The following is a 186,321-nucleotide window of genomic DNA, read 5'->3' on the forward strand; positions in this document are numbered from 1 at the left end:
CAGACGAACCAGAACTTTCACGCTTTTATTCGTTATACGGAGCGGACTGAGGGAATTATAAGGGCTGAGCTTGCGAAATATCCGAAGCTGCCGGCGAATATCCGATTCGTGGCAGACAAGAAATACGGCAAAAAGCTGCAAAGAACGGTCGGCTCAAGTTCTACTTTTTACCTTGTCCGCCTTGACTGCGATGATACGTATCACCGCACCATGATCGATCAGCTTCATAAATACAAGCCAAAGCAAGGTACGCGGGCATTGATTAATCAGGCCGGCTACATTTATGACAGCGTACGGCACCGGGTGGCAACGGTCAGCAAATCCTCCCCGCCCTTTTATACATGGATTTACAATTCCGAGCAATACTTTGGCGGCTATCGATATAAGACGGTAGATGGGCACAGTGGAGTCATTAAGCATAAACATGAGGTTCTGACCAAGTCAGGCAAACGCAACTACATGGTTGTCGTGCATAACAAAAACACGCTGAATCAGAGACTTTTAAACAGACATACCTTTATCTCCAATAAAGCCAAAGTGGATGCCATTCTAGGCAAGTTTATTTAATTCTTCTCCTTCATAAATGCCGGGGCGGCAGGGAAAAGTAATACCGTCAAATTACGATGAGGCGGTGCGGCAAAATGGCAAGACGAAGCAGAAGATTACTTGTTCCTGAAGCAGGGGCGGCCATGCAGAACCTAAAGGCAAACGTGATGCGCCAGGAAGGCTATGCGGTAGACGAGAACAGACCGGATGACGTGAAATACGAAGTAGCTAGCGAGATGGGAATCCGGATGAACCGCAATGGCGATAACGGGAATATGAAAACCGAGGATGCCGGCCATGTCGGCGGAAAAATCGGCGGTGCGATGATCCGTGAAATGATCAGGATGGCGCAGGAGAAATTAGCAAAGCGGCAGCCTTAAGCTGCCGCTTTATTTTTATTGCGTAGATAGAGGTTAAGGCAATACCCTTAGAGTTTTGGCCTGCCGGATATGGGCAACCCCTTCCTGGCACAACCCGTATGGCTCCCAAGGGCAGTCATAGCAGAGCCTGTGGATATCATCGGGTTGAATAGCGGCAGCAACGCGCCCGATTAGCTCCTCCCAGCTTAACCGGTTTCCGGCCTCTAGCCCTAACTCGCCTAATATTTCGCTGTCCTTCCGATACACGCTTGGATTGTGGCAGTGATTCGGCTGATCCGATGGAAAGGCCGCGCAGATCTTATCCGGACCTTCGATAATTTCAAGGATCGTCTTCGGGTCGTTCCGCAGCGTTTCATAAACGGCTGTCATGTTCGTGCAGAAGCTTTCCGAATATCCCTTGCCGCGGTATCCAAGCAAACAAAACAGATGATGCCCTCTTAACGCGATGCTTTGCATGGGAACTGCTCCTCTCCCTGTATGTTAACCCGATTTTAACACAAAGGTTAACATATAGGGAGCTTTATCTATTCGGCGGGATTTCCGGTTCATGCCTGTATTCCTCCAGGTCAATTATTCCGTTAATCCCTATGTACACGCCTTCGGCCTCCAGCATATGCCTTTGCAGCATCCGCGATTCGTCTTCCTGAATAGCGATTTCTCCTTTGGCGTTCACCACCCGATGCCAAGGCAGCTGATGGGCACTGCTCAAAGCGTGCAGGATTCGTACGACCTGTCTTGCCCCGCGGCTGCTGCCTGCCAACCCCGCGATTTGCCCGTAGGTCATTACCTTCCCTTCCGGGATCCGCTTAATAATATCGACTACTCTCTGCGTATAAGGCTGTAACATAAACGTTTGTCCTTTCCCCGTATACTCAAAAAGGATCAGTTCCACTAGCGTTGGCTAATGAAACTGACCCTATTCGCGGTTAATTGATTTCCATTATCCCATATGAAGCCCTTCGAGAGCCGCTTCCGGCTTTTCGGCCTGCGTGTTCTCTCCGGAATTTTTCTTGCCTCTACGAAGCAGAAGCCCTAACAGGGCACCGATTATAGCAACAAATACCATAATGCCAAAGGTATAGTCAAATGCATCAACAGCCAATGCCAGAAGCTGCTGCAGCTGCTCCGGACTTGCCTGCGCGGCACCGCTTCCCGCGGTTTGGTTCGCCAGCGCTTCGGGCGGAACGTTTGCTTCAGCCATCAGCTTCGCAATCCGCTTGGTCAGAACCGTTACGAGCAGCGCAACCGCCAGCGAGCTGATCACCTGCTGCATCGCGCTCGTAAGCGAAGTAACGCGGCTGACCAGCTCCCGCGGCGTCTTGTTGATCAGATGGGAATTAAGAGGCATCATCATAAGCCCCATTCCCGAGCCGGCCATAATAAGAGGCAGCAGCAAATCCTCTCTGCCTGTATGAATATCCAGATGCGAATACTGGAAGATCGCGCCAGATACAAGGCTAAGCCCGATCACAACCAGCCAGCGGACACCGATCCGGTCAAACAAATAGCCGCCGATCGGCATCATGCAAGCCGAAGCCAGCGCTTGCGGAAATAAGGTAAGTCCGGTGTCAAACGCACCGTAGCCGCGGCCTTGCTGAAGAAATTGCGGCAGCAGGAAAATCGCGCCAAACAGCGAGAACTGGACAATCCACTGCACCACAATGCCGAACGAGAAATCAATCGAGCGGAACACCCGAAGATCCAGCAGCGGATGCTTCGCGCGCAGCTCTACGATAATAAAAACGATCAGCGCTACGCCGCCAGCGATAAGGCCGGTGAGCGTTTTATCCGAAGTCCAGCTCTCCGCGCCCTGGTTAACGCCATAGGATAACGCGGCGAAAGCGAGCGGCCCCAGAATCATGCCCGGAATATCCAATCCGGCAAGCTTCTTGGTCGCCAGCTTCGGCAGACTCCATAACCCGAACAATACGCTGATAATACCTACCGGCAGATTGATCAGGAAGATCCAGCGCCAAGAATGGTATTCGACCAGCCAGCCGGAAAGAATGGGACCAATGGCCGGCGCCAGCAGAATCGGCACGCCCAGCATCCCCATGACCTGCCCTACTTTATTGGGCGGACTCAGCCGGTAAACATACGCCATCGCAACGGGCAGCACAAATCCGCCGCCAAGCCCTTGAATGACGCGGAACATAATCAGCGTCTGCGGGTCATTCGGCAGCGCGCATAGGAGTGAGCCAATCGTAAAGAGAATGACCGAGGTTAGAAAAACCGTCTTGGCGCCGAACCGGTCGGACAGCCAGCCCGCAAGCGGAATGACGGCGGCTTGTGCCAGCATATAGCCCGTTACGGTCCATTGCAGAGTGGGAAGCTGCGTATGGAAATCCTCTACGAGCTTCGATAAAGCGACGTTCATCGCTGTTGTATCGAGAATAACCATAAAACAGCCGAGAATAATCGCGACAAGCGGAAGCAGGATGCTTTTTATGCTGAATTCCTGCTCCTGGGGTTTATCCGTTAACCGTTGTTCCATCCGTATAACCTCCTACATGGAATACCCCATTACGCCAAGGATGAGAGGGACAACGGCAGTCAGTAATGGTAGTGTGCTACCCCATGTTACTGAGCAAATTGGGCGAAGTCAATCGATTTTTTGGTAAAAAATACATAAAACGTTTTCAGCTGCATCAGGCTATTTCATCAGCCTCCGAATGATCGAAAGACCACCCTTGGCAGACGGATAACGGAAGGCAAAATCGAACCTGGTCGTTTGCTTCAGCACGCTTTTCATATGGGAGAAGGTCTTGAAGCTGTACTCGCCATGGTAAGCTCCCAACCCGCTCTCCCCCACTCCGCCAAACGGCAAATACGGCGTCGCCAGATGCATGAGCGTATCGTTGATGCATCCGCCGCCAAACGGCACCGCCTCGGTCACCCGCTTCTGAATAGCCGCATTCTCGCTGAACAGATAGAGAGCAAGCGGCTTCGGACGCGCATTGATCTGATCGATCGCTTCCTGAAGCTCGTCATAGACCAATACCGGCAGAATCGGGCCAAAAATCTCCTCCTGCATGACCGGCATATTCCAGTCCACGTGGGTTAATACGGTAGGCTCGATCCGGAGCGCCATTTCGTCTGCCCCTCCGCCCATGACAGCCTCCCCTTCGCGAAGGAAGCCTGCAAGCCGCTGGAAATGCCGCTCCGATATGATTTTGCCGTAATCCTTATGCTCAAGCGGATTCTGTCCATAGAACTTCGTTACCGACTTGCGGAGCTGCTGAAGGAACTCCTCCAGAACGCTGTGATGCACGAGCACGTAATCCGGCGCGATGCAGGTCTGCCCGGCGTTAATGAATTTGCCGAAGGCAAGACGTCTTGCGGCCAGCTTGAGATTGGCGTCATGATGCACGATAGCCGGGCTTTTGCCCCCAAGCTCCAGCGTAACCGGCGTCAAATGCTTGGCAGCCGCCGCCATAACCTGCTTGCCGACGTTAACGCTGCCCGTGAAGAAAATCTTATCGAACGGCAGGTCCAGCAGCTCCTTGCTTACTTCAACTCCGCCTTCCATTACGGCTATGTAAGAAGGGTCGAACGTATCCTGAACAAGCGAGGACATGACCTCCGACACTGCCTGCGAAAGCTCCGACGGCTTCAGGATTGCGGTATTGCCCGCTGCTATAGCTCCGACAAGCGGCGCCATCGCAAGCTGGAACGGATAGTTCCACGGAGCGATAATAAGCGCGGTGCCAAGCGGCTCCGGCACGATGTAGCCTTTGCTGCCCATGTGGGTAAGCGCCGTTTTGACCTTGGCGGGCTTCATCCACCGCTTCAACCGCTTCTGCACAAAAGAGATTTCCTTCAGGACAAGTCCAATCTCAAGCATATAGGACTCCTGCTCGCTCCGGTTAAGGTCAAGCCGAAGCGCCTGCATAATCGCATCCTCGCGTTCCGTAATGGCTTGGCGCAGCTTGGCCAGCTGTGCCTGCCGGAATTCGAGACTCCGGGTTGCCCCCGTCCCGTAATAATGCCGCTGCTTCTCCAGCAATTGTTGAGCTGTCATATTCACGTTCATGCGATACCCCGCCTTTTCGATATTAATCCAGACTTTAAAAATGAAAATCTATGCTATAGTTAGGAAAAAAGGAGCGATGCCGATTGATCAAAATACTGCCTGCCCTTATTCTGCTCATGGGCTTGCTTTACATTTTTATCATTCCTGCTGAACCGCATGCCGTCAAGCTAATTTTCAAAGCGATCCCTATGCTGCTGATTATCGCTTATGCTTACTTGCAGTCCGCGCAAAACGGTAAGCGGTTTCAACGGATCCTGCTAACCGGTCTTGTCTTCAGCGTTGTTGGCGATGTCACCCTGGGTAACTTTGTCGTAGGGCTGTCCGCTTTTTTGATCGGCCATTTGTTTTATTTAAGCGGATTTTTCGGGCAGTGGAGGTTTTCCTTCTGGCGGCTCGTAACGATTATTCCAATCGGCGTGTATGCCGTATATATGGGCTACGAGCTGCTTGATGGGCTTACGAAATCGGGGGACGACGCTCTGAAAATCCCCGTTCTTGTCTATGTAACCGCCATTTCGCTGATGGGCTGGTCGGCCATGATGTCCGGCAACGCATGGGCGGTTGCGGGTGCCCTGCTCTTTATGGCTTCCGATTCCATTCTTGCCTGGAATAAGTTTATTTCGGATATTGCCGGGTCAGACGTGCTCATTATGGCCACTTATTATGCTGCTCAATTCTGCATCGCCGCCTGCATCGGATACCGGGGCCGCACAGCTCCCAAGCAAAAAGCCATGATCCTCTGATCATGGCTTTGATTATGCCTGGCCGGTTGTTATCCGGCTTTTTCCTTATTCATCTGCTTGCTGCGCAGCTGGCCGCAAGCCGCGTCGATGTCGGCGCCATGCTCGAGGCGGACGCTGACGCTGACGTCTTGTTTTTTCAGCGTATCGTAGAAGCTCTTAATGGAGTCGTTCTCGCTGCGCTGGTATTGGCTATGCTCGTCAACCGGATTATAAGGAATCAGGTTCACGTTCACGAGGGAGCGGCGGCGGTCGCCCACCAGCTCGGCAAGCTCAAGCGCATGCTCCGGCCGGTCGTTGACGTCCTTGAGCAGAATATACTCCAGCGTAATGCGGCGGTTCGTCCGCTCCAGATAATAATCGATCGCATCCATCAGCTTCTCGATCGGAATCGCTCGGTTGATCTTCATAATCCGCGTCCGCAGCTCATTATTAGGAGCATGCAGCGAGACCGCGAGGTTAACCCCTTGATCCTTGTCGGCAAACTCTCTGATTTTGTCCGCGAGGCCGCTTGTCGATACCGTAATATGGCGCGGACCGATAGCCAGACCTTTATGATCCTTCACCGTTGTAAGGAAGTCGTTCAGGTGAATAAAGTTATCGAACGGCTCGCCAATGCCCATAACAACGATATGGCTGACCTTCTCGCCTTGGCCGGATTCGTCGAGATGAAGCTGAATCTTCATAATCTGCTCGACAATCTCGCCGCTTGTCAGATCCCTGCTCTTCTTCAACAGGCCGCTCGCACAGAAGCTGCAGCCGATGTTGCAGCCAACCTGCGTGGTTACGCAGACCGACAAGCCGAACTTATGGCGCATCATCACCGTCTCGATCAGGTTGCCGTCATCCAGCTTGAGCAGCAGCTTGACCGTGCCGTCCTTCGACACCTGCTTCGTATGCTCGACCAGCGTCTGGATCGCAAAGTTCTCTTCCAGCAGCTTCACGAGGTCCGGATGAACATCCGTCATATCCGCAAAGCTCGTAACCCGCTTCCGGTACAAGTATTCCCACACCTGGGTCGCCCGGAACTTTTTATGCCCGCGCTCGCCCAGCCATGATGTTAATTGCTCTAATGTAAATCCATATATGGATGGTGTATTCATCGTTTTTCCTCTTTTCGTGAAACGCGGCCAAAGCCGCATACTGTTCCTATTGTCCCAAAATTAGCTGATGAAAACAAGGGGCCATTATAGTGCCGCTCAGCTCCTTACCGGCCCCTCCACCGCCGTAAAACGGTTTTTCCGTCTTATTCTGCTACTCCGGACAAACCGATTTGGGCTTGGGTTATACCTGCATTTCACAACGAATTACAGCATTCGAGAGATATAAGGTCCAAGAAGGAGCATGGTAGAGTTCCCTCCAAATGTAAACGCTCTAACCAAACTCCTTGTCAGAATTAGACAATATGCCGCCTCTACGGTTCATTTACAACTTCGGCCGTCAGGCGTAATATACGATTCAGCAAATGTAACAATCGCTGAGTTTCCGTTAAGGGAAACGGGGGAACCAATCGATAAGCGGCATGGCAACGGTGTGAGAGCCGGCGCGGCATGCTTATCCGGGGTGAATCCGGGAAAAGGCTGCGCGCGGCCGGACCCGGTAGGGCGACTCTCACCGTCCGAATCCGTCAGCTAACCTCGTAAGCGATGAAAATGCGACTGTCCAGTAGGCAGGGCATTTTCCAAGTAGAGAGGATGATGTGATCTTGTGACCTTCCAAGGCCGCGGGGATCTTTCCTCTGCGGCTTTTTCTCATGCCCATTTTTAATCAACTGTCTTTATCGCTTAATCCCCTTCACGGGGGGAACGGGGGAACCAATCGGGCAGCCGGCTGTTCCATACAGCCAGCATTGTCCACGGGGTGAATCGCCGAAGCAGCTCCATCTGAGCTCATCGGCGTAGGGCGACTCTTACGCCCGAATCCGTCAGCTAACTTCGTCAGCGTACCAAGAGAGGCAACGATGATCGTGAATATAGGCGCGGTTTATTTCCTGCTGCGCTTATAAGCCGCGTGAAGAGTCCCTCTTCCGCGGCTTTTTTGTTTGTCGTTGATTCCTCTAACCAAAAGAGGAGCGTAAACCATGGACGATTATATACTTGTCTCCGCACCCAATGTGCAGGGCGAGGATTTTATTAAACAGCTGCTGCACCGGCATATCCCGTTTGCCGCCATCGTGAACAATAAGACCGAATACGGGCGGATGCTGGAGCTTGGCGTGTCAACGATTATCGTCATCAATACAACTGACGAGGCTACATGGCGTGTCCCGGAGCTGCCGGTCGGACGAATCTTTTTATTCGAAAGGAGCCTGAATCTGTGCTGCCGCTATATCCAGATCTGCCGCAGCTGGACATCCAAATCGATCTGCGTCGTTACGGACAGCGCAAATCCCCGTCTGATCTATAAAGGGATGGGTGCTAATTATGTCATTCATTCCAATCATGCGGATACATCCTTTTTAATCATAAACGACCTCATGGCAAGCCAAGATAATCGGTAAGACCGAAAGTTATTCGCCATTCTTTTAGGAGGAATCCGCTATGCAGGATATCTATATGGTGCTGCTTCTGGCAGCGATATTCATACTCTTCGCCGGCTTTATGCATTGGTGCGACCGGGCCATTCAAGAGGAGGATCAGCGATGATTGTCACGTTAGTGCTTGCCCTGTTTCTCTTTCTTTACTTGATATACGCCTTGATTAATCCGGAGAAATTCTAAACCCTTATCAAATGCTGGGAGGCCGCAATGGCAATGGATATTTTACAGCTCCTTATCGTGGTTGGCGTGCTTGTACTGCTCGTCAAACCGCTCGGAACCTATGTGTACCACGTATACTCGGATCAACCGAACCGGACCGACCGCCTATTCGGCGGAACCGAACGGTTCATTTATAAATTAATCGGGCTGAAATCGCGTGAAGGCATGACCTGGAAAAAGTACGCGTTAAGCTTCCTTTTCACGAATATCGTGCTGGTCGCGATCAGTTATTTGATTCTGCGCCTGCAGGGCAGCCTTCCTGGCAACCCCAACGGCATTGGCGCCATGGAAGAAACGCTGTCGTTCAATACCGTTATCAGCTTTATTACGAATACGAACCTGCAGCATTACAGCGGCGAGACCGGGCTGTCCTATTTCTCGCAGATGGCCGTCATTATGATGATGATGTTCACCTCGGCGGCTACCGGCTTCTCGGTTGCAATTGCTTTTATCCGCGGCTTGACGAGCAGGGGCAGCACCATCGGCAACTTCTTTACCGACTTCGTGAAATCCCACACGCGGATTTTCCTGCCGCTCGCAACGCTCATTACGCTGGTTCTTGTGGCACTTCACGTGCCGCAGACCCTGCAGCCTAACGTAACGGCAACAACGCTGGAAGGGGCAACGCAAAGCATCGCAATCGGTCCGGTTGCTTCTCTGGAATCGATTAAGCACTTGGGTACAAACGGCGGCGGTTTCTTTGGCGTCAACTCGGCGCATCCTTTCGAGAATCCGAGCCCGCTTACGAACGTCATCGAGATTCTGTCCATGTGGGCGCTGCCTGCTTGCCTGCCTTATGTATACGGTCGTTTCGCGGGTAACCGCAAGCAAGGCTGGGTTGTATTTGGCGCCATGATGTCGCTGTTCCTGGTATTCCTTGCAACGGTCTACACGGCTGAGCTGCATGGCAATCCGGTTATGAACAATCTTGGCGCAGACGCCTCGCAAGGCAGCATGGAGGGCAAGGAAGTCAGGTTTGGCATTGCCCAATCCTCCCTCTTTACGGCGGTGACGACGGCGGCCACTACCGGTTCGGTCAATAACATGCATGATACGCTGACCCCGATCGGCGGTCTTGTCCCGCTGGCGGAGATGATGCTGAACGTTGTGTTTGGAGGTAAAGGCGTTGGCCTCGTCAATATGCTGATGTATGCGATTCTTGCGGTCTTTATCGCGGGACTAATGGTCGGTCGGACACCTGAGTTTCTCGGGCGGAAAATCGAACCAAAGGAAATGAAGCTGATCGCGATCGCGATTCTCGTTCATCCGTTTATTATTTTGGCGCCAACCGCCATTGCTTTCCTGACGGATCTTGGCCAGGGTGCCATCACGAACCCAGGCTTTCACGGCATCTCGCAGGTGCTCTATGAATACACCTCGTCAGCGGCGAATAACGGCTCCGGCTTTGAAGGTCTTGCCGACAATACGCCGTTCTGGAACATGACGACCGGCCTCGTCATGCTGCTTGGACGGTATGTTTCGATGATTGCCATGCTGGCTGTAGCCGGATCCTTGGTCCGCAAAAAGCCCGTACCGGAAACGATCGGAACATTCCGGACGGACAACGTGCTGTTTGGCGGGATTCTAGTAGGAACCGTCGTTATTGTCGGCGCGCTGACGTTCCTGCCTGCCGTTGTACTTGGACCTATTGCAGAGCATTTAACGATTCGCTAACGGATAAGGATGAGGTGAATAACCGTGACCACACAACGTAAATCCATGCTGACCTCGGCGATTATAAGTCGCGCGGCGAAGGACAGCTTTCTGAAATTAAATCCGCTGACCATGATGAGAAATCCCGTCATGTTTGTCGTAGAGGTCGGCACGCTTGTCGTCCTGCTGATGACGATTTTCCCCGGCTACTTCGGAACGGAGGGACGAATAGGATTCAATCTGACGGTCTTTCTGATCCTGCTGTTCACCGTCCTGTTCGCTAATTTCGCGGAAGCGCTGGCCGAAGGACGGGGCAAAGCCCAGGCGGACTCGCTCAAGAAGAGCAAAAAGGACATTACGGCAAACAAAGTTACGGGCCAGACCATAAAACAGGTATCGTCAACCGAGCTCCGCAAAGGCGATATCGTCGTTGTCTCCGAAGGAGAGATGATTCCGGGTGACGGCGAAATTATCGAAGGCCTTGCCTCTGTCGACGAGTCGGCAATCACCGGCGAATCTGCACCGGTGATCAAGGAAGCCGGCGGCGACTTCAGCTCGGTAACGGGCGGCACCCGCGTTGTCAGCGACCGGATCAAGGTCCGGATTATGAGCGATCCCGGCGAATCGTTTATCGACCGCATGATCTCTCTGGTTGAAGGCGCCAAACGCCAAAAGACGCCTAACGAGCTGGCGCTGAACACGCTGCTCACCAGCCTGACGCTGATCTTCCTGATCGTTGTGGTTACCCTTGCGCCAATCGCCAAATATGTTGGCGTAGAACTTGACATACCGGTGCTTATCGCCCTGCTGGTCTGTCTCATCCCGACTACCATCGGCGGTCTGCTCTCAGCAATCGGGATCGCCGGCATGGACCGGGTGACGCAGTTTAACGTGCTGGCCATGTCCGGCAAAGCGGTAGAAGCAGCCGGCGACATTAATACGATGATTCTGGATAAGACCGGTACCATCACGTACGGCAACCGGATGGCAAGCGACTTCCTGCCCGTCAAAGGCGTAACCGTTCAGGAGCTTGGCGAGTGGGCGGCGGTCAGCTCGGCCAAGGACGAAACGCCGGAGGGCCGTTCCGTCCTGGAGCTGATGAAGAGCAAACAGCTGAGCTATCAGGCCCAACTTGCCGAGAATGCGCAGGTCATTGCGTTTACGGCCGAGACCCGGATGAGCGGTCTGGATCTTCCGGACGGTCGGAAAGTCCGCAAGGGCGCCGTCGATGCCGTGAAGAAATGGGTAGCTTCCCAAGGCGGCACCGTCCCGTCCGATCTCGACGCTACCGGCGAAGGAGTTGCCGTGCTTGGCGGTACGCCGCTCGCCGTTGCGGTTGATAACCGCATCTACGGGATTATTTATTTGAAGGATACCGTGAAGCCGGGCATGCAGGAGAGATTCGAGCAGCTACGCCGCATGGGGATCAAGACGATTATGTGTACCGGCGACAACCCGCTGACAGCCGCAACGATTGCCCGCGAAGCCGGGGTTGACGATTTTGTGGCGGAGAGTAGGCCCGAGGATAAAATCGCGCTGATCCGCCGCGAGCAGGCGGCAGGCAGCCTGGTTGCGATGACGGGCGACGGGACGAACGACGCTCCGGCGCTTGCCCAGGCTGACGTTGGCCTTGCCATGAACAGCGGTACCGTTGCCGCGAAGGAAGCGGCCAATATGATCGACCTGGATTCCGACCCGTCCAAAATTATCGAGGTCGTTGCGATCGGCAAGCAGCTCCTGATGACGCGCGGCGCGCTGACGACTTTTAGTATCGCGAACGATATCGCCAAATATTTTGCCATTATTCCGGCCATGTTTATGATCGCGATCCCTCAGATGGACGCCCTGAACATTATGAAGCTTGGCTCGCCGTCTTCGGCCATTCTGTCCGCGCTTATCTTTAACGCGATCATCATTCCGCTGCTCATTCCGCTGGCTATGCGGGGGGTGCAGTATAAACCGATGAGCGCGTCGAGGCTGCTAAGCAAAAACCTGCTGATCTACGGACTTGGCGGCGTCCTTGCCCCGTTCGTCGGCATTAAGCTGATCGACCTGCTTGTTCATGTATGGATCTAGACCGATCTGAAAGGAAGAGATAATCATGACGAACTCCACATCTTCATCGGGATCTAACGGCTCTCTCTTTATGATTGCCTTAAGAGCCAGTATCGCGTTTATTCTGCTATGCGGCATTATTTACCCGTTAGTGTCAACGGGCCTTGCGCAGTTGCTCTTCCCTCATCAGGCGAACGGCAGCATGATCAAGGATTCGAACGGCCGGATTATCGGTTCCTCCTTGATCGGGCAAAGCTTCACCGACCCTGCTTATTTCCAAGGACGGGTATCCAGCATCGACTATAAAGCGGAAGCATCCGGATCCAACAACTACGCGCCTTCGAATCCCGACATGCTGCAGCGGACCAAAGATTCGATTGCCGCCTGGCAGGCTGCCAATCCCGACGTTCCGGTCAGCCAGCTTCCGCTTGCGCTGATTACCAACTCCGGCTCGGGTCTTGACCCGCATATTACGCCGGCATCCGCCGACGTTCAAATCCCCCGCATCAGCAAGCTGACCGGTCTATCGCCGGATACGCTGAAGGAGCTGGTTAAAAAGCATACCGACGGACGGGATCTTGGCGTCTTTGGCGACCCCCGCGTGAATGTGCTGGAGCTGAACATCGAATTAAGCCAGCTCCGCAAATGAGGTTAAGCCCCGCCTGCCCGCAAGTGGCGCAGACTGGGCTTTCCCGAGGTTTACGGAGAGGAGGAATGACAGGACATGAACGACAGCTATCGCCGCAAAACACCCGAAGAGCTTCTGAAAGCCATAACGAAGCTGCATCACGGACGGCTTAAAATCTATATCGGGGCTGTCAGCGGGGCCGGCAAAACGTATCATATGCTGCGCGAAGGCCAGCAGCTGCGGAAGCAGGGAATCGATGTGGTCACCTGCGCCGTCTCCACCAGACAAAGACCGGAGACGATGGAGCAGCTTGCGGAGCTGGAACGCATTCCGAGCATTCATTGGCAAAAAGACGGGATCGAGCGAAAGGATCTTGATCTGGCGGCTATTAAAGGGCGCAATCCCGAGGTTGTGCTGGTGGACGGACTTGCTCACCGAAACCGGCCGGACAGTCCTCTCCCCACCCGCCTGGACGATATTCGTCACTTGCTGGAATGCGGCATCAGCGTGATTGCAACGCTTAACGTGTATGAGCTGAACGGCGTATCGGACCTGGCCTTTCAGCTCACCGGCATTGAAGCCGAGCATACCGTTCCCGACGAGATTCTGGAGCTGGCCGATGAGGTCCGATTAATCGACGTATCGCCGGAAACGATACTGACCCGTTTAAATGAAGGGCATTTGCGCAACGCAAGCTCCCCCCATTTGCTGCTTAGGGGCAATCTTGGCAAGCTGCGAGAGCTTGCGCTGCGTCTGATGGCAGAGGACGTGAACGACTCGCTTGAGGATCACCGGAGACAGCAGGGCTTAGTAGGTCCGTCCGGCGCTGCCGAGCGGATACTGGTTGCGGCCCAATATCACTGGAACGGCTCGATCCATATCCGGCGGGGCCAGCAGGTCGCCAGAAGGCTGAACGGAGAGCTGCTTGTTGTCTCCTTCGTCAAGGCGGACAAAGCAATGACGAAGGAATCGACTGCGTTCAAACGGTCCATTATCAAGCTTACCCAGAAGATTGGCGCAGGCTTTGAAGAGCTTGCCGTTCCTCATCTGCACCGGCGACATCTGTCGGAACAGATGGCCAGATACGCGATGGATCACGGCGTGACCCGCATCGTGCTTGGCCACTCGAAGCATACGCCGCTGCAGGAGCTGCTTCACGGCTCGGTTGTTAACGGCATTTTGCGCTATGCTCGCCACATCGACGTCTTTTTTGTAGCGGACCGTACCGAGGTAGAAGGCGAGCGTATCCTGCCTGCCAAGCATCGGACTACTCCGGAGCCCGTTTATAAAAGACTCAGCCCCGCCGAACAACAGCAAACCACGGAACGGCTTAAGCGGGGTACCTTCAAGGTCTACATCGGGGCTGCGCCCGGCGTCGGCAAAACCTATACGATGCTGAGGGAAGGAAATGTCCTTCTCCGCAAAGGCATCGATGTTGTCATCGGGCTCCTCGAGACGCATGGCCGCAAGGAAACCTTGGAGCAGATCGGCGATCTGGAGTTGATCCCTAAAGCCACTATCCCTTACAAAGGGACGCAGCTTGCGGAAATGGATGTTCCCACAATTCTAGAACGGTTCCCGGAGGTTGTGCTGATTGACGAGCTGGCCCACACGAATGTGCCGGGAAGCCATTACAAAAAGCGGTATGAGGATGTCCTTGCCATTCTGGATGCCGGCATCTCGGTTATTTCGACCGTGAATGTCCAGCATCTCGAGAGTTTAAACGATGCGGTTGAGCAAATTACCGGCGTAAGGGTCAGAGAGACCATTCCGGACCGGATGCTTCGCCTGGCGGATGAAGTTGAGCTGATTGACGTATCGCCCAAGGCCCTGCAGGAGCGAATGAGGCAGGGTAAAATCTATCCGATGAACAAGGTTGAGGAGTCGCTTGGAGCGTTTTTTCAGCTGGGCAATCTGATTGCCCTCCGGGAGCTGGCCTTGCGGGAAATTGCCGATGACGTGGATGAACGGCTGGAATCATGGGAGCGAACAGGCGCTTTACGCGGTCCGTGGCGGAGGCAGGAGGTTATATTCGTAGCCATTACCGATCTTGCGCAGGGAGAGCGGCTGATCCGCAGAGGCTTCCGTATCGCTTACCGGCTGAAGGCGGAGTGGCATGTCATGGCCGTGCATAACGGCAAAACGGATCAAGCGGCGGTAGAACGCCGCTTGAAGGAGCTTCAGCAATTAACGGAGCAGCTCGGAGGAATGTTTGTCCGGAAAGAAATGAAGCAGACGCGTGATATTCCGGCTTTTCTGCTTACCCACGCCAACGCGCGAAAAAGCACGCAGCTGATCGTTGCCCAAGAAAAAGGCAGCTGGCTTACCCGGCTGTTCCGGCCATCCATCATGAAGAAGCTGCTGCAGGGCGGCCGGAACATGGATGTTATGGTCGTCAGCTGCCTTCCTTCGCAAGAGCAATAATATCTTTCGGATCGAGAATATGACGGTCGTAATCGGTATACGACGTCTGAATCATGGCGAGGCCCACCTGACGCAGCGTAATGAGATGGTTCGGGAAGAGCGGCCTTAGGATCGGATACAGCCAGGTTAACGCTTTGGCCCATTTCGGAACTCTCACCTGTCCTTTGCTCGGGTGCATGTAGCCCGGACGGAACATAAAGGCCCGTCGGAACGGCAGCTGCAGCAGGTGATTCTCGGTTCTTCCCTTCACTCTCGCCCACATGCTTTTGCCCTGCTCCGTGCTGTCTGTCCCACCGCCCGTTACATAACAGAACACCATATCCGGGTTCAGGCTGGAGAGCAGACGGGCAACATGCATCGTAAGATCGTAAGTGACACGGGTATAGTCGCCCTCCGACATGCCGATGGAGGATACGCCAAGACAGAAATAGCAGGCGTTGTAGCCTTCTAGCTCATTCTGGATAGAGGTCAGATCATGAAAATCCTTATGTATGATTTCCTTCAGCTTCTGGTGCGCAACGCCGCTAGGCCTTCGAGTAATGACAAGCACCATCTCAACATCGGGATGGTTCAAGCATTCCATCAGGACGCCTTCTCCTACCATGCCCGTCGCTCCGGTCACAATCGCTTTAATTTTCTGTTTCGCCGGCTTCTCTTCCATCCCTCGCATCTCTCCCTTATTTGCAGGTCCTACAGCCATTATGGCACAGGCGATAAATCTCTCTCAACTGGACACGGATAGGCACAAAAAAGGACGGGGCAGTTATCGGTCTGCTCCGTCCTTGCTCTATATTAAACCATCAGCTGCTTCACAAGCTCGCGGTTCCGTTCTTTGAATAATTCGTTATGGGATGAGACCATTCCGTATTTATTAGCTTCCGGTTGAATGAAGGATTTCGCTCTGTTCACCGCATTAGCCGCATCCTGGAAGCAGCCTGCGATAAGATGCAGCTTGCCGTCATGCATCAGGATATCCCCTGCGGCAAACATGCCCGGTACGGAGGTTTCGCCGCTTGGATTGCCTTTCACGTACCAATTGTCGACCATCTCGATATTCAGCTTGCTGTTCTCGAGCAGCGAGGAGTCCCGGTCGTAACCGTGATTAATGACCACCTCGTCAATCGACAGATGGGATACTTCGCCGGACTTGCTGTTCGTAAGCTCGACGTGTTCAACAAGCTCATCGCCGGAGTTCGCCAGCAGCTTCGTAATTTCGGTGTGGAACAAGCATTCGACTATTGGGCTGTTCAGCAATGTCGTTACATTCGCTTCATGCCCGGACAAGGCTTCTTTGCGATATGTAATATAGATCTTCTTCGCGAATGGCAGAAGCTCCATCGCCCAATCCACGGCCGAATTGCCGCCGCCGGAGATCACGACGTTCTTGTCTTTAAATCTCTTCAACGATTTAACGGTATAGTGAAGGTTGGTTACCTCAAACTTCTCCGCGCCTTCAATCGCAAGCTTGGTCGGATTCAGAATGCCGCCGCCAACCGCAACGATTACGGTCTTCGAATAATGGATGCGTCCCGACGAGCCATGCAGCTCGAAGACATTGTCTTCGTTCTTAGTAATGGATTCGACCTTTTCGTTCAGGACAACCTCCGGGCTGAAGGTCAGACCCTGCTTCACCAGCTGCTCGATCAGCTGCGCGCCTGGCGTTGGCGTTAAACCTCCAATGTCCCAGACCATTTTCTCCGGATACACATGAACCTTGCCGCCCAGGAACGGCTGAAATTCGATCAGCTTTGTCTTCAATTCTCTAAGTCCGCTATAAAAAGTCGAGTAAAGCCCCGCAGGACCGCCCCCGATTACCGTTACGTCATACAACTCTTCTTGCGTCATGTACGTTCCTCCTCGGAAAAGCACCGTCGTTATTGATTATCATTATCAATAATATAAGGCCTTTGAGAATATTTTTCAATAAGCGGTTGACAAGTGGACCGAATCCCTATAATTTAGTAAATGGCACTAATAGTGATAATCATTATCATTAAATGAGTGTTAAATTTAGTATATAGCCTTCGTTGTTTATGTATTCCATTCTAATATAAGGAGTTTACACACCCATGAAAAAAGCAATTATCTCTCTCATGATGCTCTTCGTGATTATTCTGAGCGCATGCGGCAACAACAACTCTGGCAATAATGCCGGATCGGAGAACACTGCAGCAACAAACAACGCCGGGGCGGCAAACGCATCTCCGTCGGCGGACACGGCAACTGAAGCAAACGGCACGATTACGTTCCAATCGGAGAGCGGCCCTATCGAAGTGCCCGCTAACCCGCAGCGCGTCGTTGTTCTATCCTCTTTCGTAGGGGATGTCCTGCAGCTTGGCGTTCCCCTAGTCGGCGTTGACTCTTGGTCGATGGATAACCCGAATTTCGCAGACAAGCTGAAAGGCGTTGCGGTTGTATCCGAAGAGGATCCGGAGAAAATTCTCGAGCTTGATCCGGATCTGATTATCGGCCTCGACACGACAAAAAACGTGGATAAACTGAAGCAAATCGCTCCAACGGTTATCTTTACTTACAATAAAGTTGACTATCTGACGCAGTTCATTGAAGTTGGCAAGGCGCTCAATAAAGAGAAAGAAGCAACGGCTTGGGTGGTTGACTTTAAAGCCCGCGCAGCTCAGATCGGCAGCGAGATTAAAGCGAAGATTGGCGAGGACGCTACCGTTACGGTCATCGAGAACTTCGATAAGGATCTGTACGTATTCGGCGATGCTTGGGGCCGCGGCACCGAAATTCTCTACCAGGCGATGGGCCTGAAGATGCAGGAGAAAGTAAAGGAAATGGCCATGAAAGACGGCTGGTATTCGCTCTCCCTCGAGGTTCTTCCTGAATACGTCGGCGACTATCTGATCTTCAGCCAAACGAAAGACACGGCAAGCTCGTTCACGGAAACGGAAACCTACAAAAACATCCCGGCTGTCAAGAACGGCCATGTCTATACGGCTGATGCCAAAGGCTTCTACTTCAACGATGCGCTTACCCTTGACTATCAACTGAACTTCTTCAAAGAGCAGTTCTTGGGTAAATAAGCCGATGACACAGGAAACGAGACGAAGAGTTCCATTTGTATATAAACTGTTTGCAGGGATCGTTTTCTTTGTCGCAATCTTCTTCTTGGCCATGGTGTTCGGCGCTGCCGACACCACGGTCCAAGATACATGGCTCGCGCTGACGTCACCTCACGATACTAGTGAAAAGGTGACGCTTTTGCGCGAAATCAGACTGCCTCGCGAAATTGCGGCAATCTTTGTTGGTGCGGCTTTGGCCGTATCCGGCGCCATTATGCAAGGCGTGACCCGGAATGCTTTAGCCGATCCGGGGCTTCTCGGCTTATCGGCCGGAGCGAATGCCGCCCTTGCCGCAACGGTTGCGCTGTTCCCTCATATCAATTATTTCGGCATTATGATTGCCTGCTTTATCGGCGCTGCCCTTGGCTCCATCCTTGTTATCGGAATCGGCGCTGCAAAACGAGGCGGCTTCTCCCCTATTCGGATCGTGCTCGCGGGAGCGGCTGTTTCTACGTTTCTGTACGCCGTTGCCGAAGGCATCGGCCTCACCTTCAAAGTATCCAAGGACGTCAACATGTGGACCGCCGGCGGTCTGATCGGGACGTCCTGGGGACAGCTTCAGACGATTGTTCCGGTAATCGTAGCCGGCATTATTATTGCCATTATCATGTCGAAGCAGCTCACCATCCTTAGTCTTAGCGAAGACGTGGCGACCAGTCTCGGGCAAAAGACGGGCCTGATCAAAGTCATCCTGTTTACGGTTACGATTCTGCTCGCGGGCGCTTCCGTAGCGCTTGTCGGCAACCTGGCTTTCCTCGGCCTGATGATACCGCATATCGTGCGGGCGATTGTCGGTCAGGATTACCGGTATTCCATTCCGATGTCCGTTATTGCGGGTGCTTCCTTTATGCTCCTCGCGGATTTGATCGGCCGGACCATCAACGCGCCGTACGAAACTCCGGTGGCGGCCGTTATTGCGGTTGTGGGTCTGCCCTTCTTCCTCATCATCGTTAGAAGAGGAGGCAAAGCGCTGAAATGATTTTATCGCATATGGTTCGAAAACAACGCATTATTCTCGGGATCCTGCTTCTGCTTATTGTGGTGACTATCATTGTAAGTCTTAGTCTTGGATACTCCACCTTAACCTTTAAAAGGCTGATACCGGTACTCTTTGGAGATGGCACGAAAAAAGAGAACTTTATTCTGTTCGACATACGGATGCCGCGCGTCATCATTACTTTGCTCGCCGGCATGGCGCTTGCTTTGTCCGGTTCCATTCTGCAAGGGGTATCCCGCAATGACCTGGCCGATCCCGGCATTGTTGGCATCAACTCGGGGGCTGGCGTTGCCATCACGGTCTTCTTCCTGTTCTTCCCGACGGAAGCCGGTCCCTTCGTCTATGCCCTGCCGGTTGTTGCCTTTATCGGCGGTCTGGCAACCGCGGTCCTTATTGCTCTTTTCTCTTGGAAAAAGCATGTCGGCATCCAGCCGGTCAGCATGGTGCTGACGGGCATTGGCTTCCAAATGGCGCTTAGCGGCGTCATGATCGTGCTGATGTCCTCGGCTGACCGCCAGAAGGTGGATTTTATCGCCAAGTGGATCGCCGGCGGCATTTGGGGAACGGATTGGGTATTTATTAATGCCATGTGGCCATGGCTCGCCGTCTTTATTCCGTTTACGCTCTACAAGGCTAACCGCCTTAACATTCTAGCGTTAAACGAACCCGTCGCGGTTGGGGTTGGCATCTCGTTGACCAGAGAGCGCCTGGTGCTGCTCTTCTCCGCGGTTGCGCTTGCGGCATCCGCCGTATCCGTCACGGGCGGGATTGCCTTCATCGGTCTGCTTGCTCCGCATATTGCTAAGGCTCTTGTAGGTCCTCGAAATCAATTGTTTATTCCGATTTCCATTTTGTTTGGCGGTTGGCTGCTGGTTCTGGCCGATACGATTGGCCGTCAAATCGACATCGCGGGCGGATTGCCGGCCGGTATCGTTGTATCGCTGATCGGTGCGCCGTATTTCCTGTTCCTGCTGCTCAAGAAATGATTAAACCTAACAAAAGGCTGCCCCTATGCCAATGGCTTATGGGCAGCCTTTTTTCATGATTCAACTTTAGTCCGCTTCCCCTGCAATGGCGCGGCCGGCGGTCCGGCACCTTCTTGCTTCTTAAGCATCGGCCTTTGTCCTCGCCTCGTAACGAGTCACCCACTCTTTCCAAAAAGCCTGCAGATCAAAGCTCTCGGGCCGCTCGAACCTCTCTCCAGTAGCCCTCAGATCCTGTATGCGGAATAACCGGTAAGCTTGCACTCCCTGATTGCCTTCCCCAACCAGAAACCAAATACCGGCTTTGGCTACAAGACCGTAAGGCTTAACGGTTAAGCTTTTTTCCGCACCGTCACGGCTCCGGTAGCTGATCTCGACCGCGTAATGCTGCATGATTGACTCTTGAACTGCGGCAAAATGCGGCAAGGCCTTCTCTTCCTGCTGCCAGGAATCCGGGTCGATATGAATTCGCTGCCGGATCCAGGCGGCATCCTCGCGGCTTTGCTCCGGCAGCGCCTGCATCAGCTTGAGCAGCGCGGAACGAAGGGCGGAGCCAATTCCGAGCTGATCCAACGATCCCTCCGCCGCATACAAGAACAAGGCCTGAATTTCGGGCGTCGTTAAACCGTCAATCGGGCTTTTGTAATTAGGCGGGAGCGAGAATCCGCCACCGGCGCCGGGATCCGCGTAGACCGGAACTCCCGACAAGCTGAGCGCATCCATGTCGCGGTAAATCGTACGTTCCGATACCTCAAGGCGCTCTGCCAGCTCCGCGGCCGTCTTCTTCCCCTCCAGCTGAAGCAGCATCAATATGGATATGAGCCGGTCAGCCCTCATGTCCAGCTCTCCTTCCGACAGTTAATCTTGCTCTTATTATTAATCACTGACAATAGATGTCAAGGTTGATGTTGTACACTAGCAGCATCACTTTATCATAGAACGGAGTTTCTGAGTCAAACATGATACCGGCACTTATACGAGTAAGGATGCGGAAGTGGAATAACTGGCTTGGCCATCACCCCACATTAAGAAGATTGCAGCTGATTGCCCTGCTCCGGAGTACAGGACAAGGCTTTGCGGCAGTAGAAACAAGCTTATATTTAAGGGAGCTCGGCTGGAGCGGAGCCGCTATTGGAGGATTGTTCGCTGCGGCAGGTTTATTCCGCACCCTGATCACAACCTTTACCGCGGAGCTAAACGCCCTTCTAGGTCCAAAAAAATATTTGCTGCTCTATGAAGTCCTAACGGCGGCGGCTGCCTTGCTTGTCATCGTATCAAGCGGTACGGTTTCACTATGCCTGGCCGTTATCATTGCCGGCTTTGGCATGGGTCACAGCGGATCCGGTGGTCCGGCAGCCCCTATAGAAAGGCGATGGCTGGGCGCCTTCTCCCGCAAGTTGACCATTCTTTTTGGCAAGCATGCGCTGCTTGGTTACGCGGGGATGGGATTTGGAGCGCTTATCGCCTGCCTTACTCCTCTGCTGCAGGCCTGGCTGCCGGATCGGGAAGCCTACCGGCTGTTATTTATCCTTCCCGCCGTATGTGCCGCAGCCGGGGCTGCGCTATTGCTCTCCATTCATGGCGGGGCAAGGCGCCGTGCGGCCACGGCTGAGGAAGCGAACCTTGCAACTTTGCCCTCCTCCGCTTCGTCTCCTTCGGTCAAACCGGCCATAAGCAGACGTATGTCACTGCTGCTGGCAGGCGGAATTATTTTGCTGGGCCTCCTCATTTTCTTTGTCAGAGGCTACGCCGAATCTCCGATTCTCTCCGCGTTTATGCCTGTACTGCTCTTCCTGCTGCTCATTGCCCTAACAATGATCCGTGTAGCCGGCGGCTCGCCGGAGGATATGAACGGAGTGATGAACATGGTGCAGACGGTCGCCGTTACGCTGACCAGCACCATGAGCGCTTATTGGTTTTCCGAACGGTTTCAGGTGTCCGCCAGCGAAGTGGGACTGGTCATTGCCTTGTCTTATCTTCTAGCCGGCTTCTTGGCCTATGTCCTGATGCATGCGTCAGAACGATTTGGTCCCATCAAGCCGGTAGTCAACCTGCAGCTGGCTGGCGCAGTATGCGTGCTTTTACTGCCATTAGCGAATTCTTTCGTTCCCGCCGCCATCCTCTATGTCTTATGCAGTATGTTCAACCTTGGCACGCGAGGCACACGGTATGCCGTAATGAACGCCCAGCCTGCCAGGAAGCAGCGCTCCTGGTCCTCGCGGCTTGCGTCCTTCCTTATCCGGTTAGGCGCCATTCTATGGCCCGGTGCCTTTGGCCGCATGATCGATGAGGGCGAGCATATGCTTCCTTTCTTCTTCGCGGCCGCCATTCAGCTGTTTTCAACTTGGCGTTACAGCAAAAAAAAACAAACAAAGGCCCCCTTATCCTAAGGGGACCTTTGCCTTTCGCGTTAAAGCCTATTTATGAGGAAGCTGCTGTACGTAGCTGTCGGACAAATGCAGAAGCTCAAGTGCTCTATTGTACTCGTCCTCAGTTACGCCGCCTTCCTTCGTTTCAGTTCCGTCGGACACTTTATGGTTCGTACCATCTTTATACTCAATCCCCGGCACAAACAAGTTCTCGTTGTCGATAACCGATCCGCTAGGCAGGAAGTGACGCATAGGAATCAGCTCGGAGCTTTGGTTCAGAAGATCTTCGCCAAAGTGAATCTGGTTCGACAGCGATGCGCCTACCAGGTTCGCAACGGTTGGCAGAATATCAATCTGACCCCCGACTTTGTCGACCACGGACGGTTGAGTTACGCCCGGAACGTGCATAATAAGAGGGATGTTGAACATCTCGGTATGACCGTAATCCGTACCGAGCATTTCTTTCATTAACGCTTTTTCAGAATCATCCAGCGAGTACAAAGGCAGACCTTGGTGGTCACCGTACATGATAACGATGCTGTCATCCCACAGACCGCTTGATTTCAGACCGTCGATAAATTGGCCAAGCGCATAGTCCGCGTAGTTTTGGGCTTTCAGATAACGGGTCACAAGGCTGTCATCCTTGAACTCCGCAGGAAGCTCGATACGGTATTTCGAAGTCGGTATATTGTATGGGTGATGCGCGCTCATCGAAATAACCATTGAATAAAACGGCTTATCCGCTTGATCCATCTTCACCAGTTCGGGAAGAGTTTTCTTGTACAGCACTTCGTCCGAAGCGCCAAAGGCTACATGATCTTCATCGCCGTAGAAGGCTTGATCATAGAATTTATCCCAGCCAATAGCCGAATACAGCTCTCTGCGGTTCCAGAAATCAACCGCGTTCGTATGGAACGTTGCCGTTGCATAACCGTTCTCTTTCATCAGTTTAGGCAAGCTTGGCAATGCCTTGTCGACGTTTACGTCAGTCGCTGCTTTGTGCTTAGGCACGTACAGCGATGTATTTACCACGTATTCAGCGTCGGAAGTTGTCCCTTGGCCGACCATTGTGTAGAAGTTTTTGTAGTGGGTCGTTTCTTGCACGAGCTTATTCATGTTAGGCGTAATTTCCACGCCGCCTACTTTCAGGCCGATCAGGAAATCCTGATATGATTCCATTTGAAGAATAATGACGTTCTTGCCTTTAGCAGCGCCAAAATAATTCGGCGTTGCCGGCTCTGTAATGCCTTTAAGCTCATCGATTCTGGCTTGCGTGATTTCTTTCATCGGGGTGATGCCTTCACTTTCCATCATTTTGTCCACGATGTTGTAGACCTCGTAATCAAGCAAGCCCATTTCTTCAGCCTGCTTATTTTCGTTCATGCTTGCGCGGTTTGGCCAGACGTTAACGAGACACACCGTGACCGATAACGCAAAAGCGGCCATCCAAAGCTTGCTTCTTTTCGGGCGCATATCAACGGATTGGCGGGCCTTCTTGAATTTCGGAAGCAAAAGTACAACCGCAATAACGATAATATCCAGGAAAATAAGCATATAGTATGGGTCCATCAGCGAATAGGTACTTTCGCCAACCGCTCCCATCTTCTTGGCTTGAGTCAAAGCATCCGTCGTTACTATAATGCCGTAATACTTGTAATACATCAGAATGGCAAAATAAAGGGCAGTAAACAGAATATTGACAATTAGGTAATAAAGCATTTTTCGCTTGCTTGCAAAGAATTCAATTAAACAGAACACGGCTATAAAGAACGGAATCTCCGTAAGAATCGTTCTCCAGGATAGACCGTTGTTGAACACGACATCTCGAGCGACAACGCTTTTGATTAACAGGAGAATAAGGAAATAGTAGAATCTTCTATTTAAAAATCTAGTTATTAAAGACACCCTAGTCATCACCTTTCATTGTATTTCATTGTGAATCGCACAAAAGAACCTTCGGCTTTTTCTCTGTAGCGGAAGGAGCTCTCCATAGATCTATTGTAAAATCCACATTCTCTTCCATGTGTTTATAAACATCCGGTTCGTTCAGGAGCTGTATTCCAACCGATTTGCTCATAATCGCATGCAAGGTTGTAGACAAGAATTGTCTCGACGCTATCCGGAAATCGAGCGCGCGAATCTCGCCTTTCTCGTGCCGGTCTCTTAGAAAATTTTCAAAAATGGCGCACTGCTCTCGGATCAGCGCCGTTAATTGCTCGGCTTCCTCGAAGCCCAGCAGGTCATTCTCCCGGAACAAAATCCGGGTTAAATCCATATCCTCCGTAAACAGTTCGTACAAACGGCGCTTAATGGTGATCATCGCGTCCCGCAGGTCGAGATCCTCGATAACCCGTTGAATCTGCTTTATTCCTTCTCTGCGGTGCTCGAAGCTCTCACGTAGCAACACCGCCATAATCTCCCGCTTGCCGCCCGGAAAATAATGATAAAGGATACCGTCTCCCATCCCGATCTTCCTCGTAATTTCTCGTACCGGGGTGCCATGGTATCCTTTTTCCGCAAATAATGATTTTGCTGCTTCCAATATTTTTTCTCGTGTTTCAGCGGCCTGCTCTTTTCGGATGTTGCGAGTCATCGTCGCCACCTCCTTACTTCGTAAGCATAAATTTCACTGAACGATCGCACAGCGAAATTTTAGCGCAAGGCCGAGGCGATGTCAATCGGTCTGCCAAAACATCACAAAATCGCCTAAACTTTTCGGTTATCTCTTACGACGGCGTCTTTTCTTTTCTCGAAATGCTCCTTGAATTCGACAAGTCCAATCTCGCAGCCGGGTCCGATCACAACTTGGTTCCCTCTTACTATATCAGCAATCGTATTTTCCAAATAGATATGATCTCCTTCCATAACTGAGACCGTTAACCTAGCGCTGGAAGAAGGTTTAAAAAAGAAGCTGAGCGGATGCAGCCACTTGGCTTTGCGAACTATTATATGACCGCCGCCTATTTCATGTGCCTTGCAGTCCCGGTACAGATGGATTTGGAGCTTGCCTGCATTCAGCAAACCGCCGATTTCAAAGATGCCCCTCGCCGTAAATTGCTCGGCCTCGCAATCGCCCAAGGTGTGCAGCATGCCCTTCAGCTTGATCTGCTCGCTATAGACATGATTCTTCGATTCTATCGTGCCCGCTATATTCAGCTCCCGAAGCTGAGTAGTCCCGCCGACGCTGACCGTACCTGAGGTCTTGAGCTCTCCTCCCCGAAGTCCGCCCGTCACCTCGCAAGTACCCACAATGTTCATTTTGTCGGCCGTTACCGTGCCGTCCACCTCCAGCGTGCCGACGCAGCTGAGCTTGGCACAGCTCGTATCTCCTTCAATAGAGCCTTCTCCGACAATCTTAACGCTATTATAGGTACCGCCCATGACGCTGGAGCTGCCGGTGATACTTAAGTTTCTGATCGCATCCCCGGCTACATGCTGATTCATAAAATCTCCTCCTTTTCTATTATCTTTGGACATGTTTGATGATTTTGGAACTGCTATGCACGTCAAGGCTTTGTATATACTCCACAGTGCCAATGGTACAGCCCGGTCCAATTCGGACAATCCCCCCGCGTACGATATCTGCCGTCGTGTACTCCAGATAGATGTTGTCGCCTTCAATGACTTCAGCGCTCAGCTTGTTGGCGAATGGCCCCGGAACGGACTGCAGCCATTTGGCGAACCCTTTGCCGGGCTGCTGGCCGACATGAATGCTCTCGCCGCCAATCTCGTTGATATGACTGCTGCCCTGAAGCGTCAGCTTAATTTGACTCGCATTTAACGTCTCGATGTCCATCCGTCCGTTTGCTTCGAAGGTTTCCGTCTCGCAGCTGCCTTTCACCGTCACCATTCCGTTCATGCGCATCTGTTCGCCCGTGAGGGGCCCGCCAAAGCTTACTTTGCCTTCAATGTTAAGCTTGTCGGCATGCAGTCCTCCCCGGATAGAAGACATGCCGTTAATGGAAGCCGTGACGGCCCTCACATGCCCCTGTACGTCGCCCTTGCCGTTAATCGATAACTCATAGCACCGGACATCCCCTTCAATCTTGCCGACTCCCTCTATCTTCGCCAGATGAACATCTCCGCCGCCGGATCTGCCGATCCCGGTAATGAGTATTTTTCGTTGTTTTTCTCCCATTGTACGTTCTACACCTCCGTTATATCGCCATTAGTTTCAATTTTAATTGCTCGATCATAGCCGGCACATCCACTCGGAGGATGATCTTTACTCCGCTCTCGAAATGAATTTCGCCGCCGGATGGAACAAGAAGAAAGACGGAAACGCCCATTTTGCGAAGTAAAATCAGATCGCATTGCTGTTCCTTGAACTTCTTGTAGTGCTCGAGGAAGGTTGGCAGCATCGTTCTGCCCTCTTCTAGGCTGATCTCCCCCGTCTGCAGGCAGTAGTCCAAAATATAGACGCATAAGGTCTGCTCAAACGTGTACATTTCCGATTGTCCGATATAGGTTTCGGCTGCTTTTGCGGCACTTAATGAAACAATGTTTCGTTCTATTAATTCCTTCATCGAAATCGAGATGGCCTTTGAGGCCGGCGAGAACATATCCGCCAGCTCATCCAAGGAAAGATCGTCCTTCATGTTAACGATTTTATCGATTCGGTCCAGGATCTTCTGCTTTGGAAAAAAGGTCTCTTGCCCCGTAAAGGCCGACTTGCGGATAAACCATTCCTCCGGCAGCAGGTTCTTCCGCTTCCAGCGGTACAGCTGTCCGTAAGAAATACCCGTAAGCTCTAATAAATCTTTTTTGGATATTAGTTCTTCCTCCATCATTCCGCCTCCTTTGCTTTCAATATAACATAACATTGTTACGTTGTTAAGTCAAAAAGGAAGCCGCCTACAGAATTAGGCTTCTGCAAGCGGCTTATTTTTACTCTCCCCTCTGTTCCCGGGGCTCATACAGACAGCTTTTAAAATCCTTATTCACCGGGGGGATCCCTCTGAGGCGCCAATCGCAAAAGTCGAGCAGATGGTCGATATCCTCCTGCGTCCGGTTGTGGCCGCCTTGCCGGTAGGCAATCCCGATCTGATCCTCGGCATCTAGGAAGCGGTACACCTTCGCGGCTTCCGCATAAGAGACATACATCCCTTCGGGATTGATCCAATCATCGGAATAACCGCAGGTCAGAAGCAGTGCCCTTGGAGCAATCAGTGCGGCAAGCTCATGCTGGTCAAACGGCAGCGCCGCAGGATCGCTGAACTGGCGGAAGACCGAATTGAACCAATGCGCCTCGCCTTCGCTTTGCAGCGCTTCAAGCGGCTCGCTTCGTCCGGCTACGCCCCAGGGATAAGCTTTTCCTTCAAAGGAATACCGGAAGGAGGCCATGCCTCCAGCACCTGAAGCATGCGGGTTAACTAGGGCAAACCGCTTGTCCGTCATCCCGACGACAAGACTTGCTTTGCCCCATCTCGAGAATCCGGTCACAACGGCGCGGGCAGCATCGATCTCGGAATAAAGCTGCTGATCAAAGGCATCCAGCACTTTGCCTGCTGCCCAGCCGAGCGCAATAAATATACCCGCATCATTCTTATCCGGTGCCGGTGAATAAGGATATAGCGTGAAAAAGGCGCCCGTACGCTCGGCATTATCCGATGCAATCTCCTGCGGGAGCAGCGTCACAACGGCATAGCCCCGCTTATTCGCCTGCTCCACGTGATTGGTCGCGTCCTGTCCGTCCTGCTGCCAGCCCTCCAACGATCCAATCGTAAAGATGACCGGATAAGGTCCCGTTATAGCGCAATCTACCGGCGGAAAGCTGATGCGGGCCGCAAAAGAACCCTGAACCTCGCCACGCGTAACATGAACCCGGAGTCCCAGCTCCGTCTTCTCATAAGTTACCTGCTCTCCGGACGTATCCGGCATGTAACCGTACATATAATAATGAAAAAGATCCTGCAATTCCCGTGAACGTTCCTCCCAGTCCGCTAGCGTCTGCACGCGACGGCCGTCCTCAAAGACAAAAGGATTCGGCAGTTCCTTCACGAGCGGCAGATCAGTTGGACTAGGGTAATGCGATTTTCGATAAAACAAGACAAGCACTTCCTTCCCGGGGATAAATAGAAGTCTTGAGCATCCTGATACATCTATTTGCCGGGAACGGGTGAAAACCCTTCCTTGCTTTAATGAAAGAAAAGAGCTATCCCGCCGGATTCGTAATCCGCGAAGGATAGCTCTTCTATAGAAAGGGATGGATTAATGGCCGCCTGCATGATCGACATGCTTGACATGCTTATGGTTAGCCAGGATGAACAGAACCGATAGGATAACAAAACCTGCTCCCACATAGAAAGGAATATGCGGGTTAAACCATTCCGCCAGCTTGCCGGCGAAATAAGGAGCAATCGCGCCGCCGATGAACCGCAGGAAGCTGTAGGCCGCCGACGCCGTCGAACGCTCGACCGGAGCGGCATTCATTACGCCCGTTGTAATAAGGGTATTGTTGTTGCCCAGCAAAGCCCCCGCGAAGATAACGCTCGCGATAATCACCCATTGGGTATTCGTCCAGATGGCCATCGCAAGCAAGGTAAGACCAAACAGCGTCAGCATAACCGCCATTGATTTGACCGTACCGAATTTGCGCTGCAGCCATGGTGCCATAAAGACGGAAGTAACGGCCAGCAGAATGCCCCAGCCGAGGAACACGTAACCGAGCTGATGAATGCCAAGCCCCATCACGAACGGCGCATAAGCCATCAGCGTGAAGAAGCCGAAGTTATAGAAACAAGCCGTCAGGCCAAATACGACAAGCGGACGATGCCGCAAAGCCCGGAACGGATCAAGCAAGGAAGTTTTCTTCGCCGGTGCGGACGATACGTTGGGAGCTCCGGCTGCTTTTGGCATCATAAAGATAATCGCCAGGAAGGCAATGACCATAAGACCGGCAACGCCGATAAACGGTCCTCTCCATGAGATGGAGCCCAGCTCGCCGCCAAGCAGCGGACCTACCGAAATGCCGATGCCAATCGCGGCTTCATAAAGAATAATGGCTTTGGTCACGCCGCTTTTGGACAAGGATACGATTGCGGTTAACGCCGTCGCTACGAAAAACGCATTGCCAAGACCCCAGCCGGCCCGATAGCCGACAAGCGCCCAAATATCGTTCGACAGCCCGCCGAGAAGCGAGAATACCGCAATAATGACGACGCCAAGAAGAAGCGTCCATTTGATGCCAATTCTTGAGGTCACAACGCCGGTGATCAGCATCGCAACCGCCATAACGGCGTTGTAGCTGGTGAACAGCAAGCTTACTTCACTGGCCGATGCATGCATTTCTTCCGCAATAGCCTTCAGGATCGGATCGACAAGACCAATCCCCATAAAAGCGATAATGCCTGCGAAAAAGACGGCCCAGACCGCACGGGGCTGATTAAAGAAACCGCCTTTTTCTACGGATAAAGGTTTATTGGCAGCCGAGGCTGCCGGTTGAGATGAATTTGCCACGCTCATTCTCACTCCTGTTTATATTTCTTTTTGGCTTCGTTGATTCTGTCTTTAAGCTGGTAAATCTCCGACCGCATGTTCTTCATCTTCTCCAGCTTCTGGTCAAGCAGCTCCAGTTGCTTATCTACCGTCTGCTCCAGCTCGTCAATCTTCTGAAGACGCAGCCGGGTGTCCTCCGTCTGCCGGATTTCATCGCGCTGATTAATAAATTCCTCGCTCATCGCCACGTATTGCTGCAACTCCTGCAAGGAGAAGCCCAGCACATCGCGCGCGTTAATCAGCTTCTTCAGCCGCTCGACATGAAAGTCGGTATACAAGCGGAAGCCGCCTTCGCTGCGCTCCGGCGGAGTTAGCAAGCCAAGCTCCTCGTAATAACGAAGCGTGCGTTTCGTTAAACCAACCATCTTCGCAACATCCTCGATTTTGTAAAAGATCGTCATCGCCTCTTTCCTTTACTCTCTCTATAAAATACTCTACACCTAAGTTAATGTTAACGTCAACGTTAACTTTTGAAAAATGACAAAGCTGGTGCCATCTTCCTCTTTGAACAGGATTAAGATGCCCTTCGCTCCATAAACCCATTCCGCAAACCTAACAAAAAACCGGGTATGCCTCTAATGATTGGCGTCCCCGGCTTAGCCGATTGATTATGGAGGTTATGTAACGAAAATAATCTTGCCCGTGCTTTGACGGCTTTCGAGCAGCCGATGGGCGTCCGCGCCTTCCGCAAGCGGAAAAGCTTTGGGCGTCTCGAGCTTCAGGCTTCCGTCCCGAAGCCAGCCGAACAATTCGTCCGCCCGGCGGATGCGGTCTTCCCGGGACGTGACATGATTCCACAGATCACCGCCCGTTAACGTCTTCGACGTATCCATAAGCATCCGTGGATCTACGAAGGCCGGATCGCCTCCCGCCATGCCGAAGAAAACAACCGTCCCTTTTGTCCTCACGGCCGCAAAGCTGTCCATTAACGTAGAGCCAACGGAATCATACGCAACCGATACACCCTCGCCTCCGGTTGACCAGCTCTTCGCCGCCTCCACCCAATTACTGCCGTAGAGCAGTGCTTCGTCGGCACCTGCTGCTAGCGCTGCTTCCCTTTTTGCCCCGGAAGAGACAAGTCCCAGCACGCGTGCGCCCTGCCGCTTCGCAAGCTGCACGAGCAGTTGTCCGACGCCTCCAGCCGCGGCATGGACAAGCACTTCGTCACCCGCCTGCACGCGGTAGCTGTCCCGCGTCAAATAATGCGCGGTCATGCCCTGGAGAAGTACCGCCGCCGCAGTCTCGAAGCTGATATCGTCCGGAAGCGGTATCGCCTTCTCCGCCGGTACCAGCACAAGCTCCGCATTGGCATGCGGAACATCGCAGAAAGCGATCCGGTCGCCCGGCGCTAAGCCCGCCGCATCGGCTGCGGCTTCCTCCACGATGCCCGCTCCTTCGTAACCCAATATATAAGGCGGATTCCCCGCCAGATGATAATTGCCCCGCCTGCGGTAAATGTCGGCGTAGTTCAGACCGGCGGCCCTCAGCCGCACCAATACGGTTCCCGGTTTAACCTCCGGCGCGGGAATCTCCTTGTACTCGAGCACCTCCGGCCCGCCAAACGTTTCAAACACCAATGCCTTCATACTGTTCATCCTGCTGCCTCCGCTTACGTTCTTCATGTCACTCTTATCTTCCCCGGTTGAAGGTTAAATCTTCATCAAATTTAATTCAATCATCCGCTTCTTGCCCTGAATCAGCATCTGGTACGCTGCATGAAATCCAACGTAGCTCTACTTTTTAAGCATCGTAATGCTCCCGAAATCGGTTGGATCATCAGAGGTTTTGCTGGCCACAGCATTCCCCTCGCTATTGAGAGCTTCTAACTTGTACGGTTTACCCGCTGCAGCCGGAAGGATGACATACCAGATTTTCTGCTGTACGCCTTCGCTAATAATCTTGGCATTATACTCTCCTGCCTTATCACCGCCTACGGTAACTTTGACACCAACTACAGCGCTATTCGCAAGCTGTCCGAATATAATCGGGAACGGGCCATCTATCCCTTTATACTTCGGTATACTCATGAAGTTTAACGCTTCATTCTGATCAGCAGCAGCGGAATAACTATAGTTTCCTCCATAGACCCATTTCCAACCCAGCAAGGTTTTCCGAACAAATTCAATCCCCAGGTTGTTTCCTTCTTTCTGTTCATTCAGCTTATTAAACAGCAGGGTACCTCCGGCAACAGGCTCCCGATAAATGATATGCGTCCTTGCTTCGTTCCTGAATTTTCGAACGGCTTCCTCCGGGGTATCTCCCAGCGGGATTTTTATTGTTCCTGATATACCCGACGCGCGCGAATATCTCCAATCCGCGATACCGCCAGGCCGGTCATAGGCATACACAAATCCAATAAATAAAACAAAACATACCGCTATAGCAATTGCCGATCTCATGAACCATATTTGTCTGCCCGTTCGTACTTTCGGATACATGATTGCCTCCTTGCTTTATGCTTGCGGAGCATGCTGAACCAATCCCGCCGAGCGGAATTCCTCCAGGAAGTCATTCAACCAGTCCTCGCCGTAATCAAGCGCGCCGGACTGGGTCGGGACGAAAAGGACATCAAGACTCATAATCCAAAAACGCCGGACAAGCACAAACAGCTCCACCGCCTGCTCATCCTTTTCGGAAAAGGATCTTACGCTGCGGTATCCGGCCAGTAATGCCTGCCATAGCTGATCCTTGCTCTCGGCGGATTGCCGCTTTCTATTCCGGACTTGGGCAAGATCGTACGCCCGCCAGCAGGGTGCCGACCACTCAAAGTCAAAATGGGTGTAGCGCCCGTCCGTCTCAACGGCATTATTGTTGCCATGCATATCGCCGTGGCAGATGCCCCAATCGAGCCCCTCCGCGGCGGCGGAAGCAACTCTGTCCTTCAAAGCATTGGCATACTCGCGTAGAAATACCGCCGCCGGATGCTCCTTGCCAATATGGCGAATAATGCGCTGCAAGGATTCCTCCACCAAAAACTCCGTATTCAGCTCCCGGCGAGGAAGCTCGAGCTGGACCTGATCCATCGCCAGATGAAGCTGTGCCGCCGACTGCCCAAACGCGTAACAGCTCTCTTCATCCTGCAGCCGGTTCTCAATGCCCTCCGCATATTCGACAAGAACGGCGATCCGCTCCCCTTCCGGCGCCGCAATAACGGAATAGCAGGTGCCATCCACCTTCCTAACCGGGGGTGCTATCGAAGCTTCCGTTCCCGCCAGCAGCTCTTCCAATTGACCAAGAAGCGCCATCTCATACGCGGCTTCTCTCTCCCCAATCTCCTGCCGGTAGACTCTTACTATATAGGTTCCTTTTTCGGTTTGCACGCGGTAAGTATCGTTTAAGCCGCGAAGCCAATACACGCAATGAGTCCATGGGCCAAGCTCATATTGCCCGCTAAGGCAGCTCATCAAATAATCAGGCGCCAGCACCGAGCTGACAGCCATCGGTTGATTGGTCATTTCAATCGGTCCCCTTCTCTTTTTCGGTATCTCTATCATAAACGAGCATAACTTCCACATAAAGGAATTTATTTGTTTTATCCGTTTCTATCATGTCCGCCATCCGTTAAGATAGAAAGAGTAGACCCTACAAGGAGGGAATAAGATGATCCCTGACCGCAAACACCTTCGCGGGGATTGCGAAAATTGCTTTGGATTATGCTGCGTCGCGCTCCCTTTTGCCGCTTCGGCGGACTTTGCCATAGATAAACTAAGCGGACAACCGTGCCGTAACTTGCAGGAAGATTACCGCTGCGGCATTCATACCAAGCTTCGGCAGCAAGGCTTCCGGGGCTGTACGGTGTACGACTGCTTTGGCGCCGGACAAAAGCTGTCGCAGCATACCTTTGGCGGGCGCAGCTGGCGGCAAGAGCCCCAAGCAGCAAAGCTTATGTTTGAGGTCTTTCCCGTGATGTGGCATTTGCAGGAGCTGCTCTGGTATTTAGCCGAAGCGCTTGAGAATTCAGCTGCCATGCCGCTCCGATCGGAACTGCATGCCGCATGGGAAGAGACGGAACGCCTTACCGGCTTGGATGCGGAAGCCTTGCTCAAGCTGGACTTTGCCGCTCATCGGGCCGAAGTGAATACCCTGCTGCTAAAGACAAGCGAGCTCGTAAGGGCTAAAGCGACTAAGGCCAAGACCGATGCCCGAAGAAAAAAAACGATTGGACGCGGCGCCGACCTTATGGGCGCCAAGCTGCGGAACGCCGATCTTAGCGGCGCTAATTTACGCGGATCCTACCTCATCGCGGCCGATCTTCGCGGTGCAGACCTTCGACATGCCGATCTGATTGGCGCCGATATGCGGGATACAGACGTGAGTGGGGCAGACTTAAGCGAAAGCCTGTTCCTCACCCAAGTCCAGCTCCAAGCGGCAAAGGGCAATGCGGACACCAAGCTTCCGCCCGCACTTAGCCGCCCCGAGCATTGGAGCAGCAAAAAGCCGGCCACGTCCTAAGACGCGACCGGCCTTCTCACCCTACACCCGTATTATTGATACTGCGCTGCAAGCCGGGCAATCGCAAGCTCTAACGATTACTTCCTTCTAGCTAACGAACCTGTATATTCTTATTGGCTCCAATTCTTAACAATACGACGTTTCGTTAGAACGCCGCGAGACAAGAAAGGCGAAAAAAGGCTGTTCCCCTAAACCGTTGGCAGGAGTAAAGCCTTTTAATCTTCCTTACGTTCCGTAAGCGGTCTGAAGGCGCGCAGCCATTTTTTCTTTCTCCCGAACCAGGTCCTCTACGAAGGTATTGCCGTTTCGGCGGTTAAACGCCTGCGCAAGACGCTCGATCTCCTCATCCAGCCAGGCCAAAGTAACGGTATCCGATTCGGTAAGCTTTTTCCTCCGTTTGCCCTTGCTCCATTCCTTCAGGAAAATACGGACGGACAGCATATATTGCAGCCGATCCCATCCAACCTTGCTGCCTAAACCTAACCGGATCGTCTGCTCATACAGCTTGACGGCCTTTGGCATATCCGTTACGGTGAAGAACTGCAGGAAGGTGCCGTATTCCTCGAGATAAGACGGCCCTTTAAGGGCACGGAAGGCTTTTTTCGCGGTCTCCAATGCCCGGTCGTATTCCCCAAGCCTAAGCAGCGGCATCATTATTTCGCTGTACGTGCTCTCCGGGATCGAACGGCAGGACATTTTACCCTCTAGGATAGGCTTCAGCGATTGGAGCCCTTTTTTGTGATGATTAATCGCAAAATGATAGCTGCCGAACAGGTTCTGCTCGCAGGCGCTGCAGTCCGACAACGAATCCCGCTTCGCGGCTCTCCAGCTCTTGTAGCATTCTGCCGCTTCGGCCAGCTTCCCCTGCCATAGCATGAGGCTAACCCTTTTCTGATAGTAAACCCGCAGGCTATAGCCGTAAGCGATGCATTTCTCCTTAAAATCCTCGTAAATCCGCTCAATCTGTTCCAAGCTTAATTCCGGCATCCGCCACACGTACCCGAGCACCCATTTATAATGCCACATGATATAAAAGTTCGAATACTCGCCCGGATTGTTCTCGAATTTCGACAAGCACCAGGAGAAGGAGACCAGCATCCGCTCCGGACAACCGCATTCCGGTGCCGCATTGGAGTAGTCCATTCTCGCGTGATAAGCTTCCTCCTCCGTCATATACCGGTCGGCGACGCGGATCATCTCCTCCAGAACGGCCAGCTTTTGCTTGCCGTCGGGCATGGACCATGTCGAGCGCCTCAGCTCCTGAAAACGGTTCTTCATCGGCCAACCTCGGCGTTCCGGTCAAGGCCCATATTCATGAATTGGAGCAGCGACTCGTTCATCAGCCTCAGCTCCTCGCTGCTCAGCGGGTGGTTCCCCATAAGAAGCGCCTGCGTGTATAACAGCTCGATACTGTTCTGCTGGAGCTTAAGATCACCGGATGCGATCGCCTTGCGGACAATCGGATTATTGTAGTTGAAGCACAGCCTTGCGTAAGGCTTCTCGTACAACTCGTCCTTGATCACGTGAATAACCTCGGCAAACAACGTGTTCGCCTGCTCCTCGCTTTCCTCCATCATCTTGAAGAAGTTGACCTCCTGATTAATGTTGAAGAGAACGGGAATGTCCGCAGGCTCGAACCATTTGATGAGCGAGCGGCATTGATACGGCGCAAGCAGACGGTCCGCCAGGTCCAGGAAAGGCTGAACTTCATCCCGCTCGCTTCGGCCGAGCGATTCGAAGCGGCTGGAGAAGCTGAGAATATCGAGCACGCTGACCTGCACCTGCTCGTCAATGGAAGGAAGCTTCCGGACCAGCTCCAGATCATGGACGTAACCGCCGTTAATGACCATCATGTTCTGGGCTTTCGCCACGCGGGCTACCTGCCTGAACTCGTCAAAGCTGGAAGTGACCATAACGGTACGGTGATTACGCAATATATCGGCCATTTTCAGATCGCCAAATGACGTTTCGAAGCTCAAATGCAGGATAAACAGCTCGTACAGCTCCTCGTCCTCGGCAGCCATCGTTTTGAGCGAAGCATAATGAATGAGGACAATCCGCGCGAACAACTCCGGATCTTTGTCGACGAGCTCTAGCAGATAACGCTTGATACAGACTCCAAGCTCATCCCGTACCGCACAGAAAAGGTCGTTTTCCTGGAAGGACTCCCTCGACGCGGTAGGCCGCAGGCTGTTTGTGTTAATGATGCCATTAACGAAAAAGGCCCAGGACGGCAGCATGTTATTCATTTTTTCCGACAGCAGGACGCGCTTCAGATACACCTTGTGGCGTTTCTCATCCTGCAGGCTGACGGAATAAGGCAATATATAAGCAATCCCTTCCGTGTCTCCGATCAGAGACTTCAAAGGAATAATATCCATCGGTTTCTCGTACTCGCTGTCCTCGATATATGAGATCGCTTCTGCTTTGCCCATGCGCCAAGGAGGAGTCGTATCGTTGATTTGCCGGCTGTCCTTGTCCTCCATCAGCACGATTGGCGTCTCCAAATATTTGCCGAACCGCTCGAGCTGCTGATACATCTTGTACCACTCGGCGTATTCCTCGTATTCCGGCTTCAGCTTCAGATACACCGTGGTTCCGATCGGAACCGTTCTCTTCAGCTTATTCGTAACATAGGTGCCATCCGGCTTGCCTCGCCATTCCAGCGAATCTCCCTCGAGGGCAGACCGGGTAATGAGCACAATCTCGTCGCTGATGACGAAGCAGGACAGAAGACCAACGCCGAACTGGCCGATATAATCGTCCGCCGAATCCTGATCCGCCTTCTTTGCAGTGCTTCCGATCCGCGCCAGAAACTGTTCGATTTCCGATGCCGTAAGACCAATGCCGTTATCCATAAAAGAGATCGTATGCGAGGACGGGAATAGCTCTACCGCTACCTTCCCCTCCGCTATATGTCCAAGTCTCTTCCTCGCCGTCACCGCATCCACCGCATTCTGAAGCAGCTCGCGGACGAATACGCCCGGATCGGAATACAAATGATTGGATAAGAGATCAATAATGCCCTGCAGATTCACTTGAAAATTCATATTGCCCAAACTCTCACCCCACGGTTCATTTCTAGTTTTTCCCTGCTATAAGCCAACAGTACAGTATGAATATCGTCAGGAACAAGGGCACTTATAAGTATAAAAAAAGTAGCGCGCCAAAGCGCAACTGTAAATACGGTTTTTCCCGTTCTACAGTTGCGCCATAGGCGCGCTTTACAATAACTTTATCTAGGCGTACATCGTTACGATTACGCCGTCGTAATTGTTGCCGGATACCTCGTACGGCTTGCCCTTCTGCACTTGAATGGTTGCGCCGTTTCCGACCATCGGGTAGTAGGCGACGGTATATTTTTGACCGCCTGCCGTGATTGACATAGCCTTCGTTTGCTTCAGCTTGTCCAGATACTGCTCCAGCGTCAGATCCTGCTTGTACATGATGGCGCTATGCGCTTTCCCGACATAACGGAAATGCCAAGGCTCATATTGAATGCCCGTGATATCTTCTTTCCCTTTCGGATACCGCAAAATAAACCCGTATTCCCAAGCGTGCTTCTTCAGCCATTTGCCTTCCTCGGCTTCGTCCATCTTTGCAGTGGTTGAACCGATATCCAGCGATAAGCCGAGATTATGCTCGCTGTGGTAAGCAGGAAGCGCATAGTCATGCCCCATATCGCGGTACAGCTGGTCTTGCTTCTCCGCGTCGCGGTAGCCGCTGCTGATGAGAAAATGCTCCACACCGTCTTTTTTCGCTCCTTCCACCATCTCGCCAAAGTCCTTTGCCACCGACTCGGACAGCTGAATCGACGGATCTAGCAGGCCGTAGCCTTGCACCAGATCCTGACGATCCGATAGCGAGACGATATCCGAACGTATTCCTTCCGGATGCAAAGCATAGTCGTTATTCACAAGGAGCAGATCCCCCTTATACGTCTGCTCCTTGCTTACGGTTATCATCTTGCTGTCTTGCTGCGGCAGCGACCCGTTTTCTATATCAACCTTGTCTTCCCCGGCGCTTTTTACATTAAGCTGCGAGATCCCGTAACTTAACAGGATGACAAGGATAAACGCAAAAACCCACTTCCTCATGGCCCCATTCCCCTTTGCTTTGTTCATGCAACTAAGGATATAGGACACAATTTAAAAAGAAGTGGGGTAAAAGTTAAAGTTTTTCTTAAATCGGCAGCTTAACCGTAAATACCGTCCGGATCGTGCTGCTCTCCGCCGTTATGGTGCCTTGATGCTGCTCGACGATATTTTTGACGATAAACAGCCCTAGCCCCGTGCTTCCTTCGGGAGAACGGGCGCGGTCGCCGGTGTAAAACATGTCGAACAGATGCGGCAGATCCTCCGGCTTGATCGAGTCGCCGTAATTAATAACCTCCAGAATGGCATGACCGTTCTCGGTTCTTCCCTTGATGTCGACATATTCGCCATCCTGTCCGTAACGGGCGGCATTCGTCAGTAAATTCTCGAATACCCGGGCCAGCAGCTCGCCGTCCGCCTCCATCAAGAGATGGGGAGGAAGGTCAAGCCTTGCCGTCAGGCGGCTCTTCACAAACACCGGGTACAGTTCTTCGCTTAGCTGCATCAGAAGCTCGGATAAATCAATCTGCTTCTTGTCCAGCGTGAGCATGCCGTAGTTCATCCGGGTAACCTCGAATAGCTCGTCCACCAGCCGCTCCAGTCGCTGCGATTTGTTAAACGCGATAGCGGCAAAATGCCTGACCTGCTCTAGGGACAACTGCTCATCGCGCAAAATAAAATCCAGATAGCCAAGCACGGAGGTCAGCGGCGTCCTCAGATCATGCGCGAGATTAAGCACGAGCTGATCCTTGCTGCTCTCGGCGAAATCTCCCCGCTCCACCGCCTTCTGCAGCATCTCGCCTGCCAAGTTAAGGTCCCACGCAATAACGCCAAACTCGTCATCGGAGGGAACCATGACCCGCCCGGTGAAATCCCCGTTGGCGAGCCGGTGAATGCCGGTCGAGATTTCCTTGAAGTAAGAGACGTAAGGCTTGGTGAACAAATAAAAGAAAAAGAACGATAACGGCAGGAAAAAAATCAGGAAGAAATTCAGATCGCCAATATCGTTAAGCCAGCTGCGGGCTTGCACGATCGGATCGTCAGCGTAACGGACTCGCTGATTATAGTAAGACTTCAGCAGCCTGTAGATCAGGTAAGTCACCGCTCCCGAGATGAGCAGGCTCATGACGAACAGCTCGATCATTCGGGTACGGAAGCTGCGTAATTTTTTACCCTTGGAAGGCATAGCCTACCCCCCAGACCGTCTTGATCCATTGCTGATGCTGCTTGTCCTCGCCAAGCTTCTTGCGCAATGTCCGGATATGAACCATTACCGTGTTGCCGCCGCTCTCGTAATAAGCCTCGCCCCATACCTGCTGGAAAATATGCTCCGCGCTGAATACCTTCTTCGGATGGCTGGCCAGCAGGTGAAGAATATCGAACTCCTTCGGCGTGAGATCGATCCGGTCATTGTACAGGGTAACGGTGCGCTGCTCCTGGTCAATCGTGAGACCTCCCGCCACAATCGCGGAAGACGCATGACTTGGTGCGGCAACCGGCTGATTCAACTGCCTGAAGCGTCGCAGCTGGGCATTGACTCTTGCGAGCAGCTCCATCGGATTAAACGGCTTGGTCATATAATCGTCGGCGCCCATAACGAGGCCGGATATTTTATCGAAATCGGACGTCTTGGCGCTCAAGAAAATAATCGGCATCCTGTACTGCTGCTCCCGAATAACGCGAACGACTTCGTAGCCGTCCATATGCGGCATCATAATGTCGAGAATAACCAGATCGATTGTATTCGTCTGAACGAGACGGACGGCTTCTCTCCCGTCAGCGGCCTTAAGCAGCTGGTAGCCCTCCTTGCCCAGATGGAGCGCAATCAGCTCCGCAATATCCGGGTCATCCTCCGCAATCAAGATCGTTGTGCGCTGCATCCCCATTGCAAATCATTCCTTATCCGGTTTCTTGTTTATTCCAACTCTTATTGTAACCTCTTGGACGAGCCATTACACGAAGTAGTTGCAGCTTGCCCGGCAGACGGATAAAAAAGCCGTCCCCAAATGGGACGACTTTTCACTTTCCATTATACAGAAGCTGCGGTTTGCGTTGATGCCGCTTTTCCTTTTTTCACGCCTGCGGCAAGCAGCAGAACCAGGCATCCGCCCGCAATGCTCCACAAGACAGCCGCATTCGAGCTGACGGCTTCCATACCGCCGAAGTACATGATTTCCCGCAATCCGCCCGCTACAAACCGAAGCGGTGTCCACGAGTACAGCAGGTTTTGCGTTGTATCCGACAGGAATTCGACCGGCATGTTCAGGATGGGCATCGAGAAGAACATGAGCAGGACGAGAATCGCCATTGCCGGGAAGCCAATCCAGTTGAGCAGCATCGATTGCAGCAGGTAGAACGCAGAACCGCTAAGCCATAAGAACAGCCATGTATCCGTGGCATGCGACAGCTCCATGCCGTACCAGGCGTTAGCCATCCATACGATCAGGCCGGAAGCGGCACCGATCAGCACCAAGCCAATGACTGGCTGCATCAGATGGGCCGACCATTTGCGGCCAGCCGCTTTTTTCGCATTATTGCTGGCAAGGAACAACATCATCGCCGTCACTAGGCTGCCAATCCACATAATTTGCGTAAGCAGCCCCGGCGCGTTGCCGCTTGCGTTATTAGCGCCAACCGGATGAACGGTTTCTTCCTTCACTTGTACCGGCGTCAGCAATGCCGATGCCGCAGCAGCCGGAATCTGCTCGGAGCGCTGGGACAGCTGCTCAAGCGCCGATTTCGACAACTCGAGGGATACCATCTTCATCACTTGGCCAAGCCCTTGCTTCACAACCGTTGCCGCCTGCGCGTTCATGCCTTCATTGCTGATGATTTGCACGGTTGCGGGGGCAGGCGCCGGCCCCATCATGGAGGCTACTCCGGCACTCAAATCTTTCGGCAGCACAAGCGCGCCGTAATAATCGCGCGAGTCCAGCCCTTTGCGCGCTTCTTCTTCCGAACCAACAATCTTCCAGCTGATTGGCAGCTGTGTATTAGAGGTTAGCTGCTGCTTGATCATATCGCCAACCGCCAGCTTATCTCCGGTCGGAAGATCCACAGGCTCATCCTGCACGACCAAAGCCACCGGTACGTCATGCGGTTTGGATCCAATCACGGACCCCATCATTGCAAGACCAAACACCGTAAGAACAAGCGTAATGACCAGCACGCCAAGCCATAGTATTTTTTGCTTGAAAATTGCCATTTCCCTCTCATCCCCTATCTCTATAAATGAACATCGTGTTGATTAGTGATCACGTTGTTAATTATAATGAGAGACATGGGAAATACAATAATCATTCCTTACCGTACTGTTTATTACTCACCACTTCGGCTGGGCAGTGTTCATTATCGCCGAAAAACCGTAGAGGAGAGGCTGTTTATGTCCGAGAAAATCGACCGGAGAAAAGCAAAAACGAAGCAGCAGATCCATGATTCGCTGATGGCTCTTATCGCCGAGAAAGGCGTGGAGCATGTAACGGTTACCGATATTACAAGCCATGCCAACCTGAACCGCGGAACGTTCTATTTGCATTACCGGGATGTTCCTGATGTATTGCAGCAGCTCAAAGATCATGTGTTCAAGAGCATTGAGCAATACGTGGTGAAAATCAACTTCCGTGCGGCAATGGAATATGCCGACCGACAGGTGCCTTACCCGCTAGGGGTGCGGATCTTTCAGGAGTTTGCTAAGCATGCCGATTTCTTGAAGGTCATGTTTGGTGCTAAAGGGGATCTTTCCTACGCCATTCAATTCCGCAAGCTAATGGCCCAGCATATTTATCAGAAGATCGATATTCCCGAAGCCGCTAATCTCAACATCCGACGGGACTACGTTGTGGCTTACATGACCTCCGCTCATTTCGGCATGCTTATGCATTGGATAGAATGCGACCTGGATCAAACGCCGGAGCAGATGGCATTCATTATGATGAACATCGTCAACTTTGGCCCGTTAGTATCGTTTGGATTAAAAGAAATGCCTCCCGCAAAGTCGTAAAAAAAAGAAGAAGAGCCTCACTCCCCGTGAAGGCCCTTCTTCTTTACCGTTTATATTCGGAATACCATTTCGGCACCAAGCGCTCAAAGCCGTCATGATCCTCCCATACTTTGTTTACCCGGGTCAGCATATCGTCGAGTTCCTCCGGGCGTACGCGAAGGATCCAGACGATCGATGACAGAATCGTCAGCGCAATATAAAGCGAATATAAGGCCCAGAAGGAATCCTCAAGCTCCCCTTCCCCGTAATAGCCGTCGATCTGACCAACCGCAAACGGAATACTGGCCTCCACGCTGAAAAAGCCCGCCTTCAGAAACTCATGCACGGGATCTCCCCAGTCAAACCGGTTCACATCAATGACGCCGGACAGCCGTCCGTCCTTCACGATGAGGTTGCCGGTATGGAAATCGTCATGCTGCAGCCTGTTCGGGCGCCCCTTCAATAACCCGAGATTGGCTTCAATAAAGGCAAAAAGCTTTTCCTCGAAAGAAACCGTAACGCCGCTTTGCTCATAGCCCTCCCGGTACCGTCTGTATTTCGCAAGTACGCGGTTCTCCCAAGGCTCGATAGGAGCCGGCGCCTCAATCCGATTGATTTTGCGCAGCTCGGCTCCTGCCTGAACACCGATTTCATACTGCCGGCTTTCGCTTAAGGCCGGAAGCTCGTCTATCGCATCGCCGCCTTCAATGTAAGACAACAGCATGTAGCCCAGACCCAGCGCCTCCAGCTTCCCCATCGCAATCGGCAGCGAGCACATGACCTCCTGCTCCCGCAGCTGCTCAAGCACCCGGAATTCCTGCTGTTTTCTGGCTTCCTCTTGGAGCGCATAGGTTCGGAGCACATACACCGCCTGACCGTGACGGTCGTAAACGGTATACTTGCTGTCACCGGAGTACCCTTTCTGAATAAGCTCCAGTTTCATGCCGTCTTGCAGCTCGGGTATGCTTAATAGCAATTCATTCATGATTGCCCCTCCTTCCGGTAAAAAGCTTATAAAATCATCCGCATGAGCGCGGATATATTGCGCAAGCCTGCGAAGACTGTCCGGCACCCCCGCCTGAAACCGTCTGTAGCAATCTTCAACATTCAGGCGCAGCTTATTATCCAGCTCGAGATCTTTGAAAGTTACTTCGCTTAAGGCACGGCCTTGCTGCACCGTATGCAAATCAAGCAACGAACGAAGCTCTTCCAGAATGCCGTTCATCGTCTCTGCTCCGAAAAAACGCAGCGCCTTCCAAACGCCATCGGCGTATCCGGGCTGACTAAGTACATGGGCTGTCCAGCAGTACAGCTCCATCGGCGAATGCTTCGCATGATCGTACCAGGCACTGTACATAAACAAAGCTTTTTGCGGACGGTTAAGGCTGGCAAGCGCTTCGGACTTTACCGCCATGCTTTTGCCTCGGATTTGATCAGCCACCGGCCTTATGCAAGCCCGCCTTAACTCGTCGTCCCCAAGCTCATTGAACTGCTCCCTGCTCATCGTAACCAACAAAGAAACACCCCTTTTCCACACAAAAGATACGCAAGCAAATGGAAAATGTTGCATTGTAAATTTCGCGGCTTTCCGCTTGTCCGCAACATGGTTCGGACGAACTTAGCAAACAATACAGAATACCTGTTTTTGTGCCGTTCTTCCCGGTTCCTTAATCTTTTTCGAGAAACTTGCTTACTATAATTGAGAAACTGTTAAAAAATTAGTACACTAGAAGAAATAAAGGAGGCGGACTTATATGACCGAATCGGCAAACCATTTTGAACTTGGCATTAGTACCTTTCTGGAAGCAAAACCACATCCGGGCATGGGCGGGGCTTACAGCCACGCGGAACGGATCCGCAATAGCGTGGAGGAAATGATTCTGGCCGACCAGGTTGGCCTTGATGTATACGGGATTGGGGAGCATCATCGGCAGGATTACGCGGCAAGCGCGCCTCATGTCATTCTTGCGGCAGCGGCCGCGCAGACAAAGCATCTTCGGCTGACCAGCGCCGTTACCGTATTGTCTTCGGACGATCCGGTGCGCGTGTACCAAGGCTTCTCCACCGTTGACGCAATCTCGAACGGCCGTGCCGAGATTATGGCGGGCAGAGGCTCGTTTATCGAGTCGTTCCCGCTGTTTGGCTACAGCCTCGAGGATTATGACGAGCTGTTCGACGAGAAGCTGGAGCTGCTGCTCCAAATTACGAAGGAAGAGAAAGTTACCTGGCAGGGCAACCACCGCGCCGCGATCGATAATCTGGCGGTCTACCCCCGTGCGGTACAAGACCCGCTTCCGGTCTGGATCGCAACCGGCGGCAACCCGGAGTCGGCAATCCGTGCGGGCGTTCTTGGCCTTCCTGTCTGCTTTGCGATCATTGGCGGTATGCCTGAGCGGTTCGCTCCGCTTGTTGAGCTTTACAAGGAAGCTTACACCCGTGCCGGCCATGATCCGAAGAAGATGCAAATCGGCACGCACTCGCATGGCTTTATTAGCGACACGGATACAAGGGCAACCGAGCTCTTCTACCCTGCACAGCAGGCGATGATGAACGTCATTGGCCGCGAACGCGGATGGCCGCCATACACCTTCGAAGCTTACGATGCGGCACGCAGCATGCGCGGTGCGCTTTATGTCGGCGAGGCGGAATATGTAGCGGAGAAAATTATTTTGCTGCATAAAAACCTGGGCTTAACCCGCTTCTTCCTGCATCTCGACACAAGCTCCATTCCGCATAAGGATATGATGCGCGCCATTGAGCTTCTCGGCACCAAAGTCGCGCCGATTGTCCGCAAGGAAATCGCTGCTTCAGCAAAATAAAGATAAAAAAAGTGCGGGCCTGCCGAAGGCTCGCACTTTTTCTATGGAAACAGCGGATCAATCGCCGCCCGCATTTCTTCCTCTGTCATATGGCCAACCTTTCTGTAAACCACGTTGCCCGATTCGTTCACGAGGATAGAGACGGGGATCGATTTGATGCCATAGGCATACGTGACGCTTTTATCCGAATCCAGCACCACCGGAAAATGATATTGCTTCTCCGCGATATATTTCGCCACTTCCCCATGTTCCTCCCCGACGTCAACGGATAGGACAACAAGTCCTTTATCCTTATAATCCTCATACACCTTCTCCAGCGCCGGCATCTCCTTGTCGCACCATTTGCACCAGGTCGCCCAAAAGTTGATGTAGACGGGCTTCCCCTTTAGTCCGGACAGCGTTACCTCCTTGCCGTCCAGATCCTTCAAGGTAAAATCAATCGCCGGTTCTTTGGCTGCCTCTGTCTTCGTTTCCGCTGCCGAAGCGGCGGCATCCGTCTTGATACTGTAGTTTTGGGTGACGTAAAACGAGAGCAGCACGAACGCAACAACGGCTCCGATCAGAATCCAGGTTGATTTTCTCACGGTTAACCTGCCTCTCTATAGTTGAATAAGTCCGGCATACTTGCTGAATACCTCCAGCTGATTCATAAACACCAGAACGCCCATCAGCATCATAACGACTCCGCTAACAACCGAGATTTTCGGGAGATGCTTCGTCACTTTCCGGAGATACGCGGATAAATTATCGATCAGCACGGCAGAGAGCAGAAACGGAACGGCAAGTCCCAACGCGTACATTGAGAGCAGGAGTACTCCCTTCCCAAGGGTCGCCATGCTTCCGGCGTAGATTAGAATGGAGGATAGAATCGGCCCGATGCATGGCGTCCAGCCGACGGCAAATGCCATGCCCAATACGAGTGCTCCCGCTTTTTTCCCCGGTGATCCGCTTGGCAGAAACCGCTTCTCGGAATAGAGAAGCTTGATTGGCAGCAGCCCCGTCATATGCAGGCCAAAAACAACAATCAGCACTCCGCCGATCTGCTGCACAAGCTTCATATGCTCGGATAGCAGCCGGCTAACGGAGCTGACGGATATCCCGAGCAGGACAAACAGAATGGAGAAGCCGAGAATAAACAGCACCGTCTGAGAGATAACCGTAAGCTTATTGGGGCTGTTCTTCAGATCGGTGGCCGAGGTGCCCGCGATATAGCTGAGATAGACCGGAATAAGAGGGAGAACGCAAGGCGACAAGAAGGACAGCAGTCCCGCTGAAAAAGCTAATAAAATATCCAATACCTTTCACCGCCGTATTGAAAAAAGGGGCGGCCAGTCGGCCGCCCACCTCTTCTTCGAGTTTCTATTACTTGGACAACAGGTTATACAGCACTTGCGCCGCTTCCGCTCTTGTCGATACGCCTTCCGGATTCAGCTTATTGCCGCTTCCTTTAATAACGCCAGTCTCAACAAGCGTAGTAAAGGCCGTTTGCGCATAACCGGCAATATCGGCAGCATCCGCATAGGAGGATACGGTTGCGCCTGTTTTGGCCGTTGGCAGCTCGCCTAATTGCTCAAGCGAACGGTACAGCAGCGTGAACAGCTCTTGACGCGTAATTTTATTATTTGGATTAAATTTGTTATCGCCCGTGCCTGTTGCGATGCCAAGACGTTTCGCGGCAGCCAGGTAATTCGTGTAGTACGTCTTGCCTGCGTCGGCAAAGTTCGCCGCGCCAGCTGCTTCCGGCTCAATTCCGTATGCCTTCAACAGGAAGACGATGAATTGGCCTCTTGTCAGCTCCGCATTTGGACTGAAGTGGTCGGCATCGGTACCGCCGGTAATCTCACGGGCAGCCAGGAAGCTGACCGCATGATGGAACCAAGCTGTCGCCGGTACGTCCGCAAAGCCTACTTTATTGAAGCCGATAATGTATTGCGAGAAATGAGTGGTTGTGAAATCCACGGTTCCCGTTGCTGCATTGTAATGACCGCGAATCGTTTGCAGCTCGCCGGAATCCGCAAGGTAGTACACCACGATAGATTCGGCATTCTCACCGGCCTTCAGCGTGTACGGAAGGCTTACCTGCACCTTGCCGCCGCCAAAGCTCGAGATTTGCTTATCGCCTGCAAAGAGGGACAGATCGTACACCGGACGGTCGCCCAATACGGCCTTGCCTTCTTCCGTCAGCTCGAATTGAGACACAATAACGCTGATATCGCCCGACAATGCGTTAGCGCTGATGCTTTTTACCGCTTTCGAATCAAACGTTACGCTGCCAATCGACAGATCCGCCTGCACCGCTGCTTTGGTGCTTGATGCAATCGAATTGAAGGAGTCTCTTGGAATCGTTAGCTGCGTGGAAGTTGTATCCGCGGTTCCAGCCACCTGGAAGCCGATAACCGCCTCCTTGCCCGCAGCTTCCGCTTTGGACGCTTTCGTAATCAGGCTTGCTACATCGCTTGCCGACACTGCCGCTACCGTCTCGCCTGTTGCCGGATCAGTAGTACCCGTAACCTTAACCGTGTTCACTGCATCGACAGGCACTGGCGTTGGTGTTGGCACCGGTGTTGATGGTGCCGATGGTGTTGGCGTTGGTGTTGGCGTTGGCGTTGGTGTTGGCGTTGGATCAGTGCCAACATAAGCCGGAACAACGACATCTACCGCCTGACCAGCTGCGTAAGGAACTGCCGTTGGTCCCGTCTGAGCGTTTGTTGGGCCGTTATAGCCGTTTTTCGCCGCATATCTAACCGAGTACGTACCAGCCGCAAGACCTGTGATGGCATTGCCGGATACGGCTGTATACGCCGAGTCTGCCGCGCTTTTCAGCTTGTATTCCAGTGCTTTGTTCGTTGTGCCCGTAATTTGGCCGTTGTTGTTCGAACCCGACGTTGGCGCTACGCCAGTCAAGCCGGTTGGCGTTGCTTCCAGACGCGTAAGCAATTTATTCAGCGCGTTTGTGTAGTTCGTATGATTGCGGATCGTGCCGTCAGCTACGGCGTAATCCGGCTGGATGTTTTTCCAGGTGTACATCAGCTCAACGTGACCAAGGATTGGCGCTTTGCTGCCGTCGGCGTTCACATTGTCCTTGTTGTAGGCAAACAGGTAAGGAACCTGCAGCTTGTTGGCAACAACGTTATTGCCGTTTTCCGTGTAGTTGACGTTATTGGATGCGGGCAGGTATTGCGTTTTAATGTTAGTCAGGTACTTGTTCGTCAGATCCACATACAGCTTCGCCAGCGGATGGTTCGTATCGCGCACCTGCAGGAAAGTGCTGTTATGCGGATCCGCGCTTGGATCAAGCACCGAGATGCCCGCATCCAGCTTCGTATCCCAGAAGTAAACTTTATCGACGTTGTACTTCTTCGCGTACTCGTTAATGAAGCGGATTGCCGCCTGCGTATTCGGGCACCACGAGCCGCCGAACAGAATCACATAGTTGCCTTTGCTTTCCAGCAAATGAGTCAACTCATTGTAAGTGACATGCTCGTAGACAAGCTCGCCGTCGTCTCCAACGACTTGGCCGTTCTCCTCATGAGTTGGGAAAATGTCGCGGCCGACCGTTTGATCCTCATGCTTGTTAAACGCCGGAGCGATAAAGTCCCAATTGGTAAGGCTGTCGTAATCGGCAGCAGGCACTTTATTAAATACAGTCAACACCTGTTCCTTATAGCTGTCGACCTTCGCCGTATCCAGCGCATTGCCGTCGTTAGGATCGGCCGTCAGGAAATCGTTCCAGCTGTAATCCGCGGAAGAACCGTGCTTCTCGAGCGAAGCGATGATTGGCGCGGCGTTGCCTTCGCCGTCCTTGTGATCCTTGTCATAGATGAAAAGGAAAGGAGACTCGATTTTTTTCGCCTCGCCGCTCGCAATGACCGTAGAAGGCGTCGTTACCGTACCGCCGCTTTCCTTCTCCGGCGACTTCTTGCTGTAAGTGATCGTAGCATCGGTATTGGCGCTGAGGTTCGTCAAATACTTGTCTACCAGCTCCACATACAGTTCGTTGAAATCATAGAAGTTGGTGGTGTTTGTCGTTACGCCTTGCGAAGTGGAAGTTACCACTTTGGTATAAGGGTTAGCCTGCTGCTCGGCAATATCAACCGATTCGCCGTCCAGCTTCGTATCGAAGTTGTAAATGGTGTCTACGCCATACTGCTTCGCAACCTGGTTGATGAAGCCGATATCCGCCTGCGTCTCGTCGCTCCAGGCTCCTCCGAACAAGACGGCATATGTACCTTTGCTATCGAGCAGCGTAACCAAATCCTCGTAAGTAACCGTCTTGAGAATATGGTTCGCGTCGTTCAAATGCGGGTAAACATCACTGAAATAATCATAATGGCTGACTGCGCTATTAAAGCTGCTTACTTCCGCGGCGCGTGCCGTGCCGGCCTGGAAGACCGGCAGCACTAACGCGGAGGCGAGTAGAACGGATAGTGTACGATTAAAAGTTTTCATGTGTATATACTCCTCTCCCTATTTGACCCATTTGTCTTATAAAAGCCGATTAGCAGCTTTCTTCACCGTCTACCGCGCAATCCTCATCCGAAGACGAAGGAGCCGGAGAAGGGGACGTGGAGGATCCGCCAGAGGAGCTTGTCGAGCCGGAAGAGGACGAGCTGCTTGCCGGAGCTTTTACGGCAGGCGTCTTAGGCTGCGACTCTTCTTGCTTGACAAACGTTACTTTTTTGCCCGAGTCATCCGATTGGCTTGCGGCAGGCGCCGAAGCTTCCGGTTTGCTTGCAGCCTGCGTGGATTGGGCCGGTTTCGCGGCTGGAGCCGGCGTTGCTGCGGGAGCAGCTGAAGTGGTGGACGGCTTAGTGGATGCCGCTGGCTCGGAAGCTTTAGCTGCGGCTGGCTTCGAAGCTGCGGGCGCAGATGTCGGAGCCGGAGTGGAAGCGTTTTGAACGGCTTCCGTGGAGCTTGCTTTGGCTGTTTTCGCTTCTGCTGTCGTCTCTTCCGCAGGTGCAGCAGCCGTCTGTGCCGATTGAACCTCGGCAGCTTGAACGGCCGGCTCTTGAGATTGCGTCTCGGCAGCTGCGGTCGTTGCTTCTGCTGTCGCCTGTGGTTCAGCTGCTACGGCCGTATTCGCAGCGGCTGCTTGCGACTGCTGCGCAATAGCCGGTGCAGCAGGCTCTTGAGCCTCGGCTGCAGCCGGCTCCGTGCCGGATGTGTCCTTGTTCGCGTAAACGGCAGCATATGTCAGCGATGAGAAGACTACGGCTGCGGCTACGAAAGTAACTGTTACTTTGGAGCTAAACCATTTTTTCATGATGAAACTCATCCTTTCCCCTTTGGTTTTAGACGGCTCATTCAGTAATCAGGCATAAAAAAAGATCCAATGCCCGCATCTAGTGATGCTTGAACATTGAATCTCTGGAGGTCCAGTCGACTAATTTCTTATCCGAATTACGTTATGATGTTCCGATTTCTAACCCTATCTTAGGATGTCAGAGATTGGATGTCAATCATTTTATAATAATTTCCCATAGAAATAGTAGGATTTAAATTCTTCCAATAAAACAATTGACAATTGCTTCAGACGTTTGTAAATTATTGAATTGTAATTCCTATCAAACAACTTGGATTAGGGGGTAATAGTAAGATGGATAAAATAGATAACAACCTGTTGCTGGCTATCGAGACGAACTGGTACAGCTTTGTTACCGCAATCTTCGTCTTCGCTTTTCTGTATTTCTTGGCACGCAAACGTGTCGGCTTCGGCACGCGGGTGCTTGTTGGATTAGGGCTGGGACTGGTCGTCGGGATCCTGTTCCAGAGCCTTGATTCCCTGGAGATCAAAGGGATCACCACCTTCGGCAGCATTTATATCAGCTTGATCCGCATGCTTGTTATTCCGCTTGTTTTCGTTCTTGTATTAAATAGTATCGCTTCGCTCACAAGCCTGGACTACCTGCGCAAAATCGGCTTCAAGACCTTCGCGTGGTTCCTTGGCACAACCGGTATCGCATCCGTTATCGGCTTACTGACCGCTCTGGTATTCAACCCGGGCAAAGGCATCCAGCAGCCTGCCGCAAGCGATGCGGCAACGCGCGAGATTCCTACGTTCTCCGATGTTATTCTTAGCCTTGTCCCTTCCAACCCGGTTAGCGAAGCGGCGGACGGCAAGGTTGTTCCGATCCTGATCTTCGCGATTTTCCTGGCTGTAGCCATCATTAAGGTTGGTTCGAAAAACGAAGAGGCCGTCAAGCCTGTTCGCGATCTTATCAAATCGGCTACCCAAATACTGCATCAGGTCGTTAAATTCGTTATCCGCCTTACGCCTTACGGCGTATTCGCCCTGATTGCCGGCGTTGCGGCCAAATACGGCTGGGATACCCTGCAGGAGCTGGGCAGCGTTATCGTAACCTCGTATGTCGCCCTTATTATTCATTTCGTGCTTGTGTTTGGCGGTCTGGTGCTGTTCGTAGCGAAGGTTAACCCGCTCAAGTTCTTCAAAAAGGTTTACCCGACGGTTGCCGTTGCCTTCACGACCCGAAGCAGCTATGCTACGCTGCCCATTAACCTGGAGGTCATTACGAAGCGTCTCCATGTCTCGCCGAAAATCGCGAGCTTTGTTGCACCGCTTGGCGCATCCGTTAACTTCAACGGCTGCGGCGGCGTATGGCCGGCGATTGTTGTCGTCTTTACCTCGCAGGCGTTCGGCATTGAGCTTGGCCTGACCGATTACGTCGTGCTTGTATTCGTAAGCATCATCTCTTCCATTGGCGTTGCTGGTGTTCCCGGACCGGCCGTTATTTCGACAACGGTTGTTCTTACCGCGCTTGGTCTTCCGCTTGAGGCGCTTGCGATTGTTGCCGGCGTTGAAGCCTTGATCGATATGGCCCGTACGGCTGTTAACGCAACCGGCACATCGGTTACCGCCCTGCTCGTAGCCAATTCCGAAGGCGAATTCGACCGCGACGCATTCAATAATGACGACGATGAAGAAATCGCGTTAAACGCTGTGTAATTTGAAACTAGAAGCGAAAAGCCGCCTTTCCCGATAACACGGGAAAGGCGGCTTTTTTCATTGGCTGGCTTCCAGCTGACGGTCAATATAGGCCAGCAGCCATTCCCGCTCGCCGGGAATTTGCTCGCGCAGTCTTGCTGCAGCGACCGGTAGACGCCAGCGGTCAATTGCGGCTCTATCCGCTCCCGTCAGCCTGCAATATACGGACAAATACGCCTCATTCAGCCGCTGCCCGGTATCCGGAGGGATAGACAGCGGAGGCATGGAAACAAACGGTGACAGGAACATCATGGAGGTTCTTGCCACGTCGCATAACGGGTCTCCCGAATTGGCATCGATCCAGTCGATTACCGTCAATCGATCTCCCGCCTGAAGCACGTTATCCGGATGAAAGTCGCCGTGACAGACCGATTCGCCTTCCGGCAGACGCTCCAGCGCTTCCAATACCGCCTCTACCCGATCTCCCAGAAAAGAAGCGGACTGTCTCACAAACATAGCCATCCGATCCTTCTGCCTGGGCAGCCGGGATGCCCTGCCGCGATGAATATCGGCATGCAGTTGGGCCAGAAGGGTACTGTAATGTTCCGCCTTATCCATATCGCGCAGCATCATGGCCAAGAGGGATGGTCCAGCGATCTTCTCGTAGACCAGCCCGCTTCTTCCCTCCACCTCTGCCTGTCCAAAAACCTCAGGCGCAGGAACGCCTGCCTGATGAACGGCCGTACCAATCTCCGCCTCGTAATGAAGCCAATCCTTTGGAATGTTCCCGTAATATAGCTTCACGACCTGTCCCTCGCCCCATTCATAGACCTCGGCCGTCATGCCCTTTCCGATTAATTGTCCTACAGTCATCCTTGTCCTCCTTCTTGCGGTCAGGACGATATCGTCCGGCCGCGATTTTCCAGGTTTTTGGCGGTAGCGCTTGTTGGTACGTCCTTTTCCTCTTTCAACGTTCCGAAGATCGCGTCCACTAGCGGCGTCGATACGCCGTACCAATAATTCTCGTTCTTGAAGTGATGGAGCAGATGCATCCGCTTATTCCATTTCCAGAATCTCGTCTTGGGCTGAATCGGCCGGTGCGCGACATAATGCTTCCATTCATAGACGAGCAGCATCGCGACAAGCCCCGCCGCGAAGGCAAGAGTGAATGAAAGCGAGCCCGAGATCCAATAGAAGAGGAGAGCAAATACCCCGAGATTGGGCAGGCTGTACCAGACCGGAAGGAACAGCAGCTTTAAATCATGCGGATCCGTGTGATGGTCATAATGCAGACGCTTCAAGAATTTGAGGAACAACGGGTTTTGGGGGGCCTTCAGATGAAAGAAGAACCGGTGGGTCAAATATTCGCTGAACATAAATCCGATAAGGCCGGCCACGAAGAATACCAGACTGTACCAGGTCGGGTCCGCAAGCGCGGCCCACGCCGCCAGACCGATCAGCACCGCTGTCATCATCATAATATCCGCATGCAAAAAATAGTCGCGGTAAAGCCCTTTTTTGCCCACTTTTAACCCCATCCTCTGCCCGAATATGATGTAAGCCCTTACTTCTTATCTTACCAGTAATTTTACAAAAAATGTTCTTGCTTATAGGCCGGCGAAGCGAAATAATAGGGTTTATTATTCAACAAGATAAATGCGCATCAGAAAGGTTGGCTTTACCCTATGGAAGTCTCACAGCAATTAAATAGCAAGCAAGTCCTGAAAGGGCACGCCGGGAAGGAGCCGTTCCCGATCTCTGTCCTGTCCCTGACCGTTGGCGCTTTTGCCATTGGCATGACGGAGTTTGTCATTATGGGCATTCTGCCGAATGTCGCAAGCGACCTGAACGTCAGCATTTCGGCCGCCGGCCAGCTGATTACGATGTATGCCTTAGGCGTAGCCGTCGGCGCTCCGATTATGACGATTCTGACGAGCCGGATTCCGCAGAAAAAGCTGCTCTGCATTCTAATGCTGCTCTTTATTCTCGGCAACGGCTTATCGGTTATAGCACCCAATTACGCGGTTCTCATGATTGCCCGGATGATTACGGCCTTAACCCACGGCACCTTCTTTGGCGTTGGCGCGGTGATTGCCTCCAAGCTCGTAAGAGCGGATAAGCAGGCGGGAGCCGTCTCGATTATGATGGCCGGCCTCACGATCGCCAACATTATCGGCGTCCCGATCGGGACGTATATCGGCCAGAACTGGGGCTGGCGCGCTTCCTTTGGCGCTATTGCCGTCATGGGCGTCCTCGCTCTTATCGGCATTATTATCTTCATTCCGAAGCTTAAGCTAAGCAAGCAGGTCAGCGTCCTGAAGCAGCTATCGGCAATTGCCAGACCCAAGCTGCTTGTCTATCTGCTGATCGCGGCACTCGGCAACGCCGGACTGTTTGCGGTATTTACGTATATTACACCGCTCCTCACGGACATTACCGGATTTGCGGAGCATAACGTGACCTGGATTCTGATTCTGTTCGGAATCGGCGTAACGGTCGGCAATATTGTGGGCGGCAAGCTGGCCGACTGGAAGCTGATGCCTTCCATTCTTGGCCTCTATCTGACCATAGCGGTTGTGCTTGCGATCTTCACCTTTACCGTTCATAACGAGATCGCCGCCGTCATTACGATTTTCCTGTGGGGGGCGGCATCCTTTGCCGTATTCCCGGGGCTTCAGGTACGGATTATGAGTCTGGCGCAGTCCGCGCCGGCACTGGCTTCCACGTCCAGCCATTCGGCCGGCAACCTCGGCAATGCCTCCGGCGCCTTTATCGGCGGCTGGGTCATTACCCATCTTTCCTTAGGCGCGCTGCCATGGGTAGGCGCCATCCTGGTTGGTCTTGCTTTGGTGCTTGGTCTAATCAGCTACCGCACGGACTCCAAGAATCCGTAACATATTCAGCTTACATTCAGGCTGTGTTCATCCTCCGTTCATGTTCAGAACCGATAACCTTCATGTAGACGAAGATTTCACGGAAGGGGTGAGCGCAGATGAATATTTCATCATTATCAGTCTCGCAATCAAGCGCATCTTATACGTCCCAGAGCAGCGCCTCGGACACCAGCTCGCTGGAGAAACAGCTGGAAAGACTCGAGAAGCAGCTAAAGGAAGTTGCGCAGAGCAAGGATGACGAGAAAACGAAGCAAACAAAGACCCAGCAGCTTCAGCAGCAGATTCAGCAGCTTCAGCAGCAAATCGCACAGAAGAAATCGCAGGCGGATAATCAAGCTTCCGGCCAACAGCAAAACGCGAACCAACAGGCGGCTGCCAGCAGCCAGCTTGGCGTTAACGCCAGCCGGAACAACCCGGTGCTTAACGGTACGATCGGCAATAACCTCGATATCCGGATTTAAGCAAGAACAACAACCCCTGGACTGCTGCAGTCCAGGGGTTGTTTCCGTTTAAGCTAAGCCGGCAGCCTGATGGTAGCCGTCGTTCCGATATTCGGCTCGCTCGTAAACGATAGAGTGCCGCCATGGGATTGAATGATTTTGAAGCATACGGTAAGTCCAAGTCCGGTTCCCGTATCCTTGGTTGTATAGAACGGCTCGCCCAGCCGGTCAATGACATGCTGGGGAATGCCAACTCCCTGGTCGATAATATCAATAACCATATAGCCTTTATGGTCCTTCTTCATATGCACATGAAGCTCGCCTCCGCTAGGCATGGCTTCAATCGCGTTTTTCATCAGATTAACGAGCACCTGCTTGATCTGGTTGGCATCGCATTGGACAATGGGCAGATCCGGACTTTTTTCCGCGAATATGCTGACATTCGTAATGATCGCTTGCGACTGCATAATGGGAATGATATCGTCCAGCAGAGAGCCCATGTCGCAGCTCTTCATCTGCTGCCACTGATGCGGCTTGGACAGGAGCATAAACTCCCCTACGATATAGTTAATACGTTCCAGCTCGGTCAGCATCATATCGAAATAATGGCGGTTTTGGTCCGTCGTTCTCCGGTGAAGCAGCTGGGTGAACCCTTTCAATGCGGTCAACGGATTACGGATCTCATGAGCAACCCCTGCCGCCAGCTGGCCGATAACGGACAGCTTCTCCGACCGGATCAAATGCTGCTCCGACAGCTTGCTCTCCGTTACATCCAACAGCAGTCCGGATATGGCCGGCTTTCCTTTGAAGAAGGCGGGAGCCGCCTGCATCTCGAGGAACAGTTCCGTTTGATTGGATTTTCGCGCGGCAAGAGCAAGCCGTGAGGATTGATTCAACCGGCAGATCATGCTAAATTCCTGCTTCAACCGGTCGCTGTCCGCCTCCAGCAGGAAGCTTGCCAGCGGCTGGCCAAGCATCTGCCCCGGCTCGCAGCCGAACATGCTCTCCCCTTGCGGATTCATATAGACCAATCGGCCATTTTGCTCAATAAATACGCCAAGCAGCGAGCTTTCCACGAAATTATCGTAATTGACCCGCGACTGCATTAGAGCGGCCCCTGCCGATTCCAGCTCGTAAATGCCCACCGACAGCCGGATGGCAAGCAGCACAACCGCTACAATCGCGCCTACGCTAATTATCGAAAAGTCGCCAAGCCGGCAGATGACGGCGATAAGCGCAGCGCAGACAAAGATAATAAGCGCGTAACGTCTCATAAAGGTCTGCCTGGACTCGTTGCCCGGCCGGAGGGAAGCACCGAGCGGATCCTTGTCGGGCAGAGCGGCAAAGCCGATAAACATCATGCCGATAAACCAGCAGAAGTCGGCAATCCAGGACCATTGCTCGCCTGCGGCAGCGTAGGATAATAAATAGACAAATGCCGTGTTGCCTATTAGTTTGATCAAAAAGCCGCTCAACAGAAAACTATTGGCCCTGCTGGAAATAATCTTTTTGCCGTACCAGCTGAAGAACAGCAGAAGAAATACAATGACCGCATTAAAGGATGAGTTAAACATGTGGTATCCCACGACATCCCGGTTAACATGTTGATGGGACAGAATCGGTTCAATCAGAAGGTTCCAATAAAGCGTGGAAGCCATCGTGCCGTACAATAAAATATCGAGTATGAATCGAAGCGCAAGATTGGAGCGGCGCTGCTGGTACTGCATATAGAGGGCAATAAGAAAGAATAAATATTGAAGTCTCCATAACAGCTCCGGAATGCCCAGGTAATCCGGCTCGGCGCCCCTAATAAGCGTCACAATAGACCAGATGAGCTGGGCAACAAAATAAACCAGCAGACCCAAGCCGTAAAATAACCAGTACTTCTTCTCTTTGCTGGAAGCCCTAAGCAGGAGGACAGCCGCGTAAAGAGCAGCTAACGTTTGAAGAATATGGCTAACGGCCGCTCCGGCAAAGGAATCTCGCCGCAGAAATAGAAGCCAGCCGGCGCATAACAGCAATAGAATCATTCCGAGGTAAACCGCAAAGCTCCTGCCGCGAAACAATCATGGACCTCCCTTCGTACACTTACAACATTTACTAGTTTCTTTATTTCCTATAATACGATTCGTACTACCAAAATCCTCCTTTATTCTCCATTTCAAACAAAAATTCTATTATATACGCGTATATACGCGGCTTTTCGACACCAACTGTCGCAAAGTGAACCAGCATCGCCGTCCTAAAAAAAGCACCTCTCCGTTAGCGGAGAAGCGCTTCTTTGCCAGGCTCTATATGGGCTAAACGGACCGTATTCCGCCCGCTGTTTTTGGCTTCGTACAAGGCATTGTCCGCCGCCTTCAGCAGCTGATTAATGCCTCCCCCCGCTTCCTTGCAGCCTGCTCCCGCCATCGCAACGCCAAAGCTGGCCGTCACGGACAACGGAGGCTCGGAAGCAGCGGCGGTCATCGTATGCGAGGCAATCTCGCCGCGGATCCGCTGTGCGGCGGCCTCCGCTTCTTCAAGGGACAAACCTGGCATTGCAACCACAAATTCCTCCCCGCCATACCGGCCGAATACATCCTCCGGTCGAAGAAGCTGCCGGCAGATGTCGACGACGTGCAGTAAAGCGCGGTCTCCGACATCGTGGCCGTAAGCATCGTTAATCTGCTTGAAATGATCGATATCGAACAGCAGCAGGGCAAGAGGCTCGTCCCGCTCAACCGATTGATGCAGAAGCTCTTCGCTTGCCTGAATGAGGTGACGACGGTTAAAGATCCCCGTCAGTCCGTCATGATAAGCGAGTACACGAAGCTGCTCCTGAAGCCGCACCCTCTCCGTTACGTCAATCATAACGATCAGCTTGCTCGTCTCCGGACCTCTTCTCTTCCGGATAAAGGAAGAACGGATCTGATAATAATAGGACTCTATGCCGACGGTCCACTTGACCTCATCGTAGATACGGGGAAGATCTTCGCCCGCTTCCGTGTCCAGATCGAGCATCGACAGATCCGTATGCAAGGCAAGCAGCGGCTCAATCGCCTGCCCAAGCGCGGAGGTTGTTAGCTCCGGGAGAATAGCTGCCGCGGCCGGGTTAAAATCGACCAGCCGGTTATTCCGGTCCAGCACCAGTACCGCGTCGTTCATGCTCTCAAACAACGTATCCCTGGCGACCGGCGCAACGTTCAGCATTCCCTTCGATACAAGCCCCCACATATACAAAGCCGCAGTAATAGCCATGATGACGGGTATTGGATCAATGCCGTCCGGCGTCAGGTTGCCCAAGTAGAGGAAATCGCCGGCAATCGGCAGGAGAAGCCCCACCATCATCGTAATATGCTGAAGACGGTACGAGGAGCGCATCCGGTTCCAATAGATCAGAAGCAGGGCCACGCCGCCAATCATGCAGCCAAACGTATAGCCGCCCTGGATGATATACCAAGGCCCCGCGTTTAATTCGACTTTATGGATACCCTCGCCTATTTGCAATTCAACGGAACGGTAGTAGAAATGATGCAGATCGTTTGTCATAACAAGCACCAGCGTAATAAACGGCATCAGGTACATCAAATACCGCATCTGCCATTTCAATAACCTTTCCATTCCAAGGAAATACATGATCAGCATCAGACTAACCGGCGGAATAAACGGCATCCCGAAGTATTCTACCGTAATCCAGAACTTCACTTCCTTAAGCGTACCGGCAGACAGCTCTAAAGCGGAACCGAATATATAGATGGCAGACAGAAAGCACATCGCAATAAAGGTCCTCGCCATCGCCTGCTTGGAACGGTTCATGAACACGTAAATACCCATTATGATATTAATAACGCCGGCTGTAACCATCAACGTCAAAGCAGCGGAATAAGGTGTTCCCATACTTGGTGCACTCCGTTATGTAAGATTAGCTTTTGCCACTGATCGTAACACAAATAACAGCAATTGTGGGCGGTTCCTGAAATTTCTATTTGTGTGCGGCCAGCAGCAGGAACATAGGACGGCGCGTCTCATCCTTCATCTCGGCATATTGATTGAGAGCCTCCTGTGAAGGGCCTGGCTCGGCTACCTCCGTCACGCGGAATCCTGCTTGAATAAGCGCGTTCATAATGGCCGATAAGGTGCGATGATACTTGATGACGTCGGAGTCCAGAAAACGGGCAATACGAGAGCCTTCATCCTGATAGTTGTCGACCGGCCAATGCAGCCGCTCGCCCGACGGACCATAATGCCAGTCCTGGGCGGCAACGGCCGTAAAGACCGGATGCTCCATGGACATGACAAAACTTCCTCCCGGAACCAGACTGTCATAAATCTTGCTGCAAGCTCCCGCGAAATCCTCGACGTAATGGAGCGCCAGCGAGCTGATGACGACGTCAAACTCTCCAGGTTCAAAGGAGATATCTTCAATAGCCGCCTGGCGGTAGGTGATTGCGGCATCCTCGTTAAACGATTTGGCGCGCGCGATCATTTTCTCCGAAATATCGATTCCGAGAACGGAACGGGCACCTTGCTCCCGCACATAGCGGCAGTGCCAGCCATATCCGCAGCCGAGATCAAGCACTCTCTTATCTCTTAAATCCGGGATCATCGTGCGCAGGACATGCCATTCCCCTGCCGCCTCCAGTCCGCCGATCGAACGGGCCATCTGACTATATTTATCGAAAAAATCCGGATCATCGTATTTATTTTGCTTCATAAACGTTTCACTCTCCTTTTATCTATCAGCCATTCCAGGCTCCGACATAATCCTTTATAAAATTAGTATAACCCCATCTCTTCTGTATGGGCATTTTTATCGAATAGCCTATAGCCAATATCCTTAAGGCTTTCCCGGTTTTTTTGTCCTGGCGACGGACGGCCGCCATTGAATAAGCTTCACCAGCTGCTCCTGCATGTAAGCCGGAGAATAAGGCAGACCGTTTTCAATCCAGTAGAAAATCAGTCCAAGCAGCGCATGATTCGAATAAACGGATAGCAGCTCGGCATTTATCCCTTCCAGAGTCGGATGCTCCAGCTCATCCCTTGAGATCTGCTGAATGGCGATGAACATCTTCTCTCTCAGATGGGAATGCGCATTGCTCTTCAGAAGCAGGGTGTAAAGCTCGGCATGCTGCTGAATATGCTCGAAAATTTTCACCGAATGGGCCGGCAGCTCATGAATGCGGAAATATTCCTCGTTCTCGTAGGGAGCGCGGAACGATTGCAGCAGCTCCCCGATCAGACCGTGAATGATGTCGTCCAGCAAAGCCTCCTTGCTCTCGTAATGCGAGTAGAAGGTCCCGCGGTTGTAATTGGCGAGCTCCACTATCTCCGTAATGGAAATGTCGTCGAAATCCTTTTGCTTCATAAGCGTAAGCAGCGCCTGCTTTAACGCCTCCCTGCTGCGGATCACCCGGCGGTCGACAGCTTTGCTATGACGATCAGGCATGCCATCCCTTCCTTTTTCCAAAAAGTTTTTTTCAACAAACGGCGGCCGTTTGTTCGTTAACGCACATTTCGCGAGGTTTTACTGATTGAGGCTTGCTCCACAGCTTTATTATACTAAAAACAAACAGTTGTACTTATAACCAACAGCTGTTGAAAAAAATTCTAAGCCTTCGCAGGAAGGACAAGCATACAAGCCAATTGAAACCGGGAGGAATTAACAATGAGATTATCGGGTAAAGTTGCAGTTATTACGGGCGCCGCTTCGGGTATGGGTAAGGCGATTGCCGAGCTGTATGCGGCGGAAGGAGCAAAGGTGGTCGTATCCGACCTTCGCGTGGACACCGCTCAAACCGTTGTTGACGGCATCGAGGAAAAAGGCGGTACGGCGGTTGCCGTGGCAGCCAACGTTGCGAAGGAAGAAGACGTACAGCAGCTCATCGATACGGCGGTAGAGAAATTCGGCACGGTTGATATTCTCGTTAATAACGCCGGCATTATGGACAACTTTGTTCCTGCCGCCGATCTAACGGACGAGCTGTGGGAGCGCATCTTCGCGATTAACACAACCGGTCCAATGCGGACCATCCGCAAGGTCCTTCCGCTCTTCCAGGAGAAAAAAGCAGGCGTTATCGTAAATATCGCTTCCGCCGGCGGTCTCTTTGGTTCCCGTGCAGGCGCGGCATACACAGCTTCGAAGCATGCCGTGGTTGGTCTGACGAAAAACGTTGGCTTCCAATACGCCACGCAAGGCATCCGCTGCAATGCCATCGCTCCCGGCGGCGTAAATACGAATATCGGTACTTCGATCAATGCTCCAAATCCGTTCGGCATGGAACGCGCCATGGTTGGCATTCAGGTGAATCCTCGCGCGGGCGAGCCGGAAGAGATCGCCAAGGTTGCCTTGTTCCTGGCTTCGGATGATTCCAGCTTCGTGAACGGTACCGTAGTAACGGCCGATGCAGGCTGGACGGCTTACTAAAAAATTATTGCTATCAAACAAGCGTCAGCCGCAGCGGGCTGGCGCTTTTCTTTTACACTTCTATATAATCGAGAAACTTCCGGGCGAGCCGCTGCTGGCTGCCTTTCTTGGAATAGATGCCGCCAAACGTACCGCTCGCATCCAGACGGTAGCCGGCCAGCGGAACGGCCACAATCCTCCCGCTCTCCACATACGGATCATCCCTAAGCATTAGGCTGGACATCAGACTGATGCCAAGGCCCTCCGCGACGCTGCGCTTTATGACCTCGGGGTTAGTTGTCGTGAAAATAACGTTAATCCCGCCGCATACCTGTTTAATATCCTCCGTCACACCGTCCCAGAAGCTGCTTGCCGACATAATAAACGCATGATTGGCCAGATCCTTCAGCATAAGTTCCTTGTTAAGTGCCAGCACCGAATCCCGGGGTACAATCGCTTGCAGCTCCCCTTTATATTGAAAGGAGTGGAAGGCAATCGGTTCCGGCAGTCCGTCGCTCGTATATTGGTTAAGCGAGATTAAACCCAATTGGGCTTTATCATGAACGATTCGATCGATCACAATCCTGCTCTCCAGCTCGATAACCATCACCTTGATTTGAGGATAATCCTTCTTGAACCTCGCCAGCGCCTTAGGCAAAAAGGTCATGCTTAGGCTCGGTATCGTCGCGATGATCAGTTCGCCCTTATAAACGGAAGTAATGGATTGGACCTCGTCCTTAATCTCGTCGACCTTCATCAGAATTTCAAGCACCTTCTTGATGATCGTTATGCCATCCTCGGTCGGCACGGTTCCGTTACGGGAACGCTTGAAGAGCGGAATGCCGATTTCTTTCTCCAGCTGCGAGATGGATTGGCTGATTGCGGATTGGGACACATGAAGATTTTGCGCGGCCAGCGACATGGAATTCGTCTCGAATACTTCCTTCACATATTCCAATTGTTCGATATTCATGTACTTTCCTCCGCCCTTTATATTAGCGTTGCTTATATTACCATCAACAATAGATGGTATCCCATCTGAATTCATTATATTATAATCGACCTCACTTGAATAAGTGGAGTGTGAGGCATTTATGAATGCGAAGCAAGACGGCAGCCGGTTCTGGTTCGTTATACTCGCGATCTTTTTCGGCAATTTCTCTTCCATCTTGAATTCGGGAACGGTAACGGTTGCCTTGCCCTTCATGATGAAGGATCTTCATTCGGACCTGAACGATACGCAATGGGTAACAACCGGCTTTATGCTCGCTATGGGATCAATCGCCCCTATTGTTGGTTACTTGGGGGATAAAATCAGCTATAAACGGCTTTATATGTTCTCGTTGGTCGGCTTTCTGATCTGCTCGATCTTATGCGGCTGCTCCTGGAATATCGGTTCCCTCGTCCTCTTCCGGATCCTGCAGGGCCTGTTCTGCGGGGCGATTCTACCCGCAACGTTAACGATCGTCTATCAGGCGGTTCCGGCGGAAAAGCAAGCGCTTGGCGTCAGTCTTTGGAGCGTAGCCAGCATGTTCGCTCCGGCCATCGGCCCAACCCTTGGCGGCTTGCTGACGGAGTATTACGGCTGGAAGGCCATCTTCTTCATGAACATCCCGCTTGCGCTATTGGCAATCGCGCTGGCTTCCCGTTACCTGCCGATGCAGCAGGCCAACAAAGGCAGCTCCCTGGATCTAGCCGGACTGCTCACCGCCGTAACGGGCAGCACGTCCCTGATGATGTATTTCACGCAAGGGAATAAAATCGGCTGGTTTTCCGGCTGGGGAATCCTATGGATTACGCTTGGCGTAGTCAGCATTGCCTTGTTCATCTGGCGGGAGCTGACGGCGAAGACGCCTCTCCTTAATCTCCGGGTTTTCAAGCACACAACCTTCACCTTTGGCATTGTCGTCAACTGTATTTTGACCATCGGGTTGTATGCGGGGGCCTTCCTGCTGCCGATCTATATGGAAAACGCCCTTGGATCCTCATCCCTGACAGTAGGGCTTATGATGCTGCCGGGCGCCTTGCTCATGATAGGAGCTTCTCTGCTGTCGGGGCGGCTGCACGGGAAAATTCGTCCGGAATATCCGCTGCTTGGCGGCGCCTTTCTGCTCATCATCGCGACATGGGCGTTCAGCCGTCTATCCCTGACAACGTCCTATGCGTTTATCATCGGATGGATGATCTGCCGTTATGTCGGGCTTGGCTTCTCGTCTCCGAATATCATGACGCTCTCGATGAGCGCTATTCCGAAGGAGTCTACCGGGCATGCTTCCGCGATAACGAACTGGCTCCGCCAGGTCATTGCTTCCTTCGCGATTGGCATATTCAGCTCGGTTTATTCGGTCCGGACGCAGACGCATTACACGGAGCTTAACGCAAGCGCAAACGGCGCAGCGAAAACCTCCCTGCAGGAGACCGCTTCCGTCCTCGCCATGAACGATACGTTTATCGTGGCATGCATCGTTACGGTTGTTGCGATTCCGTTTATTGTTGTTCTGAGTTCCCGTTCCCGCATCACCGGCAAAAAAGCAGCTTCGACCGTTTCCAAATGATATTCGAAAGCCCCTCTATATCGGCATAGAGGGGCTTTCGCCGTCTGAGAATGATATAATTTACCTTATACAAGCCCGCGTGGAGCAGGAGGTAAAGCCGTTGTTTCGCATTATGATCATTGAAGACGACGAGAAGATTGGGCGGATTGTCGCCGACGCGTTACGCAAATGGCAATATGAAGTCATCGAGCTGACGTCCTTCGACAACGTACTTGGTGAGTTTGCGGCCGCGCAGCCCCATTTGGTGCTGCTTGACGTCAATTTGCCCGTGTTTGATGGGTTTTACTGGTGCCAGCAAATCCGAATGGCTTCGAAGGTGCCGATTATTTTTAGTTCATCCCGCAATCAGAATATGGACGTCATTATGGCGATTAATATGGGCGGGGACGACTTCGTGCAGAAGCCGTTTGACCTTGGAGTGCTGGTGGCAAAGGTGAGCGCGCTGCTCCGCCGCAATTATACGTATCAGGACGACAACCTGCAGATGTCGCACCGACAGCTTGTTTTCCATCTGTCGAATTCTTCCGTGCAGAACGGGGACCAGACGGCCGAGCTGTCGCGCAACGAGTTTATTATTCTGCAGACGATGATGCGCAGCATCGGCAAGATCGTCTCGCGCGATGATCTGATGCAGGTGCTGTGGAACGACGAGCAGTTTATCGACGATAATACCTTGACGGTCAACGTCAACCGGCTGCGCCGCAAGATCACGATGCTTGGGCTGGAAGATTTTATCGCGACCCGCAAAGGAATGGGGTATATCATCGAATGAGCTTCTGGCGATTCCTGAAATACGAACGGCCTGCCCTCTCCTCTTGCTATCTTTAATATAGACAGATCGGAGAGAGGCATCCATCGAAGTAAGATCGTTCCAGGTGACGTTTTTGTCACGATGGCGGTCGGCGCCCGCCTGCCTCGGACTGTTCCCGGGTGCTTGCGCCCCTGTAACACGGTTTTTTATGTAAGACGTCGCTAAAATCATTGCATAAAAAATTGCCGTCCTTATGACCGGACGGCAACGGCTACACTTACTTAGTCCCGATAACCTTTCGCAGCGCATCCGCCCACAGCTGATAGCCTTGCTCCGTCAAGTGGCAGGTATCGAAAGCAATCTCGCGCGGCAGCGTTCCGTCTTCGGCTAGCATCGACGGCCCGATATCAAGGAAGATCAATCCCAGCTCAGCGGCCAGCTCAGCGTACAGCTCGTTCATCCGGCCGATCAGCTTGCGGCGCGGATCCTCCGGAGACTCTTCGCGCGGGAATACCGCCATCAGGATAATCTTTGCGGCAGGGGCATGCTGACGAACACGCTCAACTACCGCGCGTACGCCGTCGCGCACCTCCTCCGCCGTGCTGGAACGGGCGTTATCGGTGTCGCTTGTATTATTTGTGCCGATATTGATAACGACCCACTCCGGAGAAAGTCCTTCGAACTGCCCGTTGTCCAGGCGCCACAATACGTTTTGCGTCCGGTCCCAGCCGAAGCCAAGGTTAAGAACCCGGCGGCCTCCGAACACGGATTCCCAAGCTTGTCCCGTTCCATGCTGGCTTGCAGAGGCCGGAAGCCCTCCCCAGAAATGCGTAATCGAATCGCCGATCAAAACGATTTCCGGATTAATCTCAGGCTTGATCCTCAGCACCTGCTCATGCCGCTCCCACCAGTCGTAGCTGTCCTCTTCCAGCTTGGTCGCCGGAATAACGGCCGTATTTACCGTATGCGTTTTCATTAACTTGTTGCCTTCTGCTGCCGTCTTATTCACTTGAATCACCCTGTCCCTATGATTTGACTCTATTATAGCGGAGCGTGCTTGACTTTCAACCACAAAAAAAAAGGCTGAACAGCCGCGAGAGGCAGCCGTTCAGCCTTTTATATCATTCTTACGCTTTGTTCGAGGAACCGAACTCGCGGATTTTACCGATAACGGTTTGTTTGATCGCTTCGCGGCCTGGAGCCAGGAATTTACGCGGATCGTATACGTCGGAGTCTTTAGTCAAGATCTCGCGAGCAACTTTAGTGAACGCGATTTGGTTCTCTGTGTTCACGTTGATTTTTGCTGTACCACGAGCAATCGCTTTTTGGATATGCTCTGTAGGGATGCCAGTACCGCCATGCAATACGAGCGGAAGCTTGATTGTTTGGCAGATTTCTTCCATTTCGGCAAAGCCCAGTTTAGGCTCGCCTTTGTAAGGGCCGTGAACGGAACCAAGAGCTGGTGCCAGGCAGTCGATGCCAGTACGTTCAACAAGCTCTTTGCACTCTTTAGGGTCAGCGTAGATAACGCCTTCAGCGACTACGTCGTCTTCTTGGCCGCCAACTGTACCCAGCTCGGCTTCAACGGAAATGCCGCGCTCGTGAGCGTAAGCAACAACTTCGCTAGTGATGCGAACGTTCTCTTCGAACGGATCGTGCGAAGCGTCGATCATAACGGAAGTGAAGCCAGCGTCGATCGCTGCTTTACATTTGTCAACGGAGGAACCGTGGTCCAGGTGGATGGCAACAGGAACCGTGATTTTCATTTCTTCGATCAGGGCTTTAACGATGTTTGTTACCACTTTGAAGCCGCCCATATAACGAGCTGCGCCTTCAGATACGCCCAGGATTACCGGGGATTGCTCTGTTTGAGCAGCGTCAAGGATCGCTTGCGTCCATTCCAGGTTATTGATGTTGAATTGACCAACAGCGTAACCGCCTTGCAAAGCTTTGTTCAGCATGTCTTTCATTGATTCCAATGCCATTGTTAAATCCTCCTCAGATAAATGACTAGACCTTTCAATCATACCCAATTCAACTGCTGTTATGCGGTTCCAACCGGCAGATCTATCGGCCCGAACGGAATGGGCGTATGTACTCGTTCACGTTCTCTTTAAGTCAATATGTTATCACAAAATTCGGCATAAGACTACCTATTGGAGGTCAAGCTCCTTTGTCGCAGAGCAAACCAGATTAATTTAAAAATTGTAAGCGCTATAATAGAAGCGATTAATATTAGCGCGATCCAGAAGGCCGCCGCCAGCCACGGAGAGTCCTGAAAGGGCCCGCGATAGACGACAAAACCCGAGTCGTGGTACTGGAAATCGTCGTAATGGCTATCCGTTCGAAACAGGCTTCTTACAAGTCTATTGTTCGTCAAAACAAGAAGAGCTGCAATGATCACCCCAAGCAAACCGCCCTGCCATATCGTTGCTTTTACACTCATCGTTACCATTCCCAATCTTTAAAATAACTACTTTTAACCTTCTGCTATTTTACCATTATTAAACAAAGTTTTGTTGTTGCCTCCTCGAAATGATGCAGGATCTTTATAAACGGCAGGCGAAATAGGTACATAAACAACGAAAAACCGCGAACGTGGAGGAACTATGACGATTATCGGAATCGATTTGGGTACAACGAACAGTTTGGTGTCTTACTGGACCGAACAAGGTCCCGCTATTATTCCTAATGCTCTGGGGCAGTCTCTGACGCCATCAGCGGTAAGCATAGACGAGAACGGCGAATTTGTTGTCGGACAAATCGCCTTGGAAAGGCAAATCACCCATCCCGGCATGAGCGCCTCCGTCTTTAAACGGTATATGGGAACGCAAAAGAAACTAAAGCTTGGCGATCAGGAGTTTCTGCCGGAAGAGCTGTCTGCTCTTGTTATCAAGGCCTTGAAGGAGGATGCCGAGCATGCGCTTGGCAAGCCGGTTCACGAAGCGGTCATCAGCGTTCCTGCTTACTTCAACGACCTGCAGCGGAAGGCGACCAAACGGGCCGGCGAGCTTGCCGGCCTGCGGGTCGAGCGGCTCATTTCGGAGCCTACAGCCGCGGCCATTGCTTACGGCCTGCATCTGCGCGATGCCGATACCAAATTTCTCGTCTTTGACCTTGGGGGAGGCACCTTTGACGTATCGATCCTCGAGCTGTTCGACGAGGTCATGGAGGTACGCGCAGTAGCCGGGAACAACTATCTGGGCGGAGAGGATTTCACCCAGCTCCTGGTTGATCTGTTTCTGAGGAAGCATCAGCTTACGGCAGATACGATTGGCGACGAAAAAAGCTATGCCCGATTGAAGAAGCAAGCCGAGCTGGCCAAGAAGGCTTTTCTCCAGAACAAGAAGGTTACGCTCAGCTTCCAGCAGGAGGACAACCTGCTTGCGATGGACATAACCCTGGACGAGTTCGAGCAAGCGGCAAGGCCACTTCTCCAGAAGCTGAGGGAACCGATCGAACGGGCTTTATCCGATGCCAAGCTGAAGGTTCGCGATATGGATGCCATTCTGCTCGTCGGCGGAGCGACCAGACTGCCTTTTATCCGCTCGTTCGTCAGCAAGCTGTTCGGCAAGCTGGCTTACGCGGAGGTAAATCCCGACGAAGTGGTTGCCGCCGGCGCGGGCATTCAAGCCGGTCTTAAAGAACGGCATATCAGCCTGAAGGAAGTTATTCTGACCGATGTATGTCCATTCACTCTCGGAACTTCCATATCCGTAAGAAAAGCGCATGGGCTGCAGGAGGCCGGCCACTTCTTCCCGATTATCGAACGCAATACGGTTATTCCCGCAAGCAGAGTGGAAAAGTTCTATACCATCTCCGACAACCAGACCATGATTAAAGTCGACATCCTGCAAGGTGAAGGAAGATTCGCCAAGGACAATATCTACCTGGGAGAGCTTAATGTCCCTATTCCTCCGAGACCCGCCGGTCAGGAGGGAATCGATGTCCGGTACACCTATGACATTAACGGGCTGCTGGAAGTCGAGGTTACCGTCATCTCCAGCGGGGTGAGGAAAAGCATAACGATCGAGAAAAACCCGGGCGAGATGACAAGCGAAGAGATTGCAAGCCGGATTGAACGCTTATCCTCCATCAAGATTCATCCAAGAGAGCAGCAGGAGAACAAGTGGATTATCGCCCGGGGGGAACGTCTCTTCGAGGAGCGGATTGGCGATGATCGGAAAGACGTAGCTACTCTGCTGAAGGAATTCGAGGACGTCCTTGATAAACAGGATCCCAAGATGATTGGCGAGCAGCGCAAAATCATACTCGCGGCGTTTGAAACCATTGAAGCCAAAGGAGAATAAACCATGCGTTTTTTTGAAGTACTTCGTCTAGAGCCTACGACGGATCAAACGGCGATCAAGAGAGCCTACACCCGTCTTGTCAAAATGTACCCGCCCGAGACTCTCCAGACGGAGTTTCAAGAGCTTCGCGAGGCCTATGAACAGGCGGTTGCTTACAGCCAATTAGACGGGGTCGAATCAGACGGCCCGGATGATCCTTTGCTCCAGTTCAAAAGCCAGGTCGAGAAGCTTTACGCGGATTATAACGCCAGAGTTAACGTAAACAACTGGAAGCTGCTGCTCGAGAGCGAGATTTGCCACCATCTCGATACAAGCGAGGAAGCAAGCCGGATCGTGCTGGATTTTTTCGCCGACCATTATTATCTTCCCCATGCCGTATGGGCCGCGTGCAATGAACAGTTCGGCTGGGACAGGAAAAGAGAACAGCTGCTTGAAGGCTATACGGAAGGCTTTGTCGACTATCTCATGGGCAGGATCAAGCGGGATAACTTCTTCCGCTATGATAAGCTTCTGTTATGCGAGAACGGCCAGCAGGATATTTTTATCAGCCATTATTTCGAGGGGATGAACACCCTTGAGCAATTCGACTACTATACCTCACTGCAGGCTATGAACAAGGCGCAGGAGATTGATCCCGGCCACCCTGATTTATGGATACTGAAAGCGAAATACGATATGGCCGTTGGCAGACTCGAGCAGGCTCTTGATCAATTAACCGAGCTTACCCGGCAGGATCCGCATGATTATTATGCAACTTACTACCGTTCCGGCTTGTTGTACCGAATGGGTCATTATGAAGAAGCCTACGCCGGCTATCAGTCGATTCTGCCATTGAGACCAGAGGCTACCGATGTCTTGTTCTCTCTCGGAAAATGCGCGGTAAGCATTGGCCTTTATAACGATGCCACAGGCTATTTGAAGCAGCTGGACGACATTTTGCCGCATGATGAAGAAGTCATTAGCCTACTCCTCTCCGCTTACCGCTTCCGCATTGACGAACTCATCACGATATATCGCGATGAGCCCGAGAATATGGAAGCCGGGCATGAGCTGGTTGCGGCTTACCTGGCCTGCCACCAGCTGGAAGAGGCTTACCAGCTCCTTACGGAATTGGAGGAAAAGCATCCGTCCGTCAGGCTTTATGTACAGATGGCGCAGGCGCTTACCCGTCTCGGAAAGAGAGAGCTGGCTCTCACGACGGTGAATAAAGCATTGGACCTGTTCCCGAATGAAGTCGACCTCCTCATGTGGAAAGCTGATCTTGTTGAGGAATTCGGACAAATGGACGACGCCATCGCTTACTACAAAGAAGTAATCCGGCTGAAGCCGGACGAGGCTATCGCTTATAATAACATGGCTTTTGTGCTGAACCGTCTGGCACGTTACGAGGAGGCGCTGGCGAGTGCGGAAACGGCCGTTTCCTACGACCCTTCCATGTCTAATTCCTATAGACACAAAGCAGAGGCCTTGTTAAATCTCGAGCGTTATCAGGAGTGTTACGAAGCCTGCGAGGCTGCTCTTGAACGGAACAAATTTTACACGGAAGCTTATATTACGGAAATGAAGCTTTATAATGCCGTGGAGCAATCCCATAACGCCCTCGACGTGTTTAACCGTGCCGCCCGGCTTGATTTGAAGGACGGTCAATTGTATGTTCAGAAAGCGCGCGCTTTAAAACTGCAGGAGAATTATCAGGCAGCTATTCAGGCATGCGAACAGGCTCTTGAATTGGACGAAAACCATAAGGAAGCCATCAAGCTTAAAGGAATCTGCCATTATGATCTGGATCAATACCAGGAAGCGCTTCTGGAGCTGAACAAATTAACGGAAGAGTACCAGAAGGAAGAGGAAGCCTGTTACTATGCCGTGCTCAGTTATTATCTCAATCACCAGCCGGAAGAAGCCTTGAGGCTGGCCCTTGCCGTCATTAACCGCGGAGCCGCAAGACCGGAAGTATTTTATCATGTCATCGGGGATGTCCATAGGGACAAAGAAGACCGTGAAGGCGCCCGCGAGGCGTACCAGATGGCCGTCGATTATAATCCGGAGTGGCCAAGCTACCGCTATAAATTAGCACTCCTGTTGAATGATAACCTTACTTGGAGAGAATGCATCGAGCATTTGGACAAGGTCATCGAGCTTGATCCAAACGCCATTGAGGCTAGAGAATCCAAGCTTCATGCGTTATTTACCCACGCCCAGAACTTTGAGGCCTGTATTCAGACCAGCCTGGAGCTTCTGGAGCTGGATCCCGACAACAGCGATGCTTACGACTTCCTCGCGTGGTCGTATTACATGCAGGAAAAGAAGGAAATCGCAAAGACATATCTTCAGGAGGGTCTGCAAAAGCATTCCGACCATGTGTCCATGCTTCATATCAAGCTGATCATGCTGATGGAAAGCGACCAGTCGAGAGAGGCCTTAGCCGTATGCGACCGCATCCTCGATCTTGATCCTCAGCACGAGGATACGTTAGCCCGCAGAAGCGAGCTGCTCGATGCCGGGCAAGGAAGCAAGAAATCCCTGTTCAAGTGGCTTAAAAAGTAAATGAAGCTGCCGGTCCTTGGAGACCGGCAGCTTTTTTTATATCCTCATTAGATCTTAACCGGCATCTGCTGCTCATCCCGCTGCTTCTTCGTCAAGGCGAAATATAGGCTCGTCAGAAGGACAAAGATCACAACGTAAAAGGCAAGCCGCCCGGCCTGCGCCCACATATGAGCAAAATCACCGCTCGAGATCACATCCCTGTAGCCGCGGATGCTATAGGTCATCGGCAGCCAAGGATTCATCGCCTGCGCCCAGCCAGGCAGCAGCTCATACGGGAAGGTGCCCGCGCTTGAGACAAGCTGGAAGATCATGAGCAGCAGCACAATGAACCGGCCAGGATTATCGAGCCAGGTCACAAAGGTCTGAACAACGAACATAAAAGTAAATCCGGTTAATACGGTATACAGATAAAATAGCGGCACGCTCTGCACCTTTAATCCCAGCACGTATAGAATTACCGTGCTTAATATAAGGGATTGCGCAAGACTCATCACGCCGAAGGTGAGCAGTTTGCTGAGAAACAAAGGAAACCCGTCCGCTTCTTCATCCGCCGATCGCCTAGCCGAGAACATCGTCGTGAAAACAAGCGAGCCCGCAAACAAGGCCATAGACAGAAAATACGGAGCGATCCCGTTGGCGTACAGCCTCACCTTGCGGTCGTCATTCGCCACAATCGTAACCGGCTCGGCAATCATCTGGATCGTCTTCTCGTCCGCCTTGAGGCTGGCTGTCTGCTCGGCAGCGCTGCCCAGATTGTCCGCCAGCTGCTGTGAGCCGGTGGCCAGCTTATCCGCTCCGGTTGTCAGCTCACCCGCGCCGGATGCCAGCTGCGAGGCGCCGCTTGCAAGCGAAGCGCCGCCGGCCTCGAACTGCGAGATACCGGACTTCAGCTTCTCCGACCCTTGCGCCAGCTGCGCTGCGCCTTGTCCAAGCTGCTTGCTGCCCGATACAAAGGCCGGGAATTGGGCCGCCATTTGCGATAAGCCGTCACGCAGCTGATCCTGCGCCGTCGCCAGCTGCGAGGCGCTTTGCAGCAGCTTGCTCTGACCGGCGCTAAGCTGCTTGCTGCCCGCAAGCAGCTTCTGCTGCCCGGCATTTAAGGTGCGGCTGCCCGCAAGCAGCTGCTGCTGGCCCTTGCTCAGCTCCTTCGCGCCGCCAGCTACCGCCTGGCTTGCCGCCAGCAGCTTCTGCATTGCCGGATCGGCAGCCAAGTCGGCATTGCTGCCCGCCAGCTGCTTGAGGCCCGCAGCTAACTGGGCGCTGCCATCGGCCAACGTATCGCTGGCGGCAGCCGATGCGGTCAGCCCCGTCTCCAGCTGCTTGCTGCCGGCCGCGGACTGCTGCAGGCCGGCGTACAGATCATCCGCCCCGCTCTTGGCGGACTGGATTCCGTCCTTCAGCTGACCCGATCCATCCGCCAGCTTATCGGCCCCCTGCTTCAGCTGCGTTGACGCCGCGCCTAGCTGCGAGGCCCCGGATGATAAAGTTCCCGCGCTGCTGCTTAGCTTCGACAGCCCCGTGTTCAGCTCCGATGCCCCGCTTTCCAGCTGGCCGACGCTGGCGTGAAGCTTGGCCGCACCGCCTGACAGCTCCTGCAGCTTGCTGCTTAGCGTCCCCGCTCCACCCTTTAATTGCACTGCGCCGTCACGCAGATCAAAAGCCCCGGCCGCCAGCCTGGAAAGGCCGCTTGAGAGCTCCGAGAATTGAGAGAGCATGCTTCTCGAATACGCCTCGGTCAGATTTTGCGACAGCCTGTTTCGCAGCTCCTTTGTCGCATTTTCGCTGATCTGCCCGGATATAAAGTTATAAAAGCTGTTCGATTCGAAGATAATATCCGCCTTCTGCGGCGTGTTGCTCGTTAAAGAGGACGCATGCTCGGAGAAATTGTCCGGGATCGTAATCGTCGCGTAATACCGGTTGCTGACCATCCCCTCGCGGGCAGCCTGCTCGCTGACAAAGCGCCAGTCGAAGGTCTCGTTCTCCTTCAGCTCCTTCACGAAGTCCTCGCCGACATTCATCGCTTTCCCTTGATATTCCGCACCTTTATCCAGATTGACAACGGCAACCGGCAAATTCTGAAGCTTCCCGTAAGGATCCCAGTTCCCCTTGATCAGGAACCCGCCGTACAGCATCGGCACGATAGAAACGCCAAGAAACGTAATGATAAGCATTCTGTTTTTCAGAAAATAACCCAGGTCCTTCTTAAACACTCGAAACGGATTAGCCAATTCGTATCCATCCTTTATCTGTCATTCATTGTGCACCTATTGTTTCCTATGCCTTCCACTTCCATTCGACAGCTATTGCATTTATAATCTCGTACACTTTAGTAGAGAACTACATTTTGAAGGGATGCGATGCTGATGAGTCGATGGAAAGCCGTTGTGCCGCTGCTAATCGGTTGTCTCTTTACCTTTGCAATAACGGGCTATGCCGCCTCCCAAGCGGCATACGAAGAAGCGGAGCAGTCATGGGCCGCCCCGGCTTTAAAGGAATGGCTCGATCTCGGATGGCTGCAGGGCTATCCGGACGGGACGATTAAACCGGAGATGCCCGTGACCCGGGCGGAGATGGTATCGATGATCAACAGAGCTTTCGAATTGAGCGACGCGGCCCCCTTCTTTTATCAAGATGTCAAGACGTCCGACTGGTTTTATACCGAAATAGGCAAAGCCGTTCAAGCAGGCTACATACCCGAGGGAGGCAACGGCCGGATAAGACCGGAGCAGATCATTACCCGGGAGGAAGCGGCGCTTATGCTCGCAACCCTTGTTCAGCTGGAGCTTCCCAGAGAACAGGACACCCCATTCAAGGACAATGAACAGATTCAGGAAGCAAGCCGCGGAGCCGTCGCGAACTTAGCGAAAAAAGGAATTGTGCAAGGCTACCCGGACGACACCTTCCGGCCGGCGGAGCCGGTCACTCGCGCAAGCGCTGTCAGCATGATCGACAGGCTGCTGAAGTCCGGCATCGTGAACCGGACTTACTCGGCTCCGGGTACTTATGGGCTTGAATCCGCTGTCGAGACGGTGTACGGAGACGTTACGATAGCGGCTCCTGATATTACTTTGCGGGATTTGCATATTAAAGGGGATTTGATTATCAAGAACGGTAGCGAAGGTTATCGCCTTATCGATGTCGTAGTGGATGGCGACACGATCGGCTGACATCAGCTTGCCTATAGCATTGCTTTCTGTTTATTTGGTACTATTAGTCTAAAAAACAGATAAAGGAAAATACGCTATGTCTTCTTCAACCTCATTAGAATCTATCGCTTACCGCGAAATCCGGGAACGGATTATGCGGGCTGAATATATGCCGGGTTCCATGCTATCGGAGAACGAGCTTGCCGCGCAGCTTGGCATGAGCAGAACGCCGGTCCGCGCCGCTATCTCCCTGCTTGAACGGGAAGGGCTTGTAGGCTCCTTCCGGGGACGGGGCGTTATGGTAAAGGAAGTATCCGCCCACGAATTCAGCGAGATGTACGAGGTTCTTGTTTCCATGCAGCTGTTCGTGCTGGACACGGCCGCCAAGCGGCAGTTAAAGTTCGATATAGCATCTATGGAGCAAGTACTCGAGCAGCAGCAATCCGCCTTGGAGCAAAAGGATTTTTACGGCTACTACAATAGTACTTTGCAGTTTACCGAAACGATCCTAAAAACGATCCATAACGAAAGCATGCTGCAAATTATGGAGCTCTATCGCGGCCGTTACGTGTTCAGCACCGTATCCTACCGCATGAAATATCCGCAATATCAGCCAAGCCGTTCCATTCAAACGAACCGCAGTATTCTGGAAGCGATCAAGAGCGGCGATACCGCCGCGGCTAAAGCCGCCGTCGCCTCGCAATACTCGGATACCCACGAGCATTTCATCCTTCATGGCTTAATGAAATAAATAGTGCCAGACCCGCAGCCGGAAGTCCTTTGGACTTTCGGTTTTTGTTTTGCCTTTTACAAATATTCAATCCCACGATTACACACAACTTACATACAACCTGCATACTAAACGGGAAGATAGAGATTCGAGGAGGTAACGTAAAAGATGACAACCATTCAATTAGGCAAAACTTCGGGGATCTGGTACGACGAAAAGCATTTCACTACAGACAAACGTCCATGGTTCGGCGAGCTTCCGCAGCTTCCGGCAGGAGATTTCTCCTTCGCGGTCGTAGGCGACCGCTGCGGTCTTGCTACGCCAGGCGTATTCGAGAAGGCACTCGGCCTGCTGACCGATCTGAAGCCAAGCTTTATTCTCTCCGTTGGCGACTTGATCGAAGGCTACTGGCGCGACCCGGCTAACGTCCATGAAGAGTGGGACGAGATTGATGCCAAAATCGCAGCGACAGGCGTTCCGTTCTTCCAGGTTGTCGGCAACCATGATTACGGCAATCCGATGATGGCCGACGTATGGAGAGCCCGCAAAGGCTTCGAATATTACGCTTTCCGCTTGAACGATGTCCTCTACCTGATCGTAAACACCGAGAATCCGCCTCAAGAATTCCCGGATGCTCTCCTCGACACCATTAAGCAAGCAACCGAGCTTTTCAAGCAAAACCCTGCTACTCCGCTGGAGCAATTATTTAGCGGCATGGCAACTATGACGCCGGAAGAAGCGGCCGTATTCAGCAAGCTCGAGATCGGCATTGGCGAAGAGCAGCTGGCCTTCTTCCAAGAAGTATTGGAGAACAACAAAGACGTAAAGCACACGTTCGTGACGATGCATAAGCCGGGATGGAAATCGGATAACGCGGATTTCGCGGAGCTTGAGCGCATGCTTGAAGGCCGCCCCCACACCGTATTTGCCGGCCACTTCCACTCTCTTGAATATACCAGCAAGCCAGAAGCGTCCAAGCAATATATCCAGCTCGGCCGAACCGGCGGCTTGACGCATGGCGGCAGCCGTTCGGACGAGAATCTGATTCTCTGGGTAACGATGAAAAGCGGCGTACCGTCCTACCGGGTTATCCATCTGGACGGCGTGGACGAGATCGAGAACTACGAGCCGCATCAGCACTAGATTTTATTAAGGATAACAATAGGAGGGTTCTTATTATGGAAAAGCTGAAATTCGTTCACCTGACAGACACGCACATGAATGCGCCTGAAACAAACAATATCTTTTCGAAGCAACAGCTGACTGAAAAAGTAAGACGCGTATTCGGCCATATCCGCGATAACGCTATCTCCCCTGCTTTCGTTGTCATTACCGGTGATTTGTCGCATGAGGGCAATACCCAGGACTATGAATACATCCGCACGATTGTTGACGAAGGCTCCTCGCTGCTTGGTGTACCCGTGTATGTCGTACTCGGCAACCATGACCACCGTGCTCCATTCCGCGAAGGCTTCCTGAAGGAGAAGCCCTCCGAGCAGCCTTACCACTACAGCCACACGATTCAAGGCGTACGTCTGATTGGCCTGAACTCCCAGATCAAAGGCCAACATCACGGCGAGATCGATGCCGAGCAATTGGCATGGCTCGAAGAGACGCTGCGCACGCCGGCTGAGCATGGCACGATCGTTGCCCTCCACCATCCGCTGCTGAACATTAACGGCATGCCAGCGGACCACCTGCTTGCTAATCGCGAACAGCTCGGCGCCGTGCTGGAAGGCAAGGACGTTATCGGCGTTGTAGCCGGCCACGTTCACACCAATAATGTCGGCACGTACAAAGGAATTTGCCATGTAGCGGCAACAGGAACGGCCTTTGGCGGAGAAGCGGCCGAAGACAATCAGTTCAAAATGGTCGATTTCTGCGGCTATAACGTTGTCTCTGTCTTCGAAGAAGGCATCACGGTTCAAACCGTCGTCATGCCGGGCATGCAGGAAGAATTCTTCCGCTTCTCCATGGAAGCTGCCGCCGCCCATAACGAATAGAAGGAAGGTAAAGCATTCATCATGACCAATCAAGTAATGCCCGCGAGTCTGCTTCCCTTGGAGGGAGCCTTCAACTTCCGCGATATGGGCAGCTATCGCACAACCGACGGCCGAACGGTCAAGCAAGGCTTATTGTTCCGCGCCGCGGAGTTAACCGGACTAACGCCGGAGGATCACCGTTTGCTGGAGGGCTTGAACCTGAAGCACGTATTCGACTATCGCAACCGCGGAGAAGCGGAACAAAAGCCTGATCCGCAGATCGGACAAGCCGTGAATATCCGGATTCCCGCCAATACGGCAGCGGAGGATGCGCCAAGCCTTGATCTCGAGCAGGTATTTGCGAGCGGTCTCCACAAGCAATTTTCGAAAAACATGCTGGGCGACCTGTATGCCGCTCTTCCTATCCGGAATGCTTCCTACAAGAAGCTGATGGAGCTTCTCAAAAATCCGGAGGCGAACCTGCCGCTTGTCCAGCATTGCGCTGGCGGCCGAGACCGCACGGGCGTAGGCAGCATGCTGATCCTGCTCACGCTTGGCGTGCCTTACGAAACGGTGCTTGAGGATTATTTGCTGTCCAATGTCACGCTGGAGAAATTCCATCGGCAAATGTTCGATATGGCAGCCCAATACGTCAGCACCGAAGAGCTGAAGGAAGTCGAAGAAGCCATGAAGCTGCAGGAAATTTACCTAAAAGCAACCATGGACAGCATTATCACCGAGTACGGGACATTCGACCGTTATTTGCAAGAGGAATTCGGCATTGACGAAGCAGTGAAACAACAGATTCGAGATTATTGCTTGGAATAGATCAAATTAAAACTTCTACTTATAGCGGAGGGAAACATTCATTATGAAACGTCTGGCAAAAGGCGCTATCGCCCTTATGACGGTAGGTTCGCTTATCATGGCTAGCGCTTGCGGAGCAAACAGCAGTTCGACCAATACTTCCGGCAACGCAGCGGCAAATTCCAGCAATCAAGCAGCCAATCAAGCAGAGCTCGGAAAGCTTGACCCGGCTAATCCGACAAAGGTTACGTTCTACTCGTATAGCCTTGCTTACCCGACGATGAAAGCCGGCATGGAGCAGCTGATCAAAGAGTTCAACGACACGGTTGGCAAGGAAAAAGGGGTTATTGTTGAAGGGGTTCCCGACGCCACTTTCCAACAGTACAAAGCGGATATCTCGGCTGGCAAAGAAGTCGATGTCGTACAGCATACGTTCAACCTGCTCGACAGCTCCCGTCTTGGCCTTGGCTTCAAAGCCTACGAGGACGTATTCCCTAAGGCAGAGCTGGACGAGCATCTGAAGGACATCTCGCCAAATGCGCTTGAGCTTGGCAAAATCGACGGCAAAATGTACGGGCTTGCCTTTACCTTCAGTACGCCAATCGTATTCATCAACGGCAAGCTGTTCGAAGAAGCCGGTCTTGATCCGGCTAATCCGCCAAAAACTTGGGACGAGGTTAAAGCCGCATCGCTGCAAATCAAGGAAAAGACCGGCAAAGACGGCTTTGGTCTCTCGCCTCAGAACGGTTGGGTAACCGAAGGTCTGATCTTGAGCAACGGCGGCCGCGTATTGTCCGAAGACCGCAAGCAAGCTGAGTTCGCCAGCAAAGAAAGCGTCGACGCGATCTCCATGTGGAAAGACCTGTACATGAACGGTGCATCGGCTAAAGGTACGGACACGGAAGTTTCCGAGCAATTTATGGCTGGCAATCTAGGCATGTACGTATCCTCCACTTCGCTGTACAGCGGCATCAAGAAAGCTTCCGAAGCCGGCGGCTGGAAAGTATACGGCGGCGCTCTCCCGCAATTCGGCGATAAGGAATCCATCCCTGTCAACTCGGGCTCCGTCCTTGCCGTTCGTCCGGATTCTCCGAAGAAAAATGCAGCCGTATGGGAATTCATCAAGTTCGTTACCGGCGACAGAGGGTACACCATCATCACTTCCCAAATCGGTTACCTGCCGCTTCGCACGAAGCTTGCCGACGACCCGAACGGCCTGAAAGATTTCGTTGAGCAAAATCCGCTCTACAAAATCAACCTGGAGCAGCTGTCGCGCATTCAACCGGTCGCCATCTGGCCTGGCGACAGCGCAACGGAAATGGTAACAGCCTTCACCGACGCGATCGTAAAATCCGTTTCGACGAACGCTGACGTGGAGCAGACGCTTAAACAAGCGCAAGATCAAATCAACAGCTTAATGCCTTAATGAACAGCCATAACACTTGGAGAGAGTGACTCTCCGTAGGAAAGGAATCGTTATGAGCCAAACCTTCGAAAATTCGTATGCCCCCCCTTTAAAGGGGAGCCCCGCAATTGCTCAAAGACGTCTGAATAAAGCCAAGCTATGGCGGCGGCTCAAACCGTTCGTTTACTTGGCTCCTGCCATTATCCTGTTGTCCGTCTGGATGTACAAACCGCTCATTACGACGTTCTACCTGGCTTTTCATAAGTGGAACATGGTCCCCGGAACAGACAAGAAATTCGTCGGACTGGAAAACTTCGATAAACTGTTTCATAACCCGGCCTTCCTTGATTCCATTGGCAACACCGTTTTCTATACGGTAGGACTGCTTCCGTTTTCCATTCTGATCCCGCTTGTCCTTGCCGTCGTTACCAACAATATGAACGGCAAGATGAAAAACTTTTACCGAGGCATCTTCTTTATTCCCATGATTCTGGCCCCCGTGTCGGTGAGCGCCATCTGGCGGTGGTTATTCCATCCGTCGAACGGCGTAGTCAACCATATCTTGCTTAAGATGAACCTGATTGATCAGCCCATCGCCTTTTTCTCCGACGCGAATTTCGCGAAGTGGATTATTCTGCTCATTACGGGCTGGAAAATGATCGGCTTCAGCGTCATTATGTTCTCGGCTGCTCTAACCGGCATTAACCGGGAATATTACGAAGCGGCTGCCATTGACGGCGCGTCCAGCATGCGCCAATTCATTAACGTTACCGTTCCACTCATGTCGCCAATGATTATGTTCATGATGATGATGAGTATCCTGTTCTCCAGTCAATGGACATTTGCTTATATCGATATTTTAACGACGGGCGGTCCATACGGTACCTCTACGAACATTTACTACGAAATGTACCGTTTCGCGTTCTCGAATTTGAATGCAGGCTTCAGCTCGGCTGCAGCGCTTGTCTTCTTCTTTATATTTGGCGTCATCGCGCTCCTTATGAATGCGGCGTCGCGCAAGCTGTCGTTCTACGATAATTAACGGTGAAGGAGAATGTTCGATGAACCAACGTTCCCCGGTACTGGCGTTCCTGCGACATGGGGCGCTGGCGCTGATGTGTATCATAGCGATTATTCCGCTGTATTGGATGGTTATCTCTTCGCTTAAGAACGACTCTGAGATTTTTACGTCCAGCATCTTTCCCAAAGCGCCGACCTTCAGCAACTATACGTATGCCTTTTCCCAGATGCCGATTGTGCGGATGATCTTTAACTCGTTTGCCATCTCCATTACGATGACTTTGCTTCAGCTGGCAACCAGCCTGCTTGCGGCTTACGCTCTCGTACGCTGGAGATTCCGCGGCAAAGGTCTGATCTTCTCGGTTTTGAGCCTAACCTGGCTTATTCCGTTCCAGGCGATTATGATTCCGAACTATGTTCTGGTTAACGACCTGGGACTGAATGACTCCATGCTTGGCATCGTGCTTCCGTTCTGCGTATCTACCTTTGCCATTCTGTCGCTCTATCAGTCGTTTCAATCTTTCCCCGGCGTTCTGATTGAGGCGGCCTGCATCGACGGCATGAACGATTGGGATATCCTTGTGCGGCTCATTATTCCTAACATTAAATCGGGAATCGCTTCGCTTGGCATCATCTCGTTCATTAATGCCTGGAATGAGTATTTGTGGCCGATGTTGATTACGAAAAAAATGGAGCATTCACCGATTCAGATCGGCCTGAAGCTGTTCGTCAATTCCGACACGAATATGTGGGGCTCCCTGATGTCCGCCACCACCGTCTCCTGCCTGCCGATCCTGATTATCTACCTGCTTCTCCGCCGGCATATCGTGGATTCGTTTATCCGTTTCGGGATTAAGTAACCGGTTATCATTCAAAAAAAGCCATGAACTCCTATGACGGAATTCATGGCTTTTGGTTTATCGCGCTTTTCTCTTCCTCCGATGGTAGATCAACCACCCCATCCAACCGAGCCCCAGCGCGAGCAGTACGCCAAGCAGCACAATATAAGACAGGTGAAACAGGGATTCATTCATTTGGGTAACCTCCTTACGCCAGCTCTTACCCAAATAGGATGAATCTAACGAGCCAAATTATACGGCTGCCTTGAATGCTTTCACCAGATCATCCGCGCTCTCCGAGATGACAAAGAGGACATAGTTGCCCTGCACGACAATTTTGTAGTTTTTCGCATTCTCGTACTGATCCTGCAAATACGATTCGAATTGCTTCTGAACCGCTTCGGCGCGCTTGACCATGCCTTTCTTCACGGTGTCGATATCCTTTTCCTTCTTCACCTTGAACACGGCAATCTCGTTTGTCTTTACGTTCATAAGCGGCATGCGGCCGGAGTAATCGGCAAGCGTCGAGGTATCGATGCCATACATATTCTTCACGTCATCGGCTGCCATCGCGATCAGGGCAGGCTGCTCGACCGCTTTCAGCATCGCATCGATGACATCGCTCGCCGCAGTCTCAACAGCTGGGCTTGGGCTAGGCTTGACGGTTGGCTTCGGGGTTGGCTTTGGCGTCGGCTTTGGCGCAGCAGATGGCTTCGCGCTTGGCGAAGGCGTTGCCGCCGGCTTCTTTGCCGGCTCGGAAGGCTTCGCGCTAGGTGCCGGTTCCTTCGGCGGCGCCGGCGTCTGGCTTGGTTCGGCAGAGGCGCTAGGCGAAGGATCCGGGCTTGCGCTCGCCGACGGACTTTCGGCCGGAGTCTCCGATGCTTCTTCGCTTGGCTGCGCATCCGGGCTTACGGACGGGCTTTCTTCCGCGGGAGCCGTGGCCGTAGGAGTTGGTGAAGCTGCCATATTATTGCTGCTGTTATTATTATTGCCGCCGCAGGCGCTGAGCACGCCGCCCATAATCATAGTCGTGAGAAGAAGAATGATGGCGCGTTTTTTCATGCAAGAAACTCTCCCTTGTTATATCGATTATTTATTAAGCTTAAGAATCTCGTTGTTCTCCGAGAAGGTTGCCGTATTAAACAGCATAAGCGTGTGGCTGATGCCGTTCGCTTTCCTGTATTCGCTAATGCTGCCGTTGTAGTAGCGCATGTCAATGACATGAATTTCTTTGACATGCTGCGTCAGGAAAGGCAAGACGCTATGAGCATACGAATCCTTGACCACAAGCAGCTTGTCCAGATCCTCTTCGCCTTCCGGAATATCGCTGGTCAGCGTCATAAGCGCATGAACGCCGCCGAGGAAATACGAGTATTTATCTTTTTTCGCGAGGAAGCTCTCGTCGTACAAGCCGCTTGAGGTCGTATCGGTATCCGCTACATACACCGACGTGTCCACCGGCTTCTTCGGCAGAAAGACCTGTAGCGGATCCGGCTTCACCAGACTGAATTGTCCGCGCGTATGGTAGCTCCCGAGGAAGGAATCGCTTACGGTCTTGACCGTATATTCCAGCAGCGGATGCGGGGTCCAGCCCATCCGTTTCGCATAAGCCTCATAGGCATAATAAGCGCCAAGCGTCGTCCAATGGTGGTCGGTGCGGTAATAGATCGCGTCGGAGACATGCGGCATCAGAACGTCGAACCCGTTGATATACGTCAGATTGGCAGTTCCCTGCAGCCCTACCCCTACCGCTCTGTTCACCTGATCCTGCCGGTCATGCGGCGCTTTCCAGGGAAGCTTGTCCGGATAAAGGCCAATGGATGTCGGCGCAAGCAGAAACGTCAGCTCGGAGTCCGGGTTAGAGGAAGCAAAGTCCTTCACTGCACCCGTATATTGAGCCAGCAATGCCGGATCCGGCTTCGTAAACTTCTCGAACAGGTAACCGTCCTTCCCTTTGTAAATCCCGTTGTTCTCCTGCTGAAGCCGCAGCTGCTCGGAGAGCGACTTCACCCACACCCACTGCCCGCGAAGCGGAAAATGGTCCGTAACGAACGTTTCCGCCTCCTCCGCGAACTGCTTGGAAATCAGATGGTCCCAGGTCAGCTTGGGCTCCGCCTGCAAATAGCGGTTCTCAAGCTCGGAGAACTTCCTCGCCGGCGAGAAGAGGAAGATCAGGGCGAGAACAAAGATCGTCCCGACAAACCAGATGGCGAGCAGACGGTCGGTTTGTTTTTTCATCATGGAGGTCCCCCTTGCTGTCAGAAACGGAAATACAGGAACGGATTAAACGTCGCGTCGACGAGATAAGAGACGGAGAGGAAGAACAGGACAAGCAGCCAGGCAAAGCCGGCAAGCGAGCGGACGGCCGATAAGCTGCCGTTCTCCCGCGAGTACGCCGTCCGCTTCCTCCAGGCGATTGAGGCCAGCACAAGCACCGCGAGCAAGACCAGGTTCGTGTACAAGTAATACACCGTTCCGTCATTCCAGAGCGACTGGCCGCTTAGGCCAAACATTGCTTTCAGATAGCCGCCAACCTTCGGCAGCTCGTCGAAGGCGAAGAGCACCCACCCGATCAGGATAAGCAGGCTGGCGTAGACATGCCGGATCCAGCGCGGCGCGCGTGCGAGCAGCTTAAGCCCGGCCCATTTTTCGAAAATAAGAATAACGCCGAAATACAAGCCCCACAGCATGAAGTTCCATGCCGCCCCATGCCAGATTCCGGTCAGGACCCAAACAATCAGGATGTTGCGGAGCTGCTTCGTCAGACCTTTCCGGTTGCCGCCAAGCGGAATATAAACGTAATCCCGGAACCAAGTGCTAAGCGATATATGCCATCTGCGCCAGAAATCCGTAATGCTCTGCGCCGTATAGGGCTTATTAAAGTTCTCATTAAACCGGAAGCCGAACATCAACCCCAGCCCGATGGCCATATCCGAATAGCCGCTGAAATCGAAATAGATCTGGAACGCAAAAGCGATAATGCCAAGCCATGCGGTGAGCACCGGCAGCGTGCCCGCATCGGCTTCCGAAATCGCATGCCAGAGCAAGCCGATGTTATTGGCCAGAAGCACTTTTTTGGCCAGGCCGATAATGAAACGCCTTACCCCTTCCGCAAACATCTCCATCGACACGCGGCGTTCCTTCAGCTGCTCGGCCAGCGTGTTGTACTGCACGATCGGCCCCGCAACAAGCTGCGGGAACAAGGCTACAAACGTACCGAAGTCTATCCAGTTGCGCTGGGCCTTCGCCGTTCCCCGGTACACGTCGATAATATAGGACATGGATTGGAACGTATAAAACGAGATGCCGATTGGCAGCGCCAGCTCCGTCAGCGGAATATCCGTGCCGAGCAGGGCATTTACGTTGCGGATCGCAAAGTCGGCGTACTTGAAATACGACAGCAGCGCCAGGTTCACGATAACCGAGGCGACGACAATCGCTTTGCGCCGCTTCGCTCCCCATTCCGGCCGGCTTAACAGGAGACCAAAGCTGTAGTCGGTTACCGTCGAGATCAACATAATGACGATATAGACCGGCTCGCCCCAGGCGTAGAAGACAAGGCTGGCCAGAAACAGAATCAGGTTCTTCCCTCTTCTTGGCGACAGCCAGTAGAACAGCAAAACCGCCGGCAAAAAAATAAACAGGAATAACAGGCTGCTAAATACCATAGCCGGTTACTTCTTTTCGAAGAAGGCGTTAAAAGCGGTTACCATTTCATCCGCATGTTCATCGATAACAAATAACACGTAGCTGCCTTGTTCGGCTGTTTTATAGTTTTTGGCATTCTCGTATTGGTCGGGCAAGTAGCTCTCGAATTGCTTTTGAACATCTGCCGCACGCTGCTCCACGGCTTTCTTGACCGTCTCCAGGTCTTTGGCATCCTTCACTTTCAGAACCGCAACTTCATTAGTTTTCACGTTCATTAGAGGCGTCTTGATGGAATACGCTTCGAGAAGCGCCGGATCCAGATGATACAGGTTTTTTACCTCGTCAGCGTCAAGCTCCGCCTGCGGCGGCTGCTCGTATTGCTGCACAAGCTTACCTACCATTTCTTGCGGGGTTAACGAGGTTTCAGGAATTTTGTTGCTGCTGCCTCCATCCGAGCAGGCGCTCAGCGTCAGGCTTACGAGAAACGTAAACAAAAGAAGAAACATAGGCTTTTTCACGTCTTGCACTCTCCTTGATGTAGGGTAATGATATCGAATTCGATCATTGCTACTGACGTTAAATATGACAAGAAGGTTACACGATGCCGTTATTTAACAAAAAAAAGCACCCTCCTAGGAGGATGCTCTTCGCAAGTCAATCATTCTATTGTCTAAGCGTCTTAAGCGCGCCGCTCCAGGCAAGAACCTGGTCCAACATGCCGTTTACGTTCGTCAGATGAAGATCGGCCGGCTTGAATACCGAACCGTTCTCAAAGTCCGTGAACAGCGACAGCGCCGGGTGAACGCGTACGTCCGCGATCGACAGCTCGCCAAGAATGCCGCGAAGATGCTCTGCCGCGCGAGCGCCGCCCACCGAGCCGTAGCTCACGATGCCGGCTGCTTTGTTGTTCCAAGCCTCACGCGCGTAATCGAGCGCGTTTTTCAAGGAACCCGTGATGCTGTGATTGTATTCCGCTACGATAAACACGAAACCGTCGAGGCCCGCCAGCTTCGCATTCCAAGCGCCTGCTTGCTCCGAAGCATCCACTTCGCCAAACAGCGGCAGCTTGTAGTCTGCAACGTCTACGATCTCGTAGTTGGCATCGCCGCGTTTATCGGCAACACCCTTTACCCACTCGCCTACTTGCGGACATACGCGGCCCTGGCGCGTGCTTCCCAAAATAATCCCGATATTCAACTTAGACATGATAGACCTTCTTTCTTAGAGATAGTTAAACGATTTGAACCTTGCACTATCGTTTCCATATCATTCCTTCTCTATGCAGGGGTCTAAATCCTTTCCAAAGACTGCCTTAAATTCTCGTAAAGTTTGGCGGCTGCCGGCGATAACGGCGCGGCATGGCTGAGCAGCCCCATCAACATGTCTATCGATACGTCTTGAAGCTCTCTTATTTCCGTACCCTCGGGCAATGGCTCTAGGGCAGTCAGCGGAACAAGGGCGATGCCAAACCCTTGCGCCACATATTGTCTAAGCGCCGTCATGCTGCCGATCTCCATCGTCTCGACAGATAGAGCACCGTTATCCTGCAAAATTCTCTCAAGCTTCTTCCGATAGGGACAGCTCACCGCCGTAATAAGCAGCCGGTGCCCTTCCAAGTCGGCGAGCTTGATGCGTTCCATGCCGGTCAGCGGATGATTCTCCGGCAGCAGCACGACAAACTTTTCTTGAAACAACGGTTGGAAATACAATTCCTCTCCGGATTCCGGCGTGGAGCATATCGCAAAATCCAGCTCTCCCTGTCTCAGCCCGTTCACCAGCAGAGGCGTGCTGGCGATCTCAAGAGATACCTCAACCTTAGGATGTCCGTTCATAAAAGCCATAAGCAGCTGCGGCAGCCTGCGGCTGGCCGTCGGCTCCGTTACGCCAAGCCTCACCTTCCCGGCTTCACCGTTTTGCAGCTCGACCAGACTGCTCTGCAGCCGTTCCATCCGGCGGACAATATCCAGGCTCTGCTCATGGAACAGCCTTCCCGCTTCCGTCAGCCGGACCTTCTTCCCCCGTTCAAACAGCTGTACGCCCAGATCCGCCTCCAATCTCTGAATCTGCATCGTCACCGTGGACTGGGCGTAGCTCAGCTCCTCCGCCGCTTGATGGAAGCTGCCATGCCTGACAATGGCGTGCAGGGTCTTTAAGGTCTTCAGATCCATTCGTCTCCCATCTCCTCCAGGTGAATTCAATATTCTTGAATTCACCCTTCATTTTATTCAATTATACAAATCGGATAGCGGCTTATACAATGACATTAAGCGAAGATCCGGAGGAGGTCATCATATGGAACTAAAGCATAAAACAGCGCTTGTAACCGGAGGAGGAACGGGAATCGGACGGGCAACCAGTCTGGCATTAGCCAGCAAAGGCGCGTCTGTTGCCGTTAACTATTCGCGCTCCGCGCAGGAAGCAGAAGAAACCGTGCAGCTCATTCAGAGCATGGGCGGGAAGGCGATGGCCTTTCGGGCCGATGTGTCGAAGGATCAGGAGGTCAGAGACATGGCTGAGAGTATCGTCCAACACTTTGGCACCCTGGATCTGCTTGTGAACAATGCCAGCATCACCCGCCATATTCCGTTCTCCGACCTGGATGCCGCAACCGGCGAAGTGTGGGACGAACTGTTTGATGTTAACGTTAAGGGCATGTTCTATTGCGCAAGAGCTGCCGCTCCCCACATGAAAAAACAGGGACAAGGCGCCATCGTTAATGTCGGCAGCATCGCCGGTACTACCGGCTTAGGCTCGTCCCTGCCTTATGCGGTATCCAAAGCCGCCGTCCACGGCCTTACCAAGTCTCTCGCGCGGGCTTTGGCTCCTCATATAAGAGTCAACTGCGTGGTGCCGGGCGCCGTCGCAACCAGGTGGTGGGCCGGCCGGGAAGAACAGATGCTGCAGCTAGCCCCTAACCTGCTTCTGCAGCAAATCTCAACTCCCGAAGATATTGCCCGGCTGATCTGCGCTTCGCTGGAGCAGGAAGCCATGACCGGCCAGATTATTACCGTCGACGGCGGCCAAACGATGTAGCGCTATTTCACGATCTCCTTGTACTTCCCTGTGCTTGTAATTTTTACGGTAACCTGCACCGCGCCAAGGGAGCGCTCATTCAGAAAAAAGAAGCCTCCCTTGGTTAACTTATGGAACACGAGCGGACGCTGCCGGTACAGCGTCTCTTCCAGCTTGAAAGGATCGCAATGCTTCGCAACGCCAATCTTGTACGTCTTCTGAATTTCGGATTGGATAGCCTGCTCCGCCTTCTTCTCCATCACCGCGATAGTTGCATTATCGGAATCTCTGACGGTTCCTTTTGCCGTAACCTTTAGGTCGAACTTGACGTCTCCGTTGCTCTGCAACTTCGGAATCACCTTCATCTTGGGGTGTTCGAACTGAATAGCTCCTTCATGCCCGTCTTCCAAAGGAACTTGAAGGGTCGTCTTGCTGATATTTTCCGTAGCCCACCTCAGCCCCTTCAATTCCTCCAGGGACATCCAGTTCACCAGCCTGCCTTTATCAAAAAAGTACGCCCCATTCATCTCAAACATCCCGCGCTCGGCCTTATCCTCCAGCCAAGTGTGTTTATTAATCGAAATGGAAGGCAAATAAAGCGAGTTTCCGGGTTCATTCATATTTGCAATAATCCGGTTGCCGTAGTGGGCAATGACGTATGGACTTTGGCTGCGATTCTGCACGCTTGTGTACATAATGGTATCCAGCGGAGATAGATTAAAGATCGACTTTTGCGTTAGAATGTCCTCCATCTTCTCCTTCGTGCCGAATACTAGCACGTTATACCGGATCTCGTAATGGCGGTTTAACGTTGAGTACGTTTCTTTCCCCCCTCGCCTCATCAAATTCTCGCTTAGAACAACAGCCTTAAGATGCCCCCAGAACAATGGAAACTGCGAGGTCTCGTTCGTATCGGCGAGTGACAGAGCAAGCGTCTCCCCGTGCCCCTTTCCGATCCAGATCGGCACTTTCTTGCCCAGCGCCGTATTCTCGGATCTCGCGATATTGGAGAAGTTCAGCACCTGCACATACGTCTTATATTCGCCGTTCTCGTAATCCACCCCAAGAGCGGTAACATAAGCCATATTCTGGATATCTCTCGAGTTCGCGCAGCTTGACAGAAAACCAACGGCGAACAAGCAAATAAGCATTTTTCCGATAAGCAGCCGCATTCCTATTCCACTCCCTTACCGCTCGTCATCCTGATTTTGCAGGACGCCCGGACGCCGTTTCATTAAGAACCAAGGAAGCCTAAGGAACGAAGCCGCAACATCCTTGATTTTAAGCGGCGATAGAGGAGCAAGATAACTTACCCCAAACGACTGCTGGCTTCCCATAAGCGCAATAAAGATGACGATCCCAAGTATTACTCCGTACATGCCAAGGAAGGAGGACAACAAGAAGAAGAACAGGCGGATAATACTGACGACCGTACTTAACGACTGATTAACCAGCGTTACCCCTGAGACCGCGGTAATCGCGCCAATCACAACGACCGACGGCGACACCAGTCCCGCGCGGATCGCGGCATCGCCAATGATAAGACCGCCGATCGACGTCAAGGTCTGACCGATGGAAGTCGGCAGCCGGACGCCGGCCTCGCGGAAGATCTCCAGCAGCATAAGCAGAATAAACATCTCGATCTGCGCGGAGAAGGGCAGCCCGAGACGGGAGACCGATATGGTCGCCATAATCCGGAACGGCAGCTGGTCCTGATGGAAGGCCATCAGCGCTACCCAGATTCCCGGCAGGAAGACCGTTAAAAACAGACTGAACAATCGGATAAATCGCGCAAACGAGATATAAGTGTAATTGAAATGAATGTCCTCCGGCGATTTAAGCAGAAGGCTTAACCCCGCAGGCCCTACGATAACAAGCGGATTGCCGTCCATAACAATGAGGAACCTGCCGGAAAGCAGAGAGTTTACGCAATAATCGGGTCTCCCCGTATAATCCAGCAGCGGGAGAAGCTTGTATTTCGATCCGGTTAATGCCTCCTCCAGCTGGTTAATGGTGTAGAGACCGTCCGTATTAATGGACTGCAGGCTTTTATGTACCGCATTTAATAGTTTGGGACTAATAATGTCTTCGAAATAGAGCAGGGACAGCCTTGTCTTCGTCCGCTTGCCGATTGTATATTCCTTCACGTGCAGGGAATGGCTGCGCAGCCGTTTGCGGATGAGCGCTACATTGACGGACATATCCTCAATAAAGCCGTCTTTGGGTCCTTTAATGGAAATCTCCGTGCTGGATTCGCTTGGCATCCGCTGCGGGCGGTCGCTGATCCCCATATTGAAATAACGCTTCTCCTGAACAAAATAAAGAAATAGCCCTCCCTCAAAAACAATTTCATCAATGTCTTCCACGGTAGGTATTCCTTTATAAGTGAACAGAGACAGCCGGGAAATGATCTGATTCATGTCTTCTGCCGAAGCTCTGCCGGTTGCTTCGTAATACTCGGTAAGAACAGGCAGGACAAATTCGTGAATTTGCCCCGTATCGCAGAGCGCATTCGCGTACACCAGCACAACGGAAGGCTTGTCGCTTGCTCCAAACCGGCATGGCTTGACGAATACGTCAGCCGACCCCTGATATAGCTGCTTCAATCGTTCTTCGGTCCAGCTTACGCTGCCTGCTGCTGCTGTCATTGAGGCTCATCCTTCCGGTATGGTTTGGCAAACAAGGTAATCACCATCCATGTCAGTGTTATAGCCAGCAGAATAACAAAAGAAATAGGTAAAAACACTTTGTACATCCACTGGTAATAGGAATAATCATTCGTTCGAATGATGCCAATAAAGATATAGCTGGACATGATAATGGCCGTCGTCCATTTGCGCACTTTCCCCTTCATCTTCAGAGCATCGGTCAAGAGATACACCGCCATGCATATGCGAATGCAAGCCCCCGACATCCATTGAAAGATCGAGAAGAAATCGACATGCTCAATATATTGCCCCACCTTCACAAGACGCCACTGTTCGTAAGGGGAAGTCATCTGATTGGCCGCTTCCTTAGGTCCGAATTCGGAAATCGCCCCAACGATTGGCCCCAGCATAATCCCTATAATAAACAGGCTGTAGCCGAGAAGCTGCCACGTCTTGATTTTTTCGCTGAGCCTATGCTGCAGCAGAAGCAGGAAGACAACCTCGATATAACCGCTTGACGCGTACAAGATGCCGTCGGCAACAGGCGTCCATCCGTGCTCCAGAATCGGGGTTAGCAAACTGTAGTCTTTTTCCGAGTGGTTAAAGACGCTGACGAATACACCCAATACGCAGACAATGGGAAACAATACGCCCGCGGTTATCGCAATCGAGCGCAGACCCCATACCGTAATCAAAAAGCAGATAATAATTAGAGTAAGGACAAGCGCAAGCGCCGGGGAAGCCGGCAGGTAGTTGGTTGTATTCCACTTCACGGTATGGAGAACGGTTGTCGCCCCGATCGTATATAGAATGACGCAGACCGGAATAATCAGAATCCATGACACAATGGGATGAGTCTTATCCGAAATCCACTTCTGCCACTTCTGCTGGCCGGATTTTTTCATCATCCAGGTAAGCAGCAGGCACCATACAACATAAACAGCCCCTGTCACGATAACCGTAATCCAAGCATCCCGCCCGGAAGCATCAAGCAGCATAGGATTAACAATGACATGATTGATAAGGCCGTTAGTCAAAGCAAAGATCATAAGCAATTGGGTGATATTGATTTTGCTGGCCGTTCCATTCATAAGTTAATCATTCCGTTCCTAGCCTCCCCTTCGTACAGGGAGAAGATATGTTATTGATTCCCAATAGGGATGCCAAATTATTCATAGACACAAGAAGAAAGGCTCTCCGGGACGGAGAGCCTTTCTTCTAATGCCCCTCAATGGGCTGATTTTCAATTAACGGCTTTAGCCGGTTCTCCCATATCCACCTCGGATTGAATTGCTGGCGGGTAATGGTCTTGGCCTGAATAACCGGATTATTCTCCATCCGGCCCACGATAAGCTCCGCATGCTCGCGCAAATACGCCTCCTCCGAAGGATGATAGGTTTCCCTCGTATCCACGCCGAACCCTCTTGCATTCCATCTCATAAAATAGGCATGAAGCCGGTTGCCCAGCTCCTCCAATGCCGGTACCGCCTGGTTAAGGACAAGCATATTGCCCCGGCTGGCCGCCTCCAGCACGATAAGCCCAAAGGATTCCGAATAAGAGGTGCATATAAACAGATTGCTTAAGGTGAACAAATCCATGACTCCCGAATGAGGGAAACCATCCGGCCAGCCCAGGTCCGAGGTGAATACAAGGTCTTCCCCGCCAAGACCGTATAGCTCTCCTTCGCTCCTGATTCTCCGTTTGTAAGCAGCCGGCTCGATATCGAGGGACGGAAAATCGCAAAAGATCATCTTCACCCGTTTACCCGACACCGATCCTATTGCCCCCAGAAGCGCGGCAGCTTTCTCCAGCTGCTTGCCTGTCGTGAGCCGGCCCGGATAAACCGCCAGAATGTCCGGAGACAACAGATCGGTCCGCGATCCAAGCCGCTGCACCTCTTCCCCCATTTCGCCAAACAGATTCAAGCTGTTCGGGATCGCCCAACACAACTCCGGCGGGACATTGTATTGTGCCGCAAGCGCAGGCAGCCCCGACTCCGCGGGATAGAGATAAACGGTATTCGGCAGCGGCAGAAATCTAGCCGAGAGGGGCCAGTCCATCCGCTGTGGCCTAACGGCCGGATAGGAATGCGTCATGGCAAGGAACCGAAGCCGGGGCAGCCGGGCCTGCACCTGACGGACCGCAATATTATGAACGAGATGCCAGCCCTGGTACAAAATATCGTGGAGAAACACAACCTCCGCATCCGATAAAGCCTCGTATAGGCTGTCCGCAATGACCTCCGCCTCCTGGAAGAAGCTTGAATGGACTCGTCCCGTAGACTGCGTATAATCCACCCAATGAATCAGCTTGCCCTGCAGCCGGTTCGTTATTTTCACCCATTCAATCCGTTCATCGCTATAAATGCCGTACCGCTCGGTGTCCGGGCAGTCTTGACTGACGAGCACCTTGACGTCGGCTCCGCCGCCAAGCAGCATATGCAGATGCTCCTCCACAACGCTGACTAAGGAATAGGTCTTCGACAGCCCGTTGAACATGGTCAGAATCGCTACTTTCAACGCTCGCCCCCCTTTTTTTCGCGTAAATACTGTCTTGTATGCCTGATTAAAAGGGATTATGCATAGGTATCTAAGGTGTGCATATAGAGGGCTAATAACCGTACTTAGGAGGCGATAACGAAAATGGCCTGTGTCAATCTGGGGATAGCCAATGGCTTCAACTTGTTTTTGTTTGGCGATCATACGCAATCCTTCGTTGATTCGGAGGGGAGAGTAGCCGTTGGAGGCAATGCGACTTATAACAGCTATGGGGTAGGCGATAAGCTTCCCGTTTCAACAACCAGATCGGACCTGATCATACGGGGGAACGTGAATATTACGGGAGGAACTAATTTCGCGGGCAATACAACCGTGTTTCCCAGCAGCACAGTCAATAATTATACGATGACCAATAATAACGGTGTACCCGGCCAACCTCTGGTAGGTACGCCCATTGATTTTGACGGGGCCGAACAATCACTGGCACAGTTGTCTCTGAACCTTGCCGCTCTACCGGTAAACGGATCTGTCGTCAATAACTTCGGTACCATTTTCCTAATCGGAACCGATCCGGCTCTTAACATATTTATGTTTAACGGCAATAATGTGGACGGCAACGGGCTTCGCCTGGATACGGCCAACGGAATTAATATCATTGCACCGGCAGGCTCAACCGTTCTCATTAACGTAGGAGACGATAACGTCGGGTTCGGGAGCTATCAGATTTTTCGCAATGGGGCTACCCCCGACCCTTCCGAAGGGCAATTCATTCTCTGGAACTTCTATCAGGCTACCACTGCTTTTAACCAGAACCTCTCGATTCTTGGTTCGGTACTTGCCCCTTATGCGAACTGGGAGGCGATTGGCTTCGGCAATATTAACGGCACGCTGGTCGCCCAATCGCTTACGAATGTAGGCGGCACGCTAGAAGCGCATAATATACCGTTTATGGGGTGCTTGCCGGGTACCGTCGAGCCGACGACTTCGACAACAACAACGACTACCACAGCCAGCACGACAAGCTCAACGACCTCCACCACTTCAACATCGAGCACGACATCAACAACATCAACAACTTCGACAACAAGCACCACGTCAACATCGAGTACGTCAACCGCCGTGCCTACTACTTCAACGACAACAACAACGACCACGACGCCTGTGCCAACGACAACAACCACAACTTCTACCTCTACAACGACACCGGCCGTCATTACGGGACCAATCATCACGGCAACTAAAACGCCTAATGTCTCAACCGCGCAAATCGGGGATACGATTACTTATACGATTACCGTTACCAATGTAGGGACAGCTCCGGGAGAAGCTTTGTTAGTCGAGGTTCTTCCTCCGGGCGTTCAATTTATTCCGTCCAGCTTGTTCATTGACGGGGGCCGATTCAGCGGCGTTGATATTACAGAGCAGGTCGTCATCGGGATTATCAATGTAGGGCAAGTCGTCACTATCCAATTCGAGGCTTTTGTTGCGGGTTACCCGCCTAACGGACAAATTACGAACGCCGGCTTTGTTGTTACTGTCCCGCCAGGCACCGTACCGGCAACCTGTACGCCGGGTGATGTATCCTTGACCCCTATGCAAGGCGTCACTCCCGTTCCCGGACTTATGCTCCCTGTCCTTCCCGTGTTTAAACCGGGCGTAACGCCGGCGCCGGGTCAAGTACCTAACCTTGGACCGATCACCGGCCCAAGCGGAAACGTCCTGCTGAATCAGCAAGTTACCGTTCCCGGCATTACGCTGCCGCCAATTGTCGGCTTGACCGTGCCATTCCTGGCAGGAACCGTTCAACCGATTATCTCAACCAGCTTTGTTACGGTTCCGAATACCCCAACTCCTAACGCGCCTAGCCTTCTTGTATCCAAGGCCTTCCTTGATATTTCCTTATTCGTGGGGCAGCGGATTACGTACACGGTCTTTGTCGTGAATAACGGCAACGCCGTGTCGGGAAGAACCGTATTCACTGACGTCCTGCCGTCAAACGCTTTATTTATACCGGGTACCGTCCGGGTTAACAACGTGCTAAGGCTGGATGCGAATCCGAACGAAGGCATTAATCTTGGTCCTATCGCTCCGAATCAGAATGCCTTTATCCGCTTCGACGTGCTTGTAAGAGGCAGCGGCTCCTTGACGAACACAAGCCAGGTAAAAGCCGATTTCCTGCTGCCGAATCAACAGATTGTATCGCGGACGTTCCAGTCCAATACCATTACGAATCCGGTCAGCATGATCCGGGCTTCCGATTTCGCCACCTTCCTCAAAACAGCGGATGCGCAAATCGTGAAAGTCGGAGACAGCTACCATTACAATGTCATGCTTACGAACCTGTCAACCGATATTACGGCAGGCAATGTCATCTTCTACGATCCGCTCGACAATCAGCTGCAATTCGTCTCGGGAAGCCTTACCGTTGACGGCATTCCGCAGCCCGATCCTCAAGCGGGTATCCCGCTTGGCACCATTAGCCCGGGCGCAACCCGGAGGTTAACCTTCCAGGTGAACGTTCTGGCCGAGCCGGTGGGCGGCATCCTTATTAACCTGGCGGCTATTCTGTTCGAATTCCGCTTCGGAACGTCCTGCTTCCGCGCGGGTCTTCTAACCAATACCGTGCGGATTATCGTGGAGGAAGAAGAAGAATAGAGCATAGGCTGAAAAAAGCCCAAGACCTTTGCTTAACAAGGGTCTTGGGCTTTCATGTGTTTGATTATTCAAATTCCCAGCAGCTAAGGCTTAGATTACCGTATTGGTAGCTGCGATGAAGCAGCTTCGCCTGGCGGGTGCCGTCGCCTGCGCCCATGGCCAGCAGGAGCGGAATAAAATGCTCGCTTGTCGGCACCGCCTGAGCCGCATACGGAGCTAACGAGCGGTATTGGAACAACGCGTCAATATCCCAAGCCTCCAGATGATCCTGCAGCCATTGATCGAAGCTGGCTGCCCAATCGTCCACGCCGTCCGAACGCCAGTTCAATGCCCGCAGATTATGAACGGTCCCCCCGCTTCCGATGATCAGAACATCCTGCTCCCGAAGCTCGGCAAGAGCTTTGCCAATCTGATACTGCTGCTCGTTGGTGAGGTACCGGTTCACCGATAAAGCAACAACCGGGATATCCGCATCCGGATACAGGAGCTTCAGCACCGCCCATGCGCCGTGATCCAGACCGCGCTCTTCGTCCGTTACCGCCTGTATCCCCTGCGACTCAAACAAGGACACGATGCGTTCGGCCAGAGCACGATCCCCTTTCGCCGGATAAGTCATCCGGTACAGCTCATCCTGAAATCCGCCAAAGTCGTAAATCGTGCTGTACGTCTGCGAGGCGCTGACAGCCTGTACGCTATCCTCCCAATGAGCCGAGAAAAGAACAATGGCTTTCGGCTTCGGATGATTAGCCGCGAACGTCTTCAGTAACTCCGTATAGCTGTTTTCCTCTAGTACGATCGATGGCGCGCCATGCGCGAAGAAATAAGATGGAAGCATTATCATCCACTCCTTTTATATGGGTATTATCCTCTTGCGTCTTCCTTGATCCATTGCAGGAAGTCCCGCTGATTCTCTTCCGTTACGACATGATCGGACTTATACGTTTTGAAGGTAAGCTTGGGGGTAAGCTCCCGGAAATAAGCTTCATTCTCGAATCCGATGCTGACCGGGAATACCGAGTCATATTCGCCGTGCGAAATAAAGAAGGCTACCTGCTCCACGCTCTGCAGCGCATATTCGTCCTTCACGAAACCGGGCACGTAACCATTCAAAGCTACGATCCCTCTCAGTTGGTTCCCCATAGTAAGCGCCAGCGTCATCGCCAGAATCGCCCCTTGGCTGAAGCCAAGCAGATAACGGCGCTGCGGATCTATCGGATATTGAGCAGTTGCTTCCTTAACAAAGGCTTCCAGCTGCACGGCTGCTTGATCGAACAAGTCACGGACCGGATTGCCGAGGCTTTTGAGCTCATAATATTGATAACCTGCTCCGAGCCGAAGATTGCCCCGGATACCGATAATAATGAAGTCGTCCGAAAGGGATTCAACAAGCCCGTACATATTCCGCTCGTTCGAGCCTTTGCCATGAAGCGTAAAAATCGCGGGATACGTTCTGCCCGGCTCCAAATTGGACGGCAGATGAACATCATACTCATAGACTGAATTCATTGGACTACCTCCATTTTGCTTCAGATATATTAGTAATGTGAATATTTATTTTATATAAGAAATATAACGCCGCAAGGTCTAGCCTGTCAACCGGAAAATTGTTAATATGAATATAAGTTACGTATGACTAATATTTTTGAGGAGTGAGCTGCGTCATGGATATCGGCTCCACCATTCGGGCCATCCGCAAACGGAAGAACATCACGATTGCCCAAATATGCGAAGAAACCGGCTTGTCTCAAGGCTTTATGAGCCAGGTCGAAACGAATAAAACATCCCCGTCGATCGCAACGCTGGAGAACATTGCGAATGCGCTTAAGGTTCCGCTAGCTTATTTGCTGCTGGACAAAAAGGAAAAGCTGCAGCTCGTCCGCAAAGAGGAGCGTCGGATAACGACAAGCGGACCGGACAACCTGAAGGTCTCTCATCTCAGCTCGACCAAAAACGTCCATATGATGATCGTTGAGCTGCCGCCCGGTGCGTCAACCGGAGAAAATCACGCCCACGAGGGCGAAGAAGTCCATGTCATTATCCAGGGAACGATCTATATCGAGCAAGGCGAGGATGCCGCCGAATTAAGCGCCGGGGACTCCTTCAGCTGGAATGCCTGCACCCCGCATACGGTAAAGAATATCGGAGAAGATACCGCCATTGTCATGATATCGGTTTACACCGAATCCGATCCATCACAGGCATTTCTGTAATGAAACAAAGGGGCACCCCGCAGGATCCCGCAGGGTGCCCTTTCTTCATTTACAACAAAATAAATTATATACATTTGTTCCCGCTTAACGCTCTTTTCTCGGCCTAGCTCCCTGTGATAAAGTGGAAATTGGGCCAAATAAATATCCGCGGAGGGGAAAGATGGACGCATACCGTCCGGCGAGCCTAAACAAACTAACATACATACCTTTTCGTTGAAAAGCGAAGGAAAGGAAGGCACTTATTCATGAATGCTTCTCATGCTGGTGGATCCAGCACTGCCCCCGACTTAACGAATATTAAGCGCGGGCCTATTATCGCTACGATTATAATTGGCGCTTTTATCGCCATTCTGAATGAAACACTGCTAGGTAATGCGCTTCCGGAGTTAATGAAAGCCTTTGAAGTTGGCCCTTCAACCATTCAATGGCTCACAACGGCCTATATGCTTGTTGTAGGCGTACTCGTACCGGTAACGGCATTGCTTCAACAATGGTTTACAACCAGGCAGATGTTTATAGGCGCTATGACCTTGTTTTTCGCGGGTACGGTTATTTCGGCCGTTGCGCCTGAATTTGGCGTTCTTCTTGTAGGACGGATTGTTCAAGCCATCGGAACCGGCTTGATGCTCCCCGTATTGATGAACACCATTATGGTTATCTTCCCACCTGAAAAACGCGGGGGAGCCATGGGTCTGATCGGGCTTGTCATTATGGCGGCACCAGCCATCGGACCAACCTTGTCCGGCGTTATTATGGACTCGCTCAACTGGCGCTGGCTGTTTATTCTCGTTATTCCTCTTGCGGCTTTGTCGATCATCTTCTCCTTTATGTTCTTGAAGAACGTATCGGATATTACGAAGCCTAAGGTGGATATCTTCTCCATTCTGCTCTCCACGATCGGCTTTGGCGGACTTGTGTACGGCTTCAGCTCGACGGGCGAGAAAGGCTGGTCGGATCCGGAGGTGATCTGGACGATCGCCGTTGGCGCTGTTGCGTTAATTATCTTTATCTTCCGCCAGTTGAGACTTGAGGCTCCGATTCTTGACCTGCGGGCTTTCAAATCGCCGATGTTCTCCATCGTAACGATTCTGCTCTTCGTTCTTATGATGACGTTGTTCTCGACAATGACGCTGCTTCCAATGTTCCTGCAAGGAGCACTGCTCATGACGGCATTTACTTCCGGTCTCATTATGCTTCCGGGCAGTATCGTAAACGGCATTATGGCTCCGATCTCCGGCTTATTGTTCGATAAATTCGGCCCTCGCGTTCTTGTAACGCCTGGACTTATCCTTGTGGCCATCTCGCTATGGATGTTTACCGGCATAGATGCCACGGCAAGCAACGGACATATCATCATGATTCATATTATTATGATGGTCGGTATTTCCCTTGTGATGATGCCGGCTCAAACCTCCGGTCTGAACCAGCTGCCGCGCCACCTTTATCCGCATGGTACGGCGATCCTTAACACCCTTCAGCAAGTATCGGGTGCGATTGGCACGGCGCTGTTCATCAGTATTATGAGTAACGGCACCAAAGATTATCTGAAGACCTCCTCCGACCCTAGTTCGCCGGCCGAGCAAGCTCACGGCATGGTCGCAGGTATTCATAATGCCTTCTGGATTGGTCTAGTTATCTCGATTGCCGCGATCCTTATCGGGTTGCTTGTAAAACGTACAAAGCCGCCTGAAGGTGATCAGGGAGCGGATGGCGAGAAGCAAGTAAGCATGAGCCACTAATTAACAAAAAGCGCCCTCCAGATGATTCTGAAGGGCGCTTGCTGTTCGAAGTTTATTTCAGGAAGCCTTCTTTGAAGATCGCAAGCAGGCTTTCCAAGGTAGTAGGGTCACTGTAAGACGAAGCTTCTGTATCGATTTCGATGACATGCTTGTTTTTAACTGCAGGGATGTTCTTCCATGTATCTGTGTTCATAAAAGCATTGTCGTTCGCGCTGCTTCTGCTAAGCACGATATAATCGCCCGCATAGTCAGACAGCAGTTCTTGCGACAAGGTGTAGTAGCCAGGTCCTTGAGCATCCTTCGCTACCTTCTCCGGCATTTTCAGACCCATTGCTTGGTACAATACTTCTGTGCCGCGTGCCCAGTGGTCGCCGAACACGTAGAAGCTCTTTGCGTCCGTCTCAATGACGGATACGGTTGCGTCCTCGCCGATCTTCGCTTTGATCTCGTCGCCAATTGCGGCAGCACGGGATTTGAAATCGTCAACCCAAGTTTGCGCTTCTTTCTCTTTGCCAAGAATCTTGCCAATTTCCAGCTGCTGGTTCAGGTAATCAAGCTTGCCCCAAGTAAAAGTAACCGTAGGAGCGATCTCGCTCAGCTTGGCAACGTTCTTGCTCTCCGTGCCAACCACGATCAGGTCCGGATCGAGCTCGATGATTTTCTCCAGATCTTCATCGGATACGACTTCCACGCCTTTCAGCTTCTCGTTGAAGAGCGGGCTCATGTTGGTCCATTGGTCTACGCCTACGATGTTGGCGCCCATGGAAATCATATTTGGTGCGTAAGCCAGTGCTACGATGCGTTTTGGATTAGCAGGGATTTCGACAGGGCCGCTCTCCGATTGGTAGGTAACCGTGCCGGATGCCGTGTTCGTGTTGTTGGCTTTGTTGCTGCCGCATGCACTAAGAACAACAACAAGTACAAGCAGCATGATTGCAGGAATAAACTTTTTCATGGTCTAGCTCCTTTTATTTTGAATGGCATTAACTACGATAATGATTCTCAATATCACATTGAATAACTATAAATGGTTATTGAAAGTCTGTCAATGAGCGCAAAATAAATTTTAAGTTGCGAAAGCGGAGGTTGTTTTTACATGAGCACGGACAATTTGCGTTATCCCATCGGACCTTTCGAAGAAATATGCGGCCCAACGGCCGAGCAACGCAGTAACTGGATGAAAGAGATTGAGCGGATGCCGTCGCGGCTTCGGAAAGCGGTGGAAAAGCTGTCCGACGAGCAGCTGGCAATCCCTTACCGCCCCGGCGGCTGGACGATCCGGCAGGTCGTTCACCATCTGTCGGATAACGATATGAATTCCTATATACGGTTCAAGAAAGCAATGACGGAGGATAATCCGGCCGCATCCACGTACCGGCAGAACATGTGGGCAGAGCTTAACGATTATGAAGCACCCATTGAGGCTTCGCTTGTTCTAATCGAAGCGCTGCGCAGCCGGTTTTCCGTGCTGCTGGAAGGGATGCAGTCATGGGACTTTGCAAGAACCTTTACGAGCCCGACAAACGGACTGATGACACTGGACACGGCGATACAACGCTTCGAATGGCATGGCCGGCATCATCTTGCCCAGATCAACTCATTAAAAAAGCGTATGGGCTGGTAGCCCATACGCTTAAATGCCTCTTGCGGTTATCTTGCGACACTCTCCAGTACCTGCTTCACCAGACGCTTCGGCGCCGCCAGAAGATAGGCTTCCTGAATAAGCACGCTCAGCTCGTCCCAATTCGGACCCGCTTCCATGTCAACCGACACCCAGCCATGATGGCCGATATACGGCGTCTTGACATAACCGCCCTGCTCTAGCAGCAGGTACTGCTGCTCCTTCGTCGCTTTGATCGACAGGCTCGGCAGGACGCTGTTATGCCCTTCCCCCATCATGATGAAGGTTTTGCCTCTTACCTTCATCACGTCATGCCCAAACCCGTCAACGATTTGGTCTACCTCCGGCAATGCGGAGCAAATGCCCTGCACCCGCTCCAGCATTGCTTTCCCAAGCTCCGTCTTCATCCCTATCCCTCTCTTCTCCGGTACAGATCGATACTCTTATAGCCTTCTCCAAGAATAACCCTCATCTCGGCTTTCCGTTTGGCTCTTGTCACCTCTTGCACGGCACTAAACACATAACGGGCCCAGTCCTTGCGGTACCCCGGTGTAAGCGACCGGAAGAACGCCAATATATCCGGATGATCCTGAAGCTCCTCTTCTACCTGGGACACAAGAGCCTCGTAGTCGGCTACGCTTTGACTTGGTTTCTTAGGGGCCGACGAGCCCTTCTTGCGGGCTTCGGACTTGAAGCCTACAACCGTAAAGACGTCATCCAATCCCACCATACGGGCAAATTTGACCTCGCTGGTCCCGATATAGCCATCCTCCTCGCTCGCACCCAGCCCTTCAAACAGACTGTCCCGGTGGATGTAGGTCGAATACGCTTTATTGCCCTTCTTCGGGTAGGCGGCATACAAATAACCGCCTTCCTCCAGGTAGTTATTCTCTATAATTTCACTCATCAGCTTCTGCAAAGAGGGCATATCCAGGACAAAAGCAAAGATCAAGTCATAACGGCTGCCCGCCTGCAACTCTGTATCGTACCGCTCCAAGCCGGCCAGGGCATCGCTGCCCTCCGGCTGATGCAAAACCGCCGTATTTTTATACTTATGTAAATTCAACTTCTCCACGATCGTCTTGCTCATGGGTGCCCTCCGATTCTTTCACATGCGCATAAGGCGCTTTGTCGTGTACGAGACCGAGCTGAATGCCATGCTCCAGATAAGCCTTGGCTCCGCATAATACTATCGTGAAGCCTTCCGTCGAGCCAATCGCCCGCTGCACGATTTCCTCTGCGTCTCCCTGGAAGCCGGAATCGGTAACGGTCACAAAGGTTTCCGTTTCGGACAAGGCGGTAAACGTCCATTCGGCTTTTGTTCCCCAGTCGATAACAATGCGTTTATTCGTCTCAAGCTCCAGTACGCGGACAGGTGCCGACGCTCCGTACATCTCCCAGAACCACTCCACCTGACTGCCCGCTTCCAGCTTTCCGCTGCCTCTCGTAAACCAGAACTTCGTTGTAATTGCCGGATCGATAAAAGCCTCATACACTTCGCTCACCGGACGCCTGATCATCATTTCCGCTTTAGCTGCTATTGTTGTTGTCACCGCCAAACCTCCTCATGTCGTTTACTACTTCCTTATTTCTATATTGGCCGGCATTCAACCTGCTAAACCTGCTGCCATCCCTCGTTAGGGGAATGGCTTCTTTTCTTATTTTTCCAGTCTCTTGTAAACGGCCTTGATAAACCCGCCGAACACCTCGTGGCTGTAAGTGAAGCCGTGCTTCAGATAATAACGAAGCGCATCTTCATTGCCATTGGATACATAAATGAACAGCAGATCGACGTCCGGAAAGCTTTCCAGCCACTCAATCGACGACTCGAACAGCTTCTTGCCAAGCCCCATGCTCCGGTAGCCGTCACGCAAATACAAATTGCTGAGGAAGCCGATTTTCCGCGGAAGCTCTACCCAGTCCGGGTAAAAGCCCTTGCTGTCAGCCAAATCCCGGTTAGGAGCCCATGCCGGAAGCTTATCATCCCCGGGTTCCAGATCTTCAACCGTCGAGAATGCGTAACCAACCGGCACGCCTTCATCCCTTGCGATAAGCACATGGGTATGAAGCGCACCGTCATAGCTTCTGCGCATCCGCGTATCAAAGTTCATCCGGTCGAACACCTCCGGAGCCATGACGGCCCGGGACTGCTGAAAGGCCATCAGCTCGTTGCACAGCTCCCTGCAAGGCTCAATATTGCCGTCCGTTACCGCTTCTATTGTTATATTCGTCATGTCTGCCTCCTGCATGCCATCTCTTCCTTGGTATAACTAAAATACCGTGAACGGCCATCCCCATGCAATCGTCTTTTGGACGCAAAAAAAAGAGCCTCTATCCAGAGACTCTTCGTCCATGTTCTATTCAAACAGCTTGCCGAGCGCATCCAGCATCTCGCCTGTGCCGTGCTCGCGAATTTCCGGTGTGTCATGCCCGTCGAAGAAGGCCCCCTGCTCGGTGAACACAAGCTTAGTTCCTTCTTCCACAGGGAACAATTCGATTGTTGTGGTCGAGACGGACATTCGCGTGTCGTTCATATCCAGCGTATACGTATAGACAATACGTTCGGCCGGCACAATCTCCTGATAGACCGCGTCAAAGGTAAAGACCGGTCCCTCCGGCGGCCCGCCGCTGCTGTATTCGCGCCCGCCTACCCGGAATTCGAATTGATCGGGCTTCGAGAACCACTTGCCCTTTACTTCCGGATCGGCAAAAGCTTCGAATACCCGCTCCGCACCAGTATTGTAAGTACGTTCAACAACAAAGGTTGCATGCTTAACAAATCTTTCGCTCATAGTGAGTGATCCTCCTTAAATGAATTGTGAAGCAATTCATGCTTCGTAAGCATAAGCTTAATGAATTGTGAAGCCATTCATGCTGCGTAAGCGTAGTCCCTTCGATTACGGCTCGTCTCCCCCCTGCTCAAGCAGGCTGCCCAGCTTGTCCAAGTGCTGCTCCCAGCTGGCTCGCCGTTCAAGCACGGGCTTCTCGAACTCCATCTTCATTGCCTGCAGAAGACCCGTAAAATCATCCACTGTCAGGCCCTTCTTGCCGATGAGCAGCTTGGAGGCATGCTCCAGCTGTTCAAGCAGCTTCTGCTGCCGGCTTATCTGCTCTTTGATCCGCTGCTTCTGCAGCGTCACCATCTCCAGCGGACTGATCTGCTTGGCCGATAAGGTCTCCTTAATCTCCTCCAGCGACAAGCCCAGCTCCTTGAGCGTCAGAATCTGATGCAGACGGGACAGATCGGACTCGTCATACAGCCGGTGACCGGAATCGGTCTGTCCCGACGGCGAGAATAAGCCGATCTGATCGTAGAAGCGTAACGTTCTGACCGTCAGCCCCGTCATTCTGGCGAGGTCTCCAACTTTCCAAAGATTGTTCATGATCAACCCTTTCGTTGACGCTAGCTTCATACCGGTAGCTCTATTGTAAAACATGACGTTACGTAAGGTGCAACCCCCAAGCCGATTTTACATTAGAAATATATTTGGTGCGGATAAAGAGGAAATATACAAGTTGAATGACAACGAATGATCCAAGCACCGTCAGCGACGGCTTCATCATATTGTACTCGAACATATTTTGCATCGCCGTCAGGGCAACCGAACCGTGAATGACGGCCACTAAAATCGGGGCGAAGAACAGAATCATCAGCTGCTTCGTTAGAATCGCCGACAGCTCGCGGTCCGTAAGCCCAATCTTGTGGATGGCCTGGAACTTCCGTTTATCTTCGCCAAGGTCGGTATACAGGCGGAAATACAGGAAACTGCCCGCACCCACGAAGAATACGATGCCGATAAAAAATCCGACGAACAGGACAACGCCAAAAATCTGATCCTGCTGGTACAACGCGTAATCCACGCCCATAAACCAGTTATCGGTTTTGCCAAGCTTGCCGTCAATCTCTTCTCCCGCCTTTTTCAGCGCATCATGCGAGCCCGATACGTCAAAGGCATATTGGTAAATGACGCTCTCCGACTGCTTCATCCGGTCAAACCGTTCATCGGGCACCACATAATAGTCGGGTCCTGCCTGAATAGCCGGCGTATCAATCGTCTGCACCGGTTTTAGCGTAAGCCCCTCTTCCTTCACCGTAATCGGCGTCAGCCCCGGCTGCGCCGCTCCCATCATCGCGCTGCTGTAATGGACAATAGCCGTTTCATCGCCTTGTACATCGGCCTTCGTCCCCTTGGCTGCCGTTACGAGCGCGTTAAAAGCGGATTGCGGCACGACGGAAATTCGCTTGCCGCCCTTTGTCTCCACATTTTTTATGGTCAGCGCATACGACTGATAGGACAATCCGGCAGCCTTCAGCGTCTGTTCAATCATCGCAACATCCTGCTCGGAAGGCTTATCGTACGAGGTGTACTTCATGGCAAACGGATTATCGCTGCGAATCACATCCGTATACATCGATTTGAAGCCGAACAGCGAGCCAATCGCGGAGAATGCGACCGTCGACAGAATCGCCACCATAAAGAACGTTCTTGCGTTATCCTTCATTCGGTAGGCAAGATCCGATAACAGGACGATGTTTGTTTTCCGCCAGAAAATCGAACGGCTCTTGCGGCCTTTATGAACGGCGTACACGCTCAACTGCGTGAACAGGAAGTACGTTCCGATGATAACGACAACCGTCACCGGAATCATCGCGTAAAAGACGATCATACCCTTGGCCGCCAACGCTGCGGCATAACCGCCTACAATCAAGAGCAGCGCAAGCCAGGACATCAGCGTGGACGCTTTAGGCTCCGGCTTTGGTTTGTTCGAGCCTTTCAGGAGATCGATAAGCGAGTTGTTACGAAGCACGGTCACCGTGAATAACGAGATAAGCAGGAACAGCGCCATAAAAGCCGCTCCGGTCAGCACAATCGCCTTGGTTGGAAAATAAAAGGACAGCGCCGCATCGAGGCTTAACAGCTGTTTGGCTGACATAAGGATGATTTGCGCGAAGCCAAATCCGATTACAATACCAGCCACCGTAGCGCCAAAGCCGATCACGATATTTTCCATAAACACAAGGCGGCGCAGCTGCATGCTGGTCATCCCGTGCATGATGAGGATGCCGAACTCCTTCTTGCGCGTCTTCAGGAATGATCCCATCGAGTAGAGCACGAAGAAAAACGAGAATACGTAAATGACCGATTCCGCGAAATGCATGGCAGTAGACACGTTAATGTGAATCGCGCCATCGGCGAGTCCCGGATGAAAAGCAAATATCGAATAAACAAAAAACACCATAACCGAAAACGCGCTGCTTAGAAAATACCCCGCGTAAATCCTCCGATTGCGGATTACGTTATTGAAAGCAAACCGTCGCAAGCTCATAAATAAGCCCTCCCTGTTGATTTGATCCCATCGTAACAAAGGAGGGAATGAAGCTGCTATCGATTAACCTTACGTTTCCTTACATTATTGAAAGGTTCAGCTTGTACTTCCGGTAAGCGTCCGGCAACATGCCGTACTCCTCGCGGCACCCGCACCTTGATCTTCCCAACTTGTAGCAGGCGGGAATAGAAAAAGAGATGCCCATGATCGTCATGGAGCATCTCCTTTCTGTCTAACCAGCTTCACACTTAAAATCCCTAAGGGTCCTTAAAGATCCTTATACCGGCATATTCGCCGGTCATAAGGCCCTTTAGGGACCTTAACGTCCACGCCGACGTTCCTTTTTGCTCTTCAGCCTGCCACTTTGGCAGCTTTAAGGTCCCTGAAGGGCCTTAACCTCTCAACTAGCTGCTCTTTTTCCATGATTAAGGTCCTTCAGGGACCTTAACATAATAAGCTGACCTTTATCAGCTCTTAAAGTCCGGCTTTGCGAAGCTCGGATTCGGGTATTTGTAGAAGCCTTCGCCCGTTGTCCGGCCTAACTTTCCTTTATCGATGTATTCGCTTTTCAGCAGACCGGCGATTTTCTCGAACTCCGCGTTGCCGGTAGCTTTCGCTTTAAAACACTGTTTTCGCCGGCGCCGCTTGTCCAAGCTTCGTATAGAAATCGATCTTGATCTGAACGACTTCAGGTATCGCTTCAATAACCAGATCCGCGTCCGCCACAGCCTGCGTCAGGTCGCTATTAGCAATCCGTTCAATAGCTGCGTTAAGCTCGGATACCGGGGCATTCAAATCTGCTTCGTAATGCGTCTTCAGCTCGGCAATCCTCTCTTTGGCTTTCTCCAGTGCTTCCTCATTAATATCGTAGTTAAACCCTTTAAAAGCGGTCTGAAAAGCAATCTGGTTGCCGAGAACGCCGCTGCCTGCAACAGTGATGTTTGTGTAGTTCATTGTCCAAGCTCATCCCCTGCTCAGGTGAATCCATGCGAAAATAAAAATAGCCGCTACCCTTAAGGGTAGCGGCTACTGGAAGCCATTATTTCGTTTTGAAGCTGAGGAAGCCGTCGTCCACCGGAATGGTCTGGCCGTTAATCGCGCTTGCTCCGTCGGAGAACAGGAACGTTACTACGCTTGCCACTTTCTCGGGCTCAATCAGCTGACCGCGCATATGCTGAGCGCCAAGCGCCGATTTCATCGCTTCGTCGTTGCCGAGAATCGGCGTATTGATAAAGCCGGGAGCAACGCCTACAACACGGATGCCATAGTCGGCAAGCTCGAGAGCGCCGGACTTGGACATCATAACAACAGCTGCTTTAGCGGCATTATAGTTAAAGCTGCCAAGCGCCGCCGCTGTACCGTAGATCGATGCCGTGTTCACGATTGTACCTGTGGCGCCCAGCTCAACCATTTTTTTCGCGCCGTAATACATGCCGTAGTAGACGCTATGCTGGTCGACGTCAATAACGCGGTGATACGATTCCGGATCCATCTCGAGGAATGGCTTCACAAGCCCAATGCCCGCGTTGTTGAAGATCCCGTTCAACGTGCCGAATTTCTCTACCGCGAAATCAACGAGTGCTTTCACTTCTTCGCCTTTCGATACGTCTACCTTAAAGGCCGCGGCTTTGCCGCCAGCCGCTTTAAGCTCTGCGACAACCGCATTCGCGCCGTCCAGATTATAGTCCGCAATAACAAGCGATGCGCCTTTTGCCGACAGCTGCAAAGCCGTTTGTTTACCAATACCGCTTGCGCCGCCAGTAATAATAATTACTTTGCCGTCTTGTTCTGCCATGATAAATATCCCCTTTGCTTTGAAGTTGTAGTAGGAATGCGCAAATCCGCAATTAGGTCAAAATCGATCCGCCGTCGATCACGAATTCTTGTCCAACAATATGAGTGGAAAGGTCGGATACGAGATACATCATCAGGTTGGCGATCTCTTCCGCCTCGGCATATCGGCCGTCCGGCGTTGTGCTTGCCATTTGCTGTCTTGCTGCTTCAGCCGCTTCTTGATTGCCCTTGCCAAAGCCGCTTTCGATCGAGCGCATCATTTGCGTATTAACAACGCCCGGACATACCGCGTTAACGCGTACACCGTAAGGAGCCGCTTCAACGCCAGCCGTCTTGGTCATGCCAAGCACCGCATGCTTGCTCGCGCCATAGGCCACCATGTTAGGCGTTGCCAGAAGCCCTGCACCGGACGCGGTATTAACGACAGCTCCGCTCTTCTGAGCGATCATTTGCGGAAGTACGTGCTTGAGACCAAGGAATACGCCGCGGACGTTAATCGCCATCAGGCGGTCAAATGCTTCGGTTGGATACTCGACCAAAGGAACGATTTTGCCTTCCCAGCCGGCGTTGTTGAGGAAAATATCGATTTTTCCGAACTTCTCGACTGTTTGAGCCACGTAACCTTGAATATCTTCTTCCTTGGTTACGTCTGCTTTTATAAATACGGCTTCACCGCCGTTTGCCTGGACTTGCTTAACCGTCTCGTTCCCGGCTTCCTCCGACAGGTCAACCACAACAACCTTTGCGCCGTTCCCGGCAAGAGCAAGCGATGCTGCGCGGCCAATACCTCCGCCTGCACCCGTCACGATCGCTACTTTATCCGTAAAATCAAACTTTTGCATCAACTATCACTCCTCAAAAGAATTGCAATACGCAGTTTGTGATGAATCAACTGTATTCATTCATGTCGCGTAAGCAATTTTGCTTACAAATCTATCTTAACAGATTACTTTGTCGATTGTCGACAATTTAACCTAAAAAGCTCTTCCATTAACTCCAATTCCCTTTTTTTATTTAATTCCTGCCAGCAGAAATTCATAAATGGCCGTTTGCGCTTTTTCGTACTCGGATGCCAGAATAGAAGCAGTAAACCGCTGAAACGGTGCATGGAATTCCTTGATTTTTTGCTTGCTCCATTTCACTTCAACAAAGATGTTCAGAATCAGGCTTGCTTTCTCGTAAAACTTCGCCAACGCCACATTGTCCGCCACAAACACCACATGCCGCAGCACCCGCTCCGCCTTGATCTCGTATTCCCGCACATTTCCCTGCTCGCAGGCAGCATCCGTATCCGCGGCGTATTGCTTCAGCATTTCCTTATATTCAGGCGTCCATTTCTGCTGCCCGTACATAACGGCAACGCGAAGAAGCTCCGCCATCAACGTATTGTAGTCTTCAATCTCGGCTTGGGTAAAAGGCTTCACAATCGTCCCGCGCCGCGGAAGGCGCTCTACAATCCCTTCAACCTGCAGCAAATACAACGCTTCCCGGACAGGCGCCCGGCTTGTATTAAGCTCCTTGGCGATTTCCTCTTCGACGATTTTATCTCCGGCATTCAGCTCTTTGCCGATAATTTTTTTCAAGATATGTCTATAGATCTGCTGCGGCAAGGACTCCCCGAACTGCGAATCCGTTACTTCGTAAGAATTGAACATAATTGATATCTCCCCGTCTGTCTAAATAAAGCTCCTCTCCTAGTTATCCCAAATTAAGCGGGTAAAATCAATACGCCGTTCGCTCCGCCCTGCTGTTCCGCAGCAGATCATCCAGCCGGCCGCAAAGCTTCACCCAGTCGAAATGCTCAGCCGCATCCCTCTGCGTACCCGTAGACGCTTCCCGAAGCCGGTCCTTGGCATGGCATATTTCGATCATCCGCTGGGCGAGGCTGGCGCTGTATCCAACCGCATGCAGCGAGCCATACTCAAGGTGCAAATTTACCTGCTTGTTCCAGTCATCCAAGTGGATGCTCCGATCTTCCTGCTTCGTGGCGGCGTCCCGGCAGCATGCAATATCCGAAGCAAGCAAATAACAGCCGTGTATTTTGGCTTCCGCAAGTACATGGGCGTAGGCCTCAACATTTGACTGAAAGGCTAAAATTTTGGATTTCCGGTACCAATGATGCAAAGTCTCCTTATCCTGTACAAAACCTGTCAGAATCATCCGGTCCGCGAGCCACGGATAATTCGCCATATACGAATAGAGATAAGGCTGGAAGGAATCCTCCACCTTGCCTACCAGCACAAGCTTCCAGCTCGCCGGAATATAAGGTTCCGCCATCCGGAAGGCTTCCAGCAGCACATGCGTCGCCTTCTCCGGTATGCCAAGCCGCCCGACGGTCAGGATATAATCCTCCTTCTCTTCAAACCCTACAGGCAGCTCCGGCTCCTTTCCGAAGAAGTAATAGCCGTTAGGGATGCTATGCACCGGCACCTACCATTTATCCGAAATGTAAGGAGCAAGCGTCTCGCTGCTGATCACGTCGCAATAACTCAGAAAACGTCGGAAATCATCTGTCATTGGCGTTTTGTTCACCCATATGAAGTTGGCGTCCAGCTTCAAATAAATCGTGCCGGAAGGGTTTAGTTCCTTATATTTCGCCGCCGCTATGTAGTAAAACGGATAAAAACCAAAAAGGTATAAAACGTCGATTTTTGTCGCATTACACCCTATATAACGAACCAGATCATCGCGGCAATCGCATAAGTTCGCCCCGAAAATCGTATCCATCGCCCGGTCTGGACGGTAATAAAATGACGGCTCGATGTATTCGAGCTCTATTTCCTCCTCGAAGCTGGACAATGACGGCCATAAAGGCTCCACGCCGCATGGACGATAGGTGGCATAGACTGCCTTATAGCCTCTGTATTTCTGCATCAGGTACGGAATGATGCCGATATCCTTCGTCAGCAGCGAATCCGTCAGGCATGGCGCCAGCAAATAAAAGCTTCTCCGTTCTTGCATAATTACACCCCGATATATCCGTCTTATAATCGGCTAAATATATGTGAATAACGCCTCCTCCAACACCTGGCCTGTGGCATGTAAACCAGTCAAAATCCAAGGAAACACGGCAAATTTCGGCCAAAAACGAAGAGGCGCCCGTAGGCGCCCCTTATAATCGTTATTGTGCGGTTGTTGTTGCTGCGGGAGCATCCGAAGATGCTGCATCGTCTGGCGCTGTGCCGTCCGGTGGAGCGGCGCCGTCCTGCGGCATTTGGCCGCCCATGCCACGACCGCCGCCGCCGAATCCGCCACGACCGCCGCGTCCGCCGCCCATACCGCCGCCAAACCCGCTTTGAGCCTCCCTAACGCCTGATTCATTAACCCACGTGATGAGGGAGGAAGCCGTGAAGGACACGACTTTTGTTCCGCCGCTGTAATCACCGTCCGTATAAAGGCCATTCGTTGCCGTGCCTGTCGACTTGCCGCCCGAGTAGATGGTGTAGGAAGCGTCTTTAGCCAGATCCGGCGTACTGATGTAGACCGCCTGATAATTCTTCGACGGCGCATAAGTAACAATCGTTTTACCTGACTCGTCTTCCATGTGAACCAGCGTACCCGCTTGTTGGGTCTCGGGGAACATCATCAGAATGCCGGCTTGAGTCGAGCTGTCCGATGCCGCCTGCACCATGCCGGAGCTGCCCGCCGCAACAAGCGTGCCGCCTGTCATGTTAAAGGTGTCGTCGTAGTCCAGTGCGCCGTTGTTGTTTTCTGTCGGACCATTTACCATAACGGTGCCGCCCGTCATAACAATCGAACCATTTGCGTCAAGACCGTCGCCGTTCGCGTCCACATACAGGTTGCCGCCGCTGATGGTGAGAAGACCTTCCGAAGCACCGCTTGCCTGTTGACCGCCGCCGCCAGGAGCAGCGCCTTCGCCGCCGGAGCTGTCTGCTCCCGTTGCCGCATTTACGCCATCGTCGCTCGCCGCCAGCTTGATGTCGCCGCCTGCAATGGTAATATCGGCTGCTTCGATACCCTCATAGCTCTTCGTAATATCAATGCTGCCGCCTGCAATCTCTAAAGCCGTTTCGGCATGGATACCGTCATCGCCGGCTGCTATGGTCAAATCTCCTTCGGAGATGGACAAACCGCCCGTGCTGTGCAAGCCATCCTTGCCGGACTGGATGTTATACGTGCCGCCTTGCAGGACAATGATTCCTTCTTCGCCTTCCGTATCATTGGTTGTCTTGATGCCATGGCCAGCAGCATCCAGCGTGAAGTCTCCGTCTTTCACCGCCACAAGGTCGCGTCCCATTACGGCATCGTCCGCCGCTTGAATATCAAACGTTCCTCCGGTGATTTTCAGCTTATCCTTGCTCGCAATCCCGTTGTTGTAGTTGCCTTGCACGGTCAGCTTGCCCGTGCCGTTAATCGTCATATCGTCCTTGCTGAAGATAGCCGCATTAGGCTCATCCGTCTCCGAATCCGGGAAGACATAGTCCGTTCCGTCCGATACGACATTGTTGGTGCCTTCCGGCAGGGACAGGATCAGCTTGCCCGCTTCCTCCACATAAATCGGAGCGCTCTTGCTGTAGTGGATCTCGGCGCCGTTCAGGACCAGACGAACTACGCCTTTATCCGCTACATTCACGACAATCTGACCTTCATCCAGCTTGCCGCTGGCCACATAGGTCCCTGCAGCCGTAATCGTTATGATGCCATCCTTCACTTCAGCGCCTGAACCGTCAACCGTTGCCGTCGCTGCGTTTAAGGTAATGTTCGTCACATCGGATGTACTCCAGTCGGTATACGTATCATCCTCTTCATATTCAACGGTATCATCCAACTGATAGCTTGCCGTCTCGACGGCTGCCGCCGCTTCGCTTGTATTGGCCGAACCCGCGTTGCCCGTCGTATTGGTTCCCGCGTTTGTCTGGCTATTGCATGCCGACAAGGCTGCCGCGCATAATAAAATAAAAGCTAATTTGCCTAATTTATTTTTATTGTTCATCGTTTCTCTTCCTCTCTAGGTAAATGGATGGGTTTAAGCTTCTGCTCCCGTGGGAGCCATCGTTAAGGAAATATCGAGATTGCCATTCCGGCAGCGGATCGCGTCCAGCAGCTCCTTCTGATTCAGGGAAGGCTCCAGCGTGACGGCATAGACAAGCTCGTACAAGCTGCCAAGCTCGGTTGTTCTTACTTTTTTCAGCTCGTATTGCACGTTATAGATGTTGAAGACTTCGGTAAAAGCCTCTTCGTAGCCCAGATTTTCCGGAATCGTTACCTTAAGCAGCTTCTGCGTAGACGACTTCGAACCGAACTTCACCGCTTTCAGCAGGAACATCAGGAGACACAGCACAATCGTGAACAGCACCGCATAGCCGTAAGCCCCAACGCCGCAGGCAAGACCGGAAGCCATCGTAAACAGGACAAAAGCGATATCCTTCGGATCGCCGGGCGCGCTTCGGAACCGGATAATGGAAAAGGCGCCAGCCAAGCTGAACGCGCGGGCTATATTGCTGCCGATCAGCAGGATAATAATCGCGACAATGGTCGGCAGGACGATCATCGTTAGGGCAAAATTCTGGGTGTAAACGGACTGTGTTTTCATATAGGTAAAGCTGATCATTGCGCCAAGCGCAAAGGATAATAACAGCGTCAACATAGCTTGGCCGAAGGTTAGCTCAGTCACGGATGCCGTTGTGGAGAAGAGAGAATCGATCATAATAAAAGGCGCTCCTTTATTCGTTCTTCGTGTCGGATATTCATTCGGTATTCGTTGCCGTATTTCGAAAAGCCCGTCCGGAACATGCCAAGCTCGGACAGCAGTTGTGCGAGCCAGACCGGTACGGTCTTCTCGGCTTTTACTTCCATCAGCCATTGGTCCTTAGCCATCAGTAATTCCCCGTGGTCGCCGGCTTCCAGCTCCAGATCGTAACGTCTTGAGCGGATATTCGTATCGAAGGTGATCCGCAGATCCCGGTTGTTTTTGCAAAACATCGCAATCCGGTCGTAAGCCAGGTACACCTTGGGCTGCAGCTCATACCGCCCGAGAAAATATTTGATCTCCTGAATAACCTGCTTGTTCATATAAGGCTTCGGCTCAGGCTCAACTCCCGTGCGGACGAATTCATACGCTTCATCCAGCGATAATCCCGTTCTACGCTTGTTCACCAGGCCGAACACTTTCTTCTTGAGCTCTAAGTACACTTTGGCGTCCGGCTTCGGAACCCCGTAAGCCCTCAGTCTGAGCTTTTCCCTGTACTTCGGCTTCGCCAGACTGTTTCGGATAATCGAATGCTGATCGGTATCGAAATACAGATTGCTTATGGAGTAGAATGGATTGTTCTTGTTGTATTCGTCGAGCTCCATATAATTAAGCAGCCGGTTATAAATCTCGTGGAAGGATTGGCTGTCCATCAAATACTTGCTTTCATAACGGTTAAACACCTCAATAGCCATGGGTTCAGGCTCCTTTCCATTTGGCTTGCCGCCTGTTCATGTCTGTATCTTAGAAGGGCAACCTTTAATGAATCTTAAATGTTCGTAAATGTAAATTCGGCTGTAATTGGGGCTTGCGCAAAGTTAAGATTGATTAAAGGTTGCCTACCTATAATAGGTTTACAAAGTCAGCACTAACGAAAAGAGGAATGCTTCATGCGCATACTGATTGTGGAAGACGAGGTCAACCTGGCCGACGCCTTATCTCAAATTTTGAAAAAGAACAATTACTCCGTGGACGTCGCGCATGACGGTCAATCGGGATTGGATAACGCCTTATGCGGCATCTATGATCTGCTGCTCCTGGATATCATGCTTCCGGAGATGGACGGGATTACGGTACTGAAGAAGCTTCGGGAGGAAGGTGTCGCAGCCCCGGTTATCATGCTTACCGCCAAGGGAGAAATAAACGATAAGATTACCGGGCTGGATTACGGAGCGGACGATTACGTAGCCAAGCCATTCTCGACCGAAGAACTGCTGGCGCGGATCAGGGCGGCACTGCGGAGAAGAGGCGAGGTTGTTCCGGAGGACGGCCTGAAGTACGGCGATATCGAGCTCAACACCTCCAACCTGAAGCTGATGTGCAAAGGGAAGGAGCTGAAGCTGATTCTGAAGGAAAGCGAATTGATGGAGCTTCTTATTGTAAGGAAAACCGCGGTCACTTCCAAGGAGCAGATTATTGAGAAGCTGTGGGGGTTTGATTCGGACGTGGAGCACAACAACGTGGAGGTCTATATTTCTTTCTTAAGGAAGAAGCTTGTCTTCCTGCAAGCCGCCGTAAAAATTAACACCATACGGGGCGTTGGTTACGTACTGGAGGCGACCTCCTGATGTTTAATCGGCTGCGCAACCGGTTTTTGATCGTCAATATGGTGATCATCAGTTTTATTATGATTCTGGCCTTTTCTTCGATCTATACCATTACCTATCAGAACAACCGCAAGACCATGAACGAGGATCTCATTCAAATATCGGAGTTTTACCGCAAGCAGGAAGGTCCCGAAGGCGGCAAGTACAGCGGTGGCGGAGGTGGCCATGGACGCGGGGATATGATGGTTCCAGATGGCAAAATGAAGGCAGGTCCGCCGCCGGAGCGTTCGGTATCTTTTGCGCTGACGACGGATGCGGACTGGAATATTACAAAGACGGACTCCCGCTTCGATATGGACAGCGATTTCTACGCGCTTGCCATCAAGGCCGCCTCTTCTGGCGATTCCAATCGAGGCGAGTTTAATCTCGACGGCAACCGCTGGGCTTATGACGTGCAGCAGGTTATGGAGGGTTATTCGGTCGTCTTTCTGGATGTCACGAATCAGCATCAATTCCTGATGACGCTTCTGTATACGTTCCTTGCCGTAGGCTTCATTATGCTCATCGTCATCTATTTCACGAGCCGTTACTTTGCGAACCGTTCGATTGCGCCCGTTAAGGAAGCCTTCGACAAGCAGAAGCGGTTCATCGCGGACGCTTCCCATGAGCTGCGGACGCCGCTCGCCGTTATTAATACGAATGCGGATGTGCTGCTGTCCAACAACGATGACCTCATCCGCAATCAGGAGAAGTGGCTGCATCATATCAAGTCGGAGACGGAGCGCATGCGGACGCTGACAAGCGATCTGCTGTATCTGACCCAGATGGATGATGCGCGGGAAAACGTGATTTTCGCCCCGTTCAACTTAAGCGAGGCGGTGGAGAGCGTTATTCTGACGCTCGAAGCGGTCATCTTCGAGAAGGACATTGCGCTCAGCTACGATATCTCGCCGGAGCTGTCCATTAACGGCAACGTCGAGCAAATGAAGCAGGTAGCGCTGATTCTGCTGGATAACGCCATCAAGTATACCAATACTAAGGGCAAGATCGACCTTACGCTGAAAAAGCACGGCAGCGAAGTGGTGCTTAACGTCACCAACTCCGGTGACGGGATCCCGCCCGAGCATCTGGGCAAAATCTTCGACCGCTTTTACCGCGCCGATGCCTCCCGCTCCCGCAAGCACGGCGGCTACGGCCTAGGCCTCGCCATCGCCAAAGCGATCGTCGAGCAGCATAAAGGCAAAATCCACGCTAAAAGCGTGCCGGGCGAGACTACCTCGTTCTCCGTTCAGCTCCCGGTTGAACGTCACTAGATTGGAGCGGCCGTGCAGGGTTCAACCTGCGCGGCCGATTTTTTTTGCGTATGGCGGCCCCGACGAGCAGAAGTCATCATCGGCCTCAAGTTTCCTATGGCAACCTTGCCAACTTCTCTCCATTAGCTAGTCCTCCACCTATTCCCCCTAAAAATTCTCTCATCGCCCCAGCAGACTACCTTCTCTCCTCAGACCATTTCCGCCCAGTAACCTCGGCTACCCGCCAGTAACTGACACCATGGAGCCGCTCGCCCATTAGATCTAGATAGAAACTCCGTACCAGTATGACAGCTCCGCCGCCAATATACCTGCAGCCCCTCGCCCGTTACTCTTTTCCCACCAATTCGGCTTATACCAAGCTATTTACCTGCACTTTTGCATCAGAATGACCGTACGGCGCCACTCCCCCTCAATAACCTGCACTTTTGCAGCTTATTTTTCAAAACTAACCTCCACTTCCCGTCCCTGCCCTCATTCTGCCCTTACTCTTGCCGTAATCTCGTCGCACTCTTCAATACTCCATGCCTGTTCGCGAGCTGGTCCGTACCGCTAACGAAACTACGTATTCTTATTTGCCCCAAATGGGCCAGCCAAAATTTCTAACGAAACTACATATCGTTATTCCCTGCTTTGATCCGCCTTTTTGCCTCTAATTAGCCAAATAGCGATATGACGTTTCGTTAGATCCGCAAAACCCCTATTTTTCACCAAATAGCGATACGACGTTTCGTTAGATGCCGTCAGCCCTTTTATATGCGGCGTTCCAGGGTTCGCAAGAATCCTGCAGCTACCCTCCCCGCCCTCCCACACAGATATGAGGCAGGATTACTGGTCAGCAGGTAGAGTAAAGGGGCTGGGGTATCGCCTGAGGAGCGGAGCGTTCGCCTTTGCCGGCGGGAAATATCCGCTAACAAGCGGATTCCAACCGAAATTTCCTGCCGGCAACAGCCGCCGAAGGCGATACCCCAGCTCCCCACCCGCCGACGGCCCAATCCTCCTCATATCCCCACCTCCACCATTTAAGTTTGACTAAAGGTTCCCGCTCTAAGATAACTCCATAACGAACAGGCAAGATGCCTATTAAGGAGTTGATTACTATTTTCCGCACGCGCAAATCCAAAGTTTTTACCACTATAGCGGTTATTCTAATTATCGTAGCAGCCATTCTGTACAAGCTTGCCGACCGGTATCTGATCGAGCATGTCGAGGTGAAGGTAACGTCTAATACATCCATCACGCAGGGGACCAGCACCGGTACCAGCTCGGGCTCTGGCTCTGGAACTAGCTCTAACACGACCCCGGACTCCGGCACAAGCAGCGGCACCACCGCCTCCACAACGACGTCCTCGGATGCCGAATCCGACGATTGGAATTACAAGGACGACAACGAGACGATCAGCATCAAGAAGGTGGAGACCGGCTCCGGCTCGGCTATGATCACTTACTATGTAGCCGACGTCATGTTTAACAGCAAAATGAACCTGCTTGCCGCTTTTGCCAAGGATTCCTTCGGCACCAACATCACCCAGAACACCTCGACTATAGCTGCCAACAACAATGCCGTGTTTGCCATCAACGGCGATTACTACGGCTTCCGCAGCAACGGGGTTGTTATCCGCAACGGCACCGTTTACCGGGATGAACCGGCACGGATTGGCCTGGCCTTGTTTAACGACGGCACAATGAAGTCTTACGACGAGGAAGAAACCTCAACCGATGACCTGCTCGCGCAGGGGGTAACCAATGCCTTCTCCTTTGGCCCGGCGCTCGTTACAGACGGCGAAGTCGCCGGCGACTTCAGCCATGTGGAGATCGATAAAAACTTCGGCAACCGCTCGATTCAGAACTCGAATCCGCGGACCGGCATCGGGATGATCTCCGCGAACCATTACGTGTTTGTTGTTGTCGACGGCCGAAGCAACGGCTACAGCCGCGGCATGACGCTGACGGAATTCGCAGACCTGTTCAAGGAGCTTGGAGCGACGGAAGCTTACAACCTAGACGGCGGCGGCTCGTCCACGATGTATTTCATGGGACGCGTCGTGAACAACCCGCTCGGCAAGGGCAATGAACGCGGCGTAAGCGACATTATCTATATTCCGCAATCTTAAGAATGGAGGCCATTACCAATGACTATACTTATCCCCTCATACGAGCCGGACGAAAGACTGCTCACGCTTATTCATCATCTGAAAGAGGAGACCGAAGGCGCCTCCATTCTGATTGTCGATGACGGGAGCGGAGAGCGATATAAGCCGATCTTCGATTCGGCCGCTGAGGCAGGCTGCACGGTGCTTCGGCATCCCGTTAACCAGGGCAAGGGCTGCGCACTCAAGACCGGCTTCGATTATGTCCGGCAGAACGGCGGCACGGACGGCGTAATCTGTGCCGACAGCGACGGGCAGCATCTGCCGGAGGATATCCTTAGAATTACCGATGCCGTGCGCAAAAACCGCAATCATATCGTACTCGGAAGCCGGCAATTTACCGGCAAAGTGCCACTCCGCAGCCGCTTTGGCAATTCGGCGACGCGGATGGTCTACGCCCTGGCAACAGGGAAGCCGATTCAAGATACGCAGACAGGCCTTCGCGGCTACTCCTCCGAAATGCTGGACTGGCTGTGCAAAGTGCCCGGCGAACGGTTCGAATACGAGATGAATATGCTGCTGGAAGCCCCCAAGGCGGGTTATGATTTTGTAGAGGTGCCGATCGAAACGGTCTATCTGGAGAACAACAAGTCCTCCCACTTCCGTCCGCTTGCGGATTCGGCCAAAATCTATTTCCCGTTCCTGAAGTTCGTCACCTCATCGGGCTTCTCGGCGGTTGTCGATTTCGTGCTGCTGTTCCTCCTGCAATGGATGACGGGAAGCCTTCTCGCATCCGTCATCGGGGCTAGGGTGATCAGCTCGATCTTCAACTTTACGATGAACCGCCGCTATGTGTTCAACGATGGACAAGGGATATCGGTTCAAAAGTCGCTTCCCCGGTATTTCTCTCTTGTAGTCGTCATTTTGATAACCAACTACGCTCTCCTATATCTGTTCCACGAGAGCATAGGCATCCCGCTGTTTATTGCCAAGCTGATGACGGAGGTCTTCTTGTTCGCCTTCAGCTATCTGGTACAAAGGAAATTCGTTTATTGAACTATATTGGATCTCGTACAGCGTAGCGGAGCATTTTTTACCGGCATCTCAATCTACATTGGATTCTCTGCAGCATAATTAATGTAATTGGTGTAATAGCGGCTTATTCTAGACCTTTTTACTGGAATGAATCACGGTGAAAAATAATAAGGCTGTCCCAAAGTCTCCATCAAAGTGGACTTGGGACAGCCTTTTTCTAGTTCTTCGCCTTGCGCTGCGACAAAATCTCCGGAATATGAAGCTCCCGCAGAAGCTCCACAATCTCCAGTACGCTGCTCTTGTTAAACTTTTTCAGTATGCTGTTGATCTGCGACTTCAAGGTCGATGGCTCCACATGGCGCAGCTTGCATATTTCCTGGCGGGTGTAGTCCTTCATCAGAAGCTCCAGCACCTCCAGCTCGGTTGGCGTCAGCTGGGTAAAAATATAAAAGTTATGCAGCAGACTGTCTTCCGTCGTCTTGATCCGCTTGAATTCCTTCGTAATCTTGCCGGCAATATTGGAATGCAAGGACGGCCGGTCATAATAGGCATCCTTCACCGCCTCGATAATCGATTCCGCCGGCATATTTTTCAACAAATAGTTGGTTGCCCCAAGCTCAAAAGCACGGAATACCGTCTCATCCGTTTCGCATACGGTCAGCATCACAATCTTGATATCCGGCATATAGTTCAGAATCTCGGACATCGCCCGAAGCCCCGCCTGTTTATCCTCCAGCTCGATATCCATCAGGATCACATCCGGCTTATTGAGCGCAGCCAGCATCGTTCCTTCATAGCCGCTAGCCGCCCTGCCGACAAATTCTATCTCCTCGTCTTTGGACAGGATCATCTGATATCGCTTACAAATCAAGGGATCGTCTTCCACAATCAGTACTTTAATTGGCGTGCTCATGCTGCTTCATCTCCTCTCCTGCTTGTCCAATGAAAGTAAAGGTATCACAATATGAAACGCCGTGCCGCTTCCGACCCTGCTTTCGACGCTGATCTTGCCCGCATGGGCCGTAATAATCGTATGGCAGATCGACAGCCCCATTCCCCAGTTGTTGGCCGTAGGCTTGGACGAATAGAAAGGCTGAAAAATATTCGCCAGGTTTTCTTCCGAAATGCCGGGTCCGTTATCCTGGATAACCAGCTCTACCCATTTGTTTTTCACATTAACCTGAATATCGATCTGCCGGGATTTCTCCGGCACGAATTCCAGCGCTTCCGCCGCGTTGGTTACGATATTCTCTATCGCTTGGGAGAAATAATAAGGATCGGCCATAATCATCAGCTGCCGCTGGGATCGTGCGTATTGAATCCCTACCGACTTCAGCTCCGCGCTCATTTCGTTCAGCAGCTTATCGAGCAAGTCGAACAACAATACGGGCTCCAGCTCGATTCTGGACTTCAGATTTTTCTGATGAATGGCATCAAGGCGAGTATAGACCTTATTGCACCGCTGTTCAATGACCTGCAGCTCCTCCACCAGCTCCGGCTGCTCTTCGCACAAGCTCTCCAGGTATTCCGTCTGCGCCTTAATCGCTAACAGCTCGTTCTTCATATAGTGGCTGAATACGCGGGAAGTTAACAGAGCCGAATCAATATTGCGCGAGATAATCGTCTCCTGATTATTAATCTTGTTCTGGATCCGCGCGTACATGTAGATGCTGTACAAGCTGATAAACAAGCATAACCCCGAAACATACGGCAGCAGCGAATAGATGGAAGGGTTGCCTACCAGATTAATCGGCTTGTACCGGACAAAATGCGCCGCCTTCGACACCTGCACCAGAATGTTGGGAGCCCAATAGTTCATGTATAAGTACGTTATATGAACCGATACATACGAGATAATAATCATCAGGATGTTGCTTCGTATGAGGCGTACTTTCGGGGCATTATACAAAGCATAGAGCAGTAAAAGAATGCCCGCCGCAATATACGAGGTATTCAACGAAAGAGTTGCCTTATGCATCGTTTCATAGAGCGATTGAATCCGCTGCGCGGACATATAGTCCGGATAAAGCTTATAGTACAGATGCTCGTAGAACACTGGATCATAGATAACCGCCTGCAGGACGCAAGGCAGCGCGACGAGAGCAAGCAGCCAGCGGCTGCGTTTAACGCTCAGGTCATAGGCGAAATACAACGCCGAGAGAAGCCCGGTATACAGGAACATTAGCGTAAACAGGTGAAAAATCCGGATAAGCGCCAGCCTGGAAATCGGCAGGAACAGCAGCTGGTTTTGCAGTCCTTTTTTGATGCCGAAATACTTATCCATACTGTTGTAATAATAAGCGTCCTTGCTCATGTAAGTAATAATGCAGGTCACGACAATCAGATAGGACAAGCCCATCAGCAGCATGAACAACGTGGCTTTCGTATATTTTTGCTGGGTCAGGCAGAATACCGCGATGGCAATAAACAAGACAAACACTAAGAAGATAAACATGGAAGCCATCCTTTCGAACCAAATCAACCAAATAAAATCTATTTTATTTGATCTTTGCGCTGCTGTAGAGGTTGAAGTTTTATACAACCATTCCTCTCTATCCTCCCGCCTATCCCCAGTAAATGATGCGGAATCGGCTTCTTCCTCCTGTTTCAGGCGATGATAAAACTTCAACCTTACCGGATTGGCCGGGCAGATTTACTATAAAAGGACTACAAAGCTTAGGAGGGAACATCACGATGAAAACTCGCAGCTACTTCAGCTTGGCCCTTATTGCCGCTCTTGGCGTTACCGCTGCCGGATGCGGCTCGAACGATACAACTACGCAAAACAATGGTGCCGGCGGCGGCAAGACGGTTTTGGAATATTACACTTGGACGGACGAAGCGGATTACATGCAGAAGGTTGTCGATACCTTCAACGCGCAGAACAGCGGCATTCAAGTGAAGATGAACACGATCAGCAACAATGCGGATGAGTACAACACGAAAATCATGAACAACCTGACCGGCGGCTCCAAAATGGACCTGTACAGCATTAACGGTACATCCAGCCTTGGTCTCTACTCTTCCAAAAACCAGCTGGTCGACCTGACCGACCGGATCAAATCGGCAAACCTCGACGTTGGCGCTTACGGCCCCAGCTATCAGGACATTGTCGAGCTGCTGACAGACGGCAAATATTACGCTCTTCCTTACCGGACTTCCGAATACGCCTTATTCTACAACAAAGCCATCTTTGATAAAGAGGGCATCCCTTATCCGACCCAAATGACTTGGGACGAGTACGCGGATCTGGCGAAGCAGCTGACCAAAGGCGACGGAGCCGGCAAGCAATGGGGCGGTTATTTCGCGGATTGGCTTACGGCACCGCTTGGCGCTCTCCAGAAAGGGACAACCATTCTCGACGACAGCCTGGACGACGTGGGCAGCTGGCTGGACTTCCTCGACCGCTTGTATTACAAGGATCAATCCCATATGAGCTATAAGCAAATGAACGGCGAAAGTGTCGACTGGATCAAGCAGTTCGAGAGCGGCAACGTCGCGATGCTGGTCAACGGCGAATGGACCGTCAACATGCTGAAGGCCGATATCGAAAGCGGCAAAACCAACATCAACTTTGACATGGCACCACTGCCTCTTCCGGAAGGAACAACCGATCCGGTTACCGTAGGCGGCGTGAGCACCTTCATCGGCATTAACCCGGCAAGCAAAAATGCCGACGCCGCGTTCGAATTCGTCAAGTTCCTGACCGGCGAGCAAGGCGAGTCCATCATCGCGCAGTCGAGCGTCCTGCCGGCTTACTCCAGCGACAAAACCAAGGACGCGTTCCTTGGCGCAACCGGCATTCAAGGCAGCGGCTACTTCTTCGAAGCCAATACCGTCATCGAGAATCAGCCTATCGCTCAAATCGACGAGATCAACCGGGTATACAACGAGCAGCGCGACCTGTTCCTGTTCCAGGAGATCGATTCGAAGAAAGCCATTCAGAACTACTTGAATGCCCGCAAGTCCGTTCTCAACAAGTAACACGCAACACGTTATCTAGCTAAGCAATTATCGGCTTCCGCTTCTTCGTGACGGAAGCCGATCTTATTTCAAGGCACGAATTGGCTTTAATAACCAGCAAGGAGGTTCTTCCATGACCAGCAGACGACTGCCTCAGTTCAAGCCGTATCTGACAGGGACGCTGTTTATCCTACCGGCTTTTGCGCTGTTTGCCGTCTTTATTTTAATCCCGCTCGTTTACGGCTTTGTCATGAGCTTTACCGATTACGGCGGCTTTAACGTAAAGGCCAACTATATCGGCTTTGACAACTATCTAAAGCTGTTCAAGGATGATTATTTTATCGTATCCCTCAAAAATAATCTCCTCTACACCGTTCTGTTCGTTCCGTTAACGATGCTGCTCGCTTTGCTTGCGGCTATCGCCCTGAACTCGGTCCTTCATCTGCGCAAATATTTGCGCATGGCCTTTTATTTTCCGCAAATCACGTCGATGGTATCGATCGCGATCGTCTGGGCATTGCTGTTCAACCCGATGTCCGGGCCAATCAACCATATGCTTGAAGCAATAGGCATTGCCAATCCGCCGCAGTGGCTGATGTCCTCGAAGTGGGCGCTGCTCGCCATTGTCGTGGTTGCCGTATGGAAAAGCTTCGGCTACTACATGATTATTTTGCTGGCTGGCATTCAGGGCATTCCGACCCATCTGTACGAATCGGCCAGACTGGACGGAGCGAACCGCTTTAAGCAGTTTCTGTACATTACGCTGCCGTCGCTCTCGCCTACCCTATTTATGGTTCTCATTCTAACGATTATTAACTCCTTCCAGGTGTTTGACCTGGTATCGGTCATGACGGACGGCGGACCGGGCCGTTCCACGAACGTGCTTGTATTCCGCATTTACCAGGAAGCGTTCGTCAACTACCGGATGGGTTATTCCGCGGCGATGTCGACCGTGCTGTTCCTGATTATCATGATTATTTCCCTTATTCAATTCAGGCTCGAGAAAAAATGGGTGACTTACTAAGATGGAAGCGAGGTGCTCATAATGGATGTCCCTACGTCGAAATGGGGTAAGTTCGGCAGTTATTTCTTACTCATCGTGTTAACCGCCTTTTCGATCGCTACGCTGTTTCCGTTCTTATGGATGATTTCGACCTCCCTTCGAACGGACGTGGATCTGTTCAACAACCCGATGAACTGGATCCCCAGCAAGCTGTATCTGAACAATTATCAGGAGGTATGGACGGCGATCCCGTTTGGCCGCTACTTCCTGAACACTCTTAAATTATCGGTCCTCATTACGATCCTGCAGGTTGTGATCTGCTCGATGGCGGCTTATGCCTTCGCGAAGCTAAAGGTGCCGTTCAAGCAAACGATCTTTATCCTGTTCATGACGAACCTGATGATGCCTTGGCATTCGATCATGGTTCCGCAGTTCACGATTATCAGCAAGCTGGGCTTGTACAACACGCATACCGGTTATGTTCTTATTCAATTATTCAGCGGCTTTGGCATTTTCCTGATGCGTCAATTTTTCCTCAGCCTGCCGAACGAACTGAACGAAGCAGCCCGGGTGGACGGCTTAAACGAGTGGAAGATTTTCTGGAAGATCGTCATGCCGCTGTCCGCGCCAAGCTTGTCTACCTTCGCCATCTTCACCTTTACCTTTATGTGGAACGATTATCTGGCACCGCTTATTTACTTAAACGACGATATGCTGAAGACGCTTCAGCTTGGGCTGAAGGCCTTCCAGACCGAGCACACGATGGATTACGGCCTGCTGATGGCCGGCACGGTGTTCGCAACGATTCCGATGGTTATCGTGTTCCTGATTGGGGAACGGTTCTTTATTCAAAGCGTGGCTACGACCGGCATGAAAAACTAATCTAAGAGACGAGGTTATATAAATGACAACAAACCTGAACAACTTTGTGCAAGTGCGCGGCGAGGATTTTGTCGTGAACGGGGAAAAAATCTTCTTCCGGGGCTTTGGCCTTGGCTCCTGGATGAATCTTGAGCATTTCATGATTGGCCTTCCCGGCACAGACACGATGATCAAGAAAGCATTCGGCGAGGTGTACGGCGAGGAACGCGCAGCCAAATTTTTCGACCGCTTCCTGCTGGAGTTTGTGGACGAGAAGGACTTCGAGTTTCTGAAAAGCATTGGCGTGAACCATCTGCGCATCCCGTTCAATTATAAATATTTTATCGATGACCAGAACCCCGGCGTCTACAAAAAAGAAGGCTTTGCCTATCTCGATCATATCGTGAATCTCTGCGAGAAGTACGAGATCTACGCGATTCTCGACCTCCACTCCGTACCGGGCGGACAAAATCCGGACTGGCATTGCGATACGAATTCCGGCCTGCCGCTGTTCTGGGAATACGCCGCGCTGCGCGATACGGTCATCAAGCTGTGGGGCCATATCGCCCAATATTACAAGGAGCAGCCTTGGATTGCCGCTTACGATATCGTCAACGAACCGTCGCAAGTGACAAACGCGAAGGTGTTTAACGAGTTCTATGAGAAGATCATCGCGGAGATCCGCCAATACGACGAACATCATATCATCTTTATCGAAGGCAACAAGTTTACGACCGACTTTACGATGATTGATCCGATCGACGACCCGCAAGTGGCGTACGAGTTCCACTTCTACCCGTTTGTGGACGAGCCGGCTGTTCTTACGCCGGAGATGGACCGTGCGCGCCGGAAAGAGATTTTCGCCGAGGCGTTCGGCAAGCTGGTGAGCATCCGCGAGAAATACAAGCGTCCGGTCTGGTGCGGCGAGCTTGGCCTGGTATTCGAGCAGGAGCAGATCAACTTCCAGATGACGATTATCGAAGATATGCTCGATCTATGCGAAGAGCATGATGTATCGTGGGCACTCTGGACGTACAAGGATGCCGCCACGATGGGCATTGTTTATCCGAAGGCAGGTACGCCTTGGAGACAACTAACCGACGAGATCAAGCAGGTCTGGAACCAGCACAAGGAGCAGGAAAAAGGCGAGGCGCTTGTCGACTACATGGCGGCAACTTATTTCAAGCCAATTACCGCGGAAGAGCGCTACCCGCTTCAATTCCGGATGAGAACGATCATGCAGGCCATCTGCGTAGAACAAATGCTGAAGCCTTACCTGGCGAAGCGTTCGTGGGAAGAGATAGCCGAGCTGCCGGCCTCCTTCCATTGGGAGAACTGCGAGCATTGGAGCGAGCTTGCGACACTGATTAAGCAGTACACGAAGGTTTAAGTATTATTAGCGAAAAAAGGGGCTGTCTCACATCGGTGAGACAGCCCCTTTTTAATGAATCGCCTTACGTTGGATTTGCTCTATGAGCTAACCTCGTTTTTATTTCGGAAGCTCCGCCCATTTGTTCGCCTGCTCCGGAGCCGTGTACGCGGCCATGCGGTCCAGCAGAACGGACGGATTTTCTTCAAAAAGCATAAGCCCCAGATTCGTATCCCGCATAAAACCCGCCGAGACCGTCTGCTTCAGCATGTCGGCGATCGGCTGATAGAAGCCCTTCACGTTCAGAATGCCAACCGGCTTCTTGTGAATGCCAAGCTGCGCCCAGCTCGCCACCTCGAACAATTCCTCGAAGGTTCCAAGCCCGCCGGGCAGCGCGATATAGCCATCGGACAGCTCCGACATCAGAGCTTTCCGCTCATGCATGTTCCCCACTTCAATAAACTCCGTCAGACCTTTATGCGCCATCTCGCCGATGAACAGGCCACGCGGCATAACACCGGTAACCCGGCCGCCGTTAGCCAGCACCGCATCGGCAACAAGCCCCATCAGGCCGATTCGGGAGCCGCCATATACCAATTCCATCCCTTTGGCAGCCATTAGTTGTCCCAATTGAGTTGCCGCTTGTCCGTACTCCGGACTTACTCCGGCATTGGAACCGGCAAATACGCAAATTTTGTTCATGATAATCCCCCTGCTATTCCCCGCTGTAGCGCTTGCTCAGCTTGTTTTTATGCGCCTTGAGAATTTCCTCTATGGAAAGATCGTAGATCCCCGCAAGAATATAGACATTCGCCAATACGTCCCCAAGCTCCTCAATCAATTCCTGCTTCAGCACTTCGGCCGGCTGGGCAGCCTCATCCGGGCGGTCCCGTCCAATCTCAATCGTCCTTACCACCCTGGCCGTCTCGCCAACTTCCTCCGTCAGGAAAGCCATCCGTTCAAACGGACCGTAACCGGACCAGCCGCGCTCTTTGTAAAAGTCTTGCATCCACTGTTGAAATTCCTGTTCCTTCATGACGACTATTCTCCCCTGCTCCCGTTGTTCAATTTATTATAAACAAAAAAGGGACACCTCTTAAAGTAAGATGTCCCTCTTGCCCGCTCCTTACGGAGTGGTTTTGCATTTCGAAATATTAGCTTCCGTATCCCCCATTACGTACAGGTAGGTGCTGAGTGCATGATAGCAAGGGATGGAGTGCTTGATCGGATATAAGGCGGAATTAATCTCGAGTCCCGGCTCGAGATGACGGTAGCCAGCGATCTCCACCGGTACCTGCGGCACGATATCCGGCTTATTGAAAATGCGGGTATTCGGGATGTTCATCCGTTGGAAGGCCTCAACAAAGCTCTTGTCGCCAACGCGAGGGGAGGCGAAGGTTATGAGCTCGACATCCACGTTTTTGCTTCCGGCAAGAAAGGCATGCAGCGTAGCAAGCGAGCTGCCAAGACTATGTCCGGTTACAAGAAGCTTCGCGTCTTGCGGCAGCGCGTCGATGGTCGCCATCAGCGACTCGGAAGGAATACTCGCGTCCGCGTATTCCACCATCATGCTGCGGTATAGATTCGTAAATCCTTGCTCCGTCTTGCCGCCGTCCGTCACCTCATGGAACGTCTCGAGTATGAACTCGAAGTCCGACAGCCAGTCCAGCGGACTTTCCGTTCCGCGGATCACCACCGCCTGCTGCAGCGGGTTGTCCACCGATCTTGCAATAAAGCCTCCGAATTCCCTTTCCTGCATCTTCTCGAGATGCGGCGTCATCGTCAGATTGGCCACCAGCTCCCAGCCCGCCGGGAAGTCCGCAGGCTTCGCCGGCGACAGATGATTCTGCGCGTACATCTCGTAAGCAACCTTAACAAAATGCCCCCAGTCTATCAGCTTCTCCATACTAATCGTATTGCTCATTCGGTCAGATCTCCCTACCTGCGAATATGGTCATTCCGCCCTTTTATTCGACAAATAATGGGAAAAACCTCTAGCGATGATCTTCTAATGAAAAAGGCTGTCCGCGACGGACAGCCCCCTCTTGCTATTTAACCAATACCCATACCCCGGCCTGACCGGGAATTTCGCCTTTGGTCCACCATTTTGCCTTGTACGTATGTCCTTCGTAGACAACCTGGTCGCCGCCGTTATAAGCCTTAGCGCTATTCCAAGCCTGCACGGCAGCCGCCGATACCGGCTTCCATACATCCGAGCTGTCCGGCAGCTCGCCTTGGGTCCACCAGCCCGCTTTATATTCAATGCCGTTGTAGGTCACGATATCGCCGGCCAAATAAACTTTCGCGCTGTCCCATGCGCCGGTACCCGTCGGCGGCGTAACGACGCCCGCCTTGGTCGTAATCGTCAAGGCCGCGCTTGCTGCCGAGCGGTTACCCGCCGCATCCCCTGCAATAACCGTATACGCGTATGCGGTGGATGCCTTTAATCCGCTGTCCGAATAGGAAGTGGATGCCGTCGTGCCGATTAACAGACCGCCTCTGTACACCTCGTATTTCACAACACCGGTATTGTCGGTGGCCGCCGTCCAGCTGAAGGCCGCTGTTGCGTCCGTTACATTGCCGGCTGTAAGTCCCGCCGGTCTGGTTGGAGCCAGCGTATCCGGCGCCGGCGTTGCGGCAGGCAGCGTACTTGCCGATACCGGCACGCTGGCAGCCGAACGGTTACCTTTGTTGTCTACTGCCGCAATCGTATACGAATAAGATGAATCCGCCGGCAATCCGCTATCCGTATAGCTGGTTCCTGCCGAGGTGCCTACCACTTTGCCGTCACGGCTTATTTCGTAATGTTTAATTCCCGCAGAGGCCGTCGAAGCCGACCAGGACATCGTAATGCTGCTGTCCGTATGGCCGGAACACCATACGCTGTCCGGGAAGTTAGGCAGCACAACCGGGTCCGGATCCGGGGTCGTTGTTCCGCCGCCTTGCGTCAGATTAACGTCAATCGCCTGATAGAAGGCATTAACGGTGTCGCCGATTTCCCATACGCCAAGAATAATGTAGTAGCCTGTCCGGTCCGTCGGCACCTTGCATTTATGCGTAACCGTCATCTCCGGCTTCTTCATTCCGCCGTCTACCGTACAGAAGGGCTTCGCTTCCAACTGGTCGCGCGTGAGCGGCTTATTCGGATCCCAGCCGATCTTCGTAATGTAATAGTCCCATTTCTCCGTCATATGATTGGCCGTAAAATTCCAGGTAAACGTATTGTCGCCACCCTTCATGTCGACCTTCTTCCAGCGGTCGGCCGACTGGGCATCCAGCTCGGTATATTTGCCCGCTCCGGCAATCTTGCCATCAGCCGGGCCTTCTGCGGGGAATCCGCCGATGCCCTCTACGCTTTGCGGCTCATACTGAATCGCTCCGCAATCCTTGTTGGTGCCTTGGCTGCAGAGCAGCGTCCGGCTGGCAGGCGAAAAAATGTAGCCGTGGGCCGATGCTTTGTCCGCGATGGCCAGCATGCAGAGCAGCCCGAGCAGCACAAAGCTGAACAGAATGGCCAACTTGCCCCCTACCGATTGTCTCGTTATCGTCATGTCGATTCTCCTCGTTTCATGGAATGAAATAACCGGTTCCAATAATAAACAATTGTCTAATTATCAGCCAGATTCCAAAGACCCGGAGAATTATTCTCTGCGGCCCGCAGGTTGGAATGCTCCTGACAGAGGAGGAATACGCCAAGAGTCTCACCTTTCGAATCGATTTCGCGATAGCCACCCATTAATGGATATTTAAGGAAAATAAAATGCGACTATACAATAGTCCCAGCTCATCTGTTGGCTCCGCTCTTCATGCGTCAGTCATCCCATTTTGCTCCGCGTGCCCATGTCAAAGATCCCTCCTGCCGGCAGGCGGAGGGGTCTTGTTTCATTGCTTTTCTAGTTACCGGTAGCGGTCCAGTAGCCCGGCTAACCGGTCCCGGACCGCTTCCCGCAATTCTTCGGGACCTTTCAGTGCTGCTTCATACCCAAGTCCAATCAGAAATTCGGTATAAAAAGACATGTCCCCGCGTGATACATCCGCATCAATGCTGCCGCTCCCGTCTTCCCGGACCTGCAGCATCGGGGCCAGCCATAGCTCCGCTTCGCAGCGCTGGACTCCGGCCCGGCTGAGCTCCACTTGCAGACGGACCGGATTCTCGGGCATAACGGCCTCCTTGCGGCTTAGCCGGATTTCGCCAAGGTCGCGCTTTTCCGTACCGGAGGTATCCTCCGAAGCAGTCCGGATCCGGTCGCAGCGGAAGACGCGGAAGCCCTCGCGCAGGAAGCAATACGCCGTGCAATACCACAAGCCGTTATGGGCGTAGATGCATACCGGCTGGATTTTGCGGCAGCCCGCCTCGCTGTCCTTCGTTTCGTATTCGATATCAAGCACCATCTGATGCACCGCCGCATCCAGCAGCACGGACAAGCAAGGCGCATCTCCGCGCCTGGTTGGCGTAATGAAATCCACCCGGTGCTTCATGCTGTCGATCCGGTCCCGCACGTCGCCGGGCATATGCAGATAAAATTTGTTCAGCGCCGAGACGGATTCCGCCTCAAACGGCAGCGAGGAGTAATGCCGCAGCGCATGCACCGCAAAGAACATCGCCACGGCCTCCTCTTCCGTAAACGCAATGGGAGGCAGCACCCGCTCCCTTAATACCTGATAACCTCCATGCGGCCCAACCTCCGAATATAAAGGTACGCCCAGCTCGCTGAGCTCCTGCAGATCCCTTAGAATCGTCCGTTTCGAAACGCCAAACTCATCGGCCAGCTCCTGCACCTTGAACCGCCGCTTCCGGTTAACCGTCATCATCAGCTCCATAAGCCGTTTGGATTTGGGCATTCTTCTTATCTCCTTATTTAATATCTACGACAGAATGTGTCACTATTATCCGTTACGATAAGGGCATCAGGCAATACCACCGCTAAAGGAGCGATAAAAATGTTTAAATACTCCATTCTGTTTTTCCTTGTTATGTTTATGATTGGCACCGACACGTTTCTTATTTCTCCGCTGCTTCCTACGCTTCAGGCAGAATACGGCGTATCAACCGGCATTGCCGGCTGGATGATTGGCGCCTACACCTTAGGCTCGGCTTTGTTCGCGCTAATCTCCGGCCCATTATCCGACGGCTGGAACCGCAGAACGGTCATGATCTGCGGGCTGGCTGCCTTCTCCGTCTCGACCGCCTTATGCGGCTTCGCGGACAGCTACTGGATGATGCTGCTGTTCCGTTTCCTCGCTGGTGTCAGCGCCGCTTTTACCGCTCCGCAGGTATGGGCCTCCATTCCCGCCGTTATGCCTCCGCAGCGGATTGCGAAGACGATGGGCATCGCCTTTGGCGGACTGGCTGCGGCCCAAGCGCTTGGCGTTCCAATCGGCAGCTGGCTGGCCGCGGCCGATTGGCCTGTCCCGTTCTGGAGCATCGGCGCATTTTCCCTGCTTCTTGCGGCTACTGCCTTCCTGCTCCTCCCCGATATGAAGCCTGGCGGCCAGTCGCGCGCTTCGATCTTCAGCCGGTATATGCCGTTAATAACGAACGGAAGAGCAAGAGGCGGCTTCCTCGCTTACCTGCTGCTCCATCTGGGAAGCGGTACGGCGATGGCTTTTATCGGCAAATGGATGGCAGACCATTTCGAGCTGTCCGTAGGCGGAATCGGCAACGTCATGATGGGCCTTGGATGCGGCACCTTGCTCGGAAGCATCATCAGCTCCACGGTTATTCGCAAGCTTGGCAGCACGCGGACCGTAACCGCCGGCATGCTTTTGCTAGCCCTGCTGTATATCGTTGGCCCGCATGCCGGCCTATCGCCCGCGGTGATGATCTATTTCTTTATCTTTACCGTTCTTGGCGTTATCTTCCCTCTTGTTATGGGTCTGCTCACCGCCCTTAACGCATCGATTCGGGGAACCATCTCCAGCCTCGCCAATTCAACCATGAACGGTGCGAATACGCTTGGCGCCTGGCTGGCCGGACTATTGTACGTTCATTTTGCCGGTTATGCGTCCATCGGTATTTTTTCCGCGGCCTGTATCGTTCTCTCTCTCCTCACGTTCCGGCTCGGCGGTCTTGTAACGGGCGCAGGTTCGGAGGCAAAACAGCAATCGAAGCCTGCCTGAGAACAGGAAAAACATTGCAGCTCGCTAACAGCATCGGTTAAAAATAAAAAAGAGAGTCAGCCCCGCGGCTGACTCTCCTAATCTTTTATAGGAGTTATCTCAGAGAATGAGTAAGTTCCGTCCTCCTGCCTGATATAACGAACCGTGTATTTGTGATCGATTTGAACGGTATTCCACACGCTCTCCTCCAAAATAATTTTATCCACGCTTTTCAACCTTTTCTTGTCGGGGTAAGCCATCATAATCCAGTACTGCCCATCATCCCCCTCGCCTTTATCGATTACCTTTACGTTTACGGCGAACGTACCCCTTTCTTGCTCCTTAGAAGAACAAGCCCCCAGCATACAACCAGCCAGGAGAAGAATCGCGGCGCATAACAACACATTTCTCATGCTCCACCTCATCCCTATTCTCCTTTATGCATACGAATAGACGAATACTCTAAGACCTCCGCCCGAGAAAAGAACCTTCTTCAGGCCTCTCGAAATCTAGCCGCGGGTCCATTAATGCCTGTAAGTCCTTTCCAGTAAATTAAGGATATACATTTACGGGAAGGGACGAGGATAAAATGCAAAGCTATGTAAATCAAGCAACAACGCAGAAGCCGAGGCTGTTCGAAGGGGAAAAATGGCTTGTTCTGACTGGCCTTCTCGGGTTTCTTCTAGCGGCATTTTGCGGGGTATGGGTGCTTATGAACGGAGGGGAGGTCTCGCCCGGAGGCGATGTTTCAAAAGCCTTTTCCTTTGATGCGGCCCTTGGCGCTTTTATTCTATCCACCGCCGCAATTGCGCCATTATCGGGATTGAAGGCGCGAAGCCTGGCGCTGTTCCGTAGGGTGTACATCGGGCTTGCTCTTTACTCCTATGGGGCGGAGACGATTCAAAACTTCCGCGGCGTTAATCCGAGATTCGTTGACAGCGATTCGTTCTTCGACCAAACGGTCGGCAATATCTTCACGTTTGTTGCCCTGTTTCTCGTTTTGTTTTATTTGTACCTTGGCATTCAATTCTTCCGCTCGAGGGCCTATAAGCTTCGGCCCGAGATGGCGCTAGGCGTGCGTTATGCCATGATCGCCGTCACCGTGTCGTTTGCCGCGGGCATCTGGATCTCCACGAACCAGGGCAGATTCATCGGGGCGGACGGCAACATTATCTGGCTGCACGGGCTTGGCTTCCATGCCCTTCAGGCCGTGCCGATTGTCGCTTGGCTTGTCGAGCGTTCCCGCGCCAAAGCGTCTAACCTGATTCATATTACCGGCATCGCTTATCTGCTTGGCCTAATCGCGATCGGATGGCAGACGTTAAACGGTCACGCTCTAATGGAGTGGTCTACCCTACCGATCGCTGCGGGCATCTGCTTTATTCTTTCAATCGCGGCTGGCGTGGCGGCACTGCGCAAAATGCTTCTTTCCGGTTCGCGTCCGAACAGCGGCCATCGGAACAGAGCTGCTCGCTTCTGAACAAATGAGGGAGATGCCCGGCGGGCAGCTCCCTCTTCTTATGTTTTATCGTTTTTTTAGAAAGTTTTTAGAGCCCCTAAACATCCACCGGCTATACTGAGGTCATCAATCCCGAAGGAGCGTTCCGATGAAAAAAAGCTGGTGGATTCTGCTGTGGCTGTCTGTCGCCATAATGCTGCCGTTTGTTATCCCGTACCTTACTTTAAATCCGGCAAGCAGCCGTATTGAGGTTTCCTCAAGGACGATTCAATATCCTGCCTTGGTTAGCCATATCACTCTAGCCTTTATAGCCATGCTAGCGGGATTTCTGCAATTTCACCGCACGCTGCGGCGGAACAAGCCGTCCCTTCATATCCTTCTTGGCAAAGTATACGTAGGCTCGGTATTCCTAAGCGGCGGGCTTGCCCTTATCGTGTCCTGCTACGAACCCGACTTCGGCCGTACGTTATCCTTCCTCTTCCTCGATCTGCTGTGGCTGATCACGACGGCAATGGGTTACCGCTCTGCAAGGAAAAGGGACTGGCAGTCGCATAAGCAATGGATGATCCGCAGCTTGGCTATGACACTAACGGCAGTCAGCGCTAGAGCCTTGGTTCCTTTCATGATCCTTCTGTACCTGCTTCTGCACCGATTCACTCTGCCGAGTGGCCGTCCGGGAATGATCGAAGAGGTGCTGGACAACAACATCTGGGCCGCCCTTATCCTAAACTTCGTTATCGTCGAGTGGTTCATCCACCGGACGAAGCGTGAGCAAGTTTCATTATAATGAATTATTTCCAACCGCTGGAATAAAAGGTATGCCATACTAGGGTTATCCCAATAACGGTGGTGGTCAATATGAACTTTACGATCCGCAAAATAAGACAGCCCGAAGACTTCCAGGCCGTAGCGCCTCTCGTCAATCTGGTATGGTCGGAACCAACAACGGCAGAACGGCTGCAGGAGGACGAGGACAAAATCCCTCCGGGCCAGCTGCATTATAACGAGCAAGGCGAGCTAATGGGCTGGGACCGTCCCAAATGGGTAGCCGAAGACGAAAACGGACAAATCATCGCTTACGCCATAGCCTGGCGTGCGCCTTGGACGGAGCCCGGCGCATTGATCCATACGTTAATCGTCCATCCGGAATTCCGCGGCAAAGGCGTTGGTACTGCCATATACGGCTCCCTTCATGCCTGGGCGCAGGAGGTCAAAGCTTCACGCCTGATGAACTACAACATGAAGGAGACCGACGAAAGGTCTCTTGCTTTTGCGGAAAAGCATGGCTATATCAGGGAGCGGTTGTCCTTCGAGTCCGTGCTTGATCTGCGGGAGTATACCGCGGATGAGCAGCTGCTTGCTTCCATAAGCAATGCAGAGCGTGCCGGTATACGCTTCGTTACGTTGGCGGAGGAACCGGGGGAGGACAATGAACGCAAGCTGCATGAGCTGTACAAAATCACGCACCACGATATTCCCGGCTATACGGGCGATTATCCCTGGTTTGAGGAGTGGAAAAAATGGACCCTTGAACTGCCCGGCGTTCGTCCGGAATGGGTTCATATCGCCAAGGACGGCGAACGCTACGTTGGCGTTGTAAGCCTGCAGCATAATGAACAGACCGGGGCCATGTACCACGAATACACCGGCGTTCTGCCGCAATACCGCGGCCGCCGCATTGCGCTTGCCCTGAAGCTGCTTGGCCTTCAATCCGCCAAAACAGCCGGCGCTCCTTATCTCCGCACGCATAACGACTCGGCCAATATTCCCATGCTGCGCGTCAACCGGGATCTGATGGGCTTCCGCGCGGAGCCGGGCAGCTACAAGATCGTGTGTACGCTGTGACAATGACAAAAAGCGGTTGTGACCGGGGTTCCCCCTGCACAACCGCTTTTCCATCCTAAATCGTATTTTTAAAATCGTGAGCCTTCTCCTCCAGCTGATAAGCGGATTCTCCAATCCGGGCAAACTCGCCAACCGCCTTCCGGGCGCGCTGCTGGCTATCCAGGATCATCGACTGCGATCGGTGCATTCCCTTCGCGATATTTCCAACCTCGGCCGCAATTCCGGCCAAATTGGCCTGGACGGCCTTGGCCGCTTCATCCGCCTGCTTGGCCAGCTTACGAACCTCTGCAGCTACCACGCTGAAGCCCCGGCCATGCTCGCCGGCATGCGCAGCTTCAATCGCCGCATTCAAAGCCAGCAGATTCGTATGCTTGGCCACTTCCCGAATAATATGAATCGTGCTTCGCACGGACTCAGTCTCATGCTCCAGCGCGCCAAGAACCTTCATATTTCCGCTTGATTCCAAGGCTACGCTTTCTATGGTCTGCTCGATCTGTCTGCTTCCGGCAATCCCTTCTTCCGTCCGTTCCAGCAAATCCTGCGCCATCTGCTGCAGTTCATCCGTAAGCTTTGTCGTCGCGTTTTCCCTCTCGGTAATATCCGTCGCAACCTTAAGAATTCCCTTTACGCGGCCTTCTTCATTAAACACCGGCATATAGGTTGCCTCGAACCATAATAACCGGCCGTCCTTGGATAAACGCGAGATTTTCTCCTGGAAGATCCGTCCGCTCCGGAGATTGCTCCAGAGCTCCCGGTAACCGGGACTGTTCGCGAACTCGGGCGTACAAAACTGCCTGTGCATGAGGCCCGGCATTTCGTCCGCTTCATACCCCATCGCCCGAGCGAAATTATCGTTCGCCCATAGGACTTTCCCATCCGTACTTAGTTCAATCATAGCCAGCGACTTCTCCATGGCCGCCAGAACGAAATGCATATCCAAAACTTGAGAACTGGAATGCTGATTTTGGGATACCGTAAGCATCGGATCACCTTCTACTTCCAATGTATAATTTATGTATAATATTTTCGTTAAAATTATACATAAATTATATTTCCATCGCAAGGAAGATCTTTGGGAAGGGAACGGAATCCTTTATTTTTTTTGTACAACTTATGTATAATAAAACCTGAGGTGTAAGCGTATGTATAGTATTCGTAAAGTATCCCAGTTAGTTGGGATTCCCGCTGTAACCATCCGGGCATGGGAGAACCGATATCAGCTTACCGCGCCCGTCCGAAGCACTGGCGGTCACCGTCTATACCGGGACGCCGATATCGAAACCTTGCGCTGGATCAAGCAGCAGATGGAGAGCTGTCACTTGAAAATTAGCGAGGCCGTCACTCTTTACCGGGACAAGCAGGCGAATAAACCTGCAGAGGCGTTAGGCCAGCCAAGCCGGTTTAACCGTCTGACGGAACAGCTCTACCGGGAGCTCGTTGACCTGAATACCGTCCAGGCCAATGAGGTCATTGATTTATGCTTCTCTCTCTTCCACCATGAAGAGGTCTTCCACCATATTCTTACTCCCGTGATGAGACAAATCGGAACGGCTTGGGAAAATGGTGTTATTTCGGTTGCACAGGAACATTTCGCTTCCCAAATTATCATTCAGAGATGCACCCAGTTCATGAGAATTTTGCCGCTGAATCGGCATCTTCCCAGGACTGTCGCTTTATGTCCGGAGGGTGAGCATCACCAGATGGGTCTTATGCTCTTCACCTTGTTCCTGCGGAACAAAGGCCATGACGTCATCTATCTGGGACCGGACACTCCGCTAAACGATATTACAAGCCTGATTCGGGTTAAAAATATTGAGATTGTTGCCATCTCGTTAAATAACCCCCTGCTTGCAGCTTGCGTCGAGAAGTGGATAAGCGATTGCCGCCTAGCCAATCCGGCGCTCACCGTTATTGCTGGGGGCGACGGTTTTCAGGGCTGCAGCACGGCTCTTGCTCCTCTCGTATGTCCTTCCGATCCTTCGGAATGGGACAACTGGTACAGCCTTCTTTTATACGGGTAACGCGATGCAGCGGTGACATGTCGTCACCGCTGCTTTGTTCTACTTCTTCAACTGGCTGATAGTCTCATAAATCCCTTGCTTGAAGCCTGTTGCAGAGATTGGCCCAATGTAACGTTCATACTTCTTGCTGCTAAGGAGAAGCGGTTCCGTTGTCAGATAAAGCATCTCCACAACTTCCTTCATGACGGGAACGAATAACCCAAGCAAGGATAAGCCGGCTTTGCCGAGCGGCAGAACAGCCTTCTTGCTGCCGCTTGCTTCGCGGGCAAGACGGACAATCTCATGACCGGATATAATATCGCCTCCGGGAATGTTCCACTCCTGGCCGTAAGCATGATCGCGCAGCGAAATTTCAACAATCATTTTCGCCGCATCCGGCAAATAGACATATTCGCGCGGTACTTTCATGTTCCCGATGAAGAAGGCCATCTTGCCGGCCGCAATAGCCTCCAGCGTGGAGCCGAGATAAGAGGCTTCATTGGCGGTTGGTCCATAATAATCCGGCAGCCGGACAATAAGCGGACGGGCATGGCGCCACTTTTCGTCAAATACCATTTCGGCGAACTTTAGACGCGTCCGCCCTTTTCGGGTATGCGGCTGCTTCGGATGCTCCTCGGTTACCCGTTCCATTTGCCTTTTTCCGTACGGATAAATACCGTCGATGACAACGACCCTGAGGCCAAGCCGGTCTGCCGCCTCCATCACCGCTTCTCCAAGGGGCAAAAGCCGCTCCTCCATCTCGTGGTATGGAACATTGGCGCAATGGAACATCACTTCGGCGCCGCGCGATGCCTTCTCCACATCATCGGCTTTGAAAGCATCCCCTACAGCCAGTGACAGATTCTCCGGGTTTCCTAATCTTTCCGCGAACTTTTCCAGCTTCGGCCGGGATCGCCCAAACGCCACAACCGGAATTCCCCGGCTGACCAATTCCTCCGTAATCGCAGCACCCGTGCCGCCCGTCGCTCCAATAACAACCGCTTTTTTCATTCCTGCCACTCCCTTTTTTATTAAGTGATTGATCAATCACTAATTGCGATGAACTTACTATACCATCTAGTTAGTGATTGATCAATCACTATTTTTCAAGGCTTGGCAGCCCCCTTTATTTATTCATTAACTCCGGAACGTCGAGTGCCATCGAAATATTGCATAGCATGCCGCGCGCGAGGAACAGCATCGTTCGTTCCTCCGGATTCGCAAGCTGGCTGGCAGTAAACGCCTCCAGTACAATCCGGCGCACTCCTCTTAATCCCGTCTGCATCGCAGCTCGAATAGGCTGCTCCTGCATGGTCTGGGCCTGCATCTGAAGCAGCGTTTCCTGCCGGTGGGCGGCCAATATTTCTTCGTAAGTTTCAATAAGCTCCCGCTCCAGCTGATCCGGCGCCGCGGTTGCTACTACCCGGCTGAACGCTTCCGTAATTCTCTCCCAAGACACTTCAAGCGCCGCCAGCATTAAAGCTTCCTTCGTTGCAAAAAACTTGAATACATAAGGCTGCGAAATCCCTGCCCGCTGCGCTACTTGCGCAGTTGTTGTGCGGTAATAGCCAGTCTCCGCGAATACTTCTATTGCCGCTGATATAATTTCCATCCTCCGGTTTACGGATACTGTATCGTTCTTCGCCATAATTATTACCCCTGTTTATCCTATTGATTGATGAATCACTAAATATTAGTGTATCAGGCCTTATGCCTGCCAAGCAATATGCTATCGAACATGGAAAAAACAGTCCTATAAAAGACCCTTCCTGCTCTGGAAACAGGAAGGGTCTCGCTAAGCGTTGATTATTTGTTGAAATAGTGTCCTTGCTCCAGATCCTCAAGCAATCCCGGATGAGTTGGCTTCCAGCCGAGCAGCTCCTGCGTCTGCGCGCTCGAACGAGGAATATCAAGCCCTGCGAGCATGCCCAGGAAACCGAAGTGGCCGGCAGCCTCCTCGCGGGAAATGCTGCGTACCGGTACGTTCAGATGCCGTCCGATAACAGCGGCAATGTCCCGAAACGCGATCCCTTCGTCGCCAACGCCATCCAGCCTTGAGCCTGCCGGCGCAGCTTCCGCGGCCAGCCGGAACAAGGATGCCGCATCGATGCGATGCACGGCCGGCCAGCGGTTTGCCCCGTCGTCAATATAAGCGGAAAATCCTTTCGCACGGGCAGTCTGAATGAGCTGCGGTACAAACCCTTTATCCCGCTCGCCATGCACGGATGGCGCAAGCGACACAATGGAAGTCCGTACCCCGCGCTCGGCCAGCCCCAATACCGCATTTTCCGATTCGATGCCATTGGCATGAGCCGTAATGATAAAAGGTTTGCCGGAGCCTTCAAGCACGGCTCCCATCGCCTCAACGGCGCGAAGATCCATGGCAAGCGAGCCGGCAAAATCCGAAAAGTCATGACGGAATGCCAAATGAATGACGCCGTCCGCGGCTGCCGCGCCGCGTTGAAGGCTGTCGAGATCCTCAAGGGTGCCAAGGTGCGCTTCCGCACCTGCCGCTTCCAATAAGGCAACGCCTTTATCGGAACGGGTAAGCCCTACAACCTCATGACCGCCTTCGATAAGCTCTCGAACAACTTCCATGCCAATATAGCCGGTTGCCCCTGTTACGAAAATACGCATAGCGGATCACTCCTTATAGATAGATAAAGTAGTTGATGAATTGAACAACTACAGCATAAACTATAGAGTGAACTCTAAGGCAAGACCTCGATAATGTATTTCTTTTTAGGAGAGAGAAGCATGAAAATTCAGGAGTTAGCGGAGATGATGGGCTTATCCGTCCACGCGATCCGTTTTTACGAAAAGGAAGGCCTTCTCGACAACCGCCACGTCCAGCGGGAGAAAAACAACTATCGCAGCTATACCGAAGAGGCGGTCGAGCGCCTGCGGATGATCAAAAAATTTCAAGGCCTTGGCTGTTCGCTCGCCGAATTAAAGGATGTCTTCCAGGATCAGGATACGAATACGAAGACACATCAGCAGATCATCGAATGGATGGAACAAAAGAAAGACGAGATTGAGCGCAAAAAAGCCGAATACGATCAGATCCTCGAAACGCTCGACTGGATGATCGAATACAGGAAGGCGTTAATGCACAATCCCGAGAAGGCAGCAGCGATGCTCAAAGCCATAAAGGCCGTTTATCCCCACTAAGGGAAAACGGCCTTTTCTTTCAATCCACCATTCAATTGCAGCAGCTAGAGCAAATGCATTTTTGCCTCCGCCTCATCCCAAGGCACCGCATAACCGGCCCCTTTCGCACAAAAGATAGACGATGACGTATATAAAGGGTCCGCATCCTTCCGGTAGCCCTTCCGCTCAATGACCTCCTGCTCGTTATGACAGCGGTCGTAACCGGCGAAGATCAGCTGAATGCTGCCCCGGCCATGCGTAAAGGCAGCCAGCTCCGTGCTGTAGTCCATAAACGTCGCGACTGGCACCCGGCCCGTAACCACCGCGTGGGATTGGGTGGTCTGAGGCGGATCGAACTGGCCGCAAGCGCGCTGCAAATCCGACAGCACCTTGCCCAGATGGTCCAGCTCAACCTTGATTTTATACCCGTAATACGGTTCGAGCAGCAGATTATCCGCCTTCTCGAGCCCCTGCCTTAAAGCCCGGAAGGTCGCCTCGCGGAAATCGCCGCCATGCGTATGCTCGTTATGGGCGGCGCCCGTAAGCAAAGTAATCCGAACATCCGTCAGCGGACTGCCCGTCAACAGCCCATGATGCTCGCGTTCGAACAGATGCGTCTCGATCAAATGCTGATTGCCTATGCTCAGGTCATGCACATGGGCCGCATTTTTGAACGTGATGCCGCTGCCCCGCTCGCCCGGCTCCAAGAGCAGATGCACCTCGGCGTAATGCCGGAGCGGCTCGAAATGACCATAGCCTTTTACCGGACCTGAGATGGTCTCCTTATACAAAATCTCCGGACTTCCAAAGACAACGTCAAACCCGAAACGCTCCTTCACCAGCTGCTGCAGCACCTCGAGCTGAATAACGCCCATCACGTGAATATGAATCTCCTGCAGCGTCTCCTCCCAGACGACGTTCAAAGACGGGTCCTCCGCATTCAGAATGCGGAACGCCTTCAGCACATCCTTCACGGGGAGGGCTTCGGAGAAAATGACCTTTGACGTCAGGGCCGGCACCAAATCATAGGAGAGCTTGCCCGAATAAAGCCCTACGCCTTGTCCCGCATCCGCTTCGGACAACCCGATAACGGCAAACAGATCCCCGGCCGACACCTGATCTACCGCCTGCATTTTACTGCCGTTCACGAGCATCAGCCTGGTTGCCTTCTCGCAGATTGGCCCGTCCCCGCCGCCGTAGCAGAGCTCTTCCCGAACCTTGAGAGTACCACTTAAAGCCTTGATATAGGTTAAACGGGTACCGCTCTTGTCATGACGGATTTTATAGACTCTTCCTCCAAAAGGAGCTTGTCCGTTATAGTCGACCGTCGTAAGCAGATGAAGCTGCTCCAGGAACTCCTTCACGCCGGTATCCTGCAGGGCCGAACCGCTAACGCATGGGTATAACCCGCTGCTCTTCACCATGTCCCGCAAAGCTTGCAGCCAGAAGGCCTGATCGCCTTCGCCGAAGAGGAACGTATCGAGTAACCGCTCATCCCTCTCTGCCAAACTTTCCACTAACGCTTCTCCCACAACGCCGCCGGCAAAGCTGTCCGTTATCAGACAAGCATCCGGCGTCAGATGCTGCTGAATGTCCTCCATTACTCGGTTAACGTCCGCCCCGGCCCGGTCGATTTTGTTGATAAAAAAGAACGTCGGTACGCGATGCTTCGAAAGCAGCTGCCATACCGTTTCCGTATGTCCCTGCACGCCCTCCACGGCGCTCACGACCAGGACGGCATAATCCATTACCTGAACCGCGCGCTCCATCTCCGGCGAGAAATCGACGTGTCCCGGCGTATCAATTAAATAATAGGTAGCGCCGTTATAGGTCATAACCGCTTGATCCGCAAACACCGTTATCCCTCTCGCCCGTTCAATATCGTGGCTGTCGAGGTAGGCATCCTTATGGTCGACCCGCCCCCGCTCCCGTATGCTGTTCGTATGATAAAGAAGCTGTTCCGCCAGCGTGGTCTTGCCCGCATCCACATGCGCGAACATGCCAATCGTTACTTGCTTCATGCGAATCCCCTTGGTTTGATTTTGCCATTATCATATCACACCGGACGTTTCGATTGGCCTGGCTCCTCTAAATTCTTCATGAACAAGGAAATGACAAAGGATACCGTTAGCAAAATAAGGGGAACCGCGCAGATCAGCACCCGGAATACGGTCTCCGGCTGCGACCCCGGCTCATCACCGCTCTGGTAGCCGTACATAAGGCCAACAATCCAGAAAGCCACCGCCGCGATCAAGCCGCTGGACCGCGTAATAAAACCGGCTACCGCCGTATAAATCCCTTCTCTGCGTCTGCCGGTCCGCTCCGCGTCGAGATCAATAATACGGCCGCTTAGCATCGCCGGCGTAACAAGGAACCCTGCCATTCCGAAGCCGACCAGAATGCCGGCGAGAATACCGCTGCCAAGATTGCCCGCGAACCATAGCGGAATGACGGAAAGCCCGTAAACGGCGAGCGCCAGCCGCCAGCTGCGCAGGCCGCCAAGCCTGCGGGAGATCAGATACCAGACCGCGACAAGCGGAATAATGGAGACAAAGACGGCCCCCATCAGGATGGACACCTCGCCCTCCGAGATATGCAGGTTGTATTTCGCATAGAAAGGAAGCAGGGCGGCAAGCAGGCCGTTCACCGTCTGGGCGAAGGAGCCCGCTATATTAAAGATCCAGAACGGCTTATTCGTCAGCGTCTCCCGGAAGGCGGCAATCAGCGGAAGCGGCGCTTCCTGATGAGCGCTCTCCTTCTCCCGGACGGATAAAGCGAACCAGGTCATAAAGATACCGAATACAAGCGAATAAGCAACCGACATCCATCCAAATCCAATCCATCCGTATAGAATCGGCGTCAATGCCGTTCCGATCAGAATAGCCGCAATCTGAAAGCCCTGCTGGACGGCGGAGGCCTTCGCCCGAAGCCGGTCCCCTTCGAACAGCTCCGGAAATAGTGCTCCGTAGTTCACCCACAGGAGCGTAGCAATCCCTTCGAACAGGATCAGCGACGTAAGCAGCCACGCGAACAGCTCCGTATTGCCAAGTCCCTTCGGAACGGAGAAGACCATGATAAAGACAAGCATAAACGCCGGCGTGGAGAAAAAAATCCAAGGTCTGCGCCTGCCGTATTTCGTGCGGGTCCGGTCGGACAAATAACCGGCCATCGGGTTGTTGACCGCATCCCAGATGAGATAGATGGTACGCGCAATCGTGGCCAGCCCAAGGCTAAGCCCCAGCTTTTCCACGTAGTAGTAGTTGAAAAAAGACGCAAAGGCTTGGCTTGGAACCATCATCGCGAACATCCCAAGCGCATAGGCCGTTGGAGAATTCAGGAACCTTTTGCTCACCGCTTGTTCCCTCCCTATTGCCGAAGTAAAGCTACCTTACGTCTTATGCGGCGTGTCCTCCGGATATGCAAACAGGGCCGCCACCGAAGCAGATTGCTTTCGGGGCCGCCCTGTTTGCATAACTTAATTAAATTTGCTCTCCGGCACGTAGTAGACCTTCTGCGTGTCTTTCTTGTTTTTGGGATCCGTTACGATCGTGAAGTAAACATTGCCGTTTTTCGTTTGTACGCCTTCAATCTCATGTTTTCCCACATTCGTGATTTTCAGGAGGGTTTTGTATGCGCCCGTGTTGGACATCAAGGCGATGCTCGGCGTTTGCCCTTCTGCCCCGCCCGACGTAAAGATCTTCGTGCTTCCTAGCATATCCATGCCTTGAAATGATCCGTTTGGCCTGACGATCTTGCTTCCCGACTGGGTGAAGCTGGCTACGCAGGCTTTTTTAGCTGCGGCGCTATCCATTCGCACCTGTTCGCTGCTGTCCAGCAGCCGGTTCAGAGCAGCCGTGTTATAGATGGACCATGTAACGCTGCCTTGGGACGTCTGTACGCGAAAAATCGTATAGTCGCTGTTCCCGCCGCCGTCTACGCGATAGGTATCGCCTAATCGCTTGCCGGTCTTATTCGCATAGTTCAAGTAGGTGAACCGGCGAAGACCCGTATAATCATACTTCTTGCCCGCCGAGTATTTCAGCCGGGCTACTTGAAGCGACCAGTCGTAAGAGGTTGATGCGTCCGCTTTTGAACTGAAATAGAAATAGTCGACCTTGTTGTAGGTGTACATATCGAGCGTTTGGCCATGGCCGGAATTGGTAATCGTCATTTCGTCCACGTAGGTGGCGGTGCGTCCATTCATCAGTAGTCTTGATAAATAGACCGTTCCTCCCGAACGCTGGGTGACATAAAGATACTTGGATGCGATATAGGCCTTCTGAACAGCCAGGTTGTGCTTGAGACCTTTCAGACTAAAAGCCAAGGTAGCCGACGCGTTTACGGTTTTCCCCGGACTAGCCGCAAAGGCTGGCACAACGGTTGTGCCGAACAAAAGCAAGGCAAGAAAAACGGAAATAACCATTTTAAATGGCCTGTTTACAAGACTAAGCCTCTGATTGCGAATCATTTGAATCCCTCCTCAATAACGATTACACCCGATTATCAAGGAGATAAACATAGTTTTGAATAGTCGCGTTGGCCTAAAATTTGGTTGAGAAAACCTCTATCGAAGCCTCTCGAAGATGAGCGGCCGCGTTTATAGGTAGGTTTTATCGCCAAATCGAATTTCAGTTTTCATCTGTTATCAAAACTTATAAATTCTATTGTGGAAAAAAATTATAATCTTACTCCCGTTTCAAGGCTAGAGTGTGTCGTAATAGCGGGCGCCGTTTCCGCAACCAGACGGCCTTGATGGAACACATATCGCGGGGCAGACCGGGTACGGATTAACTCAGCCGAATCGGGGGCATCAAACAGCAAGAAGGAAGCCGGATCACCAACCTTCGGCACCCCCTGCTCAAAGCCGTAGCCAATGATCCCCATTGCTTTTGCCCCGCCGTACGTAATCATGCCGGCTATATCGTTAAGATCCCGACGGCCGCACATATGGGCAAGATGGGCCGCCATATGCGCCGCATCGAGCGGATTTCCCGTTCCAAGCGGATAAAAGGGGGTCCGGATATCGTCATGCGCCAAAGCGACATTAACCCCCGCCCGGTGGAAATCCTGTATCCGCGTAATGCCTCGCCCCTTCGGAGAGGCATCGTATCGCCCCTGCATAACGCTATTAATCAGCGGGCAGGCCACAATGGAAAGACCGGACTGCTTCACCAGCCCAAGCAGCTTCTGAAAATACGGCTCATTATAATAAGCCGCGGCATTGGCATGGGCGGCCGTTACCTTGCTGCCGAGACCGGTCTCTAGCGCAAGCGCGGCGCATACTTCAAGGTACCGCGAGGCTTCATCGTCCGTCTCGTCGCAGAAGACGTGAACAAAGGCGCCGTACCGCTCGGCAAGGGCAAAAGCTTTGCGGAGACTTAATACCCCATCCTCGCGGGTCCGCTCCAGATGCGGAACCGCGGAAACGCCGTCAGCCCCAAGCCGCAGCGCTTCCTCCAGCCTAGCTTCATTTTCCGGGCAAGCGACAAGGCCATCCTGCGGAAAAGCGATGATTTGCATATGCATGCGGTCCAGATATTTCTCCTTCAGCTCCAGCACCGCGCGCAGCGCCGTCAGGTTCGGGTCGCCGATGTCTACCATCGCACGCAGGTGAAGCACGCCATAGCCGATAAACAGCTTTAGCGTACGTTCCGCCCTCGCAAGGACATCTTCGCGGGTCAGCTGCTTTTTGCGGGAAGTCCATACCGAGATGCCTTCCGCAAGCGTTCCGCTCTCATTCCAGACCGGATCGCCTGCCGTTAAAGTCGTATCCAGATGAACATGCGGTTCAACAAAAGGAGGCAGCAGCAGCCTTCCCTCCGCCTGAAAGACCGTCTTGGCGGCAGCCCTGGCCAGCTTGCCTACCGCCGTTATTTTCCCGCCCTTAATGCCCAGATCCGTTATTCCGCTGCCTGGCAGCTTCACCTCTGTAACAAGCAAATCCAATGGTATCGTCATCGTATCCCCGCCATTCATTTTATGCCTTTGGTTGCCGCGGCAAATCTCGCCACCCTCGCGCCTAGTCTGCCAGCCATTCGGAGCTCGCGCTCATCCGGCGTTCTCGAGCTGTCCGGGCCCGCCAGCGTCGAAGGTCCGTAAGGGGAACCGCCAATGGCGTCCGCGGTCAAATATTCCGGATTCTGCGAATAAGGCAATCCGACGTACACCATCCCGAAATGCAGCAACGGTATAATCGACGTCAGGATTGTCGCTTCATGTCCCGTGTGAATGGATCCCGCGCTTGTCATAACGCCGGTTGGCTTCCCCTCCAGCTCCCCGCCGGCGCACAAGCTGCCCGACAGATCAAGGAAGGATTTGACCTGCGCCGGCATGGAGCCGTAATAGGTTGGGAATCCCCAGACAATGCCATCCGCCCAGCGGAGATCGTCCGCCGTCGCTTCGCGTACCGTCTGCTGAAGAGCCTGAGCAGCTTCGTACTTCTCCCAGCGGGCTCCCACCCGGAACGTACCGGACAGCCGGCTGCCCTCCGCCGGCCGTCTGCGGTCCGGATGATCGAGCAGAGCGGTTACATTGTCCGGATGCCGGAACTCCGGGATACGGACAAGCCTTGCCGTATGCCCTTCGCTCTCAACCCCTTGCGCGGCGGCTTCCGCCATCCGGTGCATATGTCCGTATGCGCTGAAGTAAATAACGAGCACGTTAGCCATGGCGATCTCTCCCTATAGAAACAGGAGCCGCGCATGCCCGCATGCAGCGGCTCCGTTGCTTAGTTTGTTATTTTCCCTTGCCCGGCAAATATTCGTTCGTAAACACATCTTCAATCGGCTCCGCTTCCTTGAGGAGCCCCATGTCGACCAGCTGCGCCTGCAGGCCGGACCAGATGTCCTTGCTCATGTAGCCAACGCCATTGGTCTCCGCATCGCCGCCGTACACAAGCGGCTCCTGCGCTTTGGCGCCATACGCCATCGCTTCAAGCTTCAGATCCGGGTTCTTTTCCTGCATCACTTTGTTGATCTCTTCGGAATGATCTTTGTAGTAGTCCCAGCCTTTAATGGACGCTTCTACGTAAGCTTTTACCGTATCCGGGTGCTTCTTCAGGAAATCTTCGGTTGTGTAAAGCACGTTGCCGTACTGCTTGTAACCAAGGTCATAGTTCAGGAAGTAATCGACGTCAACGCCCTCCTGCTGCATGGAGAAAGGCTCGGAGGTAATATAGATTTGCGTGGCCGCCTTCGGATCCGCTACAAAGTTAGCGAGCGAGCCGGTATATTTCATCTCCGTCACTTTATCGAGACTATAGGCTTTCTTTAAGTACTCCCAGAACACCACGCCGCTGCCGACAAAAATTTTGTTGCCGTTCAGCTCCGTAATATCTTTGAACTGGCCCTTATGGAACATAATGCCCTGCGGGTTCTTCTGGAAGGTCGCCGCGATCGCCACAAGCGGAATGCCGTTCTGACGCGCCAGCAGAATTTCGTCTGCTTGCCCCATGCCGAACTCCGCTTTGCCGCCGGCTACGATCTGGGTGGAAGAGATGCCCGGGCCGCCGGATTGAATGGTCATGTCGAGGCCCGCATCCTTGTAAAAGCCTTTGTCCAGCGCGGCATATTGCCCGCCATGCTCCGGCTCCGCGAACCAGTTGGTCACCTGGCTGACCTTGGTCAGCTCCTTCGAATCCCCCGATGATTTGCTGTCCCCGCAAGCGGACAACGTAAGCGCCGCGGCAAGAAGCACCGTCATTCCGCCCAATGTTTTCTTCGATCCCGTTTTTGTCAGCATGTTTCTCTTCCCCCTAAAAAGAATTGTCACCCAAACAACCGGATGGCTGTTCGTGATGATTCTTACATCGAAAGCATAACCCTAAAAAGAATTGGTTTTTACTTCGAAAGCATCAGCCTATCCTCTTCTTCTCTATATGTGCATCCCTCTCGCAGCGGACAAACACCGGACTTTATGGAAAAATCAAGAGTTAAACGAGTGAGCCGGAGACACTAGGCTCCAGGCCATATCGGCTCAGCATGGAAGCAAACGTCCACTTCGACTTGTTATATACCCACCGCGATGACGGGAGCTCCTGAAACAGCTCTTCCTCCGAGCAGGCGTCCAGCACGACAAAGCTGGCCGGATTGCCCGGGGCAATTCCGTATTGGGTAAGGCCGGCAAGCTTGGCGGGGTTGGTCGTCAGCAGGCGAATCACGGTGACGATATCTTCCTCCTTGGCTAAGTGAGCCGCATAGGCTGTCATCAGGCCAATCTGCAGCAGATCCCCTCTGCCAAACGGATGGAACGGGTCCTGAATATTGTCCGAGGCCGCGGCAATAGTCACTCCCGCTTCCTCAAGCTCCCTGACGCGGGTGACGCCGCGCCGGACATTGCCCCGGTCGCCGCGTCCCTGCAGGTAGAGATTAACCGCGGGCAAGGTAACCGCCGCTATGCCCGCATCCGCCATCTTCGCAATCAGCCGTTCCGCTTCGTTATGCTCCATCGCGGACAAGGAGCAGAGATGGCCGGCCGTTGCCCGGCCGCCGTAACCGCCTGCTCTTACATAATCGCAGTAGATATCGATCGTCTTGGTGTCGGGATTATCCGATTCATCGGTATGAAGGTCAATCGGCTTATCGAACAACTGCGCCAGACGGAACGCCCAGCCCACATTGGTCTCCGGATTAGGCGACAGATGCGGCGCGCCGCCGATTCCGTCTATGCCCATGCGAAGCGTCTCGGAAGCAAACTCCGTCAGCTCCCGTTCATAGGCAGGGTCATAGAAGAACATCGGAAAATACTGAATGTCAACGATTCCGCTAACCTTCTCCCGAGCCTCCAGCGCCGCTTCAATCGTCCGCATCGCCATTTCGCGGCCCATATGAACCGGCACGTCGAGATGGCTGCGAAGCACCGCCGAGCCGAAGGAAGCCGAGCTCAGCGCGGCTTTCACAATACGGTCGCGGATCATCTCTTTCGTGAAGGCCGGCGAAGCCGCCCGGTAATTCTCGATGGCCTCGAGCAGCGTGCCGGACCGGTTGCGCACCCACGGCAGGGAATACGCTTTGTCTAGATGCATATGGGCGTCTACAAAGCCCGGCAGCATCACTTTTCCCTCCAGATCGAGCAAGGCCGTTGTCAGCAATTCGTCGAAGGAGAGCCCTTGGATCGGCAAATGCTCCGAGGAGACGATAACTCCCTCCTGGCGATCGATCGCCGTCCACCGGCCTCCCTGCGCTTTAACCGTGTACAATTCTTCGCTCTGCTGCAGCGGCAGCTTTACGTTAATGGCTTCCAGCGTTTCTGTGCGCAAGAGAACTCACCCCTAACCTTCGGAAGATTTCATCTCGGATTCATGCCAGGAGCTCAGCATCCACTTGGAAAAGGCGTTCACGAGCAGGAAGAACGCAATGCCGAGCAAGGATGCGGATAAGCCGCAGGCGAACAGATAAGCAGTCTGCAAGCGGGAGGACGCAACGGTTATGGCATAACCAAGCCCGCCATTGCCTCCGCCGATGCCGGCAATGTATTCCCCGACAATCGCGCCGATTACGGCAAGCGTGCAAGAGATTTTGAGTCCCGCCACGATATAAGGAAGCGCGGCCGGGATGCGAAGCCGAAACATGGTCTGCAGGGGAGAAGCATTGTAGAGATAGAAGAGGTTCTTCATGTTGTGGTCGGTTGAGTTCAGGCCGATAAGGGTGTTGGACAGCATCGGAAAAAATCCGATGAGAAAAGCAATAATGATGATGGCATTCATGCCCGCTCCAAACCAGATGACGATAATGGGGGCGATGGCAACGATCGGAATCGTCTGCATGATGATGGCGTAAGGGTAGATGCTTCGTTCAATCAGCTTGGAGCTGGCCAGCAGAATGGCAAAACCAACGCCCAGAAGAATACTGAGCAGGAATCCCAGCACCGCCTCGGTAATGGTGGTATACACGGATACCCACAAATTCGAAGCATTCTCGGAGGCGGCCAGCACAATGTCCGAAGGCTTAGGCAGCAAATACGGCTTCAGGCCGGATAACCGGCAGAACAGCTCCCATGCGCCTATGAACAGAATAAAGGCGATAGACGGCGGGCCTATTCTTCTCCATACTTTTTTCAGTGACGAGGTACGCGGCTTGGTTGTTGTGCCCGCACTCGTTCCAAACGATAAATCCGGGCTGCTGGTGATTGTCTCCTCTCGCATCGCTTATCCCTCCTGATTCGAAATACTTTCAACCGGCGTTTGCAGCTTGCCCGGGTTCAGCAGTCCGCGGGGGTCGTTGGCACGCTTGGCGTTCACCATCGCATCCCACTCTCCGCGTCCTCCCATCTCCAGAATCCAGGTATGGGGGTCATTAATCCGAACGCCAATGGACCGGAAGAAGGCAATAATCTCATACAGACGTTCATGCGTCGTATAACGGACAATCGGCAGCGCCGCGGGAACAACAACACCCGCTGTGCGGATAAATTCGAGATGCATCAGCACTTCGTCGCCGAACTGCTCTTTAATAAGCTTAATCTGATCGAGAAACCGCTCCTTGTCGAAGCCAGCCTGCAAATAAGTCAGCGTCGGGTCGGTCTTAAGCGCCCATAACGTCGTATGGTTCCATGTAAAATCGGACAGCCCGATTACCTTGCGGTACTGCTCCGGCGGTATGGTGTAGCCGATTCGGCCGCCAAGCTCTCCGGCATGCGCCGCGAGCCGCTCTTCGCTGCCGTGCGCGGTCTCCAGCAGACAAGCACTGCAACCAACTTCCAGCTTTGAGGCGATTGGCTTGAAAAAGGTTGGAATCGGCCATTCGACGGGTGCAACCAGCCGCTTGCGAATGGAATCATCTAGCGCCACCGCATGGGAGAACCGTGCAGCCGATTCGAAATCATCGAACTGGACAACCGTCTGCGTCCATTCCGTCTTTGCCGCAATGGGAATAACGACCTCGACAAGCACGCCCGTCGTTCCGTAATTATGGATATAAGCGATCAGATCGTCTCCCTTGACGGTCAGCATGCGCGGCGTTTCTTCCACCGTCAGGATGACCGCCTCCAGCACGTTGCCATCCCACAGATTACCCCAGGTTATCGAGCCGATTCCGCCCGAGCCGCCGCTTACGAAGCCGCCGACCGTTGCTTTCACGTAGGTGCTCGGGTAAATCCGGAGCTCTTTCCCCTCGGAACGGAGAAGCTTCTCGAGCCCGCCAAGCCGAACTCCGGCCTGCACGCGCGCATAAGTGTCGGTTACTTCAATGACCTTGTCGAGCTTGCTCAGATCAAGAACAATACCTCCCTCGAGCGGAACCGCCTGACCGTAGTTGCCTGTACCCGCTCCGCGGGTTGTCACCGGAACCCGGTGCTTCCAAGCGTAAGCGAGCACGCTCGCCGTCTCCTCCACGGAATGCGGGACGGCAATCGCCTCCGCCCTTTTATCCTGAAGCAGCGGGACCAACACCGGGGAATACCAATAATAATCCTTGGATAATTTCTCTACCTGCCCCGGTTCCGACAGCAGCCTCTCCTCCCCGACCGCTGCCTGCATTTCAACCATCCAATCCTTCAACATGGTTTCTCCTCCTCTCTAATGCTTAAGGGCCTGCGACACGGAGCGGACAATCTGCCCGAATTCCGGCGTTGTACGGAATGACTCGTCGCGCGGGAACGGCACCGGTACGTCAATCAGATCGGACACCTTGCCCGGACGCGGGGTCATGACCGCAATGCGGGTCGACAGGAATACAGCCTCGAATACGTTATGGGTAACAAACAGCACGGTCATTTCCGGATCCTGCCGCCATAGCTCGAGCAGCTCGATCTGCAGCGTCTGGCGCGTAATTTCATCAAGCGCGCCAAAGGGTTCATCCATCAGCAGCAGCTTGGGTCTCGCCACCAAAGCACGGGCAATCGATGCCCGCATCTTCATCCCGCCGGACAGCTCGCGCGGCATGGAGCGCATATGGTCCTTCAGGCCAACCATCTCCAGCACGCGTTCCGCCTCCCGCTGTCTTTCCTTGCGCGGTACTCCCCGAAGCGCCAGCGGCAGCGTCACGTTATCAATGACCGAGTTCCAGGGCAGCAGCGTATGATCTTGAAAAACAAAAGCCGTATCGGACCGCTTGCGGGCAACGCTTGCCGATGCCCCCATGACCTGCAGGGACCCGCTGCTCGGATTAGACAAACCGGTAATCATCTTGAAGATTGTCGATTTCCCGCAGCCGGAAGGCCCGACGAAACAAAGGAATTCACCCTCGTGAATCGTCAGATCAACCTCTTTGACCGCTACCGTTCCGTTCGGATATACCTTGGACAGCCGCTCCATCCTTACCCATTCCTTGGCTCCAGTCATCGTTGTCATGGTGATCCTCCCCCTATCCGTTCTTCAGTGATGCCATTTCAAACGAAGCAATGTGCAGCAGAGCCTCCGCCAGAAGCGGTCCGGCAGTCTCCAGCATCGCTGCCCCTCTAGCTGCCGTAGCTTTGGTGGCGTCTCCCGCCACTCCGCTGCCCGAAATATCGTCCATCACCCAGGCAAAGGACCGCGACCGGAACGAGAAATAGCGGGAATCCGGGAACCTCGGCATCTCGCGGGGCGCAAGCTCCGCGTGAACCCAGCCCGGACATGTCGCCATAACAAGAGACGTCTCCACATCGCCGGCATGAATGCCGCATGCTTTTTCCGCTTCATCCGTGAAGGAATCACTGTAACCGACTGCGCCCGGATCAAGCCGATAGACCTCAAGCCCCGTTGCTATCCGTATTTCCCTCGCCATCATCCCCAGCAGATCCGCATTGCCGCCATGCGTATTAAAGAGCAGCAGCTTGCGGAAGCCGCTTCGGGCAAGGGAAGAAGAGATATCCTCCAGTACCGCCATTAATGTCTTGGCCGACAGGGTGATGGTCCCCGGATGGCCGGCGTGCTCCGTGCTTTTTCCGTAACTTACGGATGGCAGCAGCCAGATGCACGAATCTTCGGGCAAATGCTCGAAGGCCTTAGTCAGCATTGCCTCGCCAAGCAGCGTATCTGTAAAGACCGGCATATGCGGACCATGCTGCTCCACCGCGCCAATGGGCAGCACAAGCAGCGCATCGTCTTTGTTCATGGCCGCAATCTCTTTGGTCGTCAATCTTGGCAGGAAACGGCGATCATAAGCTTCTCCCTGATAACGAAAGAACATGAAACACTCACCTCTTTAATAAAATTGTAATGTCAGAATAGATAACAACGAATTGACGGAAAGAAACGATTTTCATGAGAATCTAGCAAATTTTCTGAATATTAAGTAAACTAAAGTCACACTTAAGTAACACGAATTAACCTCATATTCACCTTATATCACAGAAATGAAAGTTTGTATACAGAATTTTCACACAATTGAACAAATACATAACATAATAAGTTAGACTCAAGGAAGCTATTAGGAGGAGTTCAATCATGCTAATCGGAACACGCCGTCACGAAATTATGATGCTACTGGATTCAAAGCCGCAATTAACGATCCTCGAGCTTGCCGAGCAGTTTAACGTATCCAAGATGACGATTCGCCGCGACCTCGATCTTCTGCAATCGGAAGGAAAAATCCAACGGTTCCATGGAGGCGCCGTTAAGGTTAAACGGTTCATGGGCGCCAAATACGAGCAACGGGCAAACGAGCATAAGGCGGAGAAGCTGGCTATTGCCAAGGAAGCCGCCAAGCATATTCAAGATGGTATGAGCATTATTCTGGATGCAGGGACAACCGTGGCTTCCATGGTCGATTTACTGGAGAGGTTTAAAGGGCTTAAGATCATTACCCGTGATCTGCATACGGCTCTGATGCTGTCCAATGAAGAGAGATTCGGCAGCTTCGACGTGTATTGCTCGGGGGGAAGAATAAGCAAATGGGCGTATAGCCTGGACGGCTTTTATGCGGAGAAGATGCTGCAGTCGCTAACTGTTGATGCGGCCTTCCTGACCTGCGAAGCGGTCTCTCTGACGAAAGGCGCCATGGCTTGGTCTCCGAATCTTGTCGGCGTCCGGCAGACCACCATGGAGGCAGCGGGAAAAACGATTCTGCTGGCCGATTCCACCAAGTTCAGCTACAATTCTCTTGCGATTTTCGCATCCCTCGATGAATTTGACGAGATCATTACCGACAGTCGTCTGGATGAGTATGAAGCGGCATCGTACCGCAAATCCGTCCTGCCGTTAACGATTGTATCCGCCACTGCTAGGGGATAAAATAAAAAAGCCTCCGCAGACAGGATCTGCGGAGGCTCCGTAACCATAGCGTTATGCTTTTGGATCAACCGGTATCATGATCGTAAACTCGGGGTTTTTGGCATAAGGATCCTGTGCCGTCGGGTATTTCTCAAAATGAGTGACATCACCTTTATGTAACGGATAGCCCTGCCTCTCGATCCAGGCGAAAATGTTCGTATAAGAGGAGTCGATATTGTCTCCCCTCTTGTGCTCGGTCATGGCATAGGTCAGATCCGGGACGGTTACGCTTGTCATACCTTGCGGAACATCCTCTACCCGTTCGACTTCGAGAGCCGCATAGTGAATAAAGCTGTCGCCTTCATGATGATAGGATAGGCCGAGTAAAATGTCCGGATGCACAACATGCCTGATTTTCGTTAACCTTCGAATCACTTCCGTCTGAACGGCACGGATGCCTCCCTCTCCCGCTTCCTCAAACGTACCTTCCCACCTGATTCCGATCGCTTGGAAAGAGGGCTTGCTAACTAGGATGGCTTCAAAGACCTGATCCATTCCATCAACCTCCAAAGTAGAGTTTACCCTCCTATTTTACAAGATATGGATTATAAAATCTGTATATTTATTCTTCTTTGTATTTTTCTTTCACAATACCGGAGCCAATCCCCGCAGCTACCATTAGAACAAGAGGAGCGAAGTTCCCGGCCTTAATTTTACATTATTTTCTATACGGTAATATCACCTATGTAATAAGCATAAATCCGTTCAATCGGTTTGAAATACAGATGCCCGTCTTCCCACGGTTGGAAATGCAAATCCATTCTCGAGTCACTCCAGTTCTCCGGCGTTCCCGTTGTTTGGAGACGGCCCGGCACAACAGGCTCCTCCGTCACGTTCGGGAATTCCTGATAGCCGAACAGGAGGTTCTCGTGGATCCCGATAATCTCATACTTGGGACCAAAGAAAGCCCGCTCCTCCTGAAGCTGATAATGGTAATACACGTAGCTGCCGATCATCTCCGGCTTCAGATGGGCAACGCGCCCCACTCTTCTCTCCACCGGATGCTTGCGAAGCCAATGCTCCCGGTCCGCGGGTTCGTTGAAGTGAAAGACATCCATCATCCGAATCCATTTGCGGGGCTCTGCCTGACCCGGCCACTCTCTCAAGTACGGCTCCGCCGCGCCGGCAACTTCCTCTGGGGCCAGCTTGCCGTCCATGCATTCATAGTAAAGAAAGAGATTATGATTCCAATAAAAAGCCGCTGCCGTCATCAAACGCCCCTGCTTCACGAGGCGGATAACCTGCTCAGCTTTCTGTAAAGCCGCAATTCCTTCCTCCTGAAGCCCGTCCTTCCATGCTGCCCTGAACATCAATCTTTCGATCATATCGCCAGCCCCATTTTCCCTTTAAGTGAATTGCCGATGCTTAGGCAGCCACTGAACCACGGTATCAACCGCCGCCTTCATATCAAATAGCTTGCAGTCGGCTTGGCCTACCTTGCCGTGCTGAACTCCACTATGAAATTGCGCGCCAAACTCCTCAAAATCACCCGAATCATACGCATAATCCGTGAACCACTGCCAAGAACGTTTCCCATCGACCAGCATGGCGGTTCCCATCTTTTTCGTAGGCATGCGGTCAATCCTTGTCTCGGCAAGATGCAGGCTTGTACAAGAGTCGAAGCCAACGCCGAGCAGCAGCACCTTTGCTCCTGCCGCATACAGCTTGCCAAGCGGAGAAGCCTCCCCAAACTGCGGAGTTAACGGATGACCGGATACGATATATTCCGCATATTTGCCGTTCGCGCAAAAGGATACCTGCGGATGCTCCGACCTTACCGTCCCCGGATAGGTCCGGAACAGCTCAGCAATACGCCCCATCCCCCGGGTTGGCGTTATAGCCGGATCAAAAGCCGGCATTTCCTTGTAAATGATCTCTAGCCATTCCTGCGGAACAGGAGGATTGCCCCATTCGGCGGGATCGCTCCAGTCTCCGCACTGCGCCGGCATGATCAGCGTGCCTTCAGCCCCAACTGCTTGCAGCAGAGCCTGCACAACCGCCTGCGGGCCTCCGCATACCCAGCCCAAGCTGGACATGGAGGAATGAACAAGAAGATGATCCCCCTCCTCGATGCCGAGCTTACGCAGATCGCGCACCATGCCGCTTACCGTTACCGGCAGCCGCGTTTGTTTTATAATGTCATGTTCGCTCATTATCTTTGCTCCTTTACTCGAAACACCTGCTCAAAAGCGTTATAGCATGTACGGTCCTTCGACGTATCAAGCACGGCAAAGGTAATATTCGAGAACAATTTGCCGTAACCTTCGGCCTCCAAAAGATCATACCACCAGTTGAATCAGTAATGTCTCCTGTGCAATTTCTCTACGGTTCATGATTATCCCTGCTTTCGTTAAACAGTTCATCCCTGACCTCCATTAATGCGAATCCAAGCCAATTCCTTCCGCGCCATTCTAACGGATTTCCTGCATTGGAATCCGACTGCCCTATACCTATACCCCAAATCCTGTCGTGTGGGCTGGCTTCAACCAGGATGGAGTTATCCGTTGACTTTAAAAATAGTCCAAGTAAAGCATTTTGCGAGAATTTAGCAAGGTTCCCTTTCTTCACAATCTCGAAGCAGTGGCTTTCCCACACCGATTTATCAAAGTTTTTCACTGCGCGGCCAAAAGCCTTCATCTCTTTGGGATCACTCGCTTGCAGAATTGCGGCCAACATCTCCCCATCCTGAAACAGCCGGGCTTTTTCCGCCATCATATATTGCTCGGAGCATGAATACCGAACCCCATCGGTAACGAATGGACTTATCCACCATTGGCTTAAGCAGCTTTTGTTAATCTTGCCGGGTTCAGAAGGCGTGTGCCCCCAGAAGAACAGAAACGTGCCCTTCTTGCCGGAAGCATGTTCCTTCTGCAATTGTTCCATGCTGTATTTCATTGGGATCCCTCCACCTTTCTTTGATAGAGGCGGGATGGACGATGACCGGAGTTTTCCGTATAGTGATCCGTTTCCGTCACGAGGTCCGCAATCTTGCGCCGAAACGCCGCCTTTAAAAGCTCTTTATCCAAAATAACCTCATACACCTGCTGCAACTCCGTTAGCGTAAACAGCTTAGGCATGAGATGAAGGGCTATATCGGTATAATTCACCTTGCCTCTCAAACGTTCGATGGCATAGGCAATGATTTTGGCATGATCGAAAGCTAATCCGTCGTTGCTCACTATGCTGTAAGCGGTTTTTGTTGCTGCCTCCGTAACGGTATCCATACGCTCCACCATTGCCGTCAGCTCTGCATAATCGGAACTCAGAAGGAGTTCATACTGCAGCGTCCATGCATATCCGCCCTCAAAAAACTCCTTTTGCTCCCTGATCAGCTGGTACGATACTTTAAACCATGCAGCGTTCGCCGCATCGTCTCCTGCCTTCAGCTCTAACTTTTCGCTATTCACCAATGCCATGTATGAGCAACTCATGACCCAAGTACGGGGATCCCGGCCGATATCGCTAAACGTATATAATTGCTCCAAATAAACGTTATCGACTCCCGTCTCCTCGTGGAGCTCCCTGACCGCAGCCTCTTCCGTTGATTCGTGAGGCCGTACAAAACCGCCAGGCAATGCCCATTGCCCCAGAAACGGATGACCGCCCCGCTGAATAAGCAGCAACCGAAGCTCCTTCTCGGGCAGTTTGCGGTAATTGCCTTCCTCTTTATGGGTTACCGTAAAAATAACCATGTCCGCAGCAACCGAAGGGCGCTCATAATCCCCCGGCTTATACTGCTCCATAAATTCGCGCTCGGTTAATCCGTTTGAATCGAGCCGTTCCAAGCTGCTCACACCCTCATCTATTCTTATGTATATTTTGATAATAACAATTTGTTACTAACAAATATAGCAGAGCGGATTCCTGTCCGGCAAGGGCAAACTTATTTATAACTAAAATAGGAGTACCGCAGAGGCACTCCTATTCCCCCAATATTTTATCCCTGTACAAATTGACCTGCTCGATCATGTGCCCGATATTCCCTTCGCCTGCGTAGAGGGTCATATCGAAGAAGTTGCAATCGAGGTCAGACCAGTACAGCTCATTCTCGTCGCCGGCGACGGCAACGTCGTCCCGCTTCAACCGCCCGGCGTATACTTCCACGTAACAGTTCTGCAAGTAATACTTAAAATCCATAACGGGAACGAGGGAGATATCCCCTTGCGTAATACCGGTTTCTTCGGCTAGTTCCCGGTATGCAGCGTCTAACCCGGTCTCGCCTGGCTCGATCTTCCCGCCAACCAGATTGCTTAATCCTTTGTAGGGATCCTTCAGACGCCTGCACATTAAGAGCTTGTCCATATCCCTGCTGTATACCATGAGAACATTATATCCCTGCATCATGATGCATCCTCCTTCAGTAATAGTGGCGAGAAAACCTCTATGGTACAATAAATCTATCAATTCTAGTCCAATAGAATAGGCGGCGGCACGGTATGTCCATTACCTATAAAATGTATACGATGTGTATGGTTCAAGATAAGGATAAGGTACTTTTAATCAATAGGCCAGACAAAAAGGGTTTTCCCGGCTATATCGCCCCGGGCGGTAAAGTGGACTTCCCGGAAAGCCTCGTGAATGGCGCCATCCGCGAAGTGCGGGAAGAAACCGGCTTGCTCGTAAAGGACATTATCTATAAAGGCCTCGAGGAATTTTGCGATCCCACCACGAACCTGAGACACATGGTCTTCAACTACCTGGCGACTTCGTTTGAAGGCACGCTGCTCGAGAACCCGCCCGAAGGCGAGCTGCTCTGGGTGAACAAGGATGACGCCCTAAAGCTTCCGATGCAAAGCTGGTTTGCGCGCCGGTTCCCGCTTTTCTTCCGGGAGGGGACGTTTGAACTGAGCTACGTGTGGGATGAGAAGGTAAGAGAAACGTTGGATAAAACCGAGCGCTTCTACTCTCTTGCCCCTGTTCAGCAGCATTAACCCGTAGCTTTTTAAATTCGCACTTGAATAAAAATAGCAGCATAAGCTATACTAGTAAAAATTCAAACGAAATTATGCCGATGAAGAGAATCCAACTCGGAGGCGTTCTCGTCAAGGGGAATTACCGTTCTCCCTAAGTTAACCGGACCCGCCCGTTACCGCGGAACTAAGTGGATTAAACTTCCTGTTTAATCAATTTGGGTGGCACCGCGAGAATACAAGCGCTCTTCGTCCCAATCGGACGATTAGAGCGCTTTTTTGTATTCTTATTGAAGAGGAGCGAGTTGCCATGCTAGACATCAAATGGATTAGAAACAACCGGGAAGAGGTACAAACGGTCGCAGACCGTAAAGGGATCGCAATCTCCATTTCGAAGCTTGTGGAAGTGGATGATGCTCGGCGGAGACTGCAGCAGGACATTGAGGAGCTCCGCCAGGAACGGAATCAGACCATTCAGGAGATTAACCTCTCCATCTATAGCAGCGACGAGAAGGATGTGGAGCAGAAGAGGCTTCACATGAAGGAAATAAACCAACGCATCGCCGGCCTGGAAAAAGAGCATAAAACCGTTCAAGCCGAGTACAGGGACCTTATGCAAGTTGTTCCGAACATCGTATCGCCGGACACGCCGATTGGAAAGTCGGATCAGGATAATGTTGAGGTAAGAAGGGTTGGCGAGCCACCGGGCTTCGACTTTGAAATCAAGGATCATGTAAAGCTTGGCGAGCTTCACCAAATGATCAACATCCCCCGCGGGGTCAAAACGGCCGGAAGCCGCAACTACTATTTGACCGGAGCCGGAGCTGCCCTGCATCGTGCCGTACAGCAGCTTGCGCTCGATTTGCTTATCGCCAGAGGCTTCAACTTGCTGGAGGTACCGCTGATGGTGCGCAAGGAAGCTCTGTTTAATACCGGCTTCTTCCCGCTTGGGGAGGATCAGACCTACCGGATCGATGGCGGCGACAAATATCTGGTTGGCACATCGGAGGTTCCCCTTATCTCGTTCTACGATAATGAAATCGTTGATGTGAGCGATCCGATCCGACTAGCAGCCGCCTCGACCTGCTTCCGCAGCGAGGTGGGCTCGGCGGGCAAGGATGTGCATGGCTTATACCGAGTTCATCAGTTCTCGAAGGTCGAGCAGGTCATTATTTGCGAAGACAACGTCGAGGCATCGGAGCTGCTGCTGCAAGAAATTACGCAAAATGCGGAGGATCTCCTGCAGCAGCTGGAGCTTCCTTATCGCGTTATGGCGGTATGCACGGGAGATATGTCGCAAAAAACCTATAAGCAATTCGATATCGAGACATGGATGCCAAGCCGCCAAGCTTACGGCGAGACCCATTCGTCGTCGAATCTGCTCGACTTCCAGGCACGCCGCTCGAACATCCGATACCGGGATGCCCAAGGCAAGCTAAGATTCTGCCACACGCTCAACAACACGGCAGTCGCTTCGCCGCGGATCCTTATCCCTCTGCTGGAGACTCATCAGGAGGAGGATGGTTCGATTCGCATTCCGTTAGCACTTCGCAAATATATGAACGGAATAGAGCGTCTGCAACTGTGAGGTTGATCTTGCGGCTCTAGCGTTAGTCCACCATTATGCTGCTTGTAATGCAACGAACGAGTAACCTAGCTATGCTGCTCTCTCTCCCTCAGCTCCATTTTAGTCTGAGATACGTTGCATGAAATGCAGTATTTTGACCTATTCCCGCTATAGCGGGCGATTATGTTGTACAGAATGCATTATATTTCTCCGATTTGAACCCATTCACGACCATTTCTCTCTAATATCCTGCATTCCGTGTAGGATATTCCGCTTACCGAGCTAAATCGCACTATTATACTGCATTATGTACAACGTAGGCGGACTGCAACAACCTAAACAAAGAACAGACCTCTCTGCCAAGCAGGAGGTCTGTCGTTTTACCGCTATTACAAATTAAAATGCACAAAAAACGTTGTGCCTTGCTCGCTTGTCTGCACCTTGATGACGGCGTCATGCCGGGCGGCAATGCCGTAGCAGACGGATAAGCCAAGGCCGGTTCCCGTGGACTTGGTGCTGAAGAACGGCGTTCCCAGCTTCGCCAGGAACTCTTCCTTTATGCCGCTGCCTTGGTCTCTTACCTCCATAACCACCTGTTTACTGTCCGCATAGGTCCTGATTTTCATCTGGCCGCCCGAGGGCATTGCATCCAGCCCGTTCAGCACGAGATTAAGCACCAGCTGGCGGATTTCCTTCTCATCGAGTTGAATCGGCGGGCACTCTCCCAGGTCGAGGGCAATATCATGATTGCCGGTCATCGCTTTCGATTGAATGAGCGGGAATAACGTTTCGATGACCGTATTGATATGCTTCAACTTGCGGCTGGTTGGAGCCTGTGCGCCAACCGCCAAGAACTCCGTCACAATATTATGTACCCGGTCAAGCTCCTCAATCATGATATCGGTATATTCCTTCGATGGATTGTTCTTCGACAGCTGAAGGAATCCCCTTACGGTCGTCATCGGATTACGGATTTCATGGACGATACCCGCAGCCATCTCTCCCGTAATATTAAGCCGGTCCAGCCGGGTAATCTCCTTCTCCAGAAACACGCGCTCTGAAATATCCGTCACCACGCTAAGCAGGCAATCCTCTCCATGCACCTGCATTACTTCGCTGGACAGCAGCCCATGCCGCAAATCCCCTGACTTGGTCATATAACGGATCCGGACATTACGCGCCGGCTGCCATGGATTATGACGTTCTGCCCCCTTATCGTCTGAGTCTACAATATATTGCAGCAGATCTGCCGTTTGATTGAATACTTCATCCCCTTCATAGCCCATCGCTTGCAGCAGGCTTTCATTCACGTTGATATAACGCTTGTCCTTTAACGATCTTAAGGCAATCAGACATGGCGTCGTGTCAAAAATTTTGCGGAACCTTTCTTCTTCCATCATCTTTCGGTCGGTAACATCGCGGATCGAGCAAACATAGAGCTGGTGCCCCACAATACTTGCTCTTCCTATCTGAACGTCTACGGGGAATGGGATGTCCTCTTTGCGCAAAGCCGTTGTTTCGATCAGCCTTGCACCTTGACTCATCTCGGCATGAAGGAAAGAAGACAACCCCGGAACAATATCGTCGATCGAACGGCCTGCCAGCTTGTCCGGAGAGTAGCCAAACATTCGGGCTGCCGTGGCATTAAGCGTTTGCATAATACCCGCTTCGTCAACGGTTACAATAGTATCATTCGAGGTCTCGCCTATGACCTTCAACAGTTCATTCTGCAGCTTAATGTGCTCCTGATATTGGTACAGCTGAACGAAGGCTTCTATTTTCATTTTCAACGTTTCGGCATGGAACGGCTTGAAGATATAGTCGATCGCGCCAACCGAATAGCCATGCTTAACATGCTCGGCTGCCTGACTGATTGCCGTAATGAAAATAATGGGGACATGCTTCGAGCGCTCTCTCATCTTGATGAGGCTTGCCGTTTCAAACCCGTTCATCCCCGGCATCTGCACATCAAGCAAAATAACGGCAAAGTCGGTCGTCAACACATGACGGAGCGCCTCCTCGCCCGAATGAGCGGAGTACAGCCGGTAATTGGGGGAAGCCAGAATCGCCTCCAGCGCAATGAGATTTTCCGGACGGTCATCGACCATCAGAATATTCACCTTGGATTCGGCGCTATTTAACTTTGCGGTAAAGCTTCTCATTGGGCTCCATCTCCTTGTAAAAGTCTGTAAAGCTGGTAAAGGTCATGCTCTCCTTATGCCCCAGGCCAAGAAATCCGGAAGGGGACAAGCTATCGTAAAACAATTCATGCACGCGGTTCTGCAAATAGGAGTTAAAGTAGATCATAACATTACGGCAAATAATGACATGGAATTCGTTAAAGGACCCGTCTACCGCCAGATTATGCTGGGCGAACGTAATCTTCTCCCCCAGAAAGGGACGGAATTCCGCGCGGCCGCTCGTAACCGATACATATTCCTTGATCGATTTCCTGCCGCCTGACAGCGCGTAATTATGGGAATACGAGGCCAAGCGGTCGAGCGGAAAGGACTCCAGCTTAGCTTCCTTAATAACCGCCTCGTTCATATCGGTCGCATAAATTCTTGTCTTCTCCAGCAGTCCTTCCTCATGCAGCAGGATCGCCATCGAATAGGCCTCTTCTCCGGTTGAACAGCCGGCATGCCAGATGCGGATGCGGGGATAATCCTTCAGCTGGGGAACTACCTTGTCCCGGAATGTCTTGAAGAAGCTGGGGTCGCGGAACAGCTCGGTAACATTGATGGAAAAGTCATTAGCCAGCCGATTGAACGCCTGCCGGTCATGCAGCACCTTCTCCTGCAGGCCGGAAATCGTCCTCAGACGTTCCGCCCGGATCCGATTCCATACTCTTCGGCGGATCGTCGGCATCACATAGTTCCGGAAGTCCACCCCGTAATACCGATACAACGCCTCCAGCAGCAGTTCAATCTCGAGCTGCTCAAGTTCATCCATCGGTTCCTTCTCATTCGTACACATGACGCCTTACCACCTATCTGCTCAGCCAAGAATGGATGCGGGCAAACAGCTGCTCCAGCTTGACAGGCTTGCTCATATAATCGGACGCGCCCGCTTCCAGGCATTTGTCCTTATCGTCCTTCATTGCTTTGGCCGTTAAGGCAATAATCGGAAGAGCGCCGAAGCCCGGCATTTGCCGCAGCGTGCGCATAGTCTCGTAGCCATCCATTTCAGGCAGCATAATATCCATCAGGATAAGATCCACGTCCGGATGTTCCTTCAACACTTTTAAGCACGAAAGTCCATTCTCGGCAAAAAGCACTTCAACCTGCTTGCTCTCAAGGGCGATGGTAGTGGCATAAATGTTCCTCATATCGTCGTCCACAATCAATACTTTTTTGCCTACCCAGACCGCATCGTCCAAGCCGGCGTCATTGCTTTCCGACCCCTTTATTCCTTCCGGCTCCGTGAGCTCGGCGACGGCCGCGGCCGATTCCTGCTGAACGACGGATGGACCGCCCACGCTCTCGGACGCCTCTTCACACGGAAGAGTCAGCGTGAATACACTTCCTTTACCCGGCACGCTGGTTACGTGAATGGTGCCGCCCAGCAGCTGCGCCATATTGATGCTGATCGAGAGACCAAGTCCCGTGCCGCCGTACTTTCGGTTGGTCGTTCCGTCCGCCTGCTGGAAAGCCTGAAAGATCAGCTCTTGCTTCTCTTTCGGGATGCCGATACCGGTATCGATGATAGAGAAGGCGATGCTTCCTTTCGCACGCGATCCCGACTGCGTATGGTGAATATGCAGCTTTACCTCGCCCCGTTCGGTAAATTTAAAAGCGTTCGAGAGCAGGTTTTTAATAATTTGCAATAATCGTTGCTCATCCGTGTACAGCGATTGCGGCAGATCGGCATCGACTACCGTCTTAAACGAAAGCCCCTTCTGATGGGCTACGGGAAGGAACTGCTGCTCGGCAAACTCGCTGATCTCATGGAGACAAACATTACCGTGTACGAGATCGATCTTACCCGCCTCTACCTTGGCCAGATCGAGAATATCGTTAATCAACTGCAGCAGATCATTGCCGGACTGATGAATCGTGTGAGCGTACTTCACCTGATGATCGTTCAGGTTGCCCTCGGTATTGGTGGCCAGAATGTTGGACAAGATTAGCAGACTGTTCAGCGGTGTACGAAGCTCGTGAGACATATTGGCCAGAAACTCGGATTTATACTGCGAGCTGAGCGACAGCTGCCTGGCCTTCTCCTCCAGCTGGGTCTTCGTCTTCTCCAGCTCTTTTGTCTTCTGCTCGGAATTCTTGTTCTGTTCCTCCAGCTTCTCGTTAATGCCTCTCAGTTCTTCCGACTGGGTCTGCAGTTCTTCCGTCAGCACCTGCGACTCCGCGAGCAGTTGCTCAACCTGCATCCGCCCCTGCAGACTGCTTAACACGCTTCCGAGATGAGTGGATGCTTGCTGCAGCAGCGATTGCTGAATTGGAGTAAAGGTGCCGAACGACGCCAGTTCCATGACGGCGATAACCTGGCCTTCGAACTGAACCGGCATAATGAGCAGGCTTGCAGGCGACGCCTTCCCTAATCCGGATGTGATTTGAATGTAATTGTCGGGTACATTGGTCAGCAGAATGGTGCGGCTCTCCAAGGCAGCTTGTCCGACAAGCCCTTCTCCGTTCCGGAAGGAATCTACACCGATAGCCGAATGCTGGTACGCATAAGATGCCAATCTATTTAGCTGATGGCGCCGGCCCGTGCCGTCTTTCAGATAAAACACGCCATAGCTGGCATCGACCAACGGGGTAATCGCCGTAATAAACAGCTGAGCCAGAGACTCCAGGTTATTAACGCCTTGGAACCGGGTCGCCATATCGGCAACATTCGTCTCAAGCCAGCGCTGCTCCTGCTCCAGAATGGAGTACTTGTTCAGCGTAATCGCCATTTCATTAAAGGACCGGGCAATATCTCCGATCTCGTCTTGGGAACGAACTTCAATATGCGGGATATTCGAGGATGTTTTGGAATCATGATTAAAGCCGGTAATAACGCTCGTAATTTTGAAGAGATTGCTCGTGATGCGGTGTGATAGCAGGAGTCCGATAAGCAGGGTTAACACAAAGGTAATAACCGTAAGAATAGCCGTCAAGGTGTTAACGAAATCAACCATGGAGGCGTTCTTTGTCCGGTCCTCTTCCAGCAGCTGCTGCTGGTATTTCACAAACTTTTGGGAGAGCGGTCCTAACTGCTCGCCTAACGGGAGAGTGGTTGTTTTGAAATAAGCCAAGGCGGCCGCCTGATCATGACTCTTCTCCAGGCTGGCCAGCAGCTCCTCAGAGCTTCTTACAAAAGAAGCATCGATGTTCGCCAGTTCCTGAAAGGATTCCTTACCTTCCGGCCGGACGATTAGATCCTCCACCTCGCCGATAAGTCCGGTCATTGTGGTATTCGAAGTCCGCAGCTCCTCCATAAACTCGGGATCCTGCGTCAGCAGATAACCTCTTAAGCTGTTGGTCTGCTGCACGGCCAAGTACTGAATCTCCGTTGCCTTATTCAGGACGGCTACCCGCTGGTCTATGAGATTATCGAAGGAATGATTCAGTTTGTCGTTGTAAATGTACGCGGTTATGTTCACCGCGGTCACAAAAAAAGCAACGGATAAGAAGCTGATCAGCAGCTTGCTTCGAATCGTAAACCTCATGCATGCACCTCACTTTTTATTTCCTATATCTTACTATCCCAGCAAAGAAGTGAATATAGCAAAAATTAGAAGTAAACATGCAAAATCAAATTGTCACAAAATAGACACATTTAAGCAAGGGGTTTCGACATACATTCAATGACCCCCTGCTCTATACTTGCTGTGTTATCCAAATGTTAGTTAAATTCACACTCTAATAGATGGAACAAGGAATAAAAACAATGGAGGGATATTAATCATGGCCATGCTAATGATGAAGGATAACATGAACCAGCTCTTCGCTGATTACGAGCATCCGGCTTTTTACGATGAAATGTTCGAGGGGCGAGGTAAGAGCAGGCTTCACTATGGAACCATGCTGCAGCGGCTGGCCAAAATGGGGCTGGAGGAGTTACAGACGCGCGACGCTATGATGCAGAAAGAAATGGTTACGCAAGGGATTACCTTTACCTTATATAGCAATAATTCCGAGGATTCCTCCCGGGAAAGAACGATTCCTTTCGACCTGCTGCCGAGAATGATTACTTCCGAGGATTGGGCTCATCTAAGCCAAGGACTCCAGCAGCGGGTTAAAGCGTTAAACCTTTTTATACGGGATATCTATCATGAGCGCAACATCCTGTCAGACGGGCTCATTCCAAGCGACATGATTCTGAACAACCCTTATTATGTGCCGGAGATGGTTGGCGTCGATGTTCCGGGCGGCGTGTACATTCCTCTATCCGGCATCGATATTATCCGTGGTAAATCCGGCGAGTATTACGTACTCGAAGATAACCTCAGAACACCGTCCGGCCTGTCTTATGTCTATAAGAACCGAGCTTTAATGACAAGCTTGTTCCCGGAATTATTTTTCGATTATCGGATCCGCAGCATTGATCGCGGCATGAATGCCCTGCTTGGCAGTCTTCGCAGCCTGGCTCCCCATTCCAAGCCGGACCCTCTTGTCGTCCTGCTGACCCCCGGTATTTATAACTCCGCCTATTATGATCACTGCTTCCTGGCGCAGGAAATGGGCATCGAGCTAGTTCAAGGAAATGACCTTATCGTAAAAGACCGGACCGTATACATGAAGAGCCGTCAGGGACTGCGGCAAGTCGATGTCATTTACCGGCGTATCGATGACGAGTTTCTCGATCCGCAGGTATTCCGCAAAGACTCCTTGCTTGGCGTACCGGGTCTAATGGACGCTTACCTTGCCGGCAATGTCGCGCTGGCCAATGCTCCGGGAACCGGAATTGCCGACGATAAAGCGGTATATGCCTTCGTGCCGGATATGATCCGCTATTACCTTAAGGAAGAGCCCATACTGAATAACGTGCCAACCTATATCCTGACACGACCCCACGAAAGAGAATATGTCCTTTCCCGCCTCTCCGATATGGTTATTAAAGAGCGGTCTTTGTCGGGCGGGTACGGCATGCTGATTGGCCCTACGGCTACGGAAGAAGAGATTAAAGCTTTCGCGGAGAAAATCGCCCGGCATCCTGAGCGCTATATCGCTCAGCCTACGATAAAGCTGTCCTGCTGCCCTTCGCTGACTGACGGCCGCGTTGCTCCCCGGCACATCGATTTGCGTGCCTTTACGTTTATGGGCTCCGATTCGTCTTATGTGGTGCCCGGAGGCTTGACCCGCGTCGCCCTTCAGGAAGGCTCGCTTGTCGTGAATTCCTCGCAAGGCGGCGGAACGAAGGATACATGGGTGCTTGGGTAATAACACCAACTAATTATGAGGTGATTGAGATGATAAACCGCTATGCGGAATTATTGCTCCTGATCGGGCGCTGCCTGGAACGGGTAGACAATTATGCCCGGATCGTTAATATTTACTACAGCATGCGCCATGAGCTGATGGATAATGACGAGGGTTATGCCTGGGAACGGCTTGCATCAGCCGTTGGTCATTCCCACGAGCCGAACTCTCCGGCCAATGAGTGGGTTGTCCTTCATGATCTGACTTTTGACCGGACAAATCCGGACAGCATCTTCTCCAGCATTCAGCAGGTTCGAAACCATATTCGCACTCTCCGGCCTCTGCTTCCCGGGGAACTGTGGGATATTATGAACACCTTCTACTTATGGCTGAAGGAGCAGGATGTAAACAAGCTGATGCTGCAGTCTCCTTATTTGTTCTACAAGCATATTAGCGAACAGCTGGCTCTGTTTAACGGTACGTTCGATGCCACGATGGTTCGGGGGCAAAATTGGAACTTCATTCAGACCGGTAAATTTGTGGAGCGGATGAACGGCACGGTTCGGATCATCCATGCCACCTACCGGAATATGCATCAGGATGAGAAGCTGCTCAATGAGGAGCTCCGCTATAACCGCTTCCTTGTTCTGCTTAAATCCTGCGGCGGCTACGATGCCTTCCGCAAGTTTCATGCCCATCATGTACGATTGACGGAGGTAACCGAGTTTCTGCTGCTCAACGCCGAATTCCCCCGTTCGGTTCGGTTCGGCATTAATTCGCTTGCCAGCTATATTGAGAGAAATCCGCTGCTGCATCATTCCATAAAGAATTTGTCCATTCAGACCAGCGACGTGTTGTCGAGCATCCGGGCGGGCAGGCAGCGCCACGGCGAGAATATTACGGAAGAAGTATTGCTGCTCCTTCAGCAATTGCAGCTTACCGTAAGCGATCTTGGCCTGTTATTCGCCGATATCTGTTACCAGGAGGAAGCGCCGGTTACGGTAGAGGTTTGAAAGGGCTGCCAATAAGGACGGAAAGGAAATAGGAGCAGCTGTGAGAACAGCCGCTCCTTTGTTCTATTCCTCGTCGATCAGCGTAAGCTCCACAACGGTGTTCCGCTCATCCGGGAGCGGATAGGTAGCCGTCTCCGGTCTTGCGAAGTTGAAGAAGGCATCCTTCTCGAACAGATGCACATTCCACGGACGAGTGACAAATACTTCGGAGCCGTCGGACAGCAGTCTTGCCTGCTTCACTCGACCGGCCAGACCCACGAGGCCGATTGGTCCGATGCTTTCCTCGAGCAAATGCGCGTAAAGCTTATTTCCCTTGCGCGTGTACCTGCCCCACTCCGGCTTAGGAAGATCGGCTTCAACGCAGCCGTAAATGCTGTCGCCGTTTTTGCCGAGCCATTCTCCTACTTCCTCCAAAATGTCCAATGACTCGCGCGGAATCTCGCCCTTGGCGTTAGGCCCTACATTGAGGAGCAGGTTGCCGTTCTTGCTGACGCATTCGACCAGCTTGCGGATAACCGTCTTGGCTGACTTATACGTATAATCGGCCGCACTGTAGCCCCAGTTATTATTCAAAGTAATGCAGGCTTCCCACGGGATGGAGTTGCCCTCTTCATCGGTAACGCCGCTAGGCGGAATGATCTGCTCCGGAGAGGCGAAGTCTCCCGCGTACAGGTTCGGATTATTCGTATAGATCGATCCGCCCCCCTCTCCGCCCGCATCCAGACGGTTGTCGACGATGATATGCGGCTGAGTGGAACGGATCATCTCCATTAGCTCGGTTGCGCGCCAAGCTTCGCCCTTCATCTCGTCATAAGAGAAATCGAACCACATAATATCCAGCTTGCCATAACCGGTAAGCAGCTCGCGCACCTGGCCGTGCATATAGTCGAGATAGCCCGCGAACCGCTCCGGATCGCGCTTATACGCCTCATTATCGCGCATCGGATGATGACGGTCGCCGTATGCCGGATAATCCGGATGATGCCAGTCCAGCAGCGAATAGTACAGCCCTACCTTAAGCCCTTCCGCGCGGAAAGCGTCCAGAAACTCTCTGACCAGATCTCTTCCGCATGTCGTATTGGTAGACTTATATTCGGTCAGCTGGCTGTCGAACAGACAGAAGCCGTCATGATGCTTGGCAGTCAAGACCGCATATTTCATCCCTGCTGCTTTGGCCGCCTTGGCCCACTCTTTCGGATCGTAACGTTCCGGATTAAACTCGTCGAAGTAGACCTGATAATCCTCGACGCTGATCCGTTCCCCGTTCCTTATCCACTCCCCGCGCGCTGGGATAGCATACAATCCCCAATGAATAAACATGCCGAACCGGTCCTGCAGGAACCACTTGGTCCGTTCCGTACGCTGCTCTATGTTTGATTGACTCATATGACTAGATCGCCTCCAAAAGCTTAGTTTATAACCTTAGTCTAGCGGTCATTTGTGATATGATATAGGCAGCAAATTAGCTTGTATGGGGATTAGATTAACCTAATTCGAGGTGTCGCTTCATGTCGCTCAATCCTAACCACGAGTTTCTCAACGAAATGCTTCAGCACCTGCAGGTTCATCTGGAGGAAGCCTATTATACCCAATGCTCGCCGCAATGGCGCGAGCTCGATTATATCCCGTCCTACAATAAATTTTATCTGATCTGCGAAGGCGAAGGCTGGCTGAAGATCGGCGACGAGGAATACCGCCCCGTTCCCGGACAGCTCGTCCATATGCCCGCACACGTTCCGCAATCCTACTCCGCCGTCAGTGACCGTCCTTATTCAAAATATTGGTGCCACTTCACCGCGACGATGGGCGAAATGGATCTGTTTCAGTGGCTGGAGATTCCTCCTATTCTCGACATCTCTCCCGACCGTATGGATAGCTTAATGAAGCTGTTCCGGGAGCTGGTAGAGCACTATCAGAATCGCTCTTACCTGGCGAGAATACGGGAAAAAGCCATTCTGCTCGAGATTATCGCCTTGTTCCTCTCGCAGTCCGATACGCATCTGAAATTCGTGCCGGGGCGGCTTGGCGAAATCGAGAGACTGAAGCGGATTGAAGCTTTTATTGAAGCTAATCTGTCCGAAGCTCTGACGCTAGAGCAGCTAGCGAAGCATGTCCATCTTCACCCCAACTATCTTGTCCGTTATTTCAACAAGCATTTCGCGGTCTCGCCGCTCAAATATTTGAACCGCAAACGGATGCAGAAGGCCAAGTCTCTCCTTGGCACAACGGACCTTGCGATTAAGGAAATTGCCGAGCTCGTCGGCTTTCCCGATACGAACCATTTCGCCAAGGCATTCCGCAAGGAAGCCAGCTGCTCCCCGACGGAATACCGTCTGCGCGTAGGGCGCAGCTATTCAGGCCAGCTCTCTAACCCGACCAAAGTCTGAGGCAGCTTCCTTCCTATGGGCGATTATTTGGCTGCCGGATTATTTTATAATCAGTGTAAAGAGAAATGTCTGGAAGGGAAGGATGGATGCCAATGCCGGGTCAACAAGAGGATATTCAAGCCATTCATAATGTATTTCGGGCTCTGTACAGGGCATGGGACCAGGGCGACGGCAAGGCTTATAGCGAGTTTTTCACACCGGATGCCGACTACGTCACTTTTTTCGGTGAGCACCTGAAGGGACGCAGCGAGATTGACAGTGCTCATCAGGCTTTATGGGATGGCCCGCTGCGCGGATCCAAGATGATTGCGGATTTGCGGGAAATGAAGCTTCGTTTTATTGCGCCGGATGTAGCTATTGCCCAGGCAACCGGAGCCGTTCTGATGCGGTGGCAGAAGAAAGCGCCAGTAAGACGCGACTCCATTAACACCAACGTGCTGGTAAGACAAAACGGCGAATGGAAGATTGCTGCCTTCCACAACTGCCGCATCAAAAAGTTCAATTGGCTCACCAAGCTGCTGTATCAGCCTAAGAGCAATTCGTCAGCGCAGACATAAAAAGGAAGGCCATCCAAATGGATGGCCTTTGTTTGTATGAAATCATAAAAAAAGAGTCCCGATTTTTTTCAAGACCTTATTCAACATCATAGCAGACGGGAAAACATAAGTCTATATCTTTTTCCCTAAATATGTAAAAATAAGTCTCGTTAAATCCAACGATCGGGAGGAAAACATTATGATTCCAACATGCTTCTCCGCCTACTACGCATTAATTCCACTGCTTAGTGAGGTTAGACAATGGACTTTGCTTAGAAAATGGGCCTTATCCGAGGTTTATAGGGTTAGGCTTGCAACTGGGGAATCACAGATTATAAAGTGGGGCGGGAAAGAGATGTCCGGCGAGGCAAGAATATACCAACAGCTTGTCCATCCTCTACAAATCAAAGCACCAACGATCTTTCAGTATGAACAACTTCATGACAGCGGGGTAATAGTCATGGAAGATGCGGGTGAACACAATCTAGAGGAGCAGCCGCTGCCTGCTTATTTTCTTGAGGCGGCAAGAGAATTAGCGATACTGCGTTTGAAAGCAGCCGGCCACGCCGAGCGGGTACTGTCTGATGAGGTCCTGGCCGCCCACACCGTATCGAAAGAGGATTTTCTATGTCTCTTGGAGGATCTGTTACGGTCAGACAGGTTAGCAGACTCGGAATGTTTATTGAAACTAAGAGAAGTACTCCCCCATCATTTGGATAGACTCGCCCGTTCCGTACCCATCACCATCGTGCATCATGATTACTTCGCCAAAAACCTGCTGATTCAGAAAGATGGCGGCATTATGCCGATTGACTGGTCCAATAGCTATTTAAGCCCTCATCTTGGAGACTTATATTGCCTAATGAAAGAAGCGGAAGGTTTGAGCGGTCTATCTAAAAAAGACATCCTTCTTGCCTATCAGGAAGCAACGGACATAGACTCCGGGGAACTGGACTGGCAAGTAGCGATAGGCGGATTATGCTGGCTGATCAAAACTTTGAAATGGCTCGTTTATGGCGGCACGGAGATCATTCCCGGGTCACACTCATGGATACCCGATCTTATGAACGATGTCGAGAGATTAACCGAAGAAGTCTACGGGTAAAATAAAAAATCCTTCAATTGACCAAAGGGCAATTGAAGGATTTCTATATAACATGCGTTATGCCAACGCCGAGCTAGTTGCTTGTTTTTTGCCTGCGAGGCCAAGAGCCGCATTCGTTGTTGCATTGATCTGTTGGATCAGCTCAGGATTTTGCAGAAGCTTCGTTCCGTAGGACGGAATCATCTCTTTGATCTTAGGCTCCCACTCTTTGATATGCTGCGGGAAGCATTTGCCGATCACTTCGAGCATAACCGAAACGGCTGTCGATGCACCCGGCGAAGCGCCAAGAAGGGCAGCGATCGAGCCGTCAGCCGCGCTGATAACCTCCGTACCGAACTGCAGAGTGCCTTTGCCTGCATTCGTTTCTTTAATAATCTGTACGCGTTGGCCAGCCACGAGCAGCTCCCAATCTTCGCTTTTCGCGTTCGGGATGAACTCGCGCAAGGCTTCCATGCGCTGCTCTTTGGAAAGCATAAGCTGCTTGATCAGGTACGTGGTCAAGGACATATTTTTCGCGCCTGCCGCGAGCATGTTCGTTAAGTTGTGCGGTTTAACGGATGTAATAAGGTCCATGTTGGAGCCGTATTTCAGGAACTTTGGCGTGAAGCCCGCGAACGGACCAAAGAACAGCGACTCTTTGTTGTCGATAACGCGCGTATCCAGATGCGGTACGGACATTGGAGGGGCGCCAACCGGTGCTTGGCCATATACCTTCGCACGGTGCTGGGCCACCACTTCCGGCTTCTTGCAGACCATGAACAGACCGCTTACCGGGAAGCCGCCGATGCCTTTGCCTTCCTCAATGCCGGATTTCTGCAACAGGTGCAGGCTTCCGCCGCCGCCGCCGATAAAGACGAACTTCGCATTGATGCGCTCCGAGCTGCCGCTTTGCAGATTGCGCACTTTCAGTTCCCACGTGCCGTCGTTCGCACGTTTAATATCATCTACATTATGGTTATAGTTTATGTCCACGTTTTGCTGCTTCAATTGATTGAACAGAATACGTGTTAAAGAACCAAAGTTGACGTCCGTCCCGGACTCAATTCTGGTTGCGGCAATAGGCGTATTTACCTTGCGGTCTTTCATCATTAGCGGAATCCATTCTGCCAGCTTCGCAGGGTCATCGGAGAATTCCATGCCTTCAAACAATGGATTGCCGGACAATGCCGCAAAACGCTTCTTCAGGAACGTAACGTCTTTTTCCCCTTGCACAAAGCTCATATGAGGAACGGGTACAACAAAGTCCCGCGGATTACGGATCAGATTGCTGTTTACGAGATAAGACCAGAACTGCTTCGATACTTGGAACTCTTCATTGACTTTGACCGCTTTGCTAATGTCGATGGAACCGTCAGCCTTCTCCGTAGTGTAGTTCAGCTCGCATAGGGAAGAGTGTCCTGTCCCTGCGTTGTTCCATTCGTTGGAGCTTTCTTCTCCGGCCGTTGCGCGCCGCTCGAACACGGTAATTTCCCAATCCGGCTTCAGTTCCTTCAGCAAAGAACCCAAAGTCGCGCTCATAATGCCGGCACCAATCAAAATTACGTCTGTTTTCGTTTGTTTGCTCATGTTAACCGTCCTTAACCTTTCGATTTGCAGAAAGGATGTTTCACGCTCGTGAAATTTCTCACACATCTTTTCTGATCAAAAAATGAACTGCTTCTATGCTACAGGTTGATAAATAGATAAAATGTCTAGTTCTATTATACGACAGTTTGAAGCTATAATCGACGCTATTTCCACATGATTTTTTAACCATTCCCTGAACTATTCTCCACTTCCCCGGACCGGGACCGCAAGAAAAACAACAAAACCACCCCAAACTTTGGCGTGGTTTCTTAATCCTTCAGCTTATCACTTCATTTGGAATATCCCAGAGAAAGTAATGCTTCGAATAGAATCTCGTCTCTATGACAGAAGATTGTCCGTTTCGTTCAAACATCAGACCGGATCCTATTTGCTCCTTGAAATCCCAGCCATACTGCTTCAAATAGGCCTTAACCGGCGCATACCGGTCCTGTCCCGAATTGGCAGATACATATCTGCTGCCTTTATCCGTGGTATGAAACCGCATGCGATCCTTGTCCGAATACTCCAGCTTTGCTATAGCAGACAAGATGGGCACGGGGCTGCCTTCCTGCGACAATGCGCCGCCAAACCGCAAGACAATAAATCCAATCAACATGGCAGCAAGCACGCCGACGACGACCAGAACTAATTTTCCTAATCGAATGAACTGCATGTCCAGGCTCCTTCCCTCCCGCTTATATCTATTCAGACGAATAGCGTGGCAAGTAGGTTTCAGGATTATTTGCGCCGCGCCGCATACTTTTTGCCCCACACGCCCATACTCTCGAGAATCGGAAGAAACTGCTCCCCCGCTTCCGTAAGGGAGTATTCGACTTTGGGCGGTACCTCCTGGTACACCACTCTATTGACCATCTGATCCTTCTCCAGCTCTCTAAGCTGGCTGGTTAGTATCGCCTTCGAAATGCCGGGCACCAGGCGCTGGAGCTCTCCAAAACGCCGCGTCTCCCGCAAATGCCACAAAATAATGATCTTCCATTTTCCGGCTATTACATTTTGTGTTTCCGTAACGGGACAGACTTCAATCTGCTCTTCCGGAATTTCGCCTTCAAACGAACTGCGAGCCATTCCAATCCCTCGTTTCATCCATGGTATTGTTTTTATGACTATGTAATAAAATAGTGACTACTTTAAAAAATCGAACTAAAGAAATAAGATTAGTATATGCGAAATCACACAACTAATCCATAAAATTCGGAGGGAATAAATGATGAAAATCGGTATTATCGGCGCTAACGGACAGGTAGGCAGCTTGATTATGAAGGAAGCTCAAGAGAGAGGCCACGAGGTAACGGCTATCGTTAGGAACGCATCCAAAATCAGCGATTCGAATGCCAGCATTCTGGAGAAGGACATTTTTCACCTGACCGGTGCGGATCTAAAGCCTTTTGATGTGGTGGTTAATACGTTTAAAGCCCCTGAAGGCGAAGAGCATCTCTATGTAGATGCCGGAAGAGCGCTGACCGCTGCGCTGCAGGATGCACCCGGAACGAAGCTTATCGTCGTTGGCGGCGCAGGAAGCCTTTACGTCGACGAGCAAAAGACAACCAAGCTGATGGATACTCCCGAGTTCCCGGCTTTCGTCTATCCGACAGCCTCTAACGCCGGCAAACAGCTGGACGAGCTTAAGAATACCAGCTCCATTACCTGGACGTACATCAGCCCCGCTGCCTTCTTTGATCCGAAAGGAAAAAGAACCGGTGCGTATACGAAAGGTCTCGATCATGTCATCGTCAACAGCCAAGGCCAAAGCTACGTGAGTTATGCCGACTATGCCATCGCCGTATTGGACGAAATCGAGAATCCGCAGCATGCGAACGAGCGGTTTACGCTTGTTGGCGAAGCGGAATAAAGAATAAAACGAAGAAGACTCCCTATTTGCAGGGAGTCTTTTTACTTAGCTGCAAATGATCGGACGGAAATCCTCGAATGCTCCTTCTCTCCCTTCAAAAAAAATGAGAAGCACTATTTTAGCAAGCATAATCACCGTAAAATGAATAGCTATTTCCGTTTATCGGGTCTAATCCTGCCAGATTCGGTTAATTAAGCGGATTTGACGCGAATCTATCCCTGTCTTATTTTACAGCGCGCCCTATTAGGAGTAAGATTCTATTAATTTCACACGCGCAAGTAAAGAAAGGATAGTTACCCATGAACACAGACATCATTTCGGGCATTCAGCTTTATCATCTATGCAGAGACAACAGCCATTACGGGCTGCTCAGCATGTCCTGCGGTTCGGAAACCGGCTGGGGCGAATGCGTCATTACGACCGATGCTCCGCACTTTGACATCATTGCCTGGGGCGATTTTCTTTGCAAGTTAAACCGGCAGTCTCTTGCCGATGCCCGGAACACGGCTCTCCTTAACCGCCGGGTATGGGGCGATGCCAAGACCGAGCTTGTGCTGATGGCTTTGTCGGGTTTGGACAACACGGCGGCGGCTGCCAAAGAGGAAACGCCTGATTCCTCGATTCTGTTTCAGGAATCCATGAGTTATTTCTCTGTCTTGTAGGCTTCATTTTCAGCTTTTAAAGACACTTCTATATTAAGCAGTCTTGTCATCGTAACCATGCCTGCTCTCTCCAAGGTGCGCTTGGACGCCTCGTTATAATACCAGCAGCCGCAGATCGCGGTTATGCCTCGAGTCTTGCACCAATTGCGCATCTGGACGATTAACGCTGTCCCATAGCCCTGCTTCCGGTAGGCTTCATTCGTAAACATTCCGATGCTGGCCAATCCGTCAAGCAGCTTGGAGCGCTCCATAACCCCAATACCTAGCAAGTTCTTTCCTTTGCAATAAACGAACAGCCCTCCGTCATGCAGCCATTGCTCGTAATTATTTAAAAAATCCCCGCATACCTGCTGAACTAAAGGAAGATCTTGCGGTACAGCAGGACGGAATACCTCATCGCTCTCCATGCTGACCGGAATCTCCACCCCGCTGTCCTGAAAAAAGTAAGCCTGCTTGTTGATCTTAAAATCCTGATCAATAGCGAGGCTTACAAACAGCTCATCGCAGGTAGGTACAAACAAATTTTTGACGGAATGCCGTTCCAGCGCCTCAAGAAACAAGGTCTGCGCTTTCTTCAAAGAAGACTTCCGGATGTAAAATTGCGTCAGTAGCTCCCCGTTATGCAAGGCGTAATACCCAATGTCCTCCTGACCGTCTTGAATCCGATAAAAGACGGATGTAACAATATGATCCTCCAAAAAGGAATCAAACGGCGAAGACAAGCCTTTCAAATACTCCGCTACGAGTGGTTTAATCTCATCCCTTGTACATGGCTTTATAATCATCCGATCAACCTTCCCCTTTGAAATAATGAATCGGTCGGATCTCGATTCCCCATTCGAAAGGCTCTCCGTCATTTACTTGCACGGCCGGATGCAGGGACGCCACCCGTACCGCTTCTTCCATATTCTCTGCTTCTATAATAAACACGCTGCCAATCATCTCTTTCGTCTCGGTAAAAGGACCGTCCAGCACCTTCACCTTCCCGCCTGCCCGCCGCAGGCTTCTGGCTTCCGTACCGAGGCCTGCATCGATAAGAACCTGATCCGTGCCATAGAGCTCCTCAAGATGAGGCGTGCATTGACTCATGACCTCGGTGATCGTCTCCTTAGGAAGTGCATCCATTCTTTCCGCATTCAAATAACCTAAACAAAGGAATTTCATGGCGATATTCTCCTTTACCCATAGATTATGGTTAGCCGCTGGTATTGGGCCCTATAGGATCAACGAACGGCAGACCGATAAATCGACCGATGCTTAAGATTAATTTTTTCTGCGTTCCAAGGCCGAAACCTGCTGCTTCCATTCATCCGAAATATTTTTTGCAAAAAGGATAAAAAAAGCACCCAAACGGGTGCTTCGCTGCGAACCATATAAATAAAGTTATGATTACTTGAAGGCAACAAACGTCAAATCCTTGCCTTTTAAATATTTTATAATAGCGGGAAGCGCTTGTACCGTGTATTTATCTTCATGCAGGACATAGATGCCGCCAGCGGATTCGACATGATGGAAGTATGCGGTTATATCCTCCGGCGTCTTTGCATTCCAGTCCTCAGGGTCCCGGTTCCACAGTAAAGTCTTCATATTCTGCTGATCGGCCGCGGAGACGAGGTCGTCATTAACCGCACCGTACGGCGGGCGAAATAACGTAACCGGCTTATGGGTCAGCGCTTCAATCGCTTTGCTTGCTTTGGACAAGTTCTCGATTTGTTCTTGCACGGTCGATTTGGTGAGCACGCTATGATCCCAGGAATGATTGCCGATGGACATGCCATGGCCGGCTGCATAAGTGACGGCTTCTTTATGATGGGCCACATTTTGCCCGATAAACAGGAAGGTCGCGGGTACGTTCTGCTCCGTCAGGATATCAACGATATCCTTTGTCAGCTTGGACGGCCCGTCGTCAAAGGTTAAAGCCACATACTGCTTCGGCAAACCGAAAAACTTCTTGTCATCATCGATATCGATGATTTTGAAAGGCGGCTTCTCTTCAAGGGACTCGGACAGTACCGGATCCTGAGCAGTAGCAGTAACAGGCTGTTCAGCCGTTACTACAGCGGCAGCGTCCTGAGTGACTGCCTTGTCGCTCTCCGTGGATGAAGCATAGACAACCGGTATGCCGGAATCGTCGTTTGTCACCTCGGCCTTCGCCACTTGACCGCCAAGCAAACGCGCGGAGTCCACCTTGCCTCCGGTAGCGATCGAAAGTATGGCCAGCAGGCCTATCATAATAAGAATAGCGACCGCAACCTTCGGCAGACGCGAAGCGAAGCCGCTTCTAGAATCCGGCCGGTTGGGAACAGGCATCAAGATCGCTTGAACCACTTGCTCTTCTTTTGCTGGCGATACAGGCGGAAGCTCCCCTTGGCGGATTTGTTTAATCAACGCAATATAGGCTTCACTGCAAGCAAAATATAGCGGAACACGGGTACTGCCCGTCGTTCGGATAAAAGAACTATAATACGAATTGCGGTAAGGATCCCACTTGGAGTAAGGAGAGATTCGAATCCTGTCTCCATGTAATGGCCCCAGTGCTTCAAGTTCAAGAAACGTAAACTCGTCAACTTCGATTACGTAGGTTGCATACTTGTCATCTTGGGTGACGCCGATCTTCATCTGGCTAATACCGCTTGAGGTCCTCCCAAGAGACAGCAGCTCCAACACCTGCGTGCTGTATGTCTCCATCCCCATATCGTTCTTCTCCCGTTCCCGGCATGACTTTAATCGGATGAACCACCATCAATAGAGCTTGTGTTTGGCGCAAACGGAGACGTCAGCCGGTTCGTAAAGTCGTTTACAATGTTAAGAAGATGCGTCTTCTCCTGACGGAGGGCATCAAATTTCTGCTTCATCTGGGAGAGCTCGGCTTCCAGCCGCGTATTCTTCTCCTCCAGCTCGTTAATCTTCTTGTTCTTTTCCGCGGTTGTTTCGTTGTGTTTCTGCAGCAGGCCCGCATAGTTCTGGCGCTCAAGCTCGATTACGCTCTTAAGCTCTTCAATCTCTCCGGATAAAGTGGCATGAAGCTCGCGGTAGTCATCCATCATCTGATCAACCTTCAGATTCTTGTCGCTAAGCCGCTTTTCCAGATCCAGAATGCTTTTTTCCCGTTCCTCGATCACTTTTCCGAGGTTCTTCAAATCCCTGTTCAGCCGGTCAATCTGACCATTCGCATGTCCAAGCCGGTCCTGCAGGTCATTATGGCTCATTTCGACATGCTGCTTGGCTTTAATCATCTGCTCAACGGCAAACACGAGATCAAGCGACCGTTTGTCCAAATGGCCCTTATTAATGAGAACCGAGCCTGAAGACTCATCATTCTGTTCCGCTTTGGCAGGGCCTGCCGACACTTCCTCCTGAGGCTCCTCCACGTCCCTCCTTATTCCAAGATCCTCTCGCGATTGCTGCTGCTCTTTCTTCTTTTGGAAAGGAGAAAACATAGATCAACTCACCTTTTCTGAGAAAATATGTCGATTAATATCGAAAAATGTTTCCTTCATTATAGATTAATTTTCCAAGTTTATATGCGGGGCTAAAGTACCTAATTGCACTCGTGTAACTAGGCTTAAAGGAGTGGTAGCATAGGAGGATATATCGATTTTTCCGCGGTCTGCCGATCGGTCCTCCGCAATATGACACTATAGGCGACCGGAGAGCATATATTGGCTTATCTATTTATGGGGATGGGCGGTGATGACATGCCATTTATTCTTCGTTTCAGCGGCAACGATACCGGAGCGATTACCTTTACAGGCAATACCCTGGGATTGAGCAGATCCTCGACCGAAGGGGTGCCCGGCACCCGCGATTATATCGGAGCATTTATTACTGTCGATACAACCCTGCAGTTCGGGAGCTACCCGCCCGGAACAACCTCCGACTTTAATCTAGACAGTTCCATGGCAATGCTTCGATTGCCGGAAGAAAGTACGGTTCTTTACGCAGAGCTGGTGTGGGCAGGTACTTACCGGGTTAGCGGCGGGACAAACAATTATTTGCCATTTATCGACAAGTCGGTTTCCATTACAACGCCGCAGGGCACGACATTGTCCGTGGCGCCCGATCCGGCTACGGTGCAGGTATCCTACCGCAACGCGACCTACAACTATTTTCGCTCTGCCAATGTGACCTCTATCGTGCAAGCCGGAGGTGCAGGCCCCTATACCGTGGGTGGCGTTGTCGGCGATATCGATTTGGGCAACAGCACGGCCAACAACTGCGGCTGGACGCTTTGCGTCGTTTACGAAGATACGAATATGCCGTTCCGTAACCTGAGCCTTAATGTCGGCATCGTAGAGATTGCCGCCGGCAGCGATCCTTCCGTAACGACGGTCCTGACCGGATTCGCAACACCCGTCTCAGGGCCGGTTAACGGCCGCATGGCGCTTTGCGCCCAGGACGGCGATGCCAACAAGGTTGGCGATCAGGTACTGTTCGGCCCCAATGAAGCCAGCCTGACCATCTTGTTCGGTCCCAACAACTTCCCGAACAACTTTTTTGCCTCGCAAATTAACGATGACAGCGGTCAGCTGGACACCTCCGGCACCTTTGGCGACCGGAACCAGATTAACGGCGAGCCCGGAACCCAAATCGTCGGCGGCCGGCAAAGCTGGGATATTACAAACATCGATATTTCGGAGACGTTAACTAACAATCAAACAACGGCTGCCTTCCAGCTCCGGACGTCCAATGACGGCTACTCCGTCATCGCCGCGGGAATCTATATCGACATCAACTCCCCCCGGATTACGGTTGAGAAGAGCGTTAATGTCGAAACGGCGGAGTTAGGTCAAACGCTTACCTATACGGTGATCGTTAGCAACTCGGGCACGGCAGCGGCAGACGCGGTATTCCTGCTCGACAGCCTGCCGAACGATACCTCGTTTGTGCCCGGCAGCGTCACCGTTGACGGAGCGCAGGCGGAAGGCAATCCGCTGACCGGGATCAGCCTGGGCATTCTGGAGCCGGGCGGAACCATTACAGTCACTTTTCAGGCGGTAGTCGATTCTTACCCGGAGGACGGACTTATTCGGAATCAGGCTTTTGTGGAATTCCAATACGAGAGTATAACCGGCGGTCCGATCCTAGTAGGCGACATCCCATCCAACGAAGTCATTACGACGATTATCCCTCCAGAATACGAGCTAGCCCTTGTCAAATCCGTCGACCGTGAAATCGCGCTGTCGGGCGAAACGGTTCGGTATACGATAACGGTGACGAACCTGTCGAACGCTCCGCTGACGAATGTCCGTGTGACGGATCCTACTCTATCGCTGGATCAGACTATACCGCTTCTTCCGGCGGGTGAATCTCGGAGCTTTCCAATCGCATTTGTTGTTCCTGCGGGAACAAGAGGCAATACCGGCATTGTCAATATCGCCTCGGCCGTCTCCGATCAGACCGGCCCCGTCCTGGGATCGGCAACAGTACTTATTCCCGCCCTGCCGGGCCTTGCCGTGGACAAAACCGCAAATCGTTCAACCGCGGCGCCAGGCGATACAATCATCTATTCCATTAAGGTAACGAATACGGGCAATATTCCGTTAACGAATGTTCAAGTTTCGGATCCGCTGCTTGGCCTTGTGGAAACGACCGGTGTTCTGGGACCGGGTCAATCCATTACGATTCAGCGGTCTTACGTTGTCCCGCTAAACGCCGCGAACGGCAGCATTATCGCGAATGCGGTAACGGTCGTATCCGTCGAGACTCCTCCCGTAACCGATCAGGAAGAGACAACGGTTGTTCCCCCGCCCGTCGAGGTAATCAAATCCGCTTCACCCGACGAGGTGACCGTAGGGGAACAGATTGCTTACTCGGTTACAATTGTAAACCGCGGTCAGACCTCCTTGGTTGATCTGCGGCTGTCGGATATACTCAAGGAGCCTCTAGAGTTTGTGGCGGGCAGCGTCAGGGCAACCGGTCAGCGGCGTCCCGGCGTTCAGCCGGATCAGATTGCGCTTGGCACTTTGCCTCCGGGAGCTGAGATAGAAGTCACCTTTCTCGCGGTTGCCAATCAGATCAGCACGGAAGAGAGGGTCATGAACCAGGCGGTCGCCATCTTCCGAGTCGAAGTGGCAGGTCCTACCTTCCAGGTGCCGTCTAATCCCGTTGAAATCGAAGTGAAGGAAGAAGAGGAATAGCTTCTTGCCATTGTTTCACGTGAAAAAACGTAACCCTTAGCATGAAAAAAGAAGAGGCCCCCGCAATAAACTGGACCCTACGTCAAGGACACTTTGAAAAAAAGGGTTAAGCCGCCGACAAAAGATGATTCCTGTATTGAACAGGGGTCATCTTTTTTAATCCCCATTGATATCTGT

Annotated in this window: 173 protein-coding genes and 2 riboswitches (1 of these 175 running past the window's edge); of the genes, 62 read left to right on the forward strand and 111 right to left on the reverse strand. The window is 52.1% G+C overall.

Features of this window, described 5'->3' with window-relative positions; all coding sequences use genetic code 11:
• Together WFJ73_RS21045 and WFJ73_RS21050 are read left to right on the forward strand one after the other, a co-directional pair.
• Positions 1-567, forward strand: partial view of a glycosyltransferase family A protein gene (locus tag WFJ73_RS21045; RefSeq protein WP_336774908.1) — the 3' portion only. Its footprint begins 141 nt before the window's first position; only the last 567 of its 708 coding nucleotides appear in the window; the start codon falls outside the window, past its left edge; it ends in the stop codon at positions 565-567.
• A gap of 74 nt (positions 568-641) precedes the next feature.
• Positions 642-926: an alpha/beta-type small acid-soluble spore protein gene (locus WFJ73_RS21050; RefSeq protein WP_336774909.1), complete on the forward strand. Its 285-nt coding sequence runs from the start codon at positions 642-644 to the stop codon at positions 924-926.
• Positions 927-959: 33 nt separating this feature from the next.
• On the opposite strand, the gene WFJ73_RS21055 is transcribed toward WFJ73_RS21050, so the two are convergent.
• The 4 genes from WFJ73_RS21055 to WFJ73_RS21070 form a co-directional block, all read right to left on the reverse strand.
• Entirely contained in the window at positions 960-1,382 is a 423-nt protein-coding gene (locus WFJ73_RS21055; RefSeq protein ID WP_336774910.1) for a DUF1284 domain-containing protein, read from the reverse strand.
• Positions 1,383-1,446: 64 nt separating this feature from the next.
• Complete coding sequence (locus tag WFJ73_RS21060; RefSeq protein ID WP_336774911.1) at positions 1,447-1,773, reverse strand: MGMT family protein; 327 nt, start codon at positions 1,771-1,773, stop codon at positions 1,447-1,449.
• A gap of 93 nt (positions 1,774-1,866) precedes the next feature.
• Complete coding sequence (locus WFJ73_RS21065) at positions 1,867-3,420, reverse strand: DHA2 family efflux MFS transporter permease subunit (RefSeq protein ID WP_336774912.1); 1,554 nt, start codon at positions 3,418-3,420, stop codon at positions 1,867-1,869.
• A 159-nt stretch (positions 3,421-3,579) separates the two neighbouring features.
• Positions 3,580-4,959 carry an aldehyde dehydrogenase gene (locus tag WFJ73_RS21070; RefSeq protein ID WP_336774913.1) on the reverse strand — a complete coding sequence of 460 codons (1,380 nt, stop codon included), beginning with the start codon at positions 4,957-4,959 and terminating at the stop codon, positions 3,580-3,582.
• Between the two features lie 83 nt (positions 4,960-5,042).
• Here WFJ73_RS21070 and WFJ73_RS21075 point away from each other — a divergent pair, with 83 nt between their 5' ends.
• Positions 5,043-5,702: a lysoplasmalogenase gene (locus tag WFJ73_RS21075; RefSeq protein WP_336774914.1), complete on the forward strand. Its 660-nt coding sequence runs from the start codon at positions 5,043-5,045 to the stop codon at positions 5,700-5,702.
• Between the two features lie 29 nt (positions 5,703-5,731).
• Here the strand turns inward: WFJ73_RS21075 and rlmN are convergent, their stop codons facing one another.
• Positions 5,732-6,802 carry a 23S rRNA (adenine(2503)-C(2))-methyltransferase RlmN gene (rlmN, locus tag WFJ73_RS21080; RefSeq protein ID WP_336774915.1) on the reverse strand — a complete coding sequence of 357 codons (1,071 nt, stop codon included), beginning with the start codon at positions 6,800-6,802 and terminating at the stop codon, positions 5,732-5,734.
• A gap of 362 nt (positions 6,803-7,164) precedes the next feature.
• Positions 7,165-7,360: riboswitch (cyclic di-AMP (ydaO/yuaA leader) on the forward strand.
• Between the two features lie 110 nt (positions 7,361-7,470).
• Positions 7,471-7,658: riboswitch (cyclic di-AMP (ydaO/yuaA leader) on the forward strand.
• 121 nt (positions 7,659-7,779) lie between these two features.
• Between rlmN and WFJ73_RS21085 the strand changes: the two genes are divergently transcribed.
• The 6 genes from WFJ73_RS21085 to WFJ73_RS21105 all read left to right on the forward strand — a co-directional run bounded on the left by WFJ73_RS21085 (position 7,780) and on the right by WFJ73_RS21105 (position 15,217).
• The gene (locus WFJ73_RS21085) at positions 7,780-8,199 is read left to right on the forward strand and encodes a hypothetical protein (protein WP_336774916.1); all 420 of its coding nucleotides are present in this window, start codon (positions 7,780-7,782) and stop codon (positions 8,197-8,199) included.
• 141 nt (positions 8,200-8,340) lie between these two features.
• Entirely contained in the window at positions 8,341-8,418 is a 78-nt protein-coding gene (gene kdpF / locus WFJ73_RS33430) for a K(+)-transporting ATPase subunit F (protein ID WP_201003172.1), read from the forward strand.
• 33 nt (positions 8,419-8,451) lie between these two features.
• Entirely contained in the window at positions 8,452-10,131 is a 1,680-nt protein-coding gene (gene kdpA, locus WFJ73_RS21090) for a potassium-transporting ATPase subunit KdpA (protein ID WP_336774917.1), read from the forward strand.
• A gap of 45 nt (positions 10,132-10,176) precedes the next feature.
• Complete coding sequence (gene kdpB / locus WFJ73_RS21095) at positions 10,177-12,186, forward strand: potassium-transporting ATPase subunit KdpB (protein ID WP_442955981.1); 2,010 nt, start codon at positions 10,177-10,179, stop codon at positions 12,184-12,186.
• A 25-nt stretch (positions 12,187-12,211) separates the two neighbouring features.
• Complete coding sequence (gene kdpC, locus WFJ73_RS21100) at positions 12,212-12,814, forward strand: potassium-transporting ATPase subunit KdpC (protein WP_336774919.1); 603 nt, start codon at positions 12,212-12,214, stop codon at positions 12,812-12,814.
• 75 nt (positions 12,815-12,889) lie between these two features.
• Positions 12,890-15,217, forward strand: a complete 2,328-nt coding sequence (locus tag WFJ73_RS21105) for a histidine kinase (RefSeq protein WP_336774920.1) — start codon at positions 12,890-12,892, stop codon at positions 15,215-15,217.
• On the opposite strand, the gene WFJ73_RS21110 is transcribed toward WFJ73_RS21105, so the two are convergent.
• Positions 15,189-15,878 (reverse strand): NAD-dependent epimerase/dehydratase family protein, encoded by a 690-nt coding sequence (locus WFJ73_RS21110; protein ID WP_336774921.1) that lies wholly within the window; start codon positions 15,876-15,878, stop codon positions 15,189-15,191. The genes WFJ73_RS21105 and WFJ73_RS21110 overlap by 29 nt on opposite strands.
• A gap of 131 nt (positions 15,879-16,009) precedes the next feature.
• Positions 16,010-17,062, reverse strand: a complete 1,053-nt coding sequence (locus tag WFJ73_RS21115; RefSeq protein WP_336774922.1) for an NAD(P)/FAD-dependent oxidoreductase — start codon at positions 17,060-17,062, stop codon at positions 16,010-16,012.
• A 224-nt stretch (positions 17,063-17,286) separates the two neighbouring features.
• Between WFJ73_RS21115 and WFJ73_RS21120 the strand changes: the two genes are divergently transcribed.
• The 3 genes from WFJ73_RS21120 to WFJ73_RS21130 are packed head-to-tail and all read left to right on the forward strand — an operon-like array spanning position 17,287 to position 20,286.
• Positions 17,287-18,264: an iron-hydroxamate ABC transporter substrate-binding protein gene (locus WFJ73_RS21120; protein WP_336774923.1), complete on the forward strand. Its 978-nt coding sequence runs from the start codon at positions 17,287-17,289 to the stop codon at positions 18,262-18,264.
• A 4-nt stretch (positions 18,265-18,268) separates the two neighbouring features.
• Positions 18,269-19,282: a FecCD family ABC transporter permease gene (locus tag WFJ73_RS21125; protein WP_336774924.1), complete on the forward strand. Its 1,014-nt coding sequence runs from the start codon at positions 18,269-18,271 to the stop codon at positions 19,280-19,282.
• Entirely contained in the window at positions 19,279-20,286 is a 1,008-nt protein-coding gene (locus WFJ73_RS21130) for a FecCD family ABC transporter permease (protein ID WP_336774925.1), read from the forward strand. The genes WFJ73_RS21125 and WFJ73_RS21130 overlap by 4 nt, the downstream gene beginning before the upstream one ends.
• 120 nt (positions 20,287-20,406) lie before the next feature.
• On the opposite strand, the gene WFJ73_RS21135 is transcribed toward WFJ73_RS21130, so the two are convergent.
• Positions 20,407-21,120 carry a helix-turn-helix transcriptional regulator gene (locus WFJ73_RS21135; RefSeq protein ID WP_336774926.1) on the reverse strand — a complete coding sequence of 238 codons (714 nt, stop codon included), beginning with the start codon at positions 21,118-21,120 and terminating at the stop codon, positions 20,407-20,409.
• Positions 21,121-21,269: 149 nt separating this feature from the next.
• Between WFJ73_RS21135 and WFJ73_RS21140 the strand changes: the two genes are divergently transcribed.
• Complete coding sequence (locus WFJ73_RS21140; RefSeq protein ID WP_336774927.1) at positions 21,270-22,673, forward strand: hypothetical protein; 1,404 nt, start codon at positions 21,270-21,272, stop codon at positions 22,671-22,673.
• Between the two features lie 27 nt (positions 22,674-22,700).
• Here the strand turns inward: WFJ73_RS21140 and WFJ73_RS21145 are convergent, their stop codons facing one another.
• The 11 genes from WFJ73_RS21145 to WFJ73_RS21195 all read right to left on the reverse strand — a co-directional run bounded on the left by WFJ73_RS21145 (position 22,701) and on the right by WFJ73_RS21195 (position 33,604).
• The gene (locus WFJ73_RS21145) at positions 22,701-24,557 is read right to left on the reverse strand and encodes an LTA synthase family protein (RefSeq protein ID WP_442955975.1); all 1,857 of its coding nucleotides are present in this window, start codon (positions 24,555-24,557) and stop codon (positions 22,701-22,703) included.
• Between the two features lie 25 nt (positions 24,558-24,582).
• The gene (locus WFJ73_RS21150) at positions 24,583-25,245 is read right to left on the reverse strand and encodes a TetR/AcrR family transcriptional regulator (RefSeq protein WP_336774929.1); all 663 of its coding nucleotides are present in this window, start codon (positions 25,243-25,245) and stop codon (positions 24,583-24,585) included.
• A gap of 113 nt (positions 25,246-25,358) precedes the next feature.
• Complete coding sequence (locus tag WFJ73_RS21155) at positions 25,359-26,096, reverse strand: hypothetical protein (protein WP_336774930.1); 738 nt, start codon at positions 26,094-26,096, stop codon at positions 25,359-25,361.
• A gap of 19 nt (positions 26,097-26,115) precedes the next feature.
• Positions 26,116-26,790, reverse strand: a complete 675-nt coding sequence (locus tag WFJ73_RS21160) for a polymer-forming cytoskeletal protein (protein ID WP_336774931.1) — start codon at positions 26,788-26,790, stop codon at positions 26,116-26,118.
• A 19-nt stretch (positions 26,791-26,809) separates the two neighbouring features.
• Positions 26,810-27,439 carry a YhbD family protein gene (locus tag WFJ73_RS21165; protein ID WP_132308467.1) on the reverse strand — a complete coding sequence of 210 codons (630 nt, stop codon included), beginning with the start codon at positions 27,437-27,439 and terminating at the stop codon, positions 26,810-26,812.
• 100 nt (positions 27,440-27,539) lie between these two features.
• Positions 27,540-28,700: a glucuronyl esterase domain-containing protein gene (locus tag WFJ73_RS21170; RefSeq protein ID WP_336774932.1), complete on the reverse strand. Its 1,161-nt coding sequence runs from the start codon at positions 28,698-28,700 to the stop codon at positions 27,540-27,542.
• Positions 28,701-28,862: 162 nt separating this feature from the next.
• Positions 28,863-30,116 carry an MFS transporter gene (locus tag WFJ73_RS21175; RefSeq protein WP_336774933.1) on the reverse strand — a complete coding sequence of 418 codons (1,254 nt, stop codon included), beginning with the start codon at positions 30,114-30,116 and terminating at the stop codon, positions 28,863-28,865.
• Positions 30,117-30,118: 2 nt separating this feature from the next.
• Positions 30,119-30,550, reverse strand: coding sequence for a MerR family transcriptional regulator (locus tag WFJ73_RS21180; RefSeq protein ID WP_336774934.1), 432 nt, complete (start codon positions 30,548-30,550; stop codon positions 30,119-30,121).
• Between the two features lie 216 nt (positions 30,551-30,766).
• On the reverse strand, positions 30,767-31,735 hold the full coding sequence (locus tag WFJ73_RS21185) for a quinone oxidoreductase family protein (protein ID WP_336775078.1): 969 nt from the start codon (positions 31,733-31,735) through the stop codon (positions 30,767-30,769).
• A 147-nt stretch (positions 31,736-31,882) separates the two neighbouring features.
• Positions 31,883-32,587 (reverse strand): hypothetical protein, encoded by a 705-nt coding sequence (locus tag WFJ73_RS21190; protein WP_336774935.1) that lies wholly within the window; start codon positions 32,585-32,587, stop codon positions 31,883-31,885.
• Positions 32,588-32,602: 15 nt separating this feature from the next.
• Positions 32,603-33,604, reverse strand: a complete 1,002-nt coding sequence (locus WFJ73_RS21195; RefSeq protein ID WP_336774936.1) for a phosphotransferase — start codon at positions 33,602-33,604, stop codon at positions 32,603-32,605.
• Positions 33,605-33,749: 145 nt separating this feature from the next.
• On the opposite strand from WFJ73_RS21195, the gene WFJ73_RS21200 reads away from it, so the two are divergent.
• Entirely contained in the window at positions 33,750-34,601 is an 852-nt protein-coding gene (locus tag WFJ73_RS21200; RefSeq protein WP_336774937.1) for a pentapeptide repeat-containing protein, read from the forward strand.
• A 225-nt stretch (positions 34,602-34,826) separates the two neighbouring features.
• Here the strand turns inward: WFJ73_RS21200 and WFJ73_RS21205 are convergent, their stop codons facing one another.
• From WFJ73_RS21205 to WFJ73_RS21230, 6 genes are all read right to left on the reverse strand, one after another.
• Entirely contained in the window at positions 34,827-35,879 is a 1,053-nt protein-coding gene (locus WFJ73_RS21205; protein WP_336774938.1) for a hypothetical protein, read from the reverse strand.
• On the reverse strand, positions 35,876-37,651 hold the full coding sequence (locus WFJ73_RS21210) for an HSP90 family protein (RefSeq protein ID WP_336774939.1): 1,776 nt from the start codon (positions 37,649-37,651) through the stop codon (positions 35,876-35,878). The genes WFJ73_RS21205 and WFJ73_RS21210 overlap by 4 nt, the downstream gene beginning before the upstream one ends.
• A 189-nt stretch (positions 37,652-37,840) precedes the next feature.
• A complete protein-coding gene (locus tag WFJ73_RS21215; RefSeq protein WP_336774940.1) occupies positions 37,841-38,698 on the reverse strand; it encodes a M15 family metallopeptidase in 858 nt (285 codons plus the stop codon).
• A gap of 85 nt (positions 38,699-38,783) precedes the next feature.
• A complete protein-coding gene (locus tag WFJ73_RS21220) occupies positions 38,784-39,881 on the reverse strand; it encodes a sensor histidine kinase (protein WP_336774941.1) in 1,098 nt (365 codons plus the stop codon).
• Positions 39,865-40,575 carry a response regulator transcription factor gene (locus tag WFJ73_RS21225; protein ID WP_127496502.1) on the reverse strand — a complete coding sequence of 237 codons (711 nt, stop codon included), beginning with the start codon at positions 40,573-40,575 and terminating at the stop codon, positions 39,865-39,867. Before WFJ73_RS21225 ends, WFJ73_RS21220 begins: the two co-directional genes overlap by 17 nt.
• A gap of 149 nt (positions 40,576-40,724) precedes the next feature.
• Positions 40,725-41,900: a YhgE/Pip domain-containing protein gene (locus tag WFJ73_RS21230; RefSeq protein WP_336774942.1), complete on the reverse strand. Its 1,176-nt coding sequence runs from the start codon at positions 41,898-41,900 to the stop codon at positions 40,725-40,727.
• Positions 41,901-42,077: 177 nt separating this feature from the next.
• Between WFJ73_RS21230 and WFJ73_RS21235 the strand changes: the two genes are divergently transcribed.
• Positions 42,078-42,695, forward strand: a complete 618-nt coding sequence (locus tag WFJ73_RS21235; protein WP_336774943.1) for a TetR/AcrR family transcriptional regulator — start codon at positions 42,078-42,080, stop codon at positions 42,693-42,695.
• A 43-nt stretch (positions 42,696-42,738) separates the two neighbouring features.
• On the opposite strand, the gene WFJ73_RS21240 is transcribed toward WFJ73_RS21235, so the two are convergent.
• A complete protein-coding gene (locus WFJ73_RS21240; protein WP_336775079.1) occupies positions 42,739-44,178 on the reverse strand; it encodes an aminoglycoside phosphotransferase family protein in 1,440 nt (479 codons plus the stop codon).
• A 250-nt stretch (positions 44,179-44,428) separates the two neighbouring features.
• On the opposite strand from WFJ73_RS21240, the gene WFJ73_RS21245 reads away from it, so the two are divergent.
• Positions 44,429-45,493: an LLM class flavin-dependent oxidoreductase gene (locus tag WFJ73_RS21245; protein WP_336774944.1), complete on the forward strand. Its 1,065-nt coding sequence runs from the start codon at positions 44,429-44,431 to the stop codon at positions 45,491-45,493.
• A gap of 41 nt (positions 45,494-45,534) precedes the next feature.
• On the opposite strand, the gene WFJ73_RS21250 is transcribed toward WFJ73_RS21245, so the two are convergent.
• From WFJ73_RS21250 to WFJ73_RS21265, 4 genes are all read right to left on the reverse strand, one after another.
• On the reverse strand, positions 45,535-46,077 hold the full coding sequence (locus tag WFJ73_RS21250) for a TlpA family protein disulfide reductase (protein ID WP_336774945.1): 543 nt from the start codon (positions 46,075-46,077) through the stop codon (positions 45,535-45,537).
• Between the two features lie 15 nt (positions 46,078-46,092).
• The gene (locus tag WFJ73_RS21255) at positions 46,093-46,788 is read right to left on the reverse strand and encodes a cytochrome c biogenesis CcdA family protein (RefSeq protein WP_336774946.1); all 696 of its coding nucleotides are present in this window, start codon (positions 46,786-46,788) and stop codon (positions 46,093-46,095) included.
• 67 nt (positions 46,789-46,855) lie between these two features.
• Positions 46,856-49,942, reverse strand: a complete 3,087-nt coding sequence (locus tag WFJ73_RS21260; protein ID WP_336774947.1) for an S-layer homology domain-containing protein — start codon at positions 49,940-49,942, stop codon at positions 46,856-46,858.
• A 49-nt stretch (positions 49,943-49,991) separates the two neighbouring features.
• Positions 49,992-50,756: a hypothetical protein gene (locus WFJ73_RS21265; protein WP_336774948.1), complete on the reverse strand. Its 765-nt coding sequence runs from the start codon at positions 50,754-50,756 to the stop codon at positions 49,992-49,994.
• Between the two features lie 333 nt (positions 50,757-51,089).
• On the opposite strand from WFJ73_RS21265, the gene WFJ73_RS21270 reads away from it, so the two are divergent.
• A complete protein-coding gene (locus WFJ73_RS21270) occupies positions 51,090-52,457 on the forward strand; it encodes a dicarboxylate/amino acid:cation symporter (protein WP_336774949.1) in 1,368 nt (455 codons plus the stop codon).
• Between the two features lie 57 nt (positions 52,458-52,514).
• Here the strand turns inward: WFJ73_RS21270 and WFJ73_RS21275 are convergent, their stop codons facing one another.
• Together WFJ73_RS21275 and WFJ73_RS21280 are read right to left on the reverse strand one after the other, a co-directional pair.
• Positions 52,515-53,309: a phosphotransferase family protein gene (locus WFJ73_RS21275; protein WP_336774950.1), complete on the reverse strand. Its 795-nt coding sequence runs from the start codon at positions 53,307-53,309 to the stop codon at positions 52,515-52,517.
• Between the two features lie 20 nt (positions 53,310-53,329).
• Positions 53,330-53,974 carry a sterol desaturase family protein gene (locus tag WFJ73_RS21280; protein WP_336774951.1) on the reverse strand — a complete coding sequence of 215 codons (645 nt, stop codon included), beginning with the start codon at positions 53,972-53,974 and terminating at the stop codon, positions 53,330-53,332.
• A 147-nt stretch (positions 53,975-54,121) separates the two neighbouring features.
• Here WFJ73_RS21280 and WFJ73_RS21285 point away from each other — a divergent pair, with 147 nt between their 5' ends.
• Entirely contained in the window at positions 54,122-55,330 is a 1,209-nt protein-coding gene (locus tag WFJ73_RS21285) for an MFS transporter (protein ID WP_336774952.1), read from the forward strand.
• 98 nt (positions 55,331-55,428) lie between these two features.
• Complete coding sequence (locus tag WFJ73_RS21290; protein ID WP_336774953.1) at positions 55,429-55,791, forward strand: FlxA-like family protein; 363 nt, start codon at positions 55,429-55,431, stop codon at positions 55,789-55,791.
• 53 nt (positions 55,792-55,844) lie between these two features.
• On the opposite strand, the gene WFJ73_RS21295 is transcribed toward WFJ73_RS21290, so the two are convergent.
• The 4 genes from WFJ73_RS21295 to WFJ73_RS21310 form a co-directional block, all read right to left on the reverse strand.
• The gene (locus WFJ73_RS21295; RefSeq protein WP_336774954.1) at positions 55,845-57,836 is read right to left on the reverse strand and encodes an ATP-binding protein; all 1,992 of its coding nucleotides are present in this window, start codon (positions 57,834-57,836) and stop codon (positions 55,845-55,847) included.
• Between the two features lie 196 nt (positions 57,837-58,032).
• A complete protein-coding gene (locus WFJ73_RS21300) occupies positions 58,033-59,649 on the reverse strand; it encodes a histidine kinase N-terminal 7TM domain-containing diguanylate cyclase (protein WP_336774955.1) in 1,617 nt (538 codons plus the stop codon).
• Between the two features lie 85 nt (positions 59,650-59,734).
• Entirely contained in the window at positions 59,735-60,466 is a 732-nt protein-coding gene (locus tag WFJ73_RS21305; RefSeq protein WP_336774956.1) for a class I SAM-dependent methyltransferase, read from the reverse strand.
• A gap of 123 nt (positions 60,467-60,589) precedes the next feature.
• Positions 60,590-61,198 carry a TetR/AcrR family transcriptional regulator gene (locus WFJ73_RS21310; RefSeq protein WP_336774957.1) on the reverse strand — a complete coding sequence of 203 codons (609 nt, stop codon included), beginning with the start codon at positions 61,196-61,198 and terminating at the stop codon, positions 60,590-60,592.
• 219 nt (positions 61,199-61,417) lie between these two features.
• On the opposite strand from WFJ73_RS21310, the gene WFJ73_RS21315 reads away from it, so the two are divergent.
• Positions 61,418-62,176: an SDR family oxidoreductase gene (locus WFJ73_RS21315; RefSeq protein WP_336774958.1), complete on the forward strand. Its 759-nt coding sequence runs from the start codon at positions 61,418-61,420 to the stop codon at positions 62,174-62,176.
• A 52-nt stretch (positions 62,177-62,228) separates the two neighbouring features.
• Here the strand turns inward: WFJ73_RS21315 and WFJ73_RS21320 are convergent, their stop codons facing one another.
• Positions 62,229-63,128, reverse strand: a complete 900-nt coding sequence (locus WFJ73_RS21320; protein ID WP_336774959.1) for a LysR family transcriptional regulator — start codon at positions 63,126-63,128, stop codon at positions 62,229-62,231.
• 121 nt (positions 63,129-63,249) lie between these two features.
• Here WFJ73_RS21320 and WFJ73_RS21325 point away from each other — a divergent pair, with 121 nt between their 5' ends.
• Both WFJ73_RS21325 and WFJ73_RS21330 read left to right on the forward strand, forming a co-directional pair.
• Positions 63,250-64,710, forward strand: a complete 1,461-nt coding sequence (locus WFJ73_RS21325) for an MDR family MFS transporter (RefSeq protein ID WP_336774960.1) — start codon at positions 63,250-63,252, stop codon at positions 64,708-64,710.
• A gap of 100 nt (positions 64,711-64,810) precedes the next feature.
• Positions 64,811-65,482 carry a response regulator transcription factor gene (locus WFJ73_RS21330; RefSeq protein ID WP_336774961.1) on the forward strand — a complete coding sequence of 224 codons (672 nt, stop codon included), beginning with the start codon at positions 64,811-64,813 and terminating at the stop codon, positions 65,480-65,482.
• A 256-nt stretch (positions 65,483-65,738) separates the two neighbouring features.
• Here WFJ73_RS21330 and WFJ73_RS21335 read toward each other — a convergent pair whose 3' ends face one another.
• Both WFJ73_RS21335 and WFJ73_RS21340 read right to left on the reverse strand, forming a co-directional pair.
• Positions 65,739-66,470 carry a GDSL-type esterase/lipase family protein gene (locus WFJ73_RS21335; protein WP_336774962.1) on the reverse strand — a complete coding sequence of 244 codons (732 nt, stop codon included), beginning with the start codon at positions 66,468-66,470 and terminating at the stop codon, positions 65,739-65,741.
• Positions 66,471-66,588: 118 nt separating this feature from the next.
• Positions 66,589-67,446 carry a class II fructose-bisphosphate aldolase gene (locus WFJ73_RS21340; protein WP_132308397.1) on the reverse strand — a complete coding sequence of 286 codons (858 nt, stop codon included), beginning with the start codon at positions 67,444-67,446 and terminating at the stop codon, positions 66,589-66,591.
• 624 nt (positions 67,447-68,070) lie between these two features.
• Between WFJ73_RS21340 and WFJ73_RS21345 the strand changes: the two genes are divergently transcribed.
• Both WFJ73_RS21345 and WFJ73_RS21350 read left to right on the forward strand, forming a co-directional pair.
• Complete coding sequence (locus WFJ73_RS21345) at positions 68,071-69,771, forward strand: Hsp70 family protein (RefSeq protein ID WP_336774963.1); 1,701 nt, start codon at positions 68,071-68,073, stop codon at positions 69,769-69,771.
• A gap of 3 nt (positions 69,772-69,774) precedes the next feature.
• Entirely contained in the window at positions 69,775-72,318 is a 2,544-nt protein-coding gene (locus tag WFJ73_RS21350; RefSeq protein WP_336774964.1) for a J domain-containing protein, read from the forward strand.
• Positions 72,319-72,365: 47 nt separating this feature from the next.
• On the opposite strand, the gene WFJ73_RS21355 is transcribed toward WFJ73_RS21350, so the two are convergent.
• Positions 72,366-74,546 (reverse strand): YhgE/Pip domain-containing protein, encoded by a 2,181-nt coding sequence (locus WFJ73_RS21355; protein WP_336774965.1) that lies wholly within the window; start codon positions 74,544-74,546, stop codon positions 72,366-72,368.
• A 135-nt stretch (positions 74,547-74,681) separates the two neighbouring features.
• Here WFJ73_RS21355 and WFJ73_RS21360 point away from each other — a divergent pair, with 135 nt between their 5' ends.
• From WFJ73_RS21360 to WFJ73_RS21395, 8 genes are all read left to right on the forward strand, one after another.
• Positions 74,682-75,485, forward strand: a complete 804-nt coding sequence (locus WFJ73_RS21360) for an S-layer homology domain-containing protein (RefSeq protein ID WP_336774966.1) — start codon at positions 74,682-74,684, stop codon at positions 75,483-75,485.
• A gap of 76 nt (positions 75,486-75,561) precedes the next feature.
• Positions 75,562-76,215: a GntR family transcriptional regulator gene (locus WFJ73_RS21365; protein WP_336774967.1), complete on the forward strand. Its 654-nt coding sequence runs from the start codon at positions 75,562-75,564 to the stop codon at positions 76,213-76,215.
• Between the two features lie 147 nt (positions 76,216-76,362).
• Positions 76,363-77,337: a metallophosphoesterase family protein gene (locus WFJ73_RS21370; protein WP_336774968.1), complete on the forward strand. Its 975-nt coding sequence runs from the start codon at positions 76,363-76,365 to the stop codon at positions 77,335-77,337.
• 35 nt (positions 77,338-77,372) lie between these two features.
• Positions 77,373-78,197, forward strand: coding sequence for a metallophosphoesterase family protein (locus tag WFJ73_RS21375; RefSeq protein ID WP_336774969.1), 825 nt, complete (start codon positions 77,373-77,375; stop codon positions 78,195-78,197).
• A 21-nt stretch (positions 78,198-78,218) separates the two neighbouring features.
• Positions 78,219-79,004, forward strand: coding sequence for a tyrosine-protein phosphatase (locus WFJ73_RS21380; protein WP_336774970.1), 786 nt, complete (start codon positions 78,219-78,221; stop codon positions 79,002-79,004).
• 43 nt (positions 79,005-79,047) lie between these two features.
• A complete protein-coding gene (locus WFJ73_RS21385; RefSeq protein WP_336774971.1) occupies positions 79,048-80,409 on the forward strand; it encodes an ABC transporter substrate-binding protein in 1,362 nt (453 codons plus the stop codon).
• A gap of 52 nt (positions 80,410-80,461) precedes the next feature.
• Positions 80,462-81,430, forward strand: a complete 969-nt coding sequence (locus WFJ73_RS21390; protein ID WP_336774972.1) for a carbohydrate ABC transporter permease — start codon at positions 80,462-80,464, stop codon at positions 81,428-81,430.
• A 19-nt stretch (positions 81,431-81,449) separates the two neighbouring features.
• Positions 81,450-82,268: a carbohydrate ABC transporter permease gene (locus WFJ73_RS21395; protein WP_336774973.1), complete on the forward strand. Its 819-nt coding sequence runs from the start codon at positions 81,450-81,452 to the stop codon at positions 82,266-82,268.
• Between the two features lie 231 nt (positions 82,269-82,499).
• Here WFJ73_RS21395 and WFJ73_RS21400 read toward each other — a convergent pair whose 3' ends face one another.
• The 6 genes from WFJ73_RS21400 to WFJ73_RS21425 all read right to left on the reverse strand — a co-directional run bounded on the left by WFJ73_RS21400 (position 82,500) and on the right by WFJ73_RS21425 (position 88,063).
• Positions 82,500-83,309 carry a DUF4358 domain-containing protein gene (locus tag WFJ73_RS21400; protein ID WP_336774974.1) on the reverse strand — a complete coding sequence of 270 codons (810 nt, stop codon included), beginning with the start codon at positions 83,307-83,309 and terminating at the stop codon, positions 82,500-82,502.
• 27 nt (positions 83,310-83,336) lie between these two features.
• Positions 83,337-84,488 carry a DHHW family protein gene (locus WFJ73_RS21405; RefSeq protein ID WP_336774975.1) on the reverse strand — a complete coding sequence of 384 codons (1,152 nt, stop codon included), beginning with the start codon at positions 84,486-84,488 and terminating at the stop codon, positions 83,337-83,339.
• 17 nt (positions 84,489-84,505) lie between these two features.
• Positions 84,506-85,915: an MBOAT family O-acyltransferase gene (locus tag WFJ73_RS21410; protein ID WP_336774976.1), complete on the reverse strand. Its 1,410-nt coding sequence runs from the start codon at positions 85,913-85,915 to the stop codon at positions 84,506-84,508.
• A gap of 6 nt (positions 85,916-85,921) precedes the next feature.
• Positions 85,922-86,413 (reverse strand): DUF4358 domain-containing protein, encoded by a 492-nt coding sequence (locus WFJ73_RS21415; RefSeq protein WP_336774977.1) that lies wholly within the window; start codon positions 86,411-86,413, stop codon positions 85,922-85,924.
• A 145-nt stretch (positions 86,414-86,558) separates the two neighbouring features.
• Positions 86,559-87,101: an NADPH-dependent FMN reductase gene (locus WFJ73_RS21420; protein ID WP_336774978.1), complete on the reverse strand. Its 543-nt coding sequence runs from the start codon at positions 87,099-87,101 to the stop codon at positions 86,559-86,561.
• Between the two features lie 83 nt (positions 87,102-87,184).
• The gene (locus tag WFJ73_RS21425; RefSeq protein WP_336774979.1) at positions 87,185-88,063 is read right to left on the reverse strand and encodes a LysR family transcriptional regulator; all 879 of its coding nucleotides are present in this window, start codon (positions 88,061-88,063) and stop codon (positions 87,185-87,187) included.
• A gap of 124 nt (positions 88,064-88,187) precedes the next feature.
• Here WFJ73_RS21425 and WFJ73_RS21430 point away from each other — a divergent pair, with 124 nt between their 5' ends.
• A complete protein-coding gene (locus tag WFJ73_RS21430) occupies positions 88,188-88,928 on the forward strand; it encodes an SDR family NAD(P)-dependent oxidoreductase (protein WP_336774980.1) in 741 nt (246 codons plus the stop codon).
• Positions 88,929-88,930: 2 nt separating this feature from the next.
• On the opposite strand, the gene WFJ73_RS21435 is transcribed toward WFJ73_RS21430, so the two are convergent.
• From WFJ73_RS21435 to WFJ73_RS21450, 4 genes are all read right to left on the reverse strand, one after another.
• Entirely contained in the window at positions 88,931-90,079 is a 1,149-nt protein-coding gene (locus WFJ73_RS21435; protein WP_336774981.1) for a Ger(x)C family spore germination protein, read from the reverse strand.
• 15 nt (positions 90,080-90,094) lie between these two features.
• Positions 90,095-91,555 (reverse strand): spore germination protein, encoded by a 1,461-nt coding sequence (locus WFJ73_RS21440; protein ID WP_336774982.1) that lies wholly within the window; start codon positions 91,553-91,555, stop codon positions 90,095-90,097.
• Positions 91,552-92,646, reverse strand: a complete 1,095-nt coding sequence (locus WFJ73_RS21445) for an endospore germination permease (RefSeq protein WP_336774983.1) — start codon at positions 92,644-92,646, stop codon at positions 91,552-91,554. The genes WFJ73_RS21440 and WFJ73_RS21445 overlap by 4 nt, the downstream gene beginning before the upstream one ends.
• A 127-nt stretch (positions 92,647-92,773) precedes the next feature.
• A complete protein-coding gene (locus WFJ73_RS21450) occupies positions 92,774-94,075 on the reverse strand; it encodes a glycosyltransferase (protein WP_336774984.1) in 1,302 nt (433 codons plus the stop codon).
• A 123-nt stretch (positions 94,076-94,198) separates the two neighbouring features.
• Here WFJ73_RS21450 and WFJ73_RS21455 point away from each other — a divergent pair, with 123 nt between their 5' ends.
• Positions 94,199-96,709, forward strand: coding sequence for a choice-of-anchor A family protein (locus WFJ73_RS21455; RefSeq protein ID WP_336774985.1), 2,511 nt, complete (start codon positions 94,199-94,201; stop codon positions 96,707-96,709).
• Positions 96,710-96,773: 64 nt separating this feature from the next.
• On the opposite strand, the gene WFJ73_RS21460 is transcribed toward WFJ73_RS21455, so the two are convergent.
• Positions 96,774-97,544: a DODA-type extradiol aromatic ring-opening family dioxygenase gene (locus tag WFJ73_RS21460; protein WP_336774986.1), complete on the reverse strand. Its 771-nt coding sequence runs from the start codon at positions 97,542-97,544 to the stop codon at positions 96,774-96,776.
• 26 nt (positions 97,545-97,570) lie between these two features.
• On the reverse strand, positions 97,571-98,215 hold the full coding sequence (locus tag WFJ73_RS21465; protein ID WP_336774987.1) for an alpha/beta hydrolase: 645 nt from the start codon (positions 98,213-98,215) through the stop codon (positions 97,571-97,573).
• A gap of 155 nt (positions 98,216-98,370) precedes the next feature.
• On the opposite strand from WFJ73_RS21465, the gene WFJ73_RS21470 reads away from it, so the two are divergent.
• Together WFJ73_RS21470 and WFJ73_RS21475 are read left to right on the forward strand one after the other, a co-directional pair.
• A complete protein-coding gene (locus tag WFJ73_RS21470; protein WP_336774988.1) occupies positions 98,371-98,919 on the forward strand; it encodes a helix-turn-helix domain-containing protein in 549 nt (182 codons plus the stop codon).
• A gap of 245 nt (positions 98,920-99,164) precedes the next feature.
• Positions 99,165-100,658 carry a DHA2 family efflux MFS transporter permease subunit gene (locus tag WFJ73_RS21475; protein WP_336774989.1) on the forward strand — a complete coding sequence of 498 codons (1,494 nt, stop codon included), beginning with the start codon at positions 99,165-99,167 and terminating at the stop codon, positions 100,656-100,658.
• Positions 100,659-100,710: 52 nt separating this feature from the next.
• Here WFJ73_RS21475 and WFJ73_RS21480 read toward each other — a convergent pair whose 3' ends face one another.
• The gene (locus WFJ73_RS21480; RefSeq protein WP_336774990.1) at positions 100,711-101,613 is read right to left on the reverse strand and encodes an iron-hydroxamate ABC transporter substrate-binding protein; all 903 of its coding nucleotides are present in this window, start codon (positions 101,611-101,613) and stop codon (positions 100,711-100,713) included.
• Positions 101,614-101,754: 141 nt separating this feature from the next.
• Here WFJ73_RS21480 and WFJ73_RS21485 point away from each other — a divergent pair, with 141 nt between their 5' ends.
• Positions 101,755-102,282 (forward strand): YfiT family bacillithiol transferase, encoded by a 528-nt coding sequence (locus tag WFJ73_RS21485; protein ID WP_336774991.1) that lies wholly within the window; start codon positions 101,755-101,757, stop codon positions 102,280-102,282.
• A 26-nt stretch (positions 102,283-102,308) separates the two neighbouring features.
• Here WFJ73_RS21485 and WFJ73_RS21490 read toward each other — a convergent pair whose 3' ends face one another.
• The 16 genes from WFJ73_RS21490 to WFJ73_RS21565 all read right to left on the reverse strand — a co-directional run bounded on the left by WFJ73_RS21490 (position 102,309) and on the right by WFJ73_RS21565 (position 115,806).
• On the reverse strand, positions 102,309-102,686 hold the full coding sequence (locus tag WFJ73_RS21490; RefSeq protein WP_336774992.1) for an MmcQ/YjbR family DNA-binding protein: 378 nt from the start codon (positions 102,684-102,686) through the stop codon (positions 102,309-102,311).
• A gap of 2 nt (positions 102,687-102,688) precedes the next feature.
• Complete coding sequence (locus WFJ73_RS21495; RefSeq protein WP_336774993.1) at positions 102,689-103,369, reverse strand: YdeI/OmpD-associated family protein; 681 nt, start codon at positions 103,367-103,369, stop codon at positions 102,689-102,691.
• Entirely contained in the window at positions 103,332-103,832 is a 501-nt protein-coding gene (locus WFJ73_RS21500; protein ID WP_336774994.1) for an SRPBCC family protein, read from the reverse strand. Before WFJ73_RS21500 ends, WFJ73_RS21495 begins: the two co-directional genes overlap by 38 nt.
• Before the next feature lie 105 nt (positions 103,833-103,937).
• Entirely contained in the window at positions 103,938-104,513 is a 576-nt protein-coding gene (locus WFJ73_RS21505) for a GNAT family N-acetyltransferase (RefSeq protein ID WP_336774995.1), read from the reverse strand.
• 123 nt (positions 104,514-104,636) lie between these two features.
• Positions 104,637-105,071 (reverse strand): SRPBCC family protein, encoded by a 435-nt coding sequence (locus tag WFJ73_RS21510; protein WP_336774996.1) that lies wholly within the window; start codon positions 105,069-105,071, stop codon positions 104,637-104,639.
• A gap of 105 nt (positions 105,072-105,176) precedes the next feature.
• Positions 105,177-105,662 (reverse strand): MerR family transcriptional regulator, encoded by a 486-nt coding sequence (locus WFJ73_RS21515; protein WP_336774997.1) that lies wholly within the window; start codon positions 105,660-105,662, stop codon positions 105,177-105,179.
• Between the two features lie 58 nt (positions 105,663-105,720).
• Positions 105,721-107,607 (reverse strand): ABC transporter permease, encoded by a 1,887-nt coding sequence (locus WFJ73_RS21520; protein ID WP_336774998.1) that lies wholly within the window; start codon positions 107,605-107,607, stop codon positions 105,721-105,723.
• Between the two features lie 618 nt (positions 107,608-108,225).
• Positions 108,226-108,561, reverse strand: a complete 336-nt coding sequence (locus WFJ73_RS21525) for a 3-hydroxyacyl-CoA dehydrogenase NAD-binding domain-containing protein (protein WP_442955976.1) — start codon at positions 108,559-108,561, stop codon at positions 108,226-108,228.
• An 85-nt stretch (positions 108,562-108,646) separates the two neighbouring features.
• Positions 108,647-109,402 (reverse strand): SDR family NAD(P)-dependent oxidoreductase, encoded by a 756-nt coding sequence (locus WFJ73_RS21530; RefSeq protein WP_336774999.1) that lies wholly within the window; start codon positions 109,400-109,402, stop codon positions 108,647-108,649.
• Between the two features lie 52 nt (positions 109,403-109,454).
• On the reverse strand, positions 109,455-110,243 hold the full coding sequence (locus WFJ73_RS21535) for an SDR family NAD(P)-dependent oxidoreductase (RefSeq protein WP_336775000.1): 789 nt from the start codon (positions 110,241-110,243) through the stop codon (positions 109,455-109,457).
• Positions 110,244-110,411: 168 nt separating this feature from the next.
• On the reverse strand, positions 110,412-111,056 hold the full coding sequence (locus WFJ73_RS21540) for a GntR family transcriptional regulator (protein WP_336775001.1): 645 nt from the start codon (positions 111,054-111,056) through the stop codon (positions 110,412-110,414).
• 67 nt (positions 111,057-111,123) lie between these two features.
• The gene (locus WFJ73_RS21545; RefSeq protein ID WP_336775002.1) at positions 111,124-111,831 is read right to left on the reverse strand and encodes a glycosyltransferase family 4 protein; all 708 of its coding nucleotides are present in this window, start codon (positions 111,829-111,831) and stop codon (positions 111,124-111,126) included.
• The gene (locus tag WFJ73_RS21550) at positions 111,832-112,362 is read right to left on the reverse strand and encodes a hypothetical protein (RefSeq protein WP_336775003.1); all 531 of its coding nucleotides are present in this window, start codon (positions 112,360-112,362) and stop codon (positions 111,832-111,834) included.
• Positions 112,363-112,522: 160 nt separating this feature from the next.
• Positions 112,523-114,355 (reverse strand): carbohydrate-binding domain-containing protein, encoded by a 1,833-nt coding sequence (locus WFJ73_RS21555; protein WP_336775004.1) that lies wholly within the window; start codon positions 114,353-114,355, stop codon positions 112,523-112,525.
• Positions 114,356-114,388: 33 nt separating this feature from the next.
• Entirely contained in the window at positions 114,389-115,069 is a 681-nt protein-coding gene (locus WFJ73_RS21560; protein ID WP_336775005.1) for a DUF4956 domain-containing protein, read from the reverse strand.
• Positions 115,066-115,806, reverse strand: a complete 741-nt coding sequence (locus WFJ73_RS21565) for a polyphosphate polymerase domain-containing protein (RefSeq protein ID WP_336775006.1) — start codon at positions 115,804-115,806, stop codon at positions 115,066-115,068. The genes WFJ73_RS21560 and WFJ73_RS21565 overlap by 4 nt, the downstream gene beginning before the upstream one ends.
• Positions 115,807-116,001: 195 nt before the next feature.
• Between WFJ73_RS21565 and WFJ73_RS21570 the strand changes: the two genes are divergently transcribed.
• The 4 genes from WFJ73_RS21570 (at position 116,002) to WFJ73_RS21585 (ending at position 121,114) form a co-directional block, all read left to right on the forward strand.
• Positions 116,002-116,679, forward strand: coding sequence for a response regulator transcription factor (locus WFJ73_RS21570; protein WP_336775007.1), 678 nt, complete (start codon positions 116,002-116,004; stop codon positions 116,677-116,679).
• Entirely contained in the window at positions 116,679-117,971 is a 1,293-nt protein-coding gene (locus WFJ73_RS21575; RefSeq protein ID WP_336775008.1) for a sensor histidine kinase, read from the forward strand. The genes WFJ73_RS21570 and WFJ73_RS21575 overlap by 1 nt, the downstream gene beginning before the upstream one ends.
• A gap of 1,088 nt (positions 117,972-119,059) precedes the next feature.
• Positions 119,060-120,082, forward strand: a complete 1,023-nt coding sequence (locus tag WFJ73_RS21580; protein WP_336775009.1) for a phosphodiester glycosidase family protein — start codon at positions 119,060-119,062, stop codon at positions 120,080-120,082.
• 18 nt (positions 120,083-120,100) lie between these two features.
• Positions 120,101-121,114 carry a bifunctional glycosyltransferase family 2/GtrA family protein gene (locus WFJ73_RS21585; RefSeq protein WP_336775010.1) on the forward strand — a complete coding sequence of 338 codons (1,014 nt, stop codon included), beginning with the start codon at positions 120,101-120,103 and terminating at the stop codon, positions 121,112-121,114.
• Positions 121,115-121,310: 196 nt separating this feature from the next.
• Here the strand turns inward: WFJ73_RS21585 and WFJ73_RS21590 are convergent, their stop codons facing one another.
• Both WFJ73_RS21590 and WFJ73_RS21595 read right to left on the reverse strand, forming a co-directional pair.
• Positions 121,311-122,006 (reverse strand): response regulator transcription factor, encoded by a 696-nt coding sequence (locus tag WFJ73_RS21590; RefSeq protein ID WP_336775011.1) that lies wholly within the window; start codon positions 122,004-122,006, stop codon positions 121,311-121,313.
• A gap of 6 nt (positions 122,007-122,012) precedes the next feature.
• Positions 122,013-123,548 (reverse strand): sensor histidine kinase, encoded by a 1,536-nt coding sequence (locus tag WFJ73_RS21595; RefSeq protein WP_336775012.1) that lies wholly within the window; start codon positions 123,546-123,548, stop codon positions 122,013-122,015.
• Between the two features lie 239 nt (positions 123,549-123,787).
• Here WFJ73_RS21595 and WFJ73_RS21600 point away from each other — a divergent pair, with 239 nt between their 5' ends.
• The 4 genes from WFJ73_RS21600 (at position 123,788) to WFJ73_RS21615 (ending at position 128,310) form a co-directional block, all read left to right on the forward strand.
• Entirely contained in the window at positions 123,788-125,077 is a 1,290-nt protein-coding gene (locus tag WFJ73_RS21600) for an ABC transporter substrate-binding protein (RefSeq protein WP_336775013.1), read from the forward strand.
• A 112-nt stretch (positions 125,078-125,189) separates the two neighbouring features.
• Positions 125,190-126,080 (forward strand): carbohydrate ABC transporter permease, encoded by an 891-nt coding sequence (locus WFJ73_RS21605; protein WP_336775014.1) that lies wholly within the window; start codon positions 125,190-125,192, stop codon positions 126,078-126,080.
• Positions 126,081-126,101: 21 nt separating this feature from the next.
• Positions 126,102-126,941, forward strand: a complete 840-nt coding sequence (locus tag WFJ73_RS21610) for a carbohydrate ABC transporter permease (protein WP_336775015.1) — start codon at positions 126,102-126,104, stop codon at positions 126,939-126,941.
• A 22-nt stretch (positions 126,942-126,963) separates the two neighbouring features.
• The gene (locus tag WFJ73_RS21615; RefSeq protein ID WP_336775016.1) at positions 126,964-128,310 is read left to right on the forward strand and encodes a glycoside hydrolase family 5 protein; all 1,347 of its coding nucleotides are present in this window, start codon (positions 126,964-126,966) and stop codon (positions 128,308-128,310) included.
• 99 nt (positions 128,311-128,409) lie between these two features.
• Here the strand turns inward: WFJ73_RS21615 and WFJ73_RS21620 are convergent, their stop codons facing one another.
• The 5 genes from WFJ73_RS21620 to WFJ73_RS21640 all read right to left on the reverse strand — a co-directional run bounded on the left by WFJ73_RS21620 (position 128,410) and on the right by WFJ73_RS21640 (position 133,131).
• A complete protein-coding gene (locus WFJ73_RS21620) occupies positions 128,410-128,991 on the reverse strand; it encodes a TIGR00730 family Rossman fold protein (protein WP_336775017.1) in 582 nt (193 codons plus the stop codon).
• A 13-nt stretch (positions 128,992-129,004) separates the two neighbouring features.
• Positions 129,005-129,325 carry a MazG-like family protein gene (locus tag WFJ73_RS21625; protein ID WP_336775018.1) on the reverse strand — a complete coding sequence of 107 codons (321 nt, stop codon included), beginning with the start codon at positions 129,323-129,325 and terminating at the stop codon, positions 129,005-129,007.
• A gap of 90 nt (positions 129,326-129,415) precedes the next feature.
• The gene (locus tag WFJ73_RS21630; protein ID WP_336775019.1) at positions 129,416-130,213 is read right to left on the reverse strand and encodes a lipase family protein; all 798 of its coding nucleotides are present in this window, start codon (positions 130,211-130,213) and stop codon (positions 129,416-129,418) included.
• A gap of 124 nt (positions 130,214-130,337) precedes the next feature.
• Positions 130,338-131,840, reverse strand: a complete 1,503-nt coding sequence (locus WFJ73_RS21635; protein WP_336775020.1) for a lytic polysaccharide monooxygenase — start codon at positions 131,838-131,840, stop codon at positions 130,338-130,340.
• A 346-nt stretch (positions 131,841-132,186) separates the two neighbouring features.
• The gene (locus tag WFJ73_RS21640) at positions 132,187-133,131 is read right to left on the reverse strand and encodes a helix-turn-helix transcriptional regulator (protein ID WP_336775021.1); all 945 of its coding nucleotides are present in this window, start codon (positions 133,129-133,131) and stop codon (positions 132,187-132,189) included.
• 99 nt (positions 133,132-133,230) lie between these two features.
• Between WFJ73_RS21640 and WFJ73_RS21645 the strand changes: the two genes are divergently transcribed.
• The gene (locus WFJ73_RS21645) at positions 133,231-134,409 is read left to right on the forward strand and encodes an MFS transporter (protein ID WP_336775022.1); all 1,179 of its coding nucleotides are present in this window, start codon (positions 133,231-133,233) and stop codon (positions 134,407-134,409) included.
• Between the two features lie 77 nt (positions 134,410-134,486).
• Here WFJ73_RS21645 and WFJ73_RS21650 read toward each other — a convergent pair whose 3' ends face one another.
• Positions 134,487-134,801, reverse strand: coding sequence for a hypothetical protein (locus WFJ73_RS21650; RefSeq protein ID WP_336775023.1), 315 nt, complete (start codon positions 134,799-134,801; stop codon positions 134,487-134,489).
• A gap of 176 nt (positions 134,802-134,977) precedes the next feature.
• Between WFJ73_RS21650 and WFJ73_RS21655 the strand changes: the two genes are divergently transcribed.
• The 3 genes from WFJ73_RS21655 (at position 134,978) to WFJ73_RS21665 (ending at position 137,692) form a co-directional block, all read left to right on the forward strand.
• Positions 134,978-135,868: a hypothetical protein gene (locus tag WFJ73_RS21655; RefSeq protein ID WP_336775024.1), complete on the forward strand. Its 891-nt coding sequence runs from the start codon at positions 134,978-134,980 to the stop codon at positions 135,866-135,868.
• 127 nt (positions 135,869-135,995) lie between these two features.
• Positions 135,996-136,634 (forward strand): DUF2306 domain-containing protein, encoded by a 639-nt coding sequence (locus WFJ73_RS21660; protein ID WP_336775025.1) that lies wholly within the window; start codon positions 135,996-135,998, stop codon positions 136,632-136,634.
• A 71-nt stretch (positions 136,635-136,705) separates the two neighbouring features.
• The gene (locus WFJ73_RS21665) at positions 136,706-137,692 is read left to right on the forward strand and encodes a GNAT family N-acetyltransferase (RefSeq protein WP_336775026.1); all 987 of its coding nucleotides are present in this window, start codon (positions 136,706-136,708) and stop codon (positions 137,690-137,692) included.
• A gap of 55 nt (positions 137,693-137,747) precedes the next feature.
• Here WFJ73_RS21665 and WFJ73_RS21670 read toward each other — a convergent pair whose 3' ends face one another.
• Positions 137,748-138,674: a methyl-accepting chemotaxis protein gene (locus WFJ73_RS21670; protein ID WP_336775027.1), complete on the reverse strand. Its 927-nt coding sequence runs from the start codon at positions 138,672-138,674 to the stop codon at positions 137,748-137,750.
• Between the two features lie 160 nt (positions 138,675-138,834).
• Here WFJ73_RS21670 and WFJ73_RS21675 point away from each other — a divergent pair, with 160 nt between their 5' ends.
• Positions 138,835-139,713 (forward strand): MerR family transcriptional regulator, encoded by an 879-nt coding sequence (locus tag WFJ73_RS21675; protein ID WP_336775028.1) that lies wholly within the window; start codon positions 138,835-138,837, stop codon positions 139,711-139,713.
• 39 nt (positions 139,714-139,752) lie between these two features.
• On the opposite strand, the gene WFJ73_RS21680 is transcribed toward WFJ73_RS21675, so the two are convergent.
• The 3 genes from WFJ73_RS21680 to WFJ73_RS21690 all read right to left on the reverse strand — a co-directional run bounded on the left by WFJ73_RS21680 (position 139,753) and on the right by WFJ73_RS21690 (position 142,329).
• A complete protein-coding gene (locus tag WFJ73_RS21680) occupies positions 139,753-140,703 on the reverse strand; it encodes an SDR family NAD(P)-dependent oxidoreductase (protein WP_336775029.1) in 951 nt (316 codons plus the stop codon).
• A gap of 115 nt (positions 140,704-140,818) precedes the next feature.
• On the reverse strand, positions 140,819-141,340 hold the full coding sequence (locus WFJ73_RS21685; protein WP_336775030.1) for a TetR/AcrR family transcriptional regulator: 522 nt from the start codon (positions 141,338-141,340) through the stop codon (positions 140,819-140,821).
• A gap of 158 nt (positions 141,341-141,498) precedes the next feature.
• Complete coding sequence (locus WFJ73_RS21690) at positions 141,499-142,329, reverse strand: SDR family oxidoreductase (protein WP_336775031.1); 831 nt, start codon at positions 142,327-142,329, stop codon at positions 141,499-141,501.
• Between the two features lie 120 nt (positions 142,330-142,449).
• On the opposite strand from WFJ73_RS21690, the gene WFJ73_RS21695 reads away from it, so the two are divergent.
• Entirely contained in the window at positions 142,450-142,863 is a 414-nt protein-coding gene (locus WFJ73_RS21695) for a MerR family transcriptional regulator (RefSeq protein ID WP_336775032.1), read from the forward strand.
• Between the two features lie 44 nt (positions 142,864-142,907).
• On the opposite strand, the gene WFJ73_RS21700 is transcribed toward WFJ73_RS21695, so the two are convergent.
• The 11 genes from WFJ73_RS21700 to WFJ73_RS21750 all read right to left on the reverse strand — a co-directional run bounded on the left by WFJ73_RS21700 (position 142,908) and on the right by WFJ73_RS21750 (position 155,948).
• Complete coding sequence (locus tag WFJ73_RS21700; RefSeq protein ID WP_336775033.1) at positions 142,908-144,863, reverse strand: translation factor GTPase family protein; 1,956 nt, start codon at positions 144,861-144,863, stop codon at positions 142,908-142,910.
• Between the two features lie 35 nt (positions 144,864-144,898).
• A complete protein-coding gene (locus WFJ73_RS21705; RefSeq protein ID WP_336775034.1) occupies positions 144,899-146,194 on the reverse strand; it encodes an MFS transporter in 1,296 nt (431 codons plus the stop codon).
• Between the two features lie 123 nt (positions 146,195-146,317).
• Complete coding sequence (locus WFJ73_RS21710) at positions 146,318-147,310, reverse strand: helveticin J family class III bacteriocin (protein WP_336775035.1); 993 nt, start codon at positions 147,308-147,310, stop codon at positions 146,318-146,320.
• Positions 147,311-147,519: 209 nt separating this feature from the next.
• The gene (locus tag WFJ73_RS21715; protein WP_336775036.1) at positions 147,520-148,800 is read right to left on the reverse strand and encodes an amidohydrolase family protein; all 1,281 of its coding nucleotides are present in this window, start codon (positions 148,798-148,800) and stop codon (positions 147,520-147,522) included.
• A gap of 14 nt (positions 148,801-148,814) precedes the next feature.
• A complete protein-coding gene (locus WFJ73_RS21720) occupies positions 148,815-149,510 on the reverse strand; it encodes an NAD(P)H-dependent oxidoreductase (RefSeq protein ID WP_336775037.1) in 696 nt (231 codons plus the stop codon).
• Between the two features lie 67 nt (positions 149,511-149,577).
• A complete protein-coding gene (locus tag WFJ73_RS21725) occupies positions 149,578-150,582 on the reverse strand; it encodes an ABC transporter substrate-binding protein (protein ID WP_015847672.1) in 1,005 nt (334 codons plus the stop codon).
• Positions 150,583-150,772: 190 nt separating this feature from the next.
• Positions 150,773-152,098: an amidohydrolase family protein gene (locus WFJ73_RS21730; RefSeq protein ID WP_336775038.1), complete on the reverse strand. Its 1,326-nt coding sequence runs from the start codon at positions 152,096-152,098 to the stop codon at positions 150,773-150,775.
• Between the two features lie 12 nt (positions 152,099-152,110).
• Positions 152,111-152,983, reverse strand: coding sequence for an ABC transporter permease (locus tag WFJ73_RS21735; RefSeq protein WP_336775039.1), 873 nt, complete (start codon positions 152,981-152,983; stop codon positions 152,111-152,113).
• A gap of 3 nt (positions 152,984-152,986) precedes the next feature.
• On the reverse strand, positions 152,987-154,339 hold the full coding sequence (locus WFJ73_RS21740) for an FAD-binding oxidoreductase (protein ID WP_336775040.1): 1,353 nt from the start codon (positions 154,337-154,339) through the stop codon (positions 152,987-152,989).
• Positions 154,340-154,354: 15 nt separating this feature from the next.
• Entirely contained in the window at positions 154,355-155,128 is a 774-nt protein-coding gene (locus tag WFJ73_RS21745; RefSeq protein WP_336775041.1) for an ABC transporter ATP-binding protein, read from the reverse strand.
• 13 nt (positions 155,129-155,141) lie between these two features.
• The gene (locus WFJ73_RS21750) at positions 155,142-155,948 is read right to left on the reverse strand and encodes a creatininase family protein (protein WP_336775042.1); all 807 of its coding nucleotides are present in this window, start codon (positions 155,946-155,948) and stop codon (positions 155,142-155,144) included.
• A gap of 257 nt (positions 155,949-156,205) precedes the next feature.
• Here WFJ73_RS21750 and WFJ73_RS21755 point away from each other — a divergent pair, with 257 nt between their 5' ends.
• Positions 156,206-156,991 carry a DeoR/GlpR family DNA-binding transcription regulator gene (locus WFJ73_RS21755; protein ID WP_336775043.1) on the forward strand — a complete coding sequence of 262 codons (786 nt, stop codon included), beginning with the start codon at positions 156,206-156,208 and terminating at the stop codon, positions 156,989-156,991.
• 51 nt (positions 156,992-157,042) lie between these two features.
• Here the strand turns inward: WFJ73_RS21755 and WFJ73_RS21760 are convergent, their stop codons facing one another.
• The 7 genes from WFJ73_RS21760 to WFJ73_RS21790 all read right to left on the reverse strand — a co-directional run bounded on the left by WFJ73_RS21760 (position 157,043) and on the right by WFJ73_RS21790 (position 161,371).
• Entirely contained in the window at positions 157,043-157,525 is a 483-nt protein-coding gene (locus WFJ73_RS21760) for a GyrI-like domain-containing protein (RefSeq protein ID WP_336775044.1), read from the reverse strand.
• A gap of 170 nt (positions 157,526-157,695) precedes the next feature.
• Positions 157,696-158,355, reverse strand: coding sequence for a hypothetical protein (locus WFJ73_RS21765; RefSeq protein WP_336775045.1), 660 nt, complete (start codon positions 158,353-158,355; stop codon positions 157,696-157,698).
• 21 nt (positions 158,356-158,376) lie between these two features.
• Positions 158,377-159,183: an aminoglycoside N(3)-acetyltransferase gene (locus WFJ73_RS21770; RefSeq protein WP_336775046.1), complete on the reverse strand. Its 807-nt coding sequence runs from the start codon at positions 159,181-159,183 to the stop codon at positions 158,377-158,379.
• The gene (locus WFJ73_RS21775; RefSeq protein WP_336775047.1) at positions 159,183-159,305 is read right to left on the reverse strand and encodes a hypothetical protein; all 123 of its coding nucleotides are present in this window, start codon (positions 159,303-159,305) and stop codon (positions 159,183-159,185) included. Before WFJ73_RS21775 ends, WFJ73_RS21770 begins: the two co-directional genes overlap by 1 nt.
• Positions 159,306-159,352: 47 nt before the next feature.
• The gene (locus WFJ73_RS21780) at positions 159,353-159,925 is read right to left on the reverse strand and encodes an NADAR family protein (RefSeq protein WP_336775048.1); all 573 of its coding nucleotides are present in this window, start codon (positions 159,923-159,925) and stop codon (positions 159,353-159,355) included.
• Entirely contained in the window at positions 159,922-160,815 is an 894-nt protein-coding gene (locus WFJ73_RS21785; protein WP_336775049.1) for an NUDIX hydrolase, read from the reverse strand. Before WFJ73_RS21785 ends, WFJ73_RS21780 begins: the two co-directional genes overlap by 4 nt.
• 136 nt (positions 160,816-160,951) lie before the next feature.
• Positions 160,952-161,371 carry an NUDIX hydrolase gene (locus WFJ73_RS21790; RefSeq protein WP_336775080.1) on the reverse strand — a complete coding sequence of 140 codons (420 nt, stop codon included), beginning with the start codon at positions 161,369-161,371 and terminating at the stop codon, positions 160,952-160,954.
• 95 nt (positions 161,372-161,466) lie between these two features.
• Between WFJ73_RS21790 and WFJ73_RS21795 the strand changes: the two genes are divergently transcribed.
• A complete protein-coding gene (locus WFJ73_RS21795; RefSeq protein WP_336775050.1) occupies positions 161,467-161,961 on the forward strand; it encodes an 8-oxo-dGTP diphosphatase in 495 nt (164 codons plus the stop codon).
• Between the two features lie 289 nt (positions 161,962-162,250).
• Entirely contained in the window at positions 162,251-163,528 is a 1,278-nt protein-coding gene (serS, locus tag WFJ73_RS21800) for a serine--tRNA ligase (RefSeq protein ID WP_336775051.1), read from the forward strand.
• A gap of 368 nt (positions 163,529-163,896) precedes the next feature.
• Here serS and WFJ73_RS21805 read toward each other — a convergent pair whose 3' ends face one another.
• From WFJ73_RS21805 to WFJ73_RS21815, 3 genes are read right to left on the reverse strand one after another with little or no spacing between them, the layout of a single operon-like run.
• Complete coding sequence (locus WFJ73_RS21805) at positions 163,897-165,669, reverse strand: PAS domain S-box protein (protein WP_336775052.1); 1,773 nt, start codon at positions 165,667-165,669, stop codon at positions 163,897-163,899.
• On the reverse strand, positions 165,641-166,483 hold the full coding sequence (locus WFJ73_RS21810) for a CheR family methyltransferase (RefSeq protein ID WP_336775053.1): 843 nt from the start codon (positions 166,481-166,483) through the stop codon (positions 165,641-165,643). The genes WFJ73_RS21805 and WFJ73_RS21810 overlap by 29 nt, the downstream gene beginning before the upstream one ends.
• A gap of 13 nt (positions 166,484-166,496) precedes the next feature.
• Positions 166,497-169,172: an ATP-binding protein gene (locus WFJ73_RS21815; protein WP_336775054.1), complete on the reverse strand. Its 2,676-nt coding sequence runs from the start codon at positions 169,170-169,172 to the stop codon at positions 166,497-166,499.
• 238 nt (positions 169,173-169,410) lie between these two features.
• On the opposite strand from WFJ73_RS21815, the gene WFJ73_RS21820 reads away from it, so the two are divergent.
• On the forward strand, positions 169,411-170,886 hold the full coding sequence (locus tag WFJ73_RS21820; protein ID WP_336775055.1) for a circularly permuted type 2 ATP-grasp protein: 1,476 nt from the start codon (positions 169,411-169,413) through the stop codon (positions 170,884-170,886).
• A gap of 29 nt (positions 170,887-170,915) precedes the next feature.
• Complete coding sequence (locus tag WFJ73_RS21825) at positions 170,916-171,878, forward strand: alpha-E domain-containing protein (protein WP_336775056.1); 963 nt, start codon at positions 170,916-170,918, stop codon at positions 171,876-171,878.
• A gap of 63 nt (positions 171,879-171,941) precedes the next feature.
• Here WFJ73_RS21825 and WFJ73_RS21830 read toward each other — a convergent pair whose 3' ends face one another.
• Positions 171,942-173,264 (reverse strand): alpha-L-fucosidase, encoded by a 1,323-nt coding sequence (locus WFJ73_RS21830; protein WP_336775057.1) that lies wholly within the window; start codon positions 173,262-173,264, stop codon positions 171,942-171,944.
• A gap of 122 nt (positions 173,265-173,386) precedes the next feature.
• Between WFJ73_RS21830 and WFJ73_RS21835 the strand changes: the two genes are divergently transcribed.
• The 3 genes from WFJ73_RS21835 to WFJ73_RS21845 all read left to right on the forward strand — a co-directional run bounded on the left by WFJ73_RS21835 (position 173,387) and on the right by WFJ73_RS21845 (position 175,906).
• Entirely contained in the window at positions 173,387-174,265 is an 879-nt protein-coding gene (locus WFJ73_RS21835) for a helix-turn-helix transcriptional regulator (protein WP_336775058.1), read from the forward strand.
• Between the two features lie 92 nt (positions 174,266-174,357).
• A complete protein-coding gene (locus tag WFJ73_RS21840; protein ID WP_336775059.1) occupies positions 174,358-174,822 on the forward strand; it encodes an SgcJ/EcaC family oxidoreductase in 465 nt (154 codons plus the stop codon).
• 178 nt (positions 174,823-175,000) lie between these two features.
• The gene (locus WFJ73_RS21845; protein WP_336775060.1) at positions 175,001-175,906 is read left to right on the forward strand and encodes a phosphotransferase; all 906 of its coding nucleotides are present in this window, start codon (positions 175,001-175,003) and stop codon (positions 175,904-175,906) included.
• Between the two features lie 57 nt (positions 175,907-175,963).
• Here WFJ73_RS21845 and WFJ73_RS21850 read toward each other — a convergent pair whose 3' ends face one another.
• From WFJ73_RS21850 to WFJ73_RS21860, 3 genes are all read right to left on the reverse strand, one after another.
• Entirely contained in the window at positions 175,964-177,538 is a 1,575-nt protein-coding gene (locus WFJ73_RS21850) for a malate:quinone oxidoreductase (protein WP_336775061.1), read from the reverse strand.
• Between the two features lie 211 nt (positions 177,539-177,749).
• On the reverse strand, positions 177,750-178,145 hold the full coding sequence (locus WFJ73_RS21855; RefSeq protein ID WP_336775062.1) for a hypothetical protein: 396 nt from the start codon (positions 178,143-178,145) through the stop codon (positions 177,750-177,752).
• A 65-nt stretch (positions 178,146-178,210) separates the two neighbouring features.
• Positions 178,211-178,558: a winged helix-turn-helix transcriptional regulator gene (locus tag WFJ73_RS21860; RefSeq protein WP_336775063.1), complete on the reverse strand. Its 348-nt coding sequence runs from the start codon at positions 178,556-178,558 to the stop codon at positions 178,211-178,213.
• A gap of 142 nt (positions 178,559-178,700) precedes the next feature.
• Here WFJ73_RS21860 and WFJ73_RS21865 point away from each other — a divergent pair, with 142 nt between their 5' ends.
• Complete coding sequence (locus WFJ73_RS21865) at positions 178,701-179,342, forward strand: NAD(P)-dependent oxidoreductase (protein WP_336775081.1); 642 nt, start codon at positions 178,701-178,703, stop codon at positions 179,340-179,342.
• Between the two features lie 299 nt (positions 179,343-179,641).
• A complete protein-coding gene (locus WFJ73_RS21870) occupies positions 179,642-180,004 on the forward strand; it encodes a hypothetical protein (protein ID WP_336775064.1) in 363 nt (120 codons plus the stop codon).
• Here the strand turns inward: WFJ73_RS21870 and WFJ73_RS21875 are convergent.
• The 4 genes from WFJ73_RS21875 to WFJ73_RS21890 all read right to left on the reverse strand — a co-directional run bounded on the left by WFJ73_RS21875 (position 179,986) and on the right by WFJ73_RS21890 (position 183,444).
• Positions 179,986-180,789 (reverse strand): GNAT family N-acetyltransferase, encoded by an 804-nt coding sequence (locus WFJ73_RS21875; RefSeq protein ID WP_336775065.1) that lies wholly within the window; start codon positions 180,787-180,789, stop codon positions 179,986-179,988. The two genes, WFJ73_RS21870 and WFJ73_RS21875, sit on opposite strands and share 19 nt — an antisense overlap.
• Before the next feature lie 4 nt (positions 180,790-180,793).
• Entirely contained in the window at positions 180,794-181,168 is a 375-nt protein-coding gene (locus tag WFJ73_RS21880) for a YciI family protein (RefSeq protein WP_336775066.1), read from the reverse strand.
• A 225-nt stretch (positions 181,169-181,393) separates the two neighbouring features.
• The gene (locus WFJ73_RS21885) at positions 181,394-182,698 is read right to left on the reverse strand and encodes a polysaccharide deacetylase family protein (RefSeq protein WP_336775067.1); all 1,305 of its coding nucleotides are present in this window, start codon (positions 182,696-182,698) and stop codon (positions 181,394-181,396) included.
• A gap of 29 nt (positions 182,699-182,727) precedes the next feature.
• Positions 182,728-183,444 carry a hypothetical protein gene (locus WFJ73_RS21890; RefSeq protein ID WP_336775068.1) on the reverse strand — a complete coding sequence of 239 codons (717 nt, stop codon included), beginning with the start codon at positions 183,442-183,444 and terminating at the stop codon, positions 182,728-182,730.
• 222 nt (positions 183,445-183,666) lie between these two features.
• Between WFJ73_RS21890 and WFJ73_RS21895 the strand changes: the two genes are divergently transcribed.
• Positions 183,667-186,144 (forward strand): DUF11 domain-containing protein, encoded by a 2,478-nt coding sequence (locus tag WFJ73_RS21895; RefSeq protein WP_336775069.1) that lies wholly within the window; start codon positions 183,667-183,669, stop codon positions 186,142-186,144.
• 106 nt (positions 186,145-186,250) lie between these two features.
• Here the strand turns inward: WFJ73_RS21895 and WFJ73_RS33435 are convergent.
• On the reverse strand, positions 186,251-186,321 hold a 71-nt coding region (locus tag WFJ73_RS33435), incomplete at its 5' end, for an IS3 family transposase (protein ID WP_442955964.1).

This window comes from Paenibacillus sp. MMO-58 (assembly GCF_037146255.1).
Taxonomy (GTDB): domain Bacteria; phylum Bacillota; class Bacilli; order Paenibacillales; family Paenibacillaceae; genus Pristimantibacillus.

What these genes read in the sequence shown, in the direction of transcription:
- WFJ73_RS21425 (WP_336774979.1), bottom strand. Translation starts at nt 88,063, where the DNA reads ATGGATCTGAAGACCTTAAAGACCCTGCACGCCATTGTCAGGCATGGC.
- WFJ73_RS21315 (WP_336774958.1), top strand. Translation starts at nt 61,418, where the DNA reads ATGAGATTATCGGGTAAAGTTGCAGTTATTACGGGCGCCGCTTCGGGT.
- WFJ73_RS21660 (WP_336775025.1), top strand. Translation starts at nt 135,996, where the DNA reads ATGAAAAAAAGCTGGTGGATTCTGCTGTGGCTGTCTGTCGCCATAATG.
- WFJ73_RS21205 (WP_336774938.1), bottom strand. Translation starts at nt 35,879, where the DNA reads ATGAAGAACCGTTTTCAGGAGCTGAGGCGCTCGACATGGTCCATGCCC.
- WFJ73_RS21765 (WP_336775045.1), bottom strand. Translation starts at nt 158,355, where the DNA reads ATGATCGAAAGATTGATGTTCAGGGCAGCATGGAAGGACGGGCTTCAG.
- WFJ73_RS21855 (WP_336775062.1), bottom strand. Translation starts at nt 178,145, where the DNA reads ATGCAGTTCATTCGATTAGGAAAATTAGTTCTGGTCGTCGTCGGCGTG.
- WFJ73_RS21780 (WP_336775048.1), bottom strand. Translation starts at nt 159,925, where the DNA reads ATGAAATACAGCATGGAACAATTGCAGAAGGAACATGCTTCCGGCAAG.
- WFJ73_RS21400 (WP_336774974.1), bottom strand. Translation starts at nt 83,309, where the DNA reads ATGAAAAAACGCGCCATCATTCTTCTTCTCACGACTATGATTATGGGC.
- WFJ73_RS21595 (WP_336775012.1), bottom strand. Translation starts at nt 123,548, where the DNA reads ATGTTTATCTTCTTAGTGTTTGTCTTGTTTATTGCCATCGCGGTATTC.
- WFJ73_RS21645 (WP_336775022.1), top strand. Translation starts at nt 133,231, where the DNA reads ATGTTTAAATACTCCATTCTGTTTTTCCTTGTTATGTTTATGATTGGC.
- WFJ73_RS21820 (WP_336775055.1), top strand. Translation starts at nt 169,411, where the DNA reads ATGGCCATGCTAATGATGAAGGATAACATGAACCAGCTCTTCGCTGAT.
- WFJ73_RS21270 (WP_336774949.1), top strand. Translation starts at nt 51,090, where the DNA reads ATGGATAAAATAGATAACAACCTGTTGCTGGCTATCGAGACGAACTGG.
- WFJ73_RS21870 (WP_336775064.1), top strand. Translation starts at nt 179,642, where the DNA reads ATGAACACAGACATCATTTCGGGCATTCAGCTTTATCATCTATGCAGA.
- WFJ73_RS21670 (WP_336775027.1), bottom strand. Translation starts at nt 138,674, where the DNA reads ATGCTTACGGTATCCCAAAATCAGCATTCCAGTTCTCAAGTTTTGGAT.
- WFJ73_RS21135 (WP_336774926.1), bottom strand. Translation starts at nt 21,120, where the DNA reads ATGAGGGCTGACCGGCTCATATCCATATTGATGCTGCTTCAGCTGGAG.
- WFJ73_RS21510 (WP_336774996.1), bottom strand. Translation starts at nt 105,071, where the DNA reads ATGAGCGAAAGATTTGTTAAGCATGCAACCTTTGTTGTTGAACGTACT.
- WFJ73_RS21690 (WP_336775031.1), bottom strand. Translation starts at nt 142,329, where the DNA reads ATGCGTATTTTCGTAACAGGGGCAACCGGCTATATTGGCATGGAAGTT.
- kdpF (WP_201003172.1), top strand. Translation starts at nt 8,341, where the DNA reads ATGATTGTCACGTTAGTGCTTGCCCTGTTTCTCTTTCTTTACTTGATA.
- WFJ73_RS21620 (WP_336775017.1), bottom strand. Translation starts at nt 128,991, where the DNA reads ATGAACAAAATTTGCGTATTTGCCGGTTCCAATGCCGGAGTAAGTCCG.
- WFJ73_RS21210 (WP_336774939.1), bottom strand. Translation starts at nt 37,651, where the DNA reads ATGAATTTTCAAGTGAATCTGCAGGGCATTATTGATCTCTTATCCAAT.
- WFJ73_RS21445 (WP_336774983.1), bottom strand. Translation starts at nt 92,646, where the DNA reads ATGAATGGAACGGCCAGCAAAATCAATATCACCCAATTGCTTATGATC.
- WFJ73_RS21385 (WP_336774971.1), top strand. Translation starts at nt 79,048, where the DNA reads ATGAAACGTCTGGCAAAAGGCGCTATCGCCCTTATGACGGTAGGTTCG.
- WFJ73_RS21745 (WP_336775041.1), bottom strand. Translation starts at nt 155,128, where the DNA reads ATGACAACGATGACTGGAGCCAAGGAATGGGTAAGGATGGAGCGGCTG.
- WFJ73_RS21810 (WP_336775053.1), bottom strand. Translation starts at nt 166,483, where the DNA reads ATGTGTACGAATGAGAAGGAACCGATGGATGAACTTGAGCAGCTCGAG.
- WFJ73_RS21060 (WP_336774911.1), bottom strand. Translation starts at nt 1,773, where the DNA reads ATGTTACAGCCTTATACGCAGAGAGTAGTCGATATTATTAAGCGGATC.
- WFJ73_RS21710 (WP_336775035.1), bottom strand. Translation starts at nt 147,310, where the DNA reads ATGATTCGCAATCAGAGGCTTAGTCTTGTAAACAGGCCATTTAAAATG.
- WFJ73_RS21555 (WP_336775004.1), bottom strand. Translation starts at nt 114,355, where the DNA reads ATGAACAATAAAAATAAATTAGGCAAATTAGCTTTTATTTTATTATGC.
- WFJ73_RS21480 (WP_336774990.1), bottom strand. Translation starts at nt 101,613, where the DNA reads ATGAAAAAGTTTATTCCTGCAATCATGCTGCTTGTACTTGTTGTTGTT.
- WFJ73_RS21180 (WP_336774934.1), bottom strand. Translation starts at nt 30,550, where the DNA reads ATGACGATCTTTTACAAAATCGAGGATGTTGCGAAGATGGTTGGTTTA.
- WFJ73_RS21715 (WP_336775036.1), bottom strand. Translation starts at nt 148,800, where the DNA reads ATGACGATACCATTGGATTTGCTTGTTACAGAGGTGAAGCTGCCAGGC.
- WFJ73_RS21345 (WP_336774963.1), top strand. Translation starts at nt 68,071, where the DNA reads ATGACGATTATCGGAATCGATTTGGGTACAACGAACAGTTTGGTGTCT.
- WFJ73_RS21525 (WP_442955976.1), bottom strand. Translation starts at nt 108,561, where the DNA reads ATGAACTACACAAACATCACTGTTGCAGGCAGCGGCGTTCTCGGCAAC.
- WFJ73_RS21285 (WP_336774952.1), top strand. Translation starts at nt 54,122, where the DNA reads ATGGAAGTCTCACAGCAATTAAATAGCAAGCAAGTCCTGAAAGGGCAC.
- WFJ73_RS21740 (WP_336775040.1), bottom strand. Translation starts at nt 154,339, where the DNA reads ATGTTGAAGGATTGGATGGTTGAAATGCAGGCAGCGGTCGGGGAGGAG.
- WFJ73_RS21115 (WP_336774922.1), bottom strand. Translation starts at nt 17,062, where the DNA reads ATGACGCAAGAAGAGTTGTATGACGTAACGGTAATCGGGGGCGGTCCT.
- WFJ73_RS21125 (WP_336774924.1), top strand. Translation starts at nt 18,269, where the DNA reads ATGACACAGGAAACGAGACGAAGAGTTCCATTTGTATATAAACTGTTT.
- WFJ73_RS21635 (WP_336775020.1), bottom strand. Translation starts at nt 131,840, where the DNA reads ATGACGATAACGAGACAATCGGTAGGGGGCAAGTTGGCCATTCTGTTC.
- WFJ73_RS21160 (WP_336774931.1), bottom strand. Translation starts at nt 26,790, where the DNA reads ATGGGAGAAAAACAACGAAAAATACTCATTACCGGGATCGGCAGATCC.
- WFJ73_RS21750 (WP_336775042.1), bottom strand. Translation starts at nt 155,948, where the DNA reads ATGTTCTTTCGTTATCAGGGAGAAGCTTATGATCGCCGTTTCCTGCCA.
- WFJ73_RS21565 (WP_336775006.1), bottom strand. Translation starts at nt 115,806, where the DNA reads ATGGCTATTGAGGTGTTTAACCGTTATGAAAGCAAGTATTTGATGGAC.
- WFJ73_RS21430 (WP_336774980.1), top strand. Translation starts at nt 88,188, where the DNA reads ATGGAACTAAAGCATAAAACAGCGCTTGTAACCGGAGGAGGAACGGGA.
- WFJ73_RS21735 (WP_336775039.1), bottom strand. Translation starts at nt 152,983, where the DNA reads ATGCGAGAGGAGACAATCACCAGCAGCCCGGATTTATCGTTTGGAACG.
- WFJ73_RS21515 (WP_336774997.1), bottom strand. Translation starts at nt 105,662, where the DNA reads ATGAACAATCTTTGGAAAGTTGGAGACCTCGCCAGAATGACGGGGCTG.
- WFJ73_RS21065 (WP_336774912.1), bottom strand. Translation starts at nt 3,420, where the DNA reads ATGGAACAACGGTTAACGGATAAACCCCAGGAGCAGGAATTCAGCATA.
- WFJ73_RS21470 (WP_336774988.1), top strand. Translation starts at nt 98,371, where the DNA reads ATGGATATCGGCTCCACCATTCGGGCCATCCGCAAACGGAAGAACATC.
- WFJ73_RS21845 (WP_336775060.1), top strand. Translation starts at nt 175,001, where the DNA reads ATGATTCCAACATGCTTCTCCGCCTACTACGCATTAATTCCACTGCTT.
- WFJ73_RS21150 (WP_336774929.1), bottom strand. Translation starts at nt 25,245, where the DNA reads ATGACTCGCAACATCCGAAAAGAGCAGGCCGCTGAAACACGAGAAAAA.
- WFJ73_RS21365 (WP_336774967.1), top strand. Translation starts at nt 75,562, where the DNA reads ATGTCTTCTTCAACCTCATTAGAATCTATCGCTTACCGCGAAATCCGG.
- WFJ73_RS21300 (WP_336774955.1), bottom strand. Translation starts at nt 59,649, where the DNA reads ATGGGAACACCTTATTCCGCTGCTTTGACGTTGATGGTTACAGCCGGC.
- WFJ73_RS21235 (WP_336774943.1), top strand. Translation starts at nt 42,078, where the DNA reads ATGTCCGAGAAAATCGACCGGAGAAAAGCAAAAACGAAGCAGCAGATC.
- WFJ73_RS21360 (WP_336774966.1), top strand. Translation starts at nt 74,682, where the DNA reads ATGAGTCGATGGAAAGCCGTTGTGCCGCTGCTAATCGGTTGTCTCTTT.
- WFJ73_RS21590 (WP_336775011.1), bottom strand. Translation starts at nt 122,006, where the DNA reads ATGAGCACGCCAATTAAAGTACTGATTGTGGAAGACGATCCCTTGATT.
- WFJ73_RS21605 (WP_336775014.1), top strand. Translation starts at nt 125,190, where the DNA reads ATGACCAGCAGACGACTGCCTCAGTTCAAGCCGTATCTGACAGGGACG.
- WFJ73_RS21770 (WP_336775046.1), bottom strand. Translation starts at nt 159,183, where the DNA reads ATGAGCGAACATGACATTATAAAACAAACGCGGCTGCCGGTAACGGTA.
- WFJ73_RS21225 (WP_127496502.1), bottom strand. Translation starts at nt 40,575, where the DNA reads ATGCAGCGCACAACGATCTTGATTGCGGAGGATGACCCGGATATTGCG.
- WFJ73_RS21215 (WP_336774940.1), bottom strand. Translation starts at nt 38,698, where the DNA reads ATGAGGAAGTGGGTTTTTGCGTTTATCCTTGTCATCCTGTTAAGTTAC.
- WFJ73_RS21475 (WP_336774989.1), top strand. Translation starts at nt 99,165, where the DNA reads ATGAATGCTTCTCATGCTGGTGGATCCAGCACTGCCCCCGACTTAACG.
- WFJ73_RS21485 (WP_336774991.1), top strand. Translation starts at nt 101,755, where the DNA reads ATGAGCACGGACAATTTGCGTTATCCCATCGGACCTTTCGAAGAAATA.
- rlmN (WP_336774915.1), bottom strand. Translation starts at nt 6,802, where the DNA reads ATGAATACACCATCCATATATGGATTTACATTAGAGCAATTAACATCA.
- WFJ73_RS21835 (WP_336775058.1), top strand. Translation starts at nt 173,387, where the DNA reads ATGTCGCTCAATCCTAACCACGAGTTTCTCAACGAAATGCTTCAGCAC.
- WFJ73_RS21465 (WP_336774987.1), bottom strand. Translation starts at nt 98,215, where the DNA reads ATGAATTCAGTCTATGAGTATGATGTTCATCTGCCGTCCAATTTGGAG.
- WFJ73_RS21260 (WP_336774947.1), bottom strand. Translation starts at nt 49,942, where the DNA reads ATGAAAACTTTTAATCGTACACTATCCGTTCTACTCGCCTCCGCGTTA.
- WFJ73_RS21655 (WP_336775024.1), top strand. Translation starts at nt 134,978, where the DNA reads ATGCAAAGCTATGTAAATCAAGCAACAACGCAGAAGCCGAGGCTGTTC.
- WFJ73_RS21200 (WP_336774937.1), top strand. Translation starts at nt 33,750, where the DNA reads ATGATCCCTGACCGCAAACACCTTCGCGGGGATTGCGAAAATTGCTTT.
- WFJ73_RS21805 (WP_336775052.1), bottom strand. Translation starts at nt 165,669, where the DNA reads ATGAGAAGCTTTACCGCAAAGTTAAATAGCGCCGAATCCAAGGTGAAT.
- WFJ73_RS21380 (WP_336774970.1), top strand. Translation starts at nt 78,219, where the DNA reads ATGACCAATCAAGTAATGCCCGCGAGTCTGCTTCCCTTGGAGGGAGCC.
- WFJ73_RS21275 (WP_336774950.1), bottom strand. Translation starts at nt 53,309, where the DNA reads ATGACTGTAGGACAATTAATCGGAAAGGGCATGACGGCCGAGGTCTAT.
- WFJ73_RS21375 (WP_336774969.1), top strand. Translation starts at nt 77,373, where the DNA reads ATGGAAAAGCTGAAATTCGTTCACCTGACAGACACGCACATGAATGCG.
- WFJ73_RS21815 (WP_336775054.1), bottom strand. Translation starts at nt 169,172, where the DNA reads ATGAGGTTTACGATTCGAAGCAAGCTGCTGATCAGCTTCTTATCCGTT.
- WFJ73_RS21395 (WP_336774973.1), top strand. Translation starts at nt 81,450, where the DNA reads ATGAACCAACGTTCCCCGGTACTGGCGTTCCTGCGACATGGGGCGCTG.
- WFJ73_RS21220 (WP_336774941.1), bottom strand. Translation starts at nt 39,881, where the DNA reads ATGCCTTCCAAGGGTAAAAAATTACGCAGCTTCCGTACCCGAATGATC.
- WFJ73_RS21320 (WP_336774959.1), bottom strand. Translation starts at nt 63,128, where the DNA reads ATGAATATCGAACAATTGGAATATGTGAAGGAAGTATTCGAGACGAAT.
- WFJ73_RS21600 (WP_336775013.1), top strand. Translation starts at nt 123,788, where the DNA reads ATGAAAACTCGCAGCTACTTCAGCTTGGCCCTTATTGCCGCTCTTGGC.
- WFJ73_RS21280 (WP_336774951.1), bottom strand. Translation starts at nt 53,974, where the DNA reads ATGGGGTTAAAAGTGGGCAAAAAAGGGCTTTACCGCGACTATTTTTTG.
- WFJ73_RS21610 (WP_336775015.1), top strand. Translation starts at nt 126,102, where the DNA reads ATGGATGTCCCTACGTCGAAATGGGGTAAGTTCGGCAGTTATTTCTTA.
- WFJ73_RS21865 (WP_336775081.1), top strand. Translation starts at nt 178,701, where the DNA reads ATGAAAATCGGTATTATCGGCGCTAACGGACAGGTAGGCAGCTTGATT.
- WFJ73_RS21140 (WP_336774927.1), top strand. Translation starts at nt 21,270, where the DNA reads ATGCGGAAGTGGAATAACTGGCTTGGCCATCACCCCACATTAAGAAGA.
- WFJ73_RS21350 (WP_336774964.1), top strand. Translation starts at nt 69,775, where the DNA reads ATGCGTTTTTTTGAAGTACTTCGTCTAGAGCCTACGACGGATCAAACG.
- WFJ73_RS21165 (WP_132308467.1), bottom strand. Translation starts at nt 27,439, where the DNA reads ATGGAGGAAGAACTAATATCCAAAAAAGATTTATTAGAGCTTACGGGT.
- WFJ73_RS21795 (WP_336775050.1), top strand. Translation starts at nt 161,467, where the DNA reads ATGTCCATTACCTATAAAATGTATACGATGTGTATGGTTCAAGATAAG.
- WFJ73_RS21860 (WP_336775063.1), bottom strand. Translation starts at nt 178,558, where the DNA reads ATGGCTCGCAGTTCGTTTGAAGGCGAAATTCCGGAAGAGCAGATTGAA.
- WFJ73_RS21560 (WP_336775005.1), bottom strand. Translation starts at nt 115,069, where the DNA reads ATGATCGATTCTCTCTTCTCCACAACGGCATCCGTGACTGAGCTAACC.
- WFJ73_RS21495 (WP_336774993.1), bottom strand. Translation starts at nt 103,369, where the DNA reads ATGAGCAAGACGATCGTGGAGAAGTTGAATTTACATAAGTATAAAAAT.
- WFJ73_RS21840 (WP_336775059.1), top strand. Translation starts at nt 174,358, where the DNA reads ATGCCGGGTCAACAAGAGGATATTCAAGCCATTCATAATGTATTTCGG.
- serS (WP_336775051.1), top strand. Translation starts at nt 162,251, where the DNA reads ATGCTAGACATCAAATGGATTAGAAACAACCGGGAAGAGGTACAAACG.
- WFJ73_RS21680 (WP_336775029.1), bottom strand. Translation starts at nt 140,703, where the DNA reads ATGAAAAAAGCGGTTGTTATTGGAGCGACGGGCGGCACGGGTGCTGCG.
- WFJ73_RS21685 (WP_336775030.1), bottom strand. Translation starts at nt 141,340, where the DNA reads ATGGCGAAGAACGATACAGTATCCGTAAACCGGAGGATGGAAATTATA.
- WFJ73_RS21540 (WP_336775001.1), bottom strand. Translation starts at nt 111,056, where the DNA reads ATGTTCAATTCTTACGAAGTAACGGATTCGCAGTTCGGGGAGTCCTTG.
- WFJ73_RS21530 (WP_336774999.1), bottom strand. Translation starts at nt 109,402, where the DNA reads ATGGCAGAACAAGACGGCAAAGTAATTATTATTACTGGCGGCGCAAGC.
- WFJ73_RS21390 (WP_336774972.1), top strand. Translation starts at nt 80,462, where the DNA reads ATGAGCCAAACCTTCGAAAATTCGTATGCCCCCCCTTTAAAGGGGAGC.
- WFJ73_RS21700 (WP_336775033.1), bottom strand. Translation starts at nt 144,863, where the DNA reads ATGAAGCAAGTAACGATTGGCATGTTCGCGCATGTGGATGCGGGCAAG.
- WFJ73_RS21055 (WP_336774910.1), bottom strand. Translation starts at nt 1,382, where the DNA reads ATGCAAAGCATCGCGTTAAGAGGGCATCATCTGTTTTGTTTGCTTGGA.
- WFJ73_RS21110 (WP_336774921.1), bottom strand. Translation starts at nt 15,878, where the DNA reads ATGGAAGAGAAGCCGGCGAAACAGAAAATTAAAGCGATTGTGACCGGA.
- WFJ73_RS21325 (WP_336774960.1), top strand. Translation starts at nt 63,250, where the DNA reads ATGAATGCGAAGCAAGACGGCAGCCGGTTCTGGTTCGTTATACTCGCG.
- WFJ73_RS21615 (WP_336775016.1), top strand. Translation starts at nt 126,964, where the DNA reads ATGACAACAAACCTGAACAACTTTGTGCAAGTGCGCGGCGAGGATTTT.
- WFJ73_RS21875 (WP_336775065.1), bottom strand. Translation starts at nt 180,789, where the DNA reads ATGATTATAAAGCCATGTACAAGGGATGAGATTAAACCACTCGTAGCG.
- WFJ73_RS21155 (WP_336774930.1), bottom strand. Translation starts at nt 26,096, where the DNA reads ATGAATCAGCATGTAGCCGGGGATGCGATCAGAAACTTAAGTATCACC.
- WFJ73_RS21575 (WP_336775008.1), top strand. Translation starts at nt 116,679, where the DNA reads ATGTTTAATCGGCTGCGCAACCGGTTTTTGATCGTCAATATGGTGATC.
- WFJ73_RS21570 (WP_336775007.1), top strand. Translation starts at nt 116,002, where the DNA reads ATGCGCATACTGATTGTGGAAGACGAGGTCAACCTGGCCGACGCCTTA.
- WFJ73_RS21720 (WP_336775037.1), bottom strand. Translation starts at nt 149,510, where the DNA reads ATGGCTAACGTGCTCGTTATTTACTTCAGCGCATACGGACATATGCAC.
- WFJ73_RS21240 (WP_336775079.1), bottom strand. Translation starts at nt 44,178, where the DNA reads ATGAGCAGGGAGCAGTTCAATGAGCTTGGGGACGACGAGTTAAGGCGG.
- WFJ73_RS21460 (WP_336774986.1), bottom strand. Translation starts at nt 97,544, where the DNA reads ATGCTTCCATCTTATTTCTTCGCGCATGGCGCGCCATCGATCGTACTA.
- WFJ73_RS21490 (WP_336774992.1), bottom strand. Translation starts at nt 102,686, where the DNA reads ATGAAGACGGAGCTTGGGAAAGCAATGCTGGAGCGGGTGCAGGGCATT.
- kdpB (WP_442955981.1), top strand. Translation starts at nt 10,177, where the DNA reads ATGCTGACCTCGGCGATTATAAGTCGCGCGGCGAAGGACAGCTTTCTG.
- WFJ73_RS21755 (WP_336775043.1), top strand. Translation starts at nt 156,206, where the DNA reads ATGCTAATCGGAACACGCCGTCACGAAATTATGATGCTACTGGATTCA.
- WFJ73_RS21790 (WP_336775080.1), bottom strand. Translation starts at nt 161,371, where the DNA reads ATGCAGGGATATAATGTTCTCATGGTATACAGCAGGGATATGGACAAG.
- WFJ73_RS21880 (WP_336775066.1), bottom strand. Translation starts at nt 181,168, where the DNA reads ATGAAATTCCTTTGTTTAGGTTATTTGAATGCGGAAAGAATGGATGCA.
- WFJ73_RS21190 (WP_336774935.1), bottom strand. Translation starts at nt 32,587, where the DNA reads ATGTATCCGAAAGTACGAACGGGCAGACAAATATGGTTCATGAGATCG.
- WFJ73_RS21725 (WP_015847672.1), bottom strand. Translation starts at nt 150,582, where the DNA reads ATGCTGACAAAAACGGGATCGAAGAAAACATTGGGCGGAATGACGGTG.
- WFJ73_RS21665 (WP_336775026.1), top strand. Translation starts at nt 136,706, where the DNA reads ATGAACTTTACGATCCGCAAAATAAGACAGCCCGAAGACTTCCAGGCC.
- WFJ73_RS21830 (WP_336775057.1), bottom strand. Translation starts at nt 173,264, where the DNA reads ATGAGTCAATCAAACATAGAGCAGCGTACGGAACGGACCAAGTGGTTC.
- WFJ73_RS21130 (WP_336774925.1), top strand. Translation starts at nt 19,279, where the DNA reads ATGATTTTATCGCATATGGTTCGAAAACAACGCATTATTCTCGGGATC.
- WFJ73_RS21305 (WP_336774956.1), bottom strand. Translation starts at nt 60,466, where the DNA reads ATGAAGCAAAATAAATACGATGATCCGGATTTTTTCGATAAATATAGT.
- WFJ73_RS21760 (WP_336775044.1), bottom strand. Translation starts at nt 157,525, where the DNA reads ATGGATCAGGTCTTTGAAGCCATCCTAGTTAGCAAGCCCTCTTTCCAA.
- WFJ73_RS21070 (WP_336774913.1), bottom strand. Translation starts at nt 4,959, where the DNA reads ATGAACGTGAATATGACAGCTCAACAATTGCTGGAGAAGCAGCGGCAT.
- WFJ73_RS21410 (WP_336774976.1), bottom strand. Translation starts at nt 85,915, where the DNA reads ATGGTATTTAGCAGCCTGTTATTCCTGTTTATTTTTTTGCCGGCGGTT.
- WFJ73_RS21420 (WP_336774978.1), bottom strand. Translation starts at nt 87,101, where the DNA reads ATGTCTAAGTTGAATATCGGGATTATTTTGGGAAGCACGCGCCAGGGC.
- WFJ73_RS21185 (WP_336775078.1), bottom strand. Translation starts at nt 31,735, where the DNA reads ATGAAGGCATTGGTGTTTGAAACGTTTGGCGGGCCGGAGGTGCTCGAG.
- WFJ73_RS21650 (WP_336775023.1), bottom strand. Translation starts at nt 134,801, where the DNA reads ATGAGAAATGTGTTGTTATGCGCCGCGATTCTTCTCCTGGCTGGTTGT.
- WFJ73_RS21370 (WP_336774968.1), top strand. Translation starts at nt 76,363, where the DNA reads ATGACAACCATTCAATTAGGCAAAACTTCGGGGATCTGGTACGACGAA.
- WFJ73_RS21890 (WP_336775068.1), bottom strand. Translation starts at nt 183,444, where the DNA reads ATGTTTTCTCCTTTCCAAAAGAAGAAAGAGCAGCAGCAATCGCGAGAG.
- WFJ73_RS21585 (WP_336775010.1), top strand. Translation starts at nt 120,101, where the DNA reads ATGACTATACTTATCCCCTCATACGAGCCGGACGAAAGACTGCTCACG.
- WFJ73_RS21630 (WP_336775019.1), bottom strand. Translation starts at nt 130,213, where the DNA reads ATGAGCAATACGATTAGTATGGAGAAGCTGATAGACTGGGGGCATTTT.
- WFJ73_RS21230 (WP_336774942.1), bottom strand. Translation starts at nt 41,900, where the DNA reads ATGGCAATTTTCAAGCAAAAAATACTATGGCTTGGCGTGCTGGTCATT.
- WFJ73_RS21265 (WP_336774948.1), bottom strand. Translation starts at nt 50,756, where the DNA reads ATGAAAAAATGGTTTAGCTCCAAAGTAACAGTTACTTTCGTAGCCGCA.
- WFJ73_RS21455 (WP_336774985.1), top strand. Translation starts at nt 94,199, where the DNA reads ATGGCCTGTGTCAATCTGGGGATAGCCAATGGCTTCAACTTGTTTTTG.
- kdpC (WP_336774919.1), top strand. Translation starts at nt 12,212, where the DNA reads ATGACGAACTCCACATCTTCATCGGGATCTAACGGCTCTCTCTTTATG.
- WFJ73_RS21675 (WP_336775028.1), top strand. Translation starts at nt 138,835, where the DNA reads ATGTATAGTATTCGTAAAGTATCCCAGTTAGTTGGGATTCCCGCTGTA.
- WFJ73_RS21175 (WP_336774933.1), bottom strand. Translation starts at nt 30,116, where the DNA reads ATGAGCGTGGCAAATTCATCTCAACCGGCAGCCTCGGCTGCCAATAAA.
- WFJ73_RS21195 (WP_336774936.1), bottom strand. Translation starts at nt 33,604, where the DNA reads ATGACCAATCAACCGATGGCTGTCAGCTCGGTGCTGGCGCCTGATTAT.
- WFJ73_RS21885 (WP_336775067.1), bottom strand. Translation starts at nt 182,698, where the DNA reads ATGGGGATGGAGACATACAGCACGCAGGTGTTGGAGCTGCTGTCTCTT.
- WFJ73_RS21405 (WP_336774975.1), bottom strand. Translation starts at nt 84,488, where the DNA reads ATGATGAAAAAACAAACCGACCGTCTGCTCGCCATCTGGTTTGTCGGG.
- WFJ73_RS21825 (WP_336775056.1), top strand. Translation starts at nt 170,916, where the DNA reads ATGATAAACCGCTATGCGGAATTATTGCTCCTGATCGGGCGCTGCCTG.
- WFJ73_RS21050 (WP_336774909.1), top strand. Translation starts at nt 642, where the DNA reads ATGGCAAGACGAAGCAGAAGATTACTTGTTCCTGAAGCAGGGGCGGCC.
- WFJ73_RS21440 (WP_336774982.1), bottom strand. Translation starts at nt 91,555, where the DNA reads ATGACAGCAGCAGCAGGCAGCGTAAGCTGGACCGAAGAACGATTGAAG.
- kdpA (WP_336774917.1), top strand. Translation starts at nt 8,452, where the DNA reads ATGGATATTTTACAGCTCCTTATCGTGGTTGGCGTGCTTGTACTGCTC.
- WFJ73_RS21850 (WP_336775061.1), bottom strand. Translation starts at nt 177,538, where the DNA reads ATGTGTGAGAAATTTCACGAGCGTGAAACATCCTTTCTGCAAATCGAA.
- WFJ73_RS21310 (WP_336774957.1), bottom strand. Translation starts at nt 61,198, where the DNA reads ATGCCTGATCGTCATAGCAAAGCTGTCGACCGCCGGGTGATCCGCAGC.
- WFJ73_RS21340 (WP_132308397.1), bottom strand. Translation starts at nt 67,446, where the DNA reads ATGGCATTGGAATCAATGAAAGACATGCTGAACAAAGCTTTGCAAGGC.
- WFJ73_RS21505 (WP_336774995.1), bottom strand. Translation starts at nt 104,513, where the DNA reads ATGACGAATATAACAATAGAAGCGGTAACGGACGGCAATATTGAGCCT.
- WFJ73_RS21120 (WP_336774923.1), top strand. Translation starts at nt 17,287, where the DNA reads ATGAAAAAAGCAATTATCTCTCTCATGATGCTCTTCGTGATTATTCTG.
- WFJ73_RS21105 (WP_336774920.1), top strand. Translation starts at nt 12,890, where the DNA reads ATGAACGACAGCTATCGCCGCAAAACACCCGAAGAGCTTCTGAAAGCC.
- WFJ73_RS21550 (WP_336775003.1), bottom strand. Translation starts at nt 112,362, where the DNA reads ATGCAAGAACGGAGAAGCTTTTATTTGCTGGCGCCATGCCTGACGGAT.
- WFJ73_RS21535 (WP_336775000.1), bottom strand. Translation starts at nt 110,243, where the DNA reads ATGCAAAAGTTTGATTTTACGGATAAAGTAGCGATCGTGACGGGTGCA.
- WFJ73_RS21290 (WP_336774953.1), top strand. Translation starts at nt 55,429, where the DNA reads ATGAATATTTCATCATTATCAGTCTCGCAATCAAGCGCATCTTATACG.
- WFJ73_RS21245 (WP_336774944.1), top strand. Translation starts at nt 44,429, where the DNA reads ATGACCGAATCGGCAAACCATTTTGAACTTGGCATTAGTACCTTTCTG.
- WFJ73_RS21435 (WP_336774981.1), bottom strand. Translation starts at nt 90,079, where the DNA reads ATGCGGCTGCTTATCGGAAAAATGCTTATTTGCTTGTTCGCCGTTGGT.
- WFJ73_RS21085 (WP_336774916.1), top strand. Translation starts at nt 7,780, where the DNA reads ATGGACGATTATATACTTGTCTCCGCACCCAATGTGCAGGGCGAGGAT.
- WFJ73_RS21520 (WP_336774998.1), bottom strand. Translation starts at nt 107,607, where the DNA reads ATGAGCTTGCGACGGTTTGCTTTCAATAACGTAATCCGCAATCGGAGG.
- WFJ73_RS21625 (WP_336775018.1), bottom strand. Translation starts at nt 129,325, where the DNA reads ATGAAGGAACAGGAATTTCAACAGTGGATGCAAGACTTTTACAAAGAG.
- WFJ73_RS21640 (WP_336775021.1), bottom strand. Translation starts at nt 133,131, where the DNA reads ATGCCCAAATCCAAACGGCTTATGGAGCTGATGATGACGGTTAACCGG.
- WFJ73_RS21695 (WP_336775032.1), top strand. Translation starts at nt 142,450, where the DNA reads ATGAAAATTCAGGAGTTAGCGGAGATGATGGGCTTATCCGTCCACGCG.